Genomic DNA, 230,239 nt, shown 5'->3' with positions numbered 1-230,239 from the left:
AAAATAAAACTATACAAATATGGGAAAATCTAAGTGGTTTTGCCCAAAGGCGAAGCCCCGTCTGAATGACATTCTGAAAATAACTTTCCAAATTCCCTTAAGTTAACGGCTATGGTGTTGTCACCAACGAATATAATTTTGCCTTTTGTTGGTGTTATCACCAACAAATTACGCGCCCTGGATAGAGTTATTCCAGTCGTCGGCAGCAGATTTTACTTTTGCTTTCGCTTCGCCCGCGCCATTTTGGGCATATGCTTTGGCTGAGCCAACAGCATCTTCGGCAGTACCGCGAGCACTGTCAACCACTTTGCCGGCATCGCCAACCAGGTCGTTATATTTTGATTTTACCGAACCAACGGCATTGCTGCCATATTCTTTCAGGTTATCGGCAGTAGTTTGCGCTTTGTTTTTTGCCGTTTCTACAAGGTCGTTCACATAATCGGCAATATCGCCTCTTAGTTCTTCACCTTTTTCGGGCGCTAATAATAAGCCCAGTGCGGCGCCTGCTGCAGCACCCACTAAAAGCGCTGCTATAATTTTTGCTTGATCTTTCATATCCTTTTTGGTTTTTAGTAGATGATTTGTTTATAGGTAACAAAGCCCATGCCGTTGTGTTTAAATTATTTAAAAAAAATATCGCTAACTTTTAAAACAAATATGCCCCTCCCTGCGCCGCATTGCAACACAATAGCGTCATAAACCAATTATTTTTCAATAGTAATATATAAAGGCTTGCTTTTTGCACACCGCTGACTGCAAAACAAAAAATTGTAAATATGCAAACCGTACTTCAATCCATACACTTCCGCAAGGTGTTTTACCTGGTAAGCATCATTCTTATCATTTTATTATTCACTATCAAATATGCCTTTTTACCTATTATTGATCGCCGGGAGTCGCAGCCTAAAAAAATATTGAGGCGTGTATTAGATATGCTGATAGCTGTACTAATAGCCGGCTTGGCCATCGGTGCCGTGCTGTTTTGGATAAGCGGGAATGAATGACACTCTGTACGTTAAGGTTACAGTGTTGCAGATTGAGTTTTTACGGCTGCAATTGCCCATTTCGATAAACTATGTTATCTTAAATTATTACTTTAGGCATTCTTTTCAATAGTATGCCCCACAATAAAAACGCGTTCGACCTCCTCCGTCTTATCCTTGCTGTTTTAGTTCTTGTATCGCATGCATTTTACTTTACCGATCATAACTCCGAGCCTTTAGCGGTGCTTTCAAAAGGCCAGGTAAACATGGGCGATGTTGGTGTTATGGGGTTCTTTTGCTTAAGCGGCTACCTTATAACCGCCAGTTTTGACAGGGCGCCCAATATCTTGCTGTTTTTACGGAACAGGTTTTTAAGGATCTTCCCCGGCTACTGGGTAAGTTTAATTGTTACTGCCTTTGTAATTGCTCCGCTGCTGTTTTATGTCAACAACAGATCGTTAACCGGATTTCCATTTTTTGGCACCAATAGTTCGCTATCTTATATCTACAGCAACATCTACCTCAATATAAAACAATATTCTATAGGTAACATTTTAAATTACTCGGCCTACAAGCAATCTATCAATGGTAGTTTATGGAGCCTCTTTCCCGAAATTACCTGCTATATTTTCACTATCGTTTTAGGCTTTTTTGGCTTGATTAAAACAAACAGGCAAACGTTTCTGCTCTTCTTTATATTTGCTTACACCGTTTATGTCGTTAACATATACACCTATAACCAGGTAGGGCCAACCTTTTTTATATTATCAAATGCGCGGGCTTTATACACTTGTTACCTGTGTGGCACCTGCCTTTATATTTTTAAAGACGATATCATTATCGACATTAAAGGCCAGCTATTCATCGCCCTGATAGCTATCGCCGTGCTGCGGTTTGGCGGTTTTTTAATAATAGCGCCTATTGTATTTGCCGTATTGTGTATCAGGGGCTTTTCGGGTTTCCAGCTCAACTTTAAATACGATCTTTCGTTTGGCCTTTATATCTATGCCTTCCCGGTTGAGCACGTGGTATTTAATTTGGCGGGCGCAAGGTTACCGTTTGTTGTAAACATCTTTTTAGCCGGTTTAATTACAACGGGATTGGCTTTCCTAAGCTTCGTTTTTGTAGAACGGGTGTTCCTGCGCCTAAAAAGCAAAAAAACTGTTTAAACCAGCGCCGCAATCCCAATAAGTAAAAATCATTTCACAAAAAAAACGCCCCGAAATTCGGGGCGTTTTTTGTACGCTTGATGATTAATATATAATTAAACAACTTTTACATTTACTGCGTTCAAGCCTTTTCTGCCGTTCTCTACTTCGAACTCAACTTTATCGTTTTCACGGATTTCGTCGATTAGACCTGTTGAATGAACAAATACGTCTGCGCCACCACCGTTAGGTGTAATAAAGCCAAAACCTTTTGTCTCATTGAAAAATTTTACTGTTCCTTCTTTTTGCATTGTGTTATTTATTAAAGTACAAATGTAGAGATAATAATCGGGATTAAGGCACAACTTTGTTTTTACATGAATTTGTAACAATATAAGCCCGCTGTTAAGCCGCTCGGATCGACGCCTATTTTGCGCTTAAGTGTTCCATTTTGCAAGCGGAACACACTGAAACATCATTAGTATTGACTATCAGCGCATTAGTTAAAATAAGCGAAACACTTTGGAACATCCCCATACTCGAGACAAAAGGCGTATAAGGCTTACTACCAATACGATATTACAAAAATAAAAATCGTAGAAAAATTACTGGAACGGCTAAACCGGAACAGTTTGGAACGCCTTTATTATGCCACAACGGATAAATGGCGGCCGTGCAGGGTATCTTCCGAATCTTTTACAATGCCGCGGATCTTCTCGTCAAGCTCGTTAACCGTAAGCTCCATCATCTCAAAATAATTAAAGTAGATGTTCTCCATCTTCATCAGGTCCATAATGCCCAAAAGCGATGCCACCGGGCGGCGCAATTCGTGCGATTGCATAATGGCAATACGCTGTAAGGCTTCGTTTTGTACGTTGATATAAGCCTCCTGGCGTTTGCGGTGTGTAATATCCGTTGAGTTAAGCGATACGCCTATCACCTCTCCGTCATGGTCGCGCACGGGCACAAAGGTGGTCACCTTCCAGCATTCATGCGTCGTACCCGGCATCAGCATCCACTCGCGCTTTATAGACCGGCCGGCAAGGGCTATGTTAAAATATTTTTTAAACTGGCTAAGGATGGCTGGCTCGGTATATTTTAATATCGAATCGCCGTTGGTAAGTTTATGCTGGTAGTGGCTGCGTGTAAATATAGCGGCAGATTTATTAAATGCCATCACCTCGTAATTGCGGCCCACCAGGATATGGGTGTCTGTCGAGCTATCAAATATCGCCTTTAGCTTCAATTCCGATTCTTTACGCGCTTTTGTATTTACCTGCTCTTTTTTGTGTTGTTCTTCTAAAACGCGTACGCTCCAGTTAAACTCCATTAAATTCACAATCTGCTTAGCCAGCGTAAGCATGGCTTTTCGCTGAGGCTCATTCAGATCGCGCGGCTTCATATCTATTACACAAAGGCTCCCTATAGCAAAGCCATCCTCGGTTATCAGCGGTGCACCGGCGTAGAAACGTACATGCGGGTCGCCGGTTGCCAGCGGATTTGTATTATGGTTCTCGTCGGCTAAAATATCGGGGATAACCACCAGGTCGTTTTGCTTTATGGTGTTATTGCAAAACGATACGCCCCGCGGGGTACACACCACATCGGTGCCCTTAGCAGCTTTAAACCACTGCGTGTCGGCATCAAGCAGTGTTACCAGCGCAACCGGTGCCTGGCAAATTTCGGCCACCAGGTCCACCAGTTCGTTCATATCTTTTGTAATACCGGCATCTAGATTCTTAAACCTGTCTACAGCAGTAAGGCGTTGGTGCTCGGTATAGTTCATTATTATATTTGCGCGGGTATTTGTTGTTTTCAACTATAATAGATTTTGTTGTACGAAAATTAAAGCAACGTTGTTGTATTTTTTGGAAAGCGATATATTCCCAATATGAGTAATGAGTTATATAAGTGATGTACGCTTAAACTTTTACTGTGGATTGTACAGGTATTAATTATTTTTACGCCAGATGAAAGCATTTATATTCGACCTGAACGGCACTATGGTAAACGATATGCCCTACCATGCCAAAGCCTGGACGCGCATAGCAAACCAGGAACTTGGTGGCAACTTTACCGATACCGAGATAAAAAACAACATGTACGGCAAAAATGCCGAAGTACTGATACGGCTGTTTGGTAGCGATAGGTTTACCGATGCCGAAATGGATAAACTATCCGAGGATAAAGAAGAGCAGTACCGCCGCGAATACAAAGATGAACTCGCCCTTTTACCCGGCCTTACAGAATTTTTGGAGCGCGCTTACCAAGCCGGCATCCCAATGGCTATTGGCTCGGCGGCTATCCCTTCCAATATCGATTTTGTGCTGGATAACCTTAACATCCGGCACTATTTTAAGGCCATCGTAAGCGCTCACGATGTTACCCACAGCAAACCCGACCCGGAATCGTTCACCAAACCGGCTGCTTTACTTGGCGTAAAGCCCGAAGACTGCATTGTGTTTGAAGATGTACCCAAAGGCGCCGAAGCCGCCCACAACGCGGGCATGAAAGCGGTTATTTTAACAACAACCCACCCGATTGAAGACTTTGCCGACAGGGATAACATCCTGCATTTTGCTGTTGACTTTAATGACGATTATATAAAAGGATTGATTTAACTTGTGCATCAAAACACATCCCCTGTGAAAAATCTAAACCACCTTTTATTACTTGCTATTACTTTATGCGTGTTGTCGTCCTGCACAACCCGTTATTACGCGCCGGGTTTGTACCAAAACGATGTGCAGTTTATGATAAAGCCGCACTCAAAAGATTCGGTTAAAACGCGTGTATATGCCTCGGGCGCTTATTTGGCGCAGAGCGGCGCTGGCGGGCAGGGGAGTTCAAATAGCGGCGTGCTTAACATCTATCAGTCGCGCACCATACCACATTTTAACTTTAGTTATGGGGTTATGGGTTATACCGGGGTGTATACACAAACCCAAACAACCACAACGGGGACTGCCACGAATAACCTGTTCATTAATAAAAGTTTTTCGGGATATGGTTTTAACGGCTCCACTTCATTTTACCTGAGCACCAAAAAAACGGATTTCAGACTCATTGGGGTAGACCTATCGTACACCCACGAGGGCGGAGATTTCCTTGCTTTCCGCAAAGCGCAGGTGGGGCAACCCAACGTACAAAGCGCGGCGCAGCCACAACTGTTTACCTATGGTATTTTCAGCGAGTTTATTGTAAAGGCGAACGAGACCACCAATTTCGGTTTTAAGCTTTTTGCCAACCACACGCCCGGCAAAATCAACCGCGACCTGAGGCCAACAGGCAGCTCATTCAATACCAATAACTCATCTACCTCTGGCTTTACCAGTTTTGTAGGTTACAAGCATTTCAACTTTCACACCACCTTTGCCATTGGATCCGTATACGGTTACACCGCCGGTTCATCGCAATTAGGTTTAGCTTACAAATTTTAAGAGGAATACACCGATTGCACCATATCGCGCAGGTTATAGTGTGATGCCATCACCTCGCCATAAGCGCCTGCGGTGCGTACAGCTATCAGGTCGCCACGGAATGATTCCGACAGATCAACATCCTTGCGGAAACAATCCGTGCTCTCGCAAATGGGGCCGACAACATCATATTTCATTTCGGATTTCGGATGTTCAATTTCGGATTTGTCTTGATTCTTGATTCCTGATTCCTGACTCAAGTTTTCGATAACATGATACGCCTGGTAAAGCATCGGGCGGATCAGTTCGGTCATGCCCGCATCAAGGATGAGGAAGTTCTTCTTCTGTCCTATTTTAACATAAAGCACACGGGAGATCAGCGATGCTGACTGAGCAACTAAAGCGCGGCCCAGTTCAAAATGCACTTCCTGGCCGGGTTTTACGTTCAGGAATTTTTTAAACACTTTAAAATAGCTTTCAAAATCGGGGATGGTGTTACCGTCCGGGTTGTGATAATCCACACCCAGGCCGCCGCCGGTATTCAATATTTTTATAGCAAAGCCGTGGTTCTCAAACCAATCCTGCATTTCGTTAATGCGGGTACAAAGGTTTTTGTACACCTCCATATCCGTAATCTGCGAGCCGATGTGGAAATGGATGCCTAAGAACTTCAGGTTGGTGCATTTGCGCAACATCTCCACCACATCATTCAGCTGCCAGGTGTTGATACCAAACTTGTTCTCATCCAAACCTGTGGTGATAAAATGGTGCGTATGCGCATCAACATTTGGGTTGATACGGATAGCAATGCCGGCTACTTTATTTTTTGCTTTGGCCAAGCCGTTGATGATCTCCAGCTCCTGTATCGATTCTACGTTGAAGCAGAAGATGTCCGCATCCAGCGCCAGGTTTATTTCTTTATCAGATTTACCCACGCCCGCAAAAACAACTTTGCTTTTATCAAAACCATGCTCAATAGCGGCTTTCACCTCGTTTCCGCTTACGCAATCGGCACCAAAACCATAAGATTGTACCGCATCAATAACTTTAGTATTAAAGTTAGCCTTCATGGCATAATGCACATGGAAACCGTATTGCGATGAAGCATCACGGCATGCATCAAGCGTTTGCCGCAACACATCCATGTTGTAGTAATAAAATGGGGTCTCTATCCCCTTAAAGCGTTCTATGGTATCTTGTTTGAACATTGTAGTATCTTATTTTCCAACACGTCCTTGCGAGCGATAGCGCGGCAATCATCGGTTAGCAGGGCAACTTTGCAAATCCGACCTGCTTGCCGAGGATTGCTTCGTACCTCGCAATGACGCGGTGGTTATGATTTGACAACTCTTACAGAGTTGTCAAATCTGTTTTTATTAATAGATCCGAAATCGAAATCCGAAATTAAAACAGCCTGTTATGCAAGCTTCTCAGCGCCTCTACTTTATCTTCTGTTTTTATCAGCAGGCTCATGTTATGGTCGCTGCCGCCATAAGAGATCATCCTCACCGGGATATGCTTGATAGCTTCCAGCACACGGGCTGCATAGCCATGCTTCTCGGCACCAAAATCGCCTACCACGCAAACAATGGTTTGGTTCACATCAATATCTACGGTGCCGTAAGCGCCAAGTTCTTTGGTTATCTCGCCCAGGTAAGTGGTATCATCAATAGTAACCGAAACCGCTACTTCCGATGTGGTGATCATATCAATACTGGTGCGGTAACGCTCAAACACCTCAAAAACGCGGCGTAAAAAGCCATGCGCCAGCAGCATCCGGCTGCTCTGGATCTTTATAGCGGTAATATCGTCCTTAGCGGCTATGGATTTTATTCTGTCCTTCTCGCTGTCGTTGGTAATTAAAGTACCGGCAGCCTGCGGATCCATAGTGTTCAGTAAACGCACGGGGATCTTATACTTTTGCGCCGGGAACACGCTTTGCGGGTGCAATATCTTCGCGCCAAAGTATGCCAGCTCGGCCGCTTCGTCGAAAGACAGCTGGGCGATAGGTTTGGTACCTTTTACAATCCGTGGGTCGTTATTGTGCATCCCGTCAATATCGGTCCATATCTGCACTTCCTCGCTGCGGATGCCCGCGCCGATCAGGGATGCGGTATAATCGCTGCCGCCGCGACGCAGGTTATCTACCTCGCCAAAAGCGTTGCGGCAAATGTAACCCTGGGTGATGAACAGGTTATTGTCCTTGTTTTTTTCCAACAGCGGTGTAAGCTGCGAGGTGATATGGTCGACGATAGGTTCGCTGTCCTCATCGGTCTTCATAAACTCCAAAGCAGGCAGCAATACCGATGGTACGCCGATCTCTTTGAGGTAAATATGGTAAAGCGTGGTGGAGAGTAATTCGCCCTGCGCTAAAATAATTTTATCTTCTATGGGGGTGAACAGGTCGTTGGCCAGTCCGCTTAATAAACGGAAATGGTAGTCAATAACCTCTTTACCCTGTTCGTAAAACTCTGGTGTCTCTAAAAGTTCCTTAATAAATACTTCGTACTTACCTTTTAAAATGGTGATGAGTTGGGCCGCCTTCTGCTTATCGCCTGCGAGGTACGCCTGTCCAATTTCTACCAAACTATTTGTAGTGCCCGATACGGCCGACAGCACTACAATTTGCTGCTCGGCGGGGTTGATGATATCCAGCAGTTTCTTCATACGGTCGGGGCTTCCCACCGATGTACCGCCAAATTTTAAAACTTTCATTTACGTGTGTTACCTTGAATAATAGCCGGTAAACCTGCACCGGCATTTGCGGCGCTAAAAATAGGATTTTAAAGCAATATTCTACTGGTTTGGTAGAAATTATCTGAACCTTGATTTTCTCATTATGGGATTTTAAGATTACTGAATGCTTTTACGAAAGATTTTTAGAACGTCGGCAGAAGAGCTTCGGGCGAAAGCGGGCAGAACGTGGTGGGCGGTGCGGCAGGAAGGGCATAGGGAATGTTTGCAGAAGCGCGGGGCGTGAGCGGCGAAGCGAGGGGCAAATTTTCCCAGCCCGCGGTTCTGTACGCTTTGCAGGGCAAAGGCCCGTGCGGCAAAGAAGCCTTTCTGCTGACTTGAATTTTTGCTACTTTTTTTTCAAGAAAAAAGTAGTAGCCCCGCGGCAATGAGCGGACGATGATTTCATTTAAGAATAAAGAATTTAAAGGGGCGGTGCTTTCAGCCCGGGCTATACGCTGCAAATCCTCGCCCCTGCCCGCCCGCAACCCAACACACGGCTGTGGGTTTTCCGCTCCTATCCCTACCGCGGAAAATTCCGAACTCGAATTTAAGGAATTAACGAATGGACAGAACTTGAGCTACGACAGGCATTCTGTAAGTTCTTAAAATTCCTTAAATTCGAGTTCAGAAAAAAAAATCTCACCTTAGGGTGATAATCCTCCCAAATCCTGCACATACTATTAAACGCGGATATGATGCCAGTAAACAACACACACGCCGAAACCGAAAAGCTGATAATGCGGCTTTACAAAAGCGCCTTTCCACTGGTGGCAAGGTATGTAGCCAAATTGGGCGGCTCGTTTGATGATGCCCGGGATGTTTTCCAGGACGCGCTGGTGATCTATTACGAGAAAGCCGCCGCCGGGAAACTGGAACTGCAAAAAACTGAAAGTGCTTACCTGCTGGGCATTGCTAAACACCTGTGGTTTAAAAAATTCAAAGACGGGCGGTATGATATCTCGCTGGATGAATTTGAAGGTTTTGACCTGCCCGACGAAGCAGAACCGCAGCCCGCTGCCGAAAAACTACTGCACTACCTGGAAACCGCGGGCCAAAAGTGCATGGATATATTGAGTGCCTTTTATTACGATAAGCTGCCCATGAAACAAATAGCCGGCCTGTTTGGCTACTCGGGTGAACGATCGGTAACCGTGCAGAAATACAAATGCCTGGAAAAAGTACGCGAAACCATTAAACAAAATGCATTGGCTTATGAGGACTTTATTGACTGAGATACAGCAGATAGACGAGCACGTACAAGGCACAGCCGCCCCCGGTGAGGCCCTGCTTTTTGAGGCCAAGCTTTTGCTTGATGCCGAATTACCGTTAAAAGTACAATGGCACAAACAAACCCTCGGGCTGGTGCAGCAATATGGGCGTAAAAACCTGATAAGCATCATAGGAGATGTGCACAACCAACTGTTCACCCTGCCGCAGCACCAAAGCTTCAGGCAAAAGATAATGGGTTTATTCCGATAGCCTCACCTAAATCCTCTCCAAAGGAGAGGGCTTAAAGAAAAACAAAAAAGCCCTTCTCCTTTGGAGAAGGGTTGGGATGAGGCTTCACGCAAACACCAACTAAATTTTATAAAAATGAATACAAATGAATTCCGCAAATACGCGGTGAGGCACCGCCATGTCAATAGTTTACATGTGGATAGGTTTATCAGCCGGGTAAACACCGCCACCCTGCCCATGGGCATGACGCCCAATATTTTGGAAGAGCGCCAGCTTAACATCTCGCAGATGGATGTTTTCAGTCGGCTAATGATGGACCGCATCATCTTTCTGGGCACCGCTGTGGACGACCATGTGGCCAACATCATACAGGCGCAATTGCTCTTCCTGCAATCGGCAGATGCCAAAAGGGATATCCAGATCTATATCAACTCGCCAGGCGGCTCGGTGTATGCCGGACTGGGCATTTACGATACCATGCAGTTCATTTCGCCCGATGTTGCCACCATCTGCACCGGCATGGCAGCCTCTATGGCGCAGGTACTGCTTTGCGCCGGCACAAAAGGCAAACGCGCCGCCCTCCCTCATTCACGGGTAATGATGCACCAGCCATCCGGCGGGGCACAGGGTACGGCAGCAGATATCGAGATAGCCGCCATACAGGTAACCAAAATGAAGAAGGAATTGTATGAGATCACCTCCCTGCACACCGGCCAACCCTACGAGCGCGTGTACCAAGTATCCGACCGCGACCACTGGATGATAGCCGCCGAAGCCCTGGAGTTTGGGATGATTGATGAAATATTAACCCCACACCGGAACCGGGATTGAGGGGATTCATTGGATTTTTTAGGATTATTAAACACCATAGCGATGGGTTTGAAACCCATTGCTATGGTTAATTAAGATAGCGGGCATGACCGCATCACGAGTTAACTCACCGCCAGCCCCTCTCTCCTTTGGAAAGAGGGGAGTTTTTTTTCTTCACCCTCTTTGCGGAGCAGAGAGGGTCGACAAGCGATAGCGATGTCGGGGTGAGTTAAATATGCAAGCGACAGGAAGCAGTTCAAAGGTTCGAAACCCGTCGCTATGATTTATCAGTACCTCGCTAGCTGTTTCTGTTCGAGGCGTATCTACCGTCAAGGATAAAAAAGTTTACAAAAGTTTACACATTTTCATATGTTAACTTTTTAAATATCAAATAATCAACTTATTACGTTTTACAGGGTTAACATACAAAGCACTTTTATTCACCGGTAATTTTGCTTATATTATTTTTTGCTGCCGCGAGATTGGCGCAGCGTATCTTGCGGCAGGCACATTGCAAGCTTCCAGCGTGCGTCAGCTGAAAGCTGACCATATGCACACCCCGGGTTGAAAACTCGCGGCAGCTAAATTTTAAAAAAACCAATAAATCTTAAAAATCCGCCCCATCCCGGTTCCTTTTTATTATTTTTAGCTGCCAACATAAACTACAATGAAATACATTTTCCTGTTACTGCTTTTGCCAATGATGGCTTGTGCACAAAAAAAACCGACCAACCAAAACCTGTTCGATACCATCCCATTCATCCCCGAGCATACCCCGCAGCGCCTTGCCATATTCAGCAAGCAGCCCATAGTTAAAGGCGTTACCATCTTTTTGGGCAACAGCATTACCGAGGCCGGCAACTGGGCGAAACTGCTGAACGATACCACCGTACTCAACCGTGGCATTGGCGGCGATATTACGTTTGGGCTACTGAAAAGATTGGACGACGTTACCGATCGCGAGCCGAAAAAACTCTTCATCCTCATCGGCATCAACGATATCGGCAAGGACATCCCCGATTCGGTGATCGCCTATAATTATTTCAAGATCATTAAACAAGTGCACACCAAAAGCCCGAACACCAAAATATATGTGCAGAGCATCCTTCCACTGAATACATTACATGCAGGTTTTCCGCAACACTACGATAAAGCAGAGCATATCCCAAAGGTAAACGCTATGCTCAAAGCCAACGCCACGGCGATGGATTATACCTACATCACCCTCACGCCTCTTTTTGCTGATAAGAACGGGCGACTGAAAGACGAGTACACCTATGAAGGCCTCCATTTAAAACCCGAAGCTTACGTAATTTGGGTGGATTACCTCAAAAAAATGAAATACCTATAATTGCTTATAATGAACAGGACTAAAGTTGCCATATTGGGTGCCGGTTTTATCTCGGATATCCACCTCGAATCGTACCATCGTTTTATCCCCGAAGCCGAAGTAGTGGCCGTATACGCCCGCAATGCGGACAAAGCCAAAGCCTTTGCAGAAAAATTCCACATTGCGCAATGGTTTAGCGATGTAGACGAACTGCTTGCCAACACCGATTGCGAAGTAGTGGATATCTGCGTACCCAACTACCTGCACGCCGAATGCTGCATCAAAGCCGCCAAAGCCGGCAAGCACATCATCATCGAAAAACCACTGGCCGTTACGCTGGAAGAGGCCGACGAAATGATTGCTACCTGTAAAGCCAACAACGTAAAGCTGATGTATGCCGAAGAACTTTGCTTCGCGCCAAAATATGAGCGGGCAAGGCATTTGGTAAAGGAAGGCGCTGTTGGCGAGGTGTACATGCTTAAACAATCAGAAAAACACAGCGGCCCGCATACCGACTGGTTCTACGATATCAACCTGGCAGGCGGCGGCGTGCTGATGGATATGGGCTGCCATGCCTTAGGCTGGTTCCGCTGGATGACCAACCACGCCAAGGTAAAAAGCGTTTACGCCACCATGGATACCGTTTTCCACAAAGGCCGTACCAAAGGCGAGGACAACGCAGTAGTGATTGTAGAATTTGAGAACGGCGTAACCTGCATTGCCGAAAGCAGCTGGGCCAAGCACGGCGGCATGGATGATAAATGCGAGATCTACGGCACCGGCGGCGTAATTTATGCCGACTTATTTATGGGGAACGCAGCCATCACTTATAGTCGCGATGGTTACGGTTACGCAATGGAGAAAGCCGATACCACAGCAGGCTGGAGTTTTACCGTTTTCGAGGAAGTATTTAACCAAGGCTACCCGCACGAGCTGAAGCATTTTATAGAATGCGTTCGCGAAAACAAAACCCCGCTGGTAACCGGCGACGATGGCCGCGCAGTAATGGAGATGATCTATGCGGCTTATGCATCAGCAGGTGCGGGGAAGAAGATAAATTTGCCCTTTAGTGCCAAGGTGGCTAAGCCGGTAGATTTGTGGTTGAACCATAAATAGAATTAACGATAAAAAAGCGGGGGCCTCGTGCGATTCCCCTCTTAAGAGGGGTGCAGGGGTGTGTTAAGCGTGATGCCTTACTAAAACGAAATACCACGTCGTGAACACACCCCTGCCACCGCTCTTAACCCACGCGCCCCCTCTCGAGAGGGGAATTAAAAAAAGACTACCCAACAACCATGAAAATATCCATATACCCAACCACCGACGATATGTCGAAAGCCGCAGCAGATTTGGTTGCTGTGCAACTGGCCGAAAAACCAACATCGCTTATTGTTTTCCCTTCGGGAGAATCACCTTCGGGCATGCTGAAGTATTTGGTGGAATACGCCAAAGAAGACAAAGCCGATTTCAGCCAATGCACCATCATCGGGCTGGACGAATGGGTAGGTATGGACGAGCGCGACTACGGCAGCTGCAAACATTACCTGCACACTAATTTCTTCAACCACCTGGACCTCGACCCGGAGCGCGTGGTGATGTTCGACGCCAAAGCGGAGGACTTAGAGGGTGAATGCGAACGCATCAACACATTTATTGCCGAACATGGCGGTTTGGATATGATGATCGTAGGCATCGGCATGAATGGGCATTTAGGTTTAAACGAGCCGGGAACCCCTTTCGATCTGTACGCACATCTGTCGGAACTTGCGCCTATTACAGTAGAAGTTGGTCAGAAATATTTTAAACAAACAACCGCTTTAACACAAGGCATCACCCTCGGCTTAAAGCATTTATCAGAGGCAAAAATGGCGGTGCTCATTGCCTCGGGAGAGAAAAAGGCGACTATCATTGCCGATAGTTTGCAAGGCCATATCAGTCCGGACGTGCCGGCGTCCATCCTGCAAAATATAGCCCAAGCTCGTATCTTACTTGATAAAGGCGCTGCTTCTAAATTGGAACACGTATCGTAACAATGAGGGACAAACTGCTCTTAATTCAGGAACACCTACAGAATGCTCCGGCTATACTCGCATCCAAAAAAATAGCGGCGGGTTTTGATGGCTTTGTGGATTCTATTGTAAAAGTGGTGAATACCAAAACTGAAAGCGGCACTACGGAGCATTTCGAAACCATTAAACAATTTGGAGATTATATCTCGGCAAAAAGCGGCTCAGGTTTTAGTTTGGAGAGCGAGGAACAGCTGCTAAAGCTTGGCGGCAATATGCCCATTATGGCTAATGCCATGGCGCAGTTGGGTACGGGTGTAGATTGTGTTGGCGCATTCGGATTGCCGTCTCTACACCCTGCCTTTGCCGGCATGCACCCCTCCTGTACCCTGCATAGCTTTACCAATCCGGGTTTTACTACCGCGATGGAGTTTACCGATGGTAAGATCATGCTCGCCCAAATGACGGATTTGAACCACGCCAACTGGGCCGTTATCAAATCCGCTATTGGGCTACAAAAATTAAAGGATATCTTCAGCGATGCTGACCTGGTTTGCCTGGTTAACTGGAGCGAGTTGGACCATTCCAACAATATCTGGCAGGGCTTGATAGACGAAGTATTTACCGGCACGGGCGCAACCCGGCAATTCTTTGTTGACTTGTCCGACTGCTCTAAACGCAGCACGGAAACCATAAAAATCGCTATCAACCTGGTAAAACAATTCGGGAACTATGGTAAGGTAACGCTCAGCTTAAACCGAAACGAGGCAGGGATCCTTCATAAAATATTCGTCGGCTCCAACCTGTCGGAAGAGCTACATGAGGTTGGCAATGCCCTGTTTCCAATGCTTGGTGCAGCCACGCTCATTATTCACACATCAAAAATGTCGCTGGCCTGGGATGCCGAAGGTACCTATGCCAACCAACCCGTTTTTATAGCCAATCCTACCATATCCACCGGTGCAGGTGATAACTTCAATGCTGGCTTTTGTACCGCGCAATTGTTGGGGCTGGATACCGGCGCATCGCTTATCCTGGCCAATTCCTCATCAAATTGTTACATAAAATCGGGCGAAAGCCCTACCCTAAAAGTGCTGGACGATTACATTTCCCAATTAATATCCTCATCTTTATAATACCAATTATAAAGGATTTTACATGTCGTTAAATTTGAAGGATGATGTTGCGTCGTTAACGTACGATGCAATAGTGATCGGGTCGGGGATCAGCGGAGGATGGGCAGCCAAGGAACTTTGCGAACAGGGTTTAAAAACCCTGGTGCTGGAACGCGGCCGAAATGTGGAGCACAACAAAGACTACCCTACGGCAACTACTCCTCCGTGGGAGTTCCGTTACCGGGGCCGCATTAACCGCCAGCAACAGGAAGAAAACCCACTGATCACCAAAGCAGCAGGCTATGGCGATGATTGCGACCATTTCTTCGTGAAAGACGCCGATCACCCCTACATACAGGAAAAACCTTTCGACTGGATTCGCGGATACCAGGTTGGCGGCAAATCGTTAACGTGGGGGCGCGCTACCCAACGCTGGAGCGAGTTTGAATTTACCGCCCCCGAGCGTTTTGGCTACGGCATCGGCTGGCCCATCGGTTATCAAGATGTTGCGCCATGGTATTCACATGTGGAGAAATTCATCGGCATCTGCGGGAATAAGGACGGACTGGAGGCCATGCCCGACGGCGAGTTTATGAAACCCTTCGACATGAACGCGCCCCTCACCCACATCAAACAAAAACTAAACGAAAACTATACCGATAGGCACCTGGTGCATGCCCGATGGGCACACCTCACCGACCCGCAGCAGGTACACCTGGACCAGGGCCGCGGCAAATGCCAGGCACGCAACATGTGTATGCGCGGCTGTCCATTCGGCGGCTACTTCAGTTCGGTGAGCTCTACCCTGCCATGGGCCAAAAAGACGGGCAATTTGACCATCCGTCCGCATTCGGTGGTGCATTCTATTATTTACGATGAAAAACTGGGCAAAGCCTCGGGCGTGCGGGTAATAGATGCCAATACCAAAGAGGTTATCGAATACAAGGCCCGGATCATCTTCCTCAATGCCTCGGCACTTAACAGCAATTTAGTCTTGCTCAATTCCAAATCAAACCGTTTCCCTAATGGCCTGGGTAACGATAGCGGCTTGCTGGGTAAATACATTGCTTTCCATAATTACCGGGCTTCGGTTAGTGCCGATATCGACGGTTTCCTGGATAAATACTATTTCGGTCGCAATCCAACCGACCTCATTTTGGTAAACTTCCGCAACCTGCACAAGCAGGAGACCGATTTCCATGGCGGTTACACCACCTTTATGAATGCCTATCGCGACCAGCATACCCCCGAAACCGAACAGGGCCAGGTTGGCGCACGATACAAAGACGACCTTTGCGAACCCGGCAGCTGGCATGTGTTTGCTTACCTGCAGGGCGAAACTGTGCCCAAGGAAAGCAACCACGTACGCCTGAGCGAGGATAAAAAAGACCAGTGGGGCATCCCTTTACTTGTCACTTCCGTATCGTATGATGATAACGATGAGCGGATGGTAAAAGACTTCCATACCCAAACCAGCGAGATGCTGGAAAAAGCGGGTTGTAAAAACATACAAACTTACAACAATAAGCAAGCTCCGGGGTTAGATATACATGAGATGGGCGGCGTGCGGATGGGTAAGGACCCAAAAACCTCGCTGCTGAACCAATGGAACCAATTACATCAATGTAAAAACGTATTTGTAACCGATGGGGCCTGCATGGCCAGCACGGGTAACCAAAGTCCATCTATATTATACATGGCGCTTACCGCGCGGGCGGCAACCTATGCAGTAAGCGAAATGAAGAAAGGAAATTTGTAACGTTTTTTAAGCCCTCAAGTCCAACTACCATGAAAAACCTTCTACTTTTAATGCTGGCCGCCGTCATCATAAGTGGCTGTCATTCCTCTCAAAGCAACAACACTACAGCCACCATAGATAGCGGCGCCACAAAAGACACCGCCTGGAAGCCCATATTTGATGGCAAAACCACCAAAGGCTGGCATACTTACGGCAAAAACGAAGCAGGCAAAGCCTGGAAAGCGGAGAACGGTGTGCTGCATTTAGATGCATCTGCAAAAAACGACTGGCAAACCAAAAACGGAGGCGACCTGGTGAGCGATGCCGAATATGAAAACTTCGAGCTGAGTGTGGAGTGGAAGATCTCCAAAGCAGGTAATAGCGGCATTATATTTTATGTGAACGATAACCCGGAGAAGTACAAGTACAGCTGGTACACGGGCATAGAGACCCAAGTGGCTGATAATAAGGAAAACGAGGACGGGCAAATACCAAAACACCGCGCAGGCGACCTGTACGATCTGATCTCGATAAGCAAAGAAGTGGTAAAACCAGCAGGCGAGTGGAACAAAACCATAGTGCTGGCCAACAACGGCGTGCTAAACATTTTTGTGAATGATGAGCAGGTTATTACCACCAAACTTTGGAACGATAACTGGAAAAAGTTGGTAGCTGCAAGCAAGTTTAAAGAATGGCCCGATTTCGGCACCTTTAAAAAAGGCCACATCGTTTTGCAGGACCATGGGGCGGATGTTTGGTTCAAGGATATTAAGGTTAAGAAGTTGTAGAGTAGTACCTCACGCTGTCATTTCGAGGAAAGCGCAGCGACGAGAAATCTTCTACGGCATGCTATGACCGCTATTCATATCCGATTTGCAAAGCTGATAAAATTTCTCCTCGCTATCGCTCGTTCGAAATGACAACGTGGTTTATTACGTTTTTCAATTCAAAAAGCCCTTGTCAAGCCCCCCGCTAATTTCGATATTAGCCGAACCATGAAACCATACTTCCGCCTGTTAAGCTTACTCCTGTTTATTACCGTTAACGCAAACGCAGCCAATGTTAAACCCATTAATTTACGTTGCGAATACCTTACAAACCCACTCGGGGTAGATGCCCCGCACCCCCGCCTGGGCTGGATGCTGGCGGATAGCAGACAGGGAGCAAAACAAACCGCTTACCAAATTTTTGTGGGGACCGACTCCGCAGTGGTAAGCAGCGGCAAAGGCAACATCTGGGCAACCGCTAAAATAATTTCATCAAACATATTAGCCACTTACCAAGGCAAGGCTTTACAGCCTTTTACCAAATATTTTTGGCAGGTGGTTGTTTGGGATAAAGATGGTGTAAAGTCGGCACCATCAGCCATTAGCAGCTTCGAGACGGGCATGATGGGCATGAACAACTGGAAAGGCACCTGGATAAGCGACCAGAATGGCGTTAATGTAAAACCTGCACCCTATTTTCGTACTACGTTTAGCACGGGTAAAAAGGTAAGATCGGCAAGGGCTTATATTGCCGTAGCAGGTTTGTATGAGCTTTATATCAACGGCGAAAAGATAGGCAACCACCGGTTAGATCCCATGTACACCCGGTTCGACAGACGTACGCTATACGTTACCTACGATGTAACAAAACAGGTGGCAGCGGGCAAAAACGCCATCGGTGTTTTGCTGGGCAACGGCTGGTATAACCATCAAAGCACCGCCGTTTGGGATTTCCATTTGGCATCATGGCGCGCCCGCCCAACCTTCTGCCTCGACCTAAGGATAACCTACGAGGACGGCACCTTCGAAACCATCACTTCCAGCGAACAATGGAAAACCAATTTAAGTCCGATAACCTTAAACAGCATTTATACTGCCGAGCATTACGATGCCCGGCTTGACCAACCCGGCTGGAACACCATTAATTTTGACGATGCCAAATGGAAACCGGCCTTTGCCCGTCCCACGCCTTCGCAAAATATCGTATCGCAGCAAGTAGTACCCATCCGCGCGGTAGAAGAAGTGCCAACCAAGACTCTTAACAAGTTTGATGACGATAATTACGTGTTCGATTTAGGGCGAAACATCTCCGGCGTAAGCAAGATAACGGTGAGCGGCAAAGCAGGTACCGTTATCCGCCTTAAACACGGCGAAAGGCTGCAAAAGGACGGCCACGTAGATCTTTCCAATATCGACCTGCATTACCGCCCTACCGATGATAAGGACCCTTTCCAAGTAGATATTTTTACGCTTAGCGGCAAGGGACAGGAAACCTTTATGCCGAAGTTCAATTACAAAGGCTTTCAATATGTAGAGGTTAACAGCAGCGAACCTGTTGAATTGACCGCAACCAGCCTCACAGGGTATTTTATGCATAGCGATGTAGCGCCGGTGGGCAATGTAAATACTTCCAACCCTACCATCAATAAAATTTGGTACGCCACCAACAACTCGTACCTCAGCAACCTGTTTGGCTACCCTACGGATTGCCCGCAGCGCGAAAAGAACGGCTGGACTGGCGACGCCATCATTGCATCGGAAACCGGCTTATATAACTTCGACGGCATTACCGTTTACGAAAAATGGATGGCCGACCATCGCGACGAGCAGCAGCCCAACGGCGTATTGCCGTCTATCATCCCAACAGCCGGCTGGGGTTACGAATGGGGTAACGGCCCCGACTGGACCAGCACCGTAGCGATGATTCCCTGGAACGTGTATATGTTTTATGGCGATAAGAAGATCCTGGCCGATAATTACGATAACATCCGTCGCTACGTAAACCACATAGATGACCTTTATCCTACCGGCCTTTGCAGCTGGGGCCTGGGCGATTGGGTGCCCGTAAAATCGGTGTCGCCGGTGGAGCTCACCTCTACCTGCTACTACTTTGCCGATGTAGCCATACTGGCCAAAATTGCGAAGCTGTTGGGTAAAACGGATGATTACAACAAATACACCGTCCTCCAGTCCAAAATAAAAAAAGCCTTTAACGATAAATACCTGAACGAGCAAACCGGCAGCTACAACAAAGGGCTACAAACCGAACTAAGCGTACCGCTTTTTATGGGGCTGGTGCCCGATGCCTACAAAGCCCGCGTTGCGGCCAACCTGGCTAAACGTGTAGAGGCGGATAATTTCCATTTGGATGTGGGGATCTTAGGCGGAAAAGCCATTATGAACGCCCTGAGCGATAATGGCTATGCCGATGTGGCTTACAAAATAGCGTCGCAGGAGACCTACCCATCATGGGGCTGGTGGATGGTGAATGGCGCTACTACCCTGTACGAAAACTGGGCGATTGATGCCAAGCACGATATCTCGCTCAACCACATTATGTTCGGCGGTATTGGTGCCTGGCTGTACCGTGGCATAGGTGGCATCGAGCCTGACGAGCAAAACCCCGGCTTTAAGCATGTGATACTGAAACCAAACTTCGTAGCCGGGCTAAACCAGTTCGAGGCGTCGCATTCCGGGCCTTATGGCAAAATCATTTCCTCGTGGAAACGCAATGGCGAAGCCGTGGAATACCATGTAACCATCCCGGCAAATACCACCGCCACCATTACTTTCCCGCAGGGTAAAAAGATCTATTTGGATGGCAAGCCGGTAAATAATCTTAAAGGTTTGGCAATAACTGCCGGCACTTACAGTTTTAAATTGTAGCATGGAAGACAAGCCCCGGATATTAACGATAGATGACGTAAAGCTTTTAGTAGACACTTTTTACGAACGGATACAGACAGATGCCTTGCTTGGCCCCGTTTTTAACGAGGTGATCAAGGACAACTGGGGAGCGCATCTCGAAAAAATGTATCGCTTTTGGCAAACGGTGCTACTGGATAAGCATACTTACTTTGGCACCCCATTTCCGCCACATGCCAAGTTACCGGTAGGTCATGAACACTTTGCGGCCTGGATGGCGCTGTTCACAAAAACAGTTGATGAATTATTTGGGGGAGAAAAAGCCGACGAAGCCAAATGGCGCGCCGGTAAAATGGCCGAAATGTTCGAGTTTAAAATAGCGTACTTTAAAAAGAACCCGCTTAATATCCAGTAATAACAGGCACAGTGCTGAGGCCTTTACATGGTCTCTATCTCGTTCGGGTGACGGGGCTGCCAGATGGCGTAGTAGAATGCCAGGCAAAACACGCCAAGCAAGAACGGGATCAATGCCAGATGCTTGTAGGTAATATCGCCATAAAACTTAAGCGCATCAATGTGCATAAACTCGCTGATCATCCAATAAGAGTTGGCGCTGATCCAAAAAGTGATGGCCAGGTTATGGCATAATTCCGACATCAGATCGCGCGTTCGGTACACGATTATAATTGAGATAGCCAGCGTAGGGATGATCATGATCAAACCCAATGGTTTCCAAAACAAACACCAGCCAATATCTTTAAATAACCAGAAAACGATATGGAGGTTCTCCATTTTACGGTACTTGAGGGGAATGCGATATTGGTCCATGGTGTTGCTAAAATAACACAAATATCCAAATAGCAAAAACGGGAGTTATTGCAGCCAGTTGGACCAGTTATCTATCTTATACTCGTACCTAACTGCCTCTCCAATTACTGCGCTGTTCACTATCTTCCATTCGCCCAATTCGGGCAAAAACTCCCGCAATGCTAAACCGGCTTTTGCAGCTGCTTGCGTGTAGAACGCCCGTTTTGGCGGGTGATGCGGTGTACAGGCATTAACAGTAATACCAAAAACATCCTGCTGAATAATCGCCCGGGTAATGCCAATACAATCATCCAAATAGATCAGGTTCACCGGGGCAAGGCCGTTAGGGATGCCTTTTTTCCCGGCGAAGAACCTGCCCGGGTCCCGGCCGGGTCCAATAAGTCCGCCAAAGCGGATGGTGGTGGTTTTAAATATATTTTGTCGCCTAAACAATTCCTCTGCCTCAAAGAGCACCTGCCCGGCCGGGGTGTTGGGTTGGGGAGGCGTTTGCTCTGTCACTTCCTGGTTAAGGTCGGCATATATGCCGGTGGAACTGATGAGGATAACTTTCTTTATCGGTGATAATTGGATGGCATCTATTACCCGTTTCAGCTTCGGCACATACTCAGCCCCTGCGCCGGAGCGTGCTTTAGGCGGAATAGAAATGATGAGTATATCGCAATCAAACAAATCAGCAGATAATGGCAAATTTTCGGAAAGATCGAGCAGAAAAGGAACTATCCCGGCTTCCTCCAACAAAGCCAATTTATCGGGCGATGTGGTGGATCCTTTTATGGTAATGCCATCGGCAAGCAATGCCTTTGCCAGCGCCAGCCCGTACCATCCGCAACCTAAAATACTAACTGTCATTACTCGCGAAGATATGCAATCTGTCTTATTCACGCTATAGCGAGATCAGTGCAGCGTATTATCGTGGCAACGACCCGCGAGTTAAACGCTATAAACTACACACCCACAGCGTGAAAAAGCCCTACTGCATAATTAAATCAAACCTCAGTAAAACTTACGTTGTCTTTGTTTATTACATAAATAAATCTCAAATCCTCTATCTGTTTACCTGCCTCAAAAACTCTTATCTGTAATGCATCATATTTTTGGTTATTCAGGCCCAATAAAATATCAACCCCAATAGCAGCGATAACGTAATCAACATTGGATTCCAAATAATTTTGCAGGACACTTAACACATCATTAGATGGCGGCATATCGTTTTCAGCTTCAATATCACCTGCAAGGGGCACAGTTTCGCCGGATGCCTTAATAAGAGTACCAAATGGGTAAAACTCTGCAGCATCGAGCAAAAATGCTTCCGCATACATTTTAATATTATCTAACAACCGCTGTCTAAGATCGCTCATACTGATAAAGGTATCATTTAACGTTTCCTCATACAAATCCCAAACAATACTATATTTGCTACATGGATACTCCACAATCTTTACCCGTTTTAACCGATACCGAACTCCGCGTGCTGGGCTCGCTGATGGAAAAAAGCAAAACCACGCCCGATTATTACCCCATGACGCTAAACGGCCTTACCGCCGCCTGCAACCAAAAATCATCGCGCAAGCCGGTGGTTGATTACAGCGAGAACGAGGTAACGCTTGCACTGGATACGTTAAAACGCAAAGGATTGATCTCTACCGCAACCGGCGGCTCCAGTCGTGCTATTAAGTATAAGCATAACTTTGGTATCGTGTTCCCGGTGGTACCATCGGAAGTTACGGTTATTTGCCTACTGATACTGCGCGGACCACTCACCCCCGGCGAGATCAACTCCAACTCGGGCCGGATGTACGAATTCGACGATCTGGACGAGGTGCAAACCATATTAGAGAAACTTGCCGACGGCGATATGCCTTATGTGCTGCAATTACCAAAACGCCCGGGCCAAAAAGAAGTGCGCTACCGCCACCTGCTTGGGGGTACCATCCCCGAAGACGATGCAGCCGACGAACCCGTTCGCCGCTCCTCATCCGACCTGGAGGCCCGCCTCAGCAAAGTTGAAACGGAACTGGCGGAGCTGAAAGAAGCTTTTGATAAATTGATGAAGGAGCTGACATAAAGTAGCGCGTTATTGTTCGACAACATTGGCTTGTTGATGCTGCGATTTATCTTCAACAAACCATGATGCAACAAATGCCGTAAAGGTTCCAAAAAGGCCCACACCTGCAGTCATTAAAAATACAGCTATGATTCGTCCCTCGGTAGTTACCGGAAATTTGTCCCCGTAACCAACCGTTGTAATGGTAACGTACGACCACCAGATTGCGTCCTCAGCCGATTTGATATTGCTGCTGGGGTCTTTCTCTACCTGGAGAATGGCTATTGAAGAAAAAATTATAATCAGTATTGCTAATATTGCCACAGAAGTAAATGCCCCCTGAGCCTTACTTTTAAATACATGCCTTAAAAACTGCTGTGTAGATTTGAATGCGCGAATAAGACGCAATAATCGAATTAGTCGTAAAATTCGCCCCGCTCTGAGGTAGCTAACAGCCGGAATACTTGAAACTAAATCGATCCAGCCCCAGCGCATAAATCTTAATTTATTTTCCGCGTGGTAGAACCGAATGCAAAATTCTACGAAAAAAAACACACAAATCACATTATCAATATAACTTAACAAAGTGGAGGTTTCCTGTGGGAGTTTTATTAGCGTATCAATCAAAAGTGCTAATAAAACATAAATTGATAGTACAAATACAATTAGATTAAGAACTCCTAATTGATTATTATTTGTTGCAGAAGTTGACATAAGTGAAAGGTTTCAGCTAATATAAACTATTTTTCTCCATCCCTTTATGATTGATTACCGTGGTTTATCCGCGTTAAGGATTGGCGCGGATACCCGCCCGTGGTTAACGCCTTGTGCGCGTATGAGCATAAAGCCTGGGCCGCAGGCAACGCCCAAACGCCTGTTAGTGGAAAAATAGAGCTAACTCCCGTCAAACATCGCAGTTTGCAGCCCATCCATACTGATGCGGTTTTTTTCGGCCTGGTATTTTTCTATCCCTTCTTCGCCTTTGTTTTCGGCCCATTTTATGGCCTGGTCGCGCTCGCCTTTGTAATCGTAATAAGGTATGCCGAAGCCGCAGGAGGTTTGTACTTTGTGCACATCGGCCACAATGATCTGGCGCGCTGAAAGCGGCAGGTTAAATAAAGGCGACAGTTCCTTCCATTCTGCATGCCCTGGTAACACCGTATAGCCTTTACCATACAAGCGCAGGATATTTGGCGGGCCATCAAACGCGCAGAACATCATGGTTACACGCCCGTTCTCCAGCATATGCGCCGAGGTTTCGTTGCCGCTGCCATTGATATCCATATAGGCAACCTTAGTGGCGGATAGCACCCGGAAGCTGTCCATGCCCTTAGGCGACAGATTTACATGCCCTTCTGCATCAAGCGGTGCCGATGCAGTGAAAAATATTCGTTGTGCCGCTATAAACTCACGATGCTTATCGTTGATCTCGTCAAAAAATTTAGCCAATGTGCGGTTCCTCCTCCCTGCCTATTTTGTTTTCGATGCGCCTGTCGGGAATAAACCAGATGCAGGCCACCACAATGTAAAGGGCAAAACCAAGCCAGGATTGAATGAACGAAGCCGCAATAGCTACCGCATAAATAGCCATTGATATTTTGCCTTTCATGTCGTTGCCAAAAGCATTCGCCAGCATGGAATGCTCGCCGTGGTGACGAATGAGCAGTTTCACCAGGATGGTGTAAGCAATGGAGTTCATGATCAACACAATTCCATAACATATCACTGGCCATTTGGCAAAGTGATTCTCGCCCATCCAACCTGTAACAAAGGGGATCAGCGATAGCCAGAAAAGCAAATGCAGGTTGGCCCACATGATAGCCCCGTTGATAGATTTTGTTGCGTGCAGCATGTGGTGGTGGTTATTCCAGTAGATGCCCACATAAATAAAGCTGAGGGCATAGCTTACAAAAACCGGTAACAGCGGTTTCAGCCCCTCTATGTCGGCATGGTGCGGCACTTTCAACTCCAGTACCATTATGGTAATGATGATTGCGATAACGCCATCGCTAAATGCCTCTAAACGCCCTTTGCCCATTTTATTTTTTTACTTTTTTCAGCAGGTATGCTGCTATATCATTTGCCGCCTTATCGTTCTCAAAACCTGCAGGCAACCTGCCGTTCACGTATTCGTTATACAACCACGGGTCGCCAACGGCCAGCACAAAACCTTTGCCGTATTTGGCTTTGGCAATAATTACTGCGCCTGCACTGTTTTTCAGCGCGGCCTTTGCCTTTCCGCTCAGGCCGATGGAACAGGCATCCTTCATGAAGATCTTTTTCGCGGTAGCAAAAATAGCATTGTCCTCCGTACTTATCGCGCCATCCTCAAAATGATGATCATCTATCACATGGTTTGCAATATCGTTATTAAAATGCATCCCGAAACGGGCCGCCAGCTCGTTAAAATGCGGCAGTTCCACATTGGCACTATCGTTGGCCATCAGCAATAATACGCCGCCGGCTTTTACCCATTTGGCTATTGCATCTATATGTGCCGTGTCGATGTAATTTGGCTGCGGATTTTCCTTGCGGGAGTCCGGGTCTACAATGATATAGATCTTGCTTCCTGCTAAATTGCTAACCGTTGGCGCTTCTTCCAGCGAATTTAATACGGCCCCCTGTTTGATAAAAGCGTCGCCAAAAATAGAAAAACCAGTTTGCGCTTTTTCCTCCCATAAATAATGAAAACGCTCCGGCTGGCCGGAAGCGTTCTTATGGGTCTCATGGTTAAAATAATGATCCAGCGTAACCAACACCTGTGCCCTGGCTGTAAGGCAAGCACACAAAACAGTTACAACAACAAGGCAGGCCCGCTTCTTCATATTTACACGCCGCTAAAAATAGAAAAACCACCATCTACACATATCATCGAACCAGTTACAAATGCTGATGCATCGCTCAGCAGCCAAACCAGCGCGCCAATCAATTCGTCCGGGTGGCCAAAACGTTTAAAAGGTGTTTTGCGGATAACCGATTCGCCCCTTGCGGTGTAACCGCCATCGGGGGTGGTGAGCAAATTACGGTTTTGCTCGGTCAAGAAAAAGCCCGGTGCAAGCGCATTCATGCGGATGGCATCGCCATAACGGTTGGCCAGTTCCACCGCAAACCATTGCGTATAGCAATCTACCGCAGCCTTACCCATATTATAGCCCAGCACCTTTGTAACCGCGCTTTTTGAGTTCATGGAAGAGATATTGACGATACTCCCCTTGCCGGTTTTGGCTATCTCCCGCCCAAAAACCTGGGTAGGGATCAGCGTGCCCCAAAGGTTCAGGTCGGCTACTTTTTTCATGCCATCCATTTTCATGGCAAATAGGTCTTCATCAGGCTGCAGTACACCATCGGGCATATTGCCGCCGGCGCCGTTCACCAAACCGTCTACCCGGCCAAATTTGGCCAGTAATTTATCTTTAGCAGCTATCAGTGCCGCTTCGTCCATCGCGTCGGCAATTAAGGCTATGGCCTGGCCGCCGTTTTTATTAATGGCCGCTGCTCGTTCTTCTGCCACCTGCGCGTTGCGCCCCAATATGCCTACCGTGCCGCCCGCTGCTACAATGCCGTTTACAAACGAGTTACCTAAAATACCTGTGCCGCCGGTTACAACAATTACTTTGCCGGCTAATGAATACTGATTTTCCAATTTTATAAAGATTTATATGATTATCTGATGTCGGTTATAGCGATAGCGTCCATATCGGTATAGTCGAGGTTCTCCCCTGCCATACCCCAAATAAAACTGTAGCTGGATGTACCGCTACCCGAGTGGATGCTCCATGGCGGCGAAACTACCGCGTCATAATTACCCAGCAATATGTGCCGGGTTTCGTGCCCCTCGCCCATGTAATGGAACACACGCTGCCCTTCGGGTACGTCGAAATAGAAGTAAGCTTCCATCCGCCTGTCGTGCACGTGCGCGGGCATGGTGTTCCAAACGCTGCCGTTGCTTAGTATGGTTAAGCCCATTACCAGCTGGCAGCTTTTTATCCCTTCTGCGTGGATGTATTTATTGATCACACGCACATTAGCCATAGCCGTGGTGCCTGCATTTACTTTTACCACCTCTTCGTTGGTAACCAAAGTAGTCGGGTAAGTTGCATGTGCCGGAGCTGATAGTAAATAGAATACCGCCGGCGATACCACATCTTTACTGGAAAAGGTAACCGACTTTACACCTTTGCCAATGTAAAGGCAATCGAGTTTGTTCAACGGGTAGGCCTGGCCATCGGCAATAACTTCGCCGTCGCCGGCAACGTTGATGATGCCTATTTCTCGGCGTTCTAAAAAATAATCAGCGCGCAGGTTTGGGTAATTTCCCAGTTCCAGTGCCTGGTTAACGGGGTTGGCTACGCCTACAATCATCCTGTCGTAATGCGTGTAAGTGCAGTTTATAGTGCCTGGCTGCACAATTCCTTCCAATAAAAAGCGATCTCGGATCTGTTGTGTTTGGTAACTTTTAAAATCTTCGGGATGTACGCTGTGTAATACTCTCAAGGCAGATTATTTTTATATTTATGCTTTAGAATAAGCCATTAAAAACACCGTTATTAGCGGTGACCTGAATTATAAAACTAAACTATGAAACATTTATCAGCATACAAAAGCCTGTATATACTAATTGCCTTTATAATCTACGCTAACGTTTGCGCTGCACAAGGTACACGCACTGCATGGACAGAAAAAACCGCTAAAGCATGGCTTAAGGAAAAAGTTTGGGCAAACGGTTTAAAACTTAACCCGCACGGGCCCTTGAATGTGGTGGAATTTGCCAGGCAATACGTAGCCAACAAAGCCAACTGGGATAAGGTGATCGATTTTTTACGCGACCGCAACCTGGAGCTGATGGCACCGGGTAAATACCCCATCAGCGGAGAAGATGTATTTGCGATAGTTACCGAACCAGCCCCAAAACAACTCGACAGCGCCGGTTTTGAAAGCCACCGCAACTTCATCGACCTGCACTACGTGATAAAAGGCGAAGAAAAAATATACACCCAGGGCGAAAAGGATTCGGTGATTGTAAGCAAACCTTACGATGAAAGCAAAGATGTAGAAAACTATGCCCTCGAAGGCAAAGCGTACACCGCTACGCCCAAATACTTTTTCCTTTTCTTTCCGGGGGAATTACATGAACCGGGCATCAGACCGGAAAACGCCGCAAAGGAGAAAAAGCTGGTGATTAAGATCCGGGCGGTGAAGTAAAAATTAAGAATATCGAATGATGAAGTAAAAACACTTCGACGTTGGATATTCGAAATTCATTATTCGATATTATTTCCTCCCTGCAAACGCTTTATACCTTTTCATCGCCTCCACAAAATAGTAATCGGCATAGGTTAGGGGCACATCTATCTCTGTGCCAGCCGGGAAATGGCCCACGCTGTGCTGCAAAATAAAACCTCCATTGGTTTCGGGCTTTGCTTTGTAGGTTGCAGATGAAAGCGTTTTGATGATGGCTTCGGCTGTTTTAAAATAGGTTTGAGCATCGGCGTTGTCGGTATATCGGCAAAGCTCCAGCAGGGCTGAAGACATAATAGCCGCAGCCGATGCATCGCGCAGGGCGCTTGGAATGTTTGACGCGTTAAAATCCCAGTACGGTATTTTATCTGCAGGGAGGTTAGGATTGTTCAGCAGGAATTTAGCGATGTTATTAGCCTGATCAAGGTACTTTTTATCCTTTGTTTCGCGATACATCACCGTAAAACCGTACAGGCCCCATGCCTGTCCCCTTGCCCATGCCGATTCGTTGGCAAAACCCTGCGCCGTTTTCTTTTCCTGCACAGCACCTGTTTCGGAGTTGTAATTAATAACGTGGTACGAGCTAAAATCGGGGCGGTAATGGTTTTTGATGGTGGTGTTGGCGTGCGTAACGGCTATTTTATAAAAGCTGGAGTCGCCGGTTTCGCGGGTGGCCCAAAAAAGCAGTTCGAGGTTCATCATATTATCAATGATCACCAAAAAATCCGAGGGCTTAGAATCCCACGATTTGATACAGCCTACCTTTGGGTTAAAGCGGGTAGATAGCGATTTTGCGCTATTGAGCAGGATCTGTTTGTATTCGGGTTTGGGTTCCAGTTTATTGGCGGTACCAAAGCTGCAATACATCATAAAACCCAGGTCGTGCGTATGGGTGTTGTATTGCTCTTTGGCCAAAACGCCCATAATTCGGTTGGCTTCGGTTTTTAAGGCCTCATCATGGTTTTGCGCGTATAGCTCCAACAGGGTACCGGGGTAAAAGCCGCTGCACCACCAGCCCGAGTTGCTGGTTTCCATTTTGCCGGTCTCCGGGTGAAAGGTTTTTGGAAATTCCTCCGGTTTAAGCTGCGTAGCCATATATTTGTATTGCGCATCGGCATCTGCCAAATTCGCGTTTATGGTTGCCAGCACCGCCTTTTGCGGTTTAAAAGTTTTTTTTTGCTGCGCGAATGTAGGGCCAACTAACAACAGCGTCAAAACAACCGGGAAGATCTTTGTAATTTTCATAAGCCGTAATCTATAAACTATCAACAGGAATTTTAAATACATCCTTCAGCGCCTTTTTTGCCGACCAGTACCCGCACATGCCATGCACCCCACCACCCGGCGGCGTTGAAGCGGAACAAATGTAAATGCCTTCGGCAGACGTTTTGTAAGGCGAGTAACGCAAAGCGGGGCGAGTAAACAACTGCCGGATATCTATCACCCCACCATTAATATCGCCGCCGATGTAGTTGGGGTTGTATTCTTCCATTTGCGCGGTATCCATGGTATGTTTAGCCAGTATGCGCTGTTTAAAGCCGGGTGCAAACCGCTCAATTTGATCCTCGATAGCAACTGTCATGTTTTTGGTGGAACCGTTGGGCACGTGGCAGTAGGCCCAGGCGGTATGTTTGCCCGCGGGTGCGCGGCTATCGTCATATAAACTCTGCTGTGCCAAAAGCACAAATGGTTTTTCGGGGTGGATGCCATCCCAGGTTTGCTGTTCGGCCACCCTGATCTCTTCAAATGTATTGCCGATGTGTACCGTGCCGGCTTGCCTGCATCCCTCTGCGGTAAATGGTATGGCAGCATCCAGCGCCCAATCTACTTTGTAAACGCCCATGCCATAGCGGTAGCGTTCCAGCTGCCATTTATAAATGGATGAGAACTTGTGCCCGGCTATCTGCAATAACTGCCTTGGCGAAATATCAAACAGCACCGCATGTGCCGATGGCAACTGCGCTAACGATTTTACATATACGCCGGTTTCTACCTTTCCTCCTATCGATATAAAATAAGCCGCCAGCGCTTTTGCTATACTATGCGAGCCGCCCTTGGGTATGGGCCAGCCCTTTAAATGCCCCGCGGCCATCAGCACCAGGGCTATTGCCGAAGTAGCAGTATGGGTTAGCGGCTGCATAGAATGCGCCGCCATACCTGCCAGCAAAGCCCTGGCTTCGGTAGTTTTAAAGCCTTTAATTAAAAATGTAGCGGGCGGCAAGGCCTTCAGCCCGAAGCCGGCCATGGTAAACGGATGTTTGGGGAAATGAAGGGGGCCTAATACATCGCTATCAATCTGCGGCCATGCCTGGGTTACCCATGTCATTAATTCGCTGTAAGCGCGCTCATCAGTGCCCAGTAATTGGGCAGTATCGGTAACGCTGCCTTTTAACACGGCGGCTGTGCCGTTATCCAGCGGATGCGCGGCATCTACTTCGGGGTAAATATAATTTAGCCCAAATTGGGCCAGCGGCAGTGTCTTAAAAAATGGGGATGCGGCTGCCAGCGGATGGATAGCCGAGCAGATATCGTGCTTAAAGCCGGGCAGGGTTAGCTCCGCAGAACGAAGCCCTCCCCCTATCTCATCCTTTGCTTCGAGCAATAATACCTGCAGCCCTTTTTGCTGCATCAAAATAGCGGCCGCCAGGCCATTTGGGCCCGAGCCTACCACTATCGCGTTGTAATCCCGCTTTTCCAGCTTCATTAAAGGTGGTTAAAAATCGGAATAATTGGCCGGCTGCAAAAAGATGATATCCGCGTGCGATACATTATGCTGGTACTCCGGCTTTGCCGAAAGTTCTTTCCAGTAAGCATCGGCACCAAAGGCTTCCCAATGTTTATCCCTGTCGGCCTTGCTGTTAAAGGTGGTCATATACATCAGGTTAGGCATCTTAGCGCCGGCGATAACACTGGCGTAAAACACGGCATTAAAGCCAAGGCGGTTAAAAAGGCCTACTTCATCGCCCGTGTTAAACATTTTTACTTTGTTGATGAACAAGGCTTCGGTAGCACTTTCGTAGCTGCGGAGTTCGTAAATACGCTCCTCTTTCGGGGCGGTTAATGCAGGCACAGCAGGGCTGGGCATTTTGTAAAAAGCATTCATCACAATGCTTTCCAACCGGGTATACGGGGGCTTATCAAAGGCAGCGGTTGCATACGGGCTATTTTTTGCTGCGGCTATTTCGTTCAGAACAGATTCGCTAAACTGATCCATACTTTTTAGCGATTTAAAGGGGATTAGCACATAAATGCGCCTGTCGGCAGTATCGGCTTCCAGCGTTTTAAATACACCTATTTTGCTTATTCCGCCTTTATGCAGGTACGGTACAAAAATATCTTTCAGGTAATCTTCTATCACCTGTTTTTGGGCCGCCGTTTTATAGTGATATACTTTAAGCTGGTATACCGTATTATCGGCAGCAACGGCTTTGGTTAGTGGATTTATAAATACGATAACCAGTATCAACCCTAAAAAAAAGGGCAACTTTTTGTGAAATAACATAAGAGATGATGATTTATTTAAGGGTAAAGTTATTTAAATAAAGCTACATCCGCTACCTTAAATTGAAGCTTTATTGGGTTCCCATCTTTCCAGCGCATTCATAATTTCCTGTAGCTTCAGGGGCTTGCTCAGATAATCGTTCATACCGGCTTGCAGGCACTCGTCGCGGTCTTCGGCCATGGCGTTGGCCGTCATGGCTACAATAACCGGTTGGTGCTCCATATTCTGGCGGATAAAGCGTGTGGCTTCCAGTCCGTCCATTTCGGGCATTTGCACATCCATCAATATCATATCATATTTTTTATTGATAAGCGCGTTCAAACATTCGTGCCCGTTTTCTACAATATCCGGTTTGTAGCCCATTTTGTTGAGGATGTACTTAGCCAGTTTCTGGTTAATGGCATTATCCTCGGCTATCAGGATATTGATAGGGTGAAGCTTCGCAAATTCCTCCGAGAATGGCGTTTGTACCGGCTGCACTTCATTCTTCACATCAATGTTTAGCTTAAGTTGTTCAATGATATGCTTGTACAATACCTGGTGTTTGGTTGGTTTGGTTAAGGCAACATTAAACAGGTTCTTATTCTTTCGGCTTTGTTCATTCCCCATAGAAGTAAGGAGGATGATAGGCAAGGCCGGATCAATCTCGCGGATCTTACGGGCAAGCGTAATACCATCCATTTCGGGCATGTTCATGTCCGATATCACAAGGTTTACGGGTTCTTCTTCAGCAAGTATCTTTAAGGTAGCGGCGCCAGATTCGGCCATTACCGGGATAAAATTCCACTGTTTTAACTGTTCTTCCAATATATCGCGGTTGGTTGGGTTATCATCAACCACCAGGATGCGTTTGTTTTGGATCTCCGCCAGGTTTAGGTGCACATAATTGCGTTGCGATTTCACGCCCGGTTTTGCGTTGATGGTGAACGAGAAGGTGGTACCTTTACCCACCTCGCTTTTCACATCAATACTGCCGCCCATTAGCGTTACGAGTTTTTCGCTTATGGCAAGCCCCAGCCCGGTGCCGCCATACTTACGCGTAGTGCTCGAATCTACCTGCGAAAAAGCCTTGAACAGCTTGTTCAGCTTGTTTGGCGGGATACCTATACCCGTATCGCGGATCTCAAATAATAATTCAAATCCGCTTTCTATTGTGTTTTTAAGTTTTACGCAGATAAATATCTCGCCTTTCGCTGTAAATTTCACGGCGTTGCCTACCAGGTTTATCAGGATCTGCCGCAGCCGTAACGAATCGCCTATGATCTGCGCAGGCACATTATGATCTACCTGGTAAACCAAATCGAGATTAATGCGTGCCGCTTTCTCTGCAAAAACATCCAGTACAGCCTCGATACAGTCGCGCAGGTCGAAGTCGTGTTCGTCCAGCTCCATATTGCCCGATTCTATCTTGGAGAAATCGAGGATATCGTTGATCACATTCAGCAGCGAATCGCCGCAGGTTTTAATGGTTTCGGTGTACTCCTGCTGTTCCAGATTTAACGGTGTGTTAGATAATAAGGTGGCCATACCCATTACACCATTCATAGGTGTGCGTATCTCATGGCTCATGGTAGCCAGGAAAATACTTTTTGCGCGGTTGGCTTTTTCGGCATCTTCGCGGGCCTTTTCGGCTTCCTGGCGAAGTACGCGCTCGTCTTTACTCATTTCGGCAAGGCGTTCGGTGCGTTCTGCCACCTGCCTTTCCAGGATGGCTTTCTGGGCGTTTATAGCGCGCATCCTCAGCCGGAATATGGCGATCACAATTCCCACCGCCAAAAACACCATGAGCGTTTTAAACCACCAGGTGAGCCAAAGCGGCGGCTCGGTAACTATCTTGAGCCCCGGTGTAACCGGCGACCATAAACCCGCCAAATTTTGATACTTTACTTTAAATGTATAAGTGCCGGCGGGCAAATTGGTATAGGTTGCACTGTGCCGGGGGCCTACAAAGTTCCATTCTTTATCAAAACCTTCCAGTATGTAGGCGTATTGTTTTTTATCAACCGAGGTAAAATCGAGCGCGGCAAATTCCAGCGAAATAACCGATTGCTTGTAGTTAAGTGTGATACTTTGGGCATCGGATATATCTCCTTTAAGAGGTGATGCGTCGCTGCTATTTTTTGCGGAGACAACTTTTTTGTTGAACAACTGGAAGGATGTGATCACCAGTGGCGAAAAACCTTCGGGTTTTAAAATCTGCCCGGGCGAGAAAGCGTTAAAACCATTCACCCCGCCAAAATAAAGCTTACCCGAAGCACCTTTAAAGGCCGAATGCGACTTAAATTCATCTTCCTGCAAGCCATCCTCTACCGAATAGTTTTTAAACGTCCGTTTTATCGGGTCAAATTCCGACAGGCCATTATTGGTGCTTACCCATATTTTGCCATCGTCGTCTTCGCGGGCAGCGTAAATGATATCACTTGGCAGCCCGTCTTTCTTTGTAAAAACGGTAAAGCGCCTGGTAACCGGGTCGAAAAGGTTGAGCCCGGTAAAAGTACTGATCCAGATACTGCCGTTATGCCCTTCGTAAATATCGGGTACGTTATCATCGCTTATGCTGTTGGTACCGGCCTGGTGTTTAAACCGGGTAAACGAATTTGTTTTTTTATTGAACAGGTTGAGCCCTCCGTCGAAAGTGCCCACCCATAAATTACCGTGGCTGTCTTCCAGCAGCGAGTATACCCTATCGCTACTGATGCTGTTGGGGTCGTTTGCGTCGTACTTATAGTTTACAAACTGTTTTGTTTTTTTATCGTAGTGGCTCAGCCCGTCGTTATAGGTGCCTATCCAGGTGGTTTTATCCCTTGCGTGGGTTAAAGCGTATATATTATTGCCGGGCAAACTGTTGGGGTTACCGGGCTGGCTTTTCAAATTAGTAAAAACATTGCTTTTAGGGTTAAAAATGCTCACCCCGTCTGCCCAGGTGCCCAGCCAAAAATCGCCTTCATAATCCTGGTTAACAGTGAGTACAAAATTACCGGTAATGCTGTTTTTGCCGGGCTGATGTACATAATGTATTACATTGCCATTTTTATAATCAAACTTATTAAGGCCGCCGCCATCGGTACCTGCCCATACATTCTTGTCCTGATCCTCATAAACAGCCAGCACAAAATCGTTAGAAAGGCTATTGGGCGACGAGCTGTGCCTGTAGTGCGTAAAGCTCTCTGTGCTGCGTTTAAATACGTTGATGCCACCACTGAACGCTCCCAGCCACATATTGCCATGGCTATCTTTTAAAACGCTGTAAAGGGTGTTGCCCGTGATACTATTCTTATCAATATCATCGTGCTTGTAGGTATAAAACTTGCCGGTTTCGGGATTGAGGATGCATAAACCGCCGTTCTCGCTGCCTATCCAGAGGTTGTTGTTCTCGTCCATACCGAGGCTGTAAATGGTATTACCTGATATGGAGTTCTTCAGCTTCTCGTTATACAGGTAACGGGTGAAAGCGCCCGTATTCAGATCGAGTTTATTTAGCGAATTATTTAAGGTACCTATCCATAAACGGCGCTTCTTATCCTCAAATATACACCTTACACTATTGCCCGATATGGAATTAGAATTTACAGAGCTAAACTTATGATGAATGAAAGATTGCGTTTTAGCGTCAAACAGATCCAAGCCTCCTTCGGTGGTGCCCACCCAAAGGCGATTATCCGACCCCACGTAAACACAGCTTACCTTGCTGTCGCTGAGGCTCCGCTCGTTTTTAGGATCGTGCCTGAAGTGTTTGGTAAATTTATTTTGTTTGGTATCCAGGTAGTCCAGCCCGCCCTGGCTGCCTACCCAAATATTACCCAATTCATCTACCGCCAATTTTTTCAGAATATTATCCGACAGCGAATTGGGGTCTTTATCGTTATGGAGAAATTTTACAAAACGGCCGGTGCGGCGTTCAAGCTTGTTGAGGCCTATGATAGTTGCTATCCAGATGTTCCCCTCTTTATCTTCGAGGATATCAGATACCATGCTGCTGCTGATGGAAGCGGAGTCTTGCGGATCGTGTTTATAATAGCTGAAACCGTAGCCATCGTACTTACTGAGGCCATCCCTGGTACCCACCCAAATAAAGCCGCGGCTATCCTGTATAATACACTCCACGTTTATTTGCGACAAGCCCTCCCTTTTACCCAGGTGCTCAAACTTCATGCTTTGGTTTTGGCCGAAGCTGTTTAGGGCAAAAAGTACGCACAGAGCAAGTATAAAGTACTTATACATTAATTATTAAGGGATTAGCTACTATTAAGTTTATATGGTATGGTTACCTGCACTTATACGGACAGTGTGCAAATAAGTTCAAAATTTACAAAAAAGAAATCAAAACTTAATACTTTTCTTAAAAAGCACAAGGAAAGAAGGGAAAGGTAAAGCGGAAAGGTTAAAGGAGGAAGCTAATTTACCCGCTATAAGTCCCCAACGTATCAAAAAACAAAAAGGGTTAACGCTATCGCGTTAACCCTTAAAATGAATATTAAAAGTAAGCTGTTATAGTTCTCTCACCCAAATATTCCTGAAACTTAAAGGCTCGCTTTTGTCACCATGTGCCTGTAGCTTTATCGGGCTTGGGCCATGTGCGGCGCGGTAACCCGGTGCACCAATGTATTGGGTTGGGCCAAGCAGCTCGATGTTGTTTTCTACCAGTACGCCGTTAAATAAAACGGTAACACGGGCAGGGGTTTTTACTTTGTCGCCATCGAAGGTTGGGGCCGTCCAAATTACATCGTAAACGTTCCATACGCCTGGTGCCTTGGTAGGGTTTGCAAGCGGGATGAATTGCTTGTAAATACTACCCGCCATGCCGTTCACGTAGGTTTTGTTGTTGTACGAATCTAAAACCTGCAGTTCGTAACCCAGGTCGCCTTTGCCTATCGAAGCTAAGAAAACGCCGCTATTGCCGCGCCCCTGGCCTGTTCCGGTGATGTTTGCGGGCACCTTCCACTCAATGTGTAGCTGGTAGCTGCCGAATTTTCTTTTAGTTTCGATGTTACCTGTTGCTTTGTTTACGGTAAGCACATCGTCCTTAACATCCCATTTTGCAGGCGCGCCGCTGGCAACGTCTACCCATTCGTCGAGGTTTTTGCCGTCGAATAATACAATCGCGTCTGATGGTGCATCGCTGGTTGTTTTACCTGCGGTAACCACCTTTGGCACCGGCTCCCATTTTTCGGTATCCTCGGGTTTTGCGCCCTGCTGCGCGTTCGCTGCCAAAAAACCGGCAGAAAGCAGTGCAGTTAATATTAGTTGGTGTTTCATATTTTATGAATTATTGGTTCGATGTAATATTAAACAGCAAGCAGGCCTTTAATGTATTTGCTACTTTGCGCAATGCTCTTATAAGGATCGATGTTGGTAAAGTTCTCCTGCTCTACAATAAAATGCTTGATGCCCGCTAATTTCGCCTGGCCAAGGATAGTTTTAAAGTCGATAGTGCCTGTACCAATTTCGGTGTTCAGCTCATGGTTGGTTCTATCCATATCCTTAATGTGCACAAATGTAAAACGGCCCGGATGTTTTTTGAAGATATCCAAAGGATTGTAACCGGCACGAACCACCCAGTACAGGTCCATCTCCATATTCACCAATTTAGGGTCGGTTTCGTTCAGGATGGTATCGTAAAAAGTAGTGCCTTCGGTTTCTTTCCACTCAAAGTTATGGTTGTGGTAACCCAGCTTCAAGCCCTGTGGCTTCAATATCTCCGCTATTTTGTTCATTTTTTCGGCAACCGCTTTAAAATCGGCTGCTGTTTTAATAAACTCATGGTTGATGCCCGGGATGATAATGTAAGTTTGGCCGGTTGCCAAAGCGCTTTCGATGTAGCTGTTCAGCTGATCCATTTTGCCGCTGCCAAAGTACTCATCCAAACCGTAGTGACCGCTTGGGGTGGTTAAGCCGTTGGCTTTTAGCAAGGCACTAAATTCTTTGGCGCTTAAACCCCAAAAACCGCCCTGCTTAGAGTAGCCGAAAGTTTCCACTTCCGAGTAGCCCGCTTTGGCAATATTGGCAATTACGCCTTTTACATCTTTAGGCAACTCGTCGCGCAAGCTGTATAACTGTAGCCCAACGCCCGTTTTGCCTTTTGCTGATAATAAAGTGGGTGCCAGCATAGCTGCCGCAGAAGCGATACCCGCCTGTACTAAAAAATTTCTCCTGGTTGTCATGTATCTTGTTTATAATTCAAACTATGACGCCGTAAGCCCTTAAAGGTTTAAACGTCGCAGATGTGTACGGCCTTCTTAAGCGAGGCCAGTTTGTCTTTTTGTTTCGGTATAAATTCCTGCGCCACAAAGCCTTTGTGCCCGGTTTCTAAAATCGCCTTCATAATGGCGGGATAGTAAAGTTCCTGGGTATCATCTATCTCGTTGCGGCCCGGTACACCACCTGTGTGGTAGTGGTTAATGTACTGGTGATAAGCGCGGATATTGCGGATCACATCGCCCTCATCAATTTGCATATGGTAGATATCAAACAGCAGCTTAAAATTCTCGCTGCCCAATCTTTTGCAAAGTTCGGCACCCCACTCTACCCTATCGCACTGATAATCTTTATGATCTATTTTGCTATTCAGCAGTTCCATCACCAATACTACACCGTGCTTTTCGGCAAGGGGCAGCAATGGTTTTAAGCCTTCCACGCAATTGGCCCAACCGGCTTCGTCGGTTTTACCGCGGCGGCTGCCGCTAAAGCAGATGAGGTTTTTATAACCAGCTTCTGCCACTTTAGGGATCATCTCGGTATAGCGTTTCTGTAGCTCGGCGTGGTATTGCGTATCGCCAAAACCATCCGTAAGGTTTATTTCGGCACCGTTGCACATGCTGCTGTACAGCCCATATTTTTTAAGGGTAGGCCAGTCTTTAGGGCCAACCAGGTCGATCCCTTTTATGCCGATCTCTTTTGCAGCTTTGCAAAGATCCTCTACGCTGATATCGCCATAGCACCACTGGCACACAGCGTGGTTAATATTACCTTTTAATTTATCGTCCATAGGCTCGTTTTCGGCGGCTTTAAAAGATGATAACATGCCCGATGCACCAATTGCGGCGCCACCGGCAATAAGGCCTTTGATGGCCGTTCTTCTGTTTTGATTTGTTGCCATATTGTTAAACTTCTAAACGGCCTTCAGGCTCGCCATCAATTTCTAAAGAGGGTTTAGTTTGTATTTGGTTTTTATCCTTAAAAAAGATCAGGAACACCAGTAACACAACAGCGGCTATACCGCCTGGTATCAACCAAATGGTTTGCCAATTGTGTGTAGTTTCTGATACCTTCCATTTGTCTACTATCGGCCCGGAGATGTACGAACCAATAAGCATACCCACGCCGTACGTAGCCAGGGTAATAAAGCCCTGCGCAGCACTTTTAAAGCGTTCGCCTGCCAGGTTATCGGTATAAATTTGCCCGGTTACGAAGAAGAAATCGTAGCAAACGCCGTGTAGTACTATACCGGCTATCAGCATCCAATAGTTGGAGCCTGCATCACCATAGGCAAAGAATACGTAACGCAATACCCACGCAAGCATACCTATTGCCAGCATCTTTTTAACGCCCAGGCGTACAAAAAATAAAGGCATCAGCGCCATAAAGCCCAATTCGGACCACTGGCCGAATGATTGGATAAAGGCGGCCTTTTGCATCCCCACTTCGTTGAGGAAAGGGTTTGTAAAATTATAGTAAAACGCCAGGGGCACGCAAATGGCTATAGAGGCAAGGAAGAATACCAGGTAAGAGGAATTCTTTAAAAGCCCGATAGCATCCAGGCCCAAGATATCGCTCATGCTTGATTTCTGCCCCTTTTTTGCCGGAGGGGTTGACGGAAGCGAGAAGCTTAACAAGCCTAAAATTAAAGACGCTACGGCCGCCATTTTGAAGGTAAGCACCAGCGAGTTGCTTTGCTCCCAACCTAACCAGCCAATAACCGTACCGGCAACTATCCAGCCGAAAGTACCGAGGATACGGATTGGCGGGAACTCTTTGCTTGGGTTGGTCATTTGCTTAAACGATACCGAGTTTACCAGCGCGAGCGTTGGCATATAAACGATCATGTAAGCAAAAATAACGGGTAAAAACCCATCAAAATTGGGGATAGTAGTAATGTAGTATAAAAGCGCCGCACCGGTAAGGTGTAAAACACCTAAAACCTTTTGGGCGGAGAAATAACGATCGGCAATTAAACCGATGATAAACGGCGCTATAATGGCCCCCCACGACTGGCTTGAATAAGCAGTAGCATTCTGCGTTCCGCTCGCACCCAGTGTTTTACCCAGGTAGGTTCCCATAGTTACAAACCATGCGCCCCAGATAAAAAACTGGAGGAACATCATAGTAGATAACTTAACGCGTGTTGTTAAGTTCATAATTTATTTTAGTTTCAAAAATTGGTCTTTCGGAGTTGGCAGAAGCTTATTTTACCGATAAAATATACTTCACCATTTCCTTAGCATCCTCCAGCTTTATAGCCGGGTGCGGGCTCATGGCAATATCGCCCCAGTTACCGCTGCCGCCTGCTATCACTTTCTTAGCTAATTTTTCTTCGTCAGCAGCAGTGTATTTTTTGGCGATGTCTGCAAACGCAGGACCTACAATTTTTTGATGATCTTTATGGCAGGTGGTACAATCTGCGCCTGCAATTAAACTTGCACCCTTGGCTGTTGCACTTGCCGGAGCATCTGTGCCTATTTTATTAACAGCGGTGTCTACGTTAGGTTCTGCTGCTTTTGCTGCCGAATTAGTTGCTGTGGTAGTGTCACCACCTTCAGATTCACCAGGTTTTGGGCCGCCACACGCTGCAATTACTAAACTGATGCCTAAAACGATAAATACTTTTTTCATGGAGTTATATGTTTGATTTTTTGAATTCCGAAAAATACAATTTTTAATTTACGGTGAATAATTTATTTAAACAACCGGATCGGCTATGGGCGTTGTTTTATTCTTGCTGCGCATATATAGCACTAACCCGGCAAAAGCTACAATTAAAACAATTGGTATTACCAGTGTAGCCTGTAATACTTTCACACCGGCCAAGGTATTGTTGCCACCCGCTTCCTTAACAATGTTATCGTAATACTTGCCCATAAAGATCATAAATAACGATACCGCGAACATACCAGCTCCGCCCATCAGGTTTAAACCTAAAGCACCTGTTTTTGGCAGATTGGTATTTACAAAGCCCAGCATCATTGGCCAGAAGAAGCAAACGCCCATACCAAATATGATAGCTGCAACAAATATTACATTACCTGTTGAGGTGCTGAGCAAATAAAGTCCGGTTGCAGCCAATATGGTAGATATGAGGAGCACCATCTGCGGCGAAAACTGCTTTAAAATTGGTTTGGCAAATGCCCTGCCTACTACCATAACCCCGGTTTCGAGCGTTAAAAGCAATAATGCGTTGCTGCTTACATTTCTCAATAGTACATCTATCCACTGTCCTGTAAATAATTCAGTAATACCTGTGCCGAACATGCAGATAAGCATGAAGATAAACAGTGGATTTAACAATGCTTTGTACATGCCCGCAGTGCTTACGCCTGATGCAACGCGCTCGGTTGGCGGAAAATCTAATTTAGAGAATAGGTATCCGTATATAGCGGTAGGGATCAGCATTAGCCCAACCTGTACCTGCCAGCCGATGCCGAATTGTTTGAGTAGAGTTACCAATAAAGTGCCTATAACAATACCGCCGGGGAACCATAAATGGAAGTGACTTAATTTAGTGGTTTTCTCTTCGGTATAAAGTGCAGTAACCAGTGGGTTGCAAGCAGCTTCTACCGTTCCGTTGGCTATACCGATAAGGAATGTGGAGATAAACAACGTCCAGTAACCGGAGGCGAAAATGGTAAGAACGATACCAAGCAAATGAAAAAGAAAAGCGATCACCAGAAGCCTTTTCATGCCAATTAAATCAACTATAAAGCCGCCTATTACCACGGCAATAGGGAAGCCATAGAAAGCCGTTGCTGTAATGGTAGCTAATTGCGCCTTATCCAGTTGAAACTGAATGCCGAGATCGTTAAGGATACCCGCGCGGATACCAAAGGATAATGAAGTTACGAGCAACGCCAGGCAACTCGCCCTGAACAATTGCGTACGGTTAATAGTAGTGGCCATTTTTATAATTAGGTTTTTTGGTTTGGTTGTTTAAATTCTTCTCAATTTTATAGCCCGATGAGCTTACGGTTAAAAGCTTCATCAGAACCTGATGCGGCGAAATCATCAAAGGTGCGGTCGGTAACGCGGATGATGTGATCCTTAATAAACTGTGCGCCTTCTCTCGCCCCGTCTTCCGGATGTTTTAATGCACATTCCCACTCCAGTACCGCCCATCCCGTATAATCGTATTGGGTTAATTTGCTAAAGATGCCTTTAAAATCTACCTGCCCGTCGCCCAATGAACGGAAACGGCCTGCGCGGTTGATCCAGTCCTGATAGCCACCGTAAACGCCCTGCCTGCCGGTAGGGTTAAACTCAGCATCCTTTACGTGGAACATTTTAATGCGTTCGTGGTAGATATCAATGTACTCCAGGTAATCTAACGCCTGCAGCACAAAGTGCGATGGATCGTAAAGTAAACAAGCGCGTTTGTGGTTGTTTACCTTCTCCAAAAACATTTCGTAGGTGATACCGTCGTGCAAGTCTTCGCCCGGGTGTACCTCGTAGCAAAGGTCTATCCCATTCTCATCAAACACGTTGAGGATAGGTTCCCAGCGTTTGGCAAGCTCAGTAAAAGCGGTATTTACCAGCCCTGCAGGGCGCTGCGGCCACGGGTAAACGGTTTGCCAGATTAGCGCGCCGCTAAAGGTAACATGCGCGTTCAGGCCCAGGTTTTGTGATGCCTTAGCAGCATATTTCAACTGCTGCACCGCCCATTTTTGCCTTTCTGCAGGATTGTTTTTTACGGCGTCCGGCGCAAAAGCGTCGAACAATGAATCGTAAGCCGGGTTTACGGCAACCAGCTGGCCCTGTAGGTGGGTAGATAGCTCGGTAATTTCTAAGCCAGCTGCGTTTACAATGCCTTTAATCTCGTCGGCATAGGTTTTACTTTCAGCTGCTTTTTGCAGGTCGATAAAACGCGCGTCGTTTGTTGGTAACTGTACGCCTTTGTAACCCAGCCCAGCCGCCCATTTACAAATGGAGCTTAGATCGTTAAAAGGCGCTTCGTTGCCTATAAACTGCGCTAAAAATATTGCCGGCCCTTTTATAGTGTTCATGTGGTAGTGTTAGATTTAGATAACGTAATCAGTCCATTTTTGGTCGCTGTTGTTTGATGCAACCACGTTATTGATAAATGCCATGCCACGGATACCATCCTCGATAGACGGAAAATCCAGCCATTCTTCTTTCGGTTCAACACCCTCTATTTTAGCGCTCAATGCCAAAGCAAAGTTGCGGTACAGGTTGCCAAATGCCTCCAGGTAACCCTCCGGGTGACCACCGGGCGTGCGGCAATTTGATGTAGTATAGCTTGATAATCTATCGGTATATCCGCTGCCTGCGCGTAAGATCTGAGCCGGTTTATCGGTCCATTTTACAATAAGGGTGTTAGGCTCCTGCTGTGCCCATTCCAAACCACCGTTTTCGCAATAAACACGGATCTTTAAAGCATTCTCTTCGCCGGCTGCAATTTGCGACGCGGTTAAAGTGCCGGTAACGTTATCTTCAAAACGTAAAAGTACAGCGCCATCATCATCCAGCATACGGCCATCTACTACAATATTAAGTGAAGCATTCAACTGGGTGATTTTTTTGCCGGAGATGTATTCTGCCAGGTGTGCGGCATGCGTACCGATATCGCCCATGCAACCGCTTTTACCCGATTTGGATGGGTCGGTACGCCATGATGCCTGTGCATTGCCTTCGCGCTCGGATAAGCGGCTAAGCCAGCCTTGTATGTACTCTACATATATTTTACGCACTTTACCAAGCGAACCATCTTTAATGATCTGTTTGGCCTCTTTTACCATCGGGTAACCGGCGTAAGTATGGGTAAGCAATAGCATCAGGCCGGTTTCTTCTACCTTGGCTTTCAGCTGTTGAGCTTCCTCGAGGGTGAAGGTTACCGGTTTTTCTACCACTACGTTGTAACCGTTCTCCAAAGCTTGCATTGCCGGGGCAAAGTGGGCAAAATTGGGGGTAACAATAGTCACAAAATCCATGCGTTTATCGGCAGGCATGTTTGCCTCGCCTTTAAACATCTCATCAAAAGTGTTGTAGATACGGTCCTCATCCAGGAAAAGGATCCGGCCGCTTTCCTGTGCTAATTCGGGGTTAACGCTAAGCGCGCCGGCAACCAGTTCTATCTGGCCATCCATATTAGCGGCAATGCGGTGTATAGCGCCGATAAAGGCATCTTTACCGCCGCCGATCATGCCCATGCGCAATTTTCTTTTACTCATATGTATTTGTTGTAGATAAGCAATTTAAGCCCACCTTATGCTAATGCAAGGGGTGGGCTTAAAAGTATTAAATTTAGATTGAAAACGAAAGCATCGCCACTTAAATCTGTGCTTTACAGGCGCGAATTTTCATTTTCCCAATCGATTGCAGGAAATTATGGGCTCGCACGCTGATTCCGTTGTGCATCTTATGATAGTGCCCAGGCGCGGTCTCCTTTTTTGTAAGGGAAATTGCCATCGTATTTTCCAGGTACCGGTACGTAACGCAGTGCTTTAGTAGCACCTACTTCTGATGTGAAGTAACCCAGCAGGGTTAATTGTTTCATCATGGTGAAGTAGTGGTTTGGTACATCCGGCGCTTTGTAGTCCTTCTCGTCTTTGTGCTTGATCTTGTCGGCATCGGCGTCCGCACTTCTTTTGGTGGCGTACTCTTTTGCCTCTTTATCCAGTTCGGTTAAAAGTTCGGTGCGTTGCGCCGGAGTTGCCTCCATAAACTTCTTGCTGAATTTTTTGCTGCTTGCCTCATCCAGTTTAGAGATACCTTCCTTAAATACCTTCTGATCGGCTTCGGTGTAGCAATCTTTTACCATTATGGCCATAAAGGCACCTACCTTGGCTGCCTTAGCGCCCGGGGTGCTGGTTTCCGGCAGAATGGTTTCGCCAACCTCATCTAAAAATGCCGTTGTTTCCGGGGTAGCAAGGTCGTCGGTATTTACCGAACTGCCCGATTTACACCCCGATATAAAGAACTCAGCGCCAATGATGGTTCCTCCAAGGATCAAACCTACCCGGCCTAATGCGTCTCTTCTGTTCATTTTGTTTAATATTTTGAATTAATGATTATTGATTTAGTGCGACTGACTACCAGCCTTTACGGTATTCGCGTTTTACAAACTGGTTAACCTCATCAAAGTTGGTAACCTTCATAGCGTTGTTATCCCAAAGCAGTTTTATGCTTTCCGGGCGGCCCTTAGGCACAATATCGTGCCCGCGAACAGCGAGGTTTGCCATCAGTAATGCTTCGGTAAGCGGGCCGGCGGTTTCAAACGGAGAACTTACTTCCATTTTACCGTAACCTGCCAAACAAGCTTCTACCCATTGTTTGTAGTGGCCTTCCGACTGCCCTTCTACACGGGCGTAGGTTTGTTTTACGTCAACCTCTTTTGTGCGCGATGTTGGCAGCAACAGCGGATTTGAACTATAGGTGCTGGCAATCATTTTACCTTTTGTACCGATGAATAATGTCCCGTTGCCATCGTCGCCGAATTTTTCATCCGGGCCAAGCTCTTCAGGGCGTTCGGGTTGGATACCGCCATCCATCCAGTGTACGGTTACATCGCCTTTGGTTTTCTTTGTTTTAGGGAAAGTTAAGGTAATGTGGCTCGATGGCGGGCAGCTCTCAGGGAAACGGCCACGTTTAAACTCATCCACATAAACAGTACCTACGCTGGCCTGTACATCTTTTACATACTCTAAACCAAGTACACGGAAAGGCGCTTCTACCAGGTGGCAGCCCATATCGCCCAGGGCGCCGGTACCGTAATCCCACCATCCGCGCCAGTTAAACGGCACCAGTTTATCTACATAGTCTTTATAAGGCGCTGTACCCAGCCACAGATTCCAGTCAAGCTCTTTCGGCACTTCGGCCTTGCCGGCCGGCCATTGGATGCCCTGCGGCCATACCGGGCGGTTTGTCCAGGCGTAAACGGTATGCACATCGCCTATGAGGCCCGCGTTATACCATTCGGCCAACTGGCGGGTTCCATCGTTTGATGCACCCTGGTTGCCCATTTGGGTAACTACCTTATATTTTTTTGCAGCGGCGGTAAGCTCGCGTGCTTCCCAAATATCATGTGTTAAAGGTTTTTGCACGTAAACGTGTTTGCCCAATTGCATGGCGCCAAGGGCTACAATGGCGTGGTTATGATCTGGCGTGGAAACAGACACCGCATCGATATTTTTTGCTTCCTTATCCAGCATCTCGCGCCAGTCTTTATAATATTTTGCTTTCGGGAACTTCTTTACAGAGTTTGCCGCGCGGCGGTCGTCTACATCGCAGAGGTAAGCTATGTTTGCTTTACCGCTTTTGGCAAAGTTGGCAATATCACTTTCGCCTTTACCGCCTGCACCTACGCCTGCAACATTCAGCATATCACTTGGCGCGGTATAACCTTTACCGCCCAAAACAAAGCGGGGAACGATCATGAAACCGGCTGCCGCCAGGGAGGTATTCTTGATAAAATCCCGCCTGGATGCTCCGGCAGCGGGGGTTTCTTCTTTCTTCTCAGTCATTTTGATAGCTTTATTGATTAAAGAGTGCCTTTTTTCAGTTGATCTACCGCGTAGTTTGCTGCACGTGCAGTAAGCGCCATATACGTAAGCGAAGGGTTTTGGCAAGCGGCCGAGGTCATGGCTGCACCATCCGTAACAAATACGTTTTTGGCATCCCAAACCTGGTTCCACTCGTTCAATACCGATGTTTTCGGATCGCGCCCCATACGTGCGGTGCCCATCTCGTGGATACCACGACCAAGTACACCGTCGGTAGTGTAGCCTTTTACGTCTTTTACACCTGCGTTGGTCAGCATTTCTACCGCATCGTTCATCATGTCTACACGCATTTTCTTCTCGTTGTCTTTTACCTCAACGTCGAATGCTAAGATCGGAAGGCCCCATTTATCTTTCCTGGTTTTATCCAATGTGATCTTATTCTCGTGATATGGCAGGGTTTCGCCGAAGCCGCCCATACCAAAACTCCAGTTACCCGGTTCTGATAAGGCATCTTTAAACGCTCCGCCAATGTTCATTTCGGCGATGTCGCGACTCCAGTTGCTGCGGCTGCCGCCACCCTGGTAACCAAAGCCACGAATATAATCGCGTTTTTCGCCATTTAAATTGCGGTAACGTGGTATATAGATACCATTTGCCCTGCGGCCAAAGTAGTATTTATCTTCAAAGCCTTCTATCCTGCCGCCTGCACCAACACCTAAGTGGTGATCCATTACGTTGTGGCCAAGCTCGCCGCTGCTGCTGCCTAAGCCGCCTTCCCATACATCCGTTGCCGAATTCATTAACACCCAGGCACTGTTTAATGCTGATGCATTAACAAATACAATTTTTGCGTAGAATTCGTAAGTTTTGTTGGTTTCGGCATCGATTATCTCTACGCCTTTTGCTTTCTTGGTATCCTTATCGTAAAGGATACGGGTTACGATAGACCATGGGCGAACGGTTAAGTTACCGGTTGCCATAGCTGCCGGCAATGTGGCCGACTGGGTGCTGAAATACGCGCCAAACGGACAACCTAACCAGCATTTATTGCGGTACTGGCAGTTGGTACGGTTGTTATGCGGCACAGTAATATTAGCTGTACGGCCAATAACAAAGTGGCGAGAATCTTTATAAAAATCTTTAAAACGTTTCTGAACATCCTTTTCTACAACGTTCATATCCATTGGCGGCATAAAATCGCCATCCGGAAGGATGGGTACGCCATCGCGGTTACCAGATATACCTGCAAATTTCTCTGCATAGCTATACCATTTCTCCAGGTCTTTATAACGGATAGGCCAGTCTACACCAACGCCATCTTTAGCATTTGCTTCAAAATCGGTTTCGTGCCAGCGGTACGATTGACGGCCCCACATGAGCGAGCGGCCACCCACATGGTACCCACGGAACCAGTCGAAACGTTTAATTTCGGTATACGGACTTTCTTTTTCGTCAACCCAGTAATCTAAGTTTGTTTCATTCAGAGGATAATCCCGCTTTAAAACCGGGTAATCCTCTATCATTTTTTGGGTACGGCCACCACGATGCGGGAACTCCCAGGGCCCTTTGTTGGCGTTCACATAATCTTTAATGTGCTCGATATTTCTACCGCGCTCTAACATGATGGTTTTTAATCCCTTCTCGCTCAGTTCCTTTGCAGCCCAGCCGCCAGATATCCCTGAACCAATGACTATAGCGTCATAAGTGTTTGTAGACATAATATTACTGCGTTAAATAAATTTGTTTAGTATTGGTTACCTCGCCTAATGTAGGCATAATAATTATTTTTCAAATATTTTTTCATTGTGTTTTTTATACACAATCTCCAGTTTGCAGTTCTTTTTATGGTTCGCAATTGGCGGTTTATACTGAACGGTTAAAACCTTCATTCCGCTGCAAACTGCCCACCGCAAACTGCTAACCTTTTTTAGATTCACTCACCGCATGGTCTACCGCACGTGCCGCAAAGGCCATGTAGGTTAACGATGGATTTTGGCATGACGTTGAGGTCATGCTGGCGCCATCGGTTACGTATACATTTTGGCAGGCGTGCAGGCGGTGCCATTTATCAAGCATCGATGTTTTTGGATCGTTACCCATGCGCACGCCACCCATTTCGTGGATATCCAGGCCCGGTGCCCGGTTATCTGTTGATGCCTTAATGTTTGTGAATCCGGCGGAGGTGAACATTTCTGTCATCTGCTCCACGTAATCCTTCTTCATTTTGGCGTCGTTGTCGTCATAGTCAACCGAGATCTTCAGCAGCGGGATCCCCCATTGGTCTTTCTGACTCTTATCCAAAGCTACATAATTGCTTTCCTTCGGGATGGTTTCGCCCATCATATGCGAGCCCACCTTCCAGCCGCTGAGGGTATCGTTTACTAAATTCTTTTTCAGATCCTCGCCAACGCCGTCGCTGCTGGTTTCGCGGTAGCGATAGGCGCTAAAGCCTGCCGCGTAGCCGCGTAAAAAGTCAGTTTCCTGTTTGTAAACGTTGCGGAAACGCGGGATGTAGCCGCCGCCTGCCGGGTTACGGCCATCGGTTGTCCATTCTTTATCACCATCCCACTCGGCATTTATATGTGCCGAATAATTGTGGAAGGCCACGTATTTACCCAGTGTACCGCTATCGTTGCCCAACCCATCAGGGAAACGGTTCGAGGTGGAGTTTAGTAACACCAGGTTACTATTTAATGCTGCCGCGTTGAGGAAGATCACATCGGCATAATATTCTATAGCTTCTTTGGTATTGGTATCGATAACACGCACGCCGGTTGCCTTGCCCAGTTTTTCATCGTACATAATAGACTCTACCACCGAGAACGGCCTTAAGGTTACATGGCCTGATCTTAGCGCCCACGGAATAGTAGATGAATTGGCGCTAAAGTAACCGCCGAACGGGCAGCCACGCTGGCAAAGGGTACGTTTTTGGCACTGCACCCTTCCCTGATCAAAATGGATCTGGTTGGGTTTTGACAAGTGAGCGCAACGCGCGCTGATGACGTGCCTGTTTTGATAATGCTGTTTTACGTGTTTGCTAAAGCGCTGCTCCACCGCATTTAACGGGAAGGCGGGTAAAAACTCGCCATCGGGCAGCTCCGCTATGCCATCCAGGTTGCCGGAGATACCCGCGAATTTTTCTACATGGCTGTACCATGGGGCAATATCTTTATACCGGATGGGCCAATCTACCGCGAAACCATCGCGTGCAGGGCCATCAAAATCAAAATCGCTCCAGCGCTGCGTTTGCCTTGCCCACAGCAGCGATTTACCGCCAACCTGGTATCCGCGGATCCAATCGAACGGTTTTTCCTGTACGTAAGGGTGCTCCTTATCCTTCACAAAAAAGTGCATGGCATCCTCGCCAAAGGCGTAGCAGCGATTTACAATAGGGTTTGCTTCGCGAATTTCGGCAGTTACCTGGCCATGGTGCGCAAACTCCCAGGGGTACATATTGGTGGTGGGGTAATCTTTATTGTGTTTTACATCGCGGCCGCGCTCCAATACCAAAGTTTTAAGGCCTTTATCACCCAGTTCTTTGGCTGCCCAGCCCCCGCTCATGCCCGAGCCTATTACAATGGCATCAAACGTACGGTCTTTAACACTATCTATATTTAAATTAGCCATTATGCTGTAGCCTTCTTTTTAACCGGGAACATAGCATTATACCTGCCCGGCACCAATTCATAAACTATTTTCTCGGTCATGAAGTATTTAGAGGTGGTATACCCAAATACCGTTTGCCCCTTTACCGTCCAATAAAAGCCAAAGGCTTTGCTGTCCTTATCTTTATTGTTAGGGTCTTTACTTTGTTTTTCTATATCGTTCACAAAAGCGGTGCGCTCTGCTGCGGTAAGTTCGCTGAAAGATTTTCCATGTTTTTTATCAACAGCCTCGCTAAATTCCTTTAAGCCGGCCATAAAATCACCCTGCCCTTTTTCATCGTAGCAGTCGTCTATCATTTTAAAAACGAAGAGATTGATGCCAAGATCTTTGGCGCCGGGGGTATTAGTTTTGGGGAGAATGGTTTCGGTAAGGTCGTTTACCAGGGTTTCCTGTTCGGCATCAAGCTTAAGGTGCTTTAGCTCAATAACAGATTTTCCTTTATTATCGTTAAGGCAGGATGGCAAAACAGCCGCACTGCCCAGGATCAAAGCCATGTTACGGATCGCTATCCGCCTGTTCATTTGATAGTTCAAAGTTCTGAATGATTTAGTTTATGCATACATAACGGGATATTGTGCTCAAACAATATCCCGCTATTAGTTAACGAAGCTGAAAGGTATGCTTTAAAGCATTAATAACCCCATTTTTTCATGGTTTGTAAATCAATTTTTACAGAGTCGAGCGGATCTACACCCTGGTACGACTCCTGTTCGATGATGAGTAACGACGTGCCACCTATTTTTTTAGCTTCTTTCAGCACTTCTTTAACCGGTAATACACCGAGGCCAAGCACGCAGCTTTCGTAGCCGGTGCCTTCGTTAGGGTGCTCGGCGCTTTTTATTTCGTCTTTTACGTGCATCGATTCAAAACGGCCAGGATATTTTTTGATGATGGAGATAGCATCATTTTCGCGGCCATACATGTTACCAATATCCAATTGCTGGGCAACCAGGGCCTGATCTGTATGCTGCATAATGTAATCGAACAGGCGCATATCCCCTACCATTGTGGTAAATTCAAAATCGTGGTTGTGATAGCCAAACTTCATCCCCAATTTCTGGCACAACTCGCCACTTTTGTTGAATTGCTCCATAGTACGGTCAAGGGCGCTTTTATCGGTACGCACGGCGGTATCCATCCACGGGCTTATCACATATTTCTGGCCTAAAACGGCAGCATCTTCTACGGTCCATTTCCAGGCATCAGTAAAGTCATTTTTGGCAGCGTCCCAGTGCTGGGTGGTCATTACGGTGTGGCCGCTTGGCATTACCAGGCTAAGGTCGTCCAGTACTTTTCTAAATTCCTTGGCGGTGTAGCCGTAAAATTTGCGGTTTCTATAGTCAGCATGTTCTACATATACATAACCCATATCAGCCAGTTTTTTTAAAACCCCGGCAGGGTCTACCTTCATGGCGTCGCGTACCGAGTACAGCTGCAAGCCTACACGCTGGATCTTTTTCGGCGCGGCTAACAGGTTATCAGGCAATAAAGCCGCGGCAGTTACGGCCATGGCGCTGTTTTTTAAGAAACTTCTGCGGGATGAATTCATTATTTTGAGATTTTAGTTGCTAATTTTTTGCTATTGGGAATACAGGAAATAACAGGTCTGAATTGCTCACAAAGGCAATATGCTTACTATCCGGCGACCATGATGGCGTATTGATAGTACCCTGCCCGCCATATAAGTAGGCCACCACTTTGGATGGGCCGCCCGCGGCAGGCATTACGCGAATGTAAACGTGTTTGTAAAAAGGGTGGTCGCCGGGGGCAACTTCGCTTTTGAGGAAGGTGATGTATACTATCCACTTGCCATCGGGCGAAATATGCGGGAACCAGTTGTTATAATCATCATTGGTGATCTGTGTTTGATTGGTACCATCGGCATCCATGCGCCAAACCTGCATCAAACCACTGCGTACCGAATTAAAGTAGATGTATTTGCCATCCGGCGTGTATTCCGGTCCATCATCCAGGCCTTTTGTGGTAGTCAATCTTTCTTCGGGGCCACCGCTTGACGGAATGCGGTAAACATCGTACTCTCCTCCGCGTTCACCGCAAAATACCAGGAACTTACCATCCGGCGACCAGCCGTGCATATAGCTTGCGCCAACACCTTTTTTGGTAACGGCCTTAGCCTCTCCGCCCGCTATGGGTACGGTATAGCCAATAGATGGCCCGCCATCGCCGCTGCTGATGGTAAGCATTTTTCCATCGAAGGATATTACGTGGTCGTTATTGTTATTTTTGGCCGCTCCTGTATTTAAAGCAACCGGGGTGCTTTTAGCAATATTAAAATTGTAAAGGGTTCCGTCGCTGTTGTAAATTAAGGATTTACCGTCGTTAGTCCAGTTTGGCGCCTGTAAAGATTTCGGCGATTGGTAAACCACGCGGCTGTTCTGGCTGTTCATATCCAGCAGTTCGATAGCGCTGCCAAGGTATTTTTTATACGGAACCAGGTCGGCCGGTGCCGGGCTCACAATGCGAACGTTGCTAAACACGGCTTTCTCCACCACATCCGCATTGTGCGAACAAACAAAGATACCTACGTACACTTCTTCGCCCAGGTCAAGGTCCAGCTTTTCTTCCGGGCCAAATACATCGCCTTTGTGCGCAACCGACATGGTAAAGGTATTGCCCCTGCGTTCGAGTTGAATTACATCCGCGAAGGTTTGTGTTGATTTTTGTTCTTCGGTAACCGCGCCGGTTGTTTTGCGGTATTGCAGCGAGGTAAGCCCGTCGCCATGTACAACGGCGTTTATATGGGCACTATTACCATCTAAGGATTTGCGCACCATAAAGCCCCATTTGCGATGCAGTTCGGTGCCTTTGCCTATAAAAGCCGCGTTGGTGCGGAGGATAAAATCGCCTTTTACCTTTTTCCACACAAAATGGAACTCATCGGTATTGGCCCAGATATTGGTGCCTGCACCGCTTACCTCGTACTGCTGATCTTTAGCATCGTATCTAACGTCGCCTTTGTTTTTAACCGGGCCAACATCGCTGTGGCCATCAAAAATACCTGTGGATTGTGTTTGTGAGTAACCATTACCGGCAAACAGCATAGCTGCCAGCACGACGGTAAAAAAACGCGTTAGTTTCTTATACATCAGATTTAAAGGTTAGCTATAATTGGTTTACTAAGTTATATATTCATTTGTAAAAATCACAGGTTAAAAATTGCTTTTAAATAAAAAAGGGGCGTTTTAGCGCCCCTATGTGTACTTTTTATGTTACATGGTTAAAATAATACCATGTTTTGTTAAACTTAATCTGTAGCGAATATCTGCTTGCCGGTTTTTGGGCAATAAACAGGCTCGGCTTTAAGTGCAGGCCTTACATATTCTTTTAAAAATTGTTCTTTCGAATCTTTATACTGGCTCACTGCGCCTATCAGGCTCATGAATTTAATATAAAGGAACGCAGTATCAACCTGGTGCGGCTTAAAGCCCGAGCGGGCGCTTTTTGGGAAAAGGTGGTGGTTGTTGTGCCATTCGCCGGCCACGTAGCCCGGCCATAGCTGGTTAACAGACATATCCTTGCGGTTATGGTCTACGCCGTCGCGACGTTTGTCTTCGCCTTTGCCGTGGCCTTCGTAATTAAACGTACGTACGCCTACAGCCCAAAAGCCTGCGGCTCCGAAGATCGCGCAGCCTAAAGCTACACCACCAATTAAATAAAACATCGTGAACCAAAACGCCCAGTTGGCTATAACACCTACTACGGCGTGAAAAGGATTGGCAACAGAACCCCATTTTTGGTATTGCGCATAAGTATTTACCGATACGCCGGTATGTTTCATTAAAGTAACACAGCGTGCATACTCCTTCTCGTTCATGTTACGGTTGATGGGCTGATGATTTGCATCGGCCAAAAAGCAGTACAGGAAACCGCCCTGCGCGTTGTACGGATCGCCCGGCTGATCTGATAACGCATGGTGCACGTGGTGCGATATCGCATAGATCTCCTCAGGAATGATCTTCAGGGTAAGATTTTGTGTAAAGAAGCGCCAGAAATTATTTTTAAACTTATACGCGCCGTGGGTGCAGTACCTGTGATACCAGATGGTGCCATGGGTACCCATTACTACCATGCTGTATACAGCGGCGACAATAAGCAACTGAATGGAGAAGTATTTAAATATAAAGAACATCAGGAATACCGACAGTGTTAAAACCATCATCCAGCTCATAAAAGAAAGCCAGTTCTTTTTGGTTTTGAAGATGTTAAGCCTCGAAAAAAATTCTTTGAAGATCTGGCCCGGAGTAGGTTTCGAAAGGTTGCCATTTTCGTCCTTCCAGCCGTAGGAAGGTTGTTCTAATACATCGTGTATAAATGCCATTAGGATTGGATGATTTGTTAATAATCTAGTTTTCTAATTTTAAGGTTTGGGACTAAAGATAGGCAAACAAATTGGCAATTCCCAAAGAAAAGAGTTAATAAAATTAATAAGTAATTAAATTCGCAGTTAAATCGCTGAGTTATTGCAACATTTGTATGACATTGGCATTACAATTAACCTTTTTTATACTTTCCTGGTCATAAGGTAAGTTAATCCACTACCATGACAAAACAAGCCCTCCTTTTTGTGCTCTCATTTACGCTTTTCTCAAAAGCTTTTGCCCAGCAGCCGCCACGTGCTGTAAGCGGTACATTAATAGATAGCCTGGGGGCCGTGCCGGGTATGACAGTGAAACTCACCTCGGATAAAGACAGCATGGTGGTAGCCAGCGATGCTAAAGGCGGCTTCGCCTTTGGTGCCGTATTTTCCAAAAATTTTAAACTTACCATATCGGGGCTGGGCTACCAGGCCTTTAGCCGGCGCTATGTAATGGACGATGCCAAAACCGCTATTAAGCTCGATCCGATTAAGCTTACCGTACAAACCAATATGCTGGGGCAGGTAAATATCACGGCGGCTGTGGTCCCTATAGTTGTAAAAGAAGATACCATAGAATATAAAGCTGCGGCCTACCCGGTACGCGCAGGCTCGCCGGTAGAAGACCTGCTAAAAAAGTTACCCGGCGTATCGGTAGATAAGGATGGCAACGTAACCGCGCAGGGCAAGCAGATAACCAAGGTACGTGTAAACGGCAAAAATTACTTTAGCGGCGATGTACAAACTGCTACCCAAAACCTACCTGCCGATATTGTAGAGAACATACAGGTAATAGATGATTACGGTGACCAGGCCAACCTTACCGGCATCAAAACGGGCGACCCGGAGAAGATCCTGAATATCACCATCCAAAAAGGCAAACGCACCGGCAAATTTGGGCAGGGCACCGTAGGGGCAGGTAACGATGACAGGTACCTGGCACGCGTATCGGTTAACGCATTTAAAGAAGATGAACAATTGTCGCTCATCGGCACCATTAATAATACAAATGCCAACGCCTTTAACCTGGGTGCAGGTGGTGGCGGTGGTGGCCGGGCCGGGCGTGGTGGCGGGGCAGCAGCAAGCGGGGGCGTAAGTACGGCCAATGGCATCACCACCAACCGCTCGCTTGGGTTTAACTACCGCAACGAGTGGGGCAAAAAAATAAGCGCTTATGGCAGCTACAGCTTTGCCGATAGGGATAAGCTGGGCACTACTACCTCGCAAACGCAAAATCTTTTTCAGTCGGGCACCATATTAAGCAACGATAACAGCGTAAGTAAAACACATAACCTTAACCATCGTATTGATTTTAATATTGAATACCGTATTGATACCCTGAACTATCTGAAGATAAACCCAAACTTCAGCTACAATTCATCCAACGATAACACCACCGATGCTTTTAGCAATACGCGCAATCAAACGCTTGTTAACGGGAATGAACTGGCATTAACCAACTCCACCGCGCCCAGCGGCGGCATCAGCATACTGTATAACCATAAGTTCCGTAAAATAGGGCGCAACTTCAGCATCAATACCAGCCTCAACTATTCCAAAAACACGCAGGATCTGAACGACCAATATACTACCGAGCAGGCCGGGGTGGTTACACCCCTTTTTCAGCAGATCAATACCAACAACAGTTCTAACAAGTACAACATCGCCCTATCCTACACCGAACCATTGGGCAAGGGCAATTTCCTGGAAGCTAATTACAATCATAGCTACAGCAATACCGACAATAACCGCGCTAACTATAACATCGACCCGCTTACCGGCACGCAAACGTACGTAGACTCGCTGAGCACCTTATATAACTACCAGTTTATTACCGATAAGTTTGGGCTGAACCTGCGCGGTGTAAAAACCAAGTATAATTATACTTTGGGCCTGGCTGTGCAGCCAGCCTCGCTTAATGGCGAATCGCATAATTTCAGCACCTCTACCCATACTTTTAATTACATCCCAACGGCCAGGTTCATCTACAATTTTCAGCGAAACCATTCACTGGCCATTAATTATACCGGCAGCAACAATCAGCCAAGCTTTACACAACTGCAGTTACAGCCCGATTTCAGCAACCCACAAAACCGCATTTATGGTAATCCCGATCTGAAACCTGAATTCAGCAATAACATCAGCCTGCGCTACAACCAATTTGATATCGCCAGCGGCAACTCGCTGTTCACCAATTTATCATTCAATTCTACACAGGATAAAATTGTGACCAACAGCAAACCCATTACCGTAAGCACTACTACCACCACCGGCCGCAACAATACCGTGCAGGAAACCCGTTACTTAAATACCGATGGCTTTTACTCGGCCAGCGGTAATTATGCTTACTCCAAACCCTTTGCCAACCGCAAATTCACGGTTACGCTGAACGGCGGTGCCAGCTTTAACAACAACATCAGCTTTATTGAGGATGAGCGTAACATAGGCAAAAATTGGGTGTTTAACCAGGGCGCCAAAGTGCGTATTGATATAGACAGCCTGATGGATACCCAAGTAAGCGGCAATTACAGCATTAATACTACCAACTATAGCCTGCCATCATCCATCAGCACTGATGCCAAAACATGGACACTGGGGCTGGATGGCCGCAATTACTTTTTTAAGAACTGGATACTGGGTTACAACCTCACCCAAACCTTCAACCATGGTTTCAGCAGCACGGTTAAGGCCAACCCTACCCTGCTAAGCACTTATGTAGAATACCAGTTTTTAAAAGGCAATATCGGCGCACTGCGTTTCCAGGCGTTTGACCTGTTCAACCAAAATACCGGCGTAACACGCAGCGTAAGTGGCAGCCAGATCATAGATACCCGTACCAACCGTTTGGGCCGCTACTTTATGCTGACGTTTGCCCTGCGCCTGCAAAAATTTGCCGGAAAACAAGGCGGCCGTAATGGCGGTGGTGGCGGCAGGCGCGGTGGTGGCGAAGGTGGCGGTGGTTTTGGAGGAGGTGGCGGCAGGCCGGAGTAATCCTAACAATTACCAATGGTTGAAATTTGCATGTTCGAAACGTGGCGGCAAATCCGCGTCGCGAGTCGACTCACCCGGTCTTTGCTACGCTCGACCACCCTCTCTGCTTCGCAAAGAGGGTTTAGTGTCAGTTTGTTTTTTTCTTCTTTCCTCACCCTCTTTGCGAAGCAGAGAGGGTCGAACAGCGAAGCGCATTCGGGGTGAGTCAAATATACGAGCGATAGGAACAAAACTATGCCTCTCTCTAAGGCGGTGTCCTCACCGCCGTTTCCAAGAAACGCGACCGTCCGGTGCCTCTGCGGGGTCTCATTGAAACGGGTCCTGTGGGAACTTAAAACTATCCGGGAGCTACGGTGAAGACACCGTAGCCGGGGAAAGTATATTGTTATGATGAGTAAAAACCATTGCAATGACAAACCCGTTTTTTGCTATTTTTAGCCCATGTTAAACCATGAGCGAAAATTCCCGTCTAAACGGGGATTTGTTATTTATATACCCCTGATTATTTTAATTATTGTTGAGGCTGGCTACATCGCCGGCGGGAGGTATATCGGCGCGGTTTTGGTGTTGGTGGTCGTGTCGGCAATGTTTCTCCCAGTGTTCTTCAATACTTATTATGCTATAAGCAACACGGGTACGCTGAGGGTAAAATGCGGCATGTTCTTTAATACCAAACTGCCTATCGGCAGTATAATTAAAGTTGAAAACACGCGGACCGTATTAAGCGCCCCGGCCTTATCTACCGACAGGATAGAGATATTTTATAACAAATTCGATTCGGTGGTGATCTCGCCGAAGAACATAGCCGAATTTGTGGCTGAGTTACAAAAGATAAACCCGGATATCCGGTACCAATAATACCGATAGCCTGAACCAGGAGAATTACATATGCTGAAGAACATTATCCTTTGTATAGCAGGGATATTTTTTACAAACAGTTGCTTGGCACAAGCACAGGAAACTACACGAAAAAGCAGGTGGCTTACCGATTCGGTATACGAAGCATACACGGTGCTTAAAACCGATAAAAATATTAAGCATGGCCCGTACCGGGCTCTCTTCCTCAAAAAAAAACCTGTAGCCGAGGGCGATTACGCCAACAATATTAAAACCGGCCTTTGGCATTTTTATAACGAAAAAGGCGAGCAGCTGCAAACCTATAACTATACTACCAAAGCTTTTGAGTTTTTGGCCCCGGCAGATACCACAACCTACCTTCATTACGTGGTCGACAAAAAAATAACGCCTGCCGATAAAGTAACCCTGCCCGTAAAGCTTGGCGGCACTTATTATGGTTATATCCCGTATTTACGCTTATTTGATGTACCGAACAAAATGTACGCTATGATACAGGCAAATAAAGATTACATAGAGGTACTTGTAGAGTTATTGGTGAGCCCCGGCGGCAGGCTGGCAGATTATAAGATCTCTTTAAACATAGATAGAAGACTTTTAAAGGCTTTTAACATGAACCCCAATTTACCCGACCCGGCAGACGTAATCTTCACTCCCGCCACCGTAAACGGCGAACCTGTTACATCCAGGATATTGATCAAAGCTTATATAACTGATGACAACCACTTGGATTATGAATAACGTGAAGGCTTTGCTGAGAAGGAGCAGCATAATTATTACTTGCTTGTTTATTGTGCAGGTATGCCATGCGCAGCCAACCCGCGAGAAAACAAACCTGCTAACAGATTCGGTAAGCGAAGTATACCATGTTTTAAAGACCAACAAATATGTTAGGCATGGGCTGTACCAGGCGTTGTTTCAACACTTTCAACCGGTAGCAACAGGAATGTACGAGAATGACAAGAAAGTGGGCGTATGGCGTTTTTATAATCCCAAAGGCAAACTAATGCAAACATATGATTACAGTACCCGCCTTGCCAGTTTCGAGGCGCCCGAGGATACCACATCCAATATGCGTTACCTCCTGGATAAGGATCTGCGGCCGGGGGATAAGGCTACCAAACCCATTAAAACCGGCGGCCGGTATTTTGGTTATTTAAACTATCTGCAGCTATTTAACCTCCCCGACGCTTATAAAGACCACCCCGAAGTTGAACTTAACGAGGTTAAAACCACGGTAGAACTGTTGATAAGTCCGGGCGGACGGCTGGCAGATTATAAGGTACACATCAATAATGGCGCACAAGACAACGTGATAAAGATGAATACGAACCTGCCCGACGAAGAAGACAGGGTGTTTACACCTGCTACACTTAACGGCGAACCGGTTTCCTGCCGTATCATCATCCGCGCATATATAACCGAAAAAGGACACCTGGATTTTTATTGAAAGAGAATTTATAACAATGCTAAAGAACTACCTATTAATTATCGCCTGTTTGTTTGCCGTGGCAAAAGCAAAGGGGCAGCAGGAAACTTCTAAAAAAACAAACCGCCTTACCGATTCGGTAAAGGAGGTATACACCGTTTTAAAAAGCAATAAGTATATTAAACAGGGGCAATACCAGGCCATTTACCAGGGAGAGATACCAGTGGCCGTGGGTGCTTTTAACAACGATGTAAAAACCGGTATCTGGCGCTTTTTTGATGCCGCCGGCAGGTTAATGCAAACCTATAACTACGATACACATAAGGTAAGTTATGAAGCGCCGGAAACAGCGGCATCAAACCTGAGATACTTTGCCGATATAGATATAGACAGCACCGATGTGGTAACCAAACCCATAAAAGTTGGCGGCAGGTATTATGGTTATCTGCCCTACCTGCAGTTATTCACCTTACCCAGGGATATTACGGATATCGACCGGTTTCGGTACATAGCGACGGTGGAATTATTAATAAGCCCGCTGGGCAGGCTGGCGTATTATAAAGTTAATATTACAGGGGCGGATTACCAGCGGACGATAAATATGAATGTGCATTTACCTAATGAAGAGGACATGATTTTTATCCCCGCTAAGCTGAACGGCGAACCGGTAGCCTGCCGCATTATCATCCGTGCGCGTATCACCGACAGGGGCCACCTGGATTTTCCCTGGAAAAAATAAAAAGGCGCGCCGTATATAATACAACGCGCCTTTGGCTTTAAACTTTTTAGTGGTGATGATGGCCATCCGGGCCATGTGCATGGCCGTGAGAAAGCTCTTCGGGCGTGGCCGGGCGAACGTTTAAGATCTCGCCTTTAAAGTGCAGTTCCTGGCCGGCCATCGGGTGGTTAAGATCTACAATTACCGAATCTTCGGTAACCGATACTACCTGGCCCTGGAAACGGTTACCATTATTATCCTGCAAAGGCAATACCTCACCAATTTGCGGCACTTCGGCACCCTGGAACATTTCTTTTGGCAAATTAGCTACTGCTTCTTCGTCAAATTCGCCGTAGCCTTCTGCTGCGGCTATACGAAAATCATACGTATCACCTGTCGACAAGGTGCTTAAGTTTTCTTCAAATTTTGGTATCATTTGGCCCGCGCCAAACAAAAAAGTTAGTGGCTGCTCCTGGGTTGCGCTTTCTGCCAGCCCTTCGCTGCCATCTTCTTGTTTAACATACAAATCGTATGTTAATGATACTACGTGTTGTGGTTCAATTTTCATTATGATGATTGTTATAAGTTAAAAGCTGAAAGTCTAAAGCTCAAAGATTTCTCTTAGCTTTAATCTCGTTATTTTCAGCTTTATTCTTTGCTTTCTGCTTTAGTCTTTTAGCTTTCAGCTTTTATATAAAGGAATCAGTTATTTATTTGTTTTAAAGCATCCGCCGTATTATCCACCGGCAGGCTGCAGGTTTTATCCTTACAGATATAGATGCGGGTATTGCTTTCAAACTTATCCGTCAGCAAAGGTAATGTTCCTTTTTTACCGCCCAATATTATTTTATTGGGGATGTAATTTTGTTCCACTTCTTTACGCAGGCTTTCGTAATTATCGCCGGTGATGGCAACTTCATAGGTGCCAAATATCTCATCAAGCAAAAGGGCTGTCCAGTTGCTGTAGGCGGTGCTGTATTTGGCCAAATGCGGCGCAATATTTCGCAGCATCTGTGCCGCTATCTCATGATATTCTTCCTGATCGAAGAACAGGCCCAGCTTTTTAAGGTTGCGCGCCATCACCGAATTCGAAGCGGGGATCACCCCATCCATAATTTCCGATTTACGGGCGATGAGATGCTGGTCGTCATCGGCGGTGTAATAGAACATGCCCGTATGCTTATCGTAATAATGCAGGATGGCGTAATCGGCAATGCCTTTGGCACGAATGAGCCAATCCTCATCGAAAGTAACTTCGTACAGGGCAATAAAGGCATCAACAATATTGGCGTAATCATCTAAAAAGGTGGCGATGGGTTCATGGTCGCCGTTGGGCAGCAGTACGGGTTCTTTAAAAATGCGCAGCAGTTTATCACCCGAGAGCATGTTGCTATTGAGGAAATCTGCATTCTTCAAAGCCAGCTCCAAATACGCCGGATCATCAAAGGCGCGATAGGCATCGCAAAGCCCTTTCAGCATCAGTCCGTTCCAGGAGGCCAGTATCTTATTATCCAGCCCCGGGCGGATGCGTTTGCTGCGGGCATCAAAAACCTTTTGGCGCGAAGTGTTGATGCGACTCAGCAATTCATCAACCGGTAACCCTAAAATAGCAGCCATTTCCTCGTCACCCTCCCTGCGGAAGAAAACATTGGAATGCTCTTCTTCCCAGTTGCCGGCATCGGTAACGTAGTAATAAATGCAGAACAGTTGCGCTTCATCGCCTAAGATTTCTTCCAGCTCGGCTTTGGTAAAAATATAGAATTTACCCTCCTTTCCTTCACTATCGGCATCCAATGCGGAGTAAAAGCCATTTTCGGGTGAAGTTAATTCGCGTTTAACAAAGCTGATGATCTCGGCCGCGATTGTTTTATACAGCGGATCCAGGTTCCAGATGTAAGCTTCTGCGTAGAGACTAAGCAGTTGCCCGTTATCATACAACATCTTCTCGAAATGCGGCACATGCCAAACGCCATCCACCGCATAGCGGGCAAAGCCGCCGCCAATATGATCATAAATACCACCGAAGGCCATTTTGTGGAGGGTGAGTTTTACAAAATCCGCTACATCATCGTCCTGCGTTAAATGAGCATAGCGCATTAAAAACAGCGAATTGTTCGGCATCGGAAACTTGGGCGCGCCGCCAAAGCCACCTTCCTCCTCATCAAAATAGCGTTTCCAGGTTTTTAGAATAGGTTCAAAATCGGCCTTACTGTATTCGGGTTTCTCGTGTACAAAAGCAACGGATTCGTATTGTTTAATGCCATCGGTTAAGCGCACGGCATAATCTTCGGCTTCCTCGGGTTTGGTTTTGTAGAAATCGGCGAGGTTGAAGAGCAGGCTCGTCCAGTCGTTCTTACGAAAGTAGGTGCCGCCGTAGATAGGGCGCTGGTCGGGCAGGCAGATGCAGTTGAGCGGCCAGCCTCCCCTGCCGCTCATCAGTTGTATGGCACTCATATAGATCTGGTCAACATCGGGGCGTTCCTCCCGGTCGACTTTGATGCAGACGAAATACTCGTTCATCACAGCTGCCACGGCCTCATCCTCAAAGCTTTCATGCTCCATTACATGGCACCAATGGCATGCCGAGTAGCCAATGCTTACCAATATGAGTTTGTTCTCTTCTTTGGCTTTATGCAAGGCCTCCGGCCCCCAGGGGTACCAGTTAACCGGATTGTTGGCATGCTGTAATAAATATGGGGAGGTGGAGGTGGCGAGGCGATTCATATACGATAGAATGTATCTGGATAAACGGCGAAATTCTTAATTGTTTTTACAATGTGCAAATCAATCCCATCCAATCGTTTAACTTGCCCGCATTATTGCAAATGACTAACACCACCAAACTCAAATATGCCAAAACCATCATGTTTTTGGCAGCCCTGTACAATATTTTCTGGGGATTAGTTATCTCGGCTTACCCGCAGGTCCTTCTCTTCGGCAACCCGCCGACGGATTTCCTGCTCATCATTCTCCGCTGCGTGGGCATGCTGGTTGGTGTTTACGGCATCGCTTACTACTTCGCCTCCCGCGACCCAAACGCTTACTGGCCACTTATTTTGGTGGGCTGGATAGGTAAACTGCTGGGGCCAATTGGTTCGGTTTACTACGTTGCTATAGGTAAGCTAACGCCGGCTTTCTTTTGGGTGAATGTATTTAACGATATCATTTGGCTGGTGCCTTTTGGTTGGGTGATCTATTTGGCGGTGAAGAAAAGGTTGTAGTCAAAAATCACAGCGGCGAGTTGACTCACCCGGCCATCGCTCCGCTGGGCCACCCTCTCTGCTTCGCAAAGAGGGTGATGAAAAGAGCCTCAACTCTGCTCTTTCCAAAGGAGAGGGTTTTATTTTCCTCACCCTCTTTCCGCTTGCGGAGAGAGGGTCGAACAACGTAGCGCATTCGGGGTGAGTCAACCCGCGTGCAAAGTTGCTCTCTTTTCCTTTTAATCCTATATTTGCCCCGTGAAATTCCTTTGCATACTTTTTTCAGTATATGTGTTGCTGCTTTCGGTAAGGCCTTGCTGTGCCGACGACTGTATTGCGAAACCCATCACCAAAAAAGAGATTGCGGGTAACAACGCAAAGCCGGGAAGTGATTGCCAGGGCTGCTCTCCATTTTTTTCCTGCGGTACTTGCGTGGGCTTCCCGCTGGTTAATAGGGTTATCAGCGTGGAAAACACCGCTGCAGAAATTATAGTCGAGCACAATTCCACCTATAAACAACCCGCGCTAAAGCCGGTTACACTTTCCATCTGGCAACCGCCGCAATTAAGTTAATACAGCAAAGAAGCCATAAAGGCCGTACATCGTATTAATTTAACCCAACATTTTCAAATGAAAAAACTTATTGTGCTGCTAACAGCGCTGCTATATACTACTATATCCTACTCTCAAAATACCTTTAAGGCCATTGTTAAAGATGCTAAAACTAACCAGCCGCTTATTGGCGCTACGGCGCTGCTGCAAGGCAGCAATAAGGGCGCATCGTCCGATACATCCGGCTTACTTATTATAACTGGTATCCCTAACGGGAAACAGGTTATCACTTTCCGCTACGTTGGCTACCAAGCACTTGCTGACACTTTAGATTTTCCGCTCATACAAACAGGAGCGCTACTTATCGCGCTAAACCCCCAGGGCAAAGGCGATGGCGAAGAACTGGAAGAAGTGGTGATAGGCGCCACCCGCAGCAGCCGCACCATTGCCAATATCCCCACCCGCCTGGAGGTAATTGCCGGGGAAGAAATTGATGAGAAAGGCAATATGAAACCCGGCGATATCCGCATGATATTAGCCGAGAGTACCGGCATCCAAACCCAGCAAACATCGGCTACCAGCGGCAATGCCAGCATCCGCATCCAGGGACTGGATGGTAAATACACCCAAATTATCCGCGATGGTTTCCCGCTGTACTCTGGGTTTTCGGGTGGGTTGGGCCTGCTGCAGATTGCCCCGCTTGATCTGAAACAGGTGGAAGTGATCAAAGGCTCCTCCTCCACCCTCTACGGCGGCGGTGCCATTGCCGGGCTGGTTAACCTGGTATCAAAGGTGCCCACGGAAGAGCGGCAGCTCAGCTTTTTACTGAACGGCACATCGGCCCGGGGGCTTGATGCGAGCGGTTTCTATGCCGAAAAATTCAAAAAAACAGGTGTTACCGTTTACGCTGCTTACAACCACGGTTCGCCTTACGATCCGGCCGGTGTCGACCTTACCGCTATCCCCAAATACAACCGCTTTACGCTCAATCCCAAATTATTCCTGTATCTGAATGATAAAACCGACCTCAACATCGGCATCAACAGCACCATAGAAAACCGCATAGGCGGCGACCTCCATTACATTGAGGGCAATGGCGATGCCCAGCACACCTATTTCGAACAAAATAAAACGAACCGCCACAGCAGCCAGGCAACGCTCAGTACCAGGCTTAACGATAAAGAAACGCTTCAATTTAAAAATAGCGTGAGTTATTTTAACCGTACCATTAACCTGCCCGATTATACATTTGCCGGCGTACAGCTATCGACCTATAGCGAAGCCAACTATACTTTTAAAAGCGCTAAAACGGATTGGGTTGCCGGCATTAATTACCTCAGCGATAACTTCAGCGAAACTAAAACCAGCAGCTTTGCCCTGCGCAGCTATGATTATAAAACCATAGGCGCGTTTGTGCAAAACACCTGGGACATCAGCGATAAATTCATACTGGAATCGGGCCTGCGGGGCGATCATCACAATAAATATGGCTTCTTTTTCCTGCCGAGGATCTCGGGCTTGTGGAAGATTAGTCCGCAGGTTTCTACCCGCCTGGGTGGCGGACTGGGCTATAAAGCGCCAAACGTTTTTACCGAAGATGCCGAACGCATCCAGTTTCGCAACGTGTTGCCAATTGATGTAAGCAATACCCAGGCGGAGCGTTCTTACGGTGCCAATTATGATATTAATTACCGCACCGGTTTGTTTGATAACCGCGTTAGCTTCAGCATCAACCAGCTATTTTTTTACACCCGGGTAGAGCACCCTATCCTGCTTACGGCATTGCCAAACGGTAACCTGCAATACCAGCAGCCCCCCGGCGACCTCAACACCAAAGGCACCGAAACCAATATCAAGCTTACCTATAACAACTTTAAGCTTTTTATGGGTTATACCTTTGCGCATGTTACCCAACACACGGGTAGTAGCATCGGCACTTACCCATTGGTATCAAAACACCGGCTGAATAATGTTTTGCTGTACGAGATCCCCGAAAAACTGAAGATAGGTTTGGAGGCTTATTATTTTAGTCCGCAATTGCTGAACGATGGCAAAACCGGCAAAAGCTACTGGACAACAGGGCTGATGGCCGAGAAAATATGGGAGCGGTTCTCGCTCTTCATCAATTTTGAAAACCTGACGGATACCCGGCAAACCAAGTTCGATACTATTTACACAGGCAGCATCACCAACCCGGTATTTAGGGATATATATGCCCCGCTGGATGGTTTTGTGGTGAATGGTGGGGTGAAGGTGAGGTTGTAGCGCGTTTACCTGGTGGCGAGTGGACTCACCCGGCCTTCGCTCCGCTGGGCCACCCTCTCTGCTTCGCAAAGCGGGTTTTTGAAAAATATTCGGGCTCTTCGCCCTCTTTCCGCTTGAGGAGAGAGGGCCGAACAGCGTAGCGTATTCGGGGTGAGTCAAATCGTTGCCTGCAAAACAGCCTTAGTGGAAATTCTGTGCAAAACCTTTAGCGCTTTCACCTTTTAGCTTTCGCCTCAATTATCTAATTTCGCCTTTTAAGAAAAGAGGAACAGGATTTGGATTATTTACAAGGGCTAAACCCCGAACAAAAGGCCGCCGTACTGCAAATTAAAGGCCCGGTGATGATTATCGCCGGTGCAGGCTCGGGTAAAACACGTGTGATCACTTACCGGGTTGCCCACCTTATCCGTAGCGGGGTAGATTCGTTTAACATACTGGTACTTACTTTTACCAACAAGGCCGCCCGCGAAATGCGCGAGCGGATCAACCACATCTGCGGCCCCGAAGCCAAAAACATCTGGATGGGTACCTTCCACTCGGTATTTGCCAAATTGCTGCGTGTTGAGGCCGACAAAATTGGATACCCCAGCAACTTTACCATTTACGATACCGACGACAGCAAGAGCGTACTGCGTGCCATTTTGAAAGAGATGAACCTGGACGATAAGCTGTACGCCGTAAATTTTGTGCTCAATCGCATCTCTGCTGCAAAAAACAACCTGGTTGGCTGGCAGGAATACCAGCAGAACGAGCAGATCCAGTCGGACGACCACAGCAGCGGTCGTGGTAAACTGGGTGTAATATACCAAACCTATGTGCAGCGCTGCTATCGCGCCGGTGCCATGGATTTTGACGACCTGCTTTTTAAAACCAACGAGCTCTTAAAACTCCACCCGGAGGTACTTAACAAATACCAGCATAAGTTTAAATACCTGATGGTGGATGAGTACCAGGATACCAACTTTTCGCAATACCTTATTGTGAAACGCCTGGCTGCTGTAAACGAGAATATTTGCGTGGTGGGCGATGATGCGCAGAGTATCTATGCCTTCCGCGGGGCAAACATCCAAAACATCCTTAATTTTGAGAAGGATTACCCCGACTTGAAAATATTTAAGCTGGAGCAAAACTACCGCTCTACCCAAAACATTGTAAACGTTGCCAACAGCATTATTGCCAACAACAAGGAGCAACTAAAGAAGAACGTTTTCTCTGAGAAAGAAACGGGCGATAAAATAAAAGTGATGCGCGCCTTCAGCGATAACGAGGAGGGTAAAATGGTGGCCGATACCATTATGCAGGACCGTAGCACCCACGGCATGAAATGGAACGACTTTGCCATTTTGTACCGCACCAATGCGCAATCCCGTTCGATGGAGGAAGCGCTGCGCAAGCTCAACATCCCTTATAAGATATACGGCGGCTTGTCTTTTTACCAGCGTAAAGAGATCAAAGACCTCATCGCTTACTTCCGCCTTACCTTTAACCCCAACGATGAGGAAGCGCTTAAACGTGTTATCAATTACCCGAAACGTGGTATTGGGGACACAACTGTGGATAGGATCATTGTTTCGGCTGATAAAAACAGCATTACCCCTTTTGAGGTCATTTTACAGCCGAACAGGTATATAGAGAAAGCACCGGCATCGTTATCTGCCTTCGCGGCCATGATACAGAGTTTCCAGGTGCTGGCCAAAAACCAAAGCGCCTACGAAGCGGCTCTCTATATTGCGCAGCATTCGGGTTTGCTGAAAGACCTTTACGAGGATAAATCTGTAGAGGGGCTTAACCGTTACGAAAACATCCAGGAGTTGTTAAACGGTATCAAAGAATTCTCGGAACGTGAAGATATAGAAGAAAAAGGCCTCGACGTTTTTATGCAGGATATCGCGCTTTTAACTAACGACGATAAGGATAAAAACAAAGATGCCGATACGGTATCCCTCATGACCATCCACTCCTCCAAGGGGCTGGAGTTTCCACAGGTGTTTGTAGTTGGGCTGGAGGAAAATTTGTTCCCATCGCAAATGTCGCTCAACTCGCGCAGCGACCTGGAAGAAGAACGCCGCCTGTTTTACGTAGCCGTTACCCGCGCCGAGCGCAAGCTGAGCATCAGTTACGCTACCTCGCGCTTTAAATTTGGTACGCTTATTAACTGCGAGCCAAGCCGCTTTTTGGATGAAATTGATGCCAAATACCTCGAATTGGATTTTTCGGCCAAACCGGCGCAAAGCTCGTTTTTTGATGATGAACGAAACGCGTGGAGCCGCAAGCCCGATACAAAAGGCGATACGTTTTCAAAACCAAAAGCCGCCACAACCCCTCCGCCTGTTAAAACAACATCTATACTGGCCAAGGCGCATGTGGTATCAAAAGATTTTAGGATCTCTGATACCAGCAACCTGCAGGTGGGTATGCAGGTAGAGCACGAACGCTTTGGTTTTGGCAAGGTAATTAACCTGGAAGGAAACAAGCCGGATGTTAAAGCAACTATTTTCTTTAAGGAAATCGGGCAGAAACAATTATTGCTAAAATTCGCGAAACTGAGTATCATAAACGGGATAGAGTAACCTTTTTTCCCATTGTGTGTAGAAGTAATTCCACAACTTTTTTCATGTACGGTTAACATTGTGTTAATACCACGCAATGAGGGCACTTTTTAATTAATGGCATTGGGTTTGGTTAGTAGTTAATACCCCTTTCCCTTTAATTAATTTTTTATGTACATGATGAGCGAAACTATAAAAAAGAAAACAAACAAATCCGCAGGTAAAAACATCCGCACTTTGCGCCACGAGCGCGGCTGGAGCCAGGAAGATGTTGCAACCCGTTTAGGCATTTCAATCCCCGCCTTTTCTAAAATTGAAACCGGTGTTACCGATATCAACTTATCGAGGTTGGAGCAGATAGCCAACATTTTTGAAGTGAGCGTGGTAAATCTGCTTTCGTTAGAATATGTGGAAGAGCCAAGCAACCAGGATGTAAGCCTGAACATTATCCAGAAAAAACTACTGGACAGAGAAACCGAAATTACCAACCTGCAGCGGAAGGTAATATTACTTTACGAAGAACTGCTGAGCAAGAATCACGTTTCTTAAAACCGAGCCGTTACCGTTACATAACTGTTTGGTAAACACAACAGTTACTTTTTTATAGACAGTATTTAAATTTCACTTCATGTAAATAAATTAAGCAAAAATTAATGAATTTACACGAGGTGAAATTTTTGTGTTGTTTTTTCACAGTTTGGTGACAACCAACCGACTACTTAAGCGATTGGACACATAATTGTAATAGACAGAGCGTAAACAAAGGAAGCTTATGTCGAACTACATGATATCTATAGCAAACAGTGATGCTTTAAAAAACGGCACCATACACGATCCGCGCAGCAAACTAAAAGTGAAGGCGTTCGATCTGTTACGGTCGAGATTTAAACCGCGTAAAGGCGAGGTGAGCTTTTTTGTAACAGCCGGTAATCAAACCCTCGCGTTCGAAACCGAGGGTTATCAAAGGCACAGGCAACTGCTTATTTTACAAATGATATCGAGGTACTGTGTTTATTTGGGGCTTTTAGAGGCGCAGATCCATAGCTCATGGCCAGCTTTAACTAATTAACTGTTAGCTTAAAATACGGTTTTACCGCTGTCGTTAAGCATTTCGCTCATCTCGATGATCTTCTGGTCGATATCTGATACGCATTTATCCATCATTTTGATGCATTCCTTCTCATCAACCAACCCTTCTTTTTCCAGGTTCATTAAACCGCGTAAAGTGGCTATTGGCCCCCGTATCTGGTGCGATAAATAAGAAGAGTACTCCGAGAGTTTCCTGTTTTTTATCTGCAGATCTTTGGTGCGTTCATCAATAATTTCTTCGAGGTGGTGGTTCACCCTGTCGAGGTTATCTTTTTGTTTAGATACCTCGCCGTTCAATTCCGTAAGCTGGGCATTGGTTTTTGCCTTGCGCTTTACATTACCCACCAGTAGCGCTATCACTACAAGCAAAAGGCCTGCAACTACTGTTACGGCCCAAAACTTTATCCTGTCGTTTTGCTGGCGCAGGATGATGGCATCCTTCTCACGCTGCGTTGCCGCCTGCTTATACTGCTCTTGCAGCATATTTATCTGGGTCGACTCGTTGGAACTATGGATGAGGCTATCCTGGTGAAAGATGAGCTGCAGGTAATACAATGCCTGCTGGTAATTCTTCCGTTTAGATTCCAGCTGAAAAATAATATAGTTATAATCGTTGGTGAGTTTATCATCCTTCAGCACTTTGGCGTATGCCTGCCCCTCGGTTACAACCCGGCTGGCATCATCAAACTTGCCTTGCGCTATATAAAGCGCCGCGAGTGTAAGGTTTGTACTGGCAACCGGCTTGTTAAGGTCGTGCTCTTTACCTGCTTTATTTGCCGCAAGCAGCAGTTTTTCGGCTTTATCAAACTCGTGCAGATTGTAATAGATCACCCCCCTGTTTTGCAGTACCTGCACGAGGTTTATCGAGTCGCCCACGGCGGCAAACATTACGTTACTTTTATCGTAGTAGGTAAGAGCTTGGCTGTAGCTTTTGTTACGGTAATACACGTTACCAATATTCATAAGGATGGAAGCCTTTACCGATTGGTCGTCTATATTTTGAGCTATGTTTAGTGCCGAGTTGAGGTACTCGAGCGCTTTATCTTTATTATTATCCAGATAAAGGTTACCTATATTGTTGAGTACTTTAGCTTGATTACGCGCATCATTGATCAATTTAAAAACGTCGAGCGCTTTAAGGTAATTATCAATGGCTTTGCCCGCCTGGTTAAGGTAATAATTACCGATACCCATTACACGATAGGCCTCGCCAACACCGCGATTATAATTAAGTTCCTGTGCCAGTACAAGAGCTTTACCGGCCACTTCAATGGTTTGTTCGGGGCTGGTATAGCGGTTGTCTAAAGCTTGTTTGTTTAATTTAATTACCTCTGTAGTATCCTTAGCGCTAACGTTAGCGTGCACACTTTTAGCAACAACCGAGAAAGTGATAATTAATAATACAAACAGGATATTAAATTTGTTCATGTAAGGCACTTTACGTGGAAATGAGGTGAAAGTTATAAAATAAATAGTAACTATAGATGAATGTGTTAAATTTAGGAAAAAATGAGATAAAAAAAATTTAAATACTTTCTCGATAATTAAAAAACATAAGTATATTTGTGTTGTTTAATTAATTGAATAACAATAAGTTATAAACCTTACGTTACAAAATTGTTGTGCCTAAAAAATCACAGTATCCGTCAATTTAAATTATAAACCGTTGGTTACAAGCGTTCAAAACGCTCTCGTAGCATCAGTAAAAACTTAAATTGCCGCAGAGTTAATATTTAATACAACTTAACCAATAAACAAAATGAAAAAGATCTGTCTTGCTGCCCTTATCCTGTTATCCGGAATCATCACATCGTGCATAAAAAGCAGCGCCGTTACTGCGATGGATGTGTTTTTGAAACCATCGGTAGGCGTACGTAAAGATATAGGCACAGCAGATTAATTTACCTAACCAACAACCATAAACATGAAAAAGATATTTATCGCAGCATTACTTTTAGGCACGGGCATCATTATATCATGCACCAAAGAGATGGGCCCACAGCCGGTTACCACTACCGTGGAACACAATACAGCGCCGTTTATTAAAGATATCGGCACCGCAGATTAAGCACAAAAACAACAAGAGTATTTAACACACAAACAGATAACAACAACCCCTAACAAAATATAAATCATGAAAAAAGCAATCATCGCAGCAGCATTAGTTTTAACAACCGGCATATTATCGGCTTATACCATTATCCCTGCCAAACGCGATACCACTACTACTAAACCATCAACCAAAAAAGATATTGGCCAGGCTGATACCAAAAAAGACATCGGACAGGCTGACACTAAAAAAGATATCGGTCAGGCTGACTAATTTATATCAACAATAAATCACAAACAAGTAAACAAACAACAACCCCTAACAAAATATACATCATGAAAAAAGTAATCGTAGCAGCAGCACTTATATTAACCACAGGAGTAGTATCAGCATTCACCATTGCAACCCCGGTAAAACGCGACACCACTACTACCAAACCATCAACCAAAAAAGACATTGGCCAGGCTGATACCAAAAAAGATATCGGACAGGCGGATACTAAGAAAGATATCGGTCAGGCTGACTAATTAATACCAACAACAAATCACAACGAGCAAACAATAACAACAACCCCTAACAAAATATACATCATGAAAAAAGTAATCGTAGCAGCAGCATTAATATTAACCACAGGCGTAGTATCAGCATTCACTATAGCAACTCCCGTTAAACGCGATACCACTACCACCAAACCAGCTACTAAAAAAGACATTGGCCAGGCTGATACCAAAAAAGACATCGGACAGGCAGATACTAAAAAAGACATTGGCCAGGCTGACTAATTAATACCAACAACAAATCACAACGAGCAAACAGATAACAACAACCCCTAACAAAATATACAATCATGAAAAAAGTAATCGTAGCAGCAGCATTAATATTAACAACAGGCGTAGTATCAGCATTCACCATAGCAACTCCCGTTAAACGCGATACCACTACCACCAAACCAGCAACTAAAAAAGACATTGGCCAGGCTGATACCAAAAAAGACATCGGACAGGCAGATACTAAAAAAGACATTGGCCAGGCTGACTAATTAATACCAACAAAGCATAACACAAACAAAAGAGCAACCCCTAACAAAATATAGATCATGAAAAAAGTAATCGTAGCAGCAGCATTAATATTAACTACAGGCATCGTATCAGCATTCACAATAGCTACTCCCGTAAAACGCGATACCACTACCACCAAACCAGCAACCAAAAAAGACATTGGCCAGGCTGATACCAAAAAAGACATCGGACAGGCAGACACTAAAAAAGATATCGGTCAGGCTGATTAATTAATACCAACAACAAATTATAACAACAATAACAACAACCCCTAATAAAATATAGATCATGAAAAAAGTAATCGTAGCAGCAGCACTTATATTAACCACAGGCGTAGTATCAGCATTCACTATAGCAACTCCGGTAAAACGCGATACCACTACCACTAAACCTGCTACAAAAAAGGACATTGGCCAGGCTGATACCAAAAAAGATATCGGACAGGCAGATACTAAAAAAGACATCGGCCAGGCTGACTAATTGCAGCACTTTTTGCGATAGCCGTTAAATAAAAAATGCACCAGGAAGCTCCGGCGCATTTAAGTAATTTGAATAGATAAGCGGCTGTATTAAAACAGCTATCCCCTATTTGCGAAATTTATCGCAGTTATCCATATTATATATAATAGTATAATCGGCTTTATTATCCAACTGCTGGCGACCGTTTTTAGCATCAACAGTAAAAGGCTTTTGTGCCAGCTGCTGCGACGAGAGCTTAAAGGCCACAGTCATGGTATCCGTTTGCCCCTCCTGCATAAAACTCCATACCGCATTTATCTTATCGCCATCTAAAGTACCCGATAGGGTTCCTTTCCGCCGGTCTTTTTCTTTTGGCAGCCAGTTCATTTCTCCGCTTACTTTATTGGCATTTATTACCAAATGCACGGCAGTAGTATCCTGCGCGGCAGTCCCGTCGGTATGCACAAAACAGTACTCCATATTTTGAGCGGGCGTATTTGTTTTGCTTGCATATGCGGTATCTGTTTTACCGCTATCCATTTGTACCGTATCCGCTCCTTTTTTTCCGTTGCCGGCGCATGATGCCAGGGCAAGCATACCTATCATAAAATAACTCTTCATTATATCGTGTTTAAATGTTTTTAGTACTACAATTATAGCCGAAAATAGTTCGGCTATTTCTTTTGCGACAGGCAGGTACTTTTTAAATGTTTTATATTTACAGGTAAAAAAACTCCTTATGCTTGATATTAATTTGCATCCCTTCCCGGCAATAAATACGTCGCGTTTAACCATGCGCATGCTCACTATAGGCGATGCGGATGCCGCTTTTGCGATGCGAAGCGATGCGGAAGTGATGAAATATATAGATAGGCCACCCGCAAAATCCATTGATGAGGCAATTAGCTGGATAAAATTGATACTCGATCTGCACCAAAAAAACGAGGGCATTTTATGGGCCTTAAGCCTGCACGGCAGCGAAGAACTAATTGGCAGCATTGGTATTTGGCAAATGGATAAAGTTAATTACCGCGCCGAAATTGGATATATGCTCAGCACCGCACATCAAGGCAAGGGTTACATGCAAGAAGCTTTGGTTGAGGCAATTAAATATGCGTTTAATAGTATTAACCTGCATTCTATCGAGGCCAATGTAAACCCCGGCAACCTGGCATCCATAAAGCTGTTGGAGCGTAACGGCTTTGTGCGCGAGGCATACTTCCGGGAGAACTTTTACTATAATGGCAAATTTCTCGATTCGGCCGTTTATTCTTTAATTACGACAAAAAAATAACAACTATGCATAAAATTTGTTAGTTACGTATAATTACATAACTTGCCTGCACAAAACCAATTGCCCCACTCGTAACCTAAATTATTAATGCGGGGCGCAAAACAAATTTTAATTAATACAGTTTACACTTAAAAAAACTTAAAAAACATGGCAGCACAATCAGGAGGCATTACCGCCTATTCAGTAAAAACCAAAACCAAAAATGTTCCAATGATCGATCCGGTTATCGATATCAAATCGGGCCGCTATATAGCTACAGGTAAAGATGCCGATGGCAACAAAATGGCAGCTATTATGGGTAAAGCAACCGCAGAAGGTCATATCGCATCTGGCGCCGCTAAAAAAGGCTCTGGCTGGTAAATAATAGGTATATAAAACAAGAAAACCTGCCGGTTGGGCAGGTTTTCTTGTTTTATATACTTACGCCTCCCCAATCCTTATAAGGATTTACCGATAGGCTGGCATTAGTGTACCTATAGTCGTCGGTTACCTCCGCCGCTACCCAATCCGGTTTTTCAAAGGCCTGCTCCTCGTGCTCCAATTCTATTTCGGCTACTATTAAGCCATCATTATCCCCGCTGAAGATATCCACCTCCCAGGTATTACCTGCAAATTCTATTTCGTACCGTATTTTTTCTATAGAGGATACGGTGAGTCCGTTTAAAATTTCGTTACCATCCGCAATGGGGATGGTATACTCGTATTCGCTGCGGCTGATGCCGGTGGTGCTGCCCTTAAGGGTGAGGTAAGCAGCTTCATCGGTTACGCGGATGCGTACCGTGCGCTTATCATCGCTTAAAATATAGCCTTGTTTAAACAGCTTGCCCGCCGGTTTTACAAGCATGTTCCATTTGGCATGGTTCACCAAAAATTTCCTTTCTATTTCTATCGCCATACTATTTATCTAACAATACTGTTATAAAATGTTAAATCACCCTTGCTTTCAACACGCCGTAAAGCTAAATGTTTATATTAGCCCTGCTACATTTATATAACAAATGAACTTCAAAAGATCCGTATTATTTATATTACTGCTGATAGTTTTTGCCCCGGCATTTGCACAACGGGATACCGTGAGTTTAAATACCATTGTAACTAAAACAACAAAGCTAATTACCTCCTACCCCTTCGAGAAAGTATACCTGCATTTAGATAAGCCATACTATGCCGCCGGCGATACCATCTGGTTTAAAGCTTATGTTACTATCGATCAGCACTCGCCTACCATTTTAAGCAATATTGTTTATGTAGACATTGCCAACAACCAGGATTCGATAACCCGGTTCCTGAAAATACCGGTAGTAAACGGCGTTGCCAATGGTAACATAGCGCTTACACCGGCCGATTTCAAACAAGGGAACTACCATCTGCGGGCTTACACGGCCTATATGCGCAATTACGACCCTGATTACTTCTTCAACAAAAACCTGGTAATAGGCAACCCGGTAGATAAGGATATTGTTACCAACGTATCGTTCAGTTCGTCGGAATCAGCGGGGCTTACAAAAGTTGCGGCAAACGTTGCATACAAAGATGCCCGCGAAAGCTTGCCCCTGCTTAATAAAAAAGTAAGCTGGACGGTTGTTGCCAATAACGAAGAGCTTTTTAAGGGTAAAGGCACTACCGATGATAACGGCGTTTTTAAAGCCGAATTTAGCGGGGCGCCGGCATCTTTAAAAGGTGCCAGCCTGGTAGCCGTAATAGATATGGGCAACCGTAAAACCATCACCAGTACGTTTGCTTTAAAAACAGCGGCCAGCGGCAAAGATGTTCAGTTTTTCCCCGAGGGCGGCGAGCTTATTATAGGTGTGCGATCTAAAGTGGCATTTAAAGCCGTAAATAGTAACGGGCTTGGTGTTGATGTTAAAGGAACCGTTACCGATAACGAAGGCACTGTGGTGGCCAACCTTACTTCGCAGCACCTGGGCATGGGCATTTTTGCCCTGATGCCCGAAAATAGTAAAACCTATAAGGTTAATATACAGTTTGCCGATGGCACAAAATCCGCATATGATCTGCCCCGCATTAAAGCATCGGGTATCAATCTATCTGTATTTAATAACGATGCAGAAAATCTTAATATCAAAATATCTGCAAATGATGCCTACTTTCAGCTAAACCAGGGCAAGATCTATTACATCATCGCCCAAAACGGCGGCGCCATATACTTTGCCGGCCAAACCAAGTTAGAAACCGCCATATACAGCGCCGCTATCCCAAAAAGCAAATTCCCAACCGGCGTTGTGCAGCTTACCCTGCTTACCGACCATGGCGTTGCCCTTTGCGAAAGGGTGGCGTTCATCCAGCATAACGATGCGCTGAACGTTTCTATCGCCAGCGCAGCAAAAACATACAATACACGCCAAAAAGTAAGGCTTAATATATCGGCCAAAAACAAAGCCCTGCCTGTTGCAGGCACCTTCTCGGTATCGGTTATTGATGAAACCAAAGTGCCCTTTGATGAAAATGCCGAAACTACTATCCTGAGCAGCACCCTGCTTACATCCGAATTGAAAGGATACATTGAGAAACCCAATTACTATTTCATCAGTAAAGACGCTAACGCTGCCGAAAACCTGGATATCCTGATGCTTACACAGGGATACAGGCGCGTTTCGTACCGTAATATACTGGCCAACAAAGTGCCGCAAATAACCGTTTTCCCCGAGCAAAGCGGGCTGGAGATCACCGGCGTGCTGCGTAACAACACCGGCATGACCATTGCCAAAGGCTATTTGCGCCTGCAGGTACCATCGAGGAATTTTTATGCCGAAACCACTACCGATATGGTAGGGAATTACAAATTCTCCAAACTTAGTTTCGCCGACTCATCTAAAGTGGTCATCAGCGCGCGAAGCAGCGCCGGGGGCAAAAACCTTGTGGTTACTGCCAACCCCGAGACTTTTCAGTATCCATCAAAAAACAATATGGCTTTTGATGAAGTGACAAATATTGACAGTGCGTTTAAGCCTTATTTGGAAAACAGCTTAAAGCAGTACAAAAACACGCACCAGTTAAAAGAGGTAGTAATAAAAGCCAATCCCATTAAAAAAGCGGGGCATAACGATTATTCGGTATTTACCGGTTTGCCTATGCTGGCTGATCAGCAGTTCTCTGGTGCCAACATGCGCAGTTGTACCAACCTTTACCTATGCCTGCAAACCATGATACTGGGTACCACTATTGATGAGAACAAGCTGTATTTTATGAAAAACTACAACGGCGACAAAAAGCCGATACAGATATTTGTGAACGGTATGCCTGTAGACCTTTTGTACCTTAACGGCGTACCGGTAAGCAATGTAGAATCGGTAGAGGTGTTTAAAAGCGCCGGCATGAGCGGCATCGACGACCTGTACGGCACATCGGGTATTGTGGAGATCAACCTGAAAAAGCAGGAAAAAGGAACCAAAATATCATTTGCCGAATTACAGGAGCTTATCCCTCCGCCAAATATTTTAAGCATTACCCCGGTAGGATATGCCATAACCCGAGAGTTTTATGCGCCAAAATACGATGTGCCAAAACCCGGCACCCTCGGCGGCGATCTGCGCAGCACGGTTTACTGGGCACCAAAAGTAACCACCGATAAAACTACCGGCGCCACCTTTATAGAATACTATAATTCCGATGGCCACGGCACCTACCGCGCCACCATAGAGGGGATGGACGCCGATGGTAACCTGGGGAGGTATGTGTACAGGTATACGGTGAGGTAAGACGAAGCAGATAAAGATTATAAACGTAAGAAGAGCGGTCAAAAGCCGCTCTTCTTACGTTTTGGCCCCATCGTCGTTGCGAGCGATAGCGCGGACAACCGACCGAAGGGAGCTCATTGATACCTTAATAAAAAATCAACACATCAATAATCATCGGCAAGCAAGTCGGATTTGCACGGTCGCTCTGCCTGCCGGGGATTGCTTCGTCGCTTCGCTTCCCTCGCAAGGACGTAATTGTTTCTTGCTTTTATCATTCTTATTTACCTAAATTTATACAAACCTTAAATCCCAATTAATTATGGACATGAACCTTGTAAACTGGCCCGCCGTTGTAGTAGCCGGCCTCTCCGCATTTGCCGTTGGTGGCATCTGGTACTCGCGCCCTCTTTTCGGCAACGCCTGGATGAAAGATAGCGGCCTCACCGAAGAACAGGTGAAAGCAGGCAACAAAGGAAAAATATTTGGCTTTACGGCCCTGTTCTCCATCATCATGTCGGCAAACCTGGCTATGTTCCTGGCCGATGCCAAAACAGATCTGGCCTGGGGCGTTACAGCCGGCTTCCTCGCCGGTATATGGACGTTCGGGGCCATTGCTACCCACAGTCTTTTCGAATTAAAATCATGGCGGCACATATTTATCAATGGCGGCTACAGCGTAGTATCTCTAACATTAATGGGATTGATATTAGGCGCGTGGCGATAAGGGGAATTTATCGAATTAACTAACTCCATTTAATACAACATAAAAGGATGCTGAAAACCGGCATCCTTTTTTTGTTAATATAAATTTTAAGCTCCGTATTTTTGCCCCGGATGAAAAGCAAAGAAGAAATACTGAACAATTACTATTCGCAAGGCGCCGATGGCATGCCCGAAATTGCAGCCGATGGATTATTAAAAGCCATGGAAGAATACCGCCTGCAGGCCGAAAAAGCCGCCTTTAATGCCGCCCGCGAATACAAGGACGGTGCGATAGGTGGCCGGTACAGTTTCCAAACCTTCGAAGATTATAAAGCAAGCCTGATTGTGCCGGTTGCAGCACCTGCCGAACCTGATGAATCAGCGCAGATCCAGTTCATGGCCGATAGTATTTTAGAATTATTTATCCCGCAAGACAAAAGCATTCAAACGTTATCCTTCAACATAAAAACCGGCGGTATACCCTACACGGTAAACTACGAAAAAAGCCCCGAAGGATTTTGGGTGTTTAAAGACTATTTTAACGCAGATCTCGCCGATTAACCCCAATATTTGAATGCCGGCAGTTTCATTTTTTATAATGCAAACTGCCTAAACCTGCGCTACCCTAAAAGGTTTTACATCCACCGTTTCCCAAATTTTTTGGGTAATGTACGGTTCGCTTTTTTTCCAGGCTTCCAGCCCTTCCTCGCTCTCAAATTGCAGCACCATTACCGATCCTATCATTTTGCCCTCGTCGTTTAACATGGCGCCGCCAAGTATATAGTTGCCGCTGGCTTTAAGGGCCACAGCCCCATCCAGATGGTGCGGGCGTACGCCCATTCGGCGGTCAAGTGCGCCTTCGTCGGTATAGTCGTATGCGGTTATGAGGTATTGGTTCATGGTTTATTGAGTTAGTATAGTGGTAACAAGTATACGGTGGTTCTGTTTAGCGTGCAAATTAATTGTAAATGGTTGCAGATAAGTGTATAAAATAACTGTAAGTTTTACAATATTTGTTGTTGAAACCAATACACTATAATGAGAGAGCAACTACAGCAGGAATTTTTAGCGCACTACGGTAAAGAGCACCAGTACACTTACTTTTCGCCGGGAAGAGTAAACCTCATAGGCGAGCATATAGATTATAACGGCGGGCTAGTTATGCCATGCGCGGTTACATTGGGTACCTACCTCCTTATCGCCCCTAATTATGACGGGGTTTTCCGCTTTAAAAGCATCAATTTCAAGGAAACAGCCGAAATTATCGTTGGCTCCAGCAATGAAAAAAAACAGGAGTTTTGGTTCAATTACCCAACCGGTGTTATCGAACATTTTAATAACGATGGCAAAGTACTGCACGGGCTGGATATGCTGTATTACGGCAATATCCCCATTGCTTCGGGTTTGTCGTCCTCCGCTTCCATAGAAGTAGTTACCGCTTTCGCACTTAACGATCTTTTCAGCTGCGGATACACTAAGCTTGAATTAGTGAAACTTGCCAAATGGGTAGAGAATAGCTACATCGGCCTGCATAGCGGCATTATGGACCAGTTCTCGGTTGCCTTTGGCGAAAAGAACAAAGCGCTGATGCTAAACTGCGACACGCTGGAATACCAGGCCGTAAACAGCAACCTGGGCGATTACCTGCTGGCTATTATCAATACCAACAAGCCGCGCAAGCTTGCCGAATCTAAATACAACGAACGCGTGCAGGAGTGCAGCATTGCACTTACCGCCTTACAAACCGAACTGGATATCAACCACCTTTGCGATATTGATACCGAGACATTTAACCTGTACAAGCATCTGATAACCGATGAGGTTATTTTAAACAGGGCTACCCACGTAGTAGAAGAGAACGACCGTGTTAAACTGGCAGCAAAGGCGTTAAGCAATAACAACCTGGCCGAATTTGGCAGGCTGATGTACGCATCTCACAATTCGTTAAGCACCCTTTACGAAGTAAGCGGGAAAGAATTGGATACCATTGTGAATTTTTGCAAGCCCAACAAAAATGTTGCAGGTGCCCGTATGACGGGTGCAGGCTTCGGCGGATGCGCTATCGCTTTGGTGAAAAAAGATGCCTTTGAGCAATTCAGCGCCGAGGTAGCCGAATACTATACCAAAGAGGTTGGCTACGCACCATCGGTATATAGCTCTTTAATTGGCAATGGTGTTGGGCTTTTAAACGAAGTGGTAGCAGTATACGCGTAAGTAGCAAATGATAAGTAAAAAGCGGTGAGTCCTTAAATTCGACTCACCGCTTTTTACTTTTAAAAAACACCCCATCACCCATCTATTACCTTTCATCCCATGCGCAAACTAAAATTAGACGAACTTAACCGGGCCACTGTTGAAGAATTTAAAGAACAGGAAAAGCTGCCGGTTGTAGTGGTACTTGATAACGTGCGCAGTATGCATAATATCGGCTCCATCTTCCGCACATCCGATGCGCTTGCGGCTACCGCAGTGTACCTTTGCGGTATAACGGCACAACCGCCGCACCGCGAAATCGAGAAGACCGCCCTCGGTGCCACCCAATCTGTTACCTGGGAATACTTTGCGGATACGCTGCAAGCGATTGAAAAGCTTCGTGCAGATGGTTATCAAATTGTAGCCATAGAACAAGCTGAGAACAGCACCATGCTGAACGAATTTATGCCGGCGGCAGATAAAAAATATGCCCTCATCTTCGGTAACGAGGTAAATGGCGTGAGCGACGAAGCTATGCAAGTGATCGATACCTGCATAGAGATCCCGCAATTCGGCACCAAACACTCTTTTAATATCGTGGTATCTGCAGGGATCGTACTTTGGGATTTCTTTGCAAAATTGGTTCGCTAAGTAATTAACTCTGATAATAATTACCTATTTTTAGCTAAGCCTAAAGCTGCTATCACATGACCACGCCCCTACACATCTCGTCCGCACGCCTCAAAAAAGGGCAAAGTAAGTATCGCAAAGTTATCATATCAACCCTGTTAGCCACATTACTTCTCTTTCTATCTGTACTTACTGCCGTTTCGCAACCCAAAAGCAGCTACAACTTGTTATGGCGGATCAGCGGAAAAGGCTTAACCAAGCCTTCGTATTTGTTCGGCACCATGCACGTAAAAGATAAGCGTGCTTTTGATTTCAGCGATTCGGTAATGCTTGCGATGCAAAACTGCCGGGCTTTCGCGCTCGAAACACATCCCGATACCATCGTTAAAAAAATGTTTCTGACCATGCACGGCCAGGATAGCTTACGCAGCGTACGCAGGCTGCTCAATAAAACCGACTACGATAAACTTGCCGACCGTTTCCAAAAAAAGAACGGCTATCCTATGGGCGATATCGACCCGATACAGGCGGAAGCCATGTTGCAGCCCCAACGAGAAAAGCCTGATGACAAAAAAACGTTTGTAGATGCTTACCTTTTTGGCGTTGCGCGATCGATGAACAAAAGCACTTACGGCTTGGAGGACGCTTCCGAGCAATTCGACAATTATTTTGGCTCTAAAGCACCGGAGCTTAAAACAAGGATAACCGAGTTGCTGGAAGATGACGACGAAGAAGATCAGCTTGACGATATCGACGAACTGATAACGGCGTACAGCACCGGTAATTTAGATAACATTATTGAACTGCTAACTGATGACAAGCTAAATGATTCGATATTAATTGTGCGGAACAATGTAATGGTAAAAAGTATGCTGATGTATATGGCAAGCCAGCCCTTGTTCACAGCTGTTGGTGTGGCCCATTTACCCGGCGACAACGGCATTATTGCGTTACTAAGGCATGAAGGATACACACTAACGCCCGTTGACGCAACTTTTACTGGCATCGCTAATAGATTCAGTACCGATTATACAACGCTTAAATGGCAAACTTTCACCGATGAGAGCCGGGGCTACTCCATGGATCTCCCCTTTGCCCCCATCCAAACAGATATGCTGCTGGGAATGAACACAGTGATATATCCCGACGTAGCTAATGATATTTCCTTTGGCGCCTACGCGATACTCGATAGTTCCGATGGCAAACCGGCGACCGAAAAAAAAGTGATAGATAATATATTGAAACGGTTGAAAGCTAAAGGAGAAAACCGCCTTATTAGTAATAAAGTTGTGTTGGTAAACGGTTTTAAAGGTACCGATATGACCGTAAAGACAGGGGAAAAGTCTGGCTTGCGCTACCGTATTTTTTTTAAAGGCAATATGTTGTATTGTTTATACGCCGGTAACACCCTGGCCAATTTAAACCTGCCTTATGCCAACCGTTTCTTTAATTCTTTTAAAACATTTAAACCGGTGGTACAGCGCGGTAAAGGTTGGGTAACATTAAAAAACGACACAGCTGCATTCACCATAAATTTGCCCGGTAAGCCGCAATCTATCGAGAAATTGGTGCCGGGCGAACCACGCTTGAAAAACGCTACTTTAAAACTGTACATGTCTATCGATAGCTCAAAGTTTGAAAACTACCTGGTACGCTATAACGATTATCCCCCGGGCATGTACCTCTCCAGCCCCGAAAAAGCTTTTGACGCCGTTATTGCGGATCTTAAAACAAAAGGCGTAACCATAACAAGTGTTAAAAATATCACTAAAGACGGAAACGATGGGCGTGACCTTACATTTGTATTAAAACAGTCTAATTGCCGGGCGCAGGTGTTTGCCAGAGGCAACCGTATTTACATGCTGCTAAAACAAAGCCTGAGCCCTGGGGCAGCATTAAGTACCGATGACGACTTTTTTTCATCGTTTAAATTCAGCCCATACCTTAAGGTGATTTTAAACGACTATGAGATTGCCGGTGGAAATTTTAAAAGTAAAATGTTTGATGGGATGAAACTGATTAAAGACAGCGTAACTTCCTATAGATCTTTTGCTTACTCTGATGGTATAGCCTATTCTGTTAACCGCGCATCGGGCGGCGCTTATGGTGTAGAACATGCTACCATAAGTAAATATTACCGCGCCAACAACACCGATTCTGTTTACAACCGCCTCATTTCAGATTTTGTGGATAATGACACCGACACACTGGAAAAAGTAGACACGATTAAGGTTAACGGCTTAACAGGCAGGGAATTTATAGTGAGGGAGAAAGAAGGTATCCAAAAAAAACGCCACCGTATTTTCATCAATAATGCTGATATCATTTACCTTACCGGGCACCAGGGAATGCAGGAAACAGGCACTGATAATAATGAGGCCTTTTACAATTCGCTGGTTAAAGTGCATGATACCGCGCCCATTAACCTGGCATCCTCCAAAGCAAAACTGATTACAGATGACATGTTCGCCACTGATTCGATAACGCGCGTACAAGCGGTGGGAAGCCTCTCGTATTATAAATTCCAAAAAGACGAACTGCCTTACCTGTATGCTGCCATTAAAAAACCAATGCCGGATGATTCGCTGGACTATGGCTCACGGGAAAAGTTGCTAAACGTATTAAGTACGGTAAACGACAGTAACTCCGTGGCCGAGCTTAAGCAACTTTACCTTGCACCCCAAACGCCGGATAACTTAAAGGCAACCATTTTAAATACTATTACCGAAGTTGATAAAAAAGATGGCTTTAATATATACCTCAACCTGCTAACAGGAACCCGCTTGTTAAAACCGGATAACATCTATTCGATTTTTAGCCCGTTGCGCGATTCGCTCGAGTACGTAACGGAAAACTTTGATAAGATACAGCCCTTGTTGAAAAATCCCGATTACCGCAAAAACGTGTTGGGCGTATTCAACAGCATGCTTTACAGTTTCCATAAAGGCAAGTACAAGGAATTCATCAAAAATAATTTTGATAGTTTAACAGCCTATGCTAACGAAGATTTGGAAGCCTATTTTGCACAGGCAGATAGCGCGCGTAGTAAATGGTCCTCGCCGGTTTATTACTACCTGGCATTTATGAAGGAAGCAACAGGCAAGCCCATCATATCACCCTTTACTGCCCGGTTGATAAAGGATGATAAAGTAGAAAATAACCTGAGCGATGCCGTAATTGTGCGGTTAAAAAACAACTTGCCGGTACAACAGGCGGTAATTAACAGGATTTTGGATAGTGTTAGCTATCGGTACAGCGTGTTGCAGGACTTAAACGAAATAAAACAACTGAACCGCGCGCCGCTTAAATACCGCACACAGGCAGCCTTTGCAAAATTGTCGCTTACGCAATATATTGAAGATAGCGATCAGGGCAGCGCCACAGATATTGCATTGCTGGGCACCTTACCCGAAAAAGGAAACATCTATTATGTATTTAAGTTCAAGGTTCCTGATTATGAAGAAGGCGTAAGTTACGTTGGTATTTGCGGGCCATATAAAACAGGCAGTACAGCGCTCGATTTTAAAAGCTACAGAGCTTATACCATTTGGGAGGCTAAAGAAGCCTATTGGCAAAAGCAAGCTAAAAAGATGATTCCCGAGCTTAAAAAATCCATAGCCGAAGATTTGAAAAATTAATACCTTTAATAAAACGGTTAAGTACATGAGCCCTCTCGCCAAAAAACTGCTTGTAAAACCCGGCCAAACCTGGCTGGTGTTAGATCCGCCGGAAGACTATCTTGCTGCCCTCGAGCCGCTTCCTGATGGCGTGAAGCTGGTTTTTAGCGTAGATGGCGTGGTTGATGGCATACAGATGTTTGTGAGAATGAGCACCGAACTGGCCACGAGGCTTGCAGATATAAAACCGATATTAAAGCCCGAAACCATACTTTGGGTGATCTATCCAAAGAAGAACAAGGGCATTGATACGGATCTGGAAATGATGAGTGGTTGGGACGTATCCAAAGAATACGGTTTGCGCCCCGTGGCCTCCGCCGCCATCAACGATACCTGGACCACCCTCCGCTTCCGCCCCGAAGTTTTGGTAAAACAATCCGAATTCCGTAACGATGCAGTTAAACAAAATGATCATTCCGCGTTTATCAACCCCGAAACCAAAACAGTAATACTGCCTGCTGATGTTGCCGCAGCTATGGCTGCCGCGCCGGCAAGTATCGAAATTTACAACAAACTCGCCTACTCGCACCGCAAAGAATACGTGGTTTGGATCCTCTCCGCCAAGCAGGAACAAACCCGCCTAAACCGGATAGCCAAAATGGTGGAGATGCTGCTGACCGGGAAGAAGAATCCGTCGGATAAGTAGCCTCATCCCCCTTAACGTCATCCCGAATTTATTTCGGGAACCCACACGGCAGGTAACCAACATGTAAAGCGGTTATGCATCGTGGCTACTTTTATGATGGGGTTCTGAAACAAGTTCAGAATGACGGTATGGTAACTATGAATATGGTTAGCCAACAAAAAAAAGCGCCCCTTTGGGGCGCTTAGTTCATTATGATGGGGTTGGGATTAGGGCTTAGTAAAACACCTGGTCGAACTGGTTCACCGCATCCTTGCTCTCAAGATTGGAGTGCCCCATTAAAAATTCATCAACTTTACGTGCAGCTTCACGGCCTTCTGATATGGCCCAAACCACCAGGGATTGCCCGCGGCGCATATCGCCGGCAGCAAACACCTTGCTTACGTTGGTACGGTAAACACCTTCTTTCGCGTTTACATTATTGCGGCCATCAAGGCCCACTTTCAATTGCTCTAAAGCGCCTTCAAACTGCGGGTTTACAAAACCCATGGCCAGGAACACACGCTGGCAAGGGATCTCGCGCTCGCTGCCTTCTACCTCGCTAAATTTAATAGGGCGGCCCATTACATCAATTTCCCAGCTTACATCGGTAACTTTTAAAGCGCGCAGTTCGCCGTTCTCGTCGCCTAAAAACTCTTTGGTATTAATACCCCATGAGCGTTCTACACCTTCCTCGTGGCTGCTGGTGGTTTTAAGCACCATTGGGTACGTTGGCCATGGCATGTGCGCGGTACGCTGCTCCGGTGGTTGCACCATAACCTCAAATTGCCTTACCGATTTCGCACCCTGGCGGTTTGATGTACCCACGCAGTCGCTGCCGGTATCACCACCGCCAATCACTACAACATCTTTACCCGAGGTTAGGATATCTTCGCCCACAACAGCGGTATTGCTTACGCGTTTGTTCTGTTGTTTTAAAAAGTCCATCGCAAAATGCACGCCTTTTAATTCCCTGCCGGGGATAGGCAAATTACGCGGAATGGTTGAGCCACCTGCCAGTATAACGGCATCATGCGTGCGCACAACTTCGTCGGCCGGTACGTCTTTACCAATTTCGGTATTGCATTTAAAAGTGATGCCATCCTCTTCCATAATCTGGATACGGCGGTCTATCACCCATTTTTCTAATTTAAAATCGGGGATACCGTAACGTAGCAAACCACCCGGACGGTCGTCGCGCTCGAAAACGGTAACCTTGTGACCCGCTTTGGCCAACTGCGCTGCAGCAGCCATACCCGCAGGGCCCGAGCCCACTACAGCAACCTTTTTACCAGTTTTTATAAGTGGCGCGGTAGGTTTCACCATATTTTTAGAGTAAGCCACCTCAATGATGTGCTTCTCAATCTCCTCAATAGCTACCGGTGGCTTATTAATGCCTAACACACATGCCGATTCGCATGGCGCGGGGCAAATTCTACCGGTAAACTCGGGGAAGTTATTGGTTGATGATAGTATCTGGTATGCTTCGCCCCAGTTTTTGCGGTACACGGCATCGTTAAATTCCGGTATCACGTTACCCAGCGGGCAACCGCTATGGCAAAAAGGGATCCCGCAGTTCATGCAGCGTGCACTTTGCTGGTTCAATTTTTCCTCTGGATACAAACCAACAAACTCGTTATAGTTTTTTAAACGCTCGGCAACTGGCGTTTTTTGGGGAAGTTCCCTGTTAAATTCCTGAAATCCTGTAGGTTTTCCCATAATTATCCTATAGCTTGTAATTGTTGTTTCTCTAAAACTCGTTTGTACTCTTTAGGGTAAACCTTTATAAACTGTGATGAAACTTGTTTCCAGTTTTTAAGGAGCCCCTGGGCAACTTTACTGCCTGTTAAGTGGATATGCTTTTTCAGCAAGGCGATGATCTGCTCTTCGTCCTGGATAGATAGCGGATCCAGATCAACCATCTCCATATTACAGTTCTCGGCAAATGTTCCGTTTGGATTGTAGATCCAGGCTAAACCACCGCTCATACCTGCTGCAAAGTTTCTGCCTGTTTCGCCAAGGATAAGCGCGCGGCCGCCGGTCATGTACTCGCAACCGTGGTCGCCAATACCTTCTACAACCGTTGTAGCGCCAGAGTTACGCACCGCGAAACGTTCGCCTGCCATCCCTCTTACAAACAACTCGCCGGATGTTGCACCGTAAAGCGCCACGTTACCAATGATGATATTTTCTTCGGGGTTAAAGGTTGCGTTTGCAGCCGGGTAAACGGCTAACTGTGCACCGGATAAGCCTTTGCCCACGTAATCGTTACCCTCGCCTTCCAGCTCAAAAGAAACCCCCTTGGTGGTGAATGCGCCAAAGCTTTGCCCTGCCGAACCTTTGAATTTGTAGTTGATGGTATTATCGGGTAAGCCAGCAGAACCGTAGATCTTCGAGATCTCGTTTGAAAGCAGCGTACCTATCGTACGGTCTACGTTCTTTACATCGTAAGTGGCAAATACCGGGGTTTTATCTTCTAATGCAGCTTTTGCGTTTTCTAATAGTTTCCAGTCGATAATGGCATCCATACCATGATCCTGCTTTTCGCTGTTATAGTGCGTCATGCCCTTGGTAATGTTCACAGGGTGCAGGATGCCACTCAGATCAACCTTTTTAGCTTTCCAGCTTTGGATGTTATCTCTTACCTTCAGGAACTGTACGCGCCCAACCATCTCGTTGATGGTACGGAAGCCCAGTTCAGCCATGATCTCGCGCAACTCTTCCGCCATAAAACGGAACAAGTTTACAACGTGATCGGCTTTACCGCTAAACAATTTCCTTAATTCAGGGTCCTGCGTGGCAACGCCTACCGGGCAGGTGTTTAAGTGGCATTTACGCATCATGATACAGCCGCCGGCAACCAAAGCAGCGGTAGCTACGCCCCACTCCTCGGCACCTAACAAAGCTGCAATAGCTAAATCGCGACCGGTTTTCAGCTGACCATCTGTTTGTAACACTACGCGGCTGCGCAGTTTGTTACGCACCAAAGTTTGGTGTGCTTCTGATAAGCCAAGCTCCCAAGGCAAACCCGCGTGTTTTACCGAACTGATAGGTGATGCACCTGTACCGCCATCATAGCCGGCTATTAAAATAACATCCGCGTGTGCTTTTGCAACACCCGCAGCTATAGTACCCACGCCTGCTTTTGATACCAGCTTTACGTTGATACGGGCAGCGCGGTTAGCGTTCTTCAGATCGAAAATTAGCTGCGCCAGATCCTCGATGGAGTAAATATCGTGGTGCGGAGGAGGCGATATTAAGCCTACACCTGGTGTAGAGTGACGTGTTTTGGCAATCCAGTCGTCAACCTTGTGGCCGGGAAGTTGCCCGCCCTCGCCTGGTTTCGCGCCCTGCGCCATTTTTATCTGCAGCTCATCGGCGTTGGTAAGGTAGTTGGATGTTACCCCAAAACGCCCTGACGCCACTTGTTTAATAGCAGAACGCATGGAATCGCCGTTTGGCATTTTTTCGTAACGTAATTCGTCCTCACCGCCTTCGCCGGTATTGCTTTTACCGCCAATGCGGTTCATGGCAATGGCCATGGTGCTGTGTGCCTCATGCGAGATGGAGCCGAACGACATAGCGCCTGTAGCAAAACGCTTCATGATCTCCTCTGCCGGTTCAACCTCATCAATAGTGATGGCTTCGCGGTGGTGGGCAAAATCAAGCAGGCCACGGATGGTGTAATGCTTCTCGGTTTGCTCGTTTATTTTTGCAGCGTAGTTTTTGTAAACAGCATAGCTGTTGCTGCGGGTTGCGTGCTGTAAAAGGTGAACGGTTTCCGGGTTGAATAAGTGAGCCTCTCCCCTGCGTTTCCACTGGTAGATCCCACCCTCAGGCAGTAACCTAACATCCGTTTTAGAACTGCCAAAACCAATTTTGTGCTTGCAAAGCGCTTCGCGGGCAATCTCATCAAGGCCTAAACCGCCAATACGCGTTACACCTCCCGAGAAATATTTATCTACAACAGCTTTATTGATCCCCAGTATCTCGAACACCTGCGAACCGTGGTACGATTGCAAGGTAGAGATCCCCATTTTTGAGAAGATCTTCAGCAAGCCATCGTTAACCGATTTAACGTAGTTTTTGTAAAGCGTTTTCAGATCGAGATTGGTTTCCAGGCTACCGTTGTTTTTCAACGTTTCGATAGTAGAAAGCGCCAGGTACGGGTTGATAGCCGTTGCACCGAAAGCCAGCAAGGTAGCAAAGTGGTGTACTTCCCAAACATCTCCGGTTTCTACAACCAGGCCTACAGCGCCTCTGCGCCCTTTTTTAATTAAGTGGTGATGCACTGCCGATACCGCTAAAAGCATTGGTATAGGCGCGTGTTCAGAGTCTACAGCACGGTCAGACAGGATCAGTACCTCGAAGCCATCATCTACTGCATCCTCGGCATAGCGGCAAAGCCTGGCTATCCCTTTTTCCAGCGAACCCGCATTGCCATCGGCATTAAAGTAGGTTTGCAGGGTTTTAGCGTGGAACAGGCCGGTATCAATACTGCGCAGTTTTTCCAACTGGTGGTTCTTCAGTATCGGGTGGTCTAAAACCACGCAATGGCAATGCATTTTATCCTCATCAAGCAGGTTGCCGTTGTTACCTATGAAGGTAGCCAAACTCATTACCAAACGCTCGCGGATAGGGTCTATCGGCGGGTTGGTAACCTGTGCGAAGAATTGTTTAAAGTAGCTTGATAAATGCTGAGGTTTATCAGAAAGGATAGCCAAAGGTACATCTGTACCCATCGAGCCTACCGGCTCCTTGCCATCCAATGCCATCGGTTTAATAATGGTATCGATATCCTCGCGGCTGTAGCCAAATACCTGCTGGTAGCGGTACACCGAATCGGGCGACAGGCTGGCGAAAGCCAAACGCGGCTCAGACAGGTTGCTCAGGCGGATCTTATAATTATCCAGCCAGCGACCGTATGGCTGCTGCGAAGTTACTTGTTTTTTGATCTCATCATCAGTGATGATCTTACCCTTTTCGGTATCAATCAGCAGCATTTTGCCCGGCTGTAAACGGCCCTTGCGCAACACGGTGCTTTCGTCGATAGCTAAAGTACCCGCTTCTGATGCGGCGATAACGCGGCCATCGTTGGTAATTACATAACGTAGCGGGCGCAGTCCGTTCCTATCTAAAAGGGCGCCTACCAATTTACCATCGGTAAAGGTGATAGCAGCCGGGCCGTCCCATGGCTCCATTAAGGTAGCGTGGAATTCGTAGAAGGCTTTTTTAACCGGATCCATGTGTACGTTGCCGTCCCATGCCTCGGGTATTAGCATCATCATTACGTGTGGTAACGAGCGGCCGGTATGCAGCAGTATCTCGATGATATTATCCAAACAGGCCGAATCCGACTGGTTGTTATCTATCACAGGCAACAGCATCTCCATTTCTTCTGCCGTGAAGTAGGTAGAAACGTATGATTTTAAGCCGGAGTAGAACCAGTTTAAGTTACCTGTAAGCGTGTTGATCTCGCCATTGTGCGCAATTAAGCGGAAAGGCTGAGCCAACTTCCACGATGGGAAGGTATTGGTTGAGAAACGCGAGTGGATCATGGCAAAGCCCGATGCGATACGCGGATCGTTCAAGTCGGCAAAGTACTTACGCAATTGGTAAGTAGTAACCTGGCCCTTATAAATAATAGTTTTGCATGATAGCGAGGTGAAGTAAAAATACTCGCTCGCCGCAGGCACCGTTTCGGTTACTGTTTTGTTGATATAACGCCTTAATATATACAGCTTGCGCTCAAAATCATCCGCGTTGGTAATATGGTGCGGGCGGGAGATGAACAGTTGTTCAACATCCGGCTCGGCCTGGCGGGCCGTTTCGCCAATAGCAGACGAATCTACCGCAAGCTTACGGTAGCCGAGCTTATGCAGCCCCATTTTCTCTATCGCATTAGTAATAATTACGCGGCATGCCTTCTTCAAGGCAGGCTCTTTGGGGAAGAATATCATCCCTACACCATACTCACCCGGTTCGGGCAGGTTGATCTCGAGGTTTGCACATTCTTCCATTAAAAATTCGTGGGGGAGCTGAATTAATATACCCGCGCCGTCGCCTGTTTCGGGGTCACAGCCGCACGCGCCGCGATGCTCCATGTTCTCTAACATGGTTAAAGCATCATCAATAATATGGTATGATTTATGTCCGTTTATATTGGTTATAAACCCAGTTCCGCAAGAATCGTGTTCAAATTCCGGCCGGTAAAGGCCCTGCTGGTTGCCATCGGTTTGATCCATTTTTTTATCCGATTTTTTGTAATTCGGGTAATAACGAAGTTAACGAATTATAATATTTTTATAATAACGCTATTAATTTTTTCAATTTTATTAAAATAATGCTATTAATAGGTTAATTTATTATTAAGTCGACAAAAAACGTAGGCTATATATATGAAATTTTTAATTTTATCTTATTGTTTAATATGCACACATAGTAAATAAGCTTATTAAACTATTTTTGCCGAAAGCACATTACACCATATATTTTATGCCTGATAAGATTAAAGCAGTTTTTTTAGACCGAGACGGAGTGTTGAACAAAGAGATGGGTGACTACGTTACCCGCCTGGAAGATTTTCATATACTGGACAATTTTGACGCGTTGAAAGAACTGCAAAACCGCGGTTATATGCTGTTGGTTGCCACCAACCAGGGCGGCCTGGCAAAAGGCTGGTACGATGTACCCGAACTGAATAAAATGCACGCCCACCTTAAACAGGTTTACCAAGAGCATGGTGTGGAAATAACCGACTTTTTTTACTGCCCCCACCACCCCAACTTTACCGGCGACTGCGATTGCCGCAAACCAAAACCTGGCCTGCTTTTCCAGGGGATCGAAAAATATAACATCGACCCATCCAAATCCTACTTCATCGGCGACCGCGAGCGCGATGTAGAAGCAGGCACCGCGGCAGGCGTAACAGGTATATTAATAGATAGTGACCAACCGATAGCGAGTGTGCTGGATTTAATAGCATAAATCACACGAATTTCACGAATGGGGCGAATTTCACGAATTACGACTTGCTAACAGACTGGTTTTTAGCGTTTAAATTCGTGCAATTCGCATTAATTAGTGTAATTCGTGTTATAATTTAAACAATTCATCCGTTTTATCCTTTTACTCGGTAATGGTAAAACCAAAATCCATACACGATTACAACACTTTAATAGCTTGCGGCCTTGGTTTCTTTTTAATCTGTTTGTTCACCAGCTATAGCGGCATTGGCATCTCGCCAGATTCTATCATGTACACCAGCGCGGCACGCAGCTTTGCAGCCGAGGGCACGCTGAAAACGTTTAACGGGATCCCCATTGTTGATTTCCCGATGTTTTACCCGCTGTTTTTGGGTATCATCAAAGTCATCACCCGGGTAGATCCTACCGTTTTTGGCGCCATACTCAACAGCATCCTCTTCGCATCCTTATTATATATCAGCGGCTGGATCATGAACCGCTTTGTGCCGTCATCGCAATTATATAAATGGCTGCTGCTGGTTGCTATAGCGCTTAGTCCTGGTTTGCTGCAGATCTACTCCTACTTATGGTCGGAGACGCTGTTTATATTAGAGGTACTGTTCTTCATCATTGCCTTCCGCCAATACTTAAATACCCATGCCGGCAAATGGCTGATAGCTGCGGCAGCTATAGCGGCTGTTGGCTGCGTTACCCGGTACGCCGCGGTGACCATTGTAGGTACGGGGGGACTACTCTTGCTGCTTGATAGAACGTTGCCCATTAAAAAGAAGATAGGGCATATATTTATATATGGTGTGATATGCATATCGCTGCTGGTAAGTAATTTGGTTTTCAACGCGTTTATGTCGGGTACGGTAACCGGCCCGCGCGAGCCTTCTATTACGCCCTTCATCAAAAACGTATATTATTTCGGTACTACCATGTGCGATTGGATGGGACTTACGCCCGACCAATACTTTTTGGCAATACCCATTGCATCGGTTATGCTGCTGGGCTTTATACTATCGCTGGCCATAAATTACTTCCGCAGGAGTTTAAATAGCTATGAAAATTTGGCCATCACCTTCTCGCTGGTGTATGGTTTATTTATCATCCTGTCGTCGACGTTTTCGCGATACGAGCGCATCAACAGCCGCTTACTCTCACCTTTATATATAACCGCATTGTGGGGCTATACCAGTTGGGTGCTATTATGGCTCAAAAGCATCGACGCGAAACGTACCCGTACCATTGTTGGCGGTATATTCACCTTACTAATGCTGGGCTTTATAGGCAAAGAATTTTATATAGATTACGACCGCTATCGCGACCAGGTAGCAGACGATTACGGCGCGCCCGGTTACAGTGATGCCAGCTGGCAGGAAAATGAATTTGCCAACTACCTGCGCAATTATGATAAAAAGCTGTTTAAACCTAATGTATTAATTTATACCGATGCACATGAGGCGGTTTACTTCTTCTCGGGCATGTCGGCCTATTTGGTTCCGCACAAATTCTTTAAAAAGGATGTGGAGCTTTTTTACCGGCGCGATCACTATTACCTCATCTGGTTCAATAACCTCGAAAACCCGGAACTCATTAATATAAAGGACATCCAAAAGGTAAAACAGCTGAAATTATTGAAGCAGTTCCCCGAAGGGGCGATATATGAGTTTGAGGGGGTTGACGTAGTACCTGCAACAGTCGGCAAAGACAGTTTACCTGCGAGGCCTGTAGTTAGAGCACCGAAATAAATTCTGTTTAGCACCCTATTTACAGCTAAAACACAATTTTATTTTGATTTCCCGAACTACTCTCTATATTTGCATCGCTAATCTATAGTATTACTATACAAAAATGGACTTGTACAAACAACATCATCTGCATTTGCACCATCACCGCCCGGTGATGAATAGATAATGTATGTTTCTACGCGAAATAACAGCCCCATTTTATTATAGTACCTTAAACTCATTTTGTGAAAACACTAAAAATAGCGATCCAGAAATCGGGTCGGCTCAACGAAAAATCCGTTGAATTATTAAAGAATTGCGGCCTTAATTTTGAAAATTATAAGAGCTCGCTCATCTCCCCCGTATCAAATTTCCCTTTAGAAATTCTCTTTTTGCGCGATGATGATATCCCCGAATACGTTCAGGATGGCATTGCAGACCTGGGTATTGTTGGCGAAAACGTGATAGAAGAAACCGAAGTGGAAGTTGCCTACCTGCAACGCCTTGGTTTTGGTAAATGCTCGCTTAAAATAGCGGTGCCCAACAATAACGACATAGCTACCCTTGCCGATTTAAACGGCAAAGCCATTGCTACCACTTACCCCGTTATCTTAGGTAAATACCTGAAAGAAAAAGGTATCACTTCTGATATCCGTACCATATCAGGTTCGGTAGAGATCTCTCCGGGCCTTGGCCTGAGCGATGCCATCTGCGATTTGGTATCAACCGGCGGCACATTAAAAAGCAACGGACTAAAGCCTTTTGCCGATGTAATGAGCAGCGAGGCCGTGTTGATTGGCAGCAAAGGCAGTGAGAATAACGACCTGATACAAGAGTTGATGCAGCGAATCCAGTCGGTATTGCGTGCAAAAGAAACCAAGTACGTGGTATTGAATGTAAAACGCGATAACCTGGACGCCGTAATTGCATTATTACCAGGCGTAAAAAGCCCTTCGGTAGTGCCTTTGGCAGAGGCTGATTGGGTAGCGGTGCACACCGTTATCCCCGAGCGCGACTTTTGGGACCGCATCAGCCAGCTAAAACAAGCCGGTGCGCAAGGCATTGTAGTAATGCCGATTGAGAAGATAATATTGTAGTTTCCAGTGGGCAGTTTGCGGTTAGCAGTAAAAAGCTACCACGATAACCGCTAACTGAAATGCAAACTGCTAACAGCAAACTGCCAACTAAAACGATGACTGTAAGTAATATGAAAATTTACAACTACGGGAATTTGAGCAAGGGCGAAATCAACGCCCTCGTTCAACGCAACGTTGACCCGGCGAATGAGATCCGTGCTTTGGTGGAGGATGTGATAGAGCACGTAAAACAAAACGGCGATAGCGCCCTGGTGGACTATGCCCTAAAGTTTGACAAAGTTGAGCTTACTAAGTTATATTTAGATAAAGCTGAACTGCAGGAAATTGCCTCGACAGTGTCGCCAGATCAGCAGGAAGCCTTGCAAACAGCGTATGCCAATATCTACAAATTCCACAAGGCGCAGCTAAAAACTGAAGACAAGGTAGAAACCATGCCCGGTGTAACCTGCTGGCGCGAATTACGTGCAATAGAAAAAGTAGGTCTATACATCCCTGGCGGTACAGCCGTATTACCGTCTACCTTTTTAATGCTGGGCATCCCGGCACGCATAGCGGGCTGTAGCGAGATCGTAGTTTGCTCACCTCCGCAAAAAAACGGCAAGGTAAATGCCTTTATCGCTTACGTGGCGCTGATGTTGGGCATAGATAAAGTGTACTTAGTGGGCGGCTCGCAGGCTGTTGCAGCCATGGCATACGGCACCGAAACCATAACCAAAGTGGATAAGATCTTTGGCCCGGGCAATCAATTTGTAACCAAGGCTAAAACTATCATCCAAAGCACTACCACAACTGCCATTGATATGCCCGCCGGCCCATCGGAAGTATTGGTAATTGCTGACGAAACAGCAAAACCCGAGTACGTTGCCGCTGATTTATTAGCACAGGCTGAGCACGGGATAGACAGTCAGGCAATTTTAGTTTGTACATCTGAAGCCATTGCAACACAAACCCTTGCAGAAGTTGAAAAGCAATTAGCCATATTACCCCGCGCCGAAATTGCGCGCCAGGCGATTGATAATTCGTACATCATCATCACCGACACGCTGGATGAGGCGATGGATTTCAGCAATGAATATGCGCCGGAGCACTTGATACTGGCAACGGAAAAATGGTCGACCATAACACCGAAGATCATCAACGCAGGTTCGGTATTCCTTGGGAATTTAACGCCGGAGAGCGTGGGCGATTATGCATCGGGCACTAACCACACGCTGCCAACCAGCAGTTATTCAAGGGCTTACTCGGGCGTATCGGTAGATTCGTTTGTAAAGAAGATTACCTTCCAGTTTTTAACAGAGGAAGGTATCCAAAATATAGGCCCGGCGGTAGAAATACTGGCGGATATGGAAGGACTGCACGCACACAGGAATGCGGTGTCGATCCGTCTCCAAAAATAACTCCGTCATTGCGAGGTACGAAGCAATCTCTACGTAAGTAGAGCGAATTTGCAAATCGTTGACTTGTCCAATCGGGAGATTGCTTCGTGCCTCGCAATGACGCGATGGATAATGATTGACTAAAAGAATACTAATAACAATGTTCGATATAAATACCCTACTCCGCAAAAACATCAAAAACCTAACCCCCTACTCCTCCGCACGGGACGAATTCCAGGGCGAGGCCAGCGTGTTTTTGGATGCGAACGAAAATGCTTTCGGTTCGCCGCTGCCTGCTGCTTATAACCGCTACCCGGACCCTATGCAACACGCTATAAAATCGCGCCTGAAAGAGATAAAAGGCTTGCCTGTACGCAACATCTTTGTAGGCAATGGCAGCGATGAGGCCATCGATATCCTGTTCCGCAGTTTTTGCAACCCGGGCGTGGATAATGTGATCATTGTGCCCCCTACCTACGGTATGTACCAGGTTTCGGCAAACATTAATGATATAGAAACCAAAAAAGTTCTGCTTACCGACGAATACCAGCTCAACCTGGAAGGCATTGCCGAAGCGATAGACGAGCATACCAAGCTTATCTTCATCTGTTCGCCAAACAATCCTACCGGCAACTCCATTAACCGCGAGGATATTGAAACCTTGTTGGCAAATTTCAACGGTATTGTGGTGGTGGATGAGGCTTACATTAACTTCAGTCGCCAAAAAAGCTTTATACAGGAACTGACCGAATACGCCAATCTCGTCGTGATGCAAACGCTCTCCAAAGCGTGGGGCCTTGCCGGCCTGCGCGTAGGCATGGCCTTCGCCAGCGAGGAGATCATAGAAGTAATGAACCGCGTAAAACCGCCTTACAATGTAAACGAGGCATCGCAGCAATTAGCACTGCAGGCCCTGCAAAACGTGCAACAGGTGAACGATTGGATAAAAGAGACGCTTATCCAGCGCGATAAACTGGTATTGACGCTAAAAAAGATGGATTTTGTGCTGGATATTTACCCATCCGATGCCAACTTCGTGCTGGTTAAAACCACCAATGCAACCGGTATTTATAATTACCTGGTAGATAAAGGCATCATTGTACGCAACCGCACCAATGTGGAACTTTGCGAAGGCTGCCTCCGCATTACCATCGGCACGCCCGAAGAAAATAACACCCTGCTATCAACCTTACAGCAATACAAATGAGCAAGCTGCAAAAAATACTCTTTATAGACCGCGACGGCACCATCATCAACGAAACGCCCGATGAGCAAATAGATTCCTTCGCCAAGCTTACCTTTTACCCCGGCGCGCTGCAATACCTGCCAAAAATTGCCGCGGAACTGGATTACGAGCTGGTAATGGTTACCAACCAGGATGGCCTGGGTACTTCGATTTACCCAGAGGACACTTTTTACCCGGTGCATAACCTCATCATCAAAACTTTTGCAAACGAGGGCGTGCATTTCACGTACGAGGCTATCGACCGAACCTTCCCTGCCGATAATGCCCCTACCCGCAAACCGGCGACAGGGCTGTTAACACAATACCTCGACGAAACAAAATACGACCTTAAAAATTCCTTCACCATAGGCGACAGGAAGAATGACGTTTTGCTGGCGAAGAATTTAGGCGCAAAAGCTATTTGGATCAACAATAAGTCAGGTTTAGGCGACGGAGAATTTCAACCAGAGATTGACAGCGATATTGCCGGCGTAGTGGCCCTGCAAACTACCGATTGGAAAGACATCTACGAATTCTTGAAATTAGGTGAACGCGTGATAGAACACCGCCGCACAACTAAGGAGACCGATATCTATATCAAATTAAACCTTGACGGTACCGGGGAAGCCAAAGTGTCAACCGGTTTGCACTTCTTCGACCATATGCTTGACCAGATAGCCCGTCACGGCGGCATCGACCTGGAAGTAACCGCTAAAGGCGACCTGCATATCGACGAGCACCACACCATAGAAGATACCGGCATTGCGCTTGGCGAGGTGATAGCCACCGCCTTAGGCAATAAAATGGGGATAGAGCGTTATGGTTTTTGCCTGCCGATGGATGATTGCCTGGCACAGGCGGCCATTGATTTTGGCGGGCGCAACTGGATTGTTTGGGAAGCCGATTTTAAACGCGAAAAGGTTGGCGATGTACCAACCGAGATGTTTTACCACTTCTTCAAATCCTTTAGCGATGCCTCCAAAAGCAACCTCAACATAAAAGCAGAAGGGCAAAACGAACATCACAAAATAGAAGCTATATTTAAAGCCTTTGCCAAAGCCATAAAAATGGCGGTAAAAAGGGATGTAAATAAGATGGTTTTACCAAGCACAAAAGGACTTTTGTAAAAAGTTGGCAGTTTGCAAAAAGCAGTTTTTACTGCTAATCGCCCACTGCAAACTGAGAACTGCCCACTGCAAACTGGAAATTGCAAACTGAAATGATAGGTATAATAAGATACGGCGCCGGCAATATTTTCTCGCTCACTGCTACTTTAGAGCGGCTGGGCATCGCCTACGGCATGATCAGCACCGAAGCCGATTTTGAAAAGTACGACCGCTATATTATCCCCGGTGTAGGCCACGCCGGCGCAGCCATGCACAAGCTGGAAAGCACCGGGCTGGTGCCTGCCATAAAGGCATTGGATAAACCTACCCTGGGTATTTGCGTGGGTATGCAGCTGTTAACTTCTTACAGCGAGGAAGGTGACAGCAACTTATTGGACTTGTTCCCCATCAAAACGCTAAAATTCCCGCATACGGATGGGTTTAAGGTTCCGCACACCGGCTGGAATCAAGTCTTCCCCGAAAAAGAAAACCCACTTTTTGCAAATATTCCAACAGGATCACACTTTTACTTTGTACATTCATACTTTATTGAGTATGACCCGTTATATACTTTATCGTCAACAAATTACACCCACAAATTTTCGGCATCAATTTGGCGGGGTAATTTTTATGGCGTGCAGTTTCACCCAGAAAAATCCGGCACGTACGGCGAACAACTATTAAAGAATTTTTCAAAAATCTAAAAGCAATGTATATAATCCCCGCCATTGATATTTTAAACAAAAAAGTTGTAAGGCTGCGCGAAGGCGATTATAGCCAGGTAACTGAATATGATGTTACCCTCGAAGAAATGATTGAGCGGTACCAAAGCAACGGTACAAATTTCATCCACATCATCGACCTCAACGGCGCAAAAAACGACTTTAGCAACCAGCAATACCTGTTTGATGTGATCCGTAAAACAGATATGCAGGTGCAATACGGTGGCGGTATCCGTAGCATTGATAAGGTAAAAGAATTGATAGACGCAGGCATCCACCGTGTTATTGTGGGTACGCAGGCTATAACCAACCCGGCCTTTCTGCACGATCTGAGTAAAGCCATCTGCGGCCGCGATAAATGCAGCGACCAGGTGGTTATCGCAATAGATGTACTGGATGAAGTGATCAAATACTCTGGCTGGATGGAAAGCTCGCCCATCAAACTGATGGACTATGTGGACAAGTGCCTGTCTTTAGGCTTCTTCCGCTTTTTGTGTACCGATATTAATAAAGATGGTAAACTTGGCGGTGCAGGTGTAGACCTGTACGAAAAACTGCTGGACCATTCGCCTTTCATCAAACTCATCGCATCCGGCGGCGTAAGCTCCATGAATGATATTGAGCAGCTAAACAACATCAAAGTAGAATCCTGCGTGGTAGGCAAAGCCATCTACGAAGGCCATATCAGCATCGAAGAGATAAAAAACTGGAATTTGGAATCGCTAATGTCCATATAACTTGAGGCCCGAAGGGCTTTATTCTCCACCCCGTCATTGCGAGGCACGAAGCAATCTCCGAACTTTGCATGTACGCCTTGCTCATCGGGAGATTGCTTCGTTCCTCGCAATGACGCTTTGTTAAAATGCATCAAACCCTATGCTCGCTAAAAGAATAATCCCTTGTTTAGACGTTAAAGACGGCCGTACTGTAAAGGGCGTTAATTTTGTCGACCTGCGCGACGCAGGCGACCCGGTAGAACTTGCCTGGAACTATTCCCAGCAAGGCGCCGACGAACTCGTGTTCCTGGATATAAGCGCCACTGTAGAGAAACGCAAAACACTTATAGAACTGGTGAAAGCTGTAGCCAGGCAGATCAATATTCCATTCACCATTGGCGGTGGCATTACAGAAATTGCCGATGCTGATGCTTTGCTAAATGCAGGTGCAGATAAGATCTCCATTAACTCAGCTGCAGTGCGTAACCCTGCTTTGATAGATGAACTGGCCAAAGCTTTTGGCGTACAGTTTGTTATTGTGGCCGTAGATACCCGGGTAATGGGCGATAAAAATATCGTTCACCTAAATGGCGGGCGTTTACCAACCGATAAACAAACTTTAGACTGGATATTAGAGGCCGAAAGCCGCGGCGCAGGCGAGATACTGCTCACCTCTATGGATCACGACGGTACCAAAGCGGGTTTCGATAACGGATTTTTAACCCAGGTAAACAATGCGGTGAACATCCCGGTTATAGCTTCGGGTGGCGCGGGCTCGGTGCAGCATTTCGTTGATGTATTTCAGCAAACCAATGTAGATGCGGCTTTGGCTGCTTCAGTATTTCACTATGGCGAGATATTGATACCGGATCTGAAGGCTATTTTAAGAGAGAATAATATAGAGGTGAGGGTGTAGCGCGACGTGTGATTGCGAGGCACGAAGCTGGAGCCTCACCTAAATCCTCTCCAAAGGAGAGGACTTAAAAAGAAAGGAACCCTCTCCTTTGGAGAGGGCAGGGTGAGGCTAAACACCTCGCAATGACGTGACTAAATAAAATACCCCGTTGGCGGTGTCCCCACCGCCAACAAACAACGAGAACATGAATATCGATTTCAATAAAACAGACGGATTAGTACCCGTTATTATACAGGACGAGCACACGCTTGAGGTGCTGATGCTGGGCTACATGAACCAGGAAGCCTACGAAAAAACCGTGGCCGAAAACGTAGTAACCTTTTTTTCGCGCTCCAAAAACCGCCTGTGGACCAAAGGCGAAACCAGCAAAAATTACCTGCATGTAAAAACCATGCATATCGATTGCGATAACGATACCCTGCTGATAAAGGTTAGCGCCGATGGCCCAACCTGCCATACCGGCTCGCGCAGTTGTTTCCAAACGGAGTACAACCAAAACTTTATCATGCAGTTGGAAGGCATTATTGCCGATAGGTACGCCAACCCGGTAGAAGGATCGTATGTAAATAAACTGCGCGCAAAAGGGCTCAACAAAATTGCCCAAAAGGTAGGCGAAGAAGGGGTAGAAACCGTAATAGCAGCTCTTGCCGAAACCGAAACCGACCTCATAAACGAAGCATCCGATTTGGTATTTCACCTTTTGGTTCTGCTTCGCGAGAAGAATTTAACCTTGGAGCGGATAGCTAAAAATTTAGAGGAAAGACATAAGTAGTTCATAGCTTATAGTTCATGGTTCATAGCAGCTCCAATGTACCGTCAGTGGCTAAGAGCAACACGAGCTACCATGAACTATCATCCATGAACCATGAACTAAACACATGCACGCAATAAAAACCGCAGAACTCACCGGCCACAGTAACCCCATATTTACGCTGGAGCTTTCGCAAAAGCCGGGAATATTGTTTACCGGTGGCAATGATAAAGGGCTGGTTGAATGGAGCCTGGAGGAGAACAAATTCATCAAGGTGATGTTCCCGGTGCCAGCATCCATCTATGCCATTTATTGTCCGGAAGGCTATCCGCTGCTTTTTGCCGGTCTGCGCAGCGGCGAAGTATTGGTGTTTAACTTTATCGAACAAAAGATAACTCACCGACTGCGCCACCATATCAAGCCCATTTTTGATATCAAATCCATCCAAAAAAAGGATGAACTGCTGGTAGCTTCAGAGGATGGCACCGTATCGGTGTGGAGCCTTAAAACATTGGAGCTGCTGCACACTATTAAAGTATCTAACGATACCGTGCGATGTATAGCAGTAAACCCCACCGAAGACAGAGTTGCCTTTGGCTGCCGCGATAATAAATTGGTGGTATACGATACCGAGGACTACAGCCCGATAAAGGCCCTTATCGGCCACACCATGGCGGTTTTCGCGCTGCAATACTCACCCGATGGCGAGTATCTCGTCTCGGGCTCCAGGGATGCGCAGGTAAAGATCTGGGATAACAAAACCTACACACTCATTCAAAATATCCCGGCGCATTTATTTGCGGTTAACCATGTTGCCTTCCACCCTACCCGGCCTTATTTTGCTACCGCCAGCATGGATAAGAGCATTAAAATTTGGGATGCCGCCGAATTTAAATTACGTAAGATCATCAGCCGCGAAAAGGGCTACCCTTCGCATGTTCTCTCCATTAATAAACTGGCCTGGAACGGGGATGAATTACTATCCGTAAGCGACGATAAAACCGTAAAAAGGTGGCAAATTACCTTTTAGATCAACTCAACTGTCTCCAGGCGGCCTCTTTTTTTATTATTCTTTAATTTTTCTTATAAAATCATCAACCGCACACAACAAATTACGTATGAGTGTGTTAGTTATTATAGCAGCATAAGTTAAATTATCCATTAGGCTTTGCTGTAAAAACCAATTATATGGCAGTAACTCATTAACTGCATTTTTGAATTAATTATTGAGGAGATGGAAAAGATGCGATCTGTAAAAAAGGGGCCTAAGAGGCTTGTTTTTTTAATTCTGTTTATACTAAGCTTATGCTTATCTGCACAACCTATTTTTGCACAAGGAAACGCCGGAAATATGTATGCCGGAAAACTGGCCTTTATAAGTGGTTTCCAGGTGGTTTTAATTGTAGGTGCGTTAATGCTGTTTAATTTCGTTTTGTTTCACAGCAATAAAAACACCGAACGGAACACAGAATTATAGGCTTAAATAAAACGTTTGATCACGTTTAGCTTGTGGGTGTACCGCTTTAACTCTTCCGACCATATACCCTCGTTATCCAGCAGATCGATTTTTACTTTGCCCGATGCATGTATAATTTGCCCGTCGTTAAGGATAATACCCACGTGTGTTATTCTCCCTTCGGGATTGTTAAAGAATGCGAGGTCTCCCAGTTTGGTTTGGGCCAGGTTTTCAACCAGCTGGCCCTGGTTAGCCTGCATCGACGCATCGCGTTGCAAATTCAATCCGCATAACCGGTACACTACCTGTGTATAGCCCGAGCAATCGATACCAAAATGTGTGCGACCGCCCCATAAATAAGGTGAGTTTAAATAAGAGCGGGCAATGTTGGCAATATGGTCGGTTTCGCCTATCTCACCAATAATTTCAAATTTCTGGCTGCCTACATAGCTGGTTGTTCCCTGTAAAAATGCCAGCGAACTGCCTGCGGCAAGGTAAATTATCGAGTTGTCCTCTATTTTCCAGGCCTGGGTTACTGCCCGGTAAGTAAGTGATGCAGGGTTTTGCTGAAGATCTTTATAAGCAATATGCCCCAGCGACACAAACTGCAGCCTGTCTATCCAACCGGTATAATGATCAATAGCCGTTACTATTTTAGCCCATTTATTATTATACTCCGTAACTTCAAAAGCTTCGCCAAATAAAAGCTGCGATACTATTTCACTGCGGTCGCTGGGTTCAGCGCGCATAGGCACAATAGCAAGATTACAAATGCCGTATTCCATTGGTCAAGAAAGCGTGTTACGAATGTAGGTTAATAAATAAAGTTTCAAGTTAACAAAAAAAGGGAAAGCTTGTTTGCTTCCCCCTTTTGTAACAATATTGTTTCGTAATAAATTTTTTACCCGTTAGCGTGAAGCCAATCTTTTTTGGCATGTAGTTCTTCTTCTGTTTCGCGTACATCCTCATCATCCACACAGCAATCAACCGGACAAACGGCAGCGCATTGCGGCTCATCATGAAAACCAACACACTCGGTACATTTATCGGGCACGATGTAATAGATATCGTCAGACAGGGCAGCTTGTGCTTCCTCTGCATTCAATGTATTGCCATCACCAAAATCAATAATTCCTTTTAAGTCCGTCCCGTCAGAAAAACGCCAGGCGGCACCAGCATCATAAATTGCATTATTTGGGCACTCTGGCTCGCAGGCTCCGCAGTTTATGCATTCATCAGTGATTATAATCGCCATATTTTTAAAATAATCTTATATTCTCAATTAACTTTGCCCCCACGTACGAAAGCGTGCAAATATAACAAAAAAACACTTTAAGGGTTTAGCCCCTTAACATATATATGTCAAAATTAGAGATAAAAAGTATCGTAGATACATTTTCTGAACTCGGAAAACGCCTCGCAACGCCCGATGAGGCACTAATGGAGGTGATTAACACCGAGCGCCAGCACAATGCCTGGTTTACGCCCGAAAGTGTTTTGGAGGCCGTAAAAGCCAACGGCGAAATGCTGAATACCACCGATCTAACAAAATGGCTCGGTACATACAGCATCGCCGAAGGCAAAAATAAAAAGGTAGGATTGGTGCTTGCCGGCAATATCCCGCTGGTAGGTTTCCATGATGTGCTTTGCGTTTTGGTAAGCGGCAACCATGCTTTAATTAAAGCCTCGTCGCAGGATGCGCGCCTGATAAAATATGTGCTGAATTTACTGGTTGAGATAGACCCATCCTACCAGGATAAATTCAGTTTTGTAGAGCGGCTGGTTGATTTTGATGCCATCATAGCCACCGGCAGCAATAACACCTCGCGTTATTTTGAGTATTATTTTGCAAAGGTACCCAACATCATCCGCAAGAACCGCAACAGCGTTGCCCTGCTCACAGGTGACGAAACTACCGAACAACTGCATGACCTGGGCCGGGATATTTTTGATTATTACGGCCTGGGCTGCCGCAATGTATCCAAAGTGTTTGTGCCGGAAGGGTACGTATTCAATAAATTCTTTGAATCGATAGAGGATTTTAACCCGATCATCAACCATCATAAATACAACAACAATTACGATTATAATAAATCCATCTACCTGGTAAACCGCGATGAGCACCTGGATAACGGCTTTTTGCTGCTAAAACAGGATGAGCGCCTGGTATCGCCCCTGGCAGTTTTATTTTACGCTACTTATAGCGATCTGTCATCTATACAAAAACAACTAACAGAACAAAGCGAACAGCTGCAATGTATTGTAACAACGGCCCCGCTGCAAACCAAAAACCAGGTGGTAACTTTCGGCCATAGTCAGCACCCGCAATTGTGGGATTATGCCGATGGCGTAGATACGATGGAATTCTTGGCAAATCTTTAAAATAACAATACCTTTGGGATGTAAGGCGAAAGGTAAAAGGTGAACGGTAAAAGGTACCGGAGTTCGCCTTTAACCCTTTACCTTTCGCCTTTACACCTTAAAAAATGTATATTATAAAAGTAAAAGGCGTTGCCAAAATACCCGATTACGTACAGCTGCGGGATGATAAATTTACGCTGCTGGCTTATTTTAGGGTAGATAGGCCCGAGAAATCGCTGGATAAGGTGGGGCTGGCCGATAAGCACGATTACATTATGGGCATTGTAAAAGATTTGCCCTTTGGGAAAATATTAAAATTAGAGCTATAAAAATGATCGGAAACTCTATTATAAAACTCAATAACGTTGATATTTTTCAGCAGAAGCACCTGGTGTTATCAAACGTTAACCTGCATATTGATAAAGGTGATTTTGTGTGGCTGATTGGCCAAACGGGCTCGGGCAAAAGTAGTTTGCTTAAAGTGATCTACGGCGACCTGCAAATGGCCAGCGGAACAGGCCACGCCTGCGGGTACGAGTTGAGCAAGCTTGCCAGCAAAGAGATCCCTTACCTGCGCCGCAAGCTGGGAATTGTTTTTCAGGATTTTCAGTTATTGACGGATAGATCGGTAGAGCAAAACCTGCAATTTGTAATGCGCGCCACCGGCTGGACAGATAAACAAGGCATTGCCGACCGCATTTTAGATGTGCTGGAAAAAGTAGGCCTTCGCTCCAAATTAAAGAAAATGCCGCACGAACTTTCAGGCGGCGAGCAGCAGCGCGTGGTTATTGCCCGCGCTTTGCTTAATAACCCCGAAATTATACTGGCAGATGAGCCAACTGGCAACCTGGACCCGGATACTTCCGAAGAAATTGTACTCCTGTTAAAACAGATCAGCCAGATGGGTACCGCCGTGGTTATTGCCACGCACGATTACCATATTATCCGCACCTTCCCTTCGCGCATTATCAAATGCGAAAACGGCAAGGTTTTAGAGGATGTGCAGATAGCATGAAGAAGTAGCAGTTACAAAAGCCTCTCCTAAACGGCAAAGCCCTCATGATAATCCTCTCCAAAGGAGAGGATTTAAAAAAAGAGACATTTTAGAACCCTCTCCTTTGGAGAGGGCAGGGTGAGGCTAAAACTGCCAACTAATTCTGCCAACTGCCAGCCGCTAACTGCAAAATTTACACAAAACTTTAATGTATTCTGACAGGCTGTCGGTTTTAAACCGGTGGCAAGATACTTGATTAGCACTATTCATGAATTTTAACGACATGTTGAAGAAAAAAAAGAAGGAAAATTCAGAAACACCTGAAAACACAGTGGAAATAGCAAACGAAAATAACCCGGGCGACGAGCAGGAAGTGGCCCAGCAAGAAGAAACTACCGAAGCAGCGCCTTCGGCAGAAGAAAAATTGAAGGACGAACTATCACAAGCTAACGATAAGTATTTACGCTTATACGCCGAGTTTGATAACTTCCGCCGCCGTACCATAAAAGAACGCGAAGAAGCCCGTAAAACAGAAGGTAAAGAACTGATAGTAGCATTATTGCCGGTTCTGGACGATTTTGAGCGTGCATTACGTGCTACCGAAAATGCTACCGAGGTAGCGCCCGTACGCGAAGGTGTTATATTGATACAGAATAAGTTAAAAAATATTTTAACACAAAAAGGCTTAAAGGAAATGCAGTCGATAGGTGCTGAATTTAATGCCGATATACACGAAGCTATTACCAGCATCCCTGCCCCTACGGATGACATGAAGGGCAAAGTAATTGATGAAATGGAAAAAGGCTACGAACTTAACGAGCGCGTGGTACGTTTTGCCAAAGTAATTGTGGGAGCATAATTAATGAGTGAATTAGCGAAGGATTGAATTAGTGAATGCTGATTTAGGTCTTTGTTATTAATTCGCTATCTTACTGATTCAAAAAGAAATATAATATACAGGCGTTTTAATTCACTAATTCGCTCATTCAAAAATTCACTAATTAACAAGATGGCTAAGAGAGATTATTACGATGTGCTTGGGGTAACCAAGGGAGCAGATGCTGACGAGATAAAGAAGGCATATCGTAAAATGGCTATTAAATATCACCCGGATAAGAACGAGGGCGATAAAGCAGCCGAAGAAAAGTTTAAGGAAGCTGCCGAGGCCTACGAGGTGCTTAGCTCGCCCGAAAAACGCCAGCGGTACGACCAATTTGGCCACGCGGCCAACGCATCATCACCAAATGGTGGTGGTTACGGCGGCGGCAGCATGAATATGGACGACATATTCAGCCAGTTTGGCGATATATTTGGCGGCGGTGGCGGCGCGTTCGAGGGTTTCTTTGGTGGCGGCAGGCAAGGTGGCGGTGGCCGCCGTGTTGCCCGTGGCAGCAACCTGCGCATTAAAGTGCGTTTAACTTTAGAAGAAATTGCCAACGGTGCCGAAAAGAAAATAAAAGTAAACAAGCAGATCCTTTGTAAAACCTGCGATGGCAGCGGCGCTAAGGATAAATCATCCTTCAGCACCTGTAAAACCTGCGGTGGCCAGGGCTCAGTACGCAGGGTTACCAATACTATTTTGGGCCAGATGCAAACAACCAGCACCTGCCCTACCTGTAACGGCGAAGGTTCTACCATTACCTCTAAATGTTCCGTTTGCCATGGCGACGGCGTTGTACGTGGCGAAGAAACCATCACCATAAACGTACCTGCAGGCGTAAGCGAAGGTATGCAGCTAAGCATGAGCGGCAAAGGTAATGCTGCCCCGCGCGGCGGTATGCCCGGCGACCTCATTATCCTGATAGAAGAAGTACCGCACGAAACCCTGAAACGCGATGGCAACAACGTGATATACGACCTGCATGTAAACTTTGTTGATGCAGCCATAGGCACCAGTGTGGAAGTGCCAACCATTGATGGTAAAGCAAAAATCAAGCTGGAACCGGGCACCCAGGGCGGCAAAATATTGCGCCTGAAAGGCAAAGGCGTACCGGAAGTAAACTCTTACCACCGCGGCGACCAGCTGATCCACGTAAACATCTGGACACCAAAAGCACTAAGCCGCGAAGAGCGTGAAATGCTGGAAAAACTGCAAGGCTCGCCAAACTTTAAACCAAATCCGGGTAAGAATGAGAAAAGTTTCTTTGAACGGATGAAGGAATATTTTGAGTAAATTTTAGTCCGAAGGACGGAAAGTCCGAAAGATATAAATGAAAGCCTGGAGTTAGTTTACTCCGGGCTTTTTTAGTTTTTCATTTATTGCAGTGGTTAACTCTGATATGAAACCTTTAACTATGGAGTTCATTTCTGAATTTGTGAGTGGTTGACGGTATAGTTTACTTAAAAGAACAAAGCCATTTGGCAGCAGGATAGAATAATTATAGTCATTAAAAGTAAAGGCAACCCAAGTAATTATATCGAAATCATTGTTTATGTTTTTAAACTTTTTAAAGTTAAACGCAATGGTTATCAATTCCATTGCGTTCAATATATTATCTCGTTCAATTTGTGTACCGTGGCTTAAAATATTTTCCACTGAAGAGTAAACCTTAGGGGTAGCCTTGTCTTGCAACATTAATACAACCGAGTTTGAAATATCGAAAAAAACATCTTCAAACTGGCTAACTTTACTAATTAACTTTTGAGCTAAAGAGGATAGCTCCGATACCAAGATGCGATTTATTTCAGGCAGCGATTTCTTATATTTAACATTTGTTGAACCCAGTAACTCGGCTTTAAACAAGGCTATCTCCTTATCAATATCTTCATCCTCATCAATATCGTCGCCATTCGCCGCTTTTAAATAAAGCTGAAACGACCTTTCTACTTCAACAGCGATATATTCCACAAACGGCCACCCATCCCCATTATCTGCCCTACTCAGCAAAGAGTAGTAGTTTGTCCTATCATCCATTTTAATTACCACCGGCGGATAACCTTTTTGCATCAAAATCAGGTTCATCAAAATCCTTGATAACCTGCCATTGCCGTCATCAAACGGATGTATCGACACAAACTTGTGATGAAATAAAGCGGCGGTCACTATTGGATGAATATCTTCGTTATTATTTACTTCGCTGTACCACTCCATTAGTTCCTGCATTTTGGCAGGTGTTTCTTCAGGCGTAGCATAATAATGCATTTCGCCTGTGGCTGTTCTTACATGGTTAGCCGATGTTTTATATTCTCCTAATGTGATACGTTTGGTGGTTGGCAAGCCATCTGCTGTTTGAGCACTCACGTCGTAAGGCTCTACCAATATCATTTTATGCAACGACCTAATTTCCGATTCGGAAATTGGGCGGGCATCTTTTACTATCGAAAGCAGAAAATTTATAGCTTCATTATGTCCGCGGATATCCAAATGGTCTTTTAGTGGTTTGCCTTTTGCTGTGATGCCCTCCATCAGGAAAGCCACAGTCTCACCATAATTTAGCTTGTTTCCCTCGATAGCATTGGAGTGGTAATTCCAGTCGAGCCGTAATTTTTGCATCACCCTGCCCTCCAAATCCTCGGGCAAAGGCCGCATATCGTCGATCTGCTTTTTCAGGGCATCAACTTCCTGCAATATGGGCGCTTTGCTAAATTCGGTTTCGAGTTTCAGGTTCATTTTTTAAAGATAGAAATTCTATCAGGTATAGAGAAATCCCTGCCGCGCCAAAAATAATCCGTTATGGGGGTGTCCCAAAAGTGTGCCATGCTATTTTTTTTGAAATTTTGCGTTCGATATAAGTATTTAAAAACCAATAACTTACACCATAAACTTAAACAACAGGGGTGTCCCAAAGTGTTTCACTAAAAACATACAAAATATTGATAATAAGAATGTTGCAAAAACAAAGTGTCCCACTTTTGATATGGGACACTTACAGGATTAACTACCTAACCCTCCCCCCCAATTTCGGTGTCCCCACCGAAATTCCGCGGATCACTTCGGTTGGTGCATCATCAACTCATTGATTATCGCCGCTGCATCCTCAGCAGGCATTTTTGCCACTAGGTAGGCATGGCCCTTACCACTATCGTCCCAGGTATTACTGCCATTAACAGCAATATTTATCCGCCCTTTGTGTAAAGTGTAATAGGGCGAGTAGCCTTTTACAGCCACCAGCACGGCTGTTTCATCCCAACTATTACGACCAGGTGCATCTTCTTTAGCCATGGGGATACAAATGCTGAAAACATCTTTTACCGGCGAGTTTTTAATACCTGCATTGTGTATAAGCGGCAGGCCTGTTTTTACCTTCTCCCCTATTTCGCCGCCGCTGAAAATAACGGGCACCGGCCAGTTGTCGAGCGAATACTTGCTTGCAGCGGCATCCTGGTTCACATTAAACTCCGAGCCTTCGGGGAATTTGCCGCCCATACTTACCAGCACCTTCACCTTCGCGGCAACTAACGCCTTGCCATCAAGTTTGGAGTACTCATCTGGCGCCGACTTGAGCAGATCGCTCATATTGGTAAAAAAACCGATAGTGACAATGGTTACGCTATGATTAGGCTGTGTAGCCAGTATTCTGCGGTATAGCTTTACGGCATCCTCTGCCTCATAGTTGGTTTTTATTTTATGGGGATATTTATGCAACACGGTATCGGTCCAGTGTTGCCAGTCGCGCAGGCCGAGGGCTTTGCCTTTGGGTACGCCTATTGGGATGCCGGGCCTTTTAAAATATGTATTGAATACATTTAGCACACCTGCTACGCCCGGATAATTGGTGCTGGCAATCGTTGCCAGTATTTTAGCGTCTCCTTTATCGGCAAAGGCGTGCAACATGGCTATCGCGCCTACATCATCATAATCAGGCCCCATATCGCTATCAAAAATAATGCTGACGGGCTTTTTGGTCATAGGCTGACCGCTTGCAACTATCGCGCAGCAAAAAACAATAGCAAATGCGGTAATGAACTTATACATAGGCATATTTTATTGTATCTTGGTTTTGTAATTGGCCGTTAAAATTAACCATAAATTCTGGCTGCCGGCAATAAATGAAAGTTACTTTTAAAACACATACCTATGCAACCTGGCTGGCATGTTTTTACGCGGCGGTTTTATTACTTGTTATAATTTTGCGCTACAGCGAGGTTGAGATTGGCACTACCGGTGTTCTGTACTATATAAAACTGGCAACTCTCCAAACTACCTATATTCTTCTGCTTGTTTATCTCACCATACTGTTAGCAGCAGTTAACGAACGACGCTCTGCTGTAATTGCTTTTTCGTTGTTAGTTGTTATAGCGATAGCCGGAAACATTACTATCTTCATCCCTAACTATCAAAACTTAATAGCGTATATGGGGCTATATGGCCTCCTATGTGTTATCACTTTTATCTTCCTCGCAATCGAAATATTTAAATTACGCAATCCTATCATCAGCAAATATTATAAAGTATTAGGCGCAATATTTATAGCACAGGTCTTATTAAAAGGTGGCATGCGGTTTGGCTTGGCATATTTGGCTGAAAATTATGACCCCGGCATTTATAGGTTTGGCTGGTTATATGCCGATCTGTTTTCTTTATTCACTCCTATTGTTTTAATCGTTCTTTTAAAACGCACGGAGGTGTTATTGGATGGCTACCCTCAGCCCACTGATTTAGAAGAAGAATACATGTAACAAAGTGCTTAATGCTTACTCTAAACAGTCATATAACCATCCACAAACATGCTAAGCATACGCAACATTGTTAAGCAATACGCCGGCCACCGCGCGTTAAACGATGTGAGTTTAGAAGTAGAAAGCGGCAAGATCTTTGGCCTGCTTGGCCCAAATGGCGCCGGTAAAACTTCCCTCATCCGCATTATCAATCAAATTACCGCTCCCGATTCGGGCGAAGTGTACTTCAACGGGCAAAAGCTCGATCAGTCGCACATTAACCGTATTGGCTACCTGCCCGAAGAGCGCGGGCTGTACAAAAAAATGGAGATAGGCGAGCAAATGATCTACCTCGCCCGCCTGAAAGGCCTCAGCCGTGCCGATGCCACCGCCAAGCTGAAATTCTGGTTTGAGAAACTCGGTATGGAAACCTGGTGGAAGAAGAAGATTGAAGAATTATCCAAAGGAATGCAGCAAAAGGCTCAATTTGTGGCCACCGTGCTGCACGAGCCCGACCTGATCATTTTAGATGAACCCTTCAGCGGGTTCGACCCGGTGAACGCCGAGCTGATCAAAGACGAGATACTGGAACTGAACAAAAAAGGCGCTACCATCCTGTTCTCTACCCACCGCATGGAATCAGTTGAAGAGCTTTGCGACTCTATTGCCCTCATCCATAAATCGCATAAGATATTAGATGGGCGGGTAAAAGCCATCCGCAATTCGTACAAAAACGATACTTACCTGGTAGAATACACCGGCGAGCATTTAGATTTTAGCGGCGCGCAACCGTTTGACCTCATCAGCGATGTTGCCGGGGAAGATAACAGCCATACCATCAAAATAAAGCTTAACAATACCACCGCCAACGATGTCCTTCAATACCTGCTGCCAAAAACCCGCATCAACATGCTGCAGGAAGTTATCCCCAGCATGAACGAGATCTTCATCGAAAAAGTAAACCTCATTAAATAGGCCATGAATAAAGTATTATTGATTATACAGCGCGAATACGTTACCCGCGTAAGAAAGAAGGCTTTTATTGTGATGATATTTGCGGTTCCTGCGTTGATATTGGGTATGTCGGCCCTCATAGGCTTTATTGCTAAAAACAACCAGGAATTGAGCAATGATCTTACCGTAAAAGTAATTGACGACAGCAAGGCTTTTGAGGGCAAGTTCCGCAACGCTAAGCATATTAAATTCGAAGCCAGCAAACAATCGTTAAATGACGCTAAAGGCGGCTTACAGGAAAATGAGGACCTGTCGATATTGGTGATACCTACCGATTATGCTAAAAACCAGGTGCAGATCTTATCTAAAAAGAAGCCTACTTATCAGCTTACCGAAGAAGTGGAAAAGCAATTGAACGCTATCGCATCAGCAAAAAGCCTGGTAGACCATCATATTGATACCGCCTTTTTAAACGCACTCAATAAAAACCGGATATCGGTTAACGCCATGGAAGTTACCGCTACCGGCACCAAGGAAGCCAATTTAGGCGCCACCATGGGAGTTGGAATAGCTTGCGCGATATTGATATACCTATCGTTATTTATCTACGGTGCCCAGGTAATGCGCGGCGTTATCGAAGAAAAAACCAGCCGTATCATCGAGGTGATCATCTCCTCGGTAAAACCTTTCCAGTTGATGTTGGGTAAGATCATCGGCGTAGGGCTGGTGGGCTTAACACAATTCGGAGCGTGGATACTGCTATCTGTAATATCATCAAAAATAGCGGGGCACGCGTTTTCGGGCCCTGGCAGCCCTATCGCGGGTGCTGTTGCTGTGCTAAGCACAATACCCTTTGGATATATATTAGGATGCTTTATTTTCTATTTTCTAACAGGATACCTGCTTTACAGCGCTCTTTTTGCGGCAGTAGGTTCTGCAGTGGATAGCGAGACGGAAACACAGCAGTTTATGTTCCCGATAACTTTACCATTGCTGTTTACCTATATTTTATCTGTGTCGGTGTTATTCCAGGCGCCGGATAGCCCGCTGGCAGTTTGGTTATCAATGATACCATTTACGGCACCGGTGGCTATGATGGTACGCATCCCTTTTGGCGGCGTTCCAGATTGGCAATTAGCGCTTTCCATGTCGCTTATGGTTGTCGGCTTCCTGTTCACCACCTATGTTGCCGCACGCATTTACCGGGTTGGCGTACTGATGTATGGTAAAAAAGCAAGCTTTAAAGAATTGGCAAAATGGTTCTTTTATAAAGAGTAATATATTTTCTGTTAGAGGGGGTTAAAGCGCCTCCCAAGCGAATAGCCCCGTATTTATGTTAACCCTGGTAGTTTATTAACTAAATGAATATCAAATAATTAACAAGGTTAAACATTGAATTGTGTTAAGTTATGTTAACCCTGATCGCCCGGCATTGTCCTGTAGCGATATAAATAATCTTCACCCAAACCACATCATAGTTCAAAAATCCCTTGCGAAAGCCATACTTTTGCGGGGATTTTTATTTGCTGCCCATGCCCGAACAACAAAACAAACCTTCTGCCAAACGCATCGCTGTGATGGATCTTGGTACCAATACCTTTCACTTGCTGATAGCGGAAGGCAGCGCCGGTGATTTTAAAGTTATCCACCATCAAACCGAGGCGGTAAAAATTGGCGAAGGAGGTATCAACAAAGGCATCATTCAGCAGGCCGCCTTTACCCGTGGTATAAAAGCCATGCAGGATTTTAAGAAGCATATCGACGGGGCAGGCGCAACCGAGGTTAGAGCAATCGCAACCTCTGCCCTTCGCAGCGCAGCCAATGGCAACGACTTTATAGCCGAAGTGGAGGCCAAAGCCGGCATCCAGATCGAAATTATCAACGGCGACCAGGAAGCCGCCTTTATTTACGAAGGGATAAAGGCCAGCGGCGTTTTAACCAATGAAAACGCCCTTATTATAGATATCGGCGGCGGCAGCGTAGAGTTTATCATCGGCAACAATAAAGAAGTGCTTTGGAAACAGAGTTTTGAAATAGGTGCGGCAAGGCTGATGGATAAATTTCACAAAACCGACCCGATACCGGTGATCTCCATCAAAGCCATGACGGCCTACCTTAACCAGCACCTGGGTCCGCTGTTTATTGCCGCAATGGAATATAAACCTGCCACGCTTATCGGTTCATCCGGTGCGTTCGAAAGTTTTGCCGAAGTGATTGACCTGGAAAAAGGGAAACCCTTCGACCTAAAAAAAATAAAAGCCTACGAGTTTGATACCGATGACCTGCTGGATATAATAGAGCGACTCATCAAATCAACCCATGCCAAACGCGCCGCAACAAAAGGCATCATCCCGGTACGGGTGGATATGATTGTAACGGCCAGCCTGCTTACCATTTATATTATGCAAAAAGTGGGGTTGGTGAATGTGAGCATGTCTACCTATTCCCTTAAAGAAGGGGTGTTAGCGGGGATGTTGGGTTAAAAGATATGTTTAATTTTTCGCCACCACCGTGTATAAAAGGGCGGTGATTTTACAACCACTGGGCTTATAAAATAATCAGTACTTTCCTGCAAATAAATTTCTATCGGACTTCCACTCGGGCTGCCGATAGGCAACTCTCTCGATGAGTAACCTACACAACTTATTATTAAGGTGGCTGCTGGCGGAACCTGCAATTTAAAACTTCCGGTACTATCTGTAAAAACTTGATTAAGCGTACCCTTTAACCTGATCTTAACGTCTGACAAAGGCAGTTTTGTACTTTTGTTCAATGCCCTCCCTCGTAATGTAAAGGTTTGGGTAGATAATAATCTTGGGATAGGTGTATTTATTATATTTTTTTGCGGTCTTTCACTGGCCTCGACAAAGACATTTACCAAAATCAACATGGCCGTAGTCAATAAAAATCCCCACAACAGAGGAGCCTTTCTACTTTCGTATGAGCAATGAGTAATTAAAACGATTTCACACTCATCAAACTTACCACATGTTTTTCTTGACTTCATAAGTGCTTTCGTGTATCAGCAATTGATAGAACAATTCCATAAATATATTCCTTTTTTGCTGTGACTGGCAAGGTATCTTAATTACAGTCGCTCCAGGATTGATGGCGAGACTGGGGGATGTTGATGTGTTTGATACTTACATCGGGCGTAGTTTAGAATGCGATGATTCTTTTAGCTTAAAAGGGGTTAATGGCTGCAATGATGTGCCGGGCCTTATGCACCAACCAATACCACCAGCGCAGGTAAAATGGTATCTTTTTGCCATTGAGGGTAACAACAACGCCCAACGTACTGCATTGCCTTGTCGAACTGGCATACCGTTGCACAAGCACATCATTCAGTACGATGGGCGCTATCTCCAAACTGATATCAATGGCTTTCGAACCGTGCCCTACGGGCATTTCTACCGGCTTGTAGCTCACAGATGATATCCTAATTGTATCGTTAACATTAAGCAGTTTTAATTTAAAGCTGCCGTCGGCCGTAGTTTTTGTGCCTGTTGATATGCCTTTGACAATTATGCTGACTCCGGGGATAGGTTGCCCATCTTCCTTTGCGGTTACCTTGCCTTCAATGGTAATGGAGCCGACTTTACTACTTACCATCATTTTGCCGCGAGGGAACGAAGCATAAGGCAATTGCTCGATTTTAGGCCCGATTTGCGCCTGAACATCTATCGCCGGGAACAGTATACTGAGTGAAGCTGCTGCAAGCAGGCCTTTCCAGGAAAATAGTCTTTTATCATCAGCCTCCAATTCGTAGTTTATCCCGGCCAGCCTGCTATGCTCAATCCTTCCACAGGTGTTTTTATGCATGGCGAGGTAGTTAATCACTTCCGCATTACTCATCGCCGTAAAGTCGATAACGGTTTTACAGCAGCTTTGGCAGTGCCTGCCTTGCGCTACTCGCGTCATCTGCTGCCAATCTTCGTGGCAGGGCTGGGGGATACTGACGTGTTTGATGGGCTGCATAATGCGGGAGTTTTACAGCAGGATGCATCAGCAAACACATTTCCATAATTATTTTGATAAAAAGATGCGATAGCCTATACAGCAAATACCAGCCAGCAGGTAGAGAACCCGATAACCAGCACCAGGGCGGCGCTCAATAAAAATTCCTTGCTAAAAACGAAGATGGCCAGCACCAGGCATAGCGCCACATGCATAGCTATCAGCATGGCAATGGCAATAAAATTATATTGTCCTTCTACAAACCTGAAGTAAACGGTATAAGCAACCATAACGGCTATATTTATGGCCACTACAACCCATTTGGGTTGACGTTGGGGTTTAATGCTTATCTCTTCCATATTAAAACCCTCCACTCATTTTACCCAACACGCCTGCACAAGTTGAAAAACCAATAACTAATACCAAAACACCACTTAACAACCACTGCATTCGTTTGGGCCCTGTTAAGGTTAATATGATGCAAACAATAACATGGACAACGATCGCGAAAGCATCAAAAATGATCCCTCCGGGAGATAAAGCTGAAAGCAGCGTATATACCGCCAGCACCGCTAAATTGATGCCGACTATTTTGTAGCTTAATTCTTGTTTGGGAATCAGGTTTTTCTCTTCCATATCTTATTAAAAAGTTGCGGCCATTTCGGTACGTAGTTGTTCCAAATATTCGCGCTTATCGTCCCGGTAAAAAATATTCATGGTTTCAAAGGGGATGATCTGCAGATCCTTGTTTACGATGTGTACACATGATTTTTTGATGGCGCGTACATCAAAATTCTGCGCATCAATAAAATTCATGATAATTACTCTAAACAGGTTATCATAGCTCAACTGCGGTGCGTCTATGTCAGGCAGGCAGCACATAATAGATTTGAGGTGCTCTTTGGCCTTCTCCACCGAGTTACCCGTGCTGAACATATTGAGTAAATGTCCCTTCAATTGTTCGTCCTGCTCATAAACGATGGTATTTTTGGAGTTATCCAGCAGATCGTCCGGATTGATCATCCGCGTAAGCGGGAAAACCTGTCCGCCCAGCTTTAGCGCGTAGCCCATCACCAGTGCATCGGGGTTACATGGCACGGGAATGAGGTCGTTGGCATTGAAAACATTGGTTTGCGCTAATATGGCGCTGCGTACCTCGGTAAGGGTATAGCGGTCGGTTGCCGGGTTAAAGTTCTCCAGCCGCCCCGCCTGCTGTGTTGGCTGGAAGGTTACGCCGCGGATGCAGGGTTGCTGCAGGGCATATTCGATGATCTTACCTATCTCATGCGTATTCAATCCCTTTTGCAGGGTGACTACCAATGTGGTAGAAAGATTGTATTTATTCAAGTGCTCTATAGCTTTTGCCCTGACGTCTGTAAGATCCTCCCCTCTCAATTTTATCAAGGCTTCTGCCTCAAACGAGTCGAATTGCAGGTAGATCTCAAAATCGGGCTGATAGGTCGCCAGGCGTTTTACAAAATTTTCGTCCTTAGCTATACGGATGCCGTTTGTATTCAGCATCAGGTGTTTGATGGGCTTCGTTTTGGCAATATCCAGTATCTCGAAAAATTGCGGATGCACCGTAGGTTCGCCGCCGCTCAATTGCACCACATCGGGCTGTCCCTCGTTCTCCACAATCACATCCAGCATCTGCTCTATCTCCTGCAAGGTGCGGTGCCTGCCATAATGCGGCGACGACATAGCGTAGCAGGTTGGGCAGGCGAGGTTACAGCGGTCGGTAACTTCCACCACGGTAAGGCAGGAATGCTGTTCATGGTCGCGGCACAGGCCGCAATCGTAAGGGCAGCCGTAATGGGTTTCGGCATTAAATTTTAGCGGCATTTCGCTGCGCTTGGCATAGTTACGGCAGTTTTTATAATACTCGATATCGGTAGCTATCAGCACTTTTTCGAAACCATGCTGGCGGCAGTTCTTCAACATATAAACGTTGCCTTCCTCAAAAACTATCTTAGCATCCACCCTGCGCAAACAGGTAGAACATATGCTTAAAGTAAAATCGTAATAAATATACGGGCGTTCAGGCATAGGTTTTTATGAGTTTTGAAGGATAGAGAAATACTTTATAATAATACAAAATTCCGCCGATACAAACCAACTGAATTACCGAGAGCCCGAAGCCAAAAAAGTAAGCGGGCTTAATAAACTCCACCAGCAGGCGGAAGATGAGGTAACTCGCCATAAACACTTTAAACCTTGCGCCGTTGGCAAATTCGTGCTTCCGCTCCACCAAACTCAGGCTTATCCAAAGCATCAGCCAAAATAAGATCTCGTACAAATTGGTAGGATGTCTGCGGATGCCGTCGCCAAAATTGATGGCCCAGGGTAAATTGCTGGCAATGCCGTAAGTACCGTCTTCCAGTCCCGCCAAAAAGCAGCCGGTGCGACCGATGATCATAGCCAGTATCAGCGGGTACACCATCAGGTCGCCGGAGGATACGGTTACGCCAATTCGCTTTTTGGTGAGTTCTACACCTATCAATCCACCAAGCATGCCGCCTACAATGGTTTTGTTACCCATAAAATAGATGAGGTTGAAATGCGACAGCAAGGTTAGGTTCTCCAGCACACCAACAATATGGCTGCCCAAAAATGCGCCAAATGCCGCCCCAATAAAAATAACGAGCCGGTTATTGGCGCTGATTTGGTCCTGGGTGTTTTTACGGAGATAAGCATAGTACCGGTAGCCAAGGAAGTAAGCCAGCGTTTCGCATACAAAATGAACAGGGATAGCAGCAGAACCAATTGGGATATTTACCGGGAAGTGCAAATTGGATATAGTTTAGCGTTCACTAAAGGTAGGCAATTAGCCAATATTAAACTAAAAATAAATTTATTCACGCCGCTTTGTATCTTGCTGTGCTTTTTACTCACAGCTATGAAAATCACCTCCGTTGCCGCCGCCCTGTTATTGATTACCACAATTGCCGCGCAGGCGCAAAAGAAAAACCCAAACGATACCGTTACCAGCAATTACCAGCCTGCTGCCCTATTTTCTACCCTGCCTTTTACCGAAAAAGGTAACGAGTTCCATTCGCCAAATGGCGAGCCGGGAGCAAAATACTGGCAAAACCGGGTGGATTACCAGTTGGATGTAAAGCTGGATACCGTAGCCAAAACTATCAGCGGCTCGGCCAATATCAGCTATACCAATAACAGCCCGGATGCCCTGCAATACCTGTGGCTGCACCTGGACCAAAACACCTATAAAAAAGAGGCGCGCTCCAATTTTGTAACCGGCATTGCCGCGCCGGACCATACCACGGGTTATCAAATCGAATCCGTATCCCTGCTGCAAAACGGCAAGCTTTCCAAACTCAACTATATAGTTACCGATACCCGGATGCAGGTGCGTTTGCCCACAGCGGTTACACCAAAGGGTGGCAAGATCAACTTCGTAGTAAAGTATCATTATACCATCCCCGGCAGCTTTGGCGGAAGGACAGATTATACCGACACCAAAAACGGCAAGATCTACGAGATAGCCCAGTTTTACCCACGCATGTGCGTGTATGATGATAGCCGCGGCTGGGACACCGCCCCATTCCTGGGCAGCGGCGAATTTTATTTAGAGTATGGCGATATCGATTATAAAGTAACGCTGCCTGCGGATATGATCGTGGCCGGCTCGGGCGAGTTGGTAAATCCTTCGGAAGTATTAACCGCCAAACAGATCAGTCGCCTGGCCGCTGCCAAAAACAGCGATAAAACTATCATGATCCGCACCGCGGCTGAGGTTACTGACCCATCATCGCGCCCGGCGGGTAAAAGCACGCTTACCTGGCACTTTAAAATGTTCAATACCCGCGATGTAGCTTTCGGGGCTTCCAAAGCCTTTATTTGGGATGCCGCAAGGGTTAACCTGCCGGAAGGAAAAAAATCGCTGGCTATGTCGGTTTACCCGGTAGAGAGCGCCGGCAATGATGCCTGGGGCCGGGCCACCGAATACCTAAAGGGTTCGATAGAATATTTTTCCGAAAAATGGTTTGTATACCCGTACCCGGTTGCGGTTAACGAGGCGGGCATTGCCGGCGGCATGGAATATCCGGGCATTGTTTTCGACGGCATTACCGATAAGGGCAAAGACCTGTTTTGGGTTACCGCGCACGAAATTGGCCACAACTGGTTCCCGATGATCGTAGGCAGCGATGAACGCCGCTTTGCCTGGATGGACGAGGGGCTGAACACTTTTATTGATGTTTACGCATCAGATATATTCAACAAAGGCGAGTACGGCCCCAAGCGGGACAGCGAGTACGCCGAAAAAGGCGGCAACCCTGCCGACGAAATTATCCCCTTCATCACCGACCCGGAAGCGCCCAGCATGATGGCACAGCCCGATGCGATATCCGAAAAATACCGCCATCCTTATACTTATTTTAAACCCGCTTTCGGTTTGATACTACTCCGCGAGCAGATCCTGGGTAAAGACAGGTTTGATTACGCCTTCCGCAACTACATTCACAAATGGGCCTACAAACACCCGCAGCCCGATGATTTTTTCCGCTCGATGGAAAATGGCGCAGGCGAAGACCTATCCTGGTTTTGGAAGGGCTGGTTCTACAATAATTATAAACTGGATATCGCTTTGATCGATGCCAAATACACCGATAAAGACCACACCAAAGGCATCAAAGTAACCATTGCCAATAAAGAACTCATGGCCATGCCTTTTACCGTAGAAGTAAAACTAAAGGACGGCAGCAAGCAGCGCACTTATTTCCCCGTAGAAACCTGGCTGCAGCAAAAGGTAGCAACTATCAATATCCCTACTACGCAGGACGTAGAAAGCGTTACCGTTGACCCGGATAATGCTTTACCGGATGTGAACAGGGGGAATAATTCGAAGAAATTTTAAAGGGATTTTTGTAGAGACGCAATACTTTGCGTCTCCCGCATGCAGGTCCGCGCAACGCAATTATGACATAATTTAATTGCGAGGAGCAGCGCCGGGCAATGCAATGGGGCGACGTGGCAACCTCATAGGATATTCGGGCATGGATGGAGAACTTGCTTAACCGATTGTCCTATGAGGTTGCCGCGCTATCGCTCGCAATGACATAGTTGATTAGAATTTGAAGTTTAGTGTGATTATACCTGTACTTACTGCACCAGCTTCATCAACTGCTGGTACACCTTCTCGGTAGGTAACCCTACCACATTGGTGTACGAACCATTAATGCGCTCGATGCCGATAAGGCCGATACGCTGCTGGATGCCGTAAGAACCGGCTTTATCGAAGGGTTGGTATTCGGCCACATAACTCCTGATCTCTTCATCAGTAAGCTTGCGGAAAAACACTTCCGACATATCGTAGAATTTATTGTATTGCCCTTTGTGCAATATGCAAACGCCTGTATAAACCTGGTGGGTTTTCCCGCTCAGCTTGTGCAGCATTTCTATGGCGTGCTCCGCGTTATCCGGCTTGCCTAAAATTTCGCCGTCGATACAAACAATGGTATCGGCGGTGAGTACTACCTCATCGGTAATATCTTCATCAAATGCTTCCGCTTTTTTTTGAGCGATGTAAAGGGCAATTTCGGCAGGCGAAAGTCCGTCCGGGTAAGATTCATCCACTTCCTTCAAAACCACCCGGAAATCGATATCCATCAGTTTCAAAAGTTCCTGCCTGCGGGGAGATTTAGATGCGAGAATGAGCTGGTTCATAGTTGATAGTTCATGGTTCATAGTAGAAGTTGGAATTGAAGGGTTGATAGCAACTTAGTCCACGGTTCGCAGCTACTATGAACTATCAACCATGAACTATGAACCAACACCCTACCAGCTATACGCCTGTTCGTTCATCCATTTGCCCTGTATCTTCATCACCTTTTCGATGATGTCGCGTACGCAGCCTTTGCCACCTGGGTAGGGCGATACAAAGGCACTAACGGCTTTGATCTCTTCGCAGGCATCGGCAGGGCAAACCGGGAGGCCTACCATTTTCATCACACCCAGGTCGGGGATATCATCGGCCATGTAAAGCACATTTGATGGGTGGATGCTTTTTTCTTCCACATACATTTTAAAGCGCTCGGTTTTGGTGTGTGCGCCAAGGTAAACATCATTAATGCCCAGGCTGTTTAAACGGAACAAAGCACTTTTACTGCGGCTGCCGGATATAGCTGCAACATTGTAACCGCTTTTTACGGCCAGCTGCAAAGCATACCCATCCTTAATATTAAACGAACGGCTCTGTACGCCGGTTTCGGTCACCATGATCGATCCGTCGGTCAGTACGCCATCCACATCAAAAATAAAAGTGGTTATATCTTTAAGCTTGTTTAAAAAGGATTCCATTGTATATGATTACACCGATTATATTATGATTGCACCGATGCCGGATGATTGCACCGTTTTTTTAAGCGTCTGCACATCTGAAATTTGCACATCTGCACATCTAAAACCTATTGATTATCCCGCCATTCGTATACCCAGGCGCTTTGGATCTGCTCCAGGTGGCCTTCGTTAGATTCTTCGCGGGTGCCGGCAAAGTTGGGCAGGGAAAGTACCCAATCCAATAGCTCCGTAAAACGGATCCGGTAGATCTTCGATTCACCAAAATCATCACCAAACTTTTCGTAAAGGCTCAGGGCTATATCTTCGTAATCGTTCCAGTGTATGGGCAGGGCGAATTTATCGTCGTTCATTTCTTTTTGTTGAGTATAGTTCAATTTATATTAATGCCCCATAAAGCCCGACTGATCGGGCAGGGTAACTTCTATATCGCCATCGATAATAACACACTGGCAACCCAGGCGCGATGTAATGCGCGGGTTTACAGCCCTGTCAATAAAGTCTTCTTCCTTATCAGAGATCTCCTGGATATTATCCATCCCTTTATTAACGTATATGTGGCAGGTACTGCATCCGCAAACGCCCCCGCAATTGTGCTGTAAATCTATGCCGTTTTCCAGGCATACGTCCAAAACAGATTCCCCTTCGGCAATAGGCAGTTCGATGGTATCGTGGTCAGCCTCTTCAAAGTTGATCCTTACTTTAAAAATATTCATTTTGGCAAAAGTAACAAAATTAACTATCCCTGTTACCTGTGTTACCGTTTTTGATAATATCCTGACTTAGCAATAGATAAATTTGCTGCAATTCATCCTTCCCCTCCAGCATTTGCAGGTGAGCCTGCATCGTACGCTCGTCCTTACGAATGGCCGGGCCGGTTTGTACAACTGCCGGCGGGTGCACCTTTATTTTATCGGCGGTTTCCAGTATCAGTGGTCGCAGCATATCAAAGCTCATATCGTGCTCCTTTAAAAGTGTTTCTGCCACGGCATAAAGGTGGTTGGTAAAATTGCAGGCAAACACCGCCGAAAGGTGCAATATTTTGCGCTGCGCGGAATTTACCCTATAAACATTATTGCTGATGGTGCGTGCGAGTTCTTCCAATTGCCCGGTTATCTCTTCGGTAGCGCCTTCAATACACATGGGTACCTCCCAAAAATTGAGCTCTTTGGTTTTGCTGAAGGTTTGCAGCGGGTAAAAAACACCGGCTTCCGCGGTAAAATTCAGCAGCGATTGCAAGTCGACAGCACCCGAGGTGTGTGCGATGAGCTTTTTATAAGGGGACAATTGGGGGACAATTTCGTTTATCGCGTCATCTTTAACCGCGATGATAAAGATGTCTGTTTCTGCGCTGATATCCTTGAGGTTATCAATGGCCGATGCGCCAACATGGTAGCCAAGCATAGCGGCATTTTGCATGTTTGGGCTGTAAACCTGCACCAAACGGTGCCCGGCATTTTTAAACGCCGCGGCCAAATGTGTGGCAACATTGCCCGAACCGATGAGAGTGATGCGCATTAGTTTTTAATATACATGTGGTGCAAAATTAAATATTTCCGTTACTTTTATTCCCTCAACCAATTATCCTTTTCCTCCTAAAAAAATGAAGTTTATTAAAGGCTTGCTCAAAATACTGCTTGTACTTATTATTTTGGCAGTTGCCGTTGTTGCTATTCTATATTTCACCCAAAATAAAGAAACAAAAGAACTTACCTACAACCTGCGCAAAAACACCAACGGCAGTTATGTTGAGCTAAGCGGCGGTTTTACCCATTATGAACTCGACGGCCCCGACAGCGGTAAGGTGGTGGTAATGGTACATGGCTTTAGCGTGCCATACTATATATGGAACGGCACCTACGAATATTTAACCGGCCATGGCTTCCGCGTATTGCGCTACGATGAATTTGGCAGGGGCTATTCTGACAGGCCCGACACAGTGTATAATAAAGCGCTTTATATGGATCAGCTAAAAGAACTGATAAAAAAACTGGAACTGAAAGAACCGGTAAGCCTGGTAGGTGTATCATTTGGCGGCGCGGTGGTAACTGATTTTGCTAACGAATACCCCGATATGGTGAATAAAGTTGTACTGGTAGACCCCGTTTACAATTTTGGCAAGCCCGACTTTATATCTTACATCACCACCTTTAAAGAAGTAATTGGGGCAGATAAACGCGCGCTTGGCCAGATGGACGATTTTAAATATCCCGACAGGCACCCTACCTGGGTAGACCAGTACACCCCGCAGATGGAGTATAAAGGTTTTCGCCATGCGCTGGTATCAACGCAATATAGCTACCCATTCAACGCCCGCGAAAGCTACGCGGCGCTAAGTGCAAAAAACAAACCCGTGATGCTGATATGGGGGAAAGAGGATAAAACCGTGCCCTTTGCGTTCAGCGATTCGGTAAACAGTGTTTTAAAATCGGAGTTTTTGCCGGTTGATGATGCCGCCCACCTGCCTTTTATTGAGCAGGGCGAAATAGTGAACCCGGCTTTGGTAACATTTCTAAAGAAATAGCATCTAAATCATAAACAAATCAATATAACATTATATGGACACTTCACTCATCACCACCAGCACATCGTTAGAGGGTTATAAAATTACCAAACACCTGGGCGTTGTGCGCGGCATCACCGTACGCAGCCGCAGCGTTGTGGGCAATTTTGCCGGTGGCATCCAATCGCTTTTTGGCGGCAGGCTTTCTGTTTATGTAGAGCTTTGCGAAAACGCCCGCGAAGAAGCTTACCAGCTATTGATACAGCATGCCCGGGCCACGGGTGCCAATGCTATCATCAATATGCGTTACGATGCTAACGAGGTGATGCAGGGCATTACCGAAGTTTTGGCCTATGGCACTGCTGTTGTGGTGGAGAAGGCGTAATTAACAATCTTCAAATAAAACTCATTCATTGCCGTCCCATTTATGGGGAGGAACAGGGAATAATGCAATCGGCTTTAGCTAAATTAACCATTTAGGCTAAAGCCGATTTTTTGTTTTTGGGTCTGCAACACCTATCGGTAATAACTAAATTATTCAGTAAGTTTAGCTAACCCAATTATCATGAGCAAAACTATTCAAACCCTAATCGACGGCGCCACCTACGCGGGCGAGGTTAAACACATTGTTGTTAACTACCTTATGCTGCTCATCACTATTTTGCCAATAGTAATGTATGGTTCTGCCAGGCAGGCAAAAATAAAAAGGGCCGCTTTTTGGGTACTATTTGTGATGGCGGCATTCCAGGTGTTTTTATGGTTTGCTGTTGCTGCGGTTGGTATATCGGTTACCTGGTGCGCGTTGGGAGGTGTGAATTTTGTCACTGTATTAAAATACAAGGAGAGCCGTATCCCATTATACTATATCAGTATTTTGGCGGCTGTGATAGCTATTATATATTATGCTTTTACGCTGCAACCGGAAGTTACGGTTGCGCACCTCGCAGCGGTTATTTTGGGGGCCGGGCCCTTTGCACTGCTTTCTCCGAAAGTGAAAAGGTCGCCGGCTTAGTTTCTTATCATTCGGAGGCATGTTCAAGAATAATTTTTATTTTTTTCTCGCCCTCTTTGCGAAGCAGAGAGGGCCGAACAGCGTAGCCTATTCGGGGTGAGTCGACTAGCCACGAGGCATGTCCAGGCGGCGGGTTCGAAACCACTTCCGTCTATTTTTAAAGTATGCCATTCAATCTCAAGGCATAAGCATAGTCATTTCTCCGCTTATTATAGTAATCTGATAATCTTTTCACTACATGAAAATCTTCCCATACCGCCAGCCTTTCTAATCCTGCGCATTCATCAACACTTGCCTTTTGCTGGATTCCATTAATAGAGATCCAGCAGTTATTAAGATTCCCGATTTCCTGCATAAAAAAGGGTACGGGCGCTTTCAAATCATCTGATAATTCTTTAGCTCCAATGATTTTCCATTGACCATTTTTAATGGGCTTTGCTTTCACAAATAATTTAAATAATATTTCCGCTTTTTCAATCAAATCAATGTTTGTGATTTCGTCATCGGTTTTAAAGTCGTAGAAAGCGTAAGTATCGTTTAGGATTCGTCCATATGTATGAAATTTTTCATCTATCGGTACGCGAAAAAAGGCTCCAATCAATTCTTTTTGTCTCATTTAGGCTATTTAAATCAGTGAACTTGGTCAAGCCGCCCTAAGTTAAGATTTTGCTTTAACATCGCACAAGTATCTCCTAAGTCACGTCAGTCGGAAATGACTTTCGGGCTTCAGGCTCAGCACAAATGTGCATGGCAATAACTTTGTATTTTATTTCTCGCAACAACACTATATTTGCCTCAAATACATTTACCATGCAGGTTATAAAGCAATATATAGAAGATAATAAACAGCGTTTGCTGGACGAGTTGTTCGAACTGCTGCGCTTCCCATCCGTTAGTGCCGACCCAAAATACAAAGCCGACGTTTTAAACGCCGCCGATTACGTAGCCAAAAAACTGATTGATGCCGGTGCCGAAAAGGTGGAAGTTTGCCAAACTGCCGGCTATCCTATCGTTTATGGTGAGAAGATCATCGATGCTTCCCTGCCAACCGTTTTGGTTTACGGTCACTACGATGTGCAGCCGGCCGATCCGCTGGAGCTTTGGTTAACGCCGCCTTTTGAGCCTACCATCCGCGATGGTAAAATTTATGCCCGTGGCGCCTGCGACGATAAAGGCCAGTTTTATATGCACGTGAAAGCTTTCGAGCTGATGATGCAGACCGATACCCTGCCCTGCAATATCAAATTTATGATAGAGGGCGAGGAAGAGGTAGGCTCCAACAACCTGGGCATTTTTGTAAAACAAAATAAAGAGCGGCTTAAAGCAGATGTCGTACTGATATCTGATACCTCGATGATCAGCATGGAGCACCCGTCCTTAGAGACCGGCTTGCGCGGATTATCTTATTTAGAGTTAGAAGTAACCGGCCCTAACCGCGATCTGCACTCTGGCGTTTACGGCGGTGCCGTAGCCAACCCTGCGACTGTACTGGCAAAAATGATAGCCTCGTTACATGATGAGGATAACCATATCGCTATCCCCGGTTTTTATGATGACGTAACGGAACTCACCGAAACCGAGCGCGCCGAATTAAACGCCGCGCCATATGATGAGGAAGAATATAAAAAAGACCTGGACATCGCAGAAGTTTGGGGTGAGAAAGGCTACACCACCTTCGAGCGTACCGGCACCCGCCCTACGCTGGAAGTGAACGGCATCTGGGGCGGTTACATTGGCGAAGGCGCGAAAACCGTACTGCCATCAAAAGCCAGTGCAAAAATTTCGATGCGTTTGGTGCCAAACCAAACCAGTGAAAAAATAACACAGCTGTTTACCGATCATTTTCTGAAGATAGCGCCTAAATACGTTAAGGTAAAAGTTACCCCGCACCATGGCGGCGAGCCGGTAGTTACCCCTACCGATAGCATAGCCTACAAAGCCGCACAGAAAGCCATAGCCGAAGCATTCGGCAAGCAGCCTATTCCAACCCGTGGTGGTGGCAGCATCCCTATCGTGGCTTTATTTGAAGCCGAGCTCGGTTTAAAAACCGTGCTAATGGGCTTTGGCCTCGACAGCGATGCCCTGCACTCGCCAAATGAAAAATATGATATTTTTAATTACTACAAAGGGATAGAGACTATTCCGTTGTTTCATAAGTATTTTGCGGAGCTGAGTAAATGAACCGGTTGATTTTAATCGGTAATGGATTTGATTTAGCTCATGGGTTGAAAACCGACTATAATAGTTTCATAGTTTGGTATTTAAAAAAATGCCTTACCGAAGCCTACCGAAGCCGAATATATGAAGATGATTTATTGAAGGTTTCCCAAAGAAACCGTGGAGGTATGTTGGATTATAATTATATCAAAACGATTTCTGACATAGTGGATTTCTTTTATTTAAGAGGATTTGTACAGCTTATTGATAACGAACAGATAAGTATTCCCGAGCGGCAAGTGTATTGGCAAGAGCATTGGGATAATCCATTCCTAATTGAAATTAAATCACCTCTGTTAAGAACACTAATAACTAAATGTAAAGATGCAAACTGGGTCGATATTGAAAATGAATTTTACAGAGAGCTAAAATTCATGTTGTCCCGTCCTAAAAATAAAAATGAAAAAATTGACTCCCTAAATGCGTTGAATGATTCTTTAAAATTTATCATTAGTAAACTTCAGGATTATTTAGTCACTATTGAAATGCCACCATTGATTCCGGATTACAAGAAAATATTTGAATCAAGGCTTAATTCGATAGATATTTTCGCAACTAAGCGACTACTTAATATTAGCGATTTACCCGAGAAATCATTAATAGTAAATTTCAACTACACGGGAACAGCAGCCGAGTACTTTATAGATGAGTTAATATCTGATCAAATAACGATAAATCATATTCACGGTAAAATAGATGACGCAAAAAATCCAATGATTTTTGGATTTGGAGATGAATTGGACGGCGATTACGCCAAAATTGAACTTGAAAAAATAAATGCTTACTTTAAATATATCAAGTCGTTTTGGTATTTCAAAACATCTAACTACCACGATCTAATTCGATTTATTGAATCAGAAGATTTTCAAGTTTTTATTCTTGGACATTCTTGTGGTTTGTCTGATAGAACAATGCTTAATATGATTTTTGAACATGAGAACTGCAAATCAATCAAAGTATTCTATTACGTCGACAGCGAAGGACAAAACAATTTTGAAAATCTAACTCAAGAGATTTCACGGCATTTTAAGGATAAGGCCTCTATGAGGAAGAAAATCGTCCCATTTGATAAGTCAGAACCGATGCCTCAAATCTCATAAGTATTTTGCCAGTTAAGAATTGGTCAACTGTCAGAATTTCTACCCCTACAATTGCGAGGCACGAAGCAATCTCTATGCAGGACAAGCGACTTTGCAAATCGCTCTGCTTATCGGGAGATTGCTTCGTTCCTTATAATGACGTGCTATTTTAAATACTCCACTTCTCACACCCCGCCAAAAACGCCTCATCCGCATCTGCCCCTATCCCCGGCGTATCGGCAATATCCAAATGGTAGCCATCGTATTGCGCACCTCCTACGCATGGGTCAACCAGGTGGCCAAGCTTACAGGTGTCCATATCGTAAAATTGGATATTAGGACTGGCGTATACAAAATGCAGTTTGCTGCTTAAGGCTATACGGCTTTCCAGCATACCGCCCATCATACAGGGGATGCCGTGTTCGGCGCAGGTATCATGGATTTTCTTTGCTTCGGTAATACCGCCGGCTTTGGCCATTTTGATGTTTACATAATGGCAGCTGCCGCTTTCTATCTGCTTGCGGGCATCGTGGTGGATGTAAACGCTTTCGTCGGCCATAATTTTTACGGGGGAGAGGCCCATCAGTTCCGGCAGGCGGTCGTCGTACCAGGTGCGCATGGGTTGTTCGCAAAACTCCATATCGTACTGCCCTAACGCCTGCAGGGCGAAAACGGCCTCGTCAAAACTCCAGCCCTGGTTAGCATCAATGCGGATCTTCATTTCGGGGCCCACCGCCTCGCGGATCTGTTTGATACGCTCTACGTCAACAGCAGCGCCTTTGCCCAGTTTTACCTTTAAAATAGTAGCACCCGATGCCTTAAAATCGATCGCCTTCTTCGCCATTACTTCGGGCGTGTCGATGCCTATGGTGATGTCGCTTTCCACCACCCGCTTTTCTCCGCCAAGAAATTTATACAGTGGCAAACCAGCATTTTTTGCTGCGATATCATACAGCGCCATATCAAAGGCGCTTTTAATGGTACCATTGCCGGCAGTGGCATCATGCAGTTGCTGCATCCGCGCCGGGATTTCCAGCGCGTTTTGCCCTTTCCATAGTTTGGCAAAGTCTTTGGACATCACCAGGCAGGTGTCCTGCGTTTCACCAACGATCATCGGGAAGGCAGAGCACTCTCCTACGCCGTAAAAACCGGCGTCGGTGTGTACGCGGATAAAAGTGTTCATGGCATGGTCCATTGTACCAGTGGCGATGGTGAAGGGCTCCATGGGGATGCTGAAACGGTAAATATCTACGGAGGTAATGGTTACAACTTGATTATTCATAACGAACACGAATTTCACGAATTAAGGCAAATTTTCACGAATCGTGATATATCAATGTCAATATTTGTCGTAAGCGGAGTAATTGAATTCATGAAATTCGTATAATTCGTGAAATTCGTGTATGTTTGCGTTAGTACTCCGTACTCATTCATTTCGGCTCTCCGGTTTCCAACTTCTGTTTCAGGAAACTGTCCATGCGCCGGAAAACATTTCAAGAGATCTTATTAAATTAAAAAAAATATACATGGCATTAACAAATTTGCCTGGTGGTTTTGATTATAACTCAACCAGGAATAAGCTTTTACTTACCGAATACGGCCGCAATGTGCAAAACATGGTTAAATACATTGTTGCGCTGCCCACTAAAGACGAACGCAACAAATACGCCCAGGTGGTGATAGACCTGATGGGTTTTTTAAACCCCCACCTGCGCGATGTAGCCGATTTTAAACACAAACTTTGGGATCACCTGCACATCATCTCCGATTTTCAGCTGGATGTGGATTCTCCGTACCCAAAACCCAGTCCGGAGGCTATCCACCTGAAACCCGAGCCGCTTAAATATCCGCATCAGCGTATCCGCTACAAGCACTATGGCAAAACCATCGAAATGATGATAGAAAAAGCCAAAAGCATTGAAGAGCCGGAGCGCAAACGCCACATGGTGCAGGCCATTGCCAACTTTATGAAAATGGCCTACGTGCAGTGGAACAAAGATTCGGTTGCCGATGACCTCATCATATCCGATCTATTGCACCTATCAGGCGGTGAGTTGAAACTGGAAGAGAACGTAAACCTTAACCGGGTTGAGTTCCGCACCAACCCTTACAATAACAATAATAACAACCAAAGCAATAACAACAACCGCGGCGGCCGTACCAATAACAACAACAACCAAAACAACCGCAATAATGGCGGTGGCGGCGGCGGTGGTGGCCGTACCAATAACAACCCGCGAAACAATAACAACAACAATAATAACCAAAACCGTAACCGCAATACGGGCGGCGCTAAGAAATACTAATTTAGTTCATGGTTCATGGTTCATGGTTCATGGTTCATGGTTCATGGTTCATGGTTCATGGTTCATGGTTCATGGTTCATGGTTCATGGTGAAAACTTTTCGGCTTTAGATTGTTTGTGCTTGTGGATTATATTTATTCGATAATTTTATAATCTTTGTTCCCGATAACACGGTCTTGGATCGCAAGCAATAACTATGATCTATGAACCATCAACCATGAACTAATTATGAGAAACGCATTTGAAATACAGGGCGGTAAAAAGCTAAAAGGGGAAATTATCCCGCAGGGTGCAAAAAACGAGGCACTGCAAATTATATCCGCTGTATTACTTACCGGCGAAAAAATGACCATCAATAACATCCCTGATATACAGGATGTTAATAAACTAATAGAACTAGTCGGCGATATGGGCGTTGAGGTGAACCGCATCTCCCGTTCGGTTTGCACTTTCGAGGCCAAAGAGATCGACCAGGATTTCTTTAATTCCGAAGCATTTAAAACCAAGGGTGGCGGGCTACGCGGCTCTATCATGATACTGGGCCCGCTTTTGGCCCGTTTCGGTAAGGCATCTATCCCAAAACCGGGTGGCGATAAAATTGGCCGCCGCAGGCTGGATACCCATTTCCTGGGTTTCGAAAAACTGGGAGCCCGATTCGATTATAACCCCGAAACCGGCTTTTACAATGTAGATGCATCAAACCTGCGCGGTACATATATCCTGCTGGATGAAGCATCGGTAACGGGCACCGCCAACATTGTAATGGCAGCTGTTTTGGCCAAAGGCACTACCACCATTTATAACGCGGCCTGCGAGCCTTACCTGCAGCAGCTTTGTAAAATGCTTAACCGCATGGGCGCTAAGATCAGCGGTATAGCATCAAACCTGTTAACCATCGAAGGCGTTGAAAGCCTTGGCGGAACCGAGCACACCATGCTGCCGGATATGATAGAGATAGGCTCCTTCATCGGCCTTGCTGCCATGACGGGTTCCGAGATCACCATTAAAGATGTTAAGTATAAAGAACTGGGCATGATCCCCGACGTGTTTAAACGCCTCGGCATCCAGATGAAACTGCGCGGCGATGACATTTATATCCCATCGCAAGATCATTACGAGATAGATACTTTCATCGACGGATCATTATTAACCGTTGCCGATTCTCCATGGCCGGGCTTTACTCCCGACTTACTAAGCATTGTGCTGGTTGTAGCCACGCAGGCAAAAGGATCGGTGCTCATCCATCAAAAAATGTTTGAGAGCCGTTTATTCTTTGTGGATAAACTGCTGGATATGGGTGCCAACATCATCCTCTGCGATCCGCACCGCGCCACCGTTATCGGGCTGGATAAACAGATCCAGCTGCGCGGCATCTCCATGACCTCCCCCGATATACGTGCCGGGGTTTCCCTGTTAATTGCCGCCTTATCGGCACAGGGCAAATCAACCATTTACAACATCGAGCAAATTGAACGCGGCTATCAGAATATCGATACCCGCCTGAAGGCGCTGGGTGCGGATATCACGAGGATATAATTTTAGAAGGTAAAAAGGCGAAAGGCAAAAGTTTAAAGGTAGCTTCGGCATAAACCAATCCTTTTACCTTTCGCCTTTTACCTTTAACCTGCTTTCTTTGTTCTTTGCCTTTTTTAAAATATCTTTAGCGCAACCAACCAAACCATTTAATGTCCTATAAAAACCGGAAACCTGGGTACTCCAAGTTTATAATGATTTTTGTTGCCATAAAGGTGTTGCTGAATCTGCTGGCCATCAGCCGTTTTGGTTTTCATCGCGATGAACTTCTGCACCTGGTACTGGCCGATCACCTGGATTGGGGTTATAAAGAGGTACCACCCTTTATTGCCATACTGGCAAAGATCACACTTTCTGTTTTTGGCGACTCCGTTTTCGCGGCGAGGATCTTTTCCACCGTCGCCAGCGGCTTAATAGTGTGGCTCACCGGGCGTATAGCCGTAGAACTGGGCGGACGCAGGTTTGCAATTACGCTGGCCTGTTTGGCCCTCATATTCTCGCCAGCGTTCGCGGCAAGCGGGTACCTTTTTCAGCCCGTAGTGTTCGATCAGCTGTGGTGGGTGCTTACCGTGTGGCTGTTTTGCAAATACCTCAACACGGCCGATGTACGTTACCTGTACTGGCTGGGCGCGGCCGTGGGCTTCGGGATGCTTACCAAGTATTCCATGGCCTTTTTCACGTTCTCGCTCATCATCGGTATTTTAATAAGCAAAGAGCGCAAGCTGCTTTTTAACCGCCATGTGATCATCTCGGCACTGATAGCTGTACTGATATTTCTGCCCAACGTCATCTGGCAGTTTGCGCACCATTTACCGGTGATCACCCACATGAAAGAGCTGCGCGAAACCCAGTTGGATTATGTAAAACCCACCGACTTTATAATGCAACAGCTGCTGGTGAACGGCCCCTCTCTGTTCATTTGGCTTACTGGTTTCGTGTTTTTGATGCTGTCGTTCAAACTGAGACGTTTCCGATACCTGGCTATTGCGTATGTGCTCATCTTCCTGTTCCTGTTAAAAATGAACGGAAAAACCTACTACCTGTTTGGCGCCTACCCTATGCTGTTTGCCGCTGGCGGCTTTGCCTTTGAAAAGATGATCACCCGGTCGAAAGTGATCTTGCGGGTGGCTACGATTGTTCTGTTTGTGCTGCCCAACTTATTACTATTGCCACTGGTATTGCCCATTTTTTCTTTAGACAGGACCGTCAGCCTGTTTAAATATGCCCACGATCATGTACGGTTTTTAGATTTTGCCGTAACCTGGGAGGACCAAAAACAACATCCCACTACACAGGACTATGCCGATATGCTGGGTTGGGAAGAAATGGCCCAAAAAGCAGCACAGGCTTATCATTCGCTTACGCCCGAGCAGCAAAAGCACGCGCAGATATTTGCCGATAATTATGGCGAAGCAGGTGCATTGCACCATTTCCACAAAAAGTATAACATGCCCGATGTGGTGAGCTTAAACAGCAGTTTCGCACTGTGGGCACCCGATGACTTGAATGGGAAATACATTATTTATGTAGATGATGATGATAACGTAACAGCCCGCCTTGCGCCTTTTTTAGAGAGCTATAAACAAACCGGCGAGGTACTTACCCCACTGGCCCGCGAAAAAGGAACCAGGATCTATTTGCTGGTGAACCCTTCGCCAAAACTTAATGAGATATACAGGGCCGAACTGGCCAAGAAAAGACTTGAATAACGAATGTGCAGATGTGCAAATTTCAGATGTGCAGATGAAAACCTATTTGGCGGCATCCTGTTAATTCAAAAAATCCGATAAATCCCGGTTCAGACAAAAGATAACATGCGCGGACTAAAAACCATCCTGTTCCTCACCATCTCCAACATGTTTATGACGTTTGCCTGGTATGGGCACCTCAAGTTTAAAGAATACGACTGGGGCAAAAACCTGGGATTGATCTCCATTATCTTCATCAGTTGGGGGCTGGCGTTTTTCGAGTACCTTTTCCAGGTACCGGCAAACCGTTTGGGCTTTAAAGGCGATGGCGGGCCGTTTACGCTGGTTCAGCTAAAAACTATACAGGAAGCCATCACTCTTACCATGTTTATGGTGTTCACCATCGTCTTTTTCAAAACCGAAAAACTCGGCTGGAACCATTTGGTAGGTTTCGCGCTGATAGTACTTGCGGTATTTGTGATATTTAAGAAGTGGTGAAAGCGGATGTGCAGATGTGCGAATTACAGATGTGCAGATAAAAACCCGCAGTTTGGGTATGCGGCGCCTCTTTACTTTTGATGCTCCCAGTACATCACCTCGCTTGTTTTTCCGTAAAATATAATGATGAAAACGTCATTATAAGTTTTAGGCGGCAAGTAACCATAAACTATCCAATAACCGTCGGCGTAACCCACCGTATACGGTCTCTCCTCTCTAATTAATTCTTTACCGTATACTGGGAATAGTATTTCTTCAGCAGCAAGCGCCGCGCTTTTTTCATCTGTGATAACAGTTTTCGCGAATTCCCTCTCCGGGCGTTTATAGTGTTTCAAATAATACTTTATCGCATCTCTCGATTTTCCGGTTGAAAGATGCATGGTTTGCCAGGTATTATCACAACCGGCCAATAAAAACAAACAAGCGATAAGGAGGATTTTTTTCACAAACGAAATATAAAAAAAGAGGCGTTAAATTTTTCAGCTCCTTTGAAAAAAACATTTTCAACCGTTTCCTATCATCAGGGAGCCAAAGCGTAACGCTGTGTGGTTTCAGATTCCATTATACCGGTAATGGTGGTTTGCATTTCTCCCTCATAACTTAACCATTTGCCTTTTTCAACAGAAAAACGGGCTGTAGCTTTATACACGGTTTTGTAAAGCGTGTTAACACCCTTTTTGTCACCCATCCCAGGCGGGGCAAAGGGAAAGGAAAATACGCCGCTTGCGTACTCCACAATGTCGTAAGCCAGCGTAACAACTTTGTCGCCGCCAATATTTTCTATGTTGGTAACCTTCACTACATTTTTATGGAAAGAGCTATCGCACTTGAAACTCTGGTCCATATTGGTAAACTGGGTCTCTATATGCCATTCGTCGCCAATTTTAACAGGCCTGGCTGGCAGTTGAAAAAACAAAGCCAGGACGTTTTTTTGATCATTTTTTAAATAAAAACTCTTTATCGATCCATCTTCACCAATCGCTCCACGCAGCATCGGGGCAGATTCCATGGCATTCATCAATAGCGCAAAACCTGCCTGGGCCGAATCGACCGGCTTTTTCTGGCCTTTTTTGGCGTTCAGTTCAATATCGATCAGATCTTTTTTATTCTCTGTTAACGACGCGATATAATATTCGGGCGCAAGGCTTTGCATCTGCTCCATCATTTGTTGCATGGCGCTACCCTCTTTGTTTGTCGAATCGCCACCCGCCCCTTTAAACATTTCTCCAAACGCCATTTTTTTCGCGCCTTTTGGCGAAATGTCTTTTATATAGGCTTTATAGGAGATAACCTCGTTTGGCTTCAACTTCCATTTCATAAAAACCGTTTGCGGTGTTTGGGAAAAAGCGGAGAAACTTAAGCTAAAAAAAATACAGGCAAGGTAAAATCTGGGTTGAGGCATAGGTTACAATTAAAAATTAAATATAAAAAAAGAGACGCGAAGTATCACGTTTCTACAATAAAAAACCTTTTACCTTTATCCTATTGCCTCCTTAAGCCGATATAGCATTGATGATATCGTACTGGGTGATGATCTCAATCTTTCCGTTATCATCCTCTACCAAAACAGCGATATTATCCTTGTTGATCATGGCTGATATTTTATCGATAGCGGTGTTCAGATCGATAAAAGGGAACGGCGCGGTAGAGATACTGGCAACCGTTTGCGATTTCACCCCCGGGTTTTCCATTAGCGAGGTTAAAATATCACTCTCGGTTATCTTACCAATCACCATACCTTTTTGGGTAACCGGTATTTGTGAGATATTGAGCGATTTAATGGTATTGATGGCCTCCAAAACGGTCTTCTCACAATCAATAGTAACAATATCCTGTGCTTCTTTTTTGCTGATGATATGGCGGGCGGTCAGCTTTTCTTCTTTGATAAAGCCACGGTCGCGCAACCAGTCGTCGTTATACATTTTGCCCAGGTAGCGTGTACCATGATCGGGGAATATCACCACAACCACATCGCCTTCCTTAAACATATCCTTCATTTGCAGCACCCCTGCAATGGCCGAGCCTGTAGAGTTACCGGCAAAGATACCTTCCTTACGGGCAATCTCGCGGGTCATCAAAGCGGCATCCATATCGGTTACCTTCTCAAAATGGTCTATCAGGTTAAAATCCACATTGGCAGGCAAAAAGTCTTCGCCAATACCCTCGGTGATGTATGGATAGATCTCGTTCTTATCAAACTCGCCTGTTTCCTTATATTTTTTAAATACCGAGCCATAGGTATCAATACCAATAATTTTGATGGCCGGATTCTTCTCCTTTAAAAAACGTGCGATACCTGATAGCGTACCACCAGTACCTACGCCAGCTACAACGTGCGTAACTTTGCCTTCGGTTTGTTCCCATATCTCGGGGCCGGTTTGCTCGTAATGGGCCTGCGAATTGCTCAGGTTATCGTACTGGTTCGGTTTCCAGGAGTTAGGCACCTCGCGCTCCAGGCGCGATGATACCGAGTAATACGAACGCGGATCTTCGGGCTCTACGTTGGTTGGGCAAACAATAACCTCGGCACCAAAGGCGCGCAGGGCGTCAAACTTCTCTTTCGATTGCTTATCGGTACTGGTGAAGATACATTTATAACCTTTTATCACCGCTGCAATAGCCAGGCCCATGCCGGTATTGCCCGATGTACCTTCTATAATGGTACCGCCCGGTTTAAGTTTACCGCTTTTTTCGGCATCCTCAATCATTTTAAGGGCCATACGGTCCTTTATCGAGTTACCCGGGTTTGTGGTCTCAATTTTGGCCAAAACCGTAGCGGGGATGTCTTTTACTATTTTATTCAGTTTCACCATGGGCGTGTTGCCTATGGTTTCGAGGATGTTATTATACCACATAATTTAAATTCTGCCTTAATTACCTGCCGGTGAGGACACCGGCAAGGCGGGGACAGGTTAGGCCTCAAAATTAGCTTTCTTAAATGATATTTTTTTATGGAATAGTAAATACATCTGCATCTTAATCATATATATACCAAAACTATCTTTAAAAACCGGGGCCAACCGACCCATATATAACCTGAATATGCCACAATTATTACCAAGACTGTTCGCCTTTTTAATGGTATCCTGTTTGTTCACTTGCAGTGCTTTTGCGCAGCGGCCGCTTACCAAAAGCAGGCAAAGCAGCTATTACACCTATATTTATAAGTTGAACTCCGCCGACCTGCTGGGCTTTTATAAAGCGCCCGAAAAGCCGTTCGACGATAAACTGTTCCGCAACCCGGTAGATTCTTTCGTTACCGATAAATACTGGGAGAACACGCTGCCGCCGGGCAATTACGTAAAGGTGCATGCCGAACAGAACAAGCTGCAATACGCCGTCATCGAAAACCATTCCGCCTTTTTAAAACTTTTTACCGGTAAGTACGAACACCGTTTTGCCCTAACTGATAAAAAAGGGAGTTATATAAGCAATGCAATTGTGCTGCTTAATGGCAAAAAAGTGGCCTATGATGCCAATAGCGGTACCTGGCATTTTAAAGGCACCAAAGCCGCCGGCATTTTACAGGTAGACCACTCCGGGGTAAGCAACTTTTACCAGATTAGCCCGGCTAATTATTATGGCTATGAAAAAGGCTGGTGGGCAAAACTGTGGGCATCGGTAAAAAATATTTTTAAACGCAACAACAAGTATCATTATAAACCTAAACCTTACACAGGCTTTATGGTATTTAACAAACCCATTTACAAACCCGGGGATACTGTAAAATTTAAAGCATTTATATTAAACACAAAAAATAAGAAACCTATTCCCAACAAAAAGCTGCTGGTTAAATTAGTTACCGGCGACGGCAGCAAAAAAATGGGTACGGTTAGCAGCTATCGCGATGGTGGTTTTGAATACAGTTTTGTATTGGCAGACAGCCTGGACCTTACCCTGGATGATGATTATACGGTTTTACTTACCGACCCATCTAAAGAAAAAAAGAAAAAAAACCCGGAGAATGAAGAGGACGATGACAATGATGAAGGGGAAAACAGTAAGGATGTTATTTATTCGGGCAGGTTCCAATTTGAAGAATATGAACTGAAGTCGATCCATTTCTCCATGCGGACGGACAAGAAAGAACACTGGCCCGGCAGCCAGCAGGTGGTTTACTTAAAAGCCACAGACGAAAACGAACTGCCGGTAGCTGATGGGCGGGTAGTTTTAAATCTTATAACAACCAATGTAAACCAGCCAAAAGCCAACCACCAGTTTGTAGCTGATACGCTATGGAAACATCAGTTTGCGCTGGATGCCGTTGGCGAAACAAAGATCACCATACCTGATTCTATTTTCCCGAAAGCGAATGTTAACTATGATATAGACGCACAATTTTTAAACTCCAATAACGAGCAGCAAAACAGCGAGGTTGAGGGCAAGTTTAAATACGACCGGTTCCATGTAATTACCGATGTGGTTAACGATTCATTAAAAATAAGCCGGCAGGAATATGGGAAGCCAGCCGCGGCAACTGGCATTGTAAGCGCCTTAAATGCCGATGGCGATACTCTCACTAAGCAGAAAATTCTACTGCCCGGCTTCGTACTGATCAACCCCAGCGCCAGCGAATATAACATAGAGACCGACAGCACCGACACCGACCTGGAGATGAAAGATTTTAAGGGCAACATTTCCCTCTCATCAGAACGCACGGCCGATTCTGTTTTTGTGAGTGTGGCCAACCCACGCAAGCTGCACTTTTTTTATTCGGTTTTTACGGGCGGCAGGTTAACAGACCATGGGCAGGCCGATAAGCTGTTTTATAAAAAAGCCTTATCGCAAAACGCGCCGCTTACCTTTGTAATAAATTACATTTGGGCCGGCGTGGTTAAAACCGAGACGCTTTATTCCACTTACAGGCCAGATATACTCAATATTGCCGTAAAACAACCTGTATCGGTTTACCCGGGCCAAAAGGTACAAACCGATGTAGTGGTTACTGATGCTGCCGGCAAACCGGTTGCCAATACGGATGTTACCGCATGGGCGCTCACCAAAAAATTCAGCTACAATGGCCCAAATGTCCCCTACATTGGCAAACCCAAAAGATATAAGGCGGGTGTAAAAGAGTTTAAGCTGGGCGAACCCAACCTGCAGGGCCACTCCAAATTGAACTGGCAGCGCTGGGGCCGCGAAATTGGGCTCGACAGCATTGCTTACTACCAGTTTACGCATCCCCAAAACAATATCTACCGCATAGAGGAACCGGGCATTGATACGGTAACCCAGGTAGCGCCATTCGTGGTGAAGAACGGCGACATAGTACCTGTACATATTTTATATATCGATCATTTGCCGGTTTACTTTAGCCAGGCACAGCAGTTACAGCCCTACAGCTTTAAAGTCTCTCCCGGCTACCATTCGCTGATGTTGCGTACAGCCGCACAAATTATAGAAGTGGACAGCGTAAAGATGGAGCGGAATAAAAAACTCATCATCAGCATAAATGCCAATACCTATCCCGCGCAAAAACTACCTGATACGTTATCCTTCTACGAGGCTAATAACATTAATAAGTACCTGGTAAGTGTTGTAAACAATTTCGACGGGCGGCGGGCCATGATCGCACAAACCGATAAGATCTTCTTTTTAAACCCTGCCGCTACAGCTGGCAGCGCCGTGCTTACAGGCCCGCTGACACCAAATTATACGGTATATGACCACCAGGGCGATAAGCCGCAAGCCTTTTTAGCCGAACCAAATTATACCTATTTATTTGAGCCGGGCCTCATCAGGCAAAAAAGCATAACGGCAAATTATCCCTTTGCCCGCTGGCTGGGTAATATAAATGGCACCACCAATTACAAACAATATGTGCTAACTAATAATGCGGCAGACAGCCTTTGGCAGGATTACCTGGATAAACGCGCCAACACCACGCAATTGTTCACCAATCTCCCGGTAAAAGGGCACAATACAGGCAGGCTAAAAATAGACCGGTTGCCGGTAGAGAATGAAAAAATGGCCCTTATTAAAAATGTTATTCTTTACCGTTATGATAACCCCGATTATATTAGTGTATACCCGGGCAACACCACCGATTTAGCGGAGCTGGCGCAGGGAAAATACAGGATATTCTTTTTGCTGCAGGGCGACCGGTACGATATAAAGGATAGCATAGAGGTAAAAACACATGGTATAAATTTTTACAGGTTCGGTATATCGCCCAGGCATGCCAGGGATTCGGTAAGTATTAAAATCGGGCAGATAATTAATAGCCGCAAAAGCGAGCGATACCGTAACGCAGATGATCAAATAGAGAACGATGCGCTGAAATTGAAAGAGGCTTTTAACCAAAAATACTTCAGCACCGGTGAATTTAGCCAAACCCTAAGCGGTAAAATTATTGGCAGCGACGATAAACAGCCTCTTATTGGCGTCGCGGTAAAAATTAAGGGTACTACGGTTGGCACTCAAACAAATACTAACGGCGAATTTAGGCTGCAAGTGCCGCCGCAGGGCAAAATTATAGTATCGTACATTGGTTACTTTACGCAGGAAGTAGATTACACGCCGGGCACAACCATCACCCTTAAATTAACGCCGCAAAAAAACCAGCTGCAGGAGGTTGTGGTTGTTGGATACGGCAGTGTAAAGCGGAAGGATCTAACCGGCTCGGTCAGCACAATGACATTCGACCAACTTTTGGAAGGGCGGGCAGCCGGCGTAACGATAATAGAGGGCACGCCCGGCGGAGGCATTAATATCCGGATAAGAGGAGCCTCCTCAATTGGCGCTAATAAGCCTTTGTATGTTGTTGATGGTGAAATAGTAGCCGACCTGAAAGGGCTGAACCCGGGTATGATAGGGGAAATAAGCGTACTGAAAGACGGGGCGGCTACAGGCATTTATGGGGTACGCGGAGCGAATGGTGTAATTATCATTTCTACAAAGCCAAAGGCAAATGCCGCTCCCAGTCCTGCCGAGGCCCCGCGAGGTGGCGAGCAAACCCTGCGCAAAAACTTTAGCGACTATGCCTACTGGCAACCCAAACTGGTTACCGATGAAAACGGGAAGGCCAGTTTCACCAGCGTTTTCCCGGATGATATTACCAACTGGCGCACCTTTGTTGTGGGCATTAACGGCAAGCGCCAAAGCGGCTTTATCGAAAAACAGATCAAATCTTTCAAACCCCTAAGCGCAAATTTTATTGCGCCGCAATTTGCTGTGGAAGGCGATGAGATGAGCCTGATAGGCAAGATGATGAACTATAACTCCACCCCTGTTAATGTAACCCGCACATTCAGCTACAACGGCAAGGTATTAGCACAAGGCGATCTGCAGGTAAGCAACGCCAAAATAGATACGCTGAATATCGTGGCTTCGGCTACCGACAGCCTGGCTTTTGAATACAGCATTAAACGCGACAATGGCTATTTCGACGGCGAGCAGCGAAAGATCCCCGTGGTAAAACAGGGCGTGCTGGAAACAAAGGGTATTTTTGAAGCCCTGGACCGCGATACCACCATCAGCCTTAAATTTAACCCGGCGCTGGGGCCGGTTACCTTTAGGGCCGAGGCTTCTGCCCTGCCGGCGCTTGCCGAAGAAGCCAGGCGCCTGCGCGAGTACAAATATTTATGTAACGAGCAACTTACCTCGAAACTTAAAGGACTCTTAGCCGAAAAACGCATCAAAACTTTCCTGGGCGAGCCCTTTAAATACGAGAAGAATATTTTAGCGGTGATAAAAAAACTGCAGGAGAACCGCAAGCCAAGCGGTACATGGGGCTGGTGGGCAGATACCAATGAGGAACTTTGGATAAGCCTGCACGCTGTAGAAGCGCTCACCGATGCGCAAAGTATGGGCTACTCCGTGCAGCTCGACAAACAAAAATTAACCGCCTACCTGGTTTACCAACTGGAAAGTTACCGCGGGGAAGAAAAACTGGCCTGCCTGCAATTACTGCACCAATTAAGCGCTAAAGTTGATTATATCAAATACTTTGCTGTGATAGAAAAGGAGTACAAGTTGCAGAAAGATGTGCCCGGCTATAACCGCATGCGCCTGATGCTGTTGAAGCAACAGGCCGGCATCCCGGTTAAAATTGATAGCCTGATCAACGCCGCACGTAAAACCATGTTCGATAACATCTATTGGGGCGAGGAGAATTACCGTTTCTTTGATAACTCCATTCAAACGAGCGTGATAGCTTACAGGATCATCAAAGCAGCAGGAAAACACCCGGAGCTGCTTGCTAAGATACGCGGGTACTTTTTAGAGCAGCGTAAACTGGGCGAATGGCGCAACACCTACGAATCGGCGTTGATACTGGAAACCATCCTGCCCGATCTGTTGGAAAAAGACAAACAGCTGAAACCATCGGCACTAACCATAAAGGGAACCGCTACCGAAACCATCACTACTTTCCCCTATACCGCTATCCTGAAAGATAATGCTATTAGCATAAGCAAAACAGGAAGCCTGCCGGTATACATTACCGGCTACCAGCAATTTTGGAACGGCAAACCGGAAAAGGTAAGTAAGGATTTTACAGTGGATACTTGGTTTGAGAAAAAAGGTGATAAGCTTACGCGGCTAAAAGGCGGTGAGGCGGTACAGCTTAAAGCCGAAGTAACCGTACGTGGCGATGCCGATTTTGTGATGATAGAGATCCCTATCCCGGCAGGCTGCTCTTACGAAAGCAAGGACCAGCAGTGGGGCAACAACGAGGTACACCGCGAATTCTTTAAAGAAAAGGTGAGCATATTTTGCCGCAAGCTTAAGCAGGGCACCTACACTTTCAGCGTAAACCTGATGCCCCGCTACAGTGGCAAATACAACCTGAATCCGGCCAAAGCCGAGCAAATGTATTTCCCGGTATTTTATGGCAGGGAAAGTTTAAAGAAGGTAGTAATTGGGAATTAAAAAGTGCGTCATTGCGAGCGAAGCGCGGCAACCCTCGGCCAGCAGAGCGAATATGCAGAGCGGCTTTAGATAACAGACCTGCTTAGCGGACCTTCATACCGATGGTTGCCGCGCTTCGCTCGCAATGACGTGGTGGTAAACCCTTTAAAACTTAAGGTGCTTAACCGTTAAGCCGCCGTTGATGAGTTGTTTCAACGATTCGATACCTACCCTTAGGTGGGTTTCTACAAATTGCTCGGTTACGGATGAATCGCTTTCGGCGGTTTTTACACCTTCCGGGATCATCGGCTGATCTGATACCAGCAGCAAGGCACCCGTTGGGATCTTGTTAGCGAAGCCGGTGGTGAAGATGGTTGCCGTTTCCATATCAATGGCCATGGCGCGCAGATCCTTCAGGTATTTTTTAAAGTCCTTATCGTGCTCCCACACGCGGCGGTTGGTGGTGTAGCAGGTTCCGGTCCAGTAATCCCGGCCGAAATCGCGGATGGTGGTTGAGATTGCTTTTTGCAGGGCAAAGGCGGGCAGTGCGGGCACTTCGGCAGGTAGGTAATCGTTTGATGTACCCTCGCCGCGAATGGCCGCTATGGGCAGTATCAGGTCGCCTACGTTGTTCTTCTTTTTCAAGCCACCGCATTTTCCTAAAAATATTACGGCTTCGGGGTGGATGGCGGTCAGCAGGTCCATTACGGTTGCCGCTACCGAGCTGCCCATCCCAAAGTTGATGATCGTGATACCGTTGGCGGTTACGCTTTGCATCGGTTTATCCAAACCCATTATCGGCGCGTTCTCGTTCCATTCGGAAAACAGCTGCAGGTATTTAGAAAAGTTGGTGAGGATAATGTATTTGCCAAAGGCATCAAGCGGGCGGCCGGTGTAGCGCGGCAGCCAGTTGGCAACAATTGCTTCTTTGGTTTTTAAGCCGGATTTTACCGGCGATGTTACTTCTTTTACCTTTTTTTCCTCTTTTGGTGTTGCGTCTTTTTTGGCGTCTAATTGTTCGTTCATTTTTTGAGTTCTCCTATTATTTATCCCATCGGCGAATTCCTTTGGGGGCGTTTAAAAACCTTTTTATACAGCAAACCCCGGCGGGTTGTCGCCAGGGCTGCTGTTTTAGTATTACAAATATAGCTATTTAAAGCCAATTTATTGTTAAGCTACCTTTAATTTTTTAAGGTCACTCTTCTCAAACTTCTCTCTCGCGTACTCCATCGTTACATTTAAGCGCTTCACATCCTTCTTGGATGGGAACTCAAACATGGCATCTATCATGATAGCTTCGCAGATAGAGCGCAGCCCCCGGGCGCCTAATTTAAATTCCATTGCCTTATCAACAATAAAATCTAAAACGTCTACGTCAAACTCCAGTTTTACGCCTTCGTATTCAAACAGTTTTTTGTACTGTTTCAACAGCGAGTTCTTTGGTTCGGTGAGGATATTGTGCAGGGCTTCCCTATCCAGCGGATTAAGGTAGGTAAGCACCGGCAAACGGCCGATCAGCTCGGGTATCAACCCAAACGATTTCAGATCCTGCGGGGTAATGTACTTATACAGGTTCTTCATGTCCACCTCGTTATCATCCCGTTTCATTTTGTAACCCACGGTTTGGGTACGCAGCCTGTTGGCTATCTTCCTGTCGATACCATCAAACGCACCGCCGCAAATAAACAATATGTTACTGGTATTTACGGTTATCATCTTCTGGTCGGGGTGTTTACGGCCGCCTTGTGGTGGTACGTTAACCATGGTTCCTTCCAGTATCTTCAGTAAAGCCTGTTGCACACCCTCGCCGCTTACATCGCGGGTGATGGACGCGTTATCGCTTTTGCGGGCGATTTTATCCACCTCATCAATATAAACTATGCCGCGCTCGGCAGTGTTCACATCATAATCCGCGCTTTGCAGCAAACGGGTCAGGATGCTTTCCACGTCCTCGCCTACATAGCCGGCCTCGGTTAATACCGTGGCATCGCAAATGCAAAAAGGCACGTTCAGGATCTTAGCAAGCGTTTTGGCCAGCAGGGTTTTGCCCGTACCGGTTTCGCCTACCATAATAATGTTCGATTTTTCTATCTCTACCTCGTCTTTATCTACGCGCTGATTAAGGCGCTTATAGTGATTGTACACCGATACCGCCAACACTTTCTTGGCGTCGTCTTGCCCGATGATGTATTGATCGAGGTGGGATTTTATTTCTGCCGGTTTTAAAATAGCAGGCGACGATGGCGAAGCTTTCACCTTGCGCACCTTTAGCTCTTCTGCCAGTATCTCGTTAGCCTGGTTAACGCACTTATCACAAATATGCGCGTCGAGCCCGGCTATCAGCATCAGGGAGTCTTGTTTACCTGCGCCGCAAAACGAGCACCTGATCTCCTTGCTGTTCTTGTTCATCTGCTAATTGGTTTATGAAAAATAATCAATTAAAAATTTAATTGCAATGTGTACAACCCCTTAAGGTTGTACACAATACGCAAAATTGATTATTTTGTTTTATTACTGTTTCCTTTTAAAACTTCATCAACCATACCAAATTCTTTTGCCTCATCAGCAATCATCCAGTAATCACGGTCTGATGCTTCCCAAACTTTTTCGTACGATGCACCGCTATGGTCGGCAATGATCTGGTATAGTTCTTTTTTCAGCTTGGTGATCTCGTGATACGTGATCTCGATATCGCTTTGCTGGCCCTGTGCACCGCCCGATGGCTGGTGGATCATCACCCTCGAATGTGGCAATGCTGCCCTTTTACCGGCAGTACCTGCGCAAAGCAATACTGCACCCATTGATGCTGCCATGCCTGTACAAATGGTAGCTACATCGTTGGAGATGAATTGCATGGTATCATAGATACCTAAACCGGCATAAACCGAGCCACCCGGAGAGTTGATATAGATCTGGATATCGCGTTTGGCATCTGCCGACTGCAGGAATAGCAACTGAGCCTGTATAATGTTTGCGTTCTGGTCATAAATAGCATCGCCAAGGAAAATGATGCGGTCCATCATCAAACGCGAGAACACGTCCATCTGGGCCACGTTCATCTGGCGCTCTTCGATGATGTATGGGGTCATGCCGGTTGGGTTGTAGATCCCGCTTGGCTGGCTCTTACGATCGAAGGTGGAAAGGTATTTATCTACGGTAAGGCCGTTTAAGCGATGATGCTTAACAGCGTATTTACGAAATTCGTTCTTATCGATATTACTGCTCATGATATGTGTTTGTTATAATATAAATGCTTTTGGGTTGTGGGGCTAATATAGTTTTTAGTTGAATAGAATTGATAGCGTAAAGTTTGTGTAAAGTAAAAATTATTTCGGAGCCTCACCCCGGCCCTCTCCAAAGGAGAGGGAGTAAGAAGCTCTTTTTTTTAAAATCCTCTCCTTTGGAGAGGATTTAGGTGAGGCTCCGAGGTTCTTTAAACGCCAAAAGCATCTGCTGTTATGCAAATGCTTTTGGTAAAGGATATTATTAAACGGAAGTACTTAGTCTTCCAGTTTGTTAAAATCTGTAAACAGGATCTCTTTTTTATCAAGGGTAATTACGCTTTTTACGTAATCAAAAACCTTAACGGCTTTTACTTCCTCAAATATTTTGTTTGCCTGCTCTTTGTTTTGCAAATACTGCACGGTGTACTGCGCCAATTGCTCCTCTGGAAGCGATTGCTGGCTGTACGCGCGGAACTGCTGATCTAAGCTCATTTTAGCGTAATTAAATACTTCATCGTATTTAATATCGATGTTGCCATCTTTCGTTATTTTGTTTGCTATCAGTGTCCATTTCAGGTTTTTTGCAAAATCGTTGTAACCACTTTCCAATTCCTCGTCTGATAGTTTTTCGTTGGTTGCTTTCAACCAGCGTTTTAAAAAATCATCGGGCAAGTTAAACTGAACTTTGTTAAGGCTATAGTTGTAGATGTCGCTCTGCAGTTTGCGTTCGCTATCCTGCTGCATCATAGTTTCAACTTCTTCGGTTATTTTTTCCCTGAAGCCCTCTTCGGTAGTTACGGTACCTTCACCAAATAATTTGTCAAAGAACTCCTGGTTCAAGTCGGCTTCTTCCAAACGGTTTACATTTTTTACCGTTAGTTTAAAGTTCGATTTTAAATCAGCTGCTGTTTCCTCATCTATCTTAAGCACGCCTGCAATTTTAGCTGCATCGTTACCATAAGCTGCCTGGATATCCAGTGTTACTTCGTCACCCTTTTTTAAACCGATTAATGATGCTTTTATGGCCTCATCCTTTATCAGGTCTAAACGTACAGATGCCGTGTTGCTAATGCCATCCTCAAAAACAGAACCATCCGGAGATAATTGCACTAATTCGGAATAAAGAACATCATCGTCTGCCGATACGTCAGGATTTGTCATTTTGCCATAAGCACGACGGATGCTTTTCACCCTTTGAGCCAGGGTTTCTTCATCAGCTTTAATGATGTATTGGGTTATCTGGTCTTTAGAAGTAAAGTCGATCTCAAAAGCCGGTGCTAAACCAATTTCGTAGTTAAATTCAAAATCGTCGGCAAAATCCCAGTTGTATTCTTTGCGCTCATCTTCGCGTTTTGGCAAAGGCTGGCCCAATACTTCCAGTTTTTCTTCTTCCAGGTATTTGTTCAGGGTATCGCTCAGCATGTTGTTGATCTCATCAACCAAAATGCTTTTGCCATACATTCTTTTAATGTGTGCAGGTGGCACCATGCCCGGGCGGAACCCTGGGATCTTTGCTTTCTTAGCTTGTTCCTTAATCGCTTTTTCTACGCGTGGCTGGTAATCAGCCGGGTTTAAATTGATCTTTACAACCGTATTGAGGTTATCAACTTTTTCCTGTGATATATTCATCTTTTTTACCGGATAGTTTTTAATTCAAAATAAACCGCCATGCGATTATTTAAAACGCATGGCAGCTTTTTAGAGGCGCAAAAGTATGAATTTATTTTGAGAATTTATTTGGCCGCAGGTATGTTTTCACGGGGCAACGCATTAAAATTCTTTTGATTGTATAACGTCAAACGAAAAGCCCACTGTACAAGGGGGCACCTACGGAGCCAAAGCCTCTGTTTTTTATTTCTATAAACAGGAAGCTCCTAACGGAGCTCTTTAATGGCTTGTTATTGACTCCAGCGGAGTCGCCTGTTTATAGGAAAAGCCTATTAACCCGCATTGGCTCCGTAGGTGCCCCCTTTTACATTTTGATAACTGTGTACTGTTTGTTTTAGAATTTTACGAATGTGTTGCTTACCTGTTTAAGTGTTTGCAGTTAAGCTTCTTTGCGGATAAGGATTGAACAGCGATAGCGTTAAGGGTGAGTTGATTTGCGAGCGGTTATGTCCGCGCCGCGAGTTGACTCACCCCTGCCTGCCGGCAGGCGGGCCCTGCCCCCTCTCTCCTTCGGAAAGAGGGGAGTTTTTTTTATTTTTTTTTCACCCTCTTTGCGGAGCAGAGAGGGTCGGGCAGCGATAGCGTACCCGGGGGTGAGTCCAATCGCCACGCGACAAGCATATTTCAACTAATTTTAATCGATCTTGGTAATAGACGAAGCACCAGATTTATCGCTGCTTACGTTTGACGGACTGCCGCGATATTCAATTTCTGATGCGCCGCTGGTATGTACGCTCAGGTCTTTTAACACGTTAATTTTGCAATGGCTGGCGCCCGATGTTTCGATATTGTATTTACCTACCACAAAGTCAAGCGCGTCAATGTCGCCGCTGCCGCTCAAATTTACGTTATGCGATGCCGCCTGGCCCTTCAGCTTCAGTTCGGTACTGCCGCTGCCTTCGGTGTGCACATCTGCCGCGCTGAGGTCCATATCCAGTTTTGTTGAGCCGGAAAGGTTCAGATCGAGATTGCCGGTGGTGATACGGCCAATGGAGCTTACCTCTACCGCGCCGGATACTTCCAGGTCTTCCAGTTTGCGAAGCCCCACGCCTATCCTTAGTTCGGTGCGGCTATCCAGGTTACGGGTGGTGTATATGCGCAGCCTGTCGCCTTCCACTTCTGTTTTAATATATTTAAGCAAATTGTCGTCGGCGGTAACGGTTACTACCGATGAGCTATCCTGCGTAAGGGTAACTTTTAAGCCGCCCGAAACGTCGACCTTCGTAAATTCCACAACGGTGCGTTTCTCTGTAGCCGCTTTGCCCGAGCCATGCACTTTTCTGAACCTGCGGCACGAGGATGAAAAAAGGCTCACTGAAAGCAGTGCAACCAAAACGAATATTTGTAAGTAAGATTTTTTCATGGTAAGTTTTTTGTTTTTTGACACCGTTTATTGCCCTGAAGTTACACTAAAAGTTAAAATAAAAAAAGCCGTTGCCCGGCAACAGCTTTTAAGGTATATATATTGAATTGTGTAAGGTGTATATTATAAGCCTGCTATCTCTCTTCTGCCTGCTGCCGGCACCTGAATTTTACTTTCGTTAACGGTGATAAAGTTATCGTTTATCACTTTTGCAGAATCTGCATATGTTAAGCTGTATTCGGTAACGCTGCCGGTTAAGGTTGCTTTTGCGTTGTTGTTTACAGTTAATGTAGCGCGGTAAGCTTCCAAGTTTAATTGTGCGGTTGCATTATCATACAGGTTAACGTCAAGGTCGATCTTTGATAAGCTGCCGAATGATTTTACAGATGCGTTATCATAAGCAGAGATGGCGCGCAGATCGTTTGCAGTTACCCAAACCACCAATTTTTCTGTTTTGTATGATGAGATGCGCAATACACCGTTTTGGCTTTGTACCAAAGCGCTTTCGGCATAGTACTGGTTGTAAACTTTCACCTGGTCGGTGTTACCGTCAGATATGTAAAGCTCCACGTTGCCGTGTACTTCTATTTTGCTGATCTGGCTGATATTTGTTAAAACGGTGCTTACTTCTTTGTTTTCATTTTTTACTGAAGCGAAGCTTGAATTTGTGCTGCCAACTGCTAATGCTACGATAGCTAAGATGGTGAATATTGATGTTTTCATGATATTAATATTTTGATTTTGAATACTTTATGTTGTTTAGTAACTTAATACACAAATAAGACGACCCCAAGCCGGAAACGTTACAGCCAAATAGTGTAAAATAGACACACAGCGGGTTTATATCGGTGAAGGACGGAATTGGGTCGGCGAAGTGGGAGAGAATTTGAGAGGCAAGAGATTAGAATCAGGAGACAAGACCGGAGGTGGGTAAAACGGGCACGTAATGCTGAATTAATTTCGGGCATCAAGCAGGCAAAGTAGCGATGTGCAAGACGGTTTAGCATGTGGGCAACCAGTCCTGTGGGGGCCTGAAACAAGTTCAGGATGACGGGCTGATGGAACCTATATAAGTTCTCTCCCCACGCCTGCCCGCATTCCCTCCCCGCTCGTTCGAAACGGCGCAGCCTTCCTGAGTGCCGTTAAAAATCAAGCAAGCACGAAAAATTCGAGTTCAGACAACAAAAAAAACCACCGCTTACGCGATGGCTCTGTGAATATATGTTGAACTTTTGCAAAAGTAGTGCTTACAGAATGGCTAAGTCAGCTTTAACCGGGGTAAACTTGTTGGTTATTTTTTCTGATCTGTTTGTTGCAGCCAGATCGCTGTTGTTAACAGTTGCAGATTGGTCACGTACCAGGTTGTACTCGGTAACGTTACCGGTAACGTCGGCTTTAGCGCGGTCGTTCACCGTAATGTTTGCTTTGTAGGCATCCAGGTTCAATTTAGCAGAAGCGTTGTTGTACAGGTTAACATCCAGATCGATCTTAGACAGGTTACCAAAAGATTTTACTTCGGCGTTATCGTAAGCAGAGATGCTGCGCAGGTCGGCAGCGGTTACCCAAACCACTAAGGTTTTAGCGTTGTACGATGCAATGCGCAGTACGCCGTTCTCGTTTTGTACCAAGGCGCTTTCGGCATAATAACGGTTGTAAACTTTTACCTGATCGGCGTTGCCGTCTGATACGAAGAGCTGCACATTACCACGGATCTCTATTTTGTTGATCTGGCTTACGTTTGTTAAAACGGTGGCTACTTCTTCGTTGTTATTTGCTGCCGCGAAGCTGGTTGTTACAGTACCTATGGCTAAAGTGAAGATGGTTGCTATTGTTAAAATTGTAGTTTTCATGATTTATAATATTTTGACTGTGAGTGCTTTTGTGTTTTTTCGTTTTATTAAATACACCCATATGACGCCCCCCGTGAGGAAACGTTACAGCAAATTATGGCCAAATAGACGTACGGCGGTATTACATCGGTGAACGCCCGAAATAGCTCGGCGAAAAAGATGTAACGTGGAAAAAGAAGTTAGAATCGAGAGGCAAGAATCAAGAAATAAGACAAGATGGGTTGTGGAGAGTAATGAAGGCGGATCCCTAATCTACAAATAATACTTCTCCCCATCCGTTTTTATCTTGCCGGCATCCAGCAGCATCCGGAGGGTTTCTATCTTTTCTTTTCCGGAGCCCAACTTAAGGGTAGTTATCAAGTCACCGATAGTATAATTGTCAACGCTCAGCAATTGCACGATCTCGTTGGTGATGTTCTCAAAAATCTCTGCTGCATTTTTCTCCCGTTTTTCGGCAAGGCAAACGTCGCATACGCCGCATTTGGCGGCGTTGGGTTCGTCGAAGTACGCCAGCAGCATTTGGCTCCGGCAGCGTTTGTGCTCGGCATAGGCGAAAACCGCCTCCATTTTTCGGCGGTAGGTGGCTTTCCTGGTTTCTATATCAGCCTTATTAATAAATACGTTGTTGGCTTGCTGCCGTGCCCTTATCCAGGTTATCTGGGGCTTATCGGTTTGCGGCAGGTAGCTCAGCACTCCAAAGCTTTCTAATTTAGTTAAACCCTCTGCCACCTGCTGCACGCTCATGTTGGTACGCCGCGCCAGGTCGAACTCCTTTAAACGCACATAATTTTCAAATGCGCCACCGTAGGAGCGCAGCAAGGTTTTAACGAAGGGATCCCAGCCTGGGTTTTGGATCTGGAAGTTGTACAGTTCTTCGTTCAAAACCTCAAATCTGAACCGTGAGGGTAAAAACACACTCTCGCTGAAAGCGATGTACTCGTTCTGCTCTAAAAATTTTAAGGCGTTAATGGTTTTAATGCTGTCCAGTTTGTAGCGGCTGCAAAAATCGCCCAGGTCGAGGTCAAAGTTGGCTCCTTCGCCGGTATCGTAGGCTACCTGGCAGTAACTACCCAGGTAATGATATATCTGCTTTATCTCTGCTACCGAAGGGAAGTTCTGCAAAAACATTTGTTCCTTCCGCAGCCTGTCGCTAAGGTTGTATAATAATATCCCGTAAGCTTTCTGTTCGTCGCGGCCCGCCCTGCCGGCTTCCTGGTAATAAGCTTCCAGGCTATCGGGCATTTCCAGGTGCACCACAAAACGCACGTCCGCCTTATCTATCCCCATGCCGAAGGCGTTGGTGGCTACAATAATGCGGTTACGATTGTTTTTCCAGGCTTCCTGCTTTTCGGCGCGTTCGTCGGCGCTTAGGCCGGCATGGTAAAAATCGGCTTTAATGCCATTATCAGTAAAAAACTTGGCCACCTCGGCTGTACCCTTGCGAGTGCGCACATATACGATACCGCTTCCTTTAATATTATTGGCAATATCCAGCAGGTTGCGGCTTTTATTTTCGGTATGGCGCACCACATAACTGATATTTTTACGCGCGAAACTTTGCTGATAAACAACGCTGCCAGACTTAAAAAGTAGTTTCTCCTGGATATCCGCCCGTACATCTGAAGTAGCTGTGGCAGTAAGCGCGAGCACCGGCACATTGGGATGTAATTCGCGCAGATCGGCAATGTGCAGATAAGGCGGGCGGAAATCATAACCCCATTGCGAGATACAGTGCGCCTCGTCTACCGCAAACAGGTTTACCTTCATATACTTGATGCGCTCGCGCACCAGTTCAGACAGTAACCTTTCGGGCGAGAGATACAAAAACTTGGTGTAGCCGTAAATGCAGTTATCCAACGCAATATCCACCTCGCGGCGGCTCATGCCCGATACAATGGAAACTGCGTCGATGCCTTTTGCTTTCAGGTTCTCCACCTGGTCTTTCATCAGCGCGATGAGCGGCGATACCACGATACAGATGCCATCCTTAGCCAACGCGGGCACCTGGAAACACACCGATTTACCGCCACCCGTTGGCAGCAGTGCCAGCGTATCATGCCCCTGCAATACCGACGCGATGATCTCCTCCTGCATCGGCCGGAAGTTATCGTGCCCCCAATATTGTTTGAGTATTTCGCGTGTGGTCATGGGAGTTATTGTTCTGTAAATCTTTCCGCGGGAAGCATTGGGGGCCTATTGCACCACCGCCGTATTCTAAAACAAGCCTGTTGTTTGCTACGATAAACAAGCACGAATCCCGCGAATATTTTATTTTCGTACTATCTGCCATAGGTTTGTCGAATACCTGAAATGAGTAAATGCCCATACCGCTCCTTTTAAAGCCGATGGTTGCTGGCTCATCATTAAATATCGATATACAGTTAGCCTCTTCGAGCTTTTGCCTTAACTTATTCACTGAGGCCTTCGTCCAACCTAAAGCTGTAATTATCGAGTCGATTCTTCTGGAATCATCAATTGCATATCTGTCTTGATGAGCGTTATCAATTGTAGGGTAAACTTCCAATCGAGTTATTCTGTCACCATCAAACTCGATGTCAACTTTTTTACCTTTAAGCACAATACTTTCGAAATAATGCTTCGCGGCGTAAATCTCTTTTTGTTTGGCATTAAAGTTTTCTATCAACTCCTGTCGGCTATATGTTTTATCATTCGCGCCAAACGGATCGAAGAAATAAGAAACGATCCGGTGAATGCCAAAATATATTATGGCGAGAACAACTAAGATCATGACAGTCCGGTATAAAATCCCAAGCTTGTTTTTCACGAAACCCTATTTATAATTAGTCGGCGTTTATAAAAAAAGCCCGGCAAACGTCGGACTTAATTAGCCTCACCTAAATCCTCTCCAAAGGAGAGGACTTAAGCTCAATAGTGGCTATAGTTTCTTGCTCCCTCTCCTTTCGAGAGGGCTGCGGTGAGGCTTTATCTGCTCTTAATATCTGTATACTCCCTATCCGTTGCACCAACATAAATCTGGCGCGGGCGGCCGATAGGCTCTTTGTTGGCTTTCATTTCTTTCCACTGGGCAATCCATCCCGGCAGGCGGCCCAGGGCAAACAGCACGGTAAACATATCGGTAGGGAAACCTAAAGCGGTGTAAATAATGCCCGAGTAAAAATCTACGTTAGGGTAAAGCTTGCGCTCTACAAAGTATGGGTCGCTCAGGGCAACCTCTTCCAGTTTTTTGGCAATTTCCAGGGTTTCGTCCTGTATGTGCAGCTTCTCTAAAATATCGTCGCAGGCTTTTTTGATGATCTTCGCCCTTGGGTCGAAGTTTTTGTACACGCGGTGGCCAAAGCCCATCAAACGGAACGGATCGTTCTTATCTTTCGCTTTTTTGATCCATTTATCGGTGTCGCCGCCGTCTTCCTTTATTTTTTGCAGCATTTCTATCACGGCCTGGTTGGCACCACCATGCAGTGGGCCCCAAAGCGCAGAGATCCCTGCGGAAATGGACGCGTACAAATTAGCATCAGACGAGCCTACAATGCGTACGGTTGAAGCCGAGCAGTTTTGTTCGTGGTCGGCATGCAGTATCAGCAGCTTGTTCATGGCGCTTACCACAACCGGGTCTATCTCAATCTCTTCGGTACGCTGCCCAAAGGTCATATGCAGAAAGTTGGTTACATAATCCAGCCTGTTCTGCGGGTAAATAACCGGGTGCCCCAACGATTTTTTGTAGATCCAGGATACGATGGTGCTCATCTTCGCTATCAGCTTAATGATCTCCAGGTTCACCTCTTCGGTACTTTGCCCCTGCTTAAGCGATGCGGGGTTAAAAGCGGCCAGCGCTCCAATTAAAGATGATAGTTGCCCCATTGGGTGCGAGCCCGAGGGGAAGCCATCAAAAAACTTCTTCATATCCTCGTGCACCAGGGTGTGGCGGCTTATCTCCAGTTCAAAGCTTTTTAATTGCTCTGTAGTAGGCAAGTCACCATATATCAGCAGGTAGGCTACTTCGGTAAAGGTGGAGTTTTCGGCAAGCTGCTCTATCGGGTAGCCGCGGTACTTCAGTATCCCCACCTCGCCATCTAAAAATGTGATAGCGCTTTTTGTGGCCCCGGTATTTTTGTAACCCACATCAAGCGTTACATAACCGGTAAGGTCGCGCAGCTTTGATATATCGATCGCTTTTTCGCCTTCAGTACCCTCAATCACCGGCAGATCGTACGTTTTATCACCAATTTTTAGTTGTGCAGTGTCAGACATAGAAAATTTAGTATTTGCAACAAATGTAAATAAATATGCGTACTAAACAGCTTCAAGATAAATTTACCGTTTGTAAAATTCTTAACGTAAGTTGGCAGCTTTTTAGCGTATATTGTTTCGTGCAAATTAAAAACTACTTAATAGATGTCATTTAGAGAGCGAATCCTGCAGTTAATTGAAAATGACAATACCATCTACAGGCTACTTTTATTAGGGTTGCTTATTGCCGGTCCATCGCTGCATTACCTGTGCTTTTACAATTCTTACGATCCCGTTTGGCTGCGTGCCATTTGCTCAATGTTGAGCGCAGCGGCGCTGGCATTGTCCTTTACCCCATACAAAACCGCTTTCCGTTGGCTGGTTTATACCACCATATTAGCTTACCTGGTTATTAATAATGGCATTTTGCTTGGTGCTAACGGGTTTGAGCATGTGTACCTTTTCAGTTCTATCACCATATTTATTTCATTAACGTTTTTTTGCAACAGGCGCTGGGAATTTGTTACCGTTAGCGTGCTGAATTTTATTGCCATCCTTGGCGCTTACTACTATTCCCCAAAGCTGTTTATATCGGGCGGTGTGCTTGTTGTTTTGCTGGTTGTTTTTACGCTTATTGCCTATGTATCATTCTTTGTGATGGTGAGCTACCAGATGCAGTTTAAAAAAGCGCTGGGCGAGGTATTACAGCTAAACGAATCGCTGGTAGAGAACGATCATAAGCTACGCGCCAGCCAGGCACAACTGCACGCGCTTATCAGTTCGGTAAACGATACCATTTTTGAGCTGGATGAGAATATGGTATGCCTTAACGTTTGGTTTGGGCCGCACAGCCCATCCTACTTAGCTGAAGATCACTTTTTAAATAAAAGCCTCCTGGAGGTGGTGGGGCCGGAACAGGGTGTTTACTTTGAAAATGTTTACCATGGAGTTATAAAAAATAAAGAGACCGCCACTATAGAGTTCCCGTCGCTGTATGGCAAGCCAAAGTGGTTCATGTCTAAGATCTCGGCAGTATTTGACGTTAATGGCAATTACATGCGCCGCATATCCGTAGCGGTTACCGATATTACCGAACAAAAAAGGCGTGCCGACGCCTTAAAAGAAAGCGAGGCCCTTTTACAACAGGCTCAAAGCATAGCAAAAACAGGTAACTGGTGGTTTAATGCCATCACGCGCGAAGATTATTGGTCCGACAATCTGTTCACCGTTTTAGAGGTTGATAACATCCCGGGCGAGTTTGACAAGTTTAGATACTACATGAGCCTGGTACACCCCGACGACCTGGAGCGTACCTCGGCATATTTTACAAATATCACCACCATAACAGAAGCCAGCCACGAGCATAAAATGATTACCCCGAAAGGTAATTTAAAGTATATTAAAATATTACGGGGCGCCCTGCAATACAACGAAGATGGTAAACTACAACGCATAGTTGGTATTATACAGGATGTTACCGATGCCCGCCTGGCCGAAAAAGCGGTAAAAATAAGCCAGACAGAACTGCTGGAAGCTCAAAAGATAGCCAAAATTGGTAACTGGAAGTTTGATAACACCACAAAAAAACTTGCCTGGAGCGATGAAGTGAACGCAATTTATGAACTGGACGAAAGTGAGGCCTCAATATCAATAGCAGGCAGAACCCTGATCAAATACATTCACCCGGATGATGTTTATGTGATCAGGAACTTATTTAAAGCTGCATCGGATGTAGCGGTGGAATATCGCATTATTACCCCCAAAGGCAATTTAAAGCACGTGAGTGTAATTACCGGCAAGCTAATGCTGCGCGAAGACGGCACCGTACGTAAAATTGTAGGCACCCTGCAGGACATCACCCAGCGCAAACAGGCCGAAATAGAGCACAAAAGCACGGAGAATAAATTTCAGCAGGTGCTGGAAACTATTAAGCTGGCGGCGCTATCCCTGGATGCTAACGGCAATGTTATTTTCTGCAATAAATACCTGGCCCACCTGGTGGGCTATCAGCAGGGTGAGATACTGGGCATGAACTGGATGGACAATTTTGTACCCGAAGACCTTCGTGAAATGATGACCGCCTGGTTTGAACACAATACCGTTGCGCCACATTTTGTAAACCCTATTATTTGCCGTAACGGAGAGCAGCGCATCATCAGTTGGCAAAACACCATCAGTTATGACGATGATGGCAAGCTTAAAGGCACAACCAGTATAGGCGAAGATATTACCCTGCAGCAGATAGCAAGGCAGGAACTCATCACCGCAAAGGAACAGGCCGAGCGATCCTCACACTTTAAATCAGAGTTCCTTTCTATCATGAGCCACGAGATTCGCACGCCGATGAACGCCGTGATAGGCACCACCAACCTGCTATTGTCAGAAGACCCTCGCCCCGAGCAATTAGAATACCTTAACACCCTTAAATTCAGCGGCGAAAACCTGTTGGCCATCATCAACGATATATTGGATTACAACAAAATAGAGGCGGGCAAGCTGGTATTGAACAATTCGGTTTTTAACATTCACCACCTGGCGCAAAACGTCAGGCAGTCGTTTTATGCCAAAGCGATAGAAAAAAACCTGGAGATAGAATTAATAGCCGACAGCAGCATCCCCGAATACCTTGTAGGCGACCAAACACGGCTTGGGCAAATATTGATAAACCTGGTAAACAACGCCGTTAAGTTTACCAAAAAAGGCAAGGTAACTATTGCACTGGAGAACCAACAGCTAAGCGATAAAGAAATACTGATTAAATTTAAAGTTACCGATACCGGCATCGGCATAGCACCCGGGAACCTTGGCGTTATCTTCGATCCTTTTATACAGGAAGAACAGGTAATCAATAACGATTACGGTGGTACGGGCCTTGGCCTGGCGATAACCAAGCGGCTGGTAGAGCTTTACAATAGCACCATACAGGTAAGCAGCGAATTGGGCAAAGGCACACAATTCAGCTTCCCGGTATTGTTTGACCTGGCAGCGCAGTTAACCGCTCAGCCCGAAACAGCTCCACATACACCGTTGCCGCCAAACCTTTACGGTATGAATATTTTGGTGGTGGATGATAATAAGATGAATATCATGATAGCCTCCAAGTTCCTAAAAAAATGGCAGGCTAATGTAGATGAAGCCCTCAACGGACAAATAGCGGTGAATATGGCTACCGAAAAAGTATACGACCTGATTATTATGGACCTGCAAATGCCTGTAATGGATGGCTTCGAGGCCTCGGCTATTATTAAGGAATCACAGCCCCAACTGCCTATTATAGCCTTTACCGCCGATGCCATGCCCGAAACACACGCTAAAGCTTTTGAACACGGGATGTGCGATTACCTTACCAAACCATTTGTACCCGAGGATCTGTTCGGCAAAATATCAAAGCATTGCAAACCGGCGGTTACTGCACCTAACGGCTTGGTTTAGCTGCGATTAGTTTGTGCGGATAGCCTCAACCGGATCCATACGCGAAGCGCCATACGCCGGGATGATACCTGCAATGATACCGATGGTTAGGGAATAGCTTACGCCGGTTATGATGTTATCTATATCTAAAATGATTTGAAGATCCGTTGCTGCCTTTACGCCAAAGGTGCCCAGGTAAACCAATCCGATGCCTATAAGGCCCCCAATCAGGCACAGGATCATGGATTCGATGAGGAATTGCAGCAAAATAAAGTAATTTTTCGCGCCAAGCGATTTCTGGATACCTATGATGTTAGTACGCTCTCTTACCGATACAAACATGATATTGGCCACGCCAAACCCACCTACCAGCAGGGAAAATAAACCGATAATAAACCCGCCCTTATTCACTATCCCAAATAAGCTGTCCAATTGATTGGTGATAACGCTCGATTTGTTCAGCGCAAAATTATCTTCAGCGCCGGGGCGGATACTTCTTACAGAACGCATGATACCACGGATCTCACTTTCCACTTCGTCTTCCGATAGGTTATCTAACCCACGTACAACGATAGAAGGCTGGTATTTTTCGTTCTCCACGTCAATAACGTTCTTGGCAAAATTCAGGGGCACCAACACTTGCTTATCGGTTGATATGCCCAGCATATCATCGCCCTGCTTGGTAAACACGCCTATAACGGTAACCTTGCGGCCCATAATTTTTATCTGCTTGCCTACCGCATCGCCCGCCGGAAAAAGATTTTCGGCAATATCATAACCTATCAGGGTAATTGGGGCACCTGTACGCGCTTCAATCTCGGTAAAATACCGCCCGTCTTTAAAATCAAAGTTGATCACCTTGTCGTGCTCAAATGATACGGCACCTATCTGGGCACCATCAACCGTGTTGCTGCCATATTTTACAGTGCGGTTATCAATACTGATATCGTACGATATGGCTTTTGCGGTTTGGCTACGGCGGCGCACCTGCTCGTAATCGCGCAGTTTGGCCACCGGGCGCTGCATGTATTTCCACCAGGGGAAATTCTCTTCGCCTACCCACGGCCATTTCTCTATATAAATACTGTTATTACCCAGCTTGTTTACGCTTGCCTGCAGGTTGTTACGCAAAGTATCCACTGCCGAATACACCGCTATAATGGTAAATATACCAATGGTTACCCCCAATAACGATAGCATGGTTCGCAGCTTATTTTGCCTAAGCGCATCGTATGCAAACAGGAAACTTTCGCGGATAAGTTTTAATATGATCATATCAGTATTTTTCTGTGTAGAGGCCCGTTTAAAGCCGCCCTGTTAGTTAACAAAACCGGGGTAACATTTGGTTAGACCGCTATTAAGGCTTTAAGTTACAGCAATTTTAATAAAAGTATTTTTTCTGCAATCAAAACGAAATGCAAAAAAATCGGTTAATCTAACAAAAAATCCGTACATTTGCGCCCTGAAAATTCATATATAAAGCATGAAATTATCCCAGTTTAAATTCAATTTACCCGAGTCATTGATCGCTCATTCTCCATCAGATATACGCGACGAATCGCGTTTAATGGTCCTACACCGCGATTCGGGCAAAATTGAGCATAAAATATTCAAGGATATACTGGATTATTTTGACGACAAGGATGTAATGATCCTGAATAATACAAAAGTATTCCCTGCGCGCATGTACGGCAATAAAGAAAAAACAGGTGCTACCATCGAGGTTTTTTTGCTACGCGAACTTAATAAAGAACTACGCCTTTGGGACGTATTGGTTGACCCTGCACGTAAAATACGCGTTGGCAACAAACTATATTTTGGCGACGACGACCTGCTGATAGCCGAGGTTGTGGATAATACCACCTCGCGTGGCCGTACCATCCGCTTTTTGTTTGATGGCACCGACGAGGAGTTCCGCCGCAATGTGGAGATCCTGGGCGAGACACCGCTGCCAAAATACATTAAACGCAAAGCCACTGCCGACGATAAAGAACGCTACCAAACCATATTTGCCAAGCACGAAGGCGCTGTTGCGGCCCCTACCGCAGGCCTGCACTTTAGCCGCGAGCTGATGAAACGCCTGGAACTGAAAGGTGTTGAATTTGCCGAGGTTACGCTGCACGTTGGCTTAGGCACCTTCCGCCCGGTAGAGGTGGAGGACTTAACCAAGCACAAGATGGATTCGGAGCAATTTATCATCGAAGCAAAACAGGCTGATATTGTAAACAAAGGCATCGAACGTAAAAGCCGCATCTGCGCTGTAGGCACCACCTCTATGCGCGCGGTTGAATCTGCCGTATCTGCAGGCAAATCCCTGAAGGCCGCTAACGACTGGACCAGCAAGTTCATCTTCCCTCCATACGATTTCAGCATAGCCAACAGCATGATCACCAACTTCCACACACCAGAATCAACCCTGTTGATGATGGTAAGCGCATTTGGTGGTTACGAGCATGTAATGAACGCTTACGAAGTTGCAGTGAAAGAAAAATACCGCTTTTACAGCTACGGCGACGCGATGCTGATCATCTAATTTTAGAGGTTTCGGAATTTCGATTTCGGATTTATATATAATGTCATTTCGCAAAGCGGGATGACATTTTTTTATGCTTCAAATCGTAATTTAGCGGCCATGCAAATCACAAATCCGACATCCGAAATTCGAAATCCGAAATGCTACGCTATCATCGTGGCCGGTGGCTCGGGTACGCGGATGCAGTCGGCTTTGCCTAAGCAGTTTTTAGAATTGAACGGTAAGCCGGTACTGATGTATACGCTGGAAGCTTTCCACAATAGCGCCGCCTCTCCGGAACTTATTTTGGTACTGCATGCTAACTATCATGTGCTGTGGAAAGAACTTTGCGCTGTGCATAACTTCGCTATAAAGCACACATTAATTCCGGGTGGCGAAACACGTTTTCATTCCGTAAAGAACGCCATTGACCAGATTACCGATAAAGATGTGCTAATTGCTGTACACGATGCGGTAAGGCCGCTGATAGATCCGGCTGTAATAGATGAGGCTTATCGCTACGCGGAAGCGCATGAAAGCGCCGTAGTTGCCGTTAAAAGCCGCGACTCGGTGAGGCAGCTCACCGGAGATACATCGCAAAGCTTAAACCGGGATGACATCTACCTGGTGCAAACCCCGCAAACCTTTCAATCGGCGCTACTGAAGAAAGCTTATGAGCAACCGTACGACCAAAAATTTACCGACGACGCCTCGGTAGTAGAACAAGCCGGTGCGCAGATACACCTGATAGAGGGTAATTACACCAACATTAAGATCACCTTTCCCGAAGATATTGCCATTGCAGAGGCGCTTATAAACAAAAAACCATCAGCCTAATTGGCCGATGGTTAGTTTTATTTGATCGTGGGTTGATTATCAGGCCCTCCTGATAACACCTAATAAAAGTGCGATAATGGCTATAACCAATAATACGTGGATAATGTTGCCGCCAAACGGACTTACGAATGCGCCAAATACCCAAATAACAACCAGGATAACAGCGACGATGTACAATAAGCTTCTCATGTTTTAATTTTTTTAAGTTTAGTTGAATGTATAAGTGTTAAAAATTCAAACTCATCCCAAAAAGCGATATCATGAAATAATGCTTTTTGGAATTGGTTTGTATGTTAAAATATCGTACCGGATATTAAACCCGCTGAAGCGGTGATCAGGCTCTCCTGATCACTCCAAGCAATAAAGCGATAATGGCTATCACTAATAATACGTGGATGATGTTGCCTGCATGATTAAAGAAAAATCCGAATATCCATCCTATAACCAGGATAACGGCAATTATGTAAAGTAAGCCTCTCATGTTGTTGTGTGTTTATATGTTAATATTTAAGTAGATTATTAACCACAATACCAAAATCATTCCAAAAAATTATAATAAAAAAAAGAACGCTGCGTTGCAGCGTTCTTTTTGTATGCTAAAATATTACAGCGGCCGTTTACACGGGCTGTAACATTGCTCAAGCCCTTCTTATCACCCCCAAAAGTAACGCGATAATGGCAATTACCAGTAAAATGTGGATCAGGTTGCCGGAACCGGCGTAGAAAAATCCGAATACCCATCCGATTACCAGGATGACAGCGATGATGTACAATAAGCCTCTCATAGTGTTGTGTTTTTTGTAATGTTTAAGTGTAGATGTATATAATCACCCTAATACCAAAATCATTCCAAAAATGTGTTGCGGGGGCCAAATACCACATTGTAAGTAGCAGGGCACAAAAGAGACATAGCGCCACAACCAATAGTTACAGCACATTGCTAAGCATTATGCTAAACAAAAAAAGCCCCCGAAAATCGGGGGCCCTACAGTATTATGCAATTATGTAACGGAGACTAATACTCGTCTTCGTTAAAAAAGAAGTCGTCTTTGGTAGGGTAATCCGGCCATATCTCTTCTATATTTTCATAAGGCTCTCCATCATCTTCCAGTGCCTGCAGGTTCTCAATAACCTCTACCGGCGCTCCGGAACGGATAGCGTAATCAATTAATTCATCTTTAGTTGCCGGCCAGGGCGCATCTTCTAAGTGCGATGCTAATTCAAGTGTCCAATACATGCTTTTATATTAATTGGTAAATTTCCGTTTTCGCAAAAGTATAATATTTTTAAATTGATTTTTACTATTTTTTTGTAATTTTTTTATAGCCTTGGTATCCAGTTATTTTCGGGCACCCCGGCGTCATTTCCTACCTTCCGCGCCAGCGTAAATAAATAGTCGCTAAGGCGGTTAAGATATATATTCACCTGCCCGTCTACCGTGCTTTCTTCCGCCAGGTGAACGGTTAAACGTTCGGCACGGCGGCAAACACAGCGCGCTATATGGCAGTAAGATATAACATTATTACCGCCCGGCAAAATAAAATGCCGCAACTCGGGCAAAGTTTCGTTCATCTTGTCCATTTCCTGCTCCAGTAGCTCTATATCCCCGGGTTTCAGGTCGGGGATCACCATGCGCGATTTCTCCGGATCGGCCGCCAACGAAGAGCCTATGGTGAACAGCCTGTCCTGTATCTCCTTCAAAACATCCTTATCGTGGGTGGCGATGGACTGGTCGCGGATGAGGCCGATATAACTGTTCAGCTCATCTACGGTACCATAACTTTCTATACGCAGGTGATGCTTGGGCACACGGGTACCACCAATGAGGGAGGTATAGCCTTTATCGCCTGTTTTGGTATAAATTTTCATATAAACAATTTCACTAATGGAGCGAATTTCACGAATTAAATAACACGAATTTCACGAATTGTTCGAGTTTTACGAATTAATTTACGCTTATTACCGTTATATGTATTTATCTGCGGCATATCATTTGTGTAAATTAGCCGCATTCGTGAAATTCGTGTCATTATGAAACTCATTATATCCACCGCTAAAATTGCCTTTATTTGCCTGCTTGCCGTACCCTTGTTTAGTTTTAAATGCAATAACGGCACAACAGCCAAGGCACCTGCACCCCCGGCGCCTACCCCCTCTTTCAGCAAATTTTTGAGCGAAAAACAGTATAACGACCTTTTCCCCCAGCGTGATAAATTTTATACTTACCAGGCCTTTATAAAAGCGGTTGACGATATGGCGCAAATAAAGGTGCAGGTTACCAGGCGGGCGGTATCGGTATACCAGTTCATCCGCACCGATAAGCGTACCGGTAAGGACAGCATAGTGCGCCAGGACGGCGACTGGAACGAACCCTGGGCAAAAGAAAAACCTGATAGTGTTTACCTGGTAAATTACGGCGGTTTTTGTACCGATAAGGATGCTATCACCAACAAACGTGAGCTGGCCGCCTTCTTCGCCCAGATAGCCCACGAAACCCGCCACGGCATGAACGGCAGCTATACCGACGGTTTGATGCTGACCCACGAGGATAACACCAGCCTGCAATACATCAGCGACAGTGACGAATACCCACCTGTAAAAGGGCAAAAATATTATGGCCGCGGGCCGATGCAGATCAGCTATAACGGCAACTACGGTTACGCGTCGGATTGTATCTTTGGCAACAAGCACGTGTTGCTGGATAACCCGGCGCTGGTGGAAACAGACCCCGTAGTGGCTTTTAAAACCGCCATTTATTTTTGGATGACACCCGAAACCCACAAACCATCGGCACATGATGTAATGATTGGCAAATGGCAGCCAAATGCCAAGGACAAGGCCGCTGGCCGCACGCCCGGTTTCGGAATGACGATACTGATTGTAAACGGCGCCCTGGAATGCAACAAAGGAGAAGACAACTACAGTATGAACGATCGTATTGGCTTTTACCAGTTCTTCCTTAAAAAACTCGGGGCAACCGACCCAAATTGCGCCTGCAGCTGTGGTAAGATGGCGGCCTATAGTTATTGATTAATTGTACTTTAGTGGCGATGATGAAACTATCTAAAGATAATTTGGGCTATTGGCGAGCTTTTGGGATAGGTTTCTTAGTAATACACTCGTTCTTCATCATTTTTGTGATCTCCATGAATTTTTGGCCCGTATATTTGGTTTATGCTTTTTTCGCATTGATGCATTTCGCGGTAGGAAAAGTGTGGCGATACCTTTTTATTGCTGATGTTTTTATTAATACCGAACAGAAAACTGTGGTGTTTAAAGGCAATGATAAAGTAACCGAAGTAAGCATTGCTGAAGTTATAAACTACCGAACTTATTTTGGCATTACAGATGTTTTAGTCTCTTTGAATGGCAGCGATAGCAAATTCTATTTCATGCCGAATTCAAAAGAAAATCTTAAATATTTAAACAAGTAGCCAACCACCGTCTCTTCAGGCGTCCACGCCTGAAGAATAGAATTTGTAAGCGTCCACGCTTACCTTCATACTCGCAAGCGTGGACCCTTGCGATGTTTAGGTTCAAGTGTGGACCCTTGAACCGGCGATTTTTAATAATAAATAATGCACAAACATCTACACAAAGCCATTTTCTTCGCGATACTATCAGCGTGCAGCCTCCTATCTCATGCCGCTTCGAAACCCGATACCACCAAAATATACCCCCATCGCCTCGCATCCTTAGGCATCATAGGCGACACTGCTGACGTACAAACACCCACCAGGCTTGGTGTAGTGATGATGGGTGGCGGTAAAGATGTGGATGCTGCCTTTAAATGGATGATAAACCGCAGTGGCGGCGGAGATGTGGTGATCATCCGCGCATCGGGCACGGCGGCTTACAACCCCTACGTTTACGAATTAGGTAAAGTAAACTCGGTAGAAACACTGAAGATAGATTCGCGCGAACTCGCTGATAACGATACCGTGGCAAACATCATCCGCAATGCCGAGATGCTCTTCATCGCCGGCGGCGACCAAAGCAACTATATGAAATACTGGCGGGGCACCAAAACCATGGATGCCATCAATTACCTGCTCAATAAAAAACATGTACCTGTTGGCGGTACCAGCGCAGGCTGTGCCATCCTTGGCGGTTTTTACTACAGTGGCGAAATTGCCAGCCTCACGGCGGATACTGCGCTGGCCAACCCCTATCACAATTTGGTGAAGCTTTATAACAACGACTTTATCCACGTACCCTACTTAAAAAACGTCATAACCGATCAGCATTATGTAACCCGCAGCAGGCAGGGCCGTCATGTAGTTTTCCTTGCGAGGATAGCAAAAGACTGGAACGTAAATACTAAAGGAATTGCCGCCGATGAGCGCACTGCCGTTTGTATGGACGAGAACGGGCAGGCCATAGTATTCGGCAGTAGTAAGGCATATTTCCTATTGCCCGATTCTAAGAAACCGCCCGAAACCCTCGCTCCTGGCAAACCGCTTACCTGGAACCAAAACCAGCAGGCCATAAAGGTTTACGAGATACAAGGATCAGACACCGGCGCAGGGCATTTCGATCTGGCGAAATTCGACCCTGGTAAAGCCGCCGGTTGCAACTGGCAGTGGTGGTGGGTGCAGGATGGGATTTTGCATAAATAATGTTACAGATATACCTATCTTATCAGATAGGTATATCTGTAATTCATCGGGTTGCCGAATTTTTTCAGCACTAAATTCTTCTTCACTTCCTTAATATCCGTAATGCTATCGCAAACGCCTTTCCTTATAATTTTGATATATTGAATCTTTTCAGCCGGCGAGGGGTATACAACCATCGAACCGGGACGCACAAAAAATTCTTCTTTCGGAGCTAATTTATAACCTACGCCGGTAAAACAACTATTATAAACCTCGTGAGATTTAAATCTTGCGGAATCCAATTGATTTCTTGGATAGATTAGTAAGTCAATCCCAACGGAAAAAGATACGGTGTCGGTAGTTTGGTTTTTAACGTATAAGGAATAACCCGGATCGCATGCTGTTAACAACAGCACCGCTAAAAGTGAGGGCAGCAATAAAATAGACTTTCTTAGGTTGAACATGTAATTAGGTATTAGGTACGTACTATAGGCAATATACAAACAAAAAAGGTCTGGATGCAAAACGCCCGGACCTTCATACTTAAAATATCTTAGTTATTATTCACTCTTCCCTACCAATGTCCATTTATAAGTGCTACCGTCTTTCACAATACCAAAGTAATCAAACGTTCCGGTAGCACGGTCGCCGGCGGCATCAAGGGCATCGGCGCCGGTTACGCCGGTATCTTTGTTAGCTTCGGCTACAAAAAGGGTTTTTATTTTGGCAAAGTCGGTTGTGCTGCCGTCGGTACCTTCCAGGGTATAGGCTATCGTCCAGAGGGCATCGTAGGCCGCTAAAGCGTAAGCATCCGGGTCGATACCGGTTTTAGCTTTTATACGGGCAGCTAATGGTTCCCATTTGCTTTTCAACGCATCGGGCAAGCCAAATGAAGGCGCAAAAAAGCCGGTTTTAATGGCAAACTCGGCAACAACCGGGTCGGTTAACAGTGCAGTGCTCAGCACTACGCCATCCCCGCCGTACCATTTAATACTGTTGAGGGTTGGCTCGGCACTGGCCAGTTTAAATAGCTCGATACCTTCATCAAACGAGGCAAGATAAATGGCGACTTTGCCAGCACCCTTAGATGTGGTTAAACGGGCAACTTCAGCTTTAATGCTGGCCATAACCGATGCATAATTGGCCGAAGTAATTGGGTACGGTGCAATGGCACTAACCTCACCGCCTTTGGCCGTAAATGCGGCGCCTGTTGACGCTTGCAGGCCCTTGTTGCCGGCATCATCGCGGGCAACGGTAACTAAACCTGTGCTGCCTTGTTTAAAAATAGTGGCACCGCTTGCAGCTCCTTCAATTTTATCTGATGGGCAAAAACGGAACACATTATCACCGGCAATAGCAAGGCTGCCCGCGGTGCTGCTCTGGCTTACCACCAGCACATCGTGGGCGTCAGCCTCGGGCTTTACAGTGGCAAGCTCGGCGCTCGATTGGGGTCCGATAACGAATTTTACGCCACGGTCCTTAGCGTCAACAAATAGCAGCCTGGCGGTTTCGGTTTCCAGTTTGGTATCTGATATGGCTACCTCGATGTGGAATTTAGCATCTTTTTGCGCGAGATATTTATTAATATCCTCCTGCGCTAGCTCCAAGGCAGCCCTTGAAGTGATGCCCAGCGAAGACCAGTTGCCCGTAATGGAGAACAAGCCCTGCACCTTTACAGGCTGCGACACAATAACTTTTGTTGATTTGGCGCAACTTTGTACAAGCAAGGCAACGGCGAACAATGCAATAACGGGGAGTAATAATTTTCTCATTTAGTAACAGATTGTTTAATGGCGTAAATTAAGCAAAATTATCGTTCGGCAATAAACACTTTGGTACTGACCCATAGCTAATTAAGTATTGCTTTAATTTTTTACCGTGGTATCGCTCTCCATCCGCAGGCTTTCTTTATGGATAGAGTTCATTAATTCGGTAATAAATTCCGCAGAAAGCCCTTCTTTACTGCCTGCGGCAACTGCCCTATCAACCACCTCTTTAAAACGGGCGGGCTGCAATGGTGGTACATTGTTCTTCTTTTTGTAAACCCCTATCTCCTGCACAATACGCTGCCTGCTGCCTAAAACACTGATGAGCAACTTATCCAGCGAATCGATCTTTTTACGGCTGGAGCTTAACTCCTGGTTTATTACAGCAGTGCTTTTTGTTTGGGCGGAGGCCGCAAAACTTAAAATCAGACAGCAGGATACACAAAGAAAGGCTTGTTTGATATATTTCATGGCTACGCGTTTTAATTAATAGTGTAAAATACACAAAATAATTTAGCCGCCTGTTGCTATATTTAGCCTGCTTAAATTGACACACATAATGAGCGAGTTTTTATTTGATACAAAAGGGCTTTCGCAAGACACTATCGACAACTTCCAGGCTACCTATGATGAGCTGCGGGCGCATTTTAATATGCAGCTTACCGGGCATATCAATTTTCACCTGGAAGATTTTGACGCCTTTAACCAATACCATGATTATAACCTGCTGGGCTCCTACGTTATCAAAAACGGCCGCAGCGATTGCTACATCCTGTTTTTAGATACCCATTCCAAAAAAGCCCACGAAGGGTTAATAACCGATCATTTTGAATACCAAACCTGGGCCCTGGCATACCTCAAGCGCGATTTTGGCCGGGTAAAGATCCGCCCCGAAACGCTGAGAGATAAACTCGCCGAGCTGATACACCCGCTGGAGCTGGATTTTAAGGAAGACAAGGCCTTTAGCGATACCTTCTACGTAATGGTGAACGACCACGCCAAAGCCATCACCTGCATGGACCGCCATTTCCGTAATGCCGTAATGGATATCCGCGAGGATGATTTTGTAATAGAGATCGTGAACCATACCCTCGTCATCGGCAACAAAAAACCCATTACGCCCGAGCGCGCCGTTTATATGGCCGAGTTTGTTTGTAAGCTGGCGGAGGTGTGTTGAGGTGCAAGAAAAAATAAAAACGTCATGCCGAATTTATTTCGGCACCCCACACGGCAGGTCAACGAGCACGCAAAGCGGCTTAGCATAGTGGTTACTTTTATGATGGGGTGTTGAAACAAGTTCAACATGACGATTTTTGATTTTGCTAAGCCCCTATTTCAATACCGCCGGTAAAATATACTGCTGCATAATTTTATCTGCCTGCGGGTGGGCGTAGCCTTCGTTGTAGGCGGTTGCGGTGATGACAACTACCAGCGGCTGGTCTTTAAAAATAAAAATTTTGTTGCCGCCGTTGCCGGTACAGTACCAGGTTTGGTAATTTTTATCGCCAATGGTATAGGTTTTATTCCAAAACAAGTAGCCGTAACTGCCGGGGCCAACCACATCTGCCGGTAAGGCAATTTGCTTGGTGAATGATTTTTGCACCCATTCCTTCGGGATAATTTGCTTACCGTTCCAAACCCCGTTGTTTTTGTACAGCTGTCCGAATTTGGCAAAATCCAACGCTCTTAGCCTGATACCGCCTGCGGTACTCGGTACATGCTGCGGCGTGTATGGCCATTGATAACTTGTGATGCCTAATGGCTTAAGTAATTTATTATCGGCATATTTCTCCAGTCCGCCGGGTACTTTTTGGTTGAGGATATCCCCCAGCACCACAACGCCAGCGGTAAAATAGTTCCAGCTTTTGTAAGCTTGCTTGCTGCTGTCCACCTTCAGGTCCAGCGCGAATTTCACCCAGTTAGGCAGCGAGTACATATTATTTTCGTTGCCCGGGGAATTGTCATCGTTATCATTCGCATCAATAACCGAGCTCATAGTGAGCAGGCTTTTAATAGTAACACTATCCTTTTTGGGCGAATAGTTCTGGAAGTTCTTCAGGTTGTAAAAATCGCCCAGCGTTTGCTCTTCCGATTTAATGTAGCCATCTTTAATAGCGATCCCCATCACCGCAGAGGCAAAAGTTTTACCTACGGAGCGCGGATCGTGCAGGGAATCGCGGCCTTCGTTAAAATATTCTTCTATCAGCAGCTTGCCATTTTTAATGACTACAATGCCGCTGATGTTTTTAAATTTATTTTGGGCGATCTTCTCATTCATGCCCATAATCAGCTTTTTATCATAAGCCTCGGCAGAAACCGGCCAGCCGCTGTTAGGCTTAATGGCCTGGATCTGTATATCCTTCACCTCCGCAGGCGGTACAATTATCTTTAAATCGCCTTTGGCAATAATATCCCCTACTTTAAGCGCAGGGATGGTAATGTACGGCCGAAGTTCTATCCTTAATGTATGCGTGCCGGTAGTTAAGGCATCCTCGCCGCCGCGCACCATCATGCGGCCAAACAGGTAACGGCTCCACATATCCTCGTGACTGGTGCTAATGAGTTTGATGCGCAAAGCCGTGCGGCTGTTTTTTATCCGTGCGTAACCGGCCCCTTTATTCAGATTTTCCTGGTATATCTGCTTATCATCGATATAAAAAGTAAATTGGTAATTGCCCTGGTTCAATTGCTCCAAAGTAAGTTGGGGCGATAGCTGGTGTTGGTAATTGGTAAGCGAATTACCCATAAAAGCACACATGCTGAGGTTGTTTTTTGGGTTTAATACCAGCTCCTGCAAAATGTCGGCATCTTTTATTTGCGACACAGGGATGGTATCGTTCAAAAAAACAATGCGGCCGATGTTGGCCTTGTGCCGGGTTGCAGTAATAGCTTCCGGCTCTACAATGTTTGTGGTTTGCGCGCTTGTTTTAAGTGCAATTAAACAGAGTGCCGCTATCAGAAGATGTTTTATGTTGATTTGCATGTTTTCAATTTTTGATGTTACCATGCAAATCTCCGCTAAATTAAACCTGCAAAATAGAACAGAATTAACATGCCCGCATTAAAAGCTTGCGGTACGCGGTAGGGTTTGCCTGGTTAAAGCTTTTAAAGCTACGCAGAAAATGGCTCTGGTCGGCAAAGCCGCAGGTAAGGGCAATATCGGTTAAGGATAGGTTACTGTTGGGCAATAAGGCAAAGGCTTTTTCTATCCGCAGCTTGCGGACGTACTCTCCCAGGTTACAGTTGAAATATTTACAGAAATCCCTCGATAAATGTACCGGATGGATCTGCAGCATGGCCGATAATTCGCTTAGCGTAAATTTGCCGGCGATATTATCGTTTAAAATTTCCTTTAATCTGCCAACCCAAAGCGGCGTTTGCTTAGCCAAAGCTGTGCTATCGCCCTGCATTTGCGCTAATGCCTGCAGCAGCAATGCCTCGGTGGAAAGCGCTGTAAGGCCGTCCTGCATCTTGGCTTCACGGAAGATCTTGTAGAAAAGGAATTTCACATCGGGGTTTGCTACGGCGAAACTGCCCTGTAAATTATCCCTGTAAAGTTTGAAATTATTGAACCAGCTTTCGTTCAGTTCGATATGGAAACCCCTTGTGAAACCTTTGGGTTTGATGTTGTAGTGCGCATCCTGCCAGTTGTGGAACAGCAGGCTGCCGGCGGTACAGTTGTAAACTTCTTTTTTGCTGCCCTCGATAACTTTTCCGTCTAAAATGAAAGTAAAGTAGGCATTATCGTGGTAGTGCCAGTCTACCCTGTCGTGCGTGTATTCCGTATCGGTAATGGTAGCAAAATCCATGTGGATGGTGCTGTTGGTTTGCCCGTAAAAGCGACCGGTTTTTAAATTTTCCACAATTCAAGTTCTTATTGGCATATCGGTGAGTTTACTCACCCCGAATGCGCTACGCTGTTCGACCCTCTCTTCGCTACGCGGAAAGAGGGAGAGAAAATTTTTTATTCCTTCCCCAAATCAATCCCCGCAGCTACACTATGCTGGCGTACAGTTTGGATGTTGGTGTTCAAGTAGTCCTTCTCTACCAAACCATCGCGCATACGTACTATACGGTGGGCGTGCTGGGCTATATCCTCCTCGTGAGTTACCAGGATAATGGTATTGCCTTTAGCGTGGATATCTTCTATCAGGCCCATAATTTCTATGGAAGTTTTGGTATCTAAGTTACCCGTTGGCTCATCTGCCAGGATGATGGATGGATCGTTGATCAATGCACGTGCCACGGCTACACGCTGGCGCTGACCGCCGGAAAGCTCATTAGGGCGGTGATCGGTACGGTTACCCAAGCCTACATTTTCTAAGGCAGCCTTGGCACGTGCCCGGCGTTTTTCTTTGCTGATGCCCGCGTAAACTAACGGCAGGGCAACATTATCTAAAGCGCTGTTGCGCGGTAAAAGGTTAAATGTTTGGAAAACGAAACCGATCTCGGTGTTACGCACTTCGGCTAATTCGTTATCCGTCATGTGGCTTACGTTGATACCATTGAGGATATATTCGCCTTTTGTTGGGGTATCCAGGCAACCCAAAATATTCATCAGGGTAGATTTACCCGAACCCGATGGCCCCATTAGCGCCACAAACTCGCCTTTGTTGATAGTTAGCGTTACCGATTTTATAGCATGTATGATCTCGGCACCAATAACGTACTTACGGCCGATATCTTTGATAATAATAAGTGGCTTTTCCCCGGTTTTTAATGGCGCGTCCTTGGATTTGTTCAGTGGTATCATCCGTTTTTCTTTCTTTGACAGTAAGGGGGGTAGAAATGTTACAGGAGAAGGGATAAAAGATTTGAAATGGGAAATGAAAACCTATTGTCATTTAGCCTCACCCTGCCCTCTCCTTTGGAGAGGGTTCCTATATCTTAAAGTCCTCTCCTTTGGAGAGGATTTAGGTGAGGCTAAAGCTCCCCCTACTTTATCACCTTCGCTACCAAAAAGTGGCTATTATCATGGTCAGGAGCGTTCTTCAGCGCTTCTTCGGTAGTTATCACCTGTTTCACAACATCTTCACGCAGTACGTTGGGTTCATCTGTCATATATACCAATGGCTCTACGCCGGTGGTGTCCACCTCGTTCAGCTTATCCATAAAGCCCAGTATCTTGTTCATATCGGCAATCATTTCGGCCTTTTCATCGGGGGCGAGTTCCAGCCGGGCCAGGTGGGCTATTTTATCAACTGTTTGTTCGTCTATGGTCATGCTCTGCTAATTTATTGCTGATGATGGCGTGCACTTCGTCGCGCAGGGCGTCGGCATCATCAATAGTTAAATGCGCCGTTTCTATCGGCTTATGTACAAATATATTACATACACCCGGTTTCGAGCCATATTTCAGCCCGTCGTCCCATAAAATTTCCCAGATGTTTAATGATGTTACCGGTATAATGGGGATCTTTAGTTCGATAGCCATCCTAAAGGGGCCATTTTTAAATTCTTTAAGCTCGGGTGGATAATGATCGGGGATGGTAGCTTCGGGAAAAATGATGGTGGTGACGCCGCTTTCTAAACGTTCCATCACTTTTTTAAAGGCCCGGAAGGACGCGATCTTGCTTTTACGGTCAACCGGGACGTCCACCGTTCGGAAGAAAAGACTCGTCACAAAAAAATCGGCCAGTTCCTGTTTGCCCATAAAGCAGCAATCGTTGGTTTTTACAAAAATGCTCATGGCCGTAATATCCAGGTTGCTGGTATGGTTGGGGCAAATAATGTAGGTTTTGCTCCAGTCGATAGGTTGCTCTACCTCGAAGCTATATATTATACCCACGCAAAATGAACTTACAATGCCCCATACCCGCCGCAGCGCGTTCATGTATTTATAGCGGGATGGCTTTCGCGAAAAAAAATAGAAGAAGGGGAATAATATTATGTACGACACCCCCACGCTAAACATATAAAGGTACACGTGCACTTTCTTCAATATCATTTTCATCAGCCTCAAAAATATAAAAAATACTTACTTTCGCCCCTTATATGGAAACTGTTGTTAGTGGCATACGATCTACCGGGAACCTGCATTTAGGTAATTATTACGGTGCTGTTCAAAACTTCGTGAAAATGCAGAACGAATATAACTGCTATTTTTTTATTGCCGACCTGCATTCTTTAACCACGCACCCCACCCCAGCCAACCTGCACGGCAACGTAAAACAGGTTTTGGTAGAGTACCTGGCCTCGGGTATCGACCCGGAGAAATCCACCATTTACGTACAAAGCGACGTGCCCGAAGTTACCGAGCTGTACCTGTACCTCAACATGAACGCCTACACCGGCGAACTGGAGCGCTCTACATCTTTTAAAGATAAAGTACGCGCCAATCCCGATAACGTGAACGCCGGCCTGTTAACCTACCCGGTTTTGATGGCTGCCGATATCATCATCCACAAAGCTACCAAGGTACCCGTGGGTAAAGACCAGGAGCAACACCTGGAAATGGCCCGCACCTTTGGCAATCGTTTTAACAGGCTTTATAATAACGATTACTTCCCCGAGCCGTATGCTTTTAGCTTTGGCGAGAGCCTGGTAAAGATACCGGGGCTTGATGGCAAAGGCAAAATGGGCAAAAGCGAAAGCGAAGGTAACGCCGTTTTCTTATCAGATACGCCGGAGGCTATCCGTAAAAAAGTAATGCGTGCCGTTACCGATGGCGGCCCAACTACCGAGAACCAGGAAAAACCACAGGAGATCCAAAACCTGTTCGATTTGATGAAGGTTGTATCTGCGCCCGATACTTACACGCATTTTGATAACCTGTACAACAGCATGAACATCCGTTACGGCGACCTGAAAAAACAGCTTGCCGAGGATATGATCATCGCTACCCAACCCATCCGCGAAAAAATAAACGATATAGCCAACGATGCCCCTTACCTGCGCCAGGTTGCCATTTACGGTGCCGCCAAGGCCCGCGAAAGCGCCCAGAAAACCATTAGGGAAGTAAGGGAAATTATAGGTTTCAGGAAGTTTTAATTTAGTTAATAGCTGATAGTTCATAGATCATAGCAGCTTCAGCCATTTCTTACATCAAATTCAACACATCGTTTGATGGTTCATGGTTGATAATGTATATTAGCCATGTTGCTTAATATGGTTCGTGTGCTTTGTTTTCTTACTATGAACCATGATCTATCAACCATCAACAAATAAAAAACACATGCACATAGCAATTGTAGGAAATATTGGCGCGGGCAAAACTACCCTTACCGAAATGCTGGCGAAAAATTACGGCTGGGACCCACTTTACGAAGCGGTTGACAATAACCCCTACCTGGAAGATTTTTACAGCGAAATGAAACGCTGGAGCTTTAACCTGCAGATTTATTTCCTCAACAGCCGTTACCGCCAGATCCGCGAAATACAAAGCAGCGGCCGCAATATTATCCAGGACCGTACCATTTACGAGGACGCCTACATATTTGCCGAAAACCTGCACGATATGGGGCTGATGACCACCCGCGACTACGAGAACTACGAAGCCATGTTTGATAACATTACCGAGTTTATTAAACCGCCCGACTTGCTGGTGTACCTTAAAGCATCGGTACCCACCCTGGTAAACAACATCCAGCGCCGCGGCCGCGAATACGAGATAGGCATCCGGATAGATTACCTCTCTAAACTGAACGAGAAGTACGATAAATGGATAAAGAACTACAAACTGGGTAAGCTGCTGGTGCTGGATAAGGATAACCTTGATTTCGCCAACAATACCGAAGATATGGCCACTATTGTGGAGAAGATAGAACGGGAGATAAACGGGTTGTTTTAGAGGCCCCCTAACCCCATGAAGGGGGAACAGAATTTTTACCTAAGCCCCCTGTTGTTGCCACAGCACCTGCAGGGCACAAAAATAATATCATGAAGACAAAACTGATCTTGATTTTCGCCTTATGCGTTTGCAGTGGATACGTATCGGCGCAAACCAAACCGGCTTCCAATTACGTGGTAACCACAACGAACGATACTATCAAATGCGAATTAAAGGGTACCCGGAAATATATGCCTTTAAATTCAACCGATAAAAAGTTCATCAAAATAACGCCGGATAAAATATCAGACATTTTCAACGCGAAGGATTCCATAACCTATTCTGCGGTGAGTAAGCCAAACGCACTCGATTCTACCTATCTGCAGCGCCACGAACATGGCAAGCTTAATTTGTATGAAGAAGAAAATACAAGTTATAGTGGCGGAGGTATGTACGGCGGCGTGGGCACTTTTAACAGCACCACTAAATGGTACATCAGTAAAAATAACGCACCCATCGTTCAGTTAAAATCTAATACCATATTTAATAATGGCAGCCAGGGCAAGCGTAAAAACATTTTTATGGAAATGATAGCCGATGACCCTGCCTTGCTGGAAGAATTCAAAAAAACAGATAGCTTTAGCTTTAAAGTTCTACGCGATTTTGTACATCGCTACAACATCGACATGGCGGGTAAATAATCCCACGTAACTGAATACCGGTTGTGTCGGCCTCTAATGGCCCGAGGAGAAATTATACAATATTAGACGAAATGGATTGGCAATATTTCTTTTTGGGTGTTGGCTTTCTGGTAGCAGCATATCTAATTTACCGGATGAATAAGGGTGGCCCTTCCTCCGAAAAAAATGGCTGGATGGGTCCTGCACTTCCTCTTTACGTACAAGGCTGGGGTGTAATTATTATGTGTGTTATGGTAGGAATTGCATTTATACTTAAATCCTTGCCTGCAAGTATTTAATATACCGTAAAAACCTTTCTACCACCCCACAGGTTTCTTTACTGATAAAGAGACGGATATGCTAAGATCGACATACAAACTATTTTCCGCCATACTGCTAATAATGGTGGCTACCTCCTGCAGCAAACGCGGGCCGCTGGCGCTGTTTAAAAAGCTTTCCCCGCACGATGCTTATGCGCAAAAACTGCGCGATGCAGGGCTTGGCAACACCGCTATGGGCACAGCCTGGCTTCGGCAGGCAGACGCAACGCTGAATAACCCGCTCAACATCAACATCCCGTATAAAGAAACCGGCTACTTCCCCGATGAAAAGCCGGGCGGTACTGCCCTGCGCTTTGATGCCAAACGCGGGCAAAAATTACGTATTAGCATCACTAAAAAACCGGTTACCAACTTTAATATTTATCTCGATCTTTTCCAGGAGCAATTACCGCAGCCTGCAAAGCTGGCCGCATCGGCGGATACATTGGGTGCCGTGCTGGAGTTTGAAGTAAAGCAAGCCGGCAAATACATCCTGCGCCTGCAGCCCGAGCTTTTACGCAGCGGCGAGTACACGCTTACCATTACCGCAGGGCCAACGCTGGGCTTCCCGGTGGCGGCATCGGGTAAACCCCGCATCGGTAGTTTTTGGGGCGACGGGCGTGATGAAGGCGGCCGCAAACACGAAGGCCTGGATATCTTCGCGCCGAAACGCACCCCTGCCATTGCTGCCGCAAATGGTACCGTAACCAGTGTAACGGTGAATAATCTGGGTGGCAATGTGGTATTCCTGCGGCCCGACGATGCCGATTACACCCTCTACTACGCCCACCTCGATGCACAACTGGTACAGCCTGGACAAAACGTTTTACTCGGCGATACGATAGGTTTGGTAGGGAACACCGGCAATGCGCGTACCACGCCTGCGCACCTGCATTTTGGCATCTATACCAATAGCGGTGCTATCGACCCGCTTGCGTTTGTGGATAGGGAAGTAAAGCAGCCGCTGCCCGTATCTGCCCCGCTGAAAAACCTGAATGCAACCCTGCGCAGCAGCGGCAAAAGCAGCAAAATGTACAACCTGCCATCAGACAAAGCCCTGGCCGTGCAAACGCTGCCGGCAAATACCGCCCTCAGTGTAAGCGCCGCAACAGAAGGCTGGTACAAGGTAAGCCTGCCCGATGGGCAGCAGGGTTTTATCAGTAGCAGGAACGTAACCGAAGCAGATAATATCCGCAGCATTACGCTTAAAACAGATCAGCCGCTTTTAAATATGCCGGATAACGTTGGGGCTGCCCGCAAAAAATTATTAAATGCAGGCGAAAAAGTAAGCCTTTTGGCTACTTACAATAATTACCTGTTGGTAAAAAATGATGGGGAAACCGGGTGGATAGAACAGTAAATCTCCGGTTTTAATTTAACGCGCTTACCGGGCGGTAAGCTTTGCGTTAGTTGTTCAATGCCCAGTGTAATATCTTAGCGATATTTTTGGCATCATCTACACCGCGATGGTGGGTGCCTTCCAACGGCAGGTTCAGCATTTCCAGTGCGGTTGCCATGCCTGTTCCACGCTTCATCCCGCGTTTTTCAGCAAACATGGTTTTTACGTTGATGTGCGATGGGCCGAAAGGATAAGCTACGCGCATCTCACTGCACTGGCGCTGAAACTGGTTGCGGTCGTAATCGCCATAGCTGGCCCAAACCAGGTCTTTTGAATCGTATTCGCGCTCCAGTATGTCGCAGGCATCATCGAAGTATATACCTTCGTCTTCAATCAATCCCGGTGTAATGGAGGTTAACTGGGTGCAGAATTTGCCGATCTGCGAGCGTTCGGGCATCACTAAAATGCCCCGGCTGCCGGTAATTTCCCCGGTGTTGACATCCAGCAGGCACACGCCTACTTCAATAATGTCGTTTTCCTGTCCGGGCGGGTTCCTACCCTCCCAGCAAGTGGCTTCAATATCCACTACTAAAATTTTGTCTTGTTTCATTTTACTTGTACTTTTTTACATATTAAAAATTTATTTTAAAGCTTAAGCGACGGTACTTAAGCCCTTTACCTTAATATACAAAAAAAATCGCAGAATTTAAAATGAAATTTCGTTGAGTTACATTGGTTGTCAAAAGTTCTGTTCGGGCTTGTTCGGGCTGTTCGCGTAAAACACCGAACACGAACAAAGCATAAAATATACGCTACGCTTAAAAATTTCCAACCCTTCCAACCTCTCCAACTCTTCTAACCCTCCGCTTTTCCACATTCGCATTTTTCCTGCCCGAAACCCGCAAATTTTCTTACTTTTGTACCCCGTACACAAACATTCGGCAACGGCCATATTCCGCTGCCGGGATTTCAAAAAAATCTCATGACTAAATACATTTTTGTTACGGGTGGCGTTACCTCGTCGTTAGGCAAGGGTATTATTTCCGCCTCATTAGCTAAGCTCCTCCAGGCCCGCGGCTACCGCGTTACCATCCAAAAGTTCGACCCGTATATTAATATCGACCCGGGAACCCTTAACCCTTACGAGCATGGCGAATGCTACGTTACCGAGGACGGTGCCGAAACCGACCTTGACCTTGGCCACTACGAACGTTTTTTAAACACCCCAACCTCCAAGGCTAATAACATTACCACCGGCCGTATTTACCAGAATGTGATCAACCGCGAGCGCGAAGGTGCTTTTCTGGGTAAAACAGTGCAGGTTGTTCCGCACATTACCGATGAGATCAAACGCAATATGCGCATCCTGGGCGAAACCGGCGATTACGATATTGTGATAACCGAAATAGGCGGTACCGTTGGCGATATCGAATCGCTGCCCTTTGTGGAAGCTGTGCGCCAGTTTAAATGGGAAGCCGGCAGCGGCAACGCGATGGTGATACACCTTACTTTAATACCTTTCCTGGCTGCAGCCGGCGAATTGAAGACCAAGCCTACCCAGCACTCGGTAAAAATGCTTTTGGAGTACGGGATTCAGCCGGATATACTGGTTTGCCGTACCGAGCATCATATCAATATGGATATCCGTAAAAAGATAGCCCTGTTTTGTAACGTAAATATCAACGCGGTTATCGAATCGATGGATGCATCAACCATTTACGATGTGCCTTTGCTGATGCTGAAAGAGCAACTGGATAAAACGGTATTAACCAAGCTGAAGCTTTCGCATAAGAACGAGCCTAACCTGGATAACTGGAAAGCCTTTTTGGGCCGCTTAAAAAACCCTACTTCCGAAGTAAAAATTGGCCTGGTTGGTAAATATGTAGAGCTGCCCGATGCTTATAAATCCATCATAGAGGCATTTATACATGCAGGCGCCACCAACGAGTGCAAAGTAAAAGTACAATACATCCCATCAGAACAGTTAACCGTAGAGAACGCTGTGGATAAACTAAAAGGCCTGCATGGCGTATTGGTTGCCCCCGGCTTTGGCGAGCGCGGTTTTGAAGGTAAAATAGAGGCGATACGCTACGTGCGCCAAAATAATATCCCATTTTTTGGTATCTGCTTAGGGATGCAGTGCGCCGTGGTTGAATTTGGCCGCAACGTACTGGGCCTTGCCAACGCCAGCAGTACCGAGATGAACCAGGATACCCCGCACCCGGTTATCGCCATGATGGAGGACCAGAAGAATATCACCAACAAAGGCGGCACCATGCGTTTAGGCTCCTACCCCTGCGACCTGAAAAAGGGCAGCAAGGCAGCAGCTATTTACGGCAAAACTTCCATCACCGAGCGCCACCGCCACCGCTACGAGTTTAATAACAAGTACCTTAAACAGTACGAAACAGCCGGTTTACTGCCATCGGGCATCAATCCCGAAAACGGTTTGGTAGAGGTAGTTGAACTTAAAAACCACCCGTTTTTTGTAGGCGCGCAGTTCCACCCCGAATTAAAATCAACAGTTGCAAATCCGCACCCACTTTTTATTAACTTTGTCGCCGCTTCGCTGGCCTACGCACGCAAGAAATAACAATTAAAACAGTAGGTTGATATGCATCCGGTTGTAACAAAACCAGCCGGTGTTAATCATACGATATATTAGATAATGGATAGAAATACGTTTACAGGATTATTCCTGATCATGATCATCATGGGGGCCTCGATATATTTTATGAAGCCCAGTGATGAGGCCATAAAAAAGGAAAGAGAAGTAGCCCGCCAGGATTCGCTTAAAAGAGCAGGTGTAGTAAAAGCGCCCGCCACCACCGCCAAATTTGATACCGCTAAAAAATCTGCCGTGGTAGATTCTGCCGTATTAAAAACCGCTTTTGGCGCAGCAACCATAGGACAGGAAGAATTTGTTACCGTTGAGAACGATGAGCTTGCGCTTAAACTTTCTACAAAAGGTGGTCGCATTTATTCTGCCGAGCTAAAAAAGTTTAAAACAGCTTACAAAAAACCGCTGGTACTTTTCAGCGGCGATAAAAACACCTTCGGTTTAAACTTTAGCGCGCAGGGCAAGGCCATCAATACCAACGACCTTTACTTTACCCCAAGTGCAAAAGCGTTAACCGTTGCAGCCGAAGATTCTGCTTCGCTAACCATGCGTTTAAGCTACAGCCCTACCCAGTATATCGATTACATTTACAGCTTAAAAGGTACCGGCTACAAGTTAGGCCTTACTATTAAACCTGTTGGGCTCGATCAGGTGATCGCTAACAGCGGAACGCTTAATTTAAGCTGGGCTGCCAGCCTGCTTAAACAGGAAAAAGATATTGCGCAGGAACGCCAGTATACCACCGTTTATTACAAAAACACCGATAACGAGGTTGATTACTTAGCAGAAACTAAGGACGATACAAAATCCATTACCGATAAAAAACAGCAATGGGTTGCGTTTAAGCAACACTTTTTCTCCAATGCTTTGATCGCCCCCGGCGGTATCAACAAAGCTACTTTAACCGTTAGCCACGACGTTGCCGATACTACCGATGTAAAGCAAATGAAGGCCGACCTGTCGCTTGGCCGCAACGCTTTGGGCGATGCACCGCTGATATTCTACTTCGGTCCAAACCGATACTCTACCTTAAAAGACCAGGGTTACGACCTGCAAAAACTGGTTAACCTGGGATGGGGACCGTTGAAATATATCAACCAGTTTGCTACCCTGCCGATATTTAACTTCCTGAATAAATTTAACTGGAACTACGGTATCATCATATTAGCGTTAACCGTTATCCTGAAGTTGGTATTGTCGCCGCTTACTTATAAATCGTACCTGTCGATGGCTAAGATGCGTGTGCTGAAGCCGGAGATGGATGAGATAAAAACAAAAGTTGGTGAGGATAACCCTACCCTTTTGCAGCAGGAATACCTAAAGCTTTACAAAAAAGCAGGCGTAAACCCGTTGGGTGGTTGCTTACCCTTGCTGATACAAATGCCTATCGTGATCGCGTTCTTCCGCTTTTTCCCAAGCTTGTTTGAGCTGCGTGGCCAAAGCTTTTTGTGGATGCACGATCTTTCTACGTACGATTCGGTTATTACATTTTCGCCGATATTTGGTGTAAGCCACATCAGTTTGATGTGTTTGCTAATGACGATATCTACGCTGATCTACACGTATTTCAACAACCAGATCTCGGGCGCAACCGGGCAAATGAAGTACATCGGCTATATTACGCCGCTGATCTTCCTGGTAACGCTGAACAGCTACCCATCAGGTTTGAACTACTACTATTTCCTGGCCAACATGCTTACCTTTTTACAGCAATACTTAATTAAATTTATGGTTGATGATAAAAAGATCCATGCCCAGATCCAGGAGAACAAAAAGAAACCTGAAGATACCAAGAAGAAAAAAGGCGGCTTCGGTGCCAAATTAGAAGAAATGATGCGCCAGCAACAACAAGTGCAGGCGAAGAAGAAATAGAGAATAGAGGTTGGTTAATTAGAGATTAGTTAACCGCTATAATAAATAAGAAGCCCCGGTAGCCTTGCTATCGGGGCTTCTTATTTGGAGCAATTTAACCATCTCGTCATTGCGAGGAAGCGAAGCGACGAAGCAATCCCCGGCAGGCAGATCAGACCTGCATAGCGGCTCTGCTTGCCGATGGTTGCCACGCTATCGCTCGCAATGACGATGGGGAGATTGAACCGCTTAACCTTTTCAACAATTAAATCTTTTTCCACATCTCCAACTAAATATATTAGCAAAATTATAGTACATTTGAAATATGTACGCAATTGTGGATATCGAGACTACCGGGGGGCATGCCAGCGCAAATGGCATTACCGAAATTGCTATATGTATCCACGATGGCAAAAAAGTAACCCGCCGTTTCGAGAGCCTGGTGAACCCGCAGCGCGACATCCCGGTGTATATCCGTGCGTTAACCGGTATCACCAATGAAATGGTGAGCACCGCCCCGCTATTTGAAGATGTGGCGCACGAGATCTTCCACATGCTTAAAGGGCAGATCTTTGTGGCCCATAACGTCAACTTCGATTATTCTTTTTTACGATACCACCTCAACGCCGCCGGCTACGAGCTGAACGCTAACAAACTTTGCACGGTAAGGCTTGGGCGAAAGATAATGCCGGGGCTGATGTCGTACAGTTTGGGTAAGCTTTGCAGCCATTTAGGCATCAGCAATAACAGCCGCCACCGTGCCATGGGCGATGCAGAGGCTACCGCGCAATTGTTTAGCCTTTATTTAAAAAACGATACTGCCAACCACATCGGCCAGGCATTAAAGCTTACCTCGAAGGAGCAGCGCTTACCGGCCAACCTGCCAAAGGCGGATGTGGATGCCCTGCCCAATTGCCCCGGTGTATATTACTTCCACGACCAAAAAGGCAAAGTGGTTTATGTAGGCAAGGCCAAAGACTTAAAAAAACGGGTTTGCAGCCATTTCACCGGCAATAACCCCGGCTTGCAGCGGCAGGAGTTTTTAAAGAGCATCTACCGCATTAGTCACCAGGTTTGCGGTACCGAACTGATTGCTTTTGTGTTGGAAGCCGTGGAAATAAAACGCCTTTGGCCGAAATACAACCGCTCGCTAAAACGCTTCGAAAACACCTACGGGCTTTATGCCTACGAGGACCAGCGCGGCTACCTGCGCCTGGCGGTTGATAAGCACCGCAAACACATGCCATCGGTATATGCCTGCAACTCCCTGCTGGAAGGCTACAACCTGCTGAATAAGCTGATAGAGACTTTTAGCCTGTGCCCCAAAATGTGCTTCGTTCAAAAGAACGACCAGCCCTGCAGCGGCAATAACGTAAACGCCTGCGCTTGCGAAGGCCATGAAACGCCCGAAGAATACAACATCAAGGTGACTGCTGCTATAGACGAGTTAAAGAAAGCCCTGCCCACCTTCGCCATCCGCGATGAAGGCCGCAACGGCGAAGAACATAGCTGCATCCTGATAGAAGAAGGGCGCTTTTATGGCATGGGGTATATCTCCCATTACTTTGATGCCAACAACATCCAGCAGTTGAAAAACTACCTCACCCCATATCCGGGTAACGATTACATTAAAAACATAGTAACCGGTTACGCCAGCAGATTTCCTGAGCGTAAGGTGAGTTTTGGGGTGTAGCTCCATCGTCCTTGCGAGCGATAGCGTGGCAATCATCGGTTAGCAAGTCGATAAAGTCTGTCAACGGGCAACTGGCCATTAATCCCAATGTCCTCACCCCCCCCGTCCTTGCGAGCGACAGCGCGGCAATCATCGGCTTTAAGGTCAGACTTGCAAATCCACCTTCCTTATGGGAACTACATGACCGCCCTGCAAATTCGCTCTGCTTGCCGATGATTGCCACGCCGCCCTTTTGCACCACCTCCCCCGCTGCGGCTCGCAAAGACGAGATGGTGACGCACAGCTTCTCCAACATTTCCAACCTTTTCCAACTTCTCCAACAAAACCAAAACAATTAAATTTCTCACAGGTTAATATATTATCATTTTAAAACACACAAACCTGTTATGGATAGCATTAACCAACAACAACCCGAAGATAATTTTGAGAACCTGGAAGGTAACGAAGCCTGGAAAAAACTAAAGGAAATGGCCGAAGGCACCAGCTGCTTTTTTTGCAGCGATATTAAAACCGGGCTCCCTTTTTCTACCCGGCCCATGTCGCCCCAAAAGATAGACGATAATGGCGACCTGTGGTTTTTGAGCGCTAACGACAGCCACAAAAACGCGGAAATATTAGCCGATCCGATGGTGCAGCTCCTGTTTCAGGGATCTAAATATTCCAATTTTCTGAACATCTATGGGATAGCCGAGGTAAGCCAAGACAAGGAAAAAATTAAAGAATTGTGGGAACCCATTCTAAAAACATGGTTTACCGGGGGTGTTGACGACCCGCGCATTTCCGTTATCAAAGTAAGCCCTACCCAAGGCTACTATTGGGACAACAAACACGGCAATGCCGTTGCGTTTGTAAAACAACTGGTAGGTGCGGCGCTTGGCAAAACGCTTGATGATTCGATAGAGGGGAAACTTCAACCGTAGATTGGAGATTAGTTATTAGAGATTGGAGGTTAGTTGGGAAATTCATAGGCAGAAACCAGGAGATAAATAACTCATCTCTGATTAACCAACCTCCAATCTCTATCAAAAGTGCAGCCCCACCATCGGCCATACGATCTGCCTGATAAACTGCCCGTGAAACAACAAAGGCATCGGCACTATCAGCCAAAAGAAAACCCAAAGCCGGGCTATAACTTTGTTTTTGAGAAATAATATTCCACGGCTGGCCATTAACTTTTCTACCAACACCAATAGTCCTTGTATCACAAAGTATAGCGTGGGCAGACCATAGCCACTGTTAACGGGCAGGCTGAGCGCCAGTTCGTGCAGCAGACCCGAAAAAATAAATGATACCATTAACGCCACGGCGACGCCGGTCTTGCTTTTCAGCGGGCGGAATATGGCTACGGAGGTCATTTCGCTGAAAGCGATGTTCCAGCGCTTGCTCCAAAGTTCGGTAAGGCTCAAAGCTTTTGCAGGTTGCCTAAACAGGTAATAGGTGTTTACACCCGAGAACCGCCACATCCCCGCGCTGATACTGAGCAAGCCGAAGTGCAGGATCAAACTCAAAGCCACCAGGAGTATTGGTGTTACCAAATAATAGGTTAAAGAGCCATTCAATTGCAAAGCAACCAACCAATGGGCAAGCAAGATCAATAATGCCCCGGCAATTATCCGGCTGATGCCAAAGCGCACCATAGGCCAGGCGTTCGGCAGGGCTGGTTGACCAAGTGTTTCAAAAGGCTGTGCACGCATGCCAACCCAGCCAATGGCATAAGTGAGCCATTGCTTAAAGCTAAGTGTAAGCGGTCTGTTTTTATAGCCTTCTGTCACCGCTATCACCTTCATACCACTAAACGTAGTTGCAATAATAGCCAGCATTTTAAGGATGGGATGCTCATTTATAAAAATGATATACACGCCTGCAATGCTTACCACCAGCATTGCCCAGCCTGCAAGGAGCAATTGTTTTTCCAGGAAGTTATAACCCACCGATACTATAGCCAGATTGATAAGCGCGAAATACAGGAGATGAACTATTAACTGCGTATCCATCCCATTTAAAAATTTAAGTAAAACACCCAGCTATAAGTTAGGCTAAGCACTATAAACAGTGTGGTCAAAACCACCTCGGCCAATAAGTTAAATCCTCCTTTAGGGAAAGCGCTCCTGTCGAAATAAAAGAATTGGGTAAGCACTCTTGATATCCAGTAAACCGCGATAAAGCCGGTGAGCAGTGCCGCCAGTCGGGAGCCGTTAAGCAGGTCCTCTGTCGCAAAAAACGAAACCAGGCCGAGGCAGAGGTTTATTACTAAAATGTAAGCCCCGTGAACCCAAACCATTTGTTTGACAACGGTTTTTAACTTCGCCAGCTCAGGTTGCCAACCCAATACTTTTGGTATGGCTACGCTGACAATGGCCAGCACTATTTGCGCCAAACCCGCCAATTGCAGTAATTGATGTGCTAATACTTTATCCATCGCGTTAGTTATTTGATGCGACAAATATAAAAACAATACTGAACTTTCAAAACATATTGAAAGTTGATTTTATTTTTTATTGTTTACAGAAAAGCCGAAGATTTATAAAACAGGTTAATCGCCAGTTAAAATAGCACAAAAAAGTGTAAACCCTCTATTTTATTTAACTAATTTATTATCAATGTATTACAAATTTTAATTTTTAAAAGTGTAAACTTTTGTAAACCCTCATATTAATTAAAGAGAGATCTATTTCAAGTACTTATCATACCATTTAATATACCGTTCCACCCTATCTACCTGGTAGCTGGGGATGCTGATACCGTGATTTTGATTTGGATACAAGATCAGTTCGGCAGGTACACCGAGTGATTTTAGCGCCTGGTACATTTGCTCGCTGCCGGCGGTAGGCACGTTAAAATCCTTCAGGCCCGACATAAACAGCACCGGGGTTTTTATCCTGTCGGCATGTAAAAACGGGTACGAGATTTTGTTATACACCTCGATATTTTTCCAGGGCTGACCCAGTTCGTTATCATACTGCAGTATGTACTGGTCGATACCGTAATTGGCTATTTGCAACGCGCTGCCCGCGCCGCTTGCGGCTGCTTTAAAACGGGTATCGCTGGCTATCAGGAAATCGGTAGTGATACCGCCATAGCTCCAGCCGCCTACGCCCAGTTTATCAGGGTCGGCAATGCCGCGTTTTACTAATTCATCTACTGCGCCGTGCAGGTCAATTACTTCTTTGTTGCCCCAATCGGCTGCTATCGCTTTGGTGTAATCAATACCCCGGCCCGAGCTGCCCCGGTAATTTACTGCCGCCACCGCATAACCGGCGCTGGCTAATACCTGGCAGGTGCCATCAAAGCTGTAATCGTCCTGCCCTACCGGTCCACCGTGCACAAACAAAATGAAAGGCATCTTTTTGGTGCTGGTACTATCGGGGCGGTACAGCACGCCCGATACTTTTGTACCATCCTTACTGGTAGATTGAAAGCCCGTAACCTGCGCCAGCTGCACCTTGCTCAGCCATTCCTGCTGCTGAAAGGTAAGGCGGCGCAGCTTACCGGTTTCCAGCGCGTAGATCTCCAGGGGCATATAGGGGTCGCTTACGGTTGTCACCCAGTTTCCGGCGCTATGCGCTGCAATATCGCCCACGCTTATTTTACCCCGGGTAGAGGGTATAATGCTTATTTTCTTGCTCGCCAGTGTGTAGGTTGCCGCATAACGCTCGCGATCGTCATCTACCAAAAAGGCAACGCTTTTGCCGTCTTTACTCCATTCCGGGCTGTCTGCCGGGCGGTCGAGCTGTTTGGTAAGCAACTGGTTACCGCTGCCGTCCGCATTCATTATACACAGTATGTTCTGGTCGTACATGTTGTACCCTTCGCTGTCCTGGCGCAGGTAGGCAATAGTTTTACCATCCGGGCTAAATTTGGGGCTGATATCGTGCCCCTTCCAGGTGGTTAATTGCTTAATGGCTCCGCTTGCTTTGGCTTCCACCACAAAAATATCGGTATTCTCGCTTCTGTCCGGGTCTTCATCATGGTTGCTTACAAACACAATGCTTTTGCCATCCGGGCTCCAGGTCGGCGAGCGTTCATCAAACTTACCTTTGGTAATGGTATCCAGTTTTTTGGTGTTGATATCAAAAACATACAGGTGGTTACGGGCATCATCCAGGTAGCCCTGGTAATCCTGCTTAAAGTGATAGCGGTCTACTACTATTGGCTTTGGTGTTTTAGGCGCTTCCTTGCCTTTGTTGTCGGGGTCGCCAATAACTATAACTACTTTGCTGCCGTCCGGGCTCCATTCGTAATCACCCAGGTCGCCTTTTATATCGGTCACCTTTTTAGCCTCACCGCCGCGGCGGTCCATCAGCCACAGCTGCGATCCGTTCTTCGATTCGCGCGAGGATAAAAACGCCAGGTAAGCCCCATCCGGGCTCCAACGGGCTCGTGAGGCAGGCTCGGCACCATGTGTAAGCTGGATAGAAGTTTTACCGTCCCAGCTTTGCATCCACAGGTGCGATACCCGTTTATCCTTGGCCGTATCTACGGTAGAAACGCCGTAAGCCACCCATTTGCCATCCGGCGAAACCTGCGGATCGCTTACGGAAGGGATCTTATAAAAATCTGTAGGTTTAAATGGTTTTTTATCGGTTTGCGCGAATGCGGAAGATGCCAGCGATGCGGCGAAAAGCAGCGTAAGGTATTTTTTCATATCAAAGCATTAGATTGGGAGGTAATTTAAGGAAATACCAATAGAAAATGCTAATGGCTATGAAATTTTGAATTAAATACGTTTTCGTAAAGGCAGTAACTAAATAAAGTAACTGGCTTTAGTCTATTGTGCATCTGTTATTTCAACTTTAGTATCCTCATTAACTTCGGAAAGGAGAAACTTTTCAAAGCCATCTATTAAGCCGGGGTCGAGATAATTTACGGTAATGATGGTATTTTCTCCTATCCGGTATATTCTGTTAATTTTCAAATTAAAAGGATCTACACAATTTTTTTCTTTGATTTCCTTTATTACACTATTAACTTTTGATGGTTCTTTAAAGTGCAATAACTCATAATACATATCGTAATAATACTCATCTTTATGAGTGGCCTTCGCTGTGATATACCGGCTATCTGCAATTTTATAATCAATCGCCGGATCCAGTTCTTTAATATGGCAAAACGATTTATATATACCTACTAAATCAGATGGGCCTTTGCTGTTGTTCGCTATCTTGAAGGCTTGAAAATGCTTAACAATACCCAACCGGTATTTTTCGAGGAATTGCCGGGTAAAATTGTCGGCCTTAGGTTTGGGAGAGCATGCCGAAATGAATAAGGAAACAATTACGGATGCATGGAGATATCGCTTCATTATTTGATGGTTTGAGACCTTATATCACTCCCGCCTTCTCCAACTCTACCTGCATCTGCTGCTGCAAACTCAAAGCTTCGGCCCTTGCCGCTTCGGCAAAATCCTCACCGTTGCTTGCGTAGATGATAGAGCGAGATGCATTTACAATGAGCCCGCAATCGGCTGTCATGCCGTATTTGCAAACATCTTCCAGGCTGCCGCCCTGGGCACCAACACCGGGTACCAGTAAAAAGTTATCGGGGGCGTATTTACGGATGTTAGTAAACTCGGTGCTTTTGGTAGCACCCACTACAAACATCAGTCTATCGGCGCCGGCCCAGGTATTGGCCTTTTGTATCACCGTTTCGTACAGGTAACCTTCGCCGGTATTGAGGTATTGGAAGTCTTTGCTCCCTACCGATGAGGTAAGCGCCAGGATGATCACCCATTTGCCATCGTATTTTAAATAAGGTGTAACACTGTCATTACCCATATAAGGCGTCACGGTAATGGCATCAAAGCCCATCCCGGTAACATCCTCGTTAAAAAATGCTTTGGCATAGTTATCAGATGTGTTGCCGATATCGCCTCGTTTTGCATCTATAATAGATAAACAATCTTTTGGCAGGTATTCGTAAGTGGATATCAGGCTTTGCAGGCCTTTCATCCCACGGCTCTCATAAAAAGCGGCGTTTGGCTTGTAAGCGATACACAGATCCTTAGTGGCGTCAATAATGCGCTTATTAAATTCAAAGGCCGGATCGGGGTATTCTTTTAAAAAATCGGGAATTTTATCTACATCCGTATCTAATCCCACACATAAAAATGTTTTCTTTTGTTTTATCTGTTGTATAAGCTGCTGGCGGGATATCATGGAGGGTTGTTTTATTAAATGCCAAAAGTCTAAAAAAATATGCGAATGATGTTATTTTTTTATTAAATTTGCATTTTAAGAATATTTCATTAAAATTGCACTGTTATCCCCTGCATCTTCTTGCACACAAGAAACAATTTTTATCACCACGTCGTTATTTCTGATACTTACCTGGCTTAAATATTGCATGTACAGGGTTGCAAAACAATCTTTCAACTAAAAAATCCTTTTGAACTATAATTCATATCATGTCTGATACAATCGAATTGAACGACAAACTCGTTTCTGAGTTGCGCGACATTGCTAAAAGTTTAGGTATTGCCACAGCAGATGAGCTACGAAAAGCCCAACTGATAGTTGCAATAGTTGAACAACAGCAACTTATAGAAGCCGCCCGCAACCAGCAGAGCACCGTCGAAAATAATTACGCTCCAAAAACTGCTCCCGCAGAAACTGCAGCGCCAGAAGCCGAAACCGGCGAAAAAACACGCAAAAGAACCCGCGTAATAAAAGCTAAGAACGAGCCAAGGGTAGAAGTACCTTTAAACGATACCAACTTATTTGAGCAGGAAGAAGACGAGGCGGAGAACAACAACCGCGGCAATAATACCCCTGCAGTTTCGGCCACAAGTACCGAAACTGAAGAGGAGCAAGCCATACGTGCCGAGCAGCTACCTGCCGCTGATAACCGCCCTCAAAAATTTGAGCGCCGTGTAAACAATACCGGCAATGGCCCGGCCCAGAAAAACCAGGAGCCTGCCATTAACCTTGATTTTGACAACGTAATTGTAAATGAAGGCGTGCTGGAAATTATGCCCGACGGCTATGGTTTCCTGCGTTCATCAGATTATAACTATCTAACATCTCCGGATGATATATATGTATCGCAGTCGCAGATAAAACTGTTTGGCCTAAAAACCGGCGATACCGTGCGCGGCAGTATCCGCCCTCCAAAAGAAGGCGAAAAATATTTCCCGCTGGTGCGCGTTGAGGCCATTAACGGCCGTATACCTGCCGAAGTGCGCGACCGTGTACCTTTCGACCACTTAACCCCGCTTTTCCCATCCGAAAAACTGAGCTTGTTCACTGATGCCGGTAACTATTCTACCCGTATTATGGACCTGTTCTCTCCTATTGGTAAGGGCCAGCGCGGATTGATCGTAGCGCAGCCAAAAACGGGTAAAACCATGTTGCTGAAGGATGTTGCTAACGCGATAGCCAAAAATCACCCGGAAGTTTACCTGATCATCTTACTGATAGACGAACGCCCTGAGGAGGTTACCGATATGGCCCGCAGCGTACGCGCCGAAGTGGTATCATCAACCTTTGATGAGCCTGCAGAGCGCCACGTAAAAATTGCCAATATTGTATTAGAGAAAGCAAAACGTATGGTAGAGTGCGGGCACGATGTAGTTATCCTGCTGGATTCTATCACTCGTTTGGCACGTGCTTATAACACAGTTGCCCCGGCATCCGGTAAAATATTATCGGGTGGTGTGGACGCTAACGCATTACACAAGCCAAAACGCTTTTTTGGCGCGGCCCGTAACATTGAGGATGGCGGTTCGTTAACCATCATTGCAACGGCACTTACCGAAACCGGCTCTAAAATGGATGAGGTTATCTTTGAAGAATTTAAAGGTACCGGTAACATGGAGCTGCAGCTGGATCGTAAATTATCAAACAAACGTATCTTCCCGGCTATCGATATCACTGCATCGAGCACCCGCCGTGATGACCTGTTGCTTGACCGCGACACGTTGCAACGCATCTGGATACTGCGTAACCACCTCGCCGATATGAATTCACAGGAGAGCATGGAGTTTTTACAGGCCCAGATAAGGGGTACAAAAACTAACGAAGAGTTCCTGATTTCGATGAATTCATAATATATTTATATATATGGAGTTATAATTTAGCGTAAGGTTAATTTATAACTCCATGTTTTTTATAAAATTATTGATACCTTCATAACCGATATGAAGAGGCGAGTAAAAAAACATCTTCCCAATGCCATAACGTGCGCAAACTTGTTTAGCGGCTGTGTGGGTATCGTTTTTGCGTTCCAGGATAACCTGGTAATTGCATCCTATGCCATTTTTTTGGCAGCCATTTTCGACTTTTTCGACGGCTTTGCCTCCAGGGTGTTAAATTCAACTTCCTGTATCGGTAAAGACCTTGATTCGTTGGCAGATATGGTGAGCTTCGGCTTTTTGCCTTCGGCTATTATGTACGAGCTGCTTTTACAGGCTCCACAAACCGGCATAAGCATCTGGCTTAATTTCATCGCCTTCCTGATACCCGTATTCTCTGCCCTTAGGCTGGCAAAGTTTAACACAGATACCCGCCAGGCTGAAAGCTTTATAGGTCTACCTACCCCGGCAAACGCCATCCTTATCGCATCGTTCCCTTTGATATTAGAGCAATATGATGGTTTAGACCGTTATATTTTGAACCCTTATGGCTTAATGAGTTTTATTATAGTGATGTGTATCCTGCTGGTGGCCGAAATACCGCTGATGTCGCTAAAATTCAAGAACCGCGATTTCAACAAAAACTTTTACCGTTATTTATTGCTGCTGTTTTCGGCAATACTCATACTATTTTTTAAATTTGCGGCAGTTCCGGTGGTTATTGTAATGTATATCACCCTATCGTTAATTCAACTAAAATTTGCCGACGATACCATCATGAGCGGTTCGCACAGAAAATCAGCTTAAGGTAGTATCCTCCTAACACACAATCACACAGATGAAAAAGTTCCTGGCCGAAATTGATGTAATGCCGAAAAAAGAAATTCTTGATCCGCAAGGTAAAGCCGTAACCGGCAGCATGAAGAATTTAGGTTTATCCGAAATTCAGAACGTGCGCATAGGCAAGCACATTTCCCTCGAAATTGAGGCTGATAGCTCCGAAACAGCCAACGCCAAAGTTGATGAGGCCTGCAAAAACCTCCTGGCTAACCTGATTATGGAAAGCTATAGCTTTAAGTTGGAAGAAGTTTAGGAAAGAAACAAGACTATTAGATTTAACAATCAAGATAGACGACAGGTTATTTGCGGATAGTTTGTTGTAAATATAAAGAGGCGATCATATAAATGGTCGCCTCTTCTATTTCTCAAGTTTTTTCTTGATTCTTGTTTCTTACAAATTCGCTTCTTTCTCTATTTTAATTTTATTCAGCTCTATCAGGTTTTTGTTCACCATGGTTTTTACCTGGTTAAACGTAGCGATGATCTCGGGCGGGTTGGCAGCGCCGGTCTTACAGGCTATCTCCACCTCCTGTATGGTAGCCTGGCACCATGGCATCCCAAAAAAACCCAAATTAGGTTTCAATTTGTGCGAAGCCTGCGCGGCAACAACCCAATCCTGCGCGTTAATGGCTTCGGTAATGCTGGCCAGCAACTGCGGGGTTTGATCTAAAAACATCGCGATAGATTCAACAATAAAATCGTCGCTGCCATCGGCTATTTCGTATAAAAAAGCAAGATCAAGATCTTGTGCTGGTATGTTATCGGCCATCGTACAGGTTTATATTTCAAAAGTATACTTTTTTTACAATCAAGCTATCTTTTAGCTCACTTTTGAGTGCTAAAATGTTTTTATTTAGCGCGGGGTGCAAAAGTTCAGGCGCAATTTCTGCAAGAGGTTCCAAGGTAAAGCGGCGGTTATGCAGCTCCGGATGCGGCACTATCAGTCCAGGCTCGTTTATAACCGCATCACCATAAAATAAAATATCGATATCAATAATACGCGAACCCCATTTTTCCTCGCGCTTGCGGCCCATTAGTAGTTCAATATCCAATATTTTGTTTAACACATCCCGCGCGGTAAGGCTGGTTTGCAGTGTAATAACCTGGTTAAGGTAATCGGGCTGGTCGGTTTTACCCCACGATTGTGTTTCGTAAACGGCTGAGGTTTTGGTTACCGGCGCAACAAGCCGTTCGATATGCGTAATTGCCTCACTCAAGAATAATTCCCGGTTGCCAAGGTTAGTCCCCAATAGTAAAAAAACAGTAATCATGTTGTAACAAATAGTATATATCAGGCTCTTAATAACAAGAAACAGGCCCTATTTAGTAAGTTTGCATATATAAATGATTTATAACAGTTAATGAAACAATTCTTCAAATTTGTATTAGCCTCGTTTGTAGGTGTTATTCTCTCAGCCTTCGTTCTATTTGTTTTGTTTGCTATTATAATAGGCGGGATAATTGCTACCGCCGGATCTGATAAAACAGCCGATGTTGATTCAAATTCTATTCTGCACATTAAAATAGACTATCCTGTAAGCGAGCGCACGCCAAATAATCCGCTGGCCGGGCTTGGTTTCTTAGGGTTCGACGGCGAAAAAACGTTAGGACTGAACGATATTTTAGCCAGCATTAAAAAAGGTAAGAACGACGATAATATTAAAGGCATTTTCCTGGACGAAAGCTACATGATGCAGGGCCAGGCCACGACCGAAGAGATCCGCAACGCACTTATAGATTTTAAAAAATCGGGCAAGTTTGTGGTAGCATACTCCGAAATTTATACCCAGGGCTTTTACTACCTGGCCTCCGTTGCCGATAAAGTTTACATGAACCCTAAGGGTATCATCGAATTTAAGGGCTTCAGTTCGGAAGTTACCTTCCTGAAAGGTGCCATGGATAAACTGGGCATCGAAGCGCAGATCATCAAAGTAGGTACCTACAAAAGTGCTGTTGAGCCGTTCTTTTTAACAAAAATGAGCGATGCCAACCGCGAGCAGGTTACCTCCTACTTAGGCTCAATGTATAACCATTTCCTTACCGGGATAAGCGCCAGCCGCCATATCAATAAAGATTCGCTGTTCAACTATGCCAATAACGGCACCATACAGGAGCCGGAAGACGCGCTGAAATACAAACTGGTTGACGGTTTGAAATACAAAGACGAGATACTAAGCGACCTTAAAAAACGCACCGATATTGCCGAAAAAGACAATCTGCACAGCGTTGAGCTTGGCGACTACGTAAAAAGCGAAGCGAAGGAAGAGGATGATAAAGACGACGAGAAAAAAACCTCCTCAAAAAACCGCATAGCGGTAATATACGCATCGGGCGAAATTAACGGCGGCGACGGCGATGATAACAGCATTGGTTCTGAGAAGATCTCCAAAGCTATCCGCAAAGCACGTACCGACGATAAAGTAAAGGCCATAGTTTTAAGGGTGAATTCACCGGGCGGCAGTTCGCTGGCATCTGATGTGATCTGGCGCGAGGTAATGCTCACCAAAAAGGTGAAACCTATCATCGTTTCGATGGGTGATGTGGCTGCATCGGGTGGTTATTATATCGCCTGCGCTGCGGATTCTATCTACGCCGAGCCAAATACCATTACCGGCTCTATCGGCATCTTTGCCGTGCTGCCCAACATGCAGAAATTTTTTAATGATAAACTGGGGATCACTTTCGATGGTGTAAAAACCGGTAAGTATGCCGATCTGGGGGATGTTAGTCGCCCTTTAACACCCGAAGAACGCGCCATATTGCAAAAAAGCGTGAACCGCGGTTACGATACTTTTACAAAAGCCGTTGCCGAGGGCCGAAAAAAATCGCAGGCATACATCAACTCCATAGGCCAGGGCCGTGTGTGGACAGGCGAACAAGCTTTAAAAAATGGCCTGGTTGATAAACTGGGCAACATCAGCGATGCTGTAGCATCTGCCGCCAAAAAAGCCAACCTGAAAGATTACCAGTTAGTTAACTATCCTGAGCAGAAAAGCGTACTGAGCAAAATAGGACAAGGTTTCTCTGCACAAGTGAAGGCCCATTTTGTAAAAGCCGAGCTTGGCGAAAACTACAAATACTACGAACAGATAAAAGGCGTAACCCAAATGATGCGCACCCCGCAGGCACGTATGCCTTACGAAGTGGTTATAAAATAACTTTGTGTTTAAATATTTTGATTGAAAAGCTGCCTGAGAGGGTGGCTTTTTTTAGGGGCACACATGGGTTCACTAAAAAAATGGGCATAGCTTAACTAAGCCATGCCCATTTTTAACATTACTTCCGAATTAAATACTCTTCTTTGCCGCTTGATCTCGAGCGGATTCAGATGAAAATTCTTCCCTTCGACCATCAACTTCAAGAACATAGGTCGTTCTTTCGCCGCCGCCAGTCCAGGAATCTACCTCATTTGAAATAGAGTTACTGAAAGTAAAGATACCTGCAAGTGTACCTATCGGTGAACACTCATGCCATGATTCCTCGGATAATTTAATGTTTTTGCTCATTTTGATAAAAATTAAGTGATTAATAAACATCACAAGAATACAAATCAATTTTGACAAAACAAACACAACAACGTATATATCAATCATTTATAAAATTTATTAAATATTAAAATAATTTATTAAATTCTGTAAATTTATTGCATGACATTACAGAGCAATTTGCTTACAGATCAAATCATTGCTAATTCCCTCCCTTCATTAATAGAGTATATTCGCACCAAACTTGGGTATAAACAAAATGCTATGTCTGCTTTTTTTAATGAAAACAGCAATAGAAGCATGTCCCCATCGACTATTTCTATCTTAAAAAAAGGGGATAGTGATAAAGGAACCACGAATGGGATTTACTTTAGGTTGATTATTGAAATATTTAATATTAACACAACGATTGGAAAAACCGTATGCACATTTTCGGATGGAATTAAGGATGATAAAATATCGTTTAATTCAAGCACTAAGGCATCAATTCCTACATTTTTTGAGACACCCAAGGGGAATATTTGGAAAGTATTTGTTCATATTGGAGATCGCGTCGGTATTAGATACTTGAAAATATTAACATTAAAGAAAATTGAATACATAATTGATTCAAAAGCTCACGATAATTTTATAGGTACAGGACGATTTAATACAAATTATTCTTTCCTACTTTTAGACCTAACTGCCGGTGATGGAGCGAAAGATTTACATATGCGATTTTACATGAGTAGTAGGACCGCGAAGCCCGAAATAATGCTCGGCATCTTGGTACATAATGTTCTACAAGACAATAAAATTATTTGTCATAATATTATTGCTTTGAACATTTCGGAGTTTAATGAAAAATTTAAACCAACGAGAGTTCCTTTTCAAGATTTTAAGCAAGACAATCCAGCTATTGCAGAATATTTTGAACTGAAAGTTAATACAATTTATTCGGATGCATCTCTTTTAACACTTAAGGAGTTGCCATTATATAATTTGAAATACGAAACTAAATCGAAAAAATTCGATAAAGAATAGTCTGCTCAATAGCAAAAACACTTCCTAAACCTCATTGTTCAATTATAAATAAAAGGCATTTTTACCCCCACCTTTTGTATTTTTACCGCAAACCAATTTATGGAAAACAAGCCCATAGCCCGTACGCTTCGCCTGCTCTCGCAATTGATGGAATTGCACGAGGTTAACCCCTTCAAAATAAAATCGATAGCCAACGCCGCCTTTAAGGTGGATAAGCTGCCCTACCCCATTGCCGGCAAAACCGTTGTCGAACTGGAGAAAATAGACGGCATCGGCAAAAGCCTCGCATCCAAAATAGCAGAACTGCTGGAAACCGGCACCATGGCTGAACTGCAGGACATGCTGGATAAAACCCCCGAAGGTATTGTGGAGATGATGGGCATTAAAGGCATCGGCGCAAAAAAGGTGGCTACCATCTGGAAAGAACTGGGCATCGAAAATGTAGGCGAGTTATACTATGCCTGCAATGAGAACCGCCTGATTGAAGCCAAAGGGTTCGGCCTGAAAACGCAGGACGAGATCCGCCGTCTCATAGAATTCCGCATGGCGGGCAATGGTAAATTCCTTTATGCGCAGGTGGAGGAAGAAGCCAAACTGTTGATGGATGAGATAAAGGGAGTTTTCCCGGAAGCTTTAAAACATTTTGCAGGCGAGTTTCGCCGCCTAAATGAAGTGATTACCGAACTGGTAATTGTGATTGGTAGTCTGAACCAAGAAGTTGCGTTTAATGCGTTGGCCAATTCGCAGATACTTTGTAATGTAAGTTTAAACGGTAACCACATCGGCGGCGAGTTGAAAAACGGACTCCTTGTGGATATTGTATGTGTAGACAAGGCTGATTATTATAAAGAGTTATTTATCAATACAGGTACGGATGAACATGTTGAAGCTGTGTTGAGTTTGATAAACGTGGAACTGGAAGAGCCGTCGACGGAAGAATTTATTTATACAAAAGCAGGCCTCACCTGGATACAGCCGGAACTGCGCGAAGGCGATACCTTTATAGAACGCGCGGCTAACAATACACTGCCCACCCTCATCACCTATCACGACCTGAAAGGCACCCTGCATAACCACAGCACCTGGAGCGATGGCGTTAACACGGTGGAAGAAATGGCTCTTTATTGTCGCGATGACTTGAAACTGCAATACCTCGGCATGTGCGATCATAGCAAGAGCGCCTTCTACGCCAAAGGCCTTAGCATCGAGCGGGTTTTGCAGCAGCAGGAGGAAATTGACCATCTTAATAAAAAGCTGAACGGCTTCCACATCTTTAAAGGCATCGAATCGGATATCCTGAACGATGGCTCTCTGGATTACCCGGACGAGATATTGCAGCGCTTCGATTTCATCGTAGCATCTGTACACTCCAACCTGAAAATGGTGGAAGATAAGGCTACCGCGAGGCTGATAAAAGCTATAGAAAACCCGTATACTACCATATTAGGGCACCCTACCGGCAGGCTGCTACTGAGCCGTAAAGGTTATGATATCGACTATAAAAAAGTGATAGATGCCTGCGCCGCAAATAAGGTGATCATCGAAATAAATGCCAACCCGGTACGTTTAGACCTTGACTGGCGCTGGCACCAATACGCTTTGGAAAAAGGTATTATGCTCTCTATAAACCCGGATGCGCACCGCAACAGCGGTTTCCTGGATATGGAATATGGCGTAAATGTTGCCCGCAAAGGCGGCCTAACCAAAGAAATGTGCCTGAATGCCTTATCTTTGGACGAGATAAAAAAGATTTTTGAAGCGAAAAAGCCAAAAGCATAGTTAAATTGACGGACGCATTCGACAGTCCCATTCCCTCCCTCGGGAGGGGTGCGGCTGCTGGCGCGTAAAGGCAGGGAGGGGTTTAGCCCCCAAACCAACTCGTTTTGCATAATGGCGAAACCTCTCCCTGCCCCCACACAATTCCATCACACCCCTCCCGCGGGAGGGAATTTATAAAAGGCAGTCATCATGCGTCACAACCTCGAACAAACACTTTTAGATAAAATAACCGATACCCCCACCCTTGCTGCCCGCATACAGGCCTGGAAAGCAGAGGGTAAAAAAATAGTGTTCACCAACGGGGTGTTCGATCTGCTGCATTTGGGGCATATTACTTATATGGCCAAGGCTGCCGAACTGGGCGATAAACTGGTGATCGGCTTAAATGCCGATGCATCCGTTAAAAGGCTTAAAGGCGAAAGCCGGCCGGTGAACGACCAAAGCAACCGCGCCGCCCTGCTGGCCGCCTTGTTTTTTGTAGATGGTATTGTACTTTTCGAAGAAGATACCCCGCGCGACCTTATCGTTACCTTAATGCCCGATATCCTTGTAAAAGGTGCCGATTACACCATCGAAAACATTGCCGGCGCCAAAGAAGTGCTGGCCAACGGCGGCGAAGTGAAAACCATCAGCCTGGTGGAAGGCTACTCGTCAACCTCCATCATCAACAAAATACGGGCAAATAGCGTAACCGGGTAATTTATCGAGATGAAAATACTGGTTATCCGCTTTAGCTCTATGGGTGATGTAATTTACACCACACCTGTTGTACGCTGCTTAAAAAAGCAGGTACCTAATGCCGAGGTTCATTTCCTTACCAAACCCGCGTTTCAATACATCTACAACAACAATCCCTACCTGGATAAGCTGCTGCTGCTGAAACCAACGCTGGCAGAAACCATTGCAGATATTAAGCAGGAAAAGTACGATTGCATTATAGATCTGCATAATAACCTGCGCACGGCTATCATTAAACTACGCACAGGCATCAGATCATCCACCTATAAAAAATACACCATTCGCAAATGGCTCAGCTTAAAGTTTAACCTAAAATTAGTTCCCAATACCCATCTGGTAGACCGGTACTTAAAAACCGTTGCGTTTTTAGGTGTTACCAACGATGGTAAACCGATAGATTATTACGTAGGGCAATATCAGTTAGATAATCTGCTGCCCTCTTCACTTCAAGCCGGGTTTGTGGCTTTTATTATAGGTGCTACCCATTTTACCAAGCGGTTGCCAAACTATAAGATCATCAATATTTGCAAAGACCTGAAGTTGCCTGTAGTACTTTTAGGCGGCAAAGACGTTAAGGCAAATGCCGACGAAATTGCTACCGCATTGGGCGAGAAGGCTTACAATGCCTGCGGTATAACCTCGCTGGATGAGTCGGTTTTTTTGGTATCTAAAGCGCAGAGCGTTATAGGTTTTGATACTGGGCTTACCCATATTGCCGAGGCATTTAACCGGCCCATCGTATCTGTTTGGGGTGGCACCGTGCCCGATCTGCTGGGCGTACAACCCTACATGGTAAAGGACGTTTTAGTAGCTGGTATTGATCTCAGCTGCCGCCCCTGCTCTAAATTTGGGCTGGAAAAATGCCCGCTGGGCCATTTTAAGTGCATGAATGATATGCCCGAAGCCCCAATTACTTCCTTTGTAAACAGCCGGTAGTTTTTTTCTTGTTCGCGTTCGACATGGGGCGCGAACAGCCCGAACAAGCCCGAACATTGTAATTTGGCACGACCAACTATTAAACAAGCCGGTAAAAATTCTAAATACGATTTCCCTGGTAAATTAAATATCTACACTAAATTTATTTTTTATTATTTACTTTTAGACAAAATTTAACCCTTATACACATGAAAAAATTATTACTCTCCATCGTATTTGTTGCAGCATCAATGGGTGCATTTGCACAGATCCCTAAATTTGGCATCAAAGGCGGCGTAAACTTTGCAAACGTATCTGCATCAAGTGGCAGCGTTTCTGCATCGTTTGACAACTTAACAACTTTTTCCGTAGGTGCATTTGCCGACCTGAAAGCCGGTGCAATATCCATACAACCAGGCTTATTTTATACCGGTAAAGGTTTTCAGTTTGATAACCAAATAGCAAATGAAACCGATAAAATCAAATTATTTTATTTACAGGTACCTGTAAACTTTGTTTACCATGCCCCTATTGTTGTAGGTAATATTTACGTTGGTGCCGGCCCATTTGTAGCTTATGGCATATCTGGCAAAAGTAAAGCAACGAGTGGCGGCACAAGTATTGAAGAAGATATAACCTTTGGAGACGGAGAGGACGATATCAAAAGAACCGAATTTGGTTTACAAGGTATTGCCGGTTTGCAGCTTAAGGGCGGCTTTTTAGTTGGCATCAGCTACGATCTTGGTTTATCAAACATCGCTAATAATATTGATGGCGAAGGTTCCGTAAAAAATAAAGTGTTCGGCGTTTCTGTCGGTTTTACTTTCTAAAAAGAATTTATTCGGACAGATGAAAAAGAGGAGCAATTTTTGCTCCTCTTTTTTTATACTTTTAAACCGATGAAGAAACTGCTGCTGATACGCCACGCCAAAGCCACCCACGAAAGCGGCTACACCGATTTTGAACGCCCGCTTACCGAAAAAGGCATAACAGGTGCCGAAGCAATGGCACAGCACCTGTTGGAGCAAGGCATTATACCGCAATCATTCGTTACCAGCCCGGCCTTACGCACCCATACTACGGCTAATATTTTTACCGACACGTTAAAATTGCCACCATCAACCATCATCAAAGCTATTTATGATGCGGGCGAACCCACTCTGATGCGCGTCATTAATGAGCTACCGGCCGATCAGGATTTTATCGCTCTTGTTGGCCATAACCCAGCTGTAGAACAAATACTTTACACTTTAAGCGGTGCTATAAAAGAAGTGCCGCCTGGTACAGTAGCCCTTATTGAGTTTAATTTGGATACCTGGGAGGAAATTTATGAAGATTCGGGTAAACTCACTTACTACGATAACCCTAAAATTTAGTTGATGCAATAGGTTTTACCCGGCAACGAACGGATGAAACCCTGCAGCTCCATATCCAGCAGCGCCATCGCCAGCTGACTAACAGGCATATTGGTTTTGATGCTCAGGTCATCTATAGCCAACGGCGATCTGTTCTCGCGAATAATGTCATAAATAGCGCGTTCGCCCGCGGATAGGTCGATAGGTAATATCAATTGTTCGGGCGTGTTTTTCAATTCAGTGTTCTTTTCCCAGCCGAGGCTGTAGGCAAGGTCGGCTACGCAGGTAAGCAATTGCGCCTTATTATTGCGGATGAGGAAGTTACACCCTTCAGAATACTCGTCGCCCAGCCTGCCGGGAAAGGCAAAAACATCGCGGTTGTAACTATTGGCTATTTCGGCAGTGATGAGTGCCCCGCCTTTTAGCCCGGCTTCAACCACTACCGTAGCATCGGCCATACCCGCCACAATACGATTCCGCTGCGGAAAGTTCTCCCGGTCGGGATTGGTGCCCGATGAGTATTCGGTCAGTAAGCCCCCGTTTTCCAACATTTTTTCTGCTGTACCCCGGTTTTGCGAAGGGTACATCCGGTCGTATCCATGCCCTAATACGCCAACTGTTGGAACGCCCATACGCAAACATTCTTTGTGCGCAGCCACGTCTATACCCAGGGCCAGCCCGCTTGCTATTAATATATTGTATTCCTGCAGTTCTTCTACCAGTTGTTTACATAGCTGACGGCCATAGTCTGTAGCGTTGCGGGTGCCTACTATGCTGATAATGCGCTGCATATTGAAGTTGGCGTTCCCACGGGAGAATAACAGCAATGGCGAATCGTGGCAGTTTTTTAAGCGCTTGGGATACCGCGGATCGGTATAAAAAAGCACCTCGATGTTATTCTTTTCGATGAATTTTAACTCCAGCTCCGCCCGGCGCATGGCCTCATCAAAATCGGCAAGCTCTAAGGTTTTTGCACCCACGCCGCGTGCTTTGGTAAGCGCCGTTTTTGATAGCCTGAAGATCTGCTCGGCATCGCCAAACTGACTTATCATAGATTTGGCGAGTACCGGGCCTATCTTTTTTACAAACGTTAAAGCGAGTTGATGATGTAACGACATAGTTTTTGCTGCACCTAAAATAGCAATAAATACCAAAATAATTAGCAATTTATTTAAAAACTCTCTCTTTATATGAGAGGGGTGGAGGGGTGTGTTTCTGCCCGATGCATTTCGTAATTGCATGACGGCTAACACACCCCGCCACCACACAATCCCGCGCGCACTCTAGGGAGAGTAATAGCCCATAACTTGACAGGCGGGTAATTCATAAGACGTTCCGCTGGAACGTTAAAGGGTTTTTCGGCATTTTTCTACCCATAAAACATCCCGAAAGGGATGAAGAAAAACAAAGTCGGTCCAGAGGAACGTCTTATGGGTAGAAAAAAAAGCGACAATTTTTACGTTCCAGCGGAACGTCTTATGGAATATGCCTATTGATGGGCTATTACTCTCGAGAGGGGAACAAATAGCATTCGCTACTTTTCGCTCGCATATTTAACTCACCCCGACATCGCTATCGCTTGTCGTCCCTCTCTCCGCAAGCGGAAAGAGGGTTAAACCCGGAAAAACGCCTCAATTTCTCCCCTTCTCTGCGCAGCAGAGGGGGCGGTGGTGATCAACTCATGGCGATAGCATGACCGACATCTTCCAAACACCTGTGGTGAGGACACTGCCTTTCGGTAGGTAGTATTTATTTTTTCTATCCCGATTGGCGGTGCCCTCAACGCCAATTTAGCTGAGTAAAAAAAGAATTTCTAAAAAACTACAAAAATAGTTTGCAAACTATAAAAATAGTTCTACCTTAGCCTAACTACAAAAATAGTTTGCTATGAAAGTAAAAGAACTCACCAAAGCCGAAGAGCAGATCATGCAGATACTGTGGCAATTAAACGAAGCCATTGTAAAAGATATCATTGAGAAAATACCCGAGCCAAAGCCCGCTTACAACACCGTATCTACCGTGGTAAGGGTGCTGGAAGGAAAAGGTTTTATCGATCACAAGGCCTATGGCAACTCCCATGTGTACTTCCCGCTCATCAGCGAGGACGATTACAAAAAGTTCACTTTTGATAAGCTGATGAAGAACTACTTCAGCGATTCGTACAAAAGCCTGGTATCGTTTATTGCTGATGAGAAGAACCTCGGGCTAAAAGAGCTGGATGAGCTAACCGACCTATTAAATAACCTAAAAAACAAAAAACAATGAACTGGCTGCACTACCTTGTTGAAGCGAATATTTACCTGGGGGTATTTTATTTGTGCTATTGCTTGTTTTTAAATAACGAAACCCACTACCTGCTGGGCCGCGCGTACCTGCTGTTTAGCTGCGTGGTATCGTTTGTTTTGCCCATTACACAGCTTAGCGTGTTAAAACCGGTTGAGCAGCTTACCCTGCAGCAGGTAGCTTACACGCAGCAGGTAAATTACGGCCTCTTGCCCGAGATAACCATTGAAGAGCCGGTTGCGCAAATAACTATGGGGGATGTATTGTTTTATGCTTACATCGCCGGCGCAATAATTACCTTATCTATATTGTTTTACCGCCTGTACCGCCTATCCTTACTCACCCGCAAAAGCAAAGCTTTATATGGCAATAAGTACAAGCTTATTCAGCTCAATGGCGATAATACGGCCTTTTCTTTCTTCAACTACCTGTTTATCGGCACCGAAGTGCCACAAGCAGAAACCATTATAGCACACGAATTGGTGCACATCCGCCAAGGGCATTCGGCTGATATTATTTTTGTGGAGCTGATAAAAGTAGTTAGCTGGTTCAGCCCTTTTATTTATCTGGTACAAAGGAGCTTACGTAGTTTACACGAGTACATTGCCGACGAGCAAACCGCCGCGCAGGAACGCGATGCCCTCACCTATTCTTCTTTTCTGTTGAACAACGCCTATGGCATACAGGGTTCGCCTATTGCACATTCTTTCTTCAATTATAACCTTCTAAAAAAGAGAATCATCATGTTAAACCAAAAACGATCAGGCAGCTTAGCAAGGTTAAAATACCTGGCGGCAGTACCCTTATGCGTAGGGATGCTGTGCGCATCAACCCTCGTGTTCAGTAAAGATTACGCGTTTATCGACCTTGCACCTGCTACACCCGTGCAAGCCGAAATCAGCATAGACGAGCCCATAACTAAAACCATCAAATACTTTAAAATAATAGATAAGGTAAAGGATATCACCGCTTATTCTGATAACTTGTCTTTTACAGATCACGGCGTTAAAAAAACCTTCTTTGCCAAAAGTACTTCCGCTGCAGATATAGCCTACATCGAGAAAACAATGAAGCTGACTGTTGAAGTAATTGATGTCGACAGTAAAACCAAAAACCCGGTAGTTATATTCCCGGATGGTGACGCTAAAGTTGATACCAATAAACGTAAGTTATTTCCGCCACCACCACCCTATTTCTTGAGAAAACCTTATGATGCGGTATCGGCCTACCTGCATAAAACTATAAAATTCCCTGCCGAAGCGTTGAAGGCTAAAGAGAACGGCGCGGTTGTATTTAGTTTCGAGCTGGACGCAGCAGGCAAAATAAACAACATAAAAGTACTGCAAAGTAAAGGTGCCGGATACGAAGCGGTAGCCCTTAAAGCCCTGCAAGATTATCCTTACCCTGTAAAAGAAGAAGCAGGAGAGAGAATACTCGAAATGAATTTTTGGCTACCCGATAACCAGGCCACCTACCTCGCCGGCAATAAAACAAGAATGATACCTGGTTTTGTGGGAAACATTATCTTCAATAACGAAACAAGCAAGGGTAACATACCTAACTTACCGCCGCCGCCACCGCCCGCCAGGCCCAAAAAAGTTGGTGCTGTAAAAGGCGTAAAAGTTGCGCCACCTGTTGTCGTAGCCGATGTGAACCCAAAAGCCGTTCCCGTAATATCAATAGAGCCTGTAGCTACAGTCAAAGCAGCACCCAAAGTTTTAATTGATGTAAAACCGGTGGTTAAAACAGTACCCGAGATAACTATTGACCCGGCACCTGCAAAGGCAGCCAAACCCGCTAAGGTTAAACCAATTAAAGCAGCGCCGCCTGTAGTTGTACCCGACGCGCCGACTGGTGCATATAATCAGGATGGTATATCCGATTTCACCAAAGAACTTGCAAGGACCATTAGGTACCCGGTAAGCGCGCGCAACAGCGGCGTTGCAGGCAAAGTTATGCTCAGATTTAGCGTAACAGACAACAAGGTATCGAACGTTTTAGTGATGAGCGGCGTTAATGAGGCTTTAGAGGCAGAAGCTAAAAGAGCACTGGAAAATTATCGCCCGCCGGTTAATCTGAAAAGCGGATTTTATTTTGTGCCGGTTTCTTATGCGATATTAAAGGGCGACAAATATGTGCCCGAAAAAAAATCGACAAGCAGGTCTTCCCAGCTTACCCTTGGACCAACAAAATCATTAAACGAGGTTGTAGTAGTAACCTATATGTAAACAGGTAGAGGCTTTATCCCTTTACGTAGATCACCTGCTTGGTATCGAAAAACTCCTCCTCAAAATAATCTTTGAGGTAGAATTGCTGAACGGCTAAACCCGATTCGGCAATTTCTTGTGTAAGGTCTCCCCCTTTTAAATAGAGTATCCCGCTGGCCAATTTGTTGGTAGTAGCCTTGCTGAATTTCCCGCTTACCCATGGGTAAAAATCCTTCAGCTGCGTAACCGCGCGCGACACCACAAAATCAAATTTCTCCTTTATTTCTTCGGCACGGGCATGTGTGCCTTTAACGTTTTTTAAGCCTAATGCTGTGGCAACCTCGTTTACCACCTTTATTTTTTTGCCGATAGAATCTACTAAATGGAACGCTGTTTCGGGGAAAAGTATGGCCAACGGGATGCCCGGGAAGCCTCCGCCGGTACCTACATCAAGCACGTTTTCGCCAGGCAAAAAGGGCATTACTTTGGCTATGCCGAGCGAATGCAGCACGTGGCGCTCGTAAAGCAGGTCGATATCCTTGCGCGATATTACGTTGATCTGGTTGTTCCAAAAAGTATAAAGCTCCTGCAGGCGGGCAAATTGTTCCTTTTGAACGGGGGTAATATCCGGGAAATATTGCAGGATCAGATCAGATGTCATCCTTATTATGTCGGTTAATAATGTTGCCTAAAAGGAACCTCGCCCTAAACAATTGCGCCTTTACGGTACCCAGAGGTAAGTCCAGTTGCTGGGCAATTTCCTCGTAGGATAACTCGTCGAAATAGCGCAGGGTTATTAGGTTACGGTAGCGGATAGGTAAACTTTCTATCAGTAATTTAAGCTCCTCGGTTTGTTGTTTTTTGATGGAGGTTTCCTCCGGGTTCAGCACATCCGCCTTTATTTGCAGCGGTTTTTCGTCCCCGTCCTCATCCAGCATACCGTGGATTGACTGCGTGTTCAGCTTTTTCTTGCGGATAAAATCGATGCAATTATTAGTAGCCACGCGGAAAAGCCAGGTGCTAAAAGCGTACTCGGGCTGGTATTTTTCCAGTTTTTCGAAGGCCTTGGCAAAGGTTTCTACGGTGAGGTCCATCGCGTCTTCCTTGTTGTTTACCATCTTCAGCACCATAAAGTAAATGGAGTCTTTATAGCGGTGCATCAGGTCGGCATAGGCCTTTTGGTTGCCTTCCCTGGCCTTCACCACCAGGTGAAAATCATTCTTAGCATTCTCGGTAAAATTGGCGTTTACTTCCATCGGGTTGGTTTTATAAAAGTCCCTATCAATCCAAACACGTTTAAGTAAAGGTAGTATATCAAATCAAATAAAGGCAGCGCCCAAAGCAAATCGCCGGCATCCAGCTTCTTGTAAACCTTAAAGTATATGATGGCCTGCAATATCAGCCTAAAAGCTACAATACCTATGGCCAGCAGCGGTTCAAACTTAAATACCAGGCACAATATAAATAAAACATAAAACAAAAAGCCGCTTATGGCATCAAAACTTAGCATGCGGCGATGCCTGTTCTTATACTCTTTACCCACCCCCATGTGGCGTTTTTTTTGCCTGAACCAGCTGCCCAGGGTAGTTTTTGCAGGCGTATAAGTAAAGGTATCGGGGTGTATCTCCATTACGGAATTTTCGGCTGTGGCGTTTTGGTTTACAAACAAATCGTCGTCGCCGCTCATTAAATGCATATGCGCTGCAAACCCTTTCGACCCAAAAAATAAAGTTTTGGTATAGGCCAGGTTGCGCCCTATGCCCATATAAGGGTCGCCGTTCAGCGCGGCGGAAAGGTAGTTGATAGCTGTTTTCACCGTCTCGAACCGCACAAAAGAATTTAAGAAATTACTGCTGCGGTAGTACGGCGAGTACCCTAAAACAATCTCGGCACCCGGTGTGGTAAAGTTTGCGGCCATACGGGTTATCCAATTAAGGGTAGCGGGTTTGCAATCGGCATCGGTAAACAAAAGGTGCTCGTTTTTGGCTGCTTTTATACCGAGGGTAAGCGCGAATTTTTTACCGGTTTTATAGCGGTCGTGCTCGGTAATGGTCACAATTTTAAGGTGAGGGAATTCCCGCTGGATATCCTGCAGTACCTCATCCGAGTTATCGTGCGAACAATCGTTCACTACCACTACCTCATAATCAGGATAAGTTTGCTGTAATATATAAGGTAAGTTTTCGGTAAGGTTGCGGCTTTCGTTACGTGCGCTGATGATAACCGAAACGGGGATATTAACTTGTGGCAGCTCTTGTAAAGGCCTGTAGCTATACAGCCTGCTGTGGTTACCAACTAAATAGTACAGCTGAACGATGAAACAAAGCTGAAATAAAACAAATAACGCTTCTTGAATATAGCCTTCCAAAACCCTAAATAAAATGAACGCAAATTTGATAAAAAAGGTTGATAAAGTGTTGGAAAAGTTAGGAGAAGTTATAAAGGTTGAAAGGGCCCTAAAGGTTAGAAAAGTTGAAGCTGTTATAGGATGTGCTACTCAAAGCAAAAGTGGATTTGCTAATGCTTATTGCTTAAGACCATATCCCTTTTTAACTCACAAAGTTTTCAACTTCTACAAATTTTTTAACCTTTCTAACCTCTTCAATATCTCACAACCTTTCTCAACCTAAATCACTAATTTTGCGGGATTAATGGAATTTACTTTAACAGCACAAGATCCACTTTCTAAGGCCCGCGCGGGCGAATTGGTTACCGACCACGGCGTGATACAAACGCCCATTTTTATGCCGGTGGGCACGGCAGGCACCGTAAAAGCCGTGCATCAGCGCGAGCTTAAAGATGATATTAAGGCACAAATTATATTAGGAAACACCTATCATTTATATCTGCGCCCGGGCTTAGATATAATAGAAGGCGCCGGCGGATTGCACAAATTTAACGGCTGGGACGGCCCTATTTTAACCGATAGCGGCGGCTATCAGGTGTATTCGCTTACCGATGTACGCAAAATAAAGGAGGAAGGTGTTACCTTCCGCTCGCATGTGGACGGCTCAAAACACCTGTTTACGCCCGAAAATGTGATGGATATTCAGCGCATAATTGGTGCCGATATCATCATGGCTTTTGACGAATGCACCCCCTATCCCTGCGATTATAACTACGCAAAACGCTCTATCGAGATGACCCACCGCTGGCTAAAACGCTGCTGTGAACGGTTTGATAGCACCCAGCCAAAGTACGGTTATAACCAAACTTTGTTCCCTATTGTGCAGGGTTCGGTGTATAAAGATCTGCGCGTGCGGTCGGCAGAGGTGATCGCTTCATTCGGGCGCGAAGGCAATGCCATAGGCGGTTTATCAGTAGGCGAACCCGCCGAAGAGATGTACGCCATGACCGAAATTGTATGCGATATTTTGCCCCAAAGCAAGCCCCGCTACCTGATGGGAGTAGGCACTCCGGTGAATATTTTGGAGAATATAGCACTGGGGATTGACATGTTCGACTGCGTAATGCCCACCCGCAACGCCCGCAACGGTATGCTTTTTACCAAGGATGGCATCATCAATATGCGCAACGAAAAGTGGAAAAACGACTTCTCGCCCATTGAAGCAGACAGCGATCTGTTTGCCGATACGCAGTATACCAAAGCCTATTTAAGGCACCTTATCCACTCGGGCGAGATGCTTGGCGCGCAGATAGCAACGCTGCATAACCTGCACTTTTACTTGTGGCTGGTGAAAGAAGCACGCAATAAAATCATCAGCGGGGAGTTTTACGACTGGAAGAAAATTATGGTGAACCGCCTGGGGCAACGATTGTAAATGAGGAAGCTTTTAGACCGTTATTTAAAAACGATTGATTGGTATATTATTAAGAAATACCTGGGCACATTTGTGTTTACCCTGGGCATTTTTATGGCCATATCCGTAGTGTTTGATATCTCGGAACACCTGGATAATTTCCTTAGAGAGAATACATCTTTAAACGATATCATATTTAAATATTATGCTGGTTTCATCCCTTTTTACATGATGATGCTGTCGCCGCTGATCAACTTTTTGTCGGTAATTTTCTTTACCGCCAAGATGGCGAACCAAACCGAGATCGTACCGATACTTACAAGCAAGGCGAGTTTTTACCGATTTTTAAGACCCTATATCGTATCGGCTACGGTGATCTTTACGATATCAATACTGGCAAATATCTTCGTAATTCCGTTCACCAATAAGCTGAAAGTAGACTTTGAAACAGCCAACTCCTTCACCGGCGGCGACGACCCAACCAAAAGTGAAGTGCATATTCAATTAGATAAAAACACCTTCGTTTTTCTGCAATCGTACGACCCGCAGGTGCACGTAGGCTACCAGTTTATGCTCGAAAAATTCGACGGAACGGAGCTAAAAATGAGGCTTACCGCTCCCAGTATCCAGTTTGATACGGTGAAAACAAGGTGGAGAATCATCAGCCCATCCATCCGTTACGTGAATGGTTTAAAGGAGCATTTCATCTCCAACGGGCAGATGATCGATACCGTTTTAGACATGCGCCCCATTGATTTTGAGGTGCACGATAACGTCAACAGTAACGTATATGGGGGTATGTCGTTAAAGGTTTTAAACACGCTTATCGAGAAAGAAAAGCTCCGCGGAACGGGTGCTTTGATAGACATGCAGTTTGAAAAATATCGCCGTTTTGTAGAGCCCTTATCCTCCTTTGTGCTCTGCCTTATTGGGGTTGCTATCTCCTCGCGTAAGGTGCGCGGAGGGGTTGGATTGCCCCTGGGAATCGGGATTTTCATCTGTTTTGTATACATTGTAGTAAACCGTTTTGCGCTGGTTTTTGCAGTAAAAGGCGGCTTTCCACCACTCCTATCGGTGCTTATTCCTAACGTAGTTTTTGGTATATTGGGCTGTATATTGATTGCTAAAGCGCCCAAATAAATGCCCCAAAACGCCATCGGCCCAGCCTTAAATAAGAATCTCGTTATCCTCCATTTCACTGTTTTTGTATGGGGATTTACGGGTATATTGGGGCAGCTTATCACCATATCGGCGGTAAATTTGGTTTGGTACAGGGTTGGTATCGCCGTAATTTCCTTGTTTTTTTACTTCACATTTAGCAAAAAAGCATACAAAACTGAGCTAAAAACACTGGCAAAAATGGCGCTTACCGGGGCTTTGGTAGGCGGCCACTGGATCCTTTTTTTCGCTTCCATTAAGCTTTCCACCGTTCCGGTAACGCTGGTTTGCCTCTCGTCCATCACACTTTTTACGGCAATTTTTGAACCGCTCATCAACAAAACGCGCATCTCAAAAATGGAGATCGTGGCCGGTATTTTTATTATCACCGGCATAGTTCTGATCTTTAAATTCGAAACACGATACACTAAGGGTATTATCGCCGGGCTCATTAGCGCGGTACTGGCAGCACTTTTCGCCATCATCAATTCGCGTTTTGTGAAGAAGCATGAGGCTCCTGTAATCGCCTTTTACGAGCTATCCGGTGCCTTTGTATGGATCACTATTTACCTCGCCATAACCGGCAGTTTCCAAAATTTCAGCTTTCCAAAACCTACCGATATCGGTTACCTCATATTGCTTGGCACCATTTGCACATCGCTGGCCTACGTGGCTGGCGTATCTGTAATGCGCGAACTTTCGGCCTTCCGGGTGGCCCTTATCACCAACCTCGAGCCGGTGTACGGCATCCTTATGGCCTTCCTTTTTTTGGGCGACAGGAACCGGGTAACCCCGGGTTTTTGGATAGGCGCGGTTATCATTCTCTCCACCATCTTTCTGTACCCGGTGGCGCAGAAACAGGTTGCCAGGCGTAAGAACAAATAACTCCACCCTTTTAAATTACCACCAAATTTATTAAGCATCGTGCCGTCCTCTACCAGAGTAGGGGTAGAGTAAGCTTCAAAAAAACAACTCGTTTTAAGCTCTTCTAAGCCATTCAAATTTCCAGCCGGGGAATAGTGCGCCGCCATCAATTTCGCGCCGGCAGGTGCAAAATCACAAATTTTGATAGTGTATTGAATTAATACTTCAGCAAAAGAGGTGCTTGGAATTTTTTTGGCGACTTACCAGTACTTTTTTGGGCAAATTTTTTTAAATAGTTAATTTATATGATAAATATATTAAACTTAAAATCAATTTATTATATAGATTACATAACTCATAAATTTAAATAAGTCGAAGTTCTAAAATTTCAAAATGCTAAACATATTAGTACGCATTGACACAGTATCTTGCAAACCCATTTATCAGTATAATAATGAGCATGATACAGCATGTTATGTAACGCGTTTATACAAACGATAAAATTTAGCCCTGCAGCGTTTAAAAGTGTACCGAACTAAAATTAGAGAGTTCCGCAGAAATTGCAGGAGTACTACCCGCGTATGCAGATCGATTTTTTGGGGCGAAAAAATGACCGAAAAAATTCCCCCGGTTTTTGATGATCTGACGGCACCAGATCATCAAAAACCGGGGGAAACCCATAGGAGCTAAAAATAGAAGGAAATAGAAGGGGCGGAAAAAATCGCGTTTTAAAAATTGTTATCGTGAGATTTTGCGATGATGAAATTCGGCAAGAAAAATCTCTCTCGTTTTTTGGGGAGCCCTACCCGGCTTTTGAAACCCGCATCGCCGGGCGGTAAATCAGTTTTTAAAAACAGTAAAAAAAATCGCATCTTGTGATAGCCATAAGCGGTAAAAATTCATGCGCATTAAAACCACCATCATTCTTATCATCGCAATTTTGCTCACCATCATTTTTATGCAAAACCTGGAGCAGGTGCGGTTCACCATTTTATTCTCTACGATGTATGTTTCTAAAATTACGATGATGCTGATCGTTGGGGTGATCACGTTTATTTTAGGCTACCTTGTTGGCCGCCCGGGCAAAACCAAATACAACCATATCGGTTATGACGAGGATAACGATGCCGGCACCAAACCTCATACACTAAGTGATGAGGACAAGGAGTACCTCAACTAATTTAGAATTTAGATTTACGATTTTAGATTGAGCGATCAGTACGATGGCCAACCAGACTTGAGCGCGGTGAGAAAATCTAAACGTTGTAAAAAACCTGGTTGTTTTCTTCCATCGCACACAAGTCGGGCAGTCCCTCGAAGATCCCGAAAACGGAGGCTCCACTCCCGCTCATACTGGCGTATAGCGCACCATGTTCGTACAGCTCTGCTTTTACGCCACGGATAACGGGGTTGTCGCGGAAGATGTGCCCTTCAAAATCGTTCTTAATATGGCGTTTCCAATTCGCTATGGGGGTTTTTATCAGCTCGTATAAACTTTCCTTAACTGGCGCCGGTTTTACGCCTCTGTAAGCCTCCGATGTAGATACGTGGGCATCTGGCATCACCAAGACAATATTATAGCCTGTAAGGTCTAATTTTATGGATTCAAACTCATCGCCCTTGTCAAAAGCGAAAACGGGTTTGCCTTCGATAAAGAAAGCGCAGTCGGCACCCAGCACGCGGGCGTAATCCATCATGGCGTCAACCGACAAACCAAGTCCGAATTTCTCGTTCATCAGTTTGATAAAAAAAGCGGCATCGCTTGATCCTCCGCCGAGCCCTGCGCCTATCGGGATATTCTTGTGGAGATGGATTTTTACCGGTGGCAATTTTGGGAAATCCTTCTTCAGCAAATGGTAGCCCTTGATGCAAAGATTGTCGTTAAGGTCGCCCGGGATATCAAGCCCCGAATAATCGAAACTGAGCTTGTCGGCTTCTACCACTTCCAGCACGTCGTTAATTTTGATGGGGTAAAAAACCGTCTCCAAATTATGGTAGCCGTCGGGCCGGCGTTCGGTAATGTTGAGGCCTATATTTATCTTTGCGTTCGGGAATACGATCATGTAGAATTTGATTAACAACCCATGTATTTATAAACATCGGTAGGATACCAAAATTAGATTATTTTTCTTTGTCTTTTTAAAAACGTTCATTGGCTCAATAGTTCATTTGCTCATTGGTATCTTTTCCAATCAACCCGAACAAGCCAACCAACCCAACAACACCAACCATGAAACAATACCTCGACCTGATGCAGCACGTGATGGATACCGGCGCACAAAAGCATGACCGTACCGGCACCGGCACTCTCAGCGTATTTGGCTACCAGATGCGTTTTAACCTGCAGGATGGTTTCCCGATGGTGACTACCAAAAAGCTGCACCTAAAATCGATCATCCATGAGCTGATCTGGTTTTTAACCGGCGATACCAACATCCAGTATTTAAAAGATAATGGTGTGCGCATTTGGGATGAGTGGGCCGATGCCGATGGTAACCTCGGCCCTGTGTATGGCTACCAATGGCGCAGCTGGCCAAAACCCGATGGCGGCCACATCGACCAGATAACCCAGGTGGTAAACACCCTGAAGAATAATCCTGATTCGCGCCGCATCATGGTATCGGCCTGGAACGTTGCGGACGTTAACCAGATGGCCCTTCCACCCTGCCATAGCCTGTTCCAGTTTTATGTGCAGCCCGCGGATGTATCCCAAGGCGAAACAAAGGGCAAGCTCTCCTGCCAGCTTTACCAGCGCAGTGCCGATATATTTTTGGGCGTGCCTTTCAACATCGCCTCCTATGCCCTCCTCACCATGATGATGGCCCAGGTGTGCGACCTGGAATACGGCGACTTCATCCACACCTTTGGTGATGCCCACATTTACAACAATCACCTGGAGCAGGCAAAGCTGCAACTAAGCCGCGAACCAAAGCCTTTGCCAACGATGAGGATAAACCCGGAGGTGAAAGATATCTTTGGCTTTAAGTTTGAGGATTTCACATTGGAGAATTATGAGCCGTGGCCGCATATTAAAGGGATTGTTGCTGTATAGTCATGGGTCATTGGGTCATTGGGTCATGGGTCATTGGGTCATTGGGTCATTGGGTCATTGGGTCATTGGGTCATTGGGTCATTGGGTCATTAAAAGGAATTTGATTTTTGGAGTGCTGTTTGTTTCATTTCGCCAATATTTTGTAAATTCGACTATGGCTAAGAATCTTTCGGTTAAACCGAAAAGAAAGCGTACTAATTTGAAAAAATCACAGCGGGCAAAATTGATGGGGATTTACAGGCAAGTTTTGAATGATGTGAAGTTGTTTAAACAGGGCAAACTAAAAACCTATCCAATTGAGCAATTATGGGAGGAGTTATGACAACGCCGGAATTAAAAGAAGAGATAATCAAAGAACTCGATAATATACCAGAAGCTTCTTTAAAAGATGTCCTGGAATTGATAATCAAAATCCAACAGAAACATTATATTGACGTTACCAAGCTTGACGAGTACGTTGATGCTATCATATCCGAAAATAGGGGATTATTTAAGAGATTAGCTGAATGATTAGTATCTAACAGGCTATTTGCATTGCCGAGAAAGGAATTTGATTTTTCGGAGATAGTTTGTTTCTTTATTACTTATGATTTTTGCCAATGAGTAATAGAATTGAAGATTTAGAGGTCTACAACCTTGCGGACACCTTCGGAAATAAAATATGGTTCCTGGTTTTGGAGTGGGATTATTTTACAAAGGACACTGTAGGAAAACAATTAACACGAGCCGCCGATTCGATAAGCGAAAATATCGCCGAGGGATTCGGCCGCTATCACTATAAAGAAAATAAAAATTTCTGCTACTTTAGCAGAGGCTCTTTAATCGAGACCAAAGGCTGGCTAAACAAATGCCTAGTTAGGAATTTGATGAGTGCAGATAAGCACGCAGAACTCATCAAGGAGTTAGAAACCATCCATCATAAACTTAACATTTACATAAAATACATTGGGAAGAAAATCATTGAGCAGCCAAACAATGACCCAATGACCCAATGACACAATGACAATTAGTATTATAGTAGCCATCGCCGAAAACCACGCCATCGGCAAAAACAACCAACTGCTTTGGCATATGCCGAACGACCTGAAGCATTTTAAAACGATCACGTCGGGCCGTACCATTATCATGGGGCGCAAAACTTTCGATTCGGTTGGCAAGCCGCTGCCTAAACGCCGCAATATTGTGGTGACAAGGCAGGATATCGAGATCCCCGGATGCGAGGTGGTGAAATCGATAGATGAGGGCCTGGCGCTTTGTGCGCACGATGATGAAGTGTTTATTGGCGGCGGTGCCGAAATTTATCGCCAGGCAATGGCTAAAACCGACAGGATCTATCTTACCATTATCCATAAAGCATTTGAGGCGGATACCTTTTTCCCGGAGATAGACTACCTGCAATGGCAGGAAGTTAGCCGCGAAGACTTTGAACCCGACGAGAAAAACCCGCTTCCTTATTCATTTATACAGTTAAACCGCCGGTAACAAAACCCGCTATTATTTTGTTTCAATTAAAAATTTCATGCTTGTGAAATTTTATTAGATTTGCCGTCTATTTTTAAAAAGCTTATAAACTAATTAATTACATATAAATTCGCGATGCAAGGTAAAGGGGTTATTAAATTTTTCGCCATTCTGCTGGCTGTTGTGTGCTTGTACCAGCTTTCATTTACGTGGGTGGCCCATAAAGTTGAGAACGATGCCAAGGTATATTCCAAAGGCAATCCTGAAAAGGAAACGGCCTATTTAGATTCAATATCTACTCAACCGGTGTATCCGCTCATTGGGCACACCTACCAGTACTGCCTTGACAGGGAACTTGCCCTGGGCCTGGATTTAAAAGGCGGCATGAGCGTAACCATGCAAATTTCGTTGCGCGAGTTGGTTCAAACTTTATCAAACAACAACCCCGACCCTGTTTTTAAACAGGCAATGGCCGATGCCGAAAAAGATGTTGTTGAACAAACAAGCAAGGATTATATTACCCTTTTTGTTGATGCTTACGAAAAACGCGCTCCCAATGCAAAATTGGCCGCCATATTTGCAAACAGCAGCAACCAGGACAAAGTAAAGTTTAATTCTACCAATAGCCAGGTTGAGGCTTACCTGAAAGACCAGGCCTCCGCCGCTGTGCAGCAATCGTACACCGTATTGCACCGCCGTGTGGATCAGTTTGGTGTTACGCAGCCAAATATTCAGTTGCAAAAAAGCACCAACCGTATTTTGATCGAACTTCCGGGCGTTAAAGAACCGGAGCGTGTTCGTAAACTTTTATCAGGTACTGCAAAGCTGGAGTTTTATCAAACTTATGATAATACCGAAGTGTACTCGTTGTTAAACAACGTAAACAGCATACTGGGCGCAAAAGCCAAGGCTGCTGCCAAAACCGATACTACCAAAGTAACCGCCGCTGCTAAAACACCAACCAGCTTAAAAGATTCTGCAAACTCTTTATTAAACAAGCTTAAAAATGCTAACGGTAAAGATTCATCTGCACTAAACAACAAATCGCAGCTGGCTGCACAAAATCCGTTGTTCTCGGTAATGAGCCTGGTTACTTATCCCGATGCAAACAACCAGCAGCAATTGGCCCCCGGCCCTATTGTTGGTTACTCGCAGGTAAAAGATACCGCTAAAGTAAATTCATACCTGCGTAGCGCCGATGTAGCAAGTGTGTTGCCAAGAAACATTAAATTCCTTTGGGGGGTAAAACCTATCGAAAAAACAAAGGTGTTCCAGTTATACGCCATTAAACTGGCAGGTGCCGAAAATGGCCCGGTACTTACCGGCGACGTGATCACCGATGCCCACAAAGACGTTAACCAGCTTAACGGCGGTTACGAGGTTATCATGAACATGAACTCGCAGGGTGCCCAGAAATGGAAAAACATTACTGCTGAAGCGTCAGCGGGTGCTAACAAAAGAGCTATCGCTATTGTACTGGATGATAACGTGTATTCTGCTCCTAACGTTCAAAACGAAATTTCGGGTGGTGTATCATCCATATCGGGTAATTTTAAAATAGAAGATACCGAGGATTTAGCCAACGTATTAAAGGCCGGCCGTTTACTTGCTCCTGCCCGCATTGTTGGCGGCGAGGTGGTAGGCCCGTCTTTAGGCCAGGAAGCTATCAGCGCAGGTTTACTGTCATGTGTACTTGGTTTAGTAGTTATCCTGATCTTCATGATCGCTTACTACAACCGCGCGGGTACCGTTGCAGTAGTAGCCGTATTGGTTAACGTATTTTTCCTATTGGGTGTATTGGTAAGTATCCGTGCGGTACTAACCCTGCCGGGTATAGCCGGTATCATCCTTATTTTGGGTGTGGCGGTTGATGCCAACGTATTGGTTTACGAACGTGTGCGCGAGGAGCTTGCTTTGGGCAAATCTATCCGCATTGCAGTTGCCGATGGTTTTTCACATGCCTTACCTTCTATCCTTGATGCTAACATCAGTACTTTCTTAACAGGTATTATCTTATTCATATTCGGTTCGGGCCCAATACAAGGTTTCGCAACTACTTTAATGATCGGTATCATTACTACCTTGTTCTGCTCATTATTGATCTCGAGGTTGATATTTGAATTTATGCTCGAAAAAGGCTGGGATATCAAATTCTCAAACCCATGGAGCTCACATACCTTCAAAAACGCCAATTATGGCTTCGTGAAAAACCGCTTTAAGTTTTACGCTTTCTCGGGTATCTTCATCGCTGCTGGTTTAGTATCAATGGTAACCCGTGGCTTTAACTACGGCGTAGACTTTGGTGGCGGCCGTACATACCTTGTACAGTTCCCTAACAAAGCAGCTACAACCGATCAGATTCACAAGGAGCTTGATAAATCTTTAGGCTTTGGTTCGGAAGTAAAAACCTATGGTGCCGATAAGATCAGTATTACTACCAACTACTTAATTAACGATACTGCTCCTGATGCAGACGATAAGGTAGAGGCAGCTTTAATTGATGCCTTAAAAGTGAACCCGGTTACTACAATTACCACTAAAGATATTTTAAGTCACCAAAAGGTGGAGGCCACCGTTGCCAACGAGTTAAAGTCTTCGGCAAAATGGACCATCATTATCGCCATCCTGGTAATATCTGCTTATATATTGATCAGGTTCCGCAAATGGCAGTTTAGCCTTGGTGCGATGGTTGCTACCGCACACGATGCTGCAATGGTGTTATCGTTCTTCTCTTTGTTTAAGGATATATTACCGTTCTCGCTGGATATCGACCAGGCCTTTATCGCAGCCCTGCTTACCGTTATTGGTTACTCTATTAACGATACCGTAGTAGTGTTCGACCGTATCCGCGAGTTCCTTAACCTGCATCATGCTAAAACCGACGACCCTAAAGAGGTTATCAACCACGCTATCAACAATACGCTTAGCCGTACCATTATTACTGCTTTAACAGTGGTAATGATCCTGATCATATTGTTCCTGTTCGGTGGAGATGTGTTACGTGGTTTCTCATTCGCGTTATTGATAGGTGTACTGTTCGGTACCTACTCGTCGATCTGCGTGGCGACACCGGTTATCATCGACTTTGGAAAGAAAGACCTCAGATAATATAATATGACATTAATTAAAGGCTCCAAAGAACATTTGGAGCCTTTTTTGTTTAACAGCTAAGGATTTAGTACACAAAAATCTAAGTATCATGAACCCCAATGAACTGTCAAAATTCCCAACAGTAGTCGTCATAGGCGGCGGCTTCGGCGGCATACAGGTTGCCAAACAGCTTGCCAATAAGCCTGTGGAAGTTATACTGCTTGATAAACATAATTACCATACTTTTCAGCCGCTGCTTTACCAGGTTGCCACCGGCGGGCTGGAGGCCGAGTCGATAGGCTTCTCCCTCCGCAAAAACTTCGAGGGGCAAAAAAACCTGCGTTTCCGCATTGCCGAGGTAAGTAAGATAGATACTGAAAGCAATATAGTACATACCGACATTGGCCCTATCCCCTACGATTACCTGGTGATAGCCACGGGCTCGACCACCAATTTCTTCGGCAACAAGGATATCGAAAAATACGCCATGCCGATGAAATCGATACCGGAGGCTCTTAACCTGCGCTATATGGTGCTGCAAAACCTGGAAGAGGCTATTTTAAAGCCCTCTAAAGAAGAACGCGCACCCTACCTGTCCTTTGTGCTGGTTGGCGCCGGCCCTACCGGGGTGGAGCTTGCAGGTGCCTTAGCCGAATTGCGCAACCACGTGCTCAATAAAGATTATCCCGAACTCGCCAAAGAAGAAATGAAGGTTTACCTGGTAGATTTTTTGCCGAAGGTATTAGGTCCTTTCTCTGATGAAGGCTCCAAGGCTGCACAGGGCTTCCTTACCAAAATGGGTGTGGAAGTATTGCTGAATGTAAAGGTAGAGAGCTACAATGGCGAAGAGATAAAATTTGAGGGTGGTAAAAGTATCCGCACCAAAAATGTTATCTGGTCGGCAGGTGTGGCGGGTGTTGTGCCCGATGGTGTGGGTAAAGAAGCCATAGAACGCGGTAACCGCATTAAGGTGGATAACGTTTGCCGAATGGTGGGCAGCAGCAACATCTTCGCTATTGGCGATGTGGCTGCCATGATTACCGACGATACGCCAAAAGGGCACCCCGGCGTGGCACAAGTGGCCATACAAATGGGGCAGCTTACCGGCAAAAATATCAACCGCATTATCAGGGGCGAGCAACCCGAACCCTTTAAATATTTTGATAAAGGCTCGCTGGCCACCATTGGCCGTAACAAAGCCATTGCCGACTTGGGCAAGATCAGGTTCCAGGGATTTTTTGCCTGGCTGATATGGATGTTTGTGCACCTCATCTCGCTGATGGGCGGGCGTAACCGGGTTATTGTATTTATTAACTGGGTGGCCAGTTATATGAATAATAATGGCGGCAGCAGGCTCATTATCCGTAAATTTAAGCCGGAAGAATTAGCCAGTAAAACCGAGCAGGTATCTAAACCCGACTAACATGCCCGATAGCCCGATAAAAATTACCGAATGCCCCCGCGATGCTATGCAGGGGCTTCATGAATTTGTACCCACGGATATAAAAGCAGCCTACATTAACCTGCTTTTGCAGGTGGGTTTTGATACCATCGACTTCGGCAGCTTTGTAACGCCAAAGGCCATCCCGCAATTGCGCGATACGGCCGAGGTGTTAAGCAAACTTGACCTCAGCAGTACACGCTCCAAACTATTGGCCATTATAGCCAATTACCGCGGTGCAGAAGACGCTGCGGCGCATGGAGAGATTACCTTTTTAGGATATCCATTTTCCATATCGGAGACATTTCAACTCAGGAATACTAATACAACCATTGAGCAGGCGTTCGACAATGTAAAGCGGATAAACGAGCTCTGTGTAGCTAAAGACAAATCGTTGTTGATATACCTTTCTATGGGGTTTGGCAACCCTTACGGGGATGAATGGAATACCGAGATAGTGCAGCATTGGGCACAAAAGATGATTGATGAGGGGATTGGGTACATTGCCCTATCTGATACGATTGGCATTGCTACACCGGAGCAGATCAGCAGCTTGTATCCTGCATTAACCAAACTGTCGGAAATAACGAGTTTTGGGCTTCACCTCCACTCCACGCCCGATACCTGGCAAGAAAAAGTTGCCGCAGCATATGAGGCGGGATGCACACGTTTTGATGCCGCCTTAAAAGGCTACGGCGGCTGCCCCATGGCCAAAGACGAGCTTACAGGTAACATCGCTACCGAAAACCTGATTGCCTACCTCCTGCACCAAAACAGCGACTTAGGGCTTGATCTGGATAAACTGGGCGAAGCGATGGAATACTCGGGGAGGGTATTTGGGGAATAAGGCAAAACCCTACCCACCCCGGCGTCATTGCGAGGCACGAAGCAATCTCCCGATAAGCAGGGCGGATATGCAAGCTTAGAGATTGCTTCGTACCTCGCAATGACGTGATGGTTATAATCTTCCCTAACTCCTCACCATCTTATAATGCCTTATCCCCGCCTCCTCGAACTCCGGCCCGGTTTTCTCAAAACCGAAACGCTCATAAAGGGTAACAGCATCAAGCTGGGCGTGCAGGTAAACATATTTGGCATCGGCGGGTAGTGCGGCTAATACGGCACGTACCATCTCCTGCCCTACACCAAAACCACGAAATTTCTTTAATACAGCAAAACGCTCTAATTTATAACCTTTATCGGTCCTTCTCCAGCGGCAGGCACCAGCGGGTTCGTCGTCAACTGTAACGAGAAAATGGGTGCTTTCATCGTCAAATTCTACCTCCAGATCGGGCGGGCAATTTTGCTCCTCAACAAAGACTTCGCGCCGTATGGCAAATACTTTTTCCAGTTCGTTAGGGTCACTTACCTGGTGTACTTCTATTTTTGAGGGCTCGGGCATAATGGGGTTTAGATTTATAGCCGGTTAGTTTGGTGTTATGGTTCTCTTCCGCTGCATCTATCGAATGCGTACAGGTGAGGTCGTCCTCCTTCTCGGCCAGATCGGATAATTTTACGTAAAATTTATGTAACTGGTCAAGGTTTTCTTCGCTTAAATCCTCAATATCCACCATTCGGTTACTGGCTCCCTGGTGCGATGCAAGCAACTCGTTCAGCTTTAAATGAATAGCTTTCGAATCCTTGTTCTGCGATTTCTGGATCAGGAAAACCATTAAAAAGGTGATAATGGTGGTGCCTGTATTGATGATGAGCTGCCAGGTGTCCGAATAATTAAATATTGGCCCGGTTACCAGCCACACCACGATGGTGCATATCGCGATGATAAAAGCGGCAGAACTCCCGGTTGCGGCAGTTGCCCAGTTGGCAAATTTCTCGAATAAATTCTTGTTCTTCTTTTTGGCCATGGCACTAAATATTTTACCATATAACCTAAAAAAAGCGCCAATGTTGCAAACACTGGCGCTTTTTATTCTGACAGTAGTTTTAGCTTAGATCTTGCTGTTAGCGTCGATGCAATTCAGATCGCCGAAGGCAACGGTTAAGCGTTTTACAAAGGTTTCTTCGGCCTTGCGCAACCATACGCGTGGGTCGTAGTATTTTTTGTTTGGAGAATCTTCACCATCAGGGCTGCCAATTTGTGTTTGCAAATAACCTTCTTTTGCCTGGTAGTAATCTTTTATACCTTCCCAAAATGCAAACTGCATATCGGTATCAATGTTCATTTTTATAGCACCGTAAGATATCGCTTCGCGAATTTCTTCCTGGCTCGAACCCGAACCACCGTGGAATACGAAGTTGATAGGTTTATCAGCAGCAAGGCCGTGTTTCTCTTTTAAGTAAACCTGTGAGTTGTGAAGGATAACCGGTTGTAATTTTACGTTACCCGGTTTGTACACGCCGTGTACGTTACCAAATGCAGCAGCAATGGTAAATTTATCGCTCACTTTAGAAAGTTCTTCGTAAGCGTAAGCAACCTCTTCCGGCTGGGTGTATAAGCGTGAGCTATCTACATCAGAGTTATCAACACCATCTTCTTCGCCGCCGGTTACACCAAGCTCAATTTCAACGGTCATGCCCATTTTAGCCATACGGGCCAAGTATTTAGCAGATATTTCAATATTCTCTTCGATAGGCTCTTCAGAAAGATCGAGCATGTGTGAAGAAAACAAAGGCTTGCCGGTTTCAGCAAAAAATTTCTCGCCATGCTCCAACAAACCGTCTATCCACGGCAATAATTTTTTTGCGGCATGGTCGGTATGTAAAATTACGGCAACACCATATTGTTCTGCCAGCAAATGCACGTGCTTTGCAGCAGATACACCGCCTAAGATGCAGGCCTGTAGTTTTGAATTATCAAGCGATTTACCCGCGTAAAACTGCGCGCCGCCGTTTGATAACTGGATAATAACAGGGGAGTTAACAGCCTTTGCTGTTTCCATTACTGCATTTATAGTGTTTGTGCCGATAACGTTTACCGCCGGCAAAGCAAACTGGTGCTCTTTAGCTGCTTCAAATAGTTCCTGCACCTGGTCTCCGGTGAGAACTCCTTTGTAATCTTTTAAACTCATTAACTTTATGTTTGTGCGCCGAAGTTATAAAAATTGTTGAAAAGTTGTAAGGTTTAAAGGCTGAAATTTGAAATAATATAGATAGACAACCGTTTATATAGACTTTATTCACTGCTAAAAGCCGAAGCAAATGTTCCCACGAGCTGCCGCAAAAAGATCACAACATTTAAAGTGCCGAAACTTTCCACCCTTACAACCTTTCAACATTAAAACATTGAAACATTACAACCTTTTTTCGTTTCTTTGCAATACTTGAAAGACTTAGAAATAGATATGGCGTGGTTTAAGCGAGAACTTAAAGGGATAATTACGACTACTGAGGAAAAGAAGGAAGCCCCCGATGGCATCTGGAACAAATGCCCCAACTGTAAAAAACCTTTGCATTACTCCGAGCAGGTTGAAAACCAATACGTTTGCCACTATTGTGGTTTCCATATACGCATTGGCTCCAAAGAGTATTTTTCTATTCTGTTTGATGATAATCAATTCACCGAATTGTTTGGCGGCCTAACCTCGGGCGACCCGCTGCACTTTACGGATACCAAAAAATATACCGACCGCTTAGTTGAAACCAAGAAGAAAACCGGTTTGCAGGATGCCATCCGTGCCGGCGTTGGCAAAATGAACGGCCAGGACCTGGTTATCGCCTGTATGGACTTTAACTTTATCGGTGGTTCTATGGGTTCGGTAGTGGGCGAAAAGATAGCCCGTTCTATCGATTACAGTATTGCTAATAAGATCCCTTTCCTGATGATCTCCAAGTCGGGCGGCGCCCGGATGATGGAAGCGGCCTTCTCGCTGATGCAGATGGCCAAAACATCAGCTAAACTGGCCCTGTTAAGCCAGGCTAAAATACCTTATATCTCTTTACTAACCGACCCTACAACAGGTGGTGTAACCGCATCTTACGCCATGCTGGGCGATATTAACATTGCCGAGCCAGGTTCATTGATCGGATTTGCCGGCCCGAGGGTTATTAAAGAAACCATTAAAAAAGACTTACCAAAAGGTTTCCAAACTGCAGAATTTGTGCAGGAACACGGTTTCCTTGATTTTATAGTAGATCGCAGGGAAATGAAAGAAAAACTGGCGAGTTTCTTAAAGATGCTGGCACCGATAGCCGTTAAAGAAAGTTAACTAAACTATAATTTTCCGAAGATATAAAGGCTGCCCTGTTGGGTGGCCTTTTTTTGTTAGCCTTCACACCCGACGCGTCATTGCTGTAAGGGTTTAGTAATTCGATGACAGATTAGCGGTTTTAATTTTTGTTGTTTAGGGTGCACATTTCAATAGGTTTTTTACCATTAATACCTTGATGAGGCCTTTCCC

General features: G+C 45.6%; 222 protein-coding genes. 118 read left to right on the top strand and 104 right to left on the bottom strand.

The genetic code is table 11. The annotated features are described in order from the left end of the window. Positions 1 to 168: 168 nt before the first annotated feature. Positions 169 to 555, bottom strand: coding sequence for a YtxH domain-containing protein (locus IDJ77_RS22060; protein WP_191191145.1), 387 nt, complete (start codon positions 553 to 555; stop codon positions 169 to 171). A gap of 221 nt (positions 556 to 776) precedes the next feature. Here IDJ77_RS22060 and IDJ77_RS22055 point away from each other — a divergent pair, with 221 nt between their 5' ends. Then, a complete protein-coding gene (locus IDJ77_RS22055; protein ID WP_191191144.1) occupies positions 777 to 1,004 on the top strand; it encodes a hypothetical protein in 228 nt (75 codons plus the stop codon). 113 nt (positions 1,005 to 1,117) lie between these two features. Further along, positions 1,118 to 2,152, top strand: coding sequence for an acyltransferase family protein (locus IDJ77_RS22050; protein ID WP_191191143.1), 1,035 nt, complete (start codon positions 1,118 to 1,120; stop codon positions 2,150 to 2,152). A gap of 95 nt (positions 2,153 to 2,247) precedes the next feature. Here the strand turns inward: IDJ77_RS22050 and IDJ77_RS22045 are convergent, their stop codons facing one another. Then, positions 2,248 to 2,442: a cold-shock protein gene (locus IDJ77_RS22045; RefSeq protein WP_128534559.1), complete on the bottom strand. Its 195-nt coding sequence runs from the start codon at positions 2,440 to 2,442 to the stop codon at positions 2,248 to 2,250. Between the two features lie 335 nt (positions 2,443 to 2,777). Beyond that, positions 2,778 to 3,917 carry a GAF domain-containing protein gene (locus IDJ77_RS22040; protein ID WP_191191142.1) on the bottom strand — a complete coding sequence of 380 codons (1,140 nt, stop codon included), beginning with the start codon at positions 3,915 to 3,917 and terminating at the stop codon, positions 2,778 to 2,780. A gap of 184 nt (positions 3,918 to 4,101) precedes the next feature. On the opposite strand from IDJ77_RS22040, the gene IDJ77_RS22035 reads away from it, so the two are divergent. Both IDJ77_RS22035 and IDJ77_RS22030 read left to right on the top strand, forming a co-directional pair. Next, positions 4,102 to 4,752, top strand: a complete 651-nt coding sequence (locus tag IDJ77_RS22035) for an HAD family hydrolase (protein ID WP_191191141.1) — start codon at positions 4,102 to 4,104, stop codon at positions 4,750 to 4,752. A 24-nt stretch (positions 4,753 to 4,776) separates the two neighbouring features. Continuing rightward, positions 4,777 to 5,571, top strand: coding sequence for a hypothetical protein (locus tag IDJ77_RS22030; protein WP_191191140.1), 795 nt, complete (start codon positions 4,777 to 4,779; stop codon positions 5,569 to 5,571). Here IDJ77_RS22030 and lysA read toward each other — a convergent pair. Both lysA and IDJ77_RS22020 read right to left on the bottom strand, forming a co-directional pair. Continuing rightward, on the bottom strand, positions 5,568 to 6,758 hold the full coding sequence (gene lysA / locus IDJ77_RS22025; protein WP_191191139.1) for a diaminopimelate decarboxylase: 1,191 nt from the start codon (positions 6,756 to 6,758) through the stop codon (positions 5,568 to 5,570). The genes IDJ77_RS22030 and lysA overlap by 4 nt on opposite strands. 196 nt (positions 6,759 to 6,954) lie before the next feature. After that, positions 6,955 to 8,265 (bottom strand): aspartate kinase, encoded by a 1,311-nt coding sequence (locus IDJ77_RS22020; protein WP_191191138.1) that lies wholly within the window; start codon positions 8,263 to 8,265, stop codon positions 6,955 to 6,957. A 713-nt stretch (positions 8,266 to 8,978) separates the two neighbouring features. Between IDJ77_RS22020 and IDJ77_RS22015 the strand changes: the two genes are divergently transcribed. The 11 genes from IDJ77_RS22015 (at position 8,979) to IDJ77_RS21965 (ending at position 20,790) form a co-directional block, all read left to right on the top strand. Continuing rightward, the gene (locus IDJ77_RS22015; protein WP_191191137.1) at positions 8,979 to 9,518 is read left to right on the top strand and encodes an RNA polymerase sigma factor; all 540 of its coding nucleotides are present in this window, start codon (positions 8,979 to 8,981) and stop codon (positions 9,516 to 9,518) included. After that, positions 9,499 to 9,765, top strand: coding sequence for a hypothetical protein (locus IDJ77_RS22010; protein WP_191191136.1), 267 nt, complete (start codon positions 9,499 to 9,501; stop codon positions 9,763 to 9,765). The genes IDJ77_RS22015 and IDJ77_RS22010 overlap by 20 nt, the downstream gene beginning before the upstream one ends. 114 nt (positions 9,766 to 9,879) lie before the next feature. Continuing rightward, positions 9,880 to 10,575: an ATP-dependent Clp protease proteolytic subunit gene (locus IDJ77_RS22005; protein WP_191191135.1), complete on the top strand. Its 696-nt coding sequence runs from the start codon at positions 9,880 to 9,882 to the stop codon at positions 10,573 to 10,575. Positions 10,576 to 11,221: 646 nt separating this feature from the next. Further along, positions 11,222 to 11,905, top strand: coding sequence for a GDSL-type esterase/lipase family protein (locus IDJ77_RS22000; protein WP_191191134.1), 684 nt, complete (start codon positions 11,222 to 11,224; stop codon positions 11,903 to 11,905). Positions 11,906 to 11,914: 9 nt separating this feature from the next. Beyond that, positions 11,915 to 13,000, top strand: a complete 1,086-nt coding sequence (locus IDJ77_RS21995; protein ID WP_191191133.1) for a Gfo/Idh/MocA family protein — start codon at positions 11,915 to 11,917, stop codon at positions 12,998 to 13,000. A 179-nt stretch (positions 13,001 to 13,179) separates the two neighbouring features. Continuing rightward, positions 13,180 to 13,914 carry a 6-phosphogluconolactonase gene (locus IDJ77_RS21990; protein WP_191191132.1) on the top strand — a complete coding sequence of 245 codons (735 nt, stop codon included), beginning with the start codon at positions 13,180 to 13,182 and terminating at the stop codon, positions 13,912 to 13,914. Between the two features lie 2 nt (positions 13,915 to 13,916). Beyond that, positions 13,917 to 15,026 (top strand): carbohydrate kinase family protein, encoded by a 1,110-nt coding sequence (locus IDJ77_RS21985; RefSeq protein WP_191191131.1) that lies wholly within the window; start codon positions 13,917 to 13,919, stop codon positions 15,024 to 15,026. Between the two features lie 22 nt (positions 15,027 to 15,048). Next, a complete protein-coding gene (locus tag IDJ77_RS21980; protein WP_191191130.1) occupies positions 15,049 to 16,764 on the top strand; it encodes a GMC oxidoreductase in 1,716 nt (571 codons plus the stop codon). Between the two features lie 29 nt (positions 16,765 to 16,793). Further along, a complete protein-coding gene (locus tag IDJ77_RS21975) occupies positions 16,794 to 17,531 on the top strand; it encodes a 3-keto-disaccharide hydrolase (protein ID WP_191191129.1) in 738 nt (245 codons plus the stop codon). Between the two features lie 207 nt (positions 17,532 to 17,738). Continuing rightward, positions 17,739 to 20,396: an alpha-L-rhamnosidase gene (locus IDJ77_RS21970; protein WP_191191128.1), complete on the top strand. Its 2,658-nt coding sequence runs from the start codon at positions 17,739 to 17,741 to the stop codon at positions 20,394 to 20,396. A 1-nt stretch (position 20,397) separates the two neighbouring features. After that, on the top strand, positions 20,398 to 20,790 hold the full coding sequence (locus IDJ77_RS21965) for a group III truncated hemoglobin (RefSeq protein ID WP_191191127.1): 393 nt from the start codon (positions 20,398 to 20,400) through the stop codon (positions 20,788 to 20,790). 23 nt (positions 20,791 to 20,813) lie between these two features. Here IDJ77_RS21965 and IDJ77_RS21960 read toward each other — a convergent pair whose 3' ends face one another. The 3 genes from IDJ77_RS21960 to IDJ77_RS21950 form a co-directional block, all read right to left on the bottom strand. Then, positions 20,814 to 21,203: a hypothetical protein gene (locus IDJ77_RS21960; RefSeq protein ID WP_224751190.1), complete on the bottom strand. Its 390-nt coding sequence runs from the start codon at positions 21,201 to 21,203 to the stop codon at positions 20,814 to 20,816. A 45-nt stretch (positions 21,204 to 21,248) separates the two neighbouring features. Then, a complete protein-coding gene (locus IDJ77_RS21955; RefSeq protein ID WP_191191126.1) occupies positions 21,249 to 22,052 on the bottom strand; it encodes an SDR family oxidoreductase in 804 nt (267 codons plus the stop codon). 137 nt (positions 22,053 to 22,189) lie between these two features. Continuing rightward, complete coding sequence (locus IDJ77_RS21950) at positions 22,190 to 22,561, bottom strand: hypothetical protein (RefSeq protein WP_191191125.1); 372 nt, start codon at positions 22,559 to 22,561, stop codon at positions 22,190 to 22,192. A 62-nt stretch (positions 22,562 to 22,623) separates the two neighbouring features. Here IDJ77_RS21950 and IDJ77_RS21945 point away from each other — a divergent pair, with 62 nt between their 5' ends. After that, on the top strand, positions 22,624 to 23,268 hold the full coding sequence (locus IDJ77_RS21945; RefSeq protein WP_191191124.1) for a YceH family protein: 645 nt from the start codon (positions 22,624 to 22,626) through the stop codon (positions 23,266 to 23,268). Positions 23,269 to 23,277: 9 nt separating this feature from the next. Here the strand turns inward: IDJ77_RS21945 and IDJ77_RS21940 are convergent, their stop codons facing one another. The 6 genes from IDJ77_RS21940 to kduI all read right to left on the bottom strand — a co-directional run bounded on the left by IDJ77_RS21940 (position 23,278) and on the right by kduI (position 27,741). After that, positions 23,278 to 23,961, bottom strand: coding sequence for a potassium channel family protein (locus tag IDJ77_RS21940; protein WP_191191123.1), 684 nt, complete (start codon positions 23,959 to 23,961; stop codon positions 23,278 to 23,280). A 180-nt stretch (positions 23,962 to 24,141) separates the two neighbouring features. Further along, entirely contained in the window at positions 24,142 to 24,696 is a 555-nt protein-coding gene (locus IDJ77_RS21935; protein WP_191191122.1) for a pyridoxamine 5'-phosphate oxidase family protein, read from the bottom strand. Further along, complete coding sequence (locus tag IDJ77_RS21930) at positions 24,689 to 25,285, bottom strand: TMEM175 family protein (protein ID WP_191191121.1); 597 nt, start codon at positions 25,283 to 25,285, stop codon at positions 24,689 to 24,691. Before IDJ77_RS21930 ends, IDJ77_RS21935 begins: the two co-directional genes overlap by 8 nt. Position 25,286: 1 nt before the next feature. After that, entirely contained in the window at positions 25,287 to 26,072 is a 786-nt protein-coding gene (locus IDJ77_RS21925) for a hypothetical protein (protein ID WP_191191120.1), read from the bottom strand. A gap of 2 nt (positions 26,073 to 26,074) precedes the next feature. Beyond that, positions 26,075 to 26,890: an SDR family oxidoreductase gene (locus IDJ77_RS21920; RefSeq protein ID WP_191191119.1), complete on the bottom strand. Its 816-nt coding sequence runs from the start codon at positions 26,888 to 26,890 to the stop codon at positions 26,075 to 26,077. Positions 26,891 to 26,910: 20 nt separating this feature from the next. Continuing rightward, positions 26,911 to 27,741, bottom strand: coding sequence for a 5-dehydro-4-deoxy-D-glucuronate isomerase (gene kduI / locus IDJ77_RS21915; RefSeq protein ID WP_191191118.1), 831 nt, complete (start codon positions 27,739 to 27,741; stop codon positions 26,911 to 26,913). An 84-nt stretch (positions 27,742 to 27,825) separates the two neighbouring features. On the opposite strand from kduI, the gene IDJ77_RS21910 reads away from it, so the two are divergent. Continuing rightward, complete coding sequence (locus IDJ77_RS21910; protein WP_191191117.1) at positions 27,826 to 28,449, top strand: YhcH/YjgK/YiaL family protein; 624 nt, start codon at positions 27,826 to 27,828, stop codon at positions 28,447 to 28,449. A gap of 69 nt (positions 28,450 to 28,518) precedes the next feature. Here the strand turns inward: IDJ77_RS21910 and IDJ77_RS21905 are convergent, their stop codons facing one another. The 20 genes from IDJ77_RS21905 to IDJ77_RS21810 form a co-directional block, all read right to left on the bottom strand. Then, positions 28,519 to 29,730, bottom strand: a complete 1,212-nt coding sequence (locus IDJ77_RS21905; protein WP_191191116.1) for a glycoside hydrolase family 88 protein — start codon at positions 29,728 to 29,730, stop codon at positions 28,519 to 28,521. Between the two features lie 10 nt (positions 29,731 to 29,740). Next, entirely contained in the window at positions 29,741 to 31,189 is a 1,449-nt protein-coding gene (locus IDJ77_RS21900) for a phytoene desaturase family protein (RefSeq protein ID WP_191191115.1), read from the bottom strand. 9 nt (positions 31,190 to 31,198) lie between these two features. Continuing rightward, entirely contained in the window at positions 31,199 to 31,987 is a 789-nt protein-coding gene (locus tag IDJ77_RS21895; RefSeq protein ID WP_191191114.1) for an NIPSNAP family protein, read from the bottom strand. A gap of 57 nt (positions 31,988 to 32,044) precedes the next feature. After that, positions 32,045 to 36,208: a hybrid sensor histidine kinase/response regulator gene (locus IDJ77_RS21890; protein ID WP_191191113.1), complete on the bottom strand. Its 4,164-nt coding sequence runs from the start codon at positions 36,206 to 36,208 to the stop codon at positions 32,045 to 32,047. Positions 36,209 to 36,475: 267 nt separating this feature from the next. Continuing rightward, the gene (locus tag IDJ77_RS21885; RefSeq protein WP_191191112.1) at positions 36,476 to 37,243 is read right to left on the bottom strand and encodes a 3-keto-disaccharide hydrolase; all 768 of its coding nucleotides are present in this window, start codon (positions 37,241 to 37,243) and stop codon (positions 36,476 to 36,478) included. Between the two features lie 29 nt (positions 37,244 to 37,272). Next, positions 37,273 to 38,148: a sugar phosphate isomerase/epimerase family protein gene (locus tag IDJ77_RS21880; protein WP_191191111.1), complete on the bottom strand. Its 876-nt coding sequence runs from the start codon at positions 38,146 to 38,148 to the stop codon at positions 37,273 to 37,275. 47 nt (positions 38,149 to 38,195) lie between these two features. Beyond that, positions 38,196 to 39,083 (bottom strand): hydroxypyruvate isomerase family protein, encoded by an 888-nt coding sequence (locus tag IDJ77_RS21875; protein ID WP_191191110.1) that lies wholly within the window; start codon positions 39,081 to 39,083, stop codon positions 38,196 to 38,198. Positions 39,084 to 39,087: 4 nt separating this feature from the next. Further along, positions 39,088 to 40,341, bottom strand: coding sequence for a nucleoside permease (locus IDJ77_RS21870; RefSeq protein WP_191191109.1), 1,254 nt, complete (start codon positions 40,339 to 40,341; stop codon positions 39,088 to 39,090). Positions 40,342 to 40,387: 46 nt separating this feature from the next. Next, entirely contained in the window at positions 40,388 to 40,816 is a 429-nt protein-coding gene (locus tag IDJ77_RS21865; protein ID WP_191191108.1) for a c-type cytochrome, read from the bottom strand. 66 nt (positions 40,817 to 40,882) lie between these two features. Next, a complete protein-coding gene (locus IDJ77_RS21860) occupies positions 40,883 to 42,097 on the bottom strand; it encodes an MFS transporter (RefSeq protein WP_191191107.1) in 1,215 nt (404 codons plus the stop codon). Between the two features lie 47 nt (positions 42,098 to 42,144). Beyond that, complete coding sequence (locus tag IDJ77_RS21855; protein ID WP_191191106.1) at positions 42,145 to 43,197, bottom strand: sugar phosphate isomerase/epimerase family protein; 1,053 nt, start codon at positions 43,195 to 43,197, stop codon at positions 42,145 to 42,147. A 15-nt stretch (positions 43,198 to 43,212) separates the two neighbouring features. Further along, a complete protein-coding gene (locus IDJ77_RS21850) occupies positions 43,213 to 44,382 on the bottom strand; it encodes a Gfo/Idh/MocA family protein (RefSeq protein ID WP_224751189.1) in 1,170 nt (389 codons plus the stop codon). 188 nt (positions 44,383 to 44,570) lie between these two features. Further along, a complete protein-coding gene (locus IDJ77_RS21845; protein WP_191191105.1) occupies positions 44,571 to 45,197 on the bottom strand; it encodes a gluconate 2-dehydrogenase subunit 3 family protein in 627 nt (208 codons plus the stop codon). Between the two features lie 46 nt (positions 45,198 to 45,243). Next, positions 45,244 to 46,674: a Gfo/Idh/MocA family protein gene (locus tag IDJ77_RS21840; protein ID WP_191191104.1), complete on the bottom strand. Its 1,431-nt coding sequence runs from the start codon at positions 46,672 to 46,674 to the stop codon at positions 45,244 to 45,246. Positions 46,675 to 46,691: 17 nt separating this feature from the next. Next, positions 46,692 to 48,371, bottom strand: coding sequence for a GMC oxidoreductase (locus IDJ77_RS21835; protein WP_191191103.1), 1,680 nt, complete (start codon positions 48,369 to 48,371; stop codon positions 46,692 to 46,694). 199 nt (positions 48,372 to 48,570) lie between these two features. Then, positions 48,571 to 50,280, bottom strand: a complete 1,710-nt coding sequence (locus IDJ77_RS21830; protein WP_191191102.1) for a GMC oxidoreductase — start codon at positions 50,278 to 50,280, stop codon at positions 48,571 to 48,573. After that, the gene (locus IDJ77_RS21825; RefSeq protein ID WP_191191101.1) at positions 50,280 to 50,840 is read right to left on the bottom strand and encodes a gluconate 2-dehydrogenase subunit 3 family protein; all 561 of its coding nucleotides are present in this window, start codon (positions 50,838 to 50,840) and stop codon (positions 50,280 to 50,282) included. The genes IDJ77_RS21830 and IDJ77_RS21825 overlap by 1 nt, the downstream gene beginning before the upstream one ends. Before the next feature lie 110 nt (positions 50,841 to 50,950). Next, positions 50,951 to 51,868: a TIM barrel protein gene (locus IDJ77_RS21820; RefSeq protein ID WP_191191100.1), complete on the bottom strand. Its 918-nt coding sequence runs from the start codon at positions 51,866 to 51,868 to the stop codon at positions 50,951 to 50,953. 19 nt (positions 51,869 to 51,887) lie between these two features. After that, complete coding sequence (locus IDJ77_RS21815; protein ID WP_191191099.1) at positions 51,888 to 53,426, bottom strand: TolB family protein; 1,539 nt, start codon at positions 53,424 to 53,426, stop codon at positions 51,888 to 51,890. Between the two features lie 158 nt (positions 53,427 to 53,584). Further along, positions 53,585 to 54,658 carry a fatty acid desaturase gene (locus IDJ77_RS21810; protein ID WP_191191098.1) on the bottom strand — a complete coding sequence of 358 codons (1,074 nt, stop codon included), beginning with the start codon at positions 54,656 to 54,658 and terminating at the stop codon, positions 53,585 to 53,587. A gap of 222 nt (positions 54,659 to 54,880) precedes the next feature. Between IDJ77_RS21810 and IDJ77_RS21805 the strand changes: the two genes are divergently transcribed. The 5 genes from IDJ77_RS21805 (at position 54,881) to IDJ77_RS21785 (ending at position 60,708) form a co-directional block, all read left to right on the top strand. Beyond that, positions 54,881 to 57,685 carry a TonB-dependent receptor gene (locus IDJ77_RS21805; RefSeq protein ID WP_191191097.1) on the top strand — a complete coding sequence of 935 codons (2,805 nt, stop codon included), beginning with the start codon at positions 54,881 to 54,883 and terminating at the stop codon, positions 57,683 to 57,685. A 441-nt stretch (positions 57,686 to 58,126) separates the two neighbouring features. After that, positions 58,127 to 58,543, top strand: coding sequence for a PH domain-containing protein (locus IDJ77_RS21800; protein ID WP_191191096.1), 417 nt, complete (start codon positions 58,127 to 58,129; stop codon positions 58,541 to 58,543). Between the two features lie 30 nt (positions 58,544 to 58,573). Then, positions 58,574 to 59,281 carry a toxin-antitoxin system YwqK family antitoxin gene (locus IDJ77_RS21795; protein WP_191191095.1) on the top strand — a complete coding sequence of 236 codons (708 nt, stop codon included), beginning with the start codon at positions 58,574 to 58,576 and terminating at the stop codon, positions 59,279 to 59,281. After that, positions 59,256 to 59,990: a toxin-antitoxin system YwqK family antitoxin gene (locus IDJ77_RS21790; protein WP_191191094.1), complete on the top strand. Its 735-nt coding sequence runs from the start codon at positions 59,256 to 59,258 to the stop codon at positions 59,988 to 59,990. Before IDJ77_RS21795 ends, IDJ77_RS21790 begins: the two co-directional genes overlap by 26 nt. 16 nt (positions 59,991 to 60,006) lie before the next feature. Next, positions 60,007 to 60,708, top strand: coding sequence for a hypothetical protein (locus IDJ77_RS21785; RefSeq protein ID WP_191191093.1), 702 nt, complete (start codon positions 60,007 to 60,009; stop codon positions 60,706 to 60,708). 46 nt (positions 60,709 to 60,754) lie between these two features. Here IDJ77_RS21785 and IDJ77_RS21780 read toward each other — a convergent pair whose 3' ends face one another. Continuing rightward, on the bottom strand, positions 60,755 to 61,255 hold the full coding sequence (locus tag IDJ77_RS21780) for an FKBP-type peptidyl-prolyl cis-trans isomerase (protein ID WP_191191092.1): 501 nt from the start codon (positions 61,253 to 61,255) through the stop codon (positions 60,755 to 60,757). A 134-nt stretch (positions 61,256 to 61,389) separates the two neighbouring features. Continuing rightward, positions 61,390 to 63,411: a thioredoxin domain-containing protein gene (locus tag IDJ77_RS21775; RefSeq protein ID WP_191191091.1), complete on the bottom strand. Its 2,022-nt coding sequence runs from the start codon at positions 63,409 to 63,411 to the stop codon at positions 61,390 to 61,392. A gap of 101 nt (positions 63,412 to 63,512) precedes the next feature. Between IDJ77_RS21775 and IDJ77_RS21770 the strand changes: the two genes are divergently transcribed. The 6 genes from IDJ77_RS21770 to IDJ77_RS21745 all read left to right on the top strand — a co-directional run bounded on the left by IDJ77_RS21770 (position 63,513) and on the right by IDJ77_RS21745 (position 70,322). After that, positions 63,513 to 63,908, top strand: coding sequence for a hypothetical protein (locus IDJ77_RS21770; protein ID WP_224751188.1), 396 nt, complete (start codon positions 63,513 to 63,515; stop codon positions 63,906 to 63,908). 237 nt (positions 63,909 to 64,145) lie between these two features. Then, a complete protein-coding gene (locus IDJ77_RS21765; protein WP_191191090.1) occupies positions 64,146 to 64,460 on the top strand; it encodes a DUF6660 family protein in 315 nt (104 codons plus the stop codon). Positions 64,461 to 64,517: 57 nt separating this feature from the next. Beyond that, a complete protein-coding gene (locus IDJ77_RS21760; protein ID WP_191191089.1) occupies positions 64,518 to 66,704 on the top strand; it encodes a TonB-dependent receptor in 2,187 nt (728 codons plus the stop codon). Between the two features lie 275 nt (positions 66,705 to 66,979). Continuing rightward, complete coding sequence (locus tag IDJ77_RS21755) at positions 66,980 to 69,274, top strand: ATP-dependent helicase (protein WP_191191088.1); 2,295 nt, start codon at positions 66,980 to 66,982, stop codon at positions 69,272 to 69,274. Positions 69,275 to 69,430: 156 nt separating this feature from the next. After that, the gene (locus IDJ77_RS21750) at positions 69,431 to 69,802 is read left to right on the top strand and encodes a helix-turn-helix domain-containing protein (protein WP_224751187.1); all 372 of its coding nucleotides are present in this window, start codon (positions 69,431 to 69,433) and stop codon (positions 69,800 to 69,802) included. Positions 69,803 to 70,025: 223 nt separating this feature from the next. Continuing rightward, on the top strand, positions 70,026 to 70,322 hold the full coding sequence (locus IDJ77_RS21745) for a hypothetical protein (protein ID WP_191191087.1): 297 nt from the start codon (positions 70,026 to 70,028) through the stop codon (positions 70,320 to 70,322). 8 nt (positions 70,323 to 70,330) lie between these two features. On the opposite strand, the gene IDJ77_RS21740 is transcribed toward IDJ77_RS21745, so the two are convergent. After that, complete coding sequence (locus tag IDJ77_RS21740; RefSeq protein WP_191191086.1) at positions 70,331 to 71,770, bottom strand: tetratricopeptide repeat protein; 1,440 nt, start codon at positions 71,768 to 71,770, stop codon at positions 70,331 to 70,333. A 331-nt stretch (positions 71,771 to 72,101) separates the two neighbouring features. Between IDJ77_RS21740 and IDJ77_RS21735 the strand changes: the two genes are divergently transcribed. The 8 genes from IDJ77_RS21735 (at position 72,102) to IDJ77_RS21700 (ending at position 73,930) form a co-directional block, all read left to right on the top strand. After that, on the top strand, positions 72,102 to 72,242 hold the full coding sequence (locus IDJ77_RS21735) for a hypothetical protein (protein ID WP_191191085.1): 141 nt from the start codon (positions 72,102 to 72,104) through the stop codon (positions 72,240 to 72,242). A gap of 24 nt (positions 72,243 to 72,266) precedes the next feature. Continuing rightward, positions 72,267 to 72,410, top strand: a complete 144-nt coding sequence (locus IDJ77_RS21730; RefSeq protein WP_191191084.1) for a hypothetical protein — start codon at positions 72,267 to 72,269, stop codon at positions 72,408 to 72,410. A 66-nt stretch (positions 72,411 to 72,476) separates the two neighbouring features. After that, a complete protein-coding gene (locus tag IDJ77_RS21725; RefSeq protein WP_191191083.1) occupies positions 72,477 to 72,665 on the top strand; it encodes a hypothetical protein in 189 nt (62 codons plus the stop codon). 62 nt (positions 72,666 to 72,727) lie between these two features. After that, positions 72,728 to 72,919 carry a hypothetical protein gene (locus IDJ77_RS21720; RefSeq protein WP_128531458.1) on the top strand — a complete coding sequence of 64 codons (192 nt, stop codon included), beginning with the start codon at positions 72,728 to 72,730 and terminating at the stop codon, positions 72,917 to 72,919. Positions 72,920 to 72,982: 63 nt separating this feature from the next. Beyond that, positions 72,983 to 73,174: a hypothetical protein gene (locus IDJ77_RS21715; protein WP_191191081.1), complete on the top strand. Its 192-nt coding sequence runs from the start codon at positions 72,983 to 72,985 to the stop codon at positions 73,172 to 73,174. A 65-nt stretch (positions 73,175 to 73,239) separates the two neighbouring features. Further along, a complete protein-coding gene (locus IDJ77_RS21710) occupies positions 73,240 to 73,431 on the top strand; it encodes a hypothetical protein (RefSeq protein ID WP_191191081.1) in 192 nt (63 codons plus the stop codon). A 57-nt stretch (positions 73,432 to 73,488) separates the two neighbouring features. Then, entirely contained in the window at positions 73,489 to 73,680 is a 192-nt protein-coding gene (locus IDJ77_RS21705; protein WP_191191082.1) for a hypothetical protein, read from the top strand. Between the two features lie 58 nt (positions 73,681 to 73,738). Further along, positions 73,739 to 73,930: a hypothetical protein gene (locus IDJ77_RS21700; protein ID WP_191191081.1), complete on the top strand. Its 192-nt coding sequence runs from the start codon at positions 73,739 to 73,741 to the stop codon at positions 73,928 to 73,930. A 105-nt stretch (positions 73,931 to 74,035) separates the two neighbouring features. Here IDJ77_RS21700 and IDJ77_RS21695 read toward each other — a convergent pair whose 3' ends face one another. Next, on the bottom strand, positions 74,036 to 74,530 hold the full coding sequence (locus IDJ77_RS21695; protein ID WP_191191080.1) for a hypothetical protein: 495 nt from the start codon (positions 74,528 to 74,530) through the stop codon (positions 74,036 to 74,038). Positions 74,531 to 74,648: 118 nt separating this feature from the next. Here IDJ77_RS21695 and IDJ77_RS21690 point away from each other — a divergent pair, with 118 nt between their 5' ends. Further along, positions 74,649 to 75,203, top strand: a complete 555-nt coding sequence (locus tag IDJ77_RS21690) for a GNAT family N-acetyltransferase (protein WP_191191079.1) — start codon at positions 74,649 to 74,651, stop codon at positions 75,201 to 75,203. A 147-nt stretch (positions 75,204 to 75,350) separates the two neighbouring features. Beyond that, positions 75,351 to 75,563, top strand: coding sequence for a hypothetical protein (locus IDJ77_RS21685; RefSeq protein ID WP_191191078.1), 213 nt, complete (start codon positions 75,351 to 75,353; stop codon positions 75,561 to 75,563). Between the two features lie 52 nt (positions 75,564 to 75,615). On the opposite strand, the gene IDJ77_RS21680 is transcribed toward IDJ77_RS21685, so the two are convergent. Continuing rightward, on the bottom strand, positions 75,616 to 76,098 hold the full coding sequence (locus IDJ77_RS21680; protein WP_191191077.1) for a CYTH domain-containing protein: 483 nt from the start codon (positions 76,096 to 76,098) through the stop codon (positions 75,616 to 75,618). A gap of 103 nt (positions 76,099 to 76,201) precedes the next feature. Between IDJ77_RS21680 and IDJ77_RS21675 the strand changes: the two genes are divergently transcribed. The 3 genes from IDJ77_RS21675 (at position 76,202) to IDJ77_RS21665 (ending at position 80,164) form a co-directional block, all read left to right on the top strand. Next, complete coding sequence (locus IDJ77_RS21675; protein ID WP_191191076.1) at positions 76,202 to 78,922, top strand: carboxypeptidase regulatory-like domain-containing protein; 2,721 nt, start codon at positions 76,202 to 76,204, stop codon at positions 78,920 to 78,922. Between the two features lie 298 nt (positions 78,923 to 79,220). Continuing rightward, on the top strand, positions 79,221 to 79,625 hold the full coding sequence (locus tag IDJ77_RS21670; RefSeq protein ID WP_191191075.1) for a DUF1761 domain-containing protein: 405 nt from the start codon (positions 79,221 to 79,223) through the stop codon (positions 79,623 to 79,625). 110 nt (positions 79,626 to 79,735) lie between these two features. Next, a complete protein-coding gene (locus tag IDJ77_RS21665; protein WP_191191074.1) occupies positions 79,736 to 80,164 on the top strand; it encodes a hypothetical protein in 429 nt (142 codons plus the stop codon). A gap of 48 nt (positions 80,165 to 80,212) precedes the next feature. On the opposite strand, the gene IDJ77_RS21660 is transcribed toward IDJ77_RS21665, so the two are convergent. After that, positions 80,213 to 80,503 carry a YciI family protein gene (locus IDJ77_RS21660; RefSeq protein ID WP_191191073.1) on the bottom strand — a complete coding sequence of 97 codons (291 nt, stop codon included), beginning with the start codon at positions 80,501 to 80,503 and terminating at the stop codon, positions 80,213 to 80,215. Positions 80,504 to 80,641: 138 nt separating this feature from the next. On the opposite strand from IDJ77_RS21660, the gene IDJ77_RS21655 reads away from it, so the two are divergent. From IDJ77_RS21655 to IDJ77_RS21640, 4 genes are all read left to right on the top strand, one after another. Beyond that, complete coding sequence (locus IDJ77_RS21655; RefSeq protein WP_191191072.1) at positions 80,642 to 81,817, top strand: galactokinase; 1,176 nt, start codon at positions 80,642 to 80,644, stop codon at positions 81,815 to 81,817. Positions 81,818 to 81,916: 99 nt separating this feature from the next. After that, positions 81,917 to 82,447, top strand: coding sequence for an RNA methyltransferase (locus tag IDJ77_RS21650; RefSeq protein ID WP_191191071.1), 531 nt, complete (start codon positions 81,917 to 81,919; stop codon positions 82,445 to 82,447). Positions 82,448 to 82,503: 56 nt separating this feature from the next. Further along, positions 82,504 to 86,064: a TraB/GumN family protein gene (locus IDJ77_RS21645; RefSeq protein ID WP_191191070.1), complete on the top strand. Its 3,561-nt coding sequence runs from the start codon at positions 82,504 to 82,506 to the stop codon at positions 86,062 to 86,064. Positions 86,065 to 86,089: 25 nt separating this feature from the next. Next, entirely contained in the window at positions 86,090 to 86,749 is a 660-nt protein-coding gene (locus IDJ77_RS21640) for a YdeI/OmpD-associated family protein (RefSeq protein ID WP_191191069.1), read from the top strand. A 213-nt stretch (positions 86,750 to 86,962) separates the two neighbouring features. On the opposite strand, the gene IDJ77_RS21635 is transcribed toward IDJ77_RS21640, so the two are convergent. Then, positions 86,963 to 88,444: a glutamate synthase subunit beta gene (locus tag IDJ77_RS21635; RefSeq protein WP_191191068.1), complete on the bottom strand. Its 1,482-nt coding sequence runs from the start codon at positions 88,442 to 88,444 to the stop codon at positions 86,963 to 86,965. A gap of 2 nt (positions 88,445 to 88,446) precedes the next feature. Then, positions 88,447 to 92,970: a glutamate synthase large subunit gene (gene gltB, locus IDJ77_RS21630; protein WP_191191067.1), complete on the bottom strand. Its 4,524-nt coding sequence runs from the start codon at positions 92,968 to 92,970 to the stop codon at positions 88,447 to 88,449. A gap of 250 nt (positions 92,971 to 93,220) precedes the next feature. Between gltB and IDJ77_RS21625 the strand changes: the two genes are divergently transcribed. The 12 genes from IDJ77_RS21625 to IDJ77_RS21570 all read left to right on the top strand — a co-directional run bounded on the left by IDJ77_RS21625 (position 93,221) and on the right by IDJ77_RS21570 (position 104,809). Beyond that, the gene (locus tag IDJ77_RS21625; protein WP_191191066.1) at positions 93,221 to 93,712 is read left to right on the top strand and encodes a D-glycero-alpha-D-manno-heptose-1,7-bisphosphate 7-phosphatase; all 492 of its coding nucleotides are present in this window, start codon (positions 93,221 to 93,223) and stop codon (positions 93,710 to 93,712) included. Between the two features lie 151 nt (positions 93,713 to 93,863). Further along, positions 93,864 to 95,444 (top strand): hypothetical protein, encoded by a 1,581-nt coding sequence (locus IDJ77_RS21620; protein WP_191191065.1) that lies wholly within the window; start codon positions 93,864 to 93,866, stop codon positions 95,442 to 95,444. Positions 95,445 to 95,668: 224 nt separating this feature from the next. After that, positions 95,669 to 96,520: an ATP phosphoribosyltransferase gene (gene hisG, locus IDJ77_RS21615; protein WP_191191064.1), complete on the top strand. Its 852-nt coding sequence runs from the start codon at positions 95,669 to 95,671 to the stop codon at positions 96,518 to 96,520. A 110-nt stretch (positions 96,521 to 96,630) separates the two neighbouring features. After that, entirely contained in the window at positions 96,631 to 97,917 is a 1,287-nt protein-coding gene (gene hisD / locus IDJ77_RS21610) for a histidinol dehydrogenase (RefSeq protein WP_191191151.1), read from the top strand. 139 nt (positions 97,918 to 98,056) lie between these two features. Further along, positions 98,057 to 99,103: a histidinol-phosphate transaminase gene (hisC, locus tag IDJ77_RS21605; protein ID WP_191191063.1), complete on the top strand. Its 1,047-nt coding sequence runs from the start codon at positions 98,057 to 98,059 to the stop codon at positions 99,101 to 99,103. Then, a complete protein-coding gene (gene hisB / locus IDJ77_RS21600; RefSeq protein ID WP_224751186.1) occupies positions 99,100 to 100,248 on the top strand; it encodes a bifunctional histidinol-phosphatase/imidazoleglycerol-phosphate dehydratase HisB in 1,149 nt (382 codons plus the stop codon). Before hisC ends, hisB begins: the two co-directional genes overlap by 4 nt. A gap of 92 nt (positions 100,249 to 100,340) precedes the next feature. After that, a complete protein-coding gene (gene hisH / locus IDJ77_RS21595; protein WP_191191062.1) occupies positions 100,341 to 100,931 on the top strand; it encodes an imidazole glycerol phosphate synthase subunit HisH in 591 nt (196 codons plus the stop codon). Between the two features lie 5 nt (positions 100,932 to 100,936). Continuing rightward, positions 100,937 to 101,686, top strand: a complete 750-nt coding sequence (locus IDJ77_RS21590; RefSeq protein WP_191191061.1) for a 1-(5-phosphoribosyl)-5-[(5-phosphoribosylamino)methylideneamino]imidazole-4-carboxamide isomerase — start codon at positions 100,937 to 100,939, stop codon at positions 101,684 to 101,686. A gap of 139 nt (positions 101,687 to 101,825) precedes the next feature. Beyond that, positions 101,826 to 102,581: an imidazole glycerol phosphate synthase subunit HisF gene (gene hisF, locus IDJ77_RS21585; RefSeq protein ID WP_191191060.1), complete on the top strand. Its 756-nt coding sequence runs from the start codon at positions 101,826 to 101,828 to the stop codon at positions 102,579 to 102,581. 184 nt (positions 102,582 to 102,765) lie between these two features. Beyond that, positions 102,766 to 103,353 (top strand): bifunctional phosphoribosyl-AMP cyclohydrolase/phosphoribosyl-ATP diphosphatase HisIE, encoded by a 588-nt coding sequence (hisIE, locus tag IDJ77_RS21580; RefSeq protein WP_191191059.1) that lies wholly within the window; start codon positions 102,766 to 102,768, stop codon positions 103,351 to 103,353. Between the two features lie 106 nt (positions 103,354 to 103,459). Then, entirely contained in the window at positions 103,460 to 104,362 is a 903-nt protein-coding gene (locus IDJ77_RS21575) for a WD40 repeat domain-containing protein (RefSeq protein ID WP_191191058.1), read from the top strand. Positions 104,363 to 104,566: 204 nt separating this feature from the next. Beyond that, on the top strand, positions 104,567 to 104,809 hold the full coding sequence (locus tag IDJ77_RS21570; protein ID WP_191191057.1) for a hypothetical protein: 243 nt from the start codon (positions 104,567 to 104,569) through the stop codon (positions 104,807 to 104,809). A gap of 2 nt (positions 104,810 to 104,811) precedes the next feature. Here the strand turns inward: IDJ77_RS21570 and IDJ77_RS21565 are convergent, their stop codons facing one another. Both IDJ77_RS21565 and IDJ77_RS21560 read right to left on the bottom strand, forming a co-directional pair. After that, positions 104,812 to 105,573 (bottom strand): C40 family peptidase, encoded by a 762-nt coding sequence (locus IDJ77_RS21565; protein WP_191191056.1) that lies wholly within the window; start codon positions 105,571 to 105,573, stop codon positions 104,812 to 104,814. Positions 105,574 to 105,689: 116 nt separating this feature from the next. After that, positions 105,690 to 106,043, bottom strand: a complete 354-nt coding sequence (locus IDJ77_RS21560) for a 4Fe-4S dicluster domain-containing protein (RefSeq protein ID WP_128531484.1) — start codon at positions 106,041 to 106,043, stop codon at positions 105,690 to 105,692. 104 nt (positions 106,044 to 106,147) lie between these two features. On the opposite strand from IDJ77_RS21560, the gene IDJ77_RS21555 reads away from it, so the two are divergent. The 5 genes from IDJ77_RS21555 (at position 106,148) to dnaJ (ending at position 110,316) form a co-directional block, all read left to right on the top strand. Beyond that, complete coding sequence (locus tag IDJ77_RS21555) at positions 106,148 to 107,170, top strand: acyl-CoA reductase (protein ID WP_191191055.1); 1,023 nt, start codon at positions 106,148 to 106,150, stop codon at positions 107,168 to 107,170. Between the two features lie 104 nt (positions 107,171 to 107,274). Further along, entirely contained in the window at positions 107,275 to 107,478 is a 204-nt protein-coding gene (locus tag IDJ77_RS21550) for a fructose-6-phosphate aldolase (RefSeq protein ID WP_191191054.1), read from the top strand. 2 nt (positions 107,479 to 107,480) lie between these two features. Next, positions 107,481 to 108,164: a cell division ATP-binding protein FtsE gene (locus IDJ77_RS21545; protein ID WP_191191053.1), complete on the top strand. Its 684-nt coding sequence runs from the start codon at positions 107,481 to 107,483 to the stop codon at positions 108,162 to 108,164. A 247-nt stretch (positions 108,165 to 108,411) separates the two neighbouring features. Further along, complete coding sequence (locus tag IDJ77_RS21540) at positions 108,412 to 109,002, top strand: nucleotide exchange factor GrpE (RefSeq protein WP_224751185.1); 591 nt, start codon at positions 108,412 to 108,414, stop codon at positions 109,000 to 109,002. A gap of 150 nt (positions 109,003 to 109,152) precedes the next feature. After that, the gene (dnaJ, locus tag IDJ77_RS21535) at positions 109,153 to 110,316 is read left to right on the top strand and encodes a molecular chaperone DnaJ (protein ID WP_191191052.1); all 1,164 of its coding nucleotides are present in this window, start codon (positions 109,153 to 109,155) and stop codon (positions 110,314 to 110,316) included. Positions 110,317 to 110,367: 51 nt separating this feature from the next. On the opposite strand, the gene IDJ77_RS21530 is transcribed toward dnaJ, so the two are convergent. Together IDJ77_RS21530 and IDJ77_RS21525 are read right to left on the bottom strand one after the other, a co-directional pair. Continuing rightward, on the bottom strand, positions 110,368 to 111,753 hold the full coding sequence (locus tag IDJ77_RS21530; protein ID WP_191191051.1) for a Fic family protein: 1,386 nt from the start codon (positions 111,751 to 111,753) through the stop codon (positions 110,368 to 110,370). Positions 111,754 to 112,071: 318 nt separating this feature from the next. Beyond that, positions 112,072 to 113,058 carry a nucleoside hydrolase gene (locus tag IDJ77_RS21525; protein WP_224751184.1) on the bottom strand — a complete coding sequence of 329 codons (987 nt, stop codon included), beginning with the start codon at positions 113,056 to 113,058 and terminating at the stop codon, positions 112,072 to 112,074. Between the two features lie 74 nt (positions 113,059 to 113,132). Between IDJ77_RS21525 and IDJ77_RS21520 the strand changes: the two genes are divergently transcribed. From IDJ77_RS21520 to IDJ77_RS21505, 4 genes are all read left to right on the top strand, one after another. Continuing rightward, positions 113,133 to 113,762 carry a hypothetical protein gene (locus IDJ77_RS21520; protein ID WP_191191049.1) on the top strand — a complete coding sequence of 210 codons (630 nt, stop codon included), beginning with the start codon at positions 113,133 to 113,135 and terminating at the stop codon, positions 113,760 to 113,762. A 48-nt stretch (positions 113,763 to 113,810) separates the two neighbouring features. After that, positions 113,811 to 114,716: an ABC transporter ATP-binding protein gene (locus IDJ77_RS21515; RefSeq protein WP_191191048.1), complete on the top strand. Its 906-nt coding sequence runs from the start codon at positions 113,811 to 113,813 to the stop codon at positions 114,714 to 114,716. Positions 114,717 to 114,719: 3 nt separating this feature from the next. Then, positions 114,720 to 115,973: an ABC transporter permease gene (locus IDJ77_RS21510; RefSeq protein WP_191191047.1), complete on the top strand. Its 1,254-nt coding sequence runs from the start codon at positions 114,720 to 114,722 to the stop codon at positions 115,971 to 115,973. Positions 115,974 to 116,227: 254 nt separating this feature from the next. Continuing rightward, positions 116,228 to 117,178: a Ppx/GppA phosphatase family protein gene (locus tag IDJ77_RS21505; RefSeq protein WP_191191046.1), complete on the top strand. Its 951-nt coding sequence runs from the start codon at positions 116,228 to 116,230 to the stop codon at positions 117,176 to 117,178. On the opposite strand, the gene IDJ77_RS21500 is transcribed toward IDJ77_RS21505, so the two are convergent. From IDJ77_RS21500 to IDJ77_RS21475, 6 genes are all read right to left on the bottom strand, one after another. Beyond that, positions 117,175 to 117,702, bottom strand: a complete 528-nt coding sequence (locus IDJ77_RS21500; protein ID WP_191191045.1) for a carboxypeptidase-like regulatory domain-containing protein — start codon at positions 117,700 to 117,702, stop codon at positions 117,175 to 117,177. The two genes, IDJ77_RS21505 and IDJ77_RS21500, sit on opposite strands and share 4 nt — an antisense overlap. 176 nt (positions 117,703 to 117,878) lie before the next feature. Then, positions 117,879 to 118,673 carry a carboxypeptidase-like regulatory domain-containing protein gene (locus IDJ77_RS21495; protein WP_191191044.1) on the bottom strand — a complete coding sequence of 265 codons (795 nt, stop codon included), beginning with the start codon at positions 118,671 to 118,673 and terminating at the stop codon, positions 117,879 to 117,881. 74 nt (positions 118,674 to 118,747) lie between these two features. Next, positions 118,748 to 119,011, bottom strand: a complete 264-nt coding sequence (locus IDJ77_RS21490; RefSeq protein ID WP_191191043.1) for a hypothetical protein — start codon at positions 119,009 to 119,011, stop codon at positions 118,748 to 118,750. A 1-nt stretch (position 119,012) separates the two neighbouring features. Beyond that, positions 119,013 to 119,288, bottom strand: coding sequence for a hypothetical protein (locus tag IDJ77_RS21485; RefSeq protein ID WP_191191042.1), 276 nt, complete (start codon positions 119,286 to 119,288; stop codon positions 119,013 to 119,015). A 6-nt stretch (positions 119,289 to 119,294) separates the two neighbouring features. After that, positions 119,295 to 120,698, bottom strand: coding sequence for a radical SAM protein (locus IDJ77_RS21480; protein ID WP_191191041.1), 1,404 nt, complete (start codon positions 120,696 to 120,698; stop codon positions 119,295 to 119,297). Continuing rightward, positions 120,691 to 121,440, bottom strand: a complete 750-nt coding sequence (locus IDJ77_RS21475; RefSeq protein ID WP_191191040.1) for a prolipoprotein diacylglyceryl transferase — start codon at positions 121,438 to 121,440, stop codon at positions 120,691 to 120,693. The genes IDJ77_RS21480 and IDJ77_RS21475 overlap by 8 nt, the downstream gene beginning before the upstream one ends. A 108-nt stretch (positions 121,441 to 121,548) precedes the next feature. On the opposite strand from IDJ77_RS21475, the gene IDJ77_RS21470 reads away from it, so the two are divergent. Next, a complete protein-coding gene (locus IDJ77_RS21470) occupies positions 121,549 to 123,528 on the top strand; it encodes a M1 family metallopeptidase (RefSeq protein WP_191191039.1) in 1,980 nt (659 codons plus the stop codon). Positions 123,529 to 123,773: 245 nt separating this feature from the next. Here the strand turns inward: IDJ77_RS21470 and IDJ77_RS21465 are convergent, their stop codons facing one another. From IDJ77_RS21465 to IDJ77_RS21445, 5 genes are all read right to left on the bottom strand, one after another. Further along, entirely contained in the window at positions 123,774 to 124,337 is a 564-nt protein-coding gene (locus tag IDJ77_RS21465) for a Maf family nucleotide pyrophosphatase (protein ID WP_224751183.1), read from the bottom strand. Between the two features lie 111 nt (positions 124,338 to 124,448). After that, a complete protein-coding gene (locus tag IDJ77_RS21460; RefSeq protein ID WP_191191037.1) occupies positions 124,449 to 124,970 on the bottom strand; it encodes a KdsC family phosphatase in 522 nt (173 codons plus the stop codon). 107 nt (positions 124,971 to 125,077) lie between these two features. Continuing rightward, positions 125,078 to 125,320, bottom strand: a complete 243-nt coding sequence (iscX, locus tag IDJ77_RS21455) for a Fe-S cluster assembly protein IscX (RefSeq protein ID WP_191191036.1) — start codon at positions 125,318 to 125,320, stop codon at positions 125,078 to 125,080. Positions 125,321 to 125,350: 30 nt separating this feature from the next. Continuing rightward, entirely contained in the window at positions 125,351 to 125,683 is a 333-nt protein-coding gene (locus IDJ77_RS21450) for a 2Fe-2S iron-sulfur cluster-binding protein (protein ID WP_191191035.1), read from the bottom strand. A 19-nt stretch (positions 125,684 to 125,702) separates the two neighbouring features. Beyond that, positions 125,703 to 126,485, bottom strand: coding sequence for a Rossmann-like and DUF2520 domain-containing protein (locus IDJ77_RS21445; protein ID WP_191191034.1), 783 nt, complete (start codon positions 126,483 to 126,485; stop codon positions 125,703 to 125,705). An 85-nt stretch (positions 126,486 to 126,570) separates the two neighbouring features. Between IDJ77_RS21445 and IDJ77_RS21440 the strand changes: the two genes are divergently transcribed. From IDJ77_RS21440 to IDJ77_RS21430, 3 genes are all read left to right on the top strand, one after another. After that, positions 126,571 to 127,491 carry an alpha/beta fold hydrolase gene (locus IDJ77_RS21440; RefSeq protein WP_191191033.1) on the top strand — a complete coding sequence of 307 codons (921 nt, stop codon included), beginning with the start codon at positions 126,571 to 126,573 and terminating at the stop codon, positions 127,489 to 127,491. 34 nt (positions 127,492 to 127,525) lie between these two features. Continuing rightward, a complete protein-coding gene (locus tag IDJ77_RS21435) occupies positions 127,526 to 127,855 on the top strand; it encodes a YbjQ family protein (protein WP_191191032.1) in 330 nt (109 codons plus the stop codon). A 180-nt stretch (positions 127,856 to 128,035) separates the two neighbouring features. Next, the gene (locus tag IDJ77_RS21430; RefSeq protein ID WP_191191031.1) at positions 128,036 to 128,482 is read left to right on the top strand and encodes a hypothetical protein; all 447 of its coding nucleotides are present in this window, start codon (positions 128,036 to 128,038) and stop codon (positions 128,480 to 128,482) included. 157 nt (positions 128,483 to 128,639) lie between these two features. On the opposite strand, the gene IDJ77_RS21425 is transcribed toward IDJ77_RS21430, so the two are convergent. Next, positions 128,640 to 129,098: an immunity 26/phosphotriesterase HocA family protein gene (locus tag IDJ77_RS21425; RefSeq protein WP_191191030.1), complete on the bottom strand. Its 459-nt coding sequence runs from the start codon at positions 129,096 to 129,098 to the stop codon at positions 128,640 to 128,642. A 194-nt stretch (positions 129,099 to 129,292) separates the two neighbouring features. On the opposite strand from IDJ77_RS21425, the gene IDJ77_RS21420 reads away from it, so the two are divergent. Both IDJ77_RS21420 and IDJ77_RS27715 read left to right on the top strand, forming a co-directional pair. Continuing rightward, on the top strand, positions 129,293 to 130,663 hold the full coding sequence (locus IDJ77_RS21420) for a dipeptidase (protein WP_191191029.1): 1,371 nt from the start codon (positions 129,293 to 129,295) through the stop codon (positions 130,661 to 130,663). After that, positions 130,660 to 131,799, top strand: coding sequence for an AbiH family protein (locus tag IDJ77_RS27715; protein ID WP_224751182.1), 1,140 nt, complete (start codon positions 130,660 to 130,662; stop codon positions 131,797 to 131,799). Before IDJ77_RS21420 ends, IDJ77_RS27715 begins: the two co-directional genes overlap by 4 nt. 148 nt (positions 131,800 to 131,947) lie before the next feature. Here IDJ77_RS27715 and IDJ77_RS21410 read toward each other — a convergent pair whose 3' ends face one another. Next, complete coding sequence (locus IDJ77_RS21410; RefSeq protein ID WP_191191028.1) at positions 131,948 to 133,060, bottom strand: mandelate racemase/muconate lactonizing enzyme family protein; 1,113 nt, start codon at positions 133,058 to 133,060, stop codon at positions 131,948 to 131,950. A 244-nt stretch (positions 133,061 to 133,304) separates the two neighbouring features. Here IDJ77_RS21410 and IDJ77_RS21405 point away from each other — a divergent pair, with 244 nt between their 5' ends. From IDJ77_RS21405 to IDJ77_RS21390, 4 genes are all read left to right on the top strand, one after another. Continuing rightward, the gene (locus tag IDJ77_RS21405) at positions 133,305 to 134,084 is read left to right on the top strand and encodes a DUF4290 domain-containing protein (protein WP_191191027.1); all 780 of its coding nucleotides are present in this window, start codon (positions 133,305 to 133,307) and stop codon (positions 134,082 to 134,084) included. Positions 134,085 to 134,311: 227 nt separating this feature from the next. Beyond that, positions 134,312 to 135,619 (top strand): UDP-N-acetylglucosamine 1-carboxyvinyltransferase, encoded by a 1,308-nt coding sequence (gene murA, locus IDJ77_RS21400; protein ID WP_191191026.1) that lies wholly within the window; start codon positions 134,312 to 134,314, stop codon positions 135,617 to 135,619. 149 nt (positions 135,620 to 135,768) lie between these two features. Beyond that, positions 135,769 to 137,325, top strand: a complete 1,557-nt coding sequence (locus IDJ77_RS21395) for an ArnT family glycosyltransferase (protein ID WP_191191025.1) — start codon at positions 135,769 to 135,771, stop codon at positions 137,323 to 137,325. 105 nt (positions 137,326 to 137,430) lie between these two features. Continuing rightward, on the top strand, positions 137,431 to 137,802 hold the full coding sequence (locus IDJ77_RS21390) for a DMT family protein (protein ID WP_191191024.1): 372 nt from the start codon (positions 137,431 to 137,433) through the stop codon (positions 137,800 to 137,802). 71 nt (positions 137,803 to 137,873) lie between these two features. On the opposite strand, the gene IDJ77_RS21385 is transcribed toward IDJ77_RS21390, so the two are convergent. The 3 genes from IDJ77_RS21385 to IDJ77_RS21375 form a co-directional block, all read right to left on the bottom strand. After that, entirely contained in the window at positions 137,874 to 138,248 is a 375-nt protein-coding gene (locus IDJ77_RS21385) for an NTF2 fold immunity protein (RefSeq protein ID WP_191191023.1), read from the bottom strand. 74 nt (positions 138,249 to 138,322) lie between these two features. Continuing rightward, a complete protein-coding gene (locus IDJ77_RS21380; protein ID WP_191191022.1) occupies positions 138,323 to 139,120 on the bottom strand; it encodes a hypothetical protein in 798 nt (265 codons plus the stop codon). A gap of 175 nt (positions 139,121 to 139,295) precedes the next feature. Continuing rightward, the gene (locus tag IDJ77_RS21375) at positions 139,296 to 140,657 is read right to left on the bottom strand and encodes a pyridoxal-phosphate dependent enzyme (protein WP_191191021.1); all 1,362 of its coding nucleotides are present in this window, start codon (positions 140,655 to 140,657) and stop codon (positions 139,296 to 139,298) included. Between the two features lie 187 nt (positions 140,658 to 140,844). Here IDJ77_RS21375 and IDJ77_RS21370 point away from each other — a divergent pair, with 187 nt between their 5' ends. Beyond that, entirely contained in the window at positions 140,845 to 146,673 is a 5,829-nt protein-coding gene (locus tag IDJ77_RS21370) for a carboxypeptidase-like regulatory domain-containing protein (protein WP_191191020.1), read from the top strand. A 144-nt stretch (positions 146,674 to 146,817) separates the two neighbouring features. Here IDJ77_RS21370 and IDJ77_RS21365 read toward each other — a convergent pair whose 3' ends face one another. The 10 genes from IDJ77_RS21365 to IDJ77_RS21320 all read right to left on the bottom strand — a co-directional run bounded on the left by IDJ77_RS21365 (position 146,818) and on the right by IDJ77_RS21320 (position 158,987). After that, complete coding sequence (locus IDJ77_RS21365; protein WP_191191019.1) at positions 146,818 to 147,678, bottom strand: AMP nucleosidase; 861 nt, start codon at positions 147,676 to 147,678, stop codon at positions 146,818 to 146,820. Positions 147,679 to 147,822: 144 nt separating this feature from the next. Next, a complete protein-coding gene (gene clpX, locus IDJ77_RS21360) occupies positions 147,823 to 149,061 on the bottom strand; it encodes an ATP-dependent Clp protease ATP-binding subunit ClpX (RefSeq protein WP_191191018.1) in 1,239 nt (412 codons plus the stop codon). An 89-nt stretch (positions 149,062 to 149,150) separates the two neighbouring features. After that, positions 149,151 to 149,879, bottom strand: a complete 729-nt coding sequence (gene clpP / locus IDJ77_RS21355; RefSeq protein ID WP_191191017.1) for an ATP-dependent Clp endopeptidase proteolytic subunit ClpP — start codon at positions 149,877 to 149,879, stop codon at positions 149,151 to 149,153. A 273-nt stretch (positions 149,880 to 150,152) separates the two neighbouring features. After that, the gene (tig, locus tag IDJ77_RS21350) at positions 150,153 to 151,505 is read right to left on the bottom strand and encodes a trigger factor (protein WP_191191016.1); all 1,353 of its coding nucleotides are present in this window, start codon (positions 151,503 to 151,505) and stop codon (positions 150,153 to 150,155) included. Positions 151,506 to 152,178: 673 nt separating this feature from the next. After that, a complete protein-coding gene (locus IDJ77_RS21345; RefSeq protein ID WP_191191015.1) occupies positions 152,179 to 152,907 on the bottom strand; it encodes a head GIN domain-containing protein in 729 nt (242 codons plus the stop codon). Positions 152,908 to 153,030: 123 nt separating this feature from the next. Next, positions 153,031 to 153,630, bottom strand: coding sequence for a GIN domain-containing protein (locus IDJ77_RS21340; RefSeq protein ID WP_191191014.1), 600 nt, complete (start codon positions 153,628 to 153,630; stop codon positions 153,031 to 153,033). Positions 153,631 to 154,154: 524 nt separating this feature from the next. Next, positions 154,155 to 154,757, bottom strand: coding sequence for a GIN domain-containing protein (locus IDJ77_RS21335; RefSeq protein ID WP_191191013.1), 603 nt, complete (start codon positions 154,755 to 154,757; stop codon positions 154,155 to 154,157). Positions 154,758 to 155,009: 252 nt separating this feature from the next. Beyond that, positions 155,010 to 156,905, bottom strand: a complete 1,896-nt coding sequence (locus IDJ77_RS21330; RefSeq protein WP_191191012.1) for a RecQ family ATP-dependent DNA helicase — start codon at positions 156,903 to 156,905, stop codon at positions 155,010 to 155,012. Then, positions 156,862 to 157,506 carry a hypothetical protein gene (locus IDJ77_RS21325; RefSeq protein ID WP_191191011.1) on the bottom strand — a complete coding sequence of 215 codons (645 nt, stop codon included), beginning with the start codon at positions 157,504 to 157,506 and terminating at the stop codon, positions 156,862 to 156,864. The genes IDJ77_RS21330 and IDJ77_RS21325 overlap by 44 nt, the downstream gene beginning before the upstream one ends. A 194-nt stretch (positions 157,507 to 157,700) precedes the next feature. Beyond that, on the bottom strand, positions 157,701 to 158,987 hold the full coding sequence (locus IDJ77_RS21320) for a citrate synthase (protein WP_191191010.1): 1,287 nt from the start codon (positions 158,985 to 158,987) through the stop codon (positions 157,701 to 157,703). A gap of 144 nt (positions 158,988 to 159,131) precedes the next feature. On the opposite strand from IDJ77_RS21320, the gene IDJ77_RS21315 reads away from it, so the two are divergent. After that, complete coding sequence (locus IDJ77_RS21315; protein ID WP_191191009.1) at positions 159,132 to 162,398, top strand: PAS domain-containing hybrid sensor histidine kinase/response regulator; 3,267 nt, start codon at positions 159,132 to 159,134, stop codon at positions 162,396 to 162,398. Positions 162,399 to 162,404: 6 nt separating this feature from the next. Here the strand turns inward: IDJ77_RS21315 and IDJ77_RS21310 are convergent, their stop codons facing one another. Beyond that, positions 162,405 to 163,652, bottom strand: coding sequence for an ABC transporter permease (locus tag IDJ77_RS21310; protein WP_191191008.1), 1,248 nt, complete (start codon positions 163,650 to 163,652; stop codon positions 162,405 to 162,407). 208 nt (positions 163,653 to 163,860) lie between these two features. Between IDJ77_RS21310 and queA the strand changes: the two genes are divergently transcribed. Further along, positions 163,861 to 164,910 carry a tRNA preQ1(34) S-adenosylmethionine ribosyltransferase-isomerase QueA gene (queA, locus tag IDJ77_RS21305; RefSeq protein ID WP_191191007.1) on the top strand — a complete coding sequence of 350 codons (1,050 nt, stop codon included), beginning with the start codon at positions 163,861 to 163,863 and terminating at the stop codon, positions 164,908 to 164,910. A 99-nt stretch (positions 164,911 to 165,009) separates the two neighbouring features. Further along, a complete protein-coding gene (locus tag IDJ77_RS21300) occupies positions 165,010 to 165,726 on the top strand; it encodes a 2-C-methyl-D-erythritol 4-phosphate cytidylyltransferase (protein ID WP_191191006.1) in 717 nt (238 codons plus the stop codon). 39 nt (positions 165,727 to 165,765) lie between these two features. On the opposite strand, the gene IDJ77_RS21295 is transcribed toward IDJ77_RS21300, so the two are convergent. The 5 genes from IDJ77_RS21295 to IDJ77_RS21275 all read right to left on the bottom strand — a co-directional run bounded on the left by IDJ77_RS21295 (position 165,766) and on the right by IDJ77_RS21275 (position 167,595). Then, the gene (locus tag IDJ77_RS21295; RefSeq protein ID WP_191191005.1) at positions 165,766 to 165,915 is read right to left on the bottom strand and encodes a lmo0937 family membrane protein; all 150 of its coding nucleotides are present in this window, start codon (positions 165,913 to 165,915) and stop codon (positions 165,766 to 165,768) included. Positions 165,916 to 166,060: 145 nt separating this feature from the next. After that, positions 166,061 to 166,207, bottom strand: a complete 147-nt coding sequence (locus IDJ77_RS21290; protein WP_191191004.1) for a lmo0937 family membrane protein — start codon at positions 166,205 to 166,207, stop codon at positions 166,061 to 166,063. Positions 166,208 to 166,364: 157 nt separating this feature from the next. Beyond that, the gene (locus IDJ77_RS21285; protein ID WP_191191003.1) at positions 166,365 to 166,511 is read right to left on the bottom strand and encodes a lmo0937 family membrane protein; all 147 of its coding nucleotides are present in this window, start codon (positions 166,509 to 166,511) and stop codon (positions 166,365 to 166,367) included. Between the two features lie 230 nt (positions 166,512 to 166,741). Beyond that, a complete protein-coding gene (locus IDJ77_RS21280; RefSeq protein WP_002996718.1) occupies positions 166,742 to 166,963 on the bottom strand; it encodes a DUF2795 domain-containing protein in 222 nt (73 codons plus the stop codon). An 83-nt stretch (positions 166,964 to 167,046) separates the two neighbouring features. Continuing rightward, the gene (locus tag IDJ77_RS21275; protein ID WP_191191002.1) at positions 167,047 to 167,595 is read right to left on the bottom strand and encodes a cob(I)yrinic acid a,c-diamide adenosyltransferase; all 549 of its coding nucleotides are present in this window, start codon (positions 167,593 to 167,595) and stop codon (positions 167,047 to 167,049) included. A gap of 162 nt (positions 167,596 to 167,757) precedes the next feature. Between IDJ77_RS21275 and IDJ77_RS21270 the strand changes: the two genes are divergently transcribed. From IDJ77_RS21270 to IDJ77_RS21260, 3 genes are all read left to right on the top strand, one after another. Further along, positions 167,758 to 168,756 (top strand): chitinase, encoded by a 999-nt coding sequence (locus IDJ77_RS21270; protein ID WP_191191001.1) that lies wholly within the window; start codon positions 167,758 to 167,760, stop codon positions 168,754 to 168,756. 20 nt (positions 168,757 to 168,776) lie between these two features. Then, a complete protein-coding gene (locus tag IDJ77_RS21265; protein ID WP_191191000.1) occupies positions 168,777 to 169,160 on the top strand; it encodes a hypothetical protein in 384 nt (127 codons plus the stop codon). A gap of 144 nt (positions 169,161 to 169,304) precedes the next feature. Continuing rightward, on the top strand, positions 169,305 to 170,345 hold the full coding sequence (locus IDJ77_RS21260; RefSeq protein ID WP_191190999.1) for a cyanophycinase: 1,041 nt from the start codon (positions 169,305 to 169,307) through the stop codon (positions 170,343 to 170,345). 14 nt (positions 170,346 to 170,359) lie between these two features. Here the strand turns inward: IDJ77_RS21260 and IDJ77_RS21255 are convergent, their stop codons facing one another. The 3 genes from IDJ77_RS21255 to IDJ77_RS21245 form a co-directional block, all read right to left on the bottom strand. Beyond that, positions 170,360 to 170,788 carry a hypothetical protein gene (locus IDJ77_RS21255; RefSeq protein ID WP_191190998.1) on the bottom strand — a complete coding sequence of 143 codons (429 nt, stop codon included), beginning with the start codon at positions 170,786 to 170,788 and terminating at the stop codon, positions 170,360 to 170,362. A gap of 96 nt (positions 170,789 to 170,884) precedes the next feature. Then, a complete protein-coding gene (locus IDJ77_RS21250) occupies positions 170,885 to 172,096 on the bottom strand; it encodes an ABC transporter substrate-binding protein (RefSeq protein WP_191190997.1) in 1,212 nt (403 codons plus the stop codon). A gap of 93 nt (positions 172,097 to 172,189) precedes the next feature. Continuing rightward, positions 172,190 to 172,561 carry a chorismate mutase gene (locus IDJ77_RS21245; protein ID WP_191190996.1) on the bottom strand — a complete coding sequence of 124 codons (372 nt, stop codon included), beginning with the start codon at positions 172,559 to 172,561 and terminating at the stop codon, positions 172,190 to 172,192. 88 nt (positions 172,562 to 172,649) lie between these two features. On the opposite strand from IDJ77_RS21245, the gene IDJ77_RS21240 reads away from it, so the two are divergent. Continuing rightward, positions 172,650 to 173,267, top strand: a complete 618-nt coding sequence (locus tag IDJ77_RS21240) for a hypothetical protein (RefSeq protein WP_191190995.1) — start codon at positions 172,650 to 172,652, stop codon at positions 173,265 to 173,267. Between the two features lie 153 nt (positions 173,268 to 173,420). On the opposite strand, the gene IDJ77_RS21235 is transcribed toward IDJ77_RS21240, so the two are convergent. The 5 genes from IDJ77_RS21235 to IDJ77_RS21215 form a co-directional block, all read right to left on the bottom strand. Next, positions 173,421 to 175,073, bottom strand: a complete 1,653-nt coding sequence (locus tag IDJ77_RS21235) for a serine hydrolase domain-containing protein (RefSeq protein WP_191190994.1) — start codon at positions 175,071 to 175,073, stop codon at positions 173,421 to 173,423. A 64-nt stretch (positions 175,074 to 175,137) separates the two neighbouring features. After that, positions 175,138 to 175,953, bottom strand: coding sequence for a helix-turn-helix domain-containing protein (locus IDJ77_RS21230; protein WP_191190993.1), 816 nt, complete (start codon positions 175,951 to 175,953; stop codon positions 175,138 to 175,140). A 101-nt stretch (positions 175,954 to 176,054) separates the two neighbouring features. Next, positions 176,055 to 176,843 (bottom strand): ABC transporter ATP-binding protein, encoded by a 789-nt coding sequence (locus IDJ77_RS21225; protein WP_191190992.1) that lies wholly within the window; start codon positions 176,841 to 176,843, stop codon positions 176,055 to 176,057. Positions 176,844 to 177,025: 182 nt separating this feature from the next. After that, positions 177,026 to 177,313, bottom strand: coding sequence for an Asp-tRNA(Asn)/Glu-tRNA(Gln) amidotransferase subunit GatC (gene gatC / locus IDJ77_RS21220; RefSeq protein ID WP_191190991.1), 288 nt, complete (start codon positions 177,311 to 177,313; stop codon positions 177,026 to 177,028). Continuing rightward, positions 177,288 to 178,043: a lysophospholipid acyltransferase family protein gene (locus tag IDJ77_RS21215; protein ID WP_191190990.1), complete on the bottom strand. Its 756-nt coding sequence runs from the start codon at positions 178,041 to 178,043 to the stop codon at positions 177,288 to 177,290. Before IDJ77_RS21215 ends, gatC begins: the two co-directional genes overlap by 26 nt. Positions 178,044 to 178,084: 41 nt before the next feature. Between IDJ77_RS21215 and trpS the strand changes: the two genes are divergently transcribed. The 4 genes from trpS to IDJ77_RS21195 all read left to right on the top strand — a co-directional run bounded on the left by trpS (position 178,085) and on the right by IDJ77_RS21195 (position 182,218). After that, positions 178,085 to 179,080, top strand: coding sequence for a tryptophan--tRNA ligase (trpS, locus tag IDJ77_RS21210; protein ID WP_191190989.1), 996 nt, complete (start codon positions 178,085 to 178,087; stop codon positions 179,078 to 179,080). A gap of 184 nt (positions 179,081 to 179,264) precedes the next feature. Then, entirely contained in the window at positions 179,265 to 179,879 is a 615-nt protein-coding gene (locus IDJ77_RS21205) for a deoxynucleoside kinase (protein WP_191190988.1), read from the top strand. An 89-nt stretch (positions 179,880 to 179,968) separates the two neighbouring features. Further along, a complete protein-coding gene (locus IDJ77_RS21200; protein WP_191190987.1) occupies positions 179,969 to 180,559 on the top strand; it encodes a hypothetical protein in 591 nt (196 codons plus the stop codon). A 336-nt stretch (positions 180,560 to 180,895) separates the two neighbouring features. Next, positions 180,896 to 182,218 (top strand): peptidoglycan DD-metalloendopeptidase family protein, encoded by a 1,323-nt coding sequence (locus IDJ77_RS21195; RefSeq protein ID WP_191190986.1) that lies wholly within the window; start codon positions 180,896 to 180,898, stop codon positions 182,216 to 182,218. A gap of 46 nt (positions 182,219 to 182,264) precedes the next feature. Here the strand turns inward: IDJ77_RS21195 and IDJ77_RS21190 are convergent, their stop codons facing one another. Beyond that, a complete protein-coding gene (locus IDJ77_RS21190; protein WP_191190985.1) occupies positions 182,265 to 182,807 on the bottom strand; it encodes a 3'-5' exonuclease in 543 nt (180 codons plus the stop codon). Between the two features lie 372 nt (positions 182,808 to 183,179). On the opposite strand from IDJ77_RS21190, the gene IDJ77_RS21185 reads away from it, so the two are divergent. Next, positions 183,180 to 184,790 (top strand): CTP synthase, encoded by a 1,611-nt coding sequence (locus IDJ77_RS21185; protein ID WP_191190984.1) that lies wholly within the window; start codon positions 183,180 to 183,182, stop codon positions 184,788 to 184,790. A gap of 75 nt (positions 184,791 to 184,865) precedes the next feature. Then, positions 184,866 to 186,689 (top strand): membrane protein insertase YidC, encoded by a 1,824-nt coding sequence (yidC, locus tag IDJ77_RS21180; protein ID WP_191190983.1) that lies wholly within the window; start codon positions 184,866 to 184,868, stop codon positions 186,687 to 186,689. A gap of 80 nt (positions 186,690 to 186,769) precedes the next feature. Here the strand turns inward: yidC and IDJ77_RS21175 are convergent, their stop codons facing one another. Next, positions 186,770 to 186,949 (bottom strand): hypothetical protein, encoded by a 180-nt coding sequence (locus IDJ77_RS21175; protein ID WP_191190982.1) that lies wholly within the window; start codon positions 186,947 to 186,949, stop codon positions 186,770 to 186,772. Positions 186,950 to 186,993: 44 nt separating this feature from the next. Here IDJ77_RS21175 and IDJ77_RS21170 point away from each other — a divergent pair, with 44 nt between their 5' ends. After that, on the top strand, positions 186,994 to 188,361 hold the full coding sequence (locus tag IDJ77_RS21170) for an exonuclease domain-containing protein (RefSeq protein ID WP_191190981.1): 1,368 nt from the start codon (positions 186,994 to 186,996) through the stop codon (positions 188,359 to 188,361). Positions 188,362 to 188,747: 386 nt separating this feature from the next. After that, a complete protein-coding gene (locus tag IDJ77_RS21165) occupies positions 188,748 to 189,281 on the top strand; it encodes a pyridoxamine 5'-phosphate oxidase family protein (protein ID WP_191190980.1) in 534 nt (177 codons plus the stop codon). A 102-nt stretch (positions 189,282 to 189,383) separates the two neighbouring features. Here the strand turns inward: IDJ77_RS21165 and IDJ77_RS21160 are convergent, their stop codons facing one another. From IDJ77_RS21160 to pyrF, 5 genes are all read right to left on the bottom strand, one after another. After that, positions 189,384 to 190,355: an MBOAT family protein gene (locus IDJ77_RS21160; RefSeq protein WP_191190979.1), complete on the bottom strand. Its 972-nt coding sequence runs from the start codon at positions 190,353 to 190,355 to the stop codon at positions 189,384 to 189,386. A gap of 5 nt (positions 190,356 to 190,360) precedes the next feature. Continuing rightward, positions 190,361 to 190,780: a hypothetical protein gene (locus tag IDJ77_RS21155; protein WP_191190978.1), complete on the bottom strand. Its 420-nt coding sequence runs from the start codon at positions 190,778 to 190,780 to the stop codon at positions 190,361 to 190,363. A 249-nt stretch (positions 190,781 to 191,029) separates the two neighbouring features. Then, entirely contained in the window at positions 191,030 to 193,006 is a 1,977-nt protein-coding gene (locus IDJ77_RS21150; protein WP_191190977.1) for an alpha/beta hydrolase family protein, read from the bottom strand. Between the two features lie 123 nt (positions 193,007 to 193,129). After that, a complete protein-coding gene (locus tag IDJ77_RS21145; protein WP_191190976.1) occupies positions 193,130 to 193,663 on the bottom strand; it encodes a hypothetical protein in 534 nt (177 codons plus the stop codon). Between the two features lie 19 nt (positions 193,664 to 193,682). Beyond that, positions 193,683 to 194,513, bottom strand: a complete 831-nt coding sequence (gene pyrF / locus IDJ77_RS21140) for an orotidine-5'-phosphate decarboxylase (protein ID WP_191191148.1) — start codon at positions 194,511 to 194,513, stop codon at positions 193,683 to 193,685. A 251-nt stretch (positions 194,514 to 194,764) separates the two neighbouring features. On the opposite strand from pyrF, the gene rho reads away from it, so the two are divergent. The 3 genes from rho (at position 194,765) to purS (ending at position 197,522) form a co-directional block, all read left to right on the top strand. Beyond that, entirely contained in the window at positions 194,765 to 196,405 is a 1,641-nt protein-coding gene (gene rho, locus IDJ77_RS21135; RefSeq protein ID WP_191190975.1) for a transcription termination factor Rho, read from the top strand. A gap of 90 nt (positions 196,406 to 196,495) precedes the next feature. After that, positions 196,496 to 197,236 carry a CDP-diacylglycerol--serine O-phosphatidyltransferase gene (gene pssA / locus IDJ77_RS21130; RefSeq protein WP_191190974.1) on the top strand — a complete coding sequence of 247 codons (741 nt, stop codon included), beginning with the start codon at positions 196,496 to 196,498 and terminating at the stop codon, positions 197,234 to 197,236. Positions 197,237 to 197,267: 31 nt separating this feature from the next. After that, complete coding sequence (purS, locus tag IDJ77_RS21125; protein ID WP_191190973.1) at positions 197,268 to 197,522, top strand: phosphoribosylformylglycinamidine synthase subunit PurS; 255 nt, start codon at positions 197,268 to 197,270, stop codon at positions 197,520 to 197,522. A gap of 138 nt (positions 197,523 to 197,660) precedes the next feature. Here the strand turns inward: purS and IDJ77_RS21120 are convergent, their stop codons facing one another. Beyond that, positions 197,661 to 198,038 (bottom strand): Hpt domain-containing protein, encoded by a 378-nt coding sequence (locus IDJ77_RS21120; protein ID WP_191190972.1) that lies wholly within the window; start codon positions 198,036 to 198,038, stop codon positions 197,661 to 197,663. Positions 198,039 to 198,054: 16 nt separating this feature from the next. Then, positions 198,055 to 198,540 (bottom strand): 2-amino-4-hydroxy-6-hydroxymethyldihydropteridine diphosphokinase, encoded by a 486-nt coding sequence (folK, locus tag IDJ77_RS21115; protein ID WP_191190971.1) that lies wholly within the window; start codon positions 198,538 to 198,540, stop codon positions 198,055 to 198,057. 90 nt (positions 198,541 to 198,630) lie between these two features. Here folK and sppA point away from each other — a divergent pair, with 90 nt between their 5' ends. Continuing rightward, positions 198,631 to 200,427, top strand: coding sequence for a signal peptide peptidase SppA (gene sppA, locus IDJ77_RS21110; RefSeq protein ID WP_191190970.1), 1,797 nt, complete (start codon positions 198,631 to 198,633; stop codon positions 200,425 to 200,427). A gap of 129 nt (positions 200,428 to 200,556) precedes the next feature. On the opposite strand, the gene IDJ77_RS21105 is transcribed toward sppA, so the two are convergent. After that, positions 200,557 to 200,862: a hypothetical protein gene (locus IDJ77_RS21105; RefSeq protein ID WP_191190969.1), complete on the bottom strand. Its 306-nt coding sequence runs from the start codon at positions 200,860 to 200,862 to the stop codon at positions 200,557 to 200,559. A 54-nt stretch (positions 200,863 to 200,916) separates the two neighbouring features. Between IDJ77_RS21105 and IDJ77_RS21100 the strand changes: the two genes are divergently transcribed. From IDJ77_RS21100 to IDJ77_RS21075, 6 genes are all read left to right on the top strand, one after another. Continuing rightward, on the top strand, positions 200,917 to 201,777 hold the full coding sequence (locus IDJ77_RS21100) for a hypothetical protein (protein WP_191190968.1): 861 nt from the start codon (positions 200,917 to 200,919) through the stop codon (positions 201,775 to 201,777). Between the two features lie 99 nt (positions 201,778 to 201,876). Then, positions 201,877 to 203,556 (top strand): DNA polymerase/3'-5' exonuclease PolX, encoded by a 1,680-nt coding sequence (locus tag IDJ77_RS21095; protein ID WP_191190967.1) that lies wholly within the window; start codon positions 201,877 to 201,879, stop codon positions 203,554 to 203,556. A 189-nt stretch (positions 203,557 to 203,745) separates the two neighbouring features. After that, positions 203,746 to 204,255: a D-glycero-beta-D-manno-heptose 1-phosphate adenylyltransferase gene (rfaE2, locus tag IDJ77_RS21090; protein ID WP_191190966.1), complete on the top strand. Its 510-nt coding sequence runs from the start codon at positions 203,746 to 203,748 to the stop codon at positions 204,253 to 204,255. A gap of 9 nt (positions 204,256 to 204,264) precedes the next feature. Continuing rightward, positions 204,265 to 205,230: a glycosyltransferase family 9 protein gene (locus IDJ77_RS21085; protein WP_224751180.1), complete on the top strand. Its 966-nt coding sequence runs from the start codon at positions 204,265 to 204,267 to the stop codon at positions 205,228 to 205,230. A gap of 188 nt (positions 205,231 to 205,418) precedes the next feature. Next, entirely contained in the window at positions 205,419 to 206,039 is a 621-nt protein-coding gene (locus IDJ77_RS21080) for a porin family protein (RefSeq protein ID WP_191190965.1), read from the top strand. Between the two features lie 69 nt (positions 206,040 to 206,108). Next, the gene (locus IDJ77_RS21075; RefSeq protein ID WP_191190964.1) at positions 206,109 to 206,585 is read left to right on the top strand and encodes a SixA phosphatase family protein; all 477 of its coding nucleotides are present in this window, start codon (positions 206,109 to 206,111) and stop codon (positions 206,583 to 206,585) included. Here IDJ77_RS21075 and dprA read toward each other — a convergent pair. Next, positions 206,582 to 207,682: a DNA-processing protein DprA gene (dprA, locus tag IDJ77_RS21070; protein WP_191190963.1), complete on the bottom strand. Its 1,101-nt coding sequence runs from the start codon at positions 207,680 to 207,682 to the stop codon at positions 206,582 to 206,584. The two genes, IDJ77_RS21075 and dprA, sit on opposite strands and share 4 nt — an antisense overlap. A 769-nt stretch (positions 207,683 to 208,451) precedes the next feature. Between dprA and IDJ77_RS21065 the strand changes: the two genes are divergently transcribed. Beyond that, complete coding sequence (locus tag IDJ77_RS21065) at positions 208,452 to 208,829, top strand: BlaI/MecI/CopY family transcriptional regulator (RefSeq protein ID WP_191190962.1); 378 nt, start codon at positions 208,452 to 208,454, stop codon at positions 208,827 to 208,829. After that, a complete protein-coding gene (locus tag IDJ77_RS21060) occupies positions 208,826 to 211,075 on the top strand; it encodes an energy transducer TonB (protein ID WP_191190961.1) in 2,250 nt (749 codons plus the stop codon). The genes IDJ77_RS21065 and IDJ77_RS21060 overlap by 4 nt, the downstream gene beginning before the upstream one ends. Positions 211,076 to 211,088: 13 nt before the next feature. On the opposite strand, the gene rsmG is transcribed toward IDJ77_RS21060, so the two are convergent. From rsmG to IDJ77_RS21045, 3 genes are read right to left on the bottom strand one after another with little or no spacing between them, the layout of a single operon-like run. Further along, positions 211,089 to 211,715 (bottom strand): 16S rRNA (guanine(527)-N(7))-methyltransferase RsmG, encoded by a 627-nt coding sequence (gene rsmG / locus IDJ77_RS21055; RefSeq protein WP_191190960.1) that lies wholly within the window; start codon positions 211,713 to 211,715, stop codon positions 211,089 to 211,091. Beyond that, a complete protein-coding gene (locus IDJ77_RS21050; protein ID WP_191190959.1) occupies positions 211,705 to 212,310 on the bottom strand; it encodes an RNA polymerase sigma factor in 606 nt (201 codons plus the stop codon). The genes rsmG and IDJ77_RS21050 overlap by 11 nt, the downstream gene beginning before the upstream one ends. Further along, positions 212,301 to 213,422, bottom strand: coding sequence for a glycosyltransferase (locus IDJ77_RS21045; RefSeq protein ID WP_191190958.1), 1,122 nt, complete (start codon positions 213,420 to 213,422; stop codon positions 212,301 to 212,303). The genes IDJ77_RS21050 and IDJ77_RS21045 overlap by 10 nt, the downstream gene beginning before the upstream one ends. 13 nt (positions 213,423 to 213,435) lie before the next feature. Between IDJ77_RS21045 and IDJ77_RS21040 the strand changes: the two genes are divergently transcribed. The 5 genes from IDJ77_RS21040 to IDJ77_RS21020 all read left to right on the top strand — a co-directional run bounded on the left by IDJ77_RS21040 (position 213,436) and on the right by IDJ77_RS21020 (position 218,017). Next, positions 213,436 to 213,684, top strand: coding sequence for a hypothetical protein (locus tag IDJ77_RS21040; protein WP_191190957.1), 249 nt, complete (start codon positions 213,436 to 213,438; stop codon positions 213,682 to 213,684). A 21-nt stretch (positions 213,685 to 213,705) separates the two neighbouring features. After that, positions 213,706 to 214,836 carry a tRNA guanosine(34) transglycosylase Tgt gene (gene tgt / locus IDJ77_RS21035; protein ID WP_191190956.1) on the top strand — a complete coding sequence of 377 codons (1,131 nt, stop codon included), beginning with the start codon at positions 213,706 to 213,708 and terminating at the stop codon, positions 214,834 to 214,836. Further along, positions 214,837 to 215,955, top strand: a complete 1,119-nt coding sequence (locus IDJ77_RS21030) for an LptF/LptG family permease (RefSeq protein ID WP_191190955.1) — start codon at positions 214,837 to 214,839, stop codon at positions 215,953 to 215,955. Next, the gene (locus IDJ77_RS21025) at positions 215,956 to 216,858 is read left to right on the top strand and encodes a DMT family transporter (protein ID WP_191190954.1); all 903 of its coding nucleotides are present in this window, start codon (positions 215,956 to 215,958) and stop codon (positions 216,856 to 216,858) included. A gap of 880 nt (positions 216,859 to 217,738) precedes the next feature. Further along, complete coding sequence (locus IDJ77_RS21020; protein ID WP_191190953.1) at positions 217,739 to 218,017, top strand: hypothetical protein; 279 nt, start codon at positions 217,739 to 217,741, stop codon at positions 218,015 to 218,017. Between the two features lie 76 nt (positions 218,018 to 218,093). Here IDJ77_RS21020 and ispE read toward each other — a convergent pair whose 3' ends face one another. Further along, on the bottom strand, positions 218,094 to 218,900 hold the full coding sequence (gene ispE / locus IDJ77_RS21015) for a 4-(cytidine 5'-diphospho)-2-C-methyl-D-erythritol kinase (protein ID WP_191190952.1): 807 nt from the start codon (positions 218,898 to 218,900) through the stop codon (positions 218,094 to 218,096). A gap of 167 nt (positions 218,901 to 219,067) precedes the next feature. Between ispE and IDJ77_RS21010 the strand changes: the two genes are divergently transcribed. The 8 genes from IDJ77_RS21010 to IDJ77_RS20975 all read left to right on the top strand — a co-directional run bounded on the left by IDJ77_RS21010 (position 219,068) and on the right by IDJ77_RS20975 (position 226,728). Continuing rightward, on the top strand, positions 219,068 to 219,889 hold the full coding sequence (locus IDJ77_RS21010; RefSeq protein ID WP_191190951.1) for a thymidylate synthase: 822 nt from the start codon (positions 219,068 to 219,070) through the stop codon (positions 219,887 to 219,889). A gap of 154 nt (positions 219,890 to 220,043) precedes the next feature. Next, positions 220,044 to 220,211, top strand: coding sequence for a hypothetical protein (locus tag IDJ77_RS21005; protein WP_191190950.1), 168 nt, complete (start codon positions 220,044 to 220,046; stop codon positions 220,209 to 220,211). Beyond that, a complete protein-coding gene (locus IDJ77_RS21000) occupies positions 220,196 to 220,399 on the top strand; it encodes a hypothetical protein (protein ID WP_191190949.1) in 204 nt (67 codons plus the stop codon). Before IDJ77_RS21005 ends, IDJ77_RS21000 begins: the two co-directional genes overlap by 16 nt. A gap of 89 nt (positions 220,400 to 220,488) precedes the next feature. Beyond that, a complete protein-coding gene (locus tag IDJ77_RS20995; protein ID WP_191190948.1) occupies positions 220,489 to 220,884 on the top strand; it encodes a four helix bundle protein in 396 nt (131 codons plus the stop codon). Positions 220,885 to 220,888: 4 nt separating this feature from the next. Further along, positions 220,889 to 221,371: a dihydrofolate reductase gene (locus IDJ77_RS20990; RefSeq protein ID WP_191190947.1), complete on the top strand. Its 483-nt coding sequence runs from the start codon at positions 220,889 to 220,891 to the stop codon at positions 221,369 to 221,371. 114 nt (positions 221,372 to 221,485) lie between these two features. Continuing rightward, on the top strand, positions 221,486 to 224,458 hold the full coding sequence (gene secDF, locus IDJ77_RS20985; protein ID WP_191190946.1) for a protein translocase subunit SecDF: 2,973 nt from the start codon (positions 221,486 to 221,488) through the stop codon (positions 224,456 to 224,458). A gap of 91 nt (positions 224,459 to 224,549) precedes the next feature. Next, entirely contained in the window at positions 224,550 to 225,863 is a 1,314-nt protein-coding gene (locus tag IDJ77_RS20980; protein WP_191190945.1) for an NAD(P)/FAD-dependent oxidoreductase, read from the top strand. Between the two features lies 1 nt (position 225,864). Further along, positions 225,865 to 226,728 carry a hydroxymethylglutaryl-CoA lyase gene (locus tag IDJ77_RS20975; protein ID WP_191190944.1) on the top strand — a complete coding sequence of 288 codons (864 nt, stop codon included), beginning with the start codon at positions 225,865 to 225,867 and terminating at the stop codon, positions 226,726 to 226,728. A gap of 123 nt (positions 226,729 to 226,851) precedes the next feature. Here IDJ77_RS20975 and IDJ77_RS20970 read toward each other — a convergent pair whose 3' ends face one another. From IDJ77_RS20970 to fbaA, 3 genes are all read right to left on the bottom strand, one after another. Then, the gene (locus tag IDJ77_RS20970; protein WP_191190943.1) at positions 226,852 to 227,283 is read right to left on the bottom strand and encodes a GNAT family N-acetyltransferase; all 432 of its coding nucleotides are present in this window, start codon (positions 227,281 to 227,283) and stop codon (positions 226,852 to 226,854) included. Next, positions 227,243 to 227,746 (bottom strand): low affinity iron permease family protein, encoded by a 504-nt coding sequence (locus IDJ77_RS20965; RefSeq protein WP_191190942.1) that lies wholly within the window; start codon positions 227,744 to 227,746, stop codon positions 227,243 to 227,245. Before IDJ77_RS20965 ends, IDJ77_RS20970 begins: the two co-directional genes overlap by 41 nt. 84 nt (positions 227,747 to 227,830) lie before the next feature. After that, a complete protein-coding gene (gene fbaA / locus IDJ77_RS20960; protein WP_191190941.1) occupies positions 227,831 to 228,910 on the bottom strand; it encodes a class II fructose-bisphosphate aldolase in 1,080 nt (359 codons plus the stop codon). Positions 228,911 to 229,183: 273 nt separating this feature from the next. Between fbaA and accD the strand changes: the two genes are divergently transcribed. Continuing rightward, positions 229,184 to 230,047 (top strand): acetyl-CoA carboxylase, carboxyltransferase subunit beta, encoded by an 864-nt coding sequence (gene accD, locus IDJ77_RS20955; RefSeq protein WP_191191146.1) that lies wholly within the window; start codon positions 229,184 to 229,186, stop codon positions 230,045 to 230,047. Positions 230,048 to 230,239: the final 192 nt, after the last annotated feature.

It is taken from the genome of Mucilaginibacter pankratovii, assembly GCF_014773265.1.
Lineage (GTDB): Bacteria > Bacteroidota > Bacteroidia > Sphingobacteriales > Sphingobacteriaceae > Mucilaginibacter > Mucilaginibacter pankratovii.
The sequence above is the reverse complement of the archived record's forward strand: the minus strand, read 5'-3'. Positions and strand labels throughout refer to the sequence as shown.

What these genes read in the sequence shown, in the direction of transcription:
- IDJ77_RS22060 (WP_191191145.1), bottom strand. Translation starts at nt 555, where the DNA reads ATGAAAGATCAAGCAAAAATTATAGCAGCGCTTTTAGTGGGTGCTGCA.
- IDJ77_RS22055 (WP_191191144.1), top strand. Translation starts at nt 777, where the DNA reads ATGCAAACCGTACTTCAATCCATACACTTCCGCAAGGTGTTTTACCTG.
- IDJ77_RS22050 (WP_191191143.1), top strand. Translation starts at nt 1,118, where the DNA reads ATGCCCCACAATAAAAACGCGTTCGACCTCCTCCGTCTTATCCTTGCT.
- IDJ77_RS22045 (WP_128534559.1), bottom strand. Translation starts at nt 2,442, where the DNA reads ATGCAAAAAGAAGGAACAGTAAAATTTTTCAATGAGACAAAAGGTTTT.
- IDJ77_RS22040 (WP_191191142.1), bottom strand. Translation starts at nt 3,917, where the DNA reads ATGAACTATACCGAGCACCAACGCCTTACTGCTGTAGACAGGTTTAAG.
- IDJ77_RS22035 (WP_191191141.1), top strand. Translation starts at nt 4,102, where the DNA reads ATGAAAGCATTTATATTCGACCTGAACGGCACTATGGTAAACGATATG.
- lysA (WP_191191139.1), bottom strand. Translation starts at nt 6,758, where the DNA reads ATGTTCAAACAAGATACCATAGAACGCTTTAAGGGGATAGAGACCCCA.
- IDJ77_RS22020 (WP_191191138.1), bottom strand. Translation starts at nt 8,265, where the DNA reads ATGAAAGTTTTAAAATTTGGCGGTACATCGGTGGGAAGCCCCGACCGT.
- IDJ77_RS22015 (WP_191191137.1), top strand. Translation starts at nt 8,979, where the DNA reads ATGATGCCAGTAAACAACACACACGCCGAAACCGAAAAGCTGATAATG.
- IDJ77_RS22010 (WP_191191136.1), top strand. Translation starts at nt 9,499, where the DNA reads ATGAGGACTTTATTGACTGAGATACAGCAGATAGACGAGCACGTACAA.
- IDJ77_RS22005 (WP_191191135.1), top strand. Translation starts at nt 9,880, where the DNA reads ATGAATACAAATGAATTCCGCAAATACGCGGTGAGGCACCGCCATGTC.
- IDJ77_RS22000 (WP_191191134.1), top strand. Translation starts at nt 11,222, where the DNA reads ATGAAATACATTTTCCTGTTACTGCTTTTGCCAATGATGGCTTGTGCA.
- IDJ77_RS21995 (WP_191191133.1), top strand. Translation starts at nt 11,915, where the DNA reads ATGAACAGGACTAAAGTTGCCATATTGGGTGCCGGTTTTATCTCGGAT.
- IDJ77_RS21990 (WP_191191132.1), top strand. Translation starts at nt 13,180, where the DNA reads ATGAAAATATCCATATACCCAACCACCGACGATATGTCGAAAGCCGCA.
- IDJ77_RS21985 (WP_191191131.1), top strand. Translation starts at nt 13,917, where the DNA reads ATGAGGGACAAACTGCTCTTAATTCAGGAACACCTACAGAATGCTCCG.
- IDJ77_RS21980 (WP_191191130.1), top strand. Translation starts at nt 15,049, where the DNA reads ATGTCGTTAAATTTGAAGGATGATGTTGCGTCGTTAACGTACGATGCA.
- IDJ77_RS21975 (WP_191191129.1), top strand. Translation starts at nt 16,794, where the DNA reads ATGAAAAACCTTCTACTTTTAATGCTGGCCGCCGTCATCATAAGTGGC.
- IDJ77_RS21970 (WP_191191128.1), top strand. Translation starts at nt 17,739, where the DNA reads ATGAAACCATACTTCCGCCTGTTAAGCTTACTCCTGTTTATTACCGTT.
- IDJ77_RS21965 (WP_191191127.1), top strand. Translation starts at nt 20,398, where the DNA reads ATGGAAGACAAGCCCCGGATATTAACGATAGATGACGTAAAGCTTTTA.
- IDJ77_RS21960 (WP_224751190.1), bottom strand. Translation starts at nt 21,203, where the DNA reads ATGGACCAATATCGCATTCCCCTCAAGTACCGTAAAATGGAGAACCTC.
- IDJ77_RS21955 (WP_191191126.1), bottom strand. Translation starts at nt 22,052, where the DNA reads ATGACAGTTAGTATTTTAGGTTGCGGATGGTACGGGCTGGCGCTGGCA.
- IDJ77_RS21950 (WP_191191125.1), bottom strand. Translation starts at nt 22,561, where the DNA reads ATGAGCGATCTTAGACAGCGGTTGTTAGATAATATTAAAATGTATGCG.
- IDJ77_RS21945 (WP_191191124.1), top strand. Translation starts at nt 22,624, where the DNA reads ATGGATACTCCACAATCTTTACCCGTTTTAACCGATACCGAACTCCGC.
- IDJ77_RS21940 (WP_191191123.1), bottom strand. Translation starts at nt 23,961, where the DNA reads ATGTCAACTTCTGCAACAAATAATAATCAATTAGGAGTTCTTAATCTA.
- IDJ77_RS21930 (WP_191191121.1), bottom strand. Translation starts at nt 25,285, where the DNA reads ATGGGCAAAGGGCGTTTAGAGGCATTTAGCGATGGCGTTATCGCAATC.
- IDJ77_RS21925 (WP_191191120.1), bottom strand. Translation starts at nt 26,072, where the DNA reads ATGAAGAAGCGGGCCTGCCTTGTTGTTGTAACTGTTTTGTGTGCTTGC.
- IDJ77_RS21910 (WP_191191117.1), top strand. Translation starts at nt 27,826, where the DNA reads ATGAAACATTTATCAGCATACAAAAGCCTGTATATACTAATTGCCTTT.
- IDJ77_RS21905 (WP_191191116.1), bottom strand. Translation starts at nt 29,730, where the DNA reads ATGAAAATTACAAAGATCTTCCCGGTTGTTTTGACGCTGTTGTTAGTT.
- IDJ77_RS21900 (WP_191191115.1), bottom strand. Translation starts at nt 31,189, where the DNA reads ATGAAGCTGGAAAAGCGGGATTACAACGCGATAGTGGTAGGCTCGGGC.
- IDJ77_RS21895 (WP_191191114.1), bottom strand. Translation starts at nt 31,987, where the DNA reads ATGTTATTTCACAAAAAGTTGCCCTTTTTTTTAGGGTTGATACTGGTT.
- IDJ77_RS21890 (WP_191191113.1), bottom strand. Translation starts at nt 36,208, where the DNA reads ATGTATAAGTACTTTATACTTGCTCTGTGCGTACTTTTTGCCCTAAAC.
- IDJ77_RS21885 (WP_191191112.1), bottom strand. Translation starts at nt 37,243, where the DNA reads ATGAAACACCAACTAATATTAACTGCACTGCTTTCTGCCGGTTTTTTG.
- IDJ77_RS21880 (WP_191191111.1), bottom strand. Translation starts at nt 38,148, where the DNA reads ATGACAACCAGGAGAAATTTTTTAGTACAGGCGGGTATCGCTTCTGCG.
- IDJ77_RS21875 (WP_191191110.1), bottom strand. Translation starts at nt 39,083, where the DNA reads ATGGCAACAAATCAAAACAGAAGAACGGCCATCAAAGGCCTTATTGCC.
- IDJ77_RS21870 (WP_191191109.1), bottom strand. Translation starts at nt 40,341, where the DNA reads ATGAACTTAACAACACGCGTTAAGTTATCTACTATGATGTTCCTCCAG.
- IDJ77_RS21865 (WP_191191108.1), bottom strand. Translation starts at nt 40,816, where the DNA reads ATGAAAAAAGTATTTATCGTTTTAGGCATCAGTTTAGTAATTGCAGCG.
- IDJ77_RS21860 (WP_191191107.1), bottom strand. Translation starts at nt 42,097, where the DNA reads ATGGCCACTACTATTAACCGTACGCAATTGTTCAGGGCGAGTTGCCTG.
- IDJ77_RS21855 (WP_191191106.1), bottom strand. Translation starts at nt 43,197, where the DNA reads ATGAACACTATAAAAGGGCCGGCAATATTTTTAGCGCAGTTTATAGGC.
- IDJ77_RS21850 (WP_224751189.1), bottom strand. Translation starts at nt 44,382, where the DNA reads ATGAGTAAAAGAAAATTGCGCATGGGCATGATCGGCGGCGGTAAAGAT.
- IDJ77_RS21845 (WP_191191105.1), bottom strand. Translation starts at nt 45,197, where the DNA reads ATGAACAGAAGAGACGCATTAGGCCGGGTAGGTTTGATCCTTGGAGGA.
- IDJ77_RS21840 (WP_191191104.1), bottom strand. Translation starts at nt 46,674, where the DNA reads ATGACTGAGAAGAAAGAAGAAACCCCCGCTGCCGGAGCATCCAGGCGG.
- IDJ77_RS21835 (WP_191191103.1), bottom strand. Translation starts at nt 48,371, where the DNA reads ATGTCTACAAACACTTATGACGCTATAGTCATTGGTTCAGGGATATCT.
- IDJ77_RS21830 (WP_191191102.1), bottom strand. Translation starts at nt 50,280, where the DNA reads ATGGCTAATTTAAATATAGATAGTGTTAAAGACCGTACGTTTGATGCC.
- IDJ77_RS21825 (WP_191191101.1), bottom strand. Translation starts at nt 50,840, where the DNA reads ATGAACAGGCGGATAGCGATCCGTAACATGGCTTTGATCCTGGGCAGT.
- IDJ77_RS21820 (WP_191191100.1), bottom strand. Translation starts at nt 51,868, where the DNA reads ATGAATTCATCCCGCAGAAGTTTCTTAAAAAACAGCGCCATGGCCGTA.
- IDJ77_RS21815 (WP_191191099.1), bottom strand. Translation starts at nt 53,426, where the DNA reads ATGTATAAGAAACTAACGCGTTTTTTTACCGTCGTGCTGGCAGCTATG.
- IDJ77_RS21810 (WP_191191098.1), bottom strand. Translation starts at nt 54,658, where the DNA reads ATGGCATTTATACACGATGTATTAGAACAACCTTCCTACGGCTGGAAG.
- IDJ77_RS21805 (WP_191191097.1), top strand. Translation starts at nt 54,881, where the DNA reads ATGACAAAACAAGCCCTCCTTTTTGTGCTCTCATTTACGCTTTTCTCA.
- IDJ77_RS21800 (WP_191191096.1), top strand. Translation starts at nt 58,127, where the DNA reads ATGTTAAACCATGAGCGAAAATTCCCGTCTAAACGGGGATTTGTTATT.
- IDJ77_RS21795 (WP_191191095.1), top strand. Translation starts at nt 58,574, where the DNA reads ATGCTGAAGAACATTATCCTTTGTATAGCAGGGATATTTTTTACAAAC.
- IDJ77_RS21790 (WP_191191094.1), top strand. Translation starts at nt 59,256, where the DNA reads ATGACAACCACTTGGATTATGAATAACGTGAAGGCTTTGCTGAGAAGG.
- IDJ77_RS21785 (WP_191191093.1), top strand. Translation starts at nt 60,007, where the DNA reads ATGCTAAAGAACTACCTATTAATTATCGCCTGTTTGTTTGCCGTGGCA.
- IDJ77_RS21780 (WP_191191092.1), bottom strand. Translation starts at nt 61,255, where the DNA reads ATGAAAATTGAACCACAACACGTAGTATCATTAACATACGATTTGTAT.
- IDJ77_RS21775 (WP_191191091.1), bottom strand. Translation starts at nt 63,411, where the DNA reads ATGAATCGCCTCGCCACCTCCACCTCCCCATATTTATTACAGCATGCC.
- IDJ77_RS21770 (WP_224751188.1), top strand. Translation starts at nt 63,513, where the DNA reads ATGACTAACACCACCAAACTCAAATATGCCAAAACCATCATGTTTTTG.
- IDJ77_RS21760 (WP_191191089.1), top strand. Translation starts at nt 64,518, where the DNA reads ATGAAAAAACTTATTGTGCTGCTAACAGCGCTGCTATATACTACTATA.
- IDJ77_RS21750 (WP_224751187.1), top strand. Translation starts at nt 69,431, where the DNA reads ATGATGAGCGAAACTATAAAAAAGAAAACAAACAAATCCGCAGGTAAA.
- IDJ77_RS21745 (WP_191191087.1), top strand. Translation starts at nt 70,026, where the DNA reads ATGTCGAACTACATGATATCTATAGCAAACAGTGATGCTTTAAAAAAC.
- IDJ77_RS21740 (WP_191191086.1), bottom strand. Translation starts at nt 71,770, where the DNA reads ATGAACAAATTTAATATCCTGTTTGTATTATTAATTATCACTTTCTCG.
- IDJ77_RS21735 (WP_191191085.1), top strand. Translation starts at nt 72,102, where the DNA reads ATGAAAAAGATCTGTCTTGCTGCCCTTATCCTGTTATCCGGAATCATC.
- IDJ77_RS21730 (WP_191191084.1), top strand. Translation starts at nt 72,267, where the DNA reads ATGAAAAAGATATTTATCGCAGCATTACTTTTAGGCACGGGCATCATT.
- IDJ77_RS21725 (WP_191191083.1), top strand. Translation starts at nt 72,477, where the DNA reads ATGAAAAAAGCAATCATCGCAGCAGCATTAGTTTTAACAACCGGCATA.
- IDJ77_RS21720 (WP_128531458.1), top strand. Translation starts at nt 72,728, where the DNA reads ATGAAAAAAGTAATCGTAGCAGCAGCACTTATATTAACCACAGGAGTA.
- IDJ77_RS21715 (WP_191191081.1), top strand. Translation starts at nt 72,983, where the DNA reads ATGAAAAAAGTAATCGTAGCAGCAGCATTAATATTAACCACAGGCGTA.
- IDJ77_RS21710 (WP_191191081.1), top strand. Translation starts at nt 73,240, where the DNA reads ATGAAAAAAGTAATCGTAGCAGCAGCATTAATATTAACAACAGGCGTA.
- IDJ77_RS21705 (WP_191191082.1), top strand. Translation starts at nt 73,489, where the DNA reads ATGAAAAAAGTAATCGTAGCAGCAGCATTAATATTAACTACAGGCATC.
- IDJ77_RS21700 (WP_191191081.1), top strand. Translation starts at nt 73,739, where the DNA reads ATGAAAAAAGTAATCGTAGCAGCAGCACTTATATTAACCACAGGCGTA.
- IDJ77_RS21695 (WP_191191080.1), bottom strand. Translation starts at nt 74,530, where the DNA reads ATGAAGAGTTATTTTATGATAGGTATGCTTGCCCTGGCATCATGCGCC.
- IDJ77_RS21690 (WP_191191079.1), top strand. Translation starts at nt 74,649, where the DNA reads ATGCTTGATATTAATTTGCATCCCTTCCCGGCAATAAATACGTCGCGT.
- IDJ77_RS21685 (WP_191191078.1), top strand. Translation starts at nt 75,351, where the DNA reads ATGGCAGCACAATCAGGAGGCATTACCGCCTATTCAGTAAAAACCAAA.
- IDJ77_RS21680 (WP_191191077.1), bottom strand. Translation starts at nt 76,098, where the DNA reads ATGGCGATAGAAATAGAAAGGAAATTTTTGGTGAACCATGCCAAATGG.
- IDJ77_RS21675 (WP_191191076.1), top strand. Translation starts at nt 76,202, where the DNA reads ATGAACTTCAAAAGATCCGTATTATTTATATTACTGCTGATAGTTTTT.
- IDJ77_RS21670 (WP_191191075.1), top strand. Translation starts at nt 79,221, where the DNA reads ATGGACATGAACCTTGTAAACTGGCCCGCCGTTGTAGTAGCCGGCCTC.
- IDJ77_RS21665 (WP_191191074.1), top strand. Translation starts at nt 79,736, where the DNA reads ATGAAAAGCAAAGAAGAAATACTGAACAATTACTATTCGCAAGGCGCC.
- IDJ77_RS21660 (WP_191191073.1), bottom strand. Translation starts at nt 80,503, where the DNA reads ATGAACCAATACCTCATAACCGCATACGACTATACCGACGAAGGCGCA.
- IDJ77_RS21655 (WP_191191072.1), top strand. Translation starts at nt 80,642, where the DNA reads ATGAGAGAGCAACTACAGCAGGAATTTTTAGCGCACTACGGTAAAGAG.
- IDJ77_RS21650 (WP_191191071.1), top strand. Translation starts at nt 81,917, where the DNA reads ATGCGCAAACTAAAATTAGACGAACTTAACCGGGCCACTGTTGAAGAA.
- IDJ77_RS21645 (WP_191191070.1), top strand. Translation starts at nt 82,504, where the DNA reads ATGACCACGCCCCTACACATCTCGTCCGCACGCCTCAAAAAAGGGCAA.
- IDJ77_RS21640 (WP_191191069.1), top strand. Translation starts at nt 86,090, where the DNA reads ATGAGCCCTCTCGCCAAAAAACTGCTTGTAAAACCCGGCCAAACCTGG.
- IDJ77_RS21635 (WP_191191068.1), bottom strand. Translation starts at nt 88,444, where the DNA reads ATGGGAAAACCTACAGGATTTCAGGAATTTAACAGGGAACTTCCCCAA.
- gltB (WP_191191067.1), bottom strand. Translation starts at nt 92,970, where the DNA reads ATGGATCAAACCGATGGCAACCAGCAGGGCCTTTACCGGCCGGAATTT.
- IDJ77_RS21625 (WP_191191066.1), top strand. Translation starts at nt 93,221, where the DNA reads ATGCCTGATAAGATTAAAGCAGTTTTTTTAGACCGAGACGGAGTGTTG.
- IDJ77_RS21620 (WP_191191065.1), top strand. Translation starts at nt 93,864, where the DNA reads ATGGTAAAACCAAAATCCATACACGATTACAACACTTTAATAGCTTGC.
- hisD (WP_191191151.1), top strand. Translation starts at nt 96,631, where the DNA reads ATGAAAATTTACAACTACGGGAATTTGAGCAAGGGCGAAATCAACGCC.
- hisC (WP_191191063.1), top strand. Translation starts at nt 98,057, where the DNA reads ATGTTCGATATAAATACCCTACTCCGCAAAAACATCAAAAACCTAACC.
- hisB (WP_224751186.1), top strand. Translation starts at nt 99,100, where the DNA reads ATGAGCAAGCTGCAAAAAATACTCTTTATAGACCGCGACGGCACCATC.
- hisH (WP_191191062.1), top strand. Translation starts at nt 100,341, where the DNA reads ATGATAGGTATAATAAGATACGGCGCCGGCAATATTTTCTCGCTCACT.
- IDJ77_RS21590 (WP_191191061.1), top strand. Translation starts at nt 100,937, where the DNA reads ATGTATATAATCCCCGCCATTGATATTTTAAACAAAAAAGTTGTAAGG.
- hisF (WP_191191060.1), top strand. Translation starts at nt 101,826, where the DNA reads ATGCTCGCTAAAAGAATAATCCCTTGTTTAGACGTTAAAGACGGCCGT.
- hisIE (WP_191191059.1), top strand. Translation starts at nt 102,766, where the DNA reads ATGAATATCGATTTCAATAAAACAGACGGATTAGTACCCGTTATTATA.
- IDJ77_RS21575 (WP_191191058.1), top strand. Translation starts at nt 103,460, where the DNA reads ATGCACGCAATAAAAACCGCAGAACTCACCGGCCACAGTAACCCCATA.
- IDJ77_RS21570 (WP_191191057.1), top strand. Translation starts at nt 104,567, where the DNA reads ATGGAAAAGATGCGATCTGTAAAAAAGGGGCCTAAGAGGCTTGTTTTT.
- IDJ77_RS21565 (WP_191191056.1), bottom strand. Translation starts at nt 105,573, where the DNA reads ATGGAATACGGCATTTGTAATCTTGCTATTGTGCCTATGCGCGCTGAA.
- IDJ77_RS21560 (WP_128531484.1), bottom strand. Translation starts at nt 106,043, where the DNA reads ATGGCGATTATAATCACTGATGAATGCATAAACTGCGGAGCCTGCGAG.
- IDJ77_RS21555 (WP_191191055.1), top strand. Translation starts at nt 106,148, where the DNA reads ATGTCAAAATTAGAGATAAAAAGTATCGTAGATACATTTTCTGAACTC.
- IDJ77_RS21550 (WP_191191054.1), top strand. Translation starts at nt 107,275, where the DNA reads ATGTATATTATAAAAGTAAAAGGCGTTGCCAAAATACCCGATTACGTA.
- IDJ77_RS21545 (WP_191191053.1), top strand. Translation starts at nt 107,481, where the DNA reads ATGATCGGAAACTCTATTATAAAACTCAATAACGTTGATATTTTTCAG.
- IDJ77_RS21540 (WP_224751185.1), top strand. Translation starts at nt 108,412, where the DNA reads ATGAATTTTAACGACATGTTGAAGAAAAAAAAGAAGGAAAATTCAGAA.
- dnaJ (WP_191191052.1), top strand. Translation starts at nt 109,153, where the DNA reads ATGGCTAAGAGAGATTATTACGATGTGCTTGGGGTAACCAAGGGAGCA.
- IDJ77_RS21530 (WP_191191051.1), bottom strand. Translation starts at nt 111,753, where the DNA reads ATGAACCTGAAACTCGAAACCGAATTTAGCAAAGCGCCCATATTGCAG.
- IDJ77_RS21525 (WP_224751184.1), bottom strand. Translation starts at nt 113,058, where the DNA reads ATGTATAAGTTCATTACCGCATTTGCTATTGTTTTTTGCTGCGCGATA.
- IDJ77_RS21520 (WP_191191049.1), top strand. Translation starts at nt 113,133, where the DNA reads ATGAAAGTTACTTTTAAAACACATACCTATGCAACCTGGCTGGCATGT.
- IDJ77_RS21515 (WP_191191048.1), top strand. Translation starts at nt 113,811, where the DNA reads ATGCTAAGCATACGCAACATTGTTAAGCAATACGCCGGCCACCGCGCG.
- IDJ77_RS21510 (WP_191191047.1), top strand. Translation starts at nt 114,720, where the DNA reads ATGAATAAAGTATTATTGATTATACAGCGCGAATACGTTACCCGCGTA.
- IDJ77_RS21505 (WP_191191046.1), top strand. Translation starts at nt 116,228, where the DNA reads ATGCCCGAACAACAAAACAAACCTTCTGCCAAACGCATCGCTGTGATG.
- IDJ77_RS21500 (WP_191191045.1), bottom strand. Translation starts at nt 117,702, where the DNA reads ATGAAGTCAAGAAAAACATGTGGTAAGTTTGATGAGTGTGAAATCGTT.
- IDJ77_RS21495 (WP_191191044.1), bottom strand. Translation starts at nt 118,673, where the DNA reads ATGCAGCCCATCAAACACGTCAGTATCCCCCAGCCCTGCCACGAAGAT.
- IDJ77_RS21490 (WP_191191043.1), bottom strand. Translation starts at nt 119,011, where the DNA reads ATGGAAGAGATAAGCATTAAACCCCAACGTCAACCCAAATGGGTTGTA.
- IDJ77_RS21485 (WP_191191042.1), bottom strand. Translation starts at nt 119,288, where the DNA reads ATGGAAGAGAAAAACCTGATTCCCAAACAAGAATTAAGCTACAAAATA.
- IDJ77_RS21480 (WP_191191041.1), bottom strand. Translation starts at nt 120,698, where the DNA reads ATGCCTGAACGCCCGTATATTTATTACGATTTTACTTTAAGCATATGT.
- IDJ77_RS21470 (WP_191191039.1), top strand. Translation starts at nt 121,549, where the DNA reads ATGAAAATCACCTCCGTTGCCGCCGCCCTGTTATTGATTACCACAATT.
- IDJ77_RS21465 (WP_224751183.1), bottom strand. Translation starts at nt 124,337, where the DNA reads ATGAACCAGCTCATTCTCGCATCTAAATCTCCCCGCAGGCAGGAACTT.
- IDJ77_RS21460 (WP_191191037.1), bottom strand. Translation starts at nt 124,970, where the DNA reads ATGGAATCCTTTTTAAACAAGCTTAAAGATATAACCACTTTTATTTTT.
- iscX (WP_191191036.1), bottom strand. Translation starts at nt 125,320, where the DNA reads ATGAACGACGATAAATTCGCCCTGCCCATACACTGGAACGATTACGAA.
- IDJ77_RS21450 (WP_191191035.1), bottom strand. Translation starts at nt 125,683, where the DNA reads ATGAATATTTTTAAAGTAAGGATCAACTTTGAAGAGGCTGACCACGAT.
- IDJ77_RS21445 (WP_191191034.1), bottom strand. Translation starts at nt 126,485, where the DNA reads ATGCGCATCACTCTCATCGGTTCGGGCAATGTTGCCACACATTTGGCC.
- IDJ77_RS21440 (WP_191191033.1), top strand. Translation starts at nt 126,571, where the DNA reads ATGAAGTTTATTAAAGGCTTGCTCAAAATACTGCTTGTACTTATTATT.
- IDJ77_RS21435 (WP_191191032.1), top strand. Translation starts at nt 127,526, where the DNA reads ATGGACACTTCACTCATCACCACCAGCACATCGTTAGAGGGTTATAAA.
- IDJ77_RS21430 (WP_191191031.1), top strand. Translation starts at nt 128,036, where the DNA reads ATGAGCAAAACTATTCAAACCCTAATCGACGGCGCCACCTACGCGGGC.
- IDJ77_RS21425 (WP_191191030.1), bottom strand. Translation starts at nt 129,098, where the DNA reads ATGAGACAAAAAGAATTGATTGGAGCCTTTTTTCGCGTACCGATAGAT.
- IDJ77_RS21420 (WP_191191029.1), top strand. Translation starts at nt 129,293, where the DNA reads ATGCAGGTTATAAAGCAATATATAGAAGATAATAAACAGCGTTTGCTG.
- IDJ77_RS27715 (WP_224751182.1), top strand. Translation starts at nt 130,660, where the DNA reads ATGAACCGGTTGATTTTAATCGGTAATGGATTTGATTTAGCTCATGGG.
- IDJ77_RS21410 (WP_191191028.1), bottom strand. Translation starts at nt 133,060, where the DNA reads ATGAATAATCAAGTTGTAACCATTACCTCCGTAGATATTTACCGTTTC.
- IDJ77_RS21405 (WP_191191027.1), top strand. Translation starts at nt 133,305, where the DNA reads ATGGCATTAACAAATTTGCCTGGTGGTTTTGATTATAACTCAACCAGG.
- murA (WP_191191026.1), top strand. Translation starts at nt 134,312, where the DNA reads ATGAGAAACGCATTTGAAATACAGGGCGGTAAAAAGCTAAAAGGGGAA.
- IDJ77_RS21395 (WP_191191025.1), top strand. Translation starts at nt 135,769, where the DNA reads ATGTCCTATAAAAACCGGAAACCTGGGTACTCCAAGTTTATAATGATT.
- IDJ77_RS21390 (WP_191191024.1), top strand. Translation starts at nt 137,431, where the DNA reads ATGCGCGGACTAAAAACCATCCTGTTCCTCACCATCTCCAACATGTTT.
- IDJ77_RS21380 (WP_191191022.1), bottom strand. Translation starts at nt 139,120, where the DNA reads ATGAAATGGAAGTTGAAGCCAAACGAGGTTATCTCCTATAAAGCCTAT.
- IDJ77_RS21375 (WP_191191021.1), bottom strand. Translation starts at nt 140,657, where the DNA reads ATGTGGTATAATAACATCCTCGAAACCATAGGCAACACGCCCATGGTG.
- IDJ77_RS21370 (WP_191191020.1), top strand. Translation starts at nt 140,845, where the DNA reads ATGCCACAATTATTACCAAGACTGTTCGCCTTTTTAATGGTATCCTGT.
- IDJ77_RS21365 (WP_191191019.1), bottom strand. Translation starts at nt 147,678, where the DNA reads ATGAACGAACAATTAGACGCCAAAAAAGACGCAACACCAAAAGAGGAA.
- clpX (WP_191191018.1), bottom strand. Translation starts at nt 149,061, where the DNA reads ATGAACAAGAACAGCAAGGAGATCAGGTGCTCGTTTTGCGGCGCAGGT.
- clpP (WP_191191017.1), bottom strand. Translation starts at nt 149,879, where the DNA reads ATGAGCAGTAATATCGATAAGAACGAATTTCGTAAATACGCTGTTAAG.
- tig (WP_191191016.1), bottom strand. Translation starts at nt 151,505, where the DNA reads ATGAATATATCACAGGAAAAAGTTGATAACCTCAATACGGTTGTAAAG.
- IDJ77_RS21345 (WP_191191015.1), bottom strand. Translation starts at nt 152,907, where the DNA reads ATGAAAAAATCTTACTTACAAATATTCGTTTTGGTTGCACTGCTTTCA.
- IDJ77_RS21340 (WP_191191014.1), bottom strand. Translation starts at nt 153,630, where the DNA reads ATGAAAACATCAATATTCACCATCTTAGCTATCGTAGCATTAGCAGTT.
- IDJ77_RS21335 (WP_191191013.1), bottom strand. Translation starts at nt 154,757, where the DNA reads ATGAAAACTACAATTTTAACAATAGCAACCATCTTCACTTTAGCCATA.
- IDJ77_RS21330 (WP_191191012.1), bottom strand. Translation starts at nt 156,905, where the DNA reads ATGACCACACGCGAAATACTCAAACAATATTGGGGGCACGATAACTTC.
- IDJ77_RS21325 (WP_191191011.1), bottom strand. Translation starts at nt 157,506, where the DNA reads ATGATCTTAGTTGTTCTCGCCATAATATATTTTGGCATTCACCGGATC.
- IDJ77_RS21320 (WP_191191010.1), bottom strand. Translation starts at nt 158,987, where the DNA reads ATGTCTGACACTGCACAACTAAAAATTGGTGATAAAACGTACGATCTG.
- IDJ77_RS21315 (WP_191191009.1), top strand. Translation starts at nt 159,132, where the DNA reads ATGTCATTTAGAGAGCGAATCCTGCAGTTAATTGAAAATGACAATACC.
- IDJ77_RS21310 (WP_191191008.1), bottom strand. Translation starts at nt 163,652, where the DNA reads ATGATCATATTAAAACTTATCCGCGAAAGTTTCCTGTTTGCATACGAT.
- queA (WP_191191007.1), top strand. Translation starts at nt 163,861, where the DNA reads ATGAAATTATCCCAGTTTAAATTCAATTTACCCGAGTCATTGATCGCT.
- IDJ77_RS21300 (WP_191191006.1), top strand. Translation starts at nt 165,010, where the DNA reads ATGCAAATCACAAATCCGACATCCGAAATTCGAAATCCGAAATGCTAC.
- IDJ77_RS21295 (WP_191191005.1), bottom strand. Translation starts at nt 165,915, where the DNA reads ATGAGAAGCTTATTGTACATCGTCGCTGTTATCCTGGTTGTTATTTGG.
- IDJ77_RS21290 (WP_191191004.1), bottom strand. Translation starts at nt 166,207, where the DNA reads ATGAGAGGCTTACTTTACATAATTGCCGTTATCCTGGTTATAGGATGG.
- IDJ77_RS21285 (WP_191191003.1), bottom strand. Translation starts at nt 166,511, where the DNA reads ATGAGAGGCTTATTGTACATCATCGCTGTCATCCTGGTAATCGGATGG.
- IDJ77_RS21280 (WP_002996718.1), bottom strand. Translation starts at nt 166,963, where the DNA reads ATGTATTGGACACTTGAATTAGCATCGCACTTAGAAGATGCGCCCTGG.
- IDJ77_RS21275 (WP_191191002.1), bottom strand. Translation starts at nt 167,595, where the DNA reads ATGAAAATTTATACCAAAACAGGCGATAAAGGCTATACCTCCCTCATT.
- IDJ77_RS21270 (WP_191191001.1), top strand. Translation starts at nt 167,758, where the DNA reads ATGAAACTCATTATATCCACCGCTAAAATTGCCTTTATTTGCCTGCTT.
- IDJ77_RS21265 (WP_191191000.1), top strand. Translation starts at nt 168,777, where the DNA reads ATGATGAAACTATCTAAAGATAATTTGGGCTATTGGCGAGCTTTTGGG.
- IDJ77_RS21260 (WP_191190999.1), top strand. Translation starts at nt 169,305, where the DNA reads ATGCACAAACATCTACACAAAGCCATTTTCTTCGCGATACTATCAGCG.
- IDJ77_RS21255 (WP_191190998.1), bottom strand. Translation starts at nt 170,788, where the DNA reads ATGTTCAACCTAAGAAAGTCTATTTTATTGCTGCCCTCACTTTTAGCG.
- IDJ77_RS21250 (WP_191190997.1), bottom strand. Translation starts at nt 172,096, where the DNA reads ATGAGAAAATTATTACTCCCCGTTATTGCATTGTTCGCCGTTGCCTTG.
- IDJ77_RS21245 (WP_191190996.1), bottom strand. Translation starts at nt 172,561, where the DNA reads ATGAAATATATCAAACAAGCCTTTCTTTGTGTATCCTGCTGTCTGATT.
- IDJ77_RS21240 (WP_191190995.1), top strand. Translation starts at nt 172,650, where the DNA reads ATGAGCGAGTTTTTATTTGATACAAAAGGGCTTTCGCAAGACACTATC.
- IDJ77_RS21235 (WP_191190994.1), bottom strand. Translation starts at nt 175,073, where the DNA reads ATGCAAATCAACATAAAACATCTTCTGATAGCGGCACTCTGTTTAATT.
- IDJ77_RS21225 (WP_191190992.1), bottom strand. Translation starts at nt 176,843, where the DNA reads ATGATACCACTGAACAAATCCAAGGACGCGCCATTAAAAACCGGGGAA.
- gatC (WP_191190991.1), bottom strand. Translation starts at nt 177,313, where the DNA reads ATGACCATAGACGAACAAACAGTTGATAAAATAGCCCACCTGGCCCGG.
- IDJ77_RS21215 (WP_191190990.1), bottom strand. Translation starts at nt 178,043, where the DNA reads ATGAAAATGATATTGAAGAAAGTGCACGTGTACCTTTATATGTTTAGC.
- trpS (WP_191190989.1), top strand. Translation starts at nt 178,085, where the DNA reads ATGGAAACTGTTGTTAGTGGCATACGATCTACCGGGAACCTGCATTTA.
- IDJ77_RS21205 (WP_191190988.1), top strand. Translation starts at nt 179,265, where the DNA reads ATGCACATAGCAATTGTAGGAAATATTGGCGCGGGCAAAACTACCCTT.
- IDJ77_RS21200 (WP_191190987.1), top strand. Translation starts at nt 179,969, where the DNA reads ATGAAGACAAAACTGATCTTGATTTTCGCCTTATGCGTTTGCAGTGGA.
- IDJ77_RS21195 (WP_191190986.1), top strand. Translation starts at nt 180,896, where the DNA reads ATGCTAAGATCGACATACAAACTATTTTCCGCCATACTGCTAATAATG.
- IDJ77_RS21190 (WP_191190985.1), bottom strand. Translation starts at nt 182,807, where the DNA reads ATGAAACAAGACAAAATTTTAGTAGTGGATATTGAAGCCACTTGCTGG.
- IDJ77_RS21185 (WP_191190984.1), top strand. Translation starts at nt 183,180, where the DNA reads ATGACTAAATACATTTTTGTTACGGGTGGCGTTACCTCGTCGTTAGGC.
- yidC (WP_191190983.1), top strand. Translation starts at nt 184,866, where the DNA reads ATGGATAGAAATACGTTTACAGGATTATTCCTGATCATGATCATCATG.
- IDJ77_RS21170 (WP_191190981.1), top strand. Translation starts at nt 186,994, where the DNA reads ATGTACGCAATTGTGGATATCGAGACTACCGGGGGGCATGCCAGCGCA.
- IDJ77_RS21165 (WP_191190980.1), top strand. Translation starts at nt 188,748, where the DNA reads ATGGATAGCATTAACCAACAACAACCCGAAGATAATTTTGAGAACCTG.
- IDJ77_RS21160 (WP_191190979.1), bottom strand. Translation starts at nt 190,355, where the DNA reads ATGGATACGCAGTTAATAGTTCATCTCCTGTATTTCGCGCTTATCAAT.
- IDJ77_RS21155 (WP_191190978.1), bottom strand. Translation starts at nt 190,780, where the DNA reads ATGGATAAAGTATTAGCACATCAATTACTGCAATTGGCGGGTTTGGCG.
- IDJ77_RS21150 (WP_191190977.1), bottom strand. Translation starts at nt 193,006, where the DNA reads ATGAAAAAATACCTTACGCTGCTTTTCGCCGCATCGCTGGCATCTTCC.
- IDJ77_RS21145 (WP_191190976.1), bottom strand. Translation starts at nt 193,663, where the DNA reads ATGAAGCGATATCTCCATGCATCCGTAATTGTTTCCTTATTCATTTCG.
- rho (WP_191190975.1), top strand. Translation starts at nt 194,765, where the DNA reads ATGTCTGATACAATCGAATTGAACGACAAACTCGTTTCTGAGTTGCGC.
- pssA (WP_191190974.1), top strand. Translation starts at nt 196,496, where the DNA reads ATGAAGAGGCGAGTAAAAAAACATCTTCCCAATGCCATAACGTGCGCA.
- purS (WP_191190973.1), top strand. Translation starts at nt 197,268, where the DNA reads ATGAAAAAGTTCCTGGCCGAAATTGATGTAATGCCGAAAAAAGAAATT.
- IDJ77_RS21120 (WP_191190972.1), bottom strand. Translation starts at nt 198,038, where the DNA reads ATGGCCGATAACATACCAGCACAAGATCTTGATCTTGCTTTTTTATAC.
- folK (WP_191190971.1), bottom strand. Translation starts at nt 198,540, where the DNA reads ATGATTACTGTTTTTTTACTATTGGGGACTAACCTTGGCAACCGGGAA.
- sppA (WP_191190970.1), top strand. Translation starts at nt 198,631, where the DNA reads ATGAAACAATTCTTCAAATTTGTATTAGCCTCGTTTGTAGGTGTTATT.
- IDJ77_RS21105 (WP_191190969.1), bottom strand. Translation starts at nt 200,862, where the DNA reads ATGATTGATATATACGTTGTTGTGTTTGTTTTGTCAAAATTGATTTGT.
- IDJ77_RS21100 (WP_191190968.1), top strand. Translation starts at nt 200,917, where the DNA reads ATGACATTACAGAGCAATTTGCTTACAGATCAAATCATTGCTAATTCC.
- IDJ77_RS21095 (WP_191190967.1), top strand. Translation starts at nt 201,877, where the DNA reads ATGGAAAACAAGCCCATAGCCCGTACGCTTCGCCTGCTCTCGCAATTG.
- rfaE2 (WP_191190966.1), top strand. Translation starts at nt 203,746, where the DNA reads ATGCGTCACAACCTCGAACAAACACTTTTAGATAAAATAACCGATACC.
- IDJ77_RS21085 (WP_224751180.1), top strand. Translation starts at nt 204,265, where the DNA reads ATGAAAATACTGGTTATCCGCTTTAGCTCTATGGGTGATGTAATTTAC.
- IDJ77_RS21080 (WP_191190965.1), top strand. Translation starts at nt 205,419, where the DNA reads ATGAAAAAATTATTACTCTCCATCGTATTTGTTGCAGCATCAATGGGT.
- IDJ77_RS21075 (WP_191190964.1), top strand. Translation starts at nt 206,109, where the DNA reads ATGAAGAAACTGCTGCTGATACGCCACGCCAAAGCCACCCACGAAAGC.
- dprA (WP_191190963.1), bottom strand. Translation starts at nt 207,682, where the DNA reads ATGTCGTTACATCATCAACTCGCTTTAACGTTTGTAAAAAAGATAGGC.
- IDJ77_RS21065 (WP_191190962.1), top strand. Translation starts at nt 208,452, where the DNA reads ATGAAAGTAAAAGAACTCACCAAAGCCGAAGAGCAGATCATGCAGATA.
- IDJ77_RS21060 (WP_191190961.1), top strand. Translation starts at nt 208,826, where the DNA reads ATGAACTGGCTGCACTACCTTGTTGAAGCGAATATTTACCTGGGGGTA.
- rsmG (WP_191190960.1), bottom strand. Translation starts at nt 211,715, where the DNA reads ATGACATCTGATCTGATCCTGCAATATTTCCCGGATATTACCCCCGTT.
- IDJ77_RS21050 (WP_191190959.1), bottom strand. Translation starts at nt 212,310, where the DNA reads ATGGAAGTAAACGCCAATTTTACCGAGAATGCTAAGAATGATTTTCAC.
- IDJ77_RS21040 (WP_191190957.1), top strand. Translation starts at nt 213,436, where the DNA reads ATGAACGCAAATTTGATAAAAAAGGTTGATAAAGTGTTGGAAAAGTTA.
- tgt (WP_191190956.1), top strand. Translation starts at nt 213,706, where the DNA reads ATGGAATTTACTTTAACAGCACAAGATCCACTTTCTAAGGCCCGCGCG.
- IDJ77_RS21030 (WP_191190955.1), top strand. Translation starts at nt 214,837, where the DNA reads ATGAGGAAGCTTTTAGACCGTTATTTAAAAACGATTGATTGGTATATT.
- IDJ77_RS21025 (WP_191190954.1), top strand. Translation starts at nt 215,956, where the DNA reads ATGCCCCAAAACGCCATCGGCCCAGCCTTAAATAAGAATCTCGTTATC.
- IDJ77_RS21020 (WP_191190953.1), top strand. Translation starts at nt 217,739, where the DNA reads ATGCGCATTAAAACCACCATCATTCTTATCATCGCAATTTTGCTCACC.
- ispE (WP_191190952.1), bottom strand. Translation starts at nt 218,900, where the DNA reads ATGATCGTATTCCCGAACGCAAAGATAAATATAGGCCTCAACATTACC.
- IDJ77_RS21010 (WP_191190951.1), top strand. Translation starts at nt 219,068, where the DNA reads ATGAAACAATACCTCGACCTGATGCAGCACGTGATGGATACCGGCGCA.
- IDJ77_RS21005 (WP_191190950.1), top strand. Translation starts at nt 220,044, where the DNA reads ATGGCTAAGAATCTTTCGGTTAAACCGAAAAGAAAGCGTACTAATTTG.
- IDJ77_RS21000 (WP_191190949.1), top strand. Translation starts at nt 220,196, where the DNA reads ATGGGAGGAGTTATGACAACGCCGGAATTAAAAGAAGAGATAATCAAA.
- IDJ77_RS20995 (WP_191190948.1), top strand. Translation starts at nt 220,489, where the DNA reads ATGAGTAATAGAATTGAAGATTTAGAGGTCTACAACCTTGCGGACACC.
- IDJ77_RS20990 (WP_191190947.1), top strand. Translation starts at nt 220,889, where the DNA reads ATGACAATTAGTATTATAGTAGCCATCGCCGAAAACCACGCCATCGGC.
- secDF (WP_191190946.1), top strand. Translation starts at nt 221,486, where the DNA reads ATGCAAGGTAAAGGGGTTATTAAATTTTTCGCCATTCTGCTGGCTGTT.
- IDJ77_RS20980 (WP_191190945.1), top strand. Translation starts at nt 224,550, where the DNA reads ATGAACCCCAATGAACTGTCAAAATTCCCAACAGTAGTCGTCATAGGC.
- IDJ77_RS20975 (WP_191190944.1), top strand. Translation starts at nt 225,865, where the DNA reads ATGCCCGATAGCCCGATAAAAATTACCGAATGCCCCCGCGATGCTATG.
- IDJ77_RS20970 (WP_191190943.1), bottom strand. Translation starts at nt 227,283, where the DNA reads ATGCCCGAGCCCTCAAAAATAGAAGTACACCAGGTAAGTGACCCTAAC.
- IDJ77_RS20965 (WP_191190942.1), bottom strand. Translation starts at nt 227,746, where the DNA reads ATGGCCAAAAAGAAGAACAAGAATTTATTCGAGAAATTTGCCAACTGG.
- fbaA (WP_191190941.1), bottom strand. Translation starts at nt 228,910, where the DNA reads ATGAGTTTAAAAGATTACAAAGGAGTTCTCACCGGAGACCAGGTGCAG.
- accD (WP_191191146.1), top strand. Translation starts at nt 229,184, where the DNA reads ATGGCGTGGTTTAAGCGAGAACTTAAAGGGATAATTACGACTACTGAG.